This window comes from Mechercharimyces sp. CAU 1602 (genome assembly GCF_024753565.1).
In the GTDB taxonomy this organism is placed as follows: domain Bacteria; phylum Bacillota; class Bacilli; order Thermoactinomycetales; family JANTPT01; genus Mechercharimyces.
The window spans coordinates 173014-403699 of sequence record NZ_JANTPT010000001.1 but is presented as its reverse complement, the minus strand read 5'-3'; the positions used below and the strand labels follow the sequence as shown (position 1 = coordinate 403699).

The 230686-nt window shown below is 43.5% G+C and carries 243 protein-coding genes, 1 other RNA gene and 10 pseudogenes (2 of these 254 running past the window's edge); 52 read left to right on the top strand and 202 right to left on the bottom strand.

Annotated elements, in window-relative coordinates:
* Positions 1-667: the 3' portion of an iron-containing alcohol dehydrogenase gene (locus NXZ84_RS02190; RefSeq protein ID WP_258838661.1), read on the top strand. 497 nt of this gene lie to the left of the window's left edge; 667 of the gene's 1164 nt are visible here — the last part of the coding sequence; the start codon falls outside the window, past its left edge; it ends in the stop codon at positions 665-667.
* Between the two features lie 67 nt (positions 668-734).
* On the opposite strand, the gene NXZ84_RS02185 is transcribed toward NXZ84_RS02190, so the two are convergent.
* Complete coding sequence (locus NXZ84_RS02185) at positions 735-2093, bottom strand: tetratricopeptide repeat protein (RefSeq protein WP_258838660.1); 1359 nt, start codon at positions 2091-2093, stop codon at positions 735-737.
* Between the two features lie 332 nt (positions 2094-2425).
* Here NXZ84_RS02185 and NXZ84_RS02180 point away from each other — a divergent pair, with 332 nt between their 5' ends.
* The 7 genes from NXZ84_RS02180 (at position 2426) to yfmH (ending at position 9200) form a co-directional block, all read left to right on the top strand.
* Positions 2426-3061, top strand: coding sequence for a hypothetical protein (locus NXZ84_RS02180; protein WP_258838659.1), 636 nt, complete (start codon positions 2426-2428; stop codon positions 3059-3061).
* Between the two features lie 70 nt (positions 3062-3131).
* Positions 3132-3296 (top strand): hypothetical protein, encoded by a 165-nt coding sequence (locus NXZ84_RS02175; RefSeq protein ID WP_258838658.1) that lies wholly within the window; start codon positions 3132-3134, stop codon positions 3294-3296.
* A gap of 215 nt (positions 3297-3511) precedes the next feature.
* Complete coding sequence (locus NXZ84_RS02170) at positions 3512-4267, top strand: class I SAM-dependent methyltransferase (RefSeq protein ID WP_258838657.1); 756 nt, start codon at positions 3512-3514, stop codon at positions 4265-4267.
* A 40-nt stretch (positions 4268-4307) separates the two neighbouring features.
* Positions 4308-4442 carry a hypothetical protein gene (locus NXZ84_RS02165; RefSeq protein ID WP_258838656.1) on the top strand — a complete coding sequence of 45 codons (135 nt, stop codon included), beginning with the start codon at positions 4308-4310 and terminating at the stop codon, positions 4440-4442.
* A 908-nt stretch (positions 4443-5350) separates the two neighbouring features.
* A complete protein-coding gene (locus NXZ84_RS02160) occupies positions 5351-6586 on the top strand; it encodes an MFS transporter (protein ID WP_258838655.1) in 1236 nt (411 codons plus the stop codon).
* A gap of 38 nt (positions 6587-6624) precedes the next feature.
* Positions 6625-7926 carry an EF-P 5-aminopentanol modification-associated protein YfmF gene (gene yfmF, locus NXZ84_RS02155; RefSeq protein WP_258838654.1) on the top strand — a complete coding sequence of 434 codons (1302 nt, stop codon included), beginning with the start codon at positions 6625-6627 and terminating at the stop codon, positions 7924-7926.
* On the top strand, positions 7923-9200 hold the full coding sequence (yfmH, locus tag NXZ84_RS02150; RefSeq protein ID WP_258838653.1) for an EF-P 5-aminopentanol modification-associated protein YfmH: 1278 nt from the start codon (positions 7923-7925) through the stop codon (positions 9198-9200). Before yfmF ends, yfmH begins: the two co-directional genes overlap by 4 nt.
* A 76-nt stretch (positions 9201-9276) precedes the next feature.
* Here yfmH and NXZ84_RS02145 read toward each other — a convergent pair whose 3' ends face one another.
* From NXZ84_RS02145 to NXZ84_RS02125, 5 genes and pseudogenes are all read right to left on the bottom strand, one after another.
* Complete coding sequence (locus NXZ84_RS02145) at positions 9277-10218, bottom strand: phosphotransferase enzyme family protein (RefSeq protein WP_258838652.1); 942 nt, start codon at positions 10216-10218, stop codon at positions 9277-9279.
* Positions 10219-10331: 113 nt separating this feature from the next.
* The gene (locus NXZ84_RS02140; RefSeq protein ID WP_396654022.1) at positions 10332-10886 is read right to left on the bottom strand and encodes an imm11 family protein; all 555 of its coding nucleotides are present in this window, start codon (positions 10884-10886) and stop codon (positions 10332-10334) included.
* A gap of 106 nt (positions 10887-10992) precedes the next feature.
* Positions 10993-11238: pseudogene (locus NXZ84_RS02135) on the bottom strand (AHH domain-containing protein); the annotation flags it as partial.
* Between the two features lie 328 nt (positions 11239-11566).
* Positions 11567-11779: a hypothetical protein gene (locus NXZ84_RS02130; protein WP_258838650.1), complete on the bottom strand. Its 213-nt coding sequence runs from the start codon at positions 11777-11779 to the stop codon at positions 11567-11569.
* A 203-nt stretch (positions 11780-11982) separates the two neighbouring features.
* Positions 11983-12132: a DUF4244 domain-containing protein gene (locus NXZ84_RS02125; RefSeq protein ID WP_258838649.1), complete on the bottom strand. Its 150-nt coding sequence runs from the start codon at positions 12130-12132 to the stop codon at positions 11983-11985.
* 659 nt (positions 12133-12791) lie between these two features.
* Between NXZ84_RS02125 and NXZ84_RS02120 the strand changes: the two are divergent.
* Positions 12792-12992 (top strand): annotated as a pseudogene (locus NXZ84_RS02120) (hypothetical protein); the annotation flags it as partial.
* Here NXZ84_RS02120 and NXZ84_RS02115 read toward each other — a convergent pair.
* The 5 genes from NXZ84_RS02115 to NXZ84_RS02095 form a co-directional block, all read right to left on the bottom strand.
* Complete coding sequence (locus tag NXZ84_RS02115) at positions 12972-14576, bottom strand: recombinase family protein (protein ID WP_258838648.1); 1605 nt, start codon at positions 14574-14576, stop codon at positions 12972-12974. The pseudogene NXZ84_RS02120 and the gene NXZ84_RS02115 overlap by 21 nt on opposite strands.
* A gap of 62 nt (positions 14577-14638) precedes the next feature.
* Positions 14639-14791 (bottom strand): hypothetical protein, encoded by a 153-nt coding sequence (locus NXZ84_RS02110; protein WP_258838647.1) that lies wholly within the window; start codon positions 14789-14791, stop codon positions 14639-14641.
* Between the two features lie 54 nt (positions 14792-14845).
* A complete protein-coding gene (locus tag NXZ84_RS02105) occupies positions 14846-15310 on the bottom strand; it encodes a hypothetical protein (protein WP_258838646.1) in 465 nt (154 codons plus the stop codon).
* Positions 15259-16716, bottom strand: coding sequence for a DNA cytosine methyltransferase (locus tag NXZ84_RS02100; RefSeq protein ID WP_258838645.1), 1458 nt, complete (start codon positions 16714-16716; stop codon positions 15259-15261). Before NXZ84_RS02100 ends, NXZ84_RS02105 begins: the two co-directional genes overlap by 52 nt.
* Complete coding sequence (locus NXZ84_RS02095; protein ID WP_258838644.1) at positions 16628-17035, bottom strand: hypothetical protein; 408 nt, start codon at positions 17033-17035, stop codon at positions 16628-16630. The genes NXZ84_RS02100 and NXZ84_RS02095 overlap by 89 nt, the downstream gene beginning before the upstream one ends.
* A 177-nt stretch (positions 17036-17212) precedes the next feature.
* Here NXZ84_RS02095 and NXZ84_RS02090 point away from each other — a divergent pair, with 177 nt between their 5' ends.
* The gene (locus NXZ84_RS02090; RefSeq protein WP_258838643.1) at positions 17213-17596 is read left to right on the top strand and encodes a hypothetical protein; all 384 of its coding nucleotides are present in this window, start codon (positions 17213-17215) and stop codon (positions 17594-17596) included.
* Positions 17597-17601: 5 nt separating this feature from the next.
* Here the strand turns inward: NXZ84_RS02090 and NXZ84_RS02085 are convergent, their stop codons facing one another.
* The 22 genes and pseudogenes from NXZ84_RS02085 to NXZ84_RS01980 form a co-directional block, all read right to left on the bottom strand.
* Positions 17602-17829 (bottom strand): hypothetical protein, encoded by a 228-nt coding sequence (locus tag NXZ84_RS02085; RefSeq protein ID WP_258838642.1) that lies wholly within the window; start codon positions 17827-17829, stop codon positions 17602-17604.
* Positions 17830-18366 (bottom strand): AAA family ATPase, encoded by a 537-nt coding sequence (locus tag NXZ84_RS02080; RefSeq protein WP_258838641.1) that lies wholly within the window; start codon positions 18364-18366, stop codon positions 17830-17832. It lies immediately after the preceding gene.
* Complete coding sequence (locus NXZ84_RS02075) at positions 18366-18683, bottom strand: hypothetical protein (RefSeq protein ID WP_258838640.1); 318 nt, start codon at positions 18681-18683, stop codon at positions 18366-18368. The genes NXZ84_RS02080 and NXZ84_RS02075 overlap by 1 nt, the downstream gene beginning before the upstream one ends.
* Entirely contained in the window at positions 18676-18843 is a 168-nt protein-coding gene (locus NXZ84_RS02070; protein ID WP_258838639.1) for a hypothetical protein, read from the bottom strand. The genes NXZ84_RS02075 and NXZ84_RS02070 overlap by 8 nt, the downstream gene beginning before the upstream one ends.
* 240 nt (positions 18844-19083) lie before the next feature.
* Positions 19084-19752 carry an FAD-dependent thymidylate synthase gene (thyX, locus tag NXZ84_RS02065; RefSeq protein WP_258840305.1) on the bottom strand — a complete coding sequence of 223 codons (669 nt, stop codon included), beginning with the start codon at positions 19750-19752 and terminating at the stop codon, positions 19084-19086.
* 495 nt (positions 19753-20247) lie between these two features.
* Positions 20248-20679: pseudogene (gene dut, locus NXZ84_RS02060) on the bottom strand (dUTP diphosphatase); the annotation flags it as partial.
* Between the two features lie 73 nt (positions 20680-20752).
* Positions 20753-21511: an N-acetylglucosaminidase gene (locus NXZ84_RS02055; RefSeq protein ID WP_258838638.1), complete on the bottom strand. Its 759-nt coding sequence runs from the start codon at positions 21509-21511 to the stop codon at positions 20753-20755.
* Between the two features lie 27 nt (positions 21512-21538).
* Positions 21539-22495 (bottom strand): annotated as a pseudogene (locus tag NXZ84_RS02050) (ribonucleoside-triphosphate reductase, adenosylcobalamin-dependent); the annotation flags it as partial.
* Between the two features lie 55 nt (positions 22496-22550).
* Positions 22551-23189, bottom strand: coding sequence for a hypothetical protein (locus NXZ84_RS02045; RefSeq protein WP_258838637.1), 639 nt, complete (start codon positions 23187-23189; stop codon positions 22551-22553).
* Positions 23190-23370: 181 nt separating this feature from the next.
* Positions 23371-24726 (bottom strand): annotated as a pseudogene (locus NXZ84_RS02040) (glycyl radical enzyme family protein); the annotation flags it as partial.
* Positions 24680-24934 carry a hypothetical protein gene (locus NXZ84_RS02035; RefSeq protein WP_258838635.1) on the bottom strand — a complete coding sequence of 85 codons (255 nt, stop codon included), beginning with the start codon at positions 24932-24934 and terminating at the stop codon, positions 24680-24682. The pseudogene NXZ84_RS02040 and the gene NXZ84_RS02035, both read right to left, overlap by 47 nt.
* Positions 24934-25425, bottom strand: coding sequence for a crossover junction endodeoxyribonuclease RuvC (locus NXZ84_RS02030; protein WP_258838634.1), 492 nt, complete (start codon positions 25423-25425; stop codon positions 24934-24936). Before NXZ84_RS02030 ends, NXZ84_RS02035 begins: the two co-directional genes overlap by 1 nt.
* A complete protein-coding gene (locus NXZ84_RS02025) occupies positions 25422-26381 on the bottom strand; it encodes a hypothetical protein (protein WP_258838633.1) in 960 nt (319 codons plus the stop codon). Before NXZ84_RS02025 ends, NXZ84_RS02030 begins: the two co-directional genes overlap by 4 nt.
* Before the next feature lie 80 nt (positions 26382-26461).
* A complete protein-coding gene (locus NXZ84_RS02020; protein WP_258838632.1) occupies positions 26462-26734 on the bottom strand; it encodes a hypothetical protein in 273 nt (90 codons plus the stop codon).
* Positions 26728-27642, bottom strand: a complete 915-nt coding sequence (locus tag NXZ84_RS02015) for a DHH family phosphoesterase (protein WP_258838631.1) — start codon at positions 27640-27642, stop codon at positions 26728-26730. Before NXZ84_RS02015 ends, NXZ84_RS02020 begins: the two co-directional genes overlap by 7 nt.
* Positions 27602-29779: a DNA polymerase gene (locus tag NXZ84_RS02010; RefSeq protein ID WP_258838630.1), complete on the bottom strand. Its 2178-nt coding sequence runs from the start codon at positions 29777-29779 to the stop codon at positions 27602-27604. Before NXZ84_RS02010 ends, NXZ84_RS02015 begins: the two co-directional genes overlap by 41 nt.
* A gap of 13 nt (positions 29780-29792) precedes the next feature.
* The gene (locus NXZ84_RS02005) at positions 29793-29969 is read right to left on the bottom strand and encodes a hypothetical protein (protein WP_258838629.1); all 177 of its coding nucleotides are present in this window, start codon (positions 29967-29969) and stop codon (positions 29793-29795) included.
* A complete protein-coding gene (locus NXZ84_RS02000) occupies positions 29966-30307 on the bottom strand; it encodes a hypothetical protein (RefSeq protein WP_258838628.1) in 342 nt (113 codons plus the stop codon). Before NXZ84_RS02000 ends, NXZ84_RS02005 begins: the two co-directional genes overlap by 4 nt.
* 35 nt (positions 30308-30342) lie before the next feature.
* Positions 30343-30567 carry a hypothetical protein gene (locus NXZ84_RS01995; RefSeq protein WP_258838627.1) on the bottom strand — a complete coding sequence of 75 codons (225 nt, stop codon included), beginning with the start codon at positions 30565-30567 and terminating at the stop codon, positions 30343-30345.
* Between the two features lie 12 nt (positions 30568-30579).
* Positions 30580-31314 (bottom strand): hypothetical protein, encoded by a 735-nt coding sequence (locus NXZ84_RS01990; protein WP_258838626.1) that lies wholly within the window; start codon positions 31312-31314, stop codon positions 30580-30582.
* A 111-nt stretch (positions 31315-31425) separates the two neighbouring features.
* On the bottom strand, positions 31426-31968 hold the full coding sequence (locus tag NXZ84_RS01985; protein ID WP_258838625.1) for a hypothetical protein: 543 nt from the start codon (positions 31966-31968) through the stop codon (positions 31426-31428).
* A 250-nt stretch (positions 31969-32218) separates the two neighbouring features.
* On the bottom strand, positions 32219-32557 hold the full coding sequence (locus NXZ84_RS01980) for a hypothetical protein (protein WP_258838624.1): 339 nt from the start codon (positions 32555-32557) through the stop codon (positions 32219-32221).
* A gap of 482 nt (positions 32558-33039) precedes the next feature.
* Between NXZ84_RS01980 and NXZ84_RS15175 the strand changes: the two genes are divergently transcribed.
* Complete coding sequence (locus NXZ84_RS15175) at positions 33040-33240, top strand: helix-turn-helix domain-containing protein (protein WP_396653994.1); 201 nt, start codon at positions 33040-33042, stop codon at positions 33238-33240.
* Between the two features lie 34 nt (positions 33241-33274).
* Here the strand turns inward: NXZ84_RS15175 and NXZ84_RS01975 are convergent, their stop codons facing one another.
* From NXZ84_RS01975 to NXZ84_RS01895, 17 genes are all read right to left on the bottom strand, one after another.
* Positions 33275-34231, bottom strand: a complete 957-nt coding sequence (locus NXZ84_RS01975; RefSeq protein WP_258838623.1) for a toprim domain-containing protein — start codon at positions 34229-34231, stop codon at positions 33275-33277.
* A complete protein-coding gene (locus NXZ84_RS01970) occupies positions 34221-35588 on the bottom strand; it encodes an AAA family ATPase (protein WP_258838622.1) in 1368 nt (455 codons plus the stop codon). Before NXZ84_RS01970 ends, NXZ84_RS01975 begins: the two co-directional genes overlap by 11 nt.
* A 10-nt stretch (positions 35589-35598) precedes the next feature.
* Complete coding sequence (locus NXZ84_RS01965; protein WP_258838621.1) at positions 35599-36405, bottom strand: P-loop NTPase family protein; 807 nt, start codon at positions 36403-36405, stop codon at positions 35599-35601.
* Positions 36406-36421: 16 nt separating this feature from the next.
* Positions 36422-37186, bottom strand: a complete 765-nt coding sequence (locus tag NXZ84_RS01960; protein ID WP_258838620.1) for a phage antirepressor KilAC domain-containing protein — start codon at positions 37184-37186, stop codon at positions 36422-36424.
* A gap of 140 nt (positions 37187-37326) precedes the next feature.
* Positions 37327-37845, bottom strand: a complete 519-nt coding sequence (locus NXZ84_RS01955) for a hypothetical protein (protein WP_258838619.1) — start codon at positions 37843-37845, stop codon at positions 37327-37329.
* Entirely contained in the window at positions 37842-38702 is an 861-nt protein-coding gene (locus NXZ84_RS01950) for a phage antirepressor KilAC domain-containing protein (RefSeq protein WP_258838618.1), read from the bottom strand. The genes NXZ84_RS01955 and NXZ84_RS01950 overlap by 4 nt, the downstream gene beginning before the upstream one ends.
* A gap of 21 nt (positions 38703-38723) precedes the next feature.
* Positions 38724-39155, bottom strand: coding sequence for a hypothetical protein (locus NXZ84_RS01945; protein ID WP_258838617.1), 432 nt, complete (start codon positions 39153-39155; stop codon positions 38724-38726).
* Between the two features lie 18 nt (positions 39156-39173).
* Positions 39174-39539 carry a hypothetical protein gene (locus tag NXZ84_RS01940; RefSeq protein ID WP_258838616.1) on the bottom strand — a complete coding sequence of 122 codons (366 nt, stop codon included), beginning with the start codon at positions 39537-39539 and terminating at the stop codon, positions 39174-39176.
* 190 nt (positions 39540-39729) lie between these two features.
* Positions 39730-40050, bottom strand: a complete 321-nt coding sequence (locus NXZ84_RS01935; RefSeq protein WP_258838615.1) for a hypothetical protein — start codon at positions 40048-40050, stop codon at positions 39730-39732.
* 192 nt (positions 40051-40242) lie between these two features.
* A complete protein-coding gene (locus tag NXZ84_RS01930; protein ID WP_258838614.1) occupies positions 40243-40617 on the bottom strand; it encodes a helix-turn-helix domain-containing protein in 375 nt (124 codons plus the stop codon).
* Positions 40618-41255: 638 nt separating this feature from the next.
* Positions 41256-41447, bottom strand: a complete 192-nt coding sequence (locus NXZ84_RS01925) for a hypothetical protein (protein WP_258838613.1) — start codon at positions 41445-41447, stop codon at positions 41256-41258.
* Positions 41444-41587, bottom strand: a complete 144-nt coding sequence (locus NXZ84_RS01920) for a hypothetical protein (protein WP_258838612.1) — start codon at positions 41585-41587, stop codon at positions 41444-41446. Before NXZ84_RS01920 ends, NXZ84_RS01925 begins: the two co-directional genes overlap by 4 nt.
* Before the next feature lie 4 nt (positions 41588-41591).
* Entirely contained in the window at positions 41592-41840 is a 249-nt protein-coding gene (locus NXZ84_RS01915) for a hypothetical protein (protein WP_258838611.1), read from the bottom strand.
* On the bottom strand, positions 41837-42376 hold the full coding sequence (locus tag NXZ84_RS01910; protein WP_258838610.1) for a replication-relaxation family protein: 540 nt from the start codon (positions 42374-42376) through the stop codon (positions 41837-41839). Before NXZ84_RS01910 ends, NXZ84_RS01915 begins: the two co-directional genes overlap by 4 nt.
* Complete coding sequence (locus NXZ84_RS01905; RefSeq protein WP_258838609.1) at positions 42345-43550, bottom strand: FtsK/SpoIIIE domain-containing protein; 1206 nt, start codon at positions 43548-43550, stop codon at positions 42345-42347. Before NXZ84_RS01905 ends, NXZ84_RS01910 begins: the two co-directional genes overlap by 32 nt.
* A gap of 260 nt (positions 43551-43810) precedes the next feature.
* Positions 43811-44038, bottom strand: coding sequence for a hypothetical protein (locus tag NXZ84_RS01900; RefSeq protein ID WP_258838608.1), 228 nt, complete (start codon positions 44036-44038; stop codon positions 43811-43813).
* On the bottom strand, positions 44035-44820 hold the full coding sequence (locus tag NXZ84_RS01895; RefSeq protein WP_258838607.1) for a ParM/StbA family protein: 786 nt from the start codon (positions 44818-44820) through the stop codon (positions 44035-44037). The genes NXZ84_RS01900 and NXZ84_RS01895 overlap by 4 nt, the downstream gene beginning before the upstream one ends.
* A 286-nt stretch (positions 44821-45106) precedes the next feature.
* Here NXZ84_RS01895 and NXZ84_RS01890 point away from each other — a divergent pair, with 286 nt between their 5' ends.
* Positions 45107-45559: a hypothetical protein gene (locus NXZ84_RS01890; RefSeq protein ID WP_258838606.1), complete on the top strand. Its 453-nt coding sequence runs from the start codon at positions 45107-45109 to the stop codon at positions 45557-45559.
* Positions 45560-45793: 234 nt separating this feature from the next.
* Positions 45794-47140 carry a helix-turn-helix domain-containing protein gene (locus tag NXZ84_RS01885; protein ID WP_258838605.1) on the top strand — a complete coding sequence of 449 codons (1347 nt, stop codon included), beginning with the start codon at positions 45794-45796 and terminating at the stop codon, positions 47138-47140.
* Positions 47141-47285: 145 nt separating this feature from the next.
* On the opposite strand, the gene NXZ84_RS01880 is transcribed toward NXZ84_RS01885, so the two are convergent.
* From NXZ84_RS01880 to terL, 20 genes are all read right to left on the bottom strand, one after another.
* A complete protein-coding gene (locus NXZ84_RS01880) occupies positions 47286-47498 on the bottom strand; it encodes a phage holin family protein (protein WP_258838604.1) in 213 nt (70 codons plus the stop codon).
* A 1-nt stretch (position 47499) separates the two neighbouring features.
* Entirely contained in the window at positions 47500-48432 is a 933-nt protein-coding gene (locus NXZ84_RS01875; protein WP_258838603.1) for a peptidoglycan recognition protein family protein, read from the bottom strand.
* Entirely contained in the window at positions 48433-48840 is a 408-nt protein-coding gene (locus tag NXZ84_RS01870; protein ID WP_258838602.1) for a phage holin family protein, read from the bottom strand.
* Between the two features lies 1 nt (position 48841).
* On the bottom strand, positions 48842-49402 hold the full coding sequence (locus NXZ84_RS01865; RefSeq protein ID WP_258838601.1) for a DUF4376 domain-containing protein: 561 nt from the start codon (positions 49400-49402) through the stop codon (positions 48842-48844).
* Between the two features lie 7 nt (positions 49403-49409).
* Entirely contained in the window at positions 49410-52238 is a 2829-nt protein-coding gene (locus tag NXZ84_RS01860; RefSeq protein WP_258838600.1) for a phage tail protein, read from the bottom strand.
* 13 nt (positions 52239-52251) lie between these two features.
* Positions 52252-55503: a distal tail protein Dit gene (locus tag NXZ84_RS01855; protein ID WP_258838599.1), complete on the bottom strand. Its 3252-nt coding sequence runs from the start codon at positions 55501-55503 to the stop codon at positions 52252-52254.
* A 20-nt stretch (positions 55504-55523) separates the two neighbouring features.
* Positions 55524-58466, bottom strand: a complete 2943-nt coding sequence (locus tag NXZ84_RS01850; RefSeq protein WP_258840304.1) for a phage tail tape measure protein — start codon at positions 58464-58466, stop codon at positions 55524-55526.
* A gap of 110 nt (positions 58467-58576) precedes the next feature.
* A complete protein-coding gene (locus NXZ84_RS01845) occupies positions 58577-58861 on the bottom strand; it encodes a hypothetical protein (protein WP_258838598.1) in 285 nt (94 codons plus the stop codon).
* Between the two features lie 35 nt (positions 58862-58896).
* Positions 58897-59322 (bottom strand): hypothetical protein, encoded by a 426-nt coding sequence (locus tag NXZ84_RS01840; protein ID WP_258838597.1) that lies wholly within the window; start codon positions 59320-59322, stop codon positions 58897-58899.
* A 59-nt stretch (positions 59323-59381) separates the two neighbouring features.
* Positions 59382-59939 (bottom strand): hypothetical protein, encoded by a 558-nt coding sequence (locus NXZ84_RS01835; RefSeq protein WP_309495456.1) that lies wholly within the window; start codon positions 59937-59939, stop codon positions 59382-59384.
* A complete protein-coding gene (locus NXZ84_RS01830; protein WP_258838596.1) occupies positions 59926-60315 on the bottom strand; it encodes a minor capsid protein in 390 nt (129 codons plus the stop codon). Before NXZ84_RS01830 ends, NXZ84_RS01835 begins: the two co-directional genes overlap by 14 nt.
* 21 nt (positions 60316-60336) lie before the next feature.
* The gene (locus tag NXZ84_RS01825; RefSeq protein ID WP_258838595.1) at positions 60337-60753 is read right to left on the bottom strand and encodes a hypothetical protein; all 417 of its coding nucleotides are present in this window, start codon (positions 60751-60753) and stop codon (positions 60337-60339) included.
* On the bottom strand, positions 60753-61073 hold the full coding sequence (locus NXZ84_RS01820) for a hypothetical protein (RefSeq protein ID WP_258838594.1): 321 nt from the start codon (positions 61071-61073) through the stop codon (positions 60753-60755). Before NXZ84_RS01820 ends, NXZ84_RS01825 begins: the two co-directional genes overlap by 1 nt.
* Positions 61074-61463: a hypothetical protein gene (locus NXZ84_RS01815; RefSeq protein ID WP_258838593.1), complete on the bottom strand. Its 390-nt coding sequence runs from the start codon at positions 61461-61463 to the stop codon at positions 61074-61076.
* A gap of 12 nt (positions 61464-61475) precedes the next feature.
* The gene (locus NXZ84_RS01810) at positions 61476-61838 is read right to left on the bottom strand and encodes a hypothetical protein (RefSeq protein WP_258838592.1); all 363 of its coding nucleotides are present in this window, start codon (positions 61836-61838) and stop codon (positions 61476-61478) included.
* A gap of 10 nt (positions 61839-61848) precedes the next feature.
* The gene (locus NXZ84_RS01805) at positions 61849-62958 is read right to left on the bottom strand and encodes a DUF5309 domain-containing protein (protein ID WP_258838591.1); all 1110 of its coding nucleotides are present in this window, start codon (positions 62956-62958) and stop codon (positions 61849-61851) included.
* A 49-nt stretch (positions 62959-63007) separates the two neighbouring features.
* A complete protein-coding gene (locus NXZ84_RS01800; RefSeq protein WP_258838590.1) occupies positions 63008-63727 on the bottom strand; it encodes a phage scaffolding protein in 720 nt (239 codons plus the stop codon).
* Between the two features lie 433 nt (positions 63728-64160).
* Positions 64161-65090: a phage minor capsid protein gene (locus tag NXZ84_RS01795; RefSeq protein WP_258838589.1), complete on the bottom strand. Its 930-nt coding sequence runs from the start codon at positions 65088-65090 to the stop codon at positions 64161-64163.
* Positions 65090-66664 (bottom strand): phage portal protein, encoded by a 1575-nt coding sequence (locus tag NXZ84_RS01790; protein ID WP_258838588.1) that lies wholly within the window; start codon positions 66662-66664, stop codon positions 65090-65092. Before NXZ84_RS01790 ends, NXZ84_RS01795 begins: the two co-directional genes overlap by 1 nt.
* Before the next feature lie 17 nt (positions 66665-66681).
* Positions 66682-68442: a phage terminase large subunit gene (gene terL, locus NXZ84_RS01785; protein WP_258838587.1), complete on the bottom strand. Its 1761-nt coding sequence runs from the start codon at positions 68440-68442 to the stop codon at positions 66682-66684.
* An 83-nt stretch (positions 68443-68525) separates the two neighbouring features.
* On the opposite strand from terL, the gene NXZ84_RS01780 reads away from it, so the two are divergent.
* Entirely contained in the window at positions 68526-69116 is a 591-nt protein-coding gene (locus tag NXZ84_RS01780; protein ID WP_258838586.1) for a site-specific integrase, read from the top strand.
* 55 nt (positions 69117-69171) lie between these two features.
* Here the strand turns inward: NXZ84_RS01780 and NXZ84_RS01775 are convergent, their stop codons facing one another.
* The 5 genes from NXZ84_RS01775 to NXZ84_RS01755 form a co-directional block, all read right to left on the bottom strand.
* On the bottom strand, positions 69172-69630 hold the full coding sequence (locus tag NXZ84_RS01775) for an SMI1/KNR4 family protein (protein ID WP_258838585.1): 459 nt from the start codon (positions 69628-69630) through the stop codon (positions 69172-69174).
* Positions 69631-69639: 9 nt separating this feature from the next.
* Positions 69640-71040, bottom strand: coding sequence for a DUF4244 domain-containing protein (locus tag NXZ84_RS01770; protein WP_258838584.1), 1401 nt, complete (start codon positions 71038-71040; stop codon positions 69640-69642).
* Between the two features lie 235 nt (positions 71041-71275).
* Positions 71276-71692 (bottom strand): hypothetical protein, encoded by a 417-nt coding sequence (locus tag NXZ84_RS01765; RefSeq protein WP_258838583.1) that lies wholly within the window; start codon positions 71690-71692, stop codon positions 71276-71278.
* A 24-nt stretch (positions 71693-71716) separates the two neighbouring features.
* The gene (locus NXZ84_RS01760) at positions 71717-71974 is read right to left on the bottom strand and encodes a hypothetical protein (RefSeq protein ID WP_258840404.1); all 258 of its coding nucleotides are present in this window, start codon (positions 71972-71974) and stop codon (positions 71717-71719) included.
* A 538-nt stretch (positions 71975-72512) separates the two neighbouring features.
* On the bottom strand, positions 72513-72803 hold the full coding sequence (locus NXZ84_RS01755; protein WP_258838582.1) for a hypothetical protein: 291 nt from the start codon (positions 72801-72803) through the stop codon (positions 72513-72515).
* A gap of 646 nt (positions 72804-73449) precedes the next feature.
* Between NXZ84_RS01755 and NXZ84_RS01750 the strand changes: the two genes are divergently transcribed.
* Positions 73450-74097, top strand: coding sequence for a hypothetical protein (locus NXZ84_RS01750; protein WP_258838581.1), 648 nt, complete (start codon positions 73450-73452; stop codon positions 74095-74097).
* Between the two features lie 765 nt (positions 74098-74862).
* On the opposite strand, the gene NXZ84_RS01745 is transcribed toward NXZ84_RS01750, so the two are convergent.
* The 5 genes from NXZ84_RS01745 to NXZ84_RS01725 form a co-directional block, all read right to left on the bottom strand.
* Entirely contained in the window at positions 74863-75393 is a 531-nt protein-coding gene (locus NXZ84_RS01745; protein WP_258838580.1) for a phBC6A51 family helix-turn-helix protein, read from the bottom strand.
* Positions 75329-75559 carry a hypothetical protein gene (locus NXZ84_RS01740; RefSeq protein ID WP_258838579.1) on the bottom strand — a complete coding sequence of 77 codons (231 nt, stop codon included), beginning with the start codon at positions 75557-75559 and terminating at the stop codon, positions 75329-75331. Before NXZ84_RS01740 ends, NXZ84_RS01745 begins: the two co-directional genes overlap by 65 nt.
* Positions 75560-76039: 480 nt before the next feature.
* A complete protein-coding gene (locus NXZ84_RS01735) occupies positions 76040-76288 on the bottom strand; it encodes a hypothetical protein (RefSeq protein WP_258838578.1) in 249 nt (82 codons plus the stop codon).
* Between the two features lie 228 nt (positions 76289-76516).
* Positions 76517-77188 (bottom strand): hypothetical protein, encoded by a 672-nt coding sequence (locus NXZ84_RS01730; protein WP_258838577.1) that lies wholly within the window; start codon positions 77186-77188, stop codon positions 76517-76519.
* Between the two features lie 191 nt (positions 77189-77379).
* Complete coding sequence (locus NXZ84_RS01725; protein WP_258838576.1) at positions 77380-77625, bottom strand: hypothetical protein; 246 nt, start codon at positions 77623-77625, stop codon at positions 77380-77382.
* 330 nt (positions 77626-77955) lie between these two features.
* Between NXZ84_RS01725 and NXZ84_RS01720 the strand changes: the two are divergent.
* Positions 77956-78219 (top strand): annotated as a pseudogene (locus NXZ84_RS01720) (sigma-70 family RNA polymerase sigma factor); the annotation flags it as partial.
* 352 nt (positions 78220-78571) lie between these two features.
* Here NXZ84_RS01720 and NXZ84_RS01715 read toward each other — a convergent pair.
* The 14 genes from NXZ84_RS01715 to NXZ84_RS01650 all read right to left on the bottom strand — a co-directional run bounded on the left by NXZ84_RS01715 (position 78572) and on the right by NXZ84_RS01650 (position 88811).
* Positions 78572-79891 (bottom strand): tetratricopeptide repeat protein, encoded by a 1320-nt coding sequence (locus NXZ84_RS01715; protein ID WP_258838575.1) that lies wholly within the window; start codon positions 79889-79891, stop codon positions 78572-78574.
* A 534-nt stretch (positions 79892-80425) separates the two neighbouring features.
* Complete coding sequence (locus NXZ84_RS01710) at positions 80426-80551, bottom strand: hypothetical protein (RefSeq protein ID WP_258838574.1); 126 nt, start codon at positions 80549-80551, stop codon at positions 80426-80428.
* A 232-nt stretch (positions 80552-80783) separates the two neighbouring features.
* Complete coding sequence (locus NXZ84_RS01705; RefSeq protein ID WP_258838573.1) at positions 80784-81029, bottom strand: hypothetical protein; 246 nt, start codon at positions 81027-81029, stop codon at positions 80784-80786.
* Positions 81030-81079: 50 nt separating this feature from the next.
* Positions 81080-81535, bottom strand: a complete 456-nt coding sequence (locus tag NXZ84_RS01700; protein ID WP_258838572.1) for a hypothetical protein — start codon at positions 81533-81535, stop codon at positions 81080-81082.
* Positions 81536-81601: 66 nt separating this feature from the next.
* Positions 81602-81931 (bottom strand): hypothetical protein, encoded by a 330-nt coding sequence (locus NXZ84_RS01695; RefSeq protein WP_258838571.1) that lies wholly within the window; start codon positions 81929-81931, stop codon positions 81602-81604.
* A gap of 239 nt (positions 81932-82170) precedes the next feature.
* Positions 82171-82653: a hypothetical protein gene (locus NXZ84_RS01690; protein WP_258838570.1), complete on the bottom strand. Its 483-nt coding sequence runs from the start codon at positions 82651-82653 to the stop codon at positions 82171-82173.
* Positions 82654-82665: 12 nt separating this feature from the next.
* The gene (locus tag NXZ84_RS01685; protein WP_258838569.1) at positions 82666-84225 is read right to left on the bottom strand and encodes an HNH endonuclease; all 1560 of its coding nucleotides are present in this window, start codon (positions 84223-84225) and stop codon (positions 82666-82668) included.
* 38 nt (positions 84226-84263) lie between these two features.
* Positions 84264-84464, bottom strand: a complete 201-nt coding sequence (locus NXZ84_RS01680; RefSeq protein ID WP_258838568.1) for a hypothetical protein — start codon at positions 84462-84464, stop codon at positions 84264-84266.
* Positions 84465-84615: 151 nt separating this feature from the next.
* Positions 84616-84879 carry a hypothetical protein gene (locus tag NXZ84_RS01675; RefSeq protein WP_258838567.1) on the bottom strand — a complete coding sequence of 88 codons (264 nt, stop codon included), beginning with the start codon at positions 84877-84879 and terminating at the stop codon, positions 84616-84618.
* A gap of 261 nt (positions 84880-85140) precedes the next feature.
* Positions 85141-86013: a peptidoglycan-binding domain-containing protein gene (locus NXZ84_RS01670; protein WP_258838566.1), complete on the bottom strand. Its 873-nt coding sequence runs from the start codon at positions 86011-86013 to the stop codon at positions 85141-85143.
* Positions 86014-86030: 17 nt separating this feature from the next.
* Positions 86031-86321, bottom strand: coding sequence for a hypothetical protein (locus NXZ84_RS01665; RefSeq protein WP_258838565.1), 291 nt, complete (start codon positions 86319-86321; stop codon positions 86031-86033).
* 180 nt (positions 86322-86501) lie between these two features.
* Positions 86502-87776, bottom strand: a complete 1275-nt coding sequence (locus tag NXZ84_RS01660) for a PBSX family phage terminase large subunit (RefSeq protein WP_258838564.1) — start codon at positions 87774-87776, stop codon at positions 86502-86504.
* Positions 87757-88383, bottom strand: a complete 627-nt coding sequence (locus tag NXZ84_RS01655; RefSeq protein WP_258838563.1) for an HGGxSTG domain-containing protein — start codon at positions 88381-88383, stop codon at positions 87757-87759. Before NXZ84_RS01655 ends, NXZ84_RS01660 begins: the two co-directional genes overlap by 20 nt.
* 44 nt (positions 88384-88427) lie before the next feature.
* A complete protein-coding gene (locus tag NXZ84_RS01650; RefSeq protein WP_258838562.1) occupies positions 88428-88811 on the bottom strand; it encodes a DUF4145 domain-containing protein in 384 nt (127 codons plus the stop codon).
* A gap of 686 nt (positions 88812-89497) precedes the next feature.
* Between NXZ84_RS01650 and NXZ84_RS01645 the strand changes: the two genes are divergently transcribed.
* A complete protein-coding gene (locus tag NXZ84_RS01645; RefSeq protein WP_258838561.1) occupies positions 89498-90385 on the top strand; it encodes a hypothetical protein in 888 nt (295 codons plus the stop codon).
* A 214-nt stretch (positions 90386-90599) separates the two neighbouring features.
* On the opposite strand, the pseudogene NXZ84_RS01640 reads toward NXZ84_RS01645, so the two are convergent.
* A pseudogene (locus NXZ84_RS01640) lies at positions 90600-90752 on the bottom strand (sigma factor-like helix-turn-helix DNA-binding protein); the annotation flags it as partial.
* 112 nt (positions 90753-90864) lie between these two features.
* Between NXZ84_RS01640 and NXZ84_RS01635 the strand changes: the two are divergent.
* A complete protein-coding gene (locus NXZ84_RS01635) occupies positions 90865-91329 on the top strand; it encodes a tetratricopeptide repeat protein (protein ID WP_483869634.1) in 465 nt (154 codons plus the stop codon).
* Positions 91322-91456 (top strand): hypothetical protein, encoded by a 135-nt coding sequence (locus tag NXZ84_RS01630; RefSeq protein WP_258838558.1) that lies wholly within the window; start codon positions 91322-91324, stop codon positions 91454-91456. The genes NXZ84_RS01635 and NXZ84_RS01630 overlap by 8 nt, the downstream gene beginning before the upstream one ends.
* A gap of 173 nt (positions 91457-91629) precedes the next feature.
* Here the strand turns inward: NXZ84_RS01630 and NXZ84_RS01625 are convergent, their stop codons facing one another.
* On the bottom strand, positions 91630-91929 hold the full coding sequence (locus NXZ84_RS01625; RefSeq protein WP_258838557.1) for a hypothetical protein: 300 nt from the start codon (positions 91927-91929) through the stop codon (positions 91630-91632).
* Positions 91930-93930, bottom strand: coding sequence for a DEAD/DEAH box helicase (locus tag NXZ84_RS01620; RefSeq protein ID WP_258838556.1), 2001 nt, complete (start codon positions 93928-93930; stop codon positions 91930-91932).
* A gap of 566 nt (positions 93931-94496) precedes the next feature.
* On the opposite strand from NXZ84_RS01620, the gene NXZ84_RS01615 reads away from it, so the two are divergent.
* A complete protein-coding gene (locus tag NXZ84_RS01615) occupies positions 94497-94652 on the top strand; it encodes a hypothetical protein (protein WP_258838555.1) in 156 nt (51 codons plus the stop codon).
* Here the strand turns inward: NXZ84_RS01615 and NXZ84_RS01610 are convergent.
* Positions 94639-94767 (bottom strand): hypothetical protein, encoded by a 129-nt coding sequence (locus NXZ84_RS01610; protein ID WP_258838554.1) that lies wholly within the window; start codon positions 94765-94767, stop codon positions 94639-94641. The two genes, NXZ84_RS01615 and NXZ84_RS01610, sit on opposite strands and share 14 nt — an antisense overlap.
* A gap of 9 nt (positions 94768-94776) precedes the next feature.
* Positions 94777-94929 (bottom strand): hypothetical protein, encoded by a 153-nt coding sequence (locus NXZ84_RS01605; protein ID WP_258838553.1) that lies wholly within the window; start codon positions 94927-94929, stop codon positions 94777-94779.
* 71 nt (positions 94930-95000) lie between these two features.
* Between NXZ84_RS01605 and NXZ84_RS01600 the strand changes: the two genes are divergently transcribed.
* The 3 genes and pseudogenes from NXZ84_RS01600 (at position 95001) to NXZ84_RS01590 (ending at position 97590) form a co-directional block, all read left to right on the top strand.
* Positions 95001-96539, top strand: a complete 1539-nt coding sequence (locus NXZ84_RS01600; RefSeq protein ID WP_258838552.1) for a recombinase family protein — start codon at positions 95001-95003, stop codon at positions 96537-96539.
* A gap of 35 nt (positions 96540-96574) precedes the next feature.
* Positions 96575-96862, top strand: a pseudogene (locus NXZ84_RS01595) (sigma-70 family RNA polymerase sigma factor); the annotation flags it as partial.
* 59 nt (positions 96863-96921) lie between these two features.
* A complete protein-coding gene (locus NXZ84_RS01590) occupies positions 96922-97590 on the top strand; it encodes a hypothetical protein (RefSeq protein ID WP_258838551.1) in 669 nt (222 codons plus the stop codon).
* A gap of 54 nt (positions 97591-97644) precedes the next feature.
* Here NXZ84_RS01590 and NXZ84_RS01585 read toward each other — a convergent pair whose 3' ends face one another.
* Complete coding sequence (locus tag NXZ84_RS01585) at positions 97645-98991, bottom strand: MFS transporter (protein WP_258838550.1); 1347 nt, start codon at positions 98989-98991, stop codon at positions 97645-97647.
* A 425-nt stretch (positions 98992-99416) separates the two neighbouring features.
* Here NXZ84_RS01585 and NXZ84_RS01580 point away from each other — a divergent pair, with 425 nt between their 5' ends.
* On the top strand, positions 99417-100211 hold the full coding sequence (locus tag NXZ84_RS01580; RefSeq protein WP_258838549.1) for a DUF817 domain-containing protein: 795 nt from the start codon (positions 99417-99419) through the stop codon (positions 100209-100211).
* Between the two features lie 102 nt (positions 100212-100313).
* Positions 100314-101006 carry an oxidoreductase gene (locus NXZ84_RS01575; RefSeq protein ID WP_258838548.1) on the top strand — a complete coding sequence of 231 codons (693 nt, stop codon included), beginning with the start codon at positions 100314-100316 and terminating at the stop codon, positions 101004-101006.
* Positions 101007-101125: 119 nt separating this feature from the next.
* On the opposite strand, the gene NXZ84_RS01570 is transcribed toward NXZ84_RS01575, so the two are convergent.
* From NXZ84_RS01570 to NXZ84_RS01560, 3 genes are all read right to left on the bottom strand, one after another.
* The gene (locus tag NXZ84_RS01570; RefSeq protein ID WP_258838547.1) at positions 101126-102991 is read right to left on the bottom strand and encodes a peptidoglycan D,D-transpeptidase FtsI family protein; all 1866 of its coding nucleotides are present in this window, start codon (positions 102989-102991) and stop codon (positions 101126-101128) included.
* 148 nt (positions 102992-103139) lie between these two features.
* Positions 103140-103547: an acyl-CoA thioesterase gene (locus NXZ84_RS01565; RefSeq protein ID WP_258838546.1), complete on the bottom strand. Its 408-nt coding sequence runs from the start codon at positions 103545-103547 to the stop codon at positions 103140-103142.
* A 99-nt stretch (positions 103548-103646) separates the two neighbouring features.
* Positions 103647-104921 carry an NCS2 family permease gene (locus NXZ84_RS01560; protein ID WP_258838545.1) on the bottom strand — a complete coding sequence of 425 codons (1275 nt, stop codon included), beginning with the start codon at positions 104919-104921 and terminating at the stop codon, positions 103647-103649.
* 221 nt (positions 104922-105142) lie between these two features.
* Here NXZ84_RS01560 and NXZ84_RS01555 point away from each other — a divergent pair, with 221 nt between their 5' ends.
* Together NXZ84_RS01555 and NXZ84_RS01550 are read left to right on the top strand one after the other, a co-directional pair.
* A complete protein-coding gene (locus NXZ84_RS01555) occupies positions 105143-105889 on the top strand; it encodes a sulfotransferase family protein (RefSeq protein ID WP_258838544.1) in 747 nt (248 codons plus the stop codon).
* A 146-nt stretch (positions 105890-106035) separates the two neighbouring features.
* Positions 106036-107427: an amidase domain-containing protein gene (locus NXZ84_RS01550; RefSeq protein WP_258838543.1), complete on the top strand. Its 1392-nt coding sequence runs from the start codon at positions 106036-106038 to the stop codon at positions 107425-107427.
* A 56-nt stretch (positions 107428-107483) separates the two neighbouring features.
* Here NXZ84_RS01550 and mltG read toward each other — a convergent pair whose 3' ends face one another.
* From mltG to cymR, 14 genes are all read right to left on the bottom strand, one after another.
* On the bottom strand, positions 107484-108527 hold the full coding sequence (gene mltG, locus NXZ84_RS01545) for an endolytic transglycosylase MltG (protein WP_258838542.1): 1044 nt from the start codon (positions 108525-108527) through the stop codon (positions 107484-107486).
* Between the two features lie 102 nt (positions 108528-108629).
* Positions 108630-108941, bottom strand: a complete 312-nt coding sequence (locus tag NXZ84_RS01540; protein ID WP_258838541.1) for a DUF1292 domain-containing protein — start codon at positions 108939-108941, stop codon at positions 108630-108632.
* The gene (locus NXZ84_RS01535; RefSeq protein WP_258838540.1) at positions 108931-109230 is read right to left on the bottom strand and encodes a DUF1292 domain-containing protein; all 300 of its coding nucleotides are present in this window, start codon (positions 109228-109230) and stop codon (positions 108931-108933) included. The genes NXZ84_RS01540 and NXZ84_RS01535 overlap by 11 nt, the downstream gene beginning before the upstream one ends.
* Complete coding sequence (gene ruvX, locus NXZ84_RS01530) at positions 109223-109657, bottom strand: Holliday junction resolvase RuvX (RefSeq protein ID WP_258838539.1); 435 nt, start codon at positions 109655-109657, stop codon at positions 109223-109225. The genes NXZ84_RS01535 and ruvX overlap by 8 nt, the downstream gene beginning before the upstream one ends.
* 61 nt (positions 109658-109718) lie before the next feature.
* A complete protein-coding gene (locus NXZ84_RS01525; protein ID WP_258838538.1) occupies positions 109719-109967 on the bottom strand; it encodes an IreB family regulatory phosphoprotein in 249 nt (82 codons plus the stop codon).
* A 62-nt stretch (positions 109968-110029) separates the two neighbouring features.
* On the bottom strand, positions 110030-112657 hold the full coding sequence (gene alaS, locus NXZ84_RS01520; protein WP_258838537.1) for an alanine--tRNA ligase: 2628 nt from the start codon (positions 112655-112657) through the stop codon (positions 110030-110032).
* Positions 112658-113169: 512 nt separating this feature from the next.
* Positions 113170-114489: a helix-turn-helix domain-containing protein gene (locus NXZ84_RS01515; protein ID WP_258838536.1), complete on the bottom strand. Its 1320-nt coding sequence runs from the start codon at positions 114487-114489 to the stop codon at positions 113170-113172.
* Between the two features lie 113 nt (positions 114490-114602).
* Positions 114603-115667 carry an AI-2E family transporter gene (locus NXZ84_RS01510; protein WP_258838535.1) on the bottom strand — a complete coding sequence of 355 codons (1065 nt, stop codon included), beginning with the start codon at positions 115665-115667 and terminating at the stop codon, positions 114603-114605.
* Positions 115668-115783: 116 nt separating this feature from the next.
* Positions 115784-115975: a hypothetical protein gene (locus tag NXZ84_RS01505; protein WP_258838534.1), complete on the bottom strand. Its 192-nt coding sequence runs from the start codon at positions 115973-115975 to the stop codon at positions 115784-115786.
* Between the two features lie 32 nt (positions 115976-116007).
* Positions 116008-116178, bottom strand: a complete 171-nt coding sequence (locus tag NXZ84_RS01500) for a hypothetical protein (protein WP_258838533.1) — start codon at positions 116176-116178, stop codon at positions 116008-116010.
* Positions 116179-116186: 8 nt separating this feature from the next.
* Positions 116187-116696, bottom strand: coding sequence for a PRC-barrel domain-containing protein (locus NXZ84_RS01495; RefSeq protein WP_258838532.1), 510 nt, complete (start codon positions 116694-116696; stop codon positions 116187-116189).
* Between the two features lie 63 nt (positions 116697-116759).
* Entirely contained in the window at positions 116760-118967 is a 2208-nt protein-coding gene (recD2, locus tag NXZ84_RS01490) for an SF1B family DNA helicase RecD2 (RefSeq protein WP_258838531.1), read from the bottom strand.
* A gap of 75 nt (positions 118968-119042) precedes the next feature.
* Complete coding sequence (locus tag NXZ84_RS01485) at positions 119043-120200, bottom strand: cysteine desulfurase family protein (protein ID WP_258838530.1); 1158 nt, start codon at positions 120198-120200, stop codon at positions 119043-119045.
* Positions 120201-120202: 2 nt separating this feature from the next.
* Positions 120203-120625 carry a cysteine metabolism transcriptional regulator CymR gene (cymR, locus tag NXZ84_RS01480; protein WP_258838529.1) on the bottom strand — a complete coding sequence of 141 codons (423 nt, stop codon included), beginning with the start codon at positions 120623-120625 and terminating at the stop codon, positions 120203-120205.
* A gap of 91 nt (positions 120626-120716) precedes the next feature.
* On the opposite strand from cymR, the gene NXZ84_RS01475 reads away from it, so the two are divergent.
* A complete protein-coding gene (locus NXZ84_RS01475; protein WP_258838528.1) occupies positions 120717-122042 on the top strand; it encodes a replication-associated recombination protein A in 1326 nt (441 codons plus the stop codon).
* 95 nt (positions 122043-122137) lie between these two features.
* Here NXZ84_RS01475 and NXZ84_RS01470 read toward each other — a convergent pair whose 3' ends face one another.
* The 4 genes from NXZ84_RS01470 to hisS all read right to left on the bottom strand — a co-directional run bounded on the left by NXZ84_RS01470 (position 122138) and on the right by hisS (position 126119).
* On the bottom strand, positions 122138-122713 hold the full coding sequence (locus NXZ84_RS01470) for a 5' nucleotidase, NT5C type (protein WP_258838527.1): 576 nt from the start codon (positions 122711-122713) through the stop codon (positions 122138-122140).
* Between the two features lie 80 nt (positions 122714-122793).
* A non-coding RNA gene (ssrS, locus tag NXZ84_RS01465) (6S RNA) lies at positions 122794-122972 on the bottom strand.
* Positions 122973-123051: 79 nt separating this feature from the next.
* Complete coding sequence (gene aspS / locus NXZ84_RS01460; protein WP_258838526.1) at positions 123052-124833, bottom strand: aspartate--tRNA ligase; 1782 nt, start codon at positions 124831-124833, stop codon at positions 123052-123054.
* A gap of 14 nt (positions 124834-124847) precedes the next feature.
* Positions 124848-126119 carry a histidine--tRNA ligase gene (gene hisS, locus NXZ84_RS01455; protein ID WP_258838525.1) on the bottom strand — a complete coding sequence of 424 codons (1272 nt, stop codon included), beginning with the start codon at positions 126117-126119 and terminating at the stop codon, positions 124848-124850.
* Between the two features lie 541 nt (positions 126120-126660).
* On the opposite strand from hisS, the gene NXZ84_RS01450 reads away from it, so the two are divergent.
* A complete protein-coding gene (locus tag NXZ84_RS01450) occupies positions 126661-128169 on the top strand; it encodes a carboxypeptidase M32 (RefSeq protein WP_258838524.1) in 1509 nt (502 codons plus the stop codon).
* A 111-nt stretch (positions 128170-128280) separates the two neighbouring features.
* Here NXZ84_RS01450 and tkt read toward each other — a convergent pair whose 3' ends face one another.
* From tkt to NXZ84_RS01400, 10 genes are all read right to left on the bottom strand, one after another.
* A complete protein-coding gene (tkt, locus tag NXZ84_RS01445; RefSeq protein WP_258838523.1) occupies positions 128281-130293 on the bottom strand; it encodes a transketolase in 2013 nt (670 codons plus the stop codon).
* A gap of 114 nt (positions 130294-130407) precedes the next feature.
* A complete protein-coding gene (dtd, locus tag NXZ84_RS01440) occupies positions 130408-130863 on the bottom strand; it encodes a D-aminoacyl-tRNA deacylase (RefSeq protein WP_258838522.1) in 456 nt (151 codons plus the stop codon).
* Positions 130864-130874: 11 nt separating this feature from the next.
* Positions 130875-133025, bottom strand: coding sequence for a RelA/SpoT family protein (locus NXZ84_RS01435; protein WP_258838521.1), 2151 nt, complete (start codon positions 133023-133025; stop codon positions 130875-130877).
* Between the two features lie 314 nt (positions 133026-133339).
* A complete protein-coding gene (locus NXZ84_RS01430) occupies positions 133340-133867 on the bottom strand; it encodes a cysteine hydrolase family protein (RefSeq protein ID WP_258838520.1) in 528 nt (175 codons plus the stop codon).
* 12 nt (positions 133868-133879) lie between these two features.
* Positions 133880-135130 carry a M20/M25/M40 family metallo-hydrolase gene (locus tag NXZ84_RS01425; protein ID WP_258838519.1) on the bottom strand — a complete coding sequence of 417 codons (1251 nt, stop codon included), beginning with the start codon at positions 135128-135130 and terminating at the stop codon, positions 133880-133882.
* 119 nt (positions 135131-135249) lie between these two features.
* Positions 135250-137145, bottom strand: a complete 1896-nt coding sequence (locus NXZ84_RS01420) for a GNAT family N-acetyltransferase (RefSeq protein ID WP_258838518.1) — start codon at positions 137143-137145, stop codon at positions 135250-135252.
* Positions 137146-137395: 250 nt separating this feature from the next.
* Entirely contained in the window at positions 137396-137734 is a 339-nt protein-coding gene (locus NXZ84_RS01415; protein WP_258838517.1) for a hypothetical protein, read from the bottom strand.
* A 75-nt stretch (positions 137735-137809) separates the two neighbouring features.
* Positions 137810-139858 (bottom strand): transglycosylase domain-containing protein, encoded by a 2049-nt coding sequence (locus NXZ84_RS01410; RefSeq protein ID WP_258838516.1) that lies wholly within the window; start codon positions 139856-139858, stop codon positions 137810-137812.
* 40 nt (positions 139859-139898) lie between these two features.
* Complete coding sequence (locus NXZ84_RS01405) at positions 139899-143459, bottom strand: UvrD-helicase domain-containing protein (protein WP_258838515.1); 3561 nt, start codon at positions 143457-143459, stop codon at positions 139899-139901.
* 2 nt (positions 143460-143461) lie between these two features.
* Positions 143462-146704 (bottom strand): PD-(D/E)XK nuclease family protein, encoded by a 3243-nt coding sequence (locus tag NXZ84_RS01400; protein WP_258838514.1) that lies wholly within the window; start codon positions 146702-146704, stop codon positions 143462-143464.
* A gap of 93 nt (positions 146705-146797) precedes the next feature.
* Between NXZ84_RS01400 and NXZ84_RS01395 the strand changes: the two genes are divergently transcribed.
* Positions 146798-146977 (top strand): hypothetical protein, encoded by a 180-nt coding sequence (locus NXZ84_RS01395; protein ID WP_258838513.1) that lies wholly within the window; start codon positions 146798-146800, stop codon positions 146975-146977.
* Positions 146978-147074: 97 nt separating this feature from the next.
* Here NXZ84_RS01395 and NXZ84_RS01390 read toward each other — a convergent pair whose 3' ends face one another.
* Positions 147075-147827, bottom strand: a complete 753-nt coding sequence (locus NXZ84_RS01390) for an N-acetylglucosaminidase (RefSeq protein ID WP_258838512.1) — start codon at positions 147825-147827, stop codon at positions 147075-147077.
* Positions 147828-147986: 159 nt separating this feature from the next.
* Positions 147987-148238 (bottom strand): DUF6612 family protein, encoded by a 252-nt coding sequence (locus NXZ84_RS01385; RefSeq protein WP_258838511.1) that lies wholly within the window; start codon positions 148236-148238, stop codon positions 147987-147989.
* A 124-nt stretch (positions 148239-148362) separates the two neighbouring features.
* On the opposite strand from NXZ84_RS01385, the gene NXZ84_RS01380 reads away from it, so the two are divergent.
* A complete protein-coding gene (locus NXZ84_RS01380; RefSeq protein ID WP_258838510.1) occupies positions 148363-150492 on the top strand; it encodes an SBBP repeat-containing protein in 2130 nt (709 codons plus the stop codon).
* A 499-nt stretch (positions 150493-150991) separates the two neighbouring features.
* Positions 150992-152338: a TrkH family potassium uptake protein gene (locus tag NXZ84_RS01375; RefSeq protein ID WP_258838509.1), complete on the top strand. Its 1347-nt coding sequence runs from the start codon at positions 150992-150994 to the stop codon at positions 152336-152338.
* Positions 152339-152438: 100 nt separating this feature from the next.
* Here NXZ84_RS01375 and NXZ84_RS01370 read toward each other — a convergent pair whose 3' ends face one another.
* The 16 genes and pseudogenes from NXZ84_RS01370 to pgsB all read right to left on the bottom strand — a co-directional run bounded on the left by NXZ84_RS01370 (position 152439) and on the right by pgsB (position 164602).
* Positions 152439-152768, bottom strand: coding sequence for a hypothetical protein (locus NXZ84_RS01370; protein ID WP_258838508.1), 330 nt, complete (start codon positions 152766-152768; stop codon positions 152439-152441).
* A gap of 89 nt (positions 152769-152857) precedes the next feature.
* Positions 152858-153115 (bottom strand): macro domain-containing protein, encoded by a 258-nt coding sequence (locus tag NXZ84_RS01365; RefSeq protein ID WP_258840302.1) that lies wholly within the window; start codon positions 153113-153115, stop codon positions 152858-152860.
* A gap of 238 nt (positions 153116-153353) precedes the next feature.
* On the bottom strand, positions 153354-154085 hold the full coding sequence (locus NXZ84_RS01360) for a DUF4261 domain-containing protein (RefSeq protein WP_258838507.1): 732 nt from the start codon (positions 154083-154085) through the stop codon (positions 153354-153356).
* A 78-nt stretch (positions 154086-154163) separates the two neighbouring features.
* Positions 154164-154490, bottom strand: a complete 327-nt coding sequence (locus NXZ84_RS01355; protein ID WP_258838506.1) for an IS3 family transposase — start codon at positions 154488-154490, stop codon at positions 154164-154166.
* A 47-nt stretch (positions 154491-154537) separates the two neighbouring features.
* Positions 154538-155107, bottom strand: coding sequence for a suppressor of fused domain protein (locus tag NXZ84_RS01350; protein ID WP_258838505.1), 570 nt, complete (start codon positions 155105-155107; stop codon positions 154538-154540).
* A gap of 87 nt (positions 155108-155194) precedes the next feature.
* Positions 155195-155284: pseudogene (locus NXZ84_RS15170) on the bottom strand (hypothetical protein); the annotation flags it as partial.
* 689 nt (positions 155285-155973) lie between these two features.
* Entirely contained in the window at positions 155974-156435 is a 462-nt protein-coding gene (locus NXZ84_RS01345) for an SMI1/KNR4 family protein (protein ID WP_258838504.1), read from the bottom strand.
* 32 nt (positions 156436-156467) lie between these two features.
* Positions 156468-156935: a hypothetical protein gene (locus NXZ84_RS01340; protein WP_258838503.1), complete on the bottom strand. Its 468-nt coding sequence runs from the start codon at positions 156933-156935 to the stop codon at positions 156468-156470.
* A gap of 56 nt (positions 156936-156991) precedes the next feature.
* The gene (locus tag NXZ84_RS01335) at positions 156992-157240 is read right to left on the bottom strand and encodes a hypothetical protein (RefSeq protein WP_258840403.1); all 249 of its coding nucleotides are present in this window, start codon (positions 157238-157240) and stop codon (positions 156992-156994) included.
* Positions 157224-158138 (bottom strand): annotated as a pseudogene (locus NXZ84_RS01330) (reverse transcriptase domain-containing protein); the annotation flags it as partial. The pseudogene NXZ84_RS01330 and the gene NXZ84_RS01335, both read right to left, overlap by 17 nt.
* A gap of 627 nt (positions 158139-158765) precedes the next feature.
* Entirely contained in the window at positions 158766-159086 is a 321-nt protein-coding gene (locus tag NXZ84_RS01325) for a hypothetical protein (protein ID WP_258838502.1), read from the bottom strand.
* Positions 159087-159491: 405 nt separating this feature from the next.
* Entirely contained in the window at positions 159492-160079 is a 588-nt protein-coding gene (locus NXZ84_RS01320) for a golvesin C-terminal-like domain-containing protein (protein ID WP_258838501.1), read from the bottom strand.
* Positions 160080-160102: 23 nt separating this feature from the next.
* Positions 160103-161713, bottom strand: coding sequence for a gamma-glutamyltransferase (ggt, locus tag NXZ84_RS01315; RefSeq protein ID WP_258838500.1), 1611 nt, complete (start codon positions 161711-161713; stop codon positions 160103-160105).
* A 16-nt stretch (positions 161714-161729) separates the two neighbouring features.
* A complete protein-coding gene (locus NXZ84_RS01310) occupies positions 161730-162905 on the bottom strand; it encodes a CapA family protein (RefSeq protein ID WP_258838499.1) in 1176 nt (391 codons plus the stop codon).
* Positions 162906-162915: 10 nt separating this feature from the next.
* Positions 162916-163371 (bottom strand): poly-gamma-glutamate biosynthesis protein PgsC, encoded by a 456-nt coding sequence (gene pgsC, locus NXZ84_RS01305; protein WP_258838498.1) that lies wholly within the window; start codon positions 163369-163371, stop codon positions 162916-162918.
* A gap of 13 nt (positions 163372-163384) precedes the next feature.
* A complete protein-coding gene (gene pgsB, locus NXZ84_RS01300) occupies positions 163385-164602 on the bottom strand; it encodes a poly-gamma-glutamate synthase PgsB (RefSeq protein ID WP_258838497.1) in 1218 nt (405 codons plus the stop codon).
* Positions 164603-164938: 336 nt separating this feature from the next.
* Here pgsB and NXZ84_RS01295 point away from each other — a divergent pair, with 336 nt between their 5' ends.
* Together NXZ84_RS01295 and NXZ84_RS01290 are read left to right on the top strand one after the other, a co-directional pair.
* The gene (locus NXZ84_RS01295) at positions 164939-167407 is read left to right on the top strand and encodes a golvesin C-terminal-like domain-containing protein (RefSeq protein WP_258838496.1); all 2469 of its coding nucleotides are present in this window, start codon (positions 164939-164941) and stop codon (positions 167405-167407) included.
* A gap of 218 nt (positions 167408-167625) precedes the next feature.
* The gene (locus tag NXZ84_RS01290; RefSeq protein WP_258838495.1) at positions 167626-169605 is read left to right on the top strand and encodes a poly-gamma-glutamate hydrolase family protein; all 1980 of its coding nucleotides are present in this window, start codon (positions 167626-167628) and stop codon (positions 169603-169605) included.
* Between the two features lie 47 nt (positions 169606-169652).
* Here NXZ84_RS01290 and NXZ84_RS01280 read toward each other — a convergent pair whose 3' ends face one another.
* From NXZ84_RS01280 to greA, 9 genes are all read right to left on the bottom strand, one after another.
* Positions 169653-171722 carry an SBBP repeat-containing protein gene (locus NXZ84_RS01280; RefSeq protein WP_309495445.1) on the bottom strand — a complete coding sequence of 690 codons (2070 nt, stop codon included), beginning with the start codon at positions 171720-171722 and terminating at the stop codon, positions 169653-169655.
* A gap of 93 nt (positions 171723-171815) precedes the next feature.
* Positions 171816-172448: a DUF4291 domain-containing protein gene (locus NXZ84_RS01275; protein WP_258838494.1), complete on the bottom strand. Its 633-nt coding sequence runs from the start codon at positions 172446-172448 to the stop codon at positions 171816-171818.
* 110 nt (positions 172449-172558) lie between these two features.
* Positions 172559-172993, bottom strand: a complete 435-nt coding sequence (locus NXZ84_RS01270) for a DUF350 domain-containing protein (RefSeq protein WP_396654021.1) — start codon at positions 172991-172993, stop codon at positions 172559-172561.
* 32 nt (positions 172994-173025) lie between these two features.
* Positions 173026-174279: a glutathionylspermidine synthase family protein gene (locus tag NXZ84_RS01265; RefSeq protein WP_258840301.1), complete on the bottom strand. Its 1254-nt coding sequence runs from the start codon at positions 174277-174279 to the stop codon at positions 173026-173028.
* A 2-nt stretch (positions 174280-174281) separates the two neighbouring features.
* Entirely contained in the window at positions 174282-174710 is a 429-nt protein-coding gene (locus NXZ84_RS01260; protein WP_258838492.1) for a hypothetical protein, read from the bottom strand.
* 23 nt (positions 174711-174733) lie between these two features.
* Positions 174734-175174, bottom strand: coding sequence for a hypothetical protein (locus NXZ84_RS01255; RefSeq protein ID WP_258838491.1), 441 nt, complete (start codon positions 175172-175174; stop codon positions 174734-174736).
* Positions 175171-175962, bottom strand: coding sequence for a nucleotidyltransferase domain-containing protein (locus tag NXZ84_RS01250; protein ID WP_258838490.1), 792 nt, complete (start codon positions 175960-175962; stop codon positions 175171-175173). The genes NXZ84_RS01255 and NXZ84_RS01250 overlap by 4 nt, the downstream gene beginning before the upstream one ends.
* A 13-nt stretch (positions 175963-175975) precedes the next feature.
* Positions 175976-176371 (bottom strand): hypothetical protein, encoded by a 396-nt coding sequence (locus NXZ84_RS01245; protein ID WP_258838489.1) that lies wholly within the window; start codon positions 176369-176371, stop codon positions 175976-175978.
* An 84-nt stretch (positions 176372-176455) separates the two neighbouring features.
* A complete protein-coding gene (gene greA, locus NXZ84_RS01240) occupies positions 176456-176932 on the bottom strand; it encodes a transcription elongation factor GreA (RefSeq protein ID WP_258838488.1) in 477 nt (158 codons plus the stop codon).
* A 265-nt stretch (positions 176933-177197) separates the two neighbouring features.
* Here greA and NXZ84_RS01235 point away from each other — a divergent pair, with 265 nt between their 5' ends.
* Complete coding sequence (locus NXZ84_RS01235; protein WP_258838487.1) at positions 177198-178016, top strand: CPBP family intramembrane glutamic endopeptidase; 819 nt, start codon at positions 177198-177200, stop codon at positions 178014-178016.
* Between the two features lie 120 nt (positions 178017-178136).
* Here NXZ84_RS01235 and NXZ84_RS01230 read toward each other — a convergent pair whose 3' ends face one another.
* The 6 genes from NXZ84_RS01230 to asd all read right to left on the bottom strand — a co-directional run bounded on the left by NXZ84_RS01230 (position 178137) and on the right by asd (position 184863).
* Positions 178137-179102 carry a 2-hydroxyacid dehydrogenase gene (locus NXZ84_RS01230; RefSeq protein WP_258838486.1) on the bottom strand — a complete coding sequence of 322 codons (966 nt, stop codon included), beginning with the start codon at positions 179100-179102 and terminating at the stop codon, positions 178137-178139.
* A 25-nt stretch (positions 179103-179127) separates the two neighbouring features.
* Positions 179128-181473: a DUF2339 domain-containing protein gene (locus tag NXZ84_RS01225; RefSeq protein ID WP_258838485.1), complete on the bottom strand. Its 2346-nt coding sequence runs from the start codon at positions 181471-181473 to the stop codon at positions 179128-179130.
* An 83-nt stretch (positions 181474-181556) separates the two neighbouring features.
* Entirely contained in the window at positions 181557-182063 is a 507-nt protein-coding gene (locus NXZ84_RS01220) for a gamma-glutamylcyclotransferase family protein (RefSeq protein ID WP_258838484.1), read from the bottom strand.
* Positions 182064-182138: 75 nt separating this feature from the next.
* On the bottom strand, positions 182139-183374 hold the full coding sequence (locus NXZ84_RS01215) for an MFS transporter (RefSeq protein ID WP_258838483.1): 1236 nt from the start codon (positions 183372-183374) through the stop codon (positions 182139-182141).
* Positions 183375-183444: 70 nt separating this feature from the next.
* Entirely contained in the window at positions 183445-184038 is a 594-nt protein-coding gene (locus NXZ84_RS01210) for a rhomboid family intramembrane serine protease (protein WP_258838482.1), read from the bottom strand.
* Between the two features lie 12 nt (positions 184039-184050).
* Positions 184051-184863 carry an archaetidylserine decarboxylase gene (gene asd, locus NXZ84_RS01205; RefSeq protein ID WP_258838481.1) on the bottom strand — a complete coding sequence of 271 codons (813 nt, stop codon included), beginning with the start codon at positions 184861-184863 and terminating at the stop codon, positions 184051-184053.
* Positions 184864-184955: 92 nt separating this feature from the next.
* Here asd and NXZ84_RS01200 point away from each other — a divergent pair, with 92 nt between their 5' ends.
* Positions 184956-185171: a gamma-type small acid-soluble spore protein gene (locus NXZ84_RS01200; RefSeq protein ID WP_258838480.1), complete on the top strand. Its 216-nt coding sequence runs from the start codon at positions 184956-184958 to the stop codon at positions 185169-185171.
* Positions 185172-185423: 252 nt separating this feature from the next.
* A complete protein-coding gene (locus NXZ84_RS01195; protein WP_258838479.1) occupies positions 185424-186731 on the top strand; it encodes a S8 family peptidase in 1308 nt (435 codons plus the stop codon).
* On the opposite strand, the gene NXZ84_RS01190 is transcribed toward NXZ84_RS01195, so the two are convergent.
* The gene (locus NXZ84_RS01190; RefSeq protein ID WP_258840300.1) at positions 186719-187876 is read right to left on the bottom strand and encodes a S8 family peptidase; all 1158 of its coding nucleotides are present in this window, start codon (positions 187874-187876) and stop codon (positions 186719-186721) included. The genes NXZ84_RS01195 and NXZ84_RS01190 overlap by 13 nt on opposite strands.
* A gap of 88 nt (positions 187877-187964) precedes the next feature.
* On the opposite strand from NXZ84_RS01190, the gene NXZ84_RS01185 reads away from it, so the two are divergent.
* Entirely contained in the window at positions 187965-188348 is a 384-nt protein-coding gene (locus NXZ84_RS01185; protein ID WP_258838478.1) for a hypothetical protein, read from the top strand.
* A 132-nt stretch (positions 188349-188480) separates the two neighbouring features.
* On the opposite strand, the gene NXZ84_RS01180 is transcribed toward NXZ84_RS01185, so the two are convergent.
* Both NXZ84_RS01180 and NXZ84_RS01175 read right to left on the bottom strand, forming a co-directional pair.
* On the bottom strand, positions 188481-189002 hold the full coding sequence (locus NXZ84_RS01180; protein WP_258838477.1) for a hypothetical protein: 522 nt from the start codon (positions 189000-189002) through the stop codon (positions 188481-188483).
* A 188-nt stretch (positions 189003-189190) separates the two neighbouring features.
* A complete protein-coding gene (locus tag NXZ84_RS01175; RefSeq protein ID WP_258838476.1) occupies positions 189191-189409 on the bottom strand; it encodes an alpha/beta-type small acid-soluble spore protein in 219 nt (72 codons plus the stop codon).
* Between the two features lie 153 nt (positions 189410-189562).
* On the opposite strand from NXZ84_RS01175, the gene NXZ84_RS01170 reads away from it, so the two are divergent.
* From NXZ84_RS01170 to NXZ84_RS01160, 3 genes are read left to right on the top strand one after another with little or no spacing between them, the layout of a single operon-like run.
* Entirely contained in the window at positions 189563-189826 is a 264-nt protein-coding gene (locus NXZ84_RS01170; protein ID WP_258838475.1) for a spore coat associated protein CotJA, read from the top strand.
* Entirely contained in the window at positions 189813-190094 is a 282-nt protein-coding gene (locus NXZ84_RS01165) for a spore coat protein CotJB (RefSeq protein WP_258838474.1), read from the top strand. Before NXZ84_RS01170 ends, NXZ84_RS01165 begins: the two co-directional genes overlap by 14 nt.
* Positions 190095-190115: 21 nt before the next feature.
* Positions 190116-190685 carry a manganese catalase family protein gene (locus tag NXZ84_RS01160; protein ID WP_258838473.1) on the top strand — a complete coding sequence of 190 codons (570 nt, stop codon included), beginning with the start codon at positions 190116-190118 and terminating at the stop codon, positions 190683-190685.
* 103 nt (positions 190686-190788) lie between these two features.
* Here NXZ84_RS01160 and NXZ84_RS01155 read toward each other — a convergent pair whose 3' ends face one another.
* Positions 190789-191184 carry a hypothetical protein gene (locus tag NXZ84_RS01155; RefSeq protein ID WP_258838472.1) on the bottom strand — a complete coding sequence of 132 codons (396 nt, stop codon included), beginning with the start codon at positions 191182-191184 and terminating at the stop codon, positions 190789-190791.
* Between the two features lie 219 nt (positions 191185-191403).
* Here NXZ84_RS01155 and NXZ84_RS01150 point away from each other — a divergent pair, with 219 nt between their 5' ends.
* Positions 191404-192189 (top strand): hypothetical protein, encoded by a 786-nt coding sequence (locus NXZ84_RS01150; RefSeq protein WP_258838471.1) that lies wholly within the window; start codon positions 191404-191406, stop codon positions 192187-192189.
* A 50-nt stretch (positions 192190-192239) separates the two neighbouring features.
* Here NXZ84_RS01150 and NXZ84_RS01145 read toward each other — a convergent pair whose 3' ends face one another.
* From NXZ84_RS01145 to NXZ84_RS01115, 7 genes are all read right to left on the bottom strand, one after another.
* Positions 192240-192518, bottom strand: a complete 279-nt coding sequence (locus NXZ84_RS01145) for a hypothetical protein (protein ID WP_258838470.1) — start codon at positions 192516-192518, stop codon at positions 192240-192242.
* A 24-nt stretch (positions 192519-192542) separates the two neighbouring features.
* Positions 192543-193343, bottom strand: coding sequence for a septum site-determining protein MinD (gene minD, locus NXZ84_RS01140; RefSeq protein ID WP_258838469.1), 801 nt, complete (start codon positions 193341-193343; stop codon positions 192543-192545).
* 132 nt (positions 193344-193475) lie between these two features.
* Positions 193476-193856, bottom strand: a complete 381-nt coding sequence (locus NXZ84_RS01135; RefSeq protein WP_258838468.1) for a YkvA family protein — start codon at positions 193854-193856, stop codon at positions 193476-193478.
* 24 nt (positions 193857-193880) lie between these two features.
* Positions 193881-194582: a hypothetical protein gene (locus tag NXZ84_RS01130; RefSeq protein ID WP_258838467.1), complete on the bottom strand. Its 702-nt coding sequence runs from the start codon at positions 194580-194582 to the stop codon at positions 193881-193883.
* A 129-nt stretch (positions 194583-194711) separates the two neighbouring features.
* Complete coding sequence (locus tag NXZ84_RS01125) at positions 194712-195596, bottom strand: hypothetical protein (RefSeq protein ID WP_258838466.1); 885 nt, start codon at positions 195594-195596, stop codon at positions 194712-194714.
* 99 nt (positions 195597-195695) lie between these two features.
* On the bottom strand, positions 195696-196922 hold the full coding sequence (locus NXZ84_RS01120; RefSeq protein ID WP_258838465.1) for an MFS transporter: 1227 nt from the start codon (positions 196920-196922) through the stop codon (positions 195696-195698).
* Positions 196923-197000: 78 nt separating this feature from the next.
* Positions 197001-197255, bottom strand: coding sequence for a YlbG family protein (locus tag NXZ84_RS01115; protein WP_258838464.1), 255 nt, complete (start codon positions 197253-197255; stop codon positions 197001-197003).
* A 173-nt stretch (positions 197256-197428) separates the two neighbouring features.
* On the opposite strand from NXZ84_RS01115, the gene NXZ84_RS01110 reads away from it, so the two are divergent.
* On the top strand, positions 197429-197773 hold the full coding sequence (locus NXZ84_RS01110) for a hypothetical protein (protein ID WP_258838463.1): 345 nt from the start codon (positions 197429-197431) through the stop codon (positions 197771-197773).
* A gap of 12 nt (positions 197774-197785) precedes the next feature.
* On the opposite strand, the gene NXZ84_RS01105 is transcribed toward NXZ84_RS01110, so the two are convergent.
* The 5 genes from NXZ84_RS01105 to NXZ84_RS01085 all read right to left on the bottom strand — a co-directional run bounded on the left by NXZ84_RS01105 (position 197786) and on the right by NXZ84_RS01085 (position 203021).
* A complete protein-coding gene (locus NXZ84_RS01105; protein WP_258838462.1) occupies positions 197786-198193 on the bottom strand; it encodes a YlbF/YmcA family competence regulator in 408 nt (135 codons plus the stop codon).
* Between the two features lie 67 nt (positions 198194-198260).
* A complete protein-coding gene (locus NXZ84_RS01100; protein ID WP_258838461.1) occupies positions 198261-198428 on the bottom strand; it encodes a hypothetical protein in 168 nt (55 codons plus the stop codon).
* The gene (locus tag NXZ84_RS01095) at positions 198421-199368 is read right to left on the bottom strand and encodes a hypothetical protein (protein WP_258838460.1); all 948 of its coding nucleotides are present in this window, start codon (positions 199366-199368) and stop codon (positions 198421-198423) included. The genes NXZ84_RS01100 and NXZ84_RS01095 overlap by 8 nt, the downstream gene beginning before the upstream one ends.
* A gap of 96 nt (positions 199369-199464) precedes the next feature.
* Positions 199465-201369: a helicase-associated domain-containing protein gene (locus tag NXZ84_RS01090; RefSeq protein WP_258838459.1), complete on the bottom strand. Its 1905-nt coding sequence runs from the start codon at positions 201367-201369 to the stop codon at positions 199465-199467.
* Positions 201366-203021 carry a DNA repair helicase XPB gene (locus NXZ84_RS01085; RefSeq protein ID WP_258840299.1) on the bottom strand — a complete coding sequence of 552 codons (1656 nt, stop codon included), beginning with the start codon at positions 203019-203021 and terminating at the stop codon, positions 201366-201368. Before NXZ84_RS01085 ends, NXZ84_RS01090 begins: the two co-directional genes overlap by 4 nt.
* Positions 203022-203149: 128 nt before the next feature.
* Between NXZ84_RS01085 and NXZ84_RS01080 the strand changes: the two genes are divergently transcribed.
* A complete protein-coding gene (locus NXZ84_RS01080; protein ID WP_258838458.1) occupies positions 203150-203644 on the top strand; it encodes a protease complex subunit PrcB family protein in 495 nt (164 codons plus the stop codon).
* Positions 203645-203655: 11 nt separating this feature from the next.
* On the opposite strand, the gene NXZ84_RS01075 is transcribed toward NXZ84_RS01080, so the two are convergent.
* The gene (locus NXZ84_RS01075; RefSeq protein WP_258838457.1) at positions 203656-203847 is read right to left on the bottom strand and encodes a hypothetical protein; all 192 of its coding nucleotides are present in this window, start codon (positions 203845-203847) and stop codon (positions 203656-203658) included.
* A 169-nt stretch (positions 203848-204016) separates the two neighbouring features.
* On the opposite strand from NXZ84_RS01075, the gene mgtE reads away from it, so the two are divergent.
* Entirely contained in the window at positions 204017-205375 is a 1359-nt protein-coding gene (gene mgtE / locus NXZ84_RS01070) for a magnesium transporter (protein WP_258838456.1), read from the top strand.
* Between the two features lie 109 nt (positions 205376-205484).
* The gene (locus tag NXZ84_RS01065) at positions 205485-206843 is read left to right on the top strand and encodes a hemolysin family protein (protein WP_258838455.1); all 1359 of its coding nucleotides are present in this window, start codon (positions 205485-205487) and stop codon (positions 206841-206843) included.
* A 36-nt stretch (positions 206844-206879) separates the two neighbouring features.
* Here NXZ84_RS01065 and NXZ84_RS01060 read toward each other — a convergent pair whose 3' ends face one another.
* Both NXZ84_RS01060 and NXZ84_RS01055 read right to left on the bottom strand, forming a co-directional pair.
* Positions 206880-208109, bottom strand: coding sequence for an alkaline phosphatase (locus NXZ84_RS01060; protein ID WP_258838454.1), 1230 nt, complete (start codon positions 208107-208109; stop codon positions 206880-206882).
* Between the two features lie 186 nt (positions 208110-208295).
* Positions 208296-209198 (bottom strand): S8 family peptidase, encoded by a 903-nt coding sequence (locus tag NXZ84_RS01055; RefSeq protein WP_258838453.1) that lies wholly within the window; start codon positions 209196-209198, stop codon positions 208296-208298.
* A gap of 168 nt (positions 209199-209366) precedes the next feature.
* Here NXZ84_RS01055 and NXZ84_RS01050 point away from each other — a divergent pair, with 168 nt between their 5' ends.
* A complete protein-coding gene (locus tag NXZ84_RS01050; protein ID WP_258838452.1) occupies positions 209367-210155 on the top strand; it encodes an N-acetylmuramoyl-L-alanine amidase in 789 nt (262 codons plus the stop codon).
* 50 nt (positions 210156-210205) lie between these two features.
* Here NXZ84_RS01050 and NXZ84_RS01045 read toward each other — a convergent pair whose 3' ends face one another.
* The 13 genes from NXZ84_RS01045 to NXZ84_RS00985 all read right to left on the bottom strand — a co-directional run bounded on the left by NXZ84_RS01045 (position 210206) and on the right by NXZ84_RS00985 (position 222281).
* The gene (locus NXZ84_RS01045) at positions 210206-210841 is read right to left on the bottom strand and encodes an SGNH/GDSL hydrolase family protein (protein WP_258838451.1); all 636 of its coding nucleotides are present in this window, start codon (positions 210839-210841) and stop codon (positions 210206-210208) included.
* A gap of 52 nt (positions 210842-210893) precedes the next feature.
* Positions 210894-211280, bottom strand: coding sequence for a YhjD family protein (locus NXZ84_RS01040; protein ID WP_483869633.1), 387 nt, complete (start codon positions 211278-211280; stop codon positions 210894-210896).
* A 111-nt stretch (positions 211281-211391) separates the two neighbouring features.
* Complete coding sequence (locus NXZ84_RS01035; protein ID WP_258838449.1) at positions 211392-211868, bottom strand: CBS domain-containing protein; 477 nt, start codon at positions 211866-211868, stop codon at positions 211392-211394.
* Between the two features lie 88 nt (positions 211869-211956).
* Positions 211957-212649 (bottom strand): DUF421 domain-containing protein, encoded by a 693-nt coding sequence (locus tag NXZ84_RS01030; RefSeq protein WP_258838448.1) that lies wholly within the window; start codon positions 212647-212649, stop codon positions 211957-211959.
* A gap of 35 nt (positions 212650-212684) precedes the next feature.
* On the bottom strand, positions 212685-214283 hold the full coding sequence (locus tag NXZ84_RS01025; protein ID WP_258838447.1) for an alkaline phosphatase family protein: 1599 nt from the start codon (positions 214281-214283) through the stop codon (positions 212685-212687).
* Between the two features lie 83 nt (positions 214284-214366).
* Positions 214367-215278: a glycosyltransferase family 2 protein gene (locus NXZ84_RS01020; RefSeq protein ID WP_258838446.1), complete on the bottom strand. Its 912-nt coding sequence runs from the start codon at positions 215276-215278 to the stop codon at positions 214367-214369.
* Complete coding sequence (locus tag NXZ84_RS01015; RefSeq protein ID WP_258838445.1) at positions 215275-216228, bottom strand: GDP-mannose 4,6-dehydratase; 954 nt, start codon at positions 216226-216228, stop codon at positions 215275-215277. The genes NXZ84_RS01020 and NXZ84_RS01015 overlap by 4 nt, the downstream gene beginning before the upstream one ends.
* A 112-nt stretch (positions 216229-216340) precedes the next feature.
* A complete protein-coding gene (locus tag NXZ84_RS01010) occupies positions 216341-217543 on the bottom strand; it encodes a glycosyltransferase family 2 protein (RefSeq protein WP_258838444.1) in 1203 nt (400 codons plus the stop codon).
* Positions 217530-218384, bottom strand: a complete 855-nt coding sequence (locus NXZ84_RS01005) for a dTDP-4-dehydrorhamnose reductase family protein (protein ID WP_258838443.1) — start codon at positions 218382-218384, stop codon at positions 217530-217532. The genes NXZ84_RS01010 and NXZ84_RS01005 overlap by 14 nt, the downstream gene beginning before the upstream one ends.
* A 41-nt stretch (positions 218385-218425) precedes the next feature.
* The gene (locus tag NXZ84_RS01000; RefSeq protein WP_258838442.1) at positions 218426-219421 is read right to left on the bottom strand and encodes a polysaccharide biosynthesis protein; all 996 of its coding nucleotides are present in this window, start codon (positions 219419-219421) and stop codon (positions 218426-218428) included.
* Entirely contained in the window at positions 219408-220508 is a 1101-nt protein-coding gene (wecB, locus tag NXZ84_RS00995) for a non-hydrolyzing UDP-N-acetylglucosamine 2-epimerase (protein ID WP_258838441.1), read from the bottom strand. Before wecB ends, NXZ84_RS01000 begins: the two co-directional genes overlap by 14 nt.
* A complete protein-coding gene (locus NXZ84_RS00990) occupies positions 220474-221268 on the bottom strand; it encodes a sugar phosphate nucleotidyltransferase (RefSeq protein ID WP_258838440.1) in 795 nt (264 codons plus the stop codon). The genes wecB and NXZ84_RS00990 overlap by 35 nt, the downstream gene beginning before the upstream one ends.
* A 14-nt stretch (positions 221269-221282) precedes the next feature.
* A complete protein-coding gene (locus NXZ84_RS00985) occupies positions 221283-222281 on the bottom strand; it encodes an SDR family NAD(P)-dependent oxidoreductase (protein ID WP_258838439.1) in 999 nt (332 codons plus the stop codon).
* A 173-nt stretch (positions 222282-222454) separates the two neighbouring features.
* Here NXZ84_RS00985 and NXZ84_RS00980 point away from each other — a divergent pair, with 173 nt between their 5' ends.
* On the top strand, positions 222455-223474 hold the full coding sequence (locus NXZ84_RS00980; protein WP_258838438.1) for a glycosyltransferase family 4 protein: 1020 nt from the start codon (positions 222455-222457) through the stop codon (positions 223472-223474).
* Positions 223475-223794: 320 nt separating this feature from the next.
* Here NXZ84_RS00980 and NXZ84_RS00975 read toward each other — a convergent pair whose 3' ends face one another.
* The 3 genes from NXZ84_RS00975 to NXZ84_RS00965 form a co-directional block, all read right to left on the bottom strand.
* Entirely contained in the window at positions 223795-224559 is a 765-nt protein-coding gene (locus NXZ84_RS00975) for a sulfotransferase domain-containing protein (protein WP_258838437.1), read from the bottom strand.
* Between the two features lie 145 nt (positions 224560-224704).
* Positions 224705-225475, bottom strand: coding sequence for a sulfotransferase domain-containing protein (locus tag NXZ84_RS00970; protein WP_258838436.1), 771 nt, complete (start codon positions 225473-225475; stop codon positions 224705-224707).
* 201 nt (positions 225476-225676) lie between these two features.
* A complete protein-coding gene (locus NXZ84_RS00965; protein WP_258838435.1) occupies positions 225677-226117 on the bottom strand; it encodes a hypothetical protein in 441 nt (146 codons plus the stop codon).
* A 126-nt stretch (positions 226118-226243) separates the two neighbouring features.
* On the opposite strand from NXZ84_RS00965, the gene spoVAC reads away from it, so the two are divergent.
* The 3 genes from spoVAC to spoVAE are packed head-to-tail and all read left to right on the top strand — an operon-like array spanning position 226244 to position 228089.
* Positions 226244-226726, top strand: coding sequence for a stage V sporulation protein AC (spoVAC, locus tag NXZ84_RS00960; protein ID WP_258840298.1), 483 nt, complete (start codon positions 226244-226246; stop codon positions 226724-226726).
* Complete coding sequence (gene spoVAD, locus NXZ84_RS00955) at positions 226723-227739, top strand: stage V sporulation protein AD (RefSeq protein ID WP_258838434.1); 1017 nt, start codon at positions 226723-226725, stop codon at positions 227737-227739. The genes spoVAC and spoVAD overlap by 4 nt, the downstream gene beginning before the upstream one ends.
* Positions 227739-228089, top strand: coding sequence for a stage V sporulation protein AE (spoVAE, locus tag NXZ84_RS00950; RefSeq protein WP_258840297.1), 351 nt, complete (start codon positions 227739-227741; stop codon positions 228087-228089). The genes spoVAD and spoVAE overlap by 1 nt, the downstream gene beginning before the upstream one ends.
* A gap of 8 nt (positions 228090-228097) precedes the next feature.
* On the opposite strand, the gene NXZ84_RS00945 is transcribed toward spoVAE, so the two are convergent.
* Entirely contained in the window at positions 228098-229300 is a 1203-nt protein-coding gene (locus NXZ84_RS00945; RefSeq protein ID WP_258838433.1) for a M20 metallopeptidase family protein, read from the bottom strand.
* 194 nt (positions 229301-229494) lie between these two features.
* Here NXZ84_RS00945 and NXZ84_RS00940 point away from each other — a divergent pair, with 194 nt between their 5' ends.
* Positions 229495-229839, top strand: coding sequence for a YugN-like family protein (locus tag NXZ84_RS00940; RefSeq protein ID WP_258838432.1), 345 nt, complete (start codon positions 229495-229497; stop codon positions 229837-229839).
* A 57-nt stretch (positions 229840-229896) separates the two neighbouring features.
* On the opposite strand, the gene NXZ84_RS00935 is transcribed toward NXZ84_RS00940, so the two are convergent.
* Entirely contained in the window at positions 229897-230268 is a 372-nt protein-coding gene (locus NXZ84_RS00935; RefSeq protein ID WP_258838431.1) for an Asp23/Gls24 family envelope stress response protein, read from the bottom strand.
* A 144-nt stretch (positions 230269-230412) separates the two neighbouring features.
* Positions 230413-230686 carry the end of an NYN domain-containing protein gene (locus tag NXZ84_RS00930; protein ID WP_258838430.1) on the bottom strand. Its footprint extends 542 nt past the window's final position, so only the last 274 of its 816 coding nucleotides appear in the window; its start codon lies beyond the right edge, outside the window; its stop codon occupies positions 230413-230415.

The window sequence follows — 230686 nt, the reverse complement described above, 5'->3', positions numbered from 1 at the left end:
ATGTGTTTATCCTCAATTTTCTATCCTCGATCCAACTCATACGATAAGCGTCCCAAAAAACCAAACGATCTACGGTATTGTGGATATGATGTCACATGCACTCGAGCATTATTTTAGTGCATCTCCCAATACGCCATATAATGAGCGCATGGTCGAGTCTTTACTTAAAACAGTGATGGAAATATCTCCCACTATTTTAGCTGATTTAGAGAACTACGAGGCACGTGAAACCCTTCTCTTCTGTGGCACGATGGCACTCAATGGTGTCATAAACCAAGGAATGAATGGAGATTGGGCCACCCACGGTATCGAACACGCTGTTTCTGCTGTATACGATATCCCCCACGGAGGTGGGCTGGCAATCATCTTCCCTAATTGGATCCGCTTCAATTTAGATAAAACCGCACCAAAAATGAAACAACTAGCCATTCGCGTGTTTGATGTTGATCCAGCAGACAAAAGCGATCGCGAAATTGCTGAAGAAGGACTCGAACGCTTACGTGCATTCTGGAAGGAGATTGGTGCACCCAGCCGTCTCGCAGACTATAATATTGACGATTCTCAACTAGAGATTATGGCACAAAAAGCAACCCCTTCCGAAACAGTAGGTCGCTTTGTCAAATGTACACAAGCCGATGTGAAAGAGATCTTGCGCATGAGTTTATAACAAATCAGAGCCGTCCTCCTTCAAGTGGACGGCTCTGATTAATGTATGCCTAGGATAAAGGATTTCTTCAAAACTCCCAAATCGTTGCTTCGTCATTATTGATCATTAACTTAGTTAGTTGATCGTTATAATCAGATACTAACTTAAAATAGTTGGCCGACTTCTTGTAGGCGCGTTTCTCATAGTAGTGATGGGCCAGTTGGGACGCCAATTGAATAGAGAGCTTGAGATGTCCTTCTATCGCTCCCGACTCAATAATCTTTTGCATCTCACGCTCATATCTATTCTCATTACCACGTAATAAAAAGAATCGTGCTTGAATCGATAGTAACTTTAAGTGCATATAACTCATGTTTTTAGAATCAAGTCCCTGCATCGCTTTACCTAGATAAGATTCTACTTGATTCCAATCTTTCAGCTCTGTGTATACTTCGATCAGACGTAAGTAAGGGTAAGTGATTCGGTGTTCCTCTCCACACTCACGATAGCGTTCGATGGACAGTTGGAAGTGTTCAATAGCCTTGGAAAACTCCTTTTCTCCCACGTATACGCGTCCAAAATTATATAAGATCAAGCCAAGAGATAACTTGTCATCAGCTGGTGTTTGTTGCATCGCTTCATGCAAAATATTAAGTGATTTCTTATAGTTTTTGGTCAAGTGGAACAATACTCCCATGATGATTAACGTGTTAATCATCATATGCTCTTCCTGCTTCTCTCTAAATATTTCATATGCTTTTTGTGCATAGACAAGACTAATATATTTATCTTCCATCATTTCTTTCTTCACTAGACTGATATTAAGGTACAATTTTGCCTGAGCAATAGCATCGTCCACATGGTTAGAAAACTGTTCCGCCAGACAGTAATAATGGTTGGCTTTAATGTAGTCTTGTTTTAGATAAAATAGATTTCCACATGAAATATAATAGAAATAGTAGTCTGTCGCTAATTCGTCTGGAACTGTGAGTGGGACAAAGTGACGAGACTGTACATAGTACTGTTCTGATGTCTCTACATCTTTTTCTTGATCTAAATAGTATCGAATCAACGTCGTATACATCTTCACGTATGTTTCCGTCGAATGCATCTCTGATGTATGTAAATTTAGAAAAGAGAGATCTGCTTCTGTCAACGTTTGTTTGCAGCGATACCTTTCACTGATGTGTAAAATTCGTTCTGCAGCATCACTATTATCTTTATCCAGTAAATCCGCAGCCTGTACATCCAATCGGCCCGATATCTCTTCCAGAAAAGAGAGTGAAGGGTTAATATCACCTGTTTCAATTCTACTTAAATATGTAATAGAAGAAATCCCCTCGACTAGCTCCCTCTGAGTCAGCTTTTTATGAAGCCGCAACTGTCTAATCTTTTCTCCTATATCCATATGATTACCCCTATCCTGCTGTAGTGGAAATGCAATCATCAACGTTGCCAATCCACACTCACACCACAATCACAGCTTCTTTTTTGTCGATATTATATTTACGAAGCCGTTCCCCCTACTTCTAATTTATCATGCTTATCGAGACTTTCGCAATAATCCAACTGATAAAAGAATGTAGTCTCGCCAATTAAAATAAAGTACTAGATCATGCCACACCTAAACTGATGTTAAATTGAACCTGAAAAAGAGCAGAAAAGTGCACAAAAAAACGGGCACACTTTACTTATTGTTTTTAACGCAGTTAAACAGATACATTATATACAACAACAAGGTAATGTTATCAAGGTACGTTACGTAAAGGAGGGTGGACGTTGAAGAAAAGACCGATCGTAGAACTAGCAAGAGATCCTGACCCCAGATCGGACATCTTGCGAAAGCCCATTTTCCAACTAAATGCGGATATAAATAAGAAGCAAAAAAATGTAAGCTTCACGATCGAAAAGGATGTTTCCACTCAGTATTCATCCCGACGCAGATCCTACATGATCCACAAAAATACCTTAGCACAAATTTTATATGAGGCTTTTTATAACGGATTTACTACAAAGTATATTTTTCCAACCTTGATTATGTTAGATCCCACTTTGGTCTCTGGTTTTAACCATTCCGGTATTTACACTTTCTATGTACATGATGAGTACTTTCACTTTATTAAGAATATTGAAAATGAAGAGGAAAGTGATCTCTCGCTCTTCAAACACACCTATGACATTCACTCTGATCTCGCTATCGGGTACGCGTTGATGCTTCCATCTAGTACACCAGATTGGAATCACATTCGAACAGAATTGGATGAAATCGTGTTGCGCGTCACTCATTTGCTCCAGCTCCATGGAGGCTTAGATGAAAAATATTTAATCACTGCCTTTCATCTAGACAGTCAACCGGACTATTTTCTTTCCCCTATCATCGCCTCGCATTGGTTTAAAGAGAGTGTGGGACTTTAACGTTTCAGTATCAGTGAGTTGCATTTCGCTAGTAGCAAGCACTTTACTTATATTAACAGGAGGTAATCCTATGTACAGAGTGACTCATATTTTATTGACAACCATATCCTTCTCACTGCTAACCACTTGCTTTGTAGCAGAATTAACTCCTTCGAAAAGTATTCAAATCTCCGCACTCCACACTGTTGCATCATCTGAAAATCCTAATGGTTCTGAGGATCCAGGCCCCTTCTAAATCACCTCTTCCTGACGCACCTCATGCGTAACCGTCTAATACGGACGGTTACGCATGAGGTGTTTTTCTTTTCTACTATCATAGTAAAACTTCAAGCGAAATTCAGATAAAAACAACAAAAAAATTTGAGTTGAATTTACTTCTTTTTTTTAACAAACGATCCCCATTATAGTGTTATTAAAGAGAAGCACACCGAATCGAAGGAGGAACAAACTATGAGCATTCACACAAAGCAACCCGATTCTATCAATGAAGTGACACAATTTTTCGATTCATCCTATATGCACTCTCACCACTACTTAGAAAATCTGATGTTACGTAGGCAATATACATTCTTAACCGAATATCTCAATCGCCTCTCTCCACAACCAAAGGTACTAGATTTCTGCTGTGGGTATGGAAGACATTTACTTCCTTTAACCGCTGAAGGGTATGACATCACGGGCTTAGATATTAATGAATACTATCTACAACATATTAAAGAGCAAAACCAAGAAGTTTCCTTAATCCAAGCGGATGCACGATTCTTTCAAGGAACAGGAGAATATGATGTCGTTCTTAACCTTGAAACCTCGATTGTTTACCAGTCGGATGAAGATAGCTTAAAAATGTTGAAATCCATGCATAGTTGCTTAAAGCCAGGCGGAACCCTTTTGCTTCATCTTGCAAATCGCGAGTATGTCCTTAAAAACTTTCAACATCTTGTCTGGTTTGATGATGGCAATGGTGGCTACGTTCTTAGAAAACAAGGATTGGATCCCATTACAAGTACGCTTCACATTCAAGAAACGCGACTCTCCTCCAGTGGAGAGAAACAACACTACAATACAAGGATGCGGTTGTTCGCAGTAACTGAGGTAGTATCGATGCTTCACCAAGCTGGTTTTCATACTGAAAAAGTATATGGGGATTTCTCCTCCTCACCATACACCACCGATTCGACCGATATCGTGATCACGTGTCAAAAATAACCTCTATCTACACCGATCCTGTATAAGGAGGTGAGAAAGCATGAAACATACTGCAACTGTGTTGTCGATACTGCTTGCTGTATTTGGCATGATAGCTGTCACCCCCGCCCAGAGTGGGCCGAGCGACGAGGTTTGTGACATCACGATTTGTGATCCAGTTGATTTCATCAAGTAAGGTACACCATTCATGCACTACCCCATTTTAGGAGGTGACGCGCGATGGAACGCAACACGGTGATCATCATCATTATCCCAGACTAAGCCTTCTAACTTACCCTACCTTACCTTAGGAGGTGACGCGTGATGGAACGCAACACGGTGATCATCATCATTATCCCAGACTAAGAACCTTCTAACTTACCCTACCTTACCTTAGGAGGTGACGCGCGATGGAACGCAACACGGTGATCATCATCATTATCCCGGACTAAGAACCTTCTAACTTACCCTACCTTACCTTAGGAGGTGACGCGTGATGGAACGCAACACGGTGATCATCATCATTATCCCAGACTAAGACCTTCTAACTTACCCTACCTTACCTTAGGAGGTGACGCGTGATGGAACGCAACACGGTGATCATCATCATTATCCCAGACTAAAACCTTCTAACTTACCCTACCTTACCTTAGGAGGTGACGCGTGATGGAACGCAACACGGTGATCATCATCATTATCCCAGACTAAGAACCTTCTAAACTTACCCTACCTTACATTAGGAGGTGACGCGCGATGGAACGCAACACGGTGATCATCATCATTATCCCAGACTAAGCCTTCTAACTTACCCTCTACCTTACCTTAGGAGGTGACGCGTGATGGAACGCAACACGGTGATCATCATCATTATCCCAGACTAAAAACCTTCTAACTCTTACCCTACCTTACCTTAGGAGGTGACGCGTGATGGAACGCAACACGGTGATCATTATCATTATCCCAGACTAAAACTATCTGATCTCAAACCTAGCTTAATGTAGTAGAGTGGGGAGTGTCTACCATACATGAATAAAGTAATACATAGGCACTCCCATCTCCACTATACTTTTAATATGTGAAGAATGTGAGGGGAGCGAAAGAAACATGATTTCAAAAACCTTTCCGCTATTTCAAAATAAATATGTAAGATATATTTTGTTATCCAATCTCTTTTTACAGATCGGCATCTGGATTCGTAACTTTGCTATTCTGCTATTTGTGATGGAACAAACCAATGGAAACGCCATTGCGATCTCTATGATCTCCATCGCTGAGTACGCACCCATTTTTCTCTTCTCCTTTATCGGGGGTACATTTGCCGACAGATGGCGACCAAAACAAACCATGTTTTGGTGTTCATTTCTAAGCTCAGTCTCCATCTTCATCGTCTTACTTACACTCGTATTTGGCACATGGAAAGTAATCTTTTTCGCTACCTTATTTTCTTCTATCCTATCCCAGTTTTCACAGCCTTCCGGTCGCAAATTATTTAAAGCACATGTATCGGCGGAGCACTTACAACAAAGTATCTCTTACTATCAAACAACCACATCGCTTTTTATTATCTTAGGACCCGTAATCGGAACAGCCATTTACCAGCAATTCGGAATCAGCTGGGCAATTGTATTAACAGGGATTTCGTTTGCACTTTCTGCACTTGTACTCACTTTCCTACCTAAAGACGAGACGGTTAAAAGCAAAAGCAATCGCAAAGTACACCAAGAAATGCTGGATGGATTCCGCTATGTCTTCTCCCGCAGAGAACTTCTTCTCCTTGGAGCCTGTTTTATTACTGTAGGGATCTCTGGAGGTCTCATTCAACCATTAAACATCTTTCTCGTCACAGAGCAATTACAACTACCTAAGGAGTCATTACAATGGTTGATGATCGCCAATGGTCTCGGCATGATTATCGGTTCTGGTATGGGAGTAGCTCTTTCTAAAAAATTACCACCACATAAAATGCTCACCATCGGCATGGTGATTAGTGCAGGTGGAGTCTCTATTATTGGATTTTCCGAGTGGCTATGGGTTACCTTGATCGCTGAAGTGGCTGTCGGATTTGTTATGCCTCTTATACAAATCGGGGTGTATACTCTCGTTGTTCTACAAGTAGAAGAAGCTTACATTGGGCGCGTCAGCGGTATTCTCAATCCCCTCTTCACGGGAGCGATGGTGCTTGCCATGGCTGCAGTGGGGAGCTTAAAAGCATTTTTCTCTATTACATTGCTCTTTCAACTAGCCTCCCTCCTCTTTGTACTAGGTTTTATCGCTGCAGTATGGATCACGCTAGCCCCTAAGAAGAAAGAGCAACTACACGTTGAGGTACAAAGCAGTTAATCTAATAACAGACTCAATATTTAGAAGGGGTGGCATCTATGGAAACCACACTTATTCAATTTGAAACGATTCAGCTGGAGGGATTGCGGCTCCACGTTTATCTCTCTGACAAATTTAAAACAAATACCATTATGGCTATGATCGCGCAAAACCTAACCAGCCAATCTGTTACAAAGACAGCACTTTTACCAAAAATCCTAACAAGTGGAACTCGTTCGCTACCAACTTCAAAGGATATTCAATCACAACTACGCTCACTCTATGGGGCTACTCTCACGTCTAAAGTACTAAAGAGAGGGGATTATCAGGTTTTACAGATGGGACTAGAGATAGCAAATGAAGCCTATCTTCCCGATCAACCTCCACTTTTGGAAGAAGGGTTTGCTCTCCTTGCGCAACTACTTTTCCAACCGAATCACGCTAACGGACAATTCGTAGACGAACACGTCCAGCTGGCAAAACGCCATCTGCGCCAACGGATAGAGGGTCTCAAAAATGACAGCATCCTCTACGCGATGTATCGTGCTACAGAGGAGATGTACAAAGACGAGCCATTTTCTTTATATATTCATGGCAGAAGAAAAGATATTCCAGCTGTAGATGGAAAGTCTTTGTTTTCCTACTATCAAGAATGGGTCAAACGCTACCCTCTTGATCTCTATTTTGTAGGAAATGCCCCTCTTCACTCTATTATTAAGCTTATAGAAGGTTATTTTCCCACAAGAGACAACGTGGAGTCTCTGCCTTTAAATCCGACATCAAAGAAGAAGGTTCATTCGCCCAAAGTGACACAAGTAGTAGAGCAAGTAAAATCTACCCAAGCGAAGTTAACTATCGGTTGCCGAACATCCCTCTCCCTCGGGAGTGAAAATTACCCTGCTCTGCTCGTCTATCATGCCATTCTAGGAGCTTTCCCCTACTCTAAAATCTTTCGGGAGCTACGTGAAAAAGCGAACCTCGCTTATTACGCCTCCTCAACTTTAGAAGCTCATCAGGGGCTATTCATGATCCACGCTGGAATTGATAGCCACAATAAGGATAAAGCAATTACCATCATTAAAGAACAGTTAGCAGCGATGGAGACAGGAGACATCAGTGAGAGCGAATTAGCGCAAAGCAAAGCCCTTTTAATCAATCAACACAAGGAAAAACAAGATCAAGCAATCGACCTCATCAATGAGGATTATCATCAGGTTCTAAGTGGAAAGCGGCGTTCCTGGGAAGAACTGCAAACCAGCATCCAGGCCGTGTGTAAAGAAGATGTACAACAAGTGGCTCAATTACTCTATTTGGATACCATCTACTTCCTAGGTGATGACGAAGGAGGCGATTTAAGATGAATGAATTTACTAACACCCTACTCCAAGAACGATATTACACAGAGCAACTTGCCAACGGACTGACTATATGTCTTCTTCCCCGACCAAACTACACCAAGACGTATGCTACACTTACGACAGGATATGGCTCCGTCGATCGGCATTTTTCTCTTCCACATGAAGAGATATTAGCTCCACACGGCGTTGCCCACTTCCTTGAACATAAGATGTTTGAAGATCCAAACGAAGACGTATTTCAAAAGTTTGCTCATCAAGGTGCCTCCATCAATGCCATTACTTCTTACCAGCAAACTTCTTACCTGATGAGTTGCACTCATCAAGTAGAGAATAATCTCCATCACTTACTCGACTTTGTGCAACAATTATACATAACAGATGAGAATATTGATAAGGAGAAGCCGATTATTGAACAGGAGATCAATATGTATCACGATCATCCTATCTGGCGCGCCTACGCTGGCTTATTAAGCGCCATGTACCACCGTCATCCCGTCCGCATCGATATTGCAGGCACCTCTGAATCGATCTCACACATCAACAAATCGCTTCTACGTACTTGTTACGAAACCTTTTATCATCCTAGTCAACTGCTGCTCTTCGTCGTAGGACCAATCGATCCTGAAGAAACTATAGAGCATATCCGTCGAAATCAAGCACTTAAAACTTTCCCTACTCGCCCTAACGTAGAGCGCAAACCTGTTGAAGAGCCGATCCACCCCTCCCGTCCAATAACAGATATTTCTCTTCCCACCGGTAATAACATCTGCTACTTCGGATTTAAAGAAGCACGTGTAGATGCTATGGGTGACGACTACTTAAAGCAAGAGCTATGCACACAATTAGCTTTACAAGCACTCTTTGGCAAAGGATCATGGTTGTATAATAGCCTTCACAATGAGGGCCTCTTAGACGTAGACTTTAAAGCCGAGTATTGTTTGGCACAAGGCTTTGGCTTCTCTTTCATGCACGGTACCACTTCCGATCCAGACACACTGCTCCAACGCGTACAAGCAGAACTTCCACGCCTACTCAATGAGGGGATCCATCTAGCAGAGTGGGAGCTGCTACGTAAAGAAAAAATGGGGGAAATTTTAACATCCTTCAACTCACTCGAATGGATTGCTAAACAATTTACTCGTTATTATTTAAACCGAGCAGATCTCTTCCGCCTATCCACGATTCTCTCTCACCTCACCCTCCATGATGTACAACAATCCTTATACGAGCATATGGATATGGAGCATTTCTGCGCCTCGATCGTGCGTGCCAGTTAAGTAACTATCACAACTTCACTCAGGTGGCAGTAACAAAAGAAGAAGCCCATTCTAGCGGGCTTCTTCTTTTGTTACACTATTCAACCTTATATAGATCAAAGTCAAACTGCGTCAAAGAATAGGTAAATTCTTTCAATCTAGAATTAGTGTCATCTATAGAATCAACAATTAGCCACAACCCTTCATCCATGTACATGAGCGTAAGGATGTCATTCCATACTTCTTTTTCTATATCAGTTAACTCAACATGCCTGTTATATCCCTCCATAAATAAGTCCCACTCTCCCTTTGTTAAAGGACGGGCTGGTATTGAATCTATACCATCATTATGAAACAGGATACAAGCAATCGCTAAGTCAACAATTCGCGGAATCATACCGCCATTATCTGGATCGATCAAGGTGGGCTTCTCATCTTTCGTAAAAATTATGTTGCTTGCCTTATAATCTCGACTAGCTGTTACTATCGGTAGATCTTCATGTGGCAGGCATGCCAACCCTGCTGATAAAAACTTCTCTATTTTATCGGCAATAGATCTAAATTTCCGTTCTGCTGGTTCATCTCCAATCCAATTACTAATCTTAGTGACATCAGAAATAATCTCTTCCTTATAGTCCTCATCAAACTGTGCCCAATCAAACCGACCACTATTAAATAGATTCTCTTGGCTATGCAGTTGACCCAACAGCTTTCCAGCTTCCACAATATCACCTGCAGAGCCATTATAGATTCGTCCTTCAATAAAAGGATACATAACCCAATTGTCCCCATCAAAGTGAACAAACGGCTTATTCCTAAAAGGGGTGACCACCTTGATTCCCCGCCCCGTTAGATAATATAGCCATTCTTTCAATTGATTAGCTTCATCAATCTTCTTCCTGGTACGTTTTATTATCACATCATGATGCATATATTCGCATTTATACACAGGCGCATACGGGTATATAGACGTGACCGCAGATCCATCCCCTTCGATATCAAAAAGAGAAAATAATTCCTTTATCTTTGATTGCTCCATTATGTGCCCCCTAGAAGATTCCTATCTATCTAAAAAAGCTCCCTCTTAGAAATACGCTTCAGATTTAATCTCATTACTATTAACGATTTCAGAACTAACGCTTGGAATCTCCATCACATCTCCGAATCCCAAACCTCTACAAATTTATAACCTGTCAAAGAGCTGGATGTTACTCTATCCTTGAAATCATCCGATACAAGTACCTTAGAGTCCACATACTCATCCAGATACACTCTAAAAATATGCTCTTTTTTTATCTGATCGATATGAAAAGCATATTTTTTAAAGCTTACTCTCAGCCTCGAGCTCAACGTTTTAACTAGCGCCTTATTGTAATCAATCGCATCTATTATATTTAAAACATGTACCGCATAAAATAGTTTGTGGGGATGTGTAAGTGGAAGAAATTCGACTTGATCAGTTACGAGATCGGAAATGGCGTTTACGACATGATCTGAAACAACAGGTATATCCCCTTTTCCCCAAAATTTAGGGAAATCACTTGGAGAAGAGTTCTCTTCCATTGTGTATACCTTTATATCGCCCCAATCCGTTATTCTTTGATTTTTATCTCTAAGCTGTTCAAAAGCATGTTTATCACTATCAAAATCGAGTAGATGAAGCTCCTCAAAATTACTGCTCACATCACTTTTCAATTCCCATATCATTTTCACTCTATATACACCTCAATCCATAAGTAAATGCACTTCAATACCGTATTGCCCACTCCAACACAGGAGTGGGCAACAGATTCTTTAATACATCCACCCACCATTAATTTAATGGCAGCGAGCCGTTTAATAAACTTTTCCTAATTTCATTTATTTCTTCAACAACATCTGCTTTTGTTCCTCCTCTTTTTTCTACCTCCCTCAATTGCTCTGTTACATATTCTATATACTCTTTACCGTGACTTCCTATATGTTTTGACTCATCCCCCGTGTACTTGTCATCTTTGTACAGAAGGAAAACACCGTTTACGGCTGAATCATATTCGATCCCATACTGATCTAATATATCCCGTGCTTCTAGTGCTCTTGGATCATTCTATGGGATAATATAATGAACCGCATTTCCATAGGGGGTGGATCTACTCCTACATCCTTCAATTCAGCTCGTAATATCTGAGATCGGGAATAAGAGTCTGGGTATTCATTTTTCACTTCAGTTCTGTTACTAACTAATGCATCGTAGCCACCGGCCGAGGTAACTTTAGCTCCATCTTTCTCCGCATTATTTCCCGTCGAGCAATCTTTTTTCTTTGCTTTAGCACAGCCATCATGAACGAAAATAGCATCTGCCACACTGCCTATTTTTATAACTTTTGCAGGTGTCGGAAGACTTTCTGCTATCCCCCAAATGCGTTGACCAAGTGGAATTTGATCCCCATTCTCATCTTTTCCTGACCATGATTCACCAAATTTCTCCCAATCAAATACAGCTTTGCTGTATTTTCTAAAGGCTCATCCCAAAATTGATTCCAGCCCTCTACAGTATTATCCCATAAATCTGAAAAATATTGTTTAGGATCGTTCCATAGTTTATTCCATGATCCCTTCAATCCATCCCAATTGATTGTTTCAAGGGCATAATCCTCCAGATTATCTATTATTCTTTTCCAATCTTTTTCATAAATATCTTCAAACCAGTCTACCGTACTATTTTTTGCATCACTACCAATATCTTTTACATCGCTCCATAAGGATTCAAAAAAACCCGGTTCATCATCTACATCCGCTTTGCTATTGACGGATACTTCTGTTTTTAATGGTTCTGATCCAGAGCCATCACCGCCACTAAGATAGTAGCTAATAAGACACCTGCTGCTAAGATGACCACATATTCTAGTGTAGACGCCCCTTTTTCAAAAGAGAGAGCACTACGTATGCGTCGCAACCACGGGTAAAAGCTCATACGCTACAACACTCCTATCTTCTAAAAAAGGGAGACTACTATAAGGAGAACTAAAAATAAAGATCCAGGTAATAGAACAATGGATAAAAACCCTTTCCATGAAGAAAAGCCATTCACTTCTCCTAGTATCTTCGAGAAAATTACGTAGTACCATATAGTCATAGCTAAATCTGCTAGCATAAACAAAAAATACAGTAATAGAAGAAACTTTGATCCATCCATAGTGGGTGTCTCTTCTGTAAATAACTCTCCCCCCAAAAATCAAAAGCATTGGCAATAGAAGAATCCACTTAGATATGTAAGGGAAAGATGCCCAAGTAGTAACTTTTATGTTTTCTATAAATGTTGATTCTCCTCCAAATAATCGCGAGGTAACAAAGACTAGCGTAGAAAGCACTATCCAAGCAATTGCTCCAATAATAGGGCCCAACACATCCCCTAAATAATGCTTATCTTTCACCGTAATATTATACCATAAGAAGGTATAATAGGAAATAGAAAAGAAGAATTATCTCACTTATTCACTCCCCTTAACTCAAGCCCATGAATAACATCAATATGCACAAATAATTCCTCCTCCCTCTCTCTCGTACAGGCACACGCCTATGGGCACAGTCATATAGTAATTAATACGTGTGGGTGATGTTGGAGGTGGTGGCGTGTCCAGCATTTTTTCAGCTATTGCGTTGATGCTGAAAGAATTTGTGGTGTTTGTTTCTTATATTAAGAACAATGCTTTTCCTCAACCATTAAATGAAAAAGATGAAAATCGCTATCTCGTTGAGATGGCCAAAGGGGACCTCTATGCACGAAATGTGTTAATTGAACATAATTTACGTTTAGTAGCCCATATTTGCAAAGCGTTGTGAACACGATTCAATGTCAATATCTCCACTCAATTTAGCCTCTTTTAAAATATGCTCCATAGGACCAAAGCAAATCACTTTTGCCTCGTCGCCGTCAAAGTATAGCACTATTTCATCCATGATCAAACTTATAATGTGTCTCCTTTCCTTCATTGACAATTCCTCTTTAAGCATTTTCTGAATCCCTTCCATCATTGATTCAAAACTCTCTTTTGCCAACAATTTATTCGTTTGCTCATCCTGATTTGATTGCAACGCCTTGATCTGATTCTCTACAATTCCTATGTCTTTGTTGATGCCTGACATGTCTCTTTGCATTTCTTCCTCTGTAATGAGGTCGTTTAGGAACATATATTTCAGCTTTTCTCTTTGTTTGTTTAGGTCTTCAAAACGTATCTTTAAAGCGCCGATGGTTTCGTTAATTTCTATTTCGTGCGCCTTCGCTCCCTCACCGATCCTTTCTATATATTTCTTAGGTTGAGAGACTATCTCAAATACTATCCCCCAGATGAAATCTTCCAGTTGTTCTGCTCTAATTGCATGTGTATCGCACTTTTTCACTTCTCCTCCATATTTTCTAGGGAATTTATTTGGACAACGATAGCTTCTATACCGTTGATCTTTTCTTCCGGAATACGTTGTAGCCTGCCACTTACGTCCACAATGTCCGCAACGGAGTAACGACTTTAGCATATACTCGTGCTTAACATTACCAGAAAACGTTTTATTCTTCTCTCGTTGCCTTTGCGCTAACTCGAAAAGCGCTTTATCAATAATCGCAGGCACAGTTATTGAGACCCAATCGTCCTTATCACGCATCGATATGGCTTTACGTACATAACCCGATTTTGTTTTACCTTTAACCTTCTTCGTTTCTCTGCGATTATAATAAAAAGTCCCTGCATACGTCTCTGAATTCAATATTCTCCCTATAGATGACGCGTTCCATTGCTTTCCTCGTCGTGGTTTTGCCCCTAATTCGTGTAACTTTTCTCCGATTTCTCGTAATGTAAGGTTTTTGTATACATACCAATCATATACCATACGAACGAATTTAGCCTCTTCCTCATTGATTACTAGCTTCCCGTCCTGAAATTCGTAACCGTAAGGTGTCGTTCTCATAGGGAGGATTTGACCTCTTTCGGCCGCTTTTATACGTCCAGTCACAGTTCGTTTTCGTATCTGCGCTAATTCGTACTGTGCAATAGCGGACTGCATATTAAAAAATAGCTGTCCTTCCGGCGTATTTTTGTATTCGGTATCAACAAAAATAAGTTCTACATTGCTTTTTTCAAATTCCCCGCAAACTAATAGTTTATCGACTAGATTCCGGCTTAACCGATCCGGATGAGTACAAATCACGTGAGTTACACTTCCATTCTTCACGTTCTCACGCAACCTGTCCATTTGCGGACGTTCAATATTCTCGCCAGATGCTCCCTCTTCTCTAAATACCTCTATACTTCCACCTATACCTAATTCTTTTATTTTCTTCTGGCAAAAGTCTATTTGCGAGTCCAGGCTAGTACCATCAACTTGTGTCAGTGTAGATACTCTTGCGTATATAGCTACAGACACCGAATCCACCTCTCTTTTTTGTGTACACAATGAATTACACTTATTATAAACAAAAGAGCCGGCTATATGCCAGCTTCTTTTGAAAGGTATTTATTAATAAGGAAATCTATTACTAAAGCCTCTTTTTCTTTTGCCTTAGCAAGCTCTTCTTTATTTAATTCTTTTGATGGTATCGCTAATTTAAGCTCATATCTCTTTTTAGCCTTCCCTTTCATCCTCTCTCACCTCATTTAAATATACGGATCTCATAATTTGTCCTATAACCGCCATCAATCCGAATTTTCCAACGAATACACTCGTACCTCGCTCGCCTTAGTATCCTTCGTATATCGCTTCTTCCGCGTCTTATTCCGCTTATGCGTATCCTTATCGTAAAACCGTCTCCTCGGTTTCCGATAAAATCGTCCATCCGTTCCAACATCTCTAGCCTTCTTAAACGAAACCTCGCCACTCCGTCGCCTCTCCAGTTGCCTATCGCTAAATATCGGATACTCTTCTCGACTCGCTTTATCCGGATGTGGATCGTTTATCTCTTCGTGAAGAATATAATCAGTCAATCGTTCCAGTTGCTTTGTGTCAGGTGATTCCCCGATAAAATGCGTATACTCCGTTATCAAGTCGTTAACCACGCTCATTCGAAATTCCCTGCACTCAATAAACGCCTCCTTCGCAAGCAACGCATCTACTGCGCCTTCGAATTGTTTTTTATAGTCGTCTGTAATCGTGAACGCCAATCTAACACCTCCTTTTTCGAATATTCGTTTAATTGTTGCGCTAATGCTTTTCCGAGATACCACGCCACCCGACATGCTACGCCATTTCCGACAATGCGATACTGCGCAGATAACGATAAGTCTTCCGGTATGACGTACCAGTCAGGCGCGGATTGGATTCGCAAACATTCTCTAACGGTGAATCTACGTGGCTTTGACTGCGGGTGGATCGGCTGTCCGGAATTATGATGAGCGGGTATCGTATTTGACGGTTGACTAAGGGATTGAACGCGATTAGCTTGGTCGTAGCTATAATCACTTTTCGGAGTCCAGTATGACTTCTCATCGTGATTCGAAATCTCCACTGTCTGGCAATAAAACTGTGTCGTAATCGTTGGACTCGGTGCGCTCATATTCGCCTTACGCTCAGGCTTCTTAACGTTCCAATTCTGATCAGGTACAGGTAGATCGCCAATTACATCACACAATACCTGTGTCCGGTAGTCTGCGGGATCAGGTTCCGGAAACTGAAATTCAAAACCGAGATCTCTTCGTATACCCACGATAAACACGCGTTCTCTCTTCTGCGCCACTCCGTAGTCCCATGCATTTATCAGTCGCCAACTAATTCGATACCCAATTTCGTTAAACTTCGTAATAAGAGAGTCAAACGTTTCTCTATGGCGCTTTCCTATCAATCCCTTGACGTTTTCAAATATAAAAGCTTTCGGTTGTTTGCGCTCAATAATGTTCAAATACGCCCATACTAGCCGGCCATTCTTCCCCTCCTCCCCGTCATGCTTACCTGCTACGCTAAAGTCTTGGCACGGTGGTCCTCCGGCAATAATATCTGTATCCGGAATACCCTCAGGATCGATCTCCGTTATATCACTTAGAACCGCGTGCATTCCTACATTGTGTCGGTATGCCTTTATTGCTTGCTTATTTACATCGTTTGCCCAGACAATATCGAATCCCGCTTCCTTTAACCCTACCGCCATCAATCCGCCTCCACAGAACAACTCCGCAATCGTGAGTCCATTCGACGGTTCCGTTGGTGTCACGTTAAACTCCATATATCCACTCCTTTCAATATTTGCGCCAGGATGAAGCTGGCACGATAGTTTTTGAATCGGTGAAGTCGTAATAGTTCCAGCAGGCTCATCCCACGCTTTCTTGCGCAACCCATTAGTGCTACCTCCACTAATGGGTATCTTTCCGTTCCAGAAAACTAGTTGATCCTCTCGACTTAGACTTCGCCAGTTTCCGCCAGGCGGTATCTTGTCTGCGAAAGACTCTTCGTCTTTTCTAACGCCGTAGCCGTAGTGATTTCGCAATTTACTTATCGCTTGTCGCCTCCCTTCGCTCACACTCAATACACATTCCGCTTCTTTCTTCGCCGGATAGGAGGTACTTTCCGCAAACATAACAGGCTTCCGTTTCCTCCTTCCCTGTTTCTTCGCTCCAAACTTCGTAAACCTTCGCTATCCGTTTCAGCGCTCCGATAATGTGGTCCGCTACAGCCTGCTGCGTAATCCGCATCTCAAACGCCGTGTCCACTTGTCGTAAGTCCCGCACGTAAACGTAATACAGCGCCTCTTTCTGACGCTCGGTTAACCCCGCTTTCCAGTAAGCCTTGTGTAAATCCATTAAGATATCCTTACCTGCGTAATCGCCTTTGTCGTAACACCTTACGCCTAACTTGAATTGGTCCCGCAATAAACGATGAACTCCGCGAGGCGTCATACAGTCGTAGTCTTGCGCATAACGGCGATGTGCCGCTTCGATGTCGTGCTTGACGGTTCCTATTCGATCATCTCCTTTCCGAAAATTCCGTAACTATCTTGCAATTACGCAGGTAAACCGAATATAATAGTAGAAACCTGTAATGTAACGGATTCCCTCGCAATGGAGGTTATACATATGTCAATCGAATGGATCAGTGCAACACCTGGCGGTCATAGAGCAACGGACATGTTCGTCACGATCGACAAACAACAACGTCTATCTTTAAATAAGCTCGCTCGCGTCGAACTCTCCTGCGTCGATATCCCAATTTCGCTGTACATCGGATACGATCCGGTGAACCATCGCATCGCCCTCGCGAAACCAGACGTCGTTCGACTAACCGATACACGCCCATATAAAATTGATCAGCGAGGCTATACGACAGTCCGCAAACTCGTGCAACGCTATAAACTGCCTATGAATCAATCCCGCCGTTATTTCTTCGATGGAAAAGAGAACGGTGCTTTAACGTTCAAGCTCGAAGACTATGACGCGCCTGACGATAATATCGGAAAGTAAAGTAGCTAGAAGCCGTCAGGATAATATATCCATTCAATGAAAGCCGGAGTTCCAAAGCTGTTTCGAACGACGACAAGATCTCCGTTTTCCCTGGCGTTCTTATACGGGGGTCTTTTTGTAAACTCGTAAATAATTTCGCTGTCAGACGAGAAAACAGGAGAGTCGAGGATTTCGTAGGTCATTTCGTATTTTCCGTCGTCAGTGACGTCATGGTGAATGAGTTTGAAACGCAATCACATAGCCTCCTCTATTAAAGGAAGATTCCGTACAATAACGTCAACCTGTTCCGCCATGTCAAGCCATCTGCCTCCGTTTTCAATTTCGAAATCAACGCCGAATCCGTCAATGTACATTTCCGTTTCGTGATTGAGCGTGGTTTCGTCGAATAAATCGCCTTCTTGTCTCATGCGTTGGAGGCGTATATCATCAGGGCAGGTAACGCGGATGATTGCGAACCCTTTCTCACGGCAGTATTGATATTCGTTGGGCTGTCGGAGATCGGTGATGACTATGTTCTTTCCGGTCGTAACTAAGTCGTATATCGCGTAATCTAAATGCCGTACCCAGATATCCGATTCCCGCTCTCGCATCGTTTGACCAAACCATTGGTATAGTTGGCGATCCTTTAACTGACGTGGTTGAAACAGTTTGTTGGCGAAAAGTTTGAGCGTATCGCCAAATGCGCAAGAATGAAATCCATAATTCTCGCTCAGATACTCCGCAACTGTAGACTTCCCACTACGCATCTTCCCCGTCAATGCAATCTTCACTAGACCTTCGCCTCCTTCTCTACATAGTAGGTAAATTGGCTACGCAGTCCCTCAACCTCTGATTCAAGCGATTCCATACGTTCCTCAAGCCAGCCCATGTCGCTCATTTTCGGCACTAGAACTAGATATTCTGTCTGGTCAATGAGTTGACCGAATTCCCCTACATCGAGGCATCCACGTTGATCTGTGATCTTAAGGATATCGCCTACTTCAAATTGCTGACCACGAAGGTAATCCGGTCCCTCTACAGCTACGACTTTTTCACCCACTTGCGCTCTACGCTCCACACAATCGAAACCCGTCATACACTCACGCATGGCTATTCTCCTCTCCGTATTTGATTCTTAAGGGGTGGTCTTTCGGCAAATCTCTGACGTTATAACGGTTGACTGACGATGCTCGAGTATCTTGGGAATATTGGACTTTCCGTCGTCGATTCGCTTTCTTTACTTTCCCGTCGAGGAATTTTGTAGCCATACCTTTCTCCTCCTTTTTCTCCCTCTATAATGTTTAGAGTCATTAGTAAGCAACTTCGCGCACTTTTTGTGGACTTTTTTTCTTTCTTATCTTTAATAGGGGCAAGGTAGCCCGCGTTTGATAACATCTCGATGATTTTTTTTCGTCCTATCTATATACACTCACCTGTGTTTCCGAATTAGGACACTTCCAAAGAAAAAATTTGCCGCGCAGCGTATTTTACTACACGGCTTCTTCCCCCTACATCTCGTCAAAGAATGGATCTACCCACGGATCAACCATGACGACTTCCCTCCGAACCCTTTCGGCCAACTCCGCAATCTCCCACTGTGCGCCCTTTCCTTCTTGCCTCTTCGAATAGAAGTCGAGAATGGCTCGGAGATTCCCGGTCATGACGAGATTCGTTGCTGTGGCGTTTGGGAGAATGAATCTTGCGTCTTCAGCAAGCACACTTGATCTTCGCAATTCATCGTAAACCGCTTGTGAACGTCTCATCGCGTTATGGTAACTCTCTGACTTACTTAATGAAGGAGGCGCGACGTAATCAAATCCGCCACTTCGGTCGTCACTCCCCATCTTCACATACCGTTGACTCTGAACGCTGAATGAGAAGAATCGATGTCTCGTCAATTGCGCCAATGCTGACCGTGATAATCCTTCGATAGCAAACGTATAGCTCAAATGCTCGATCGTGGACGTATGCTTGGAGCGCATGATGTGCCGAATCAAACGGTCAACTTCCGCCCCCTTTTCGCCATCTGTAGCTTCATTGTGGAAATACTTTTTCCCCTCTTTCGCAACGATTTCGCTCGGTTTATTCGCGGAATAACAGGTTCTTATCGCAGTCAAAGCGAGTCCTTGTGACTCCTGTACACCTGGACCGACGTATTGTAGCAATTCAAACGCCATCTTTTCGGATACTTTTGTATGGGCGAGTAATTCTACGTTTAACTTAACTTCGCTCAATCTTCGTCCTCCTTTCGTACTATTTGCATTCCTTTCCATCACATAACTTCACTGGCGGTTTATATTTAATGCGCGGAAAATTCTTGTTAGTCGGATTTCTTTGCGCTAACAATTCGCCATCCAGCGACCAATAGCGGTATATCGTATGAGCTGGAGAATCCTCAGTGCCCCGTCATGCTGTTGACTCCGCTACAATAACGCTAATTTGTCGGGCCATTTATACACTCATTCGCTATCACCTTCCTATGGTTCGATTCCTTCGTCCACTTCCGCATATCCCGCTGCTCTGCACAAAGGACTCGTTATACTGCTTAATTGCCAATACCATTCGCTTCCTCCTGGTTTGTATTGAGTTCTCGACATCTCTTTGGCTACTGCGGCATGAACGCTCCCCCATTGTTCTTCCGTTAGATACACTGGACGTTTTTCAGTGGACACATCTACTCCAGTCGACCCGAAACCTCCCGATCCTCTCGCAGTTTCCATTAATTCTTCAGTTTCTTCGATGTTTGCTCGTATGACTGGCGCGATAACGGCTTGCGCTATGCGGTCGCCTTTTTGTACGACTTGCTCATATCCCATAGCGATATTCTCGAGTTGTATTTTGATTTCTCCTCGATAGTCACTGTCGATTGTCCCTATCCCATTCGGCATTCTAAGACGAGTTATCTTCGCAATTCCACTTCTCATTCGAATTTGCATTTCGTAGCCATTGGGTATCTCAAATGCAAGACCTGTCGGAATCATTTTCGTTTCTCCAGGCTCGATGATGACGGTATCTGTCGCAACCAAATCGAATCCAGCCGATCCTACCGTCGCATATTCCGGGATCACTGCATCTTCTTGGAGCCTCTTTACTTTGACGTTCAAGTCGTACCCGTAAGGAACTACTTGCGAAGTCTTGCCGTTATACCACGTCTTACGTTCGACCTTTCCGTGATCGTTAAACATTCACATCCTCCTCGGCAGCGTAATTCGGTAAGTCCCAACACGCTTCGATATCTCCGAATGTTCTGTAATGACTAGCGATACGAGTAGCCTGCTTTCTTGACCAACCGATATCCGTTGCGTATTGGTGGTCTCCCGGTGATTTCGGATTCCATTTCATCTTATAAAGCGTGTTCTGTCCAGCATGAATGTAGAAATATGAAATCCACTTGATTCCGCCGTAAATCGCCTTGGCAGCGGAGTCCCAGCCTTTCTCTTTTGCGTACTGCGCTCCCCTTTCGTTGGGGTTTTCGTCGATCGCTCCGATGCCGAATACGTTGTACCACCCTTCGTATCCTTCGACCGTACCTGTTGCTAACTTGCTTGTTCCGCGTCCAGATTCGAGCGACGAATGTACCGCGAGATATATTGGATCAACGTTCTGTATCAACCCACCTGCGAGGAAAATGACGCCCATCCCTTCCAACACGCCTTGCCCTTCTAAGAAATCATCTAAGTCCGCTACAGAAGCGTCTGGTACCTGCGCAAGGTTCAAGTGTTGCAGGACTTCGTCTCCTTCTAGTGAATTTGCAGGGTTCAACTCCTCGTCGACTTCTTCCGGAGTCGCTTGATGCCATCCACCATCCTTGTAAATGATCGGCGGCCATTGCAAATTAGCTTGCGTATCCAACGCTTCTTCGTATGTCATTGGCGAAGTTGTCGCCTGTATTCCGTTCAATCTCCCACTTACAGCCTCGCTGATTAATAAACTCATTTTCATAACATCCTTTCAAATTTTTTGTTATCTAATCGGACAGATCCCGCTCTCGCAACCGTCATTCCCGACATCGAATTCCTCTCCGCCACTCTCGTAGTTCGCCAACAACGCAGGATCAAACGGCTTCATACTCGATTTCATTTCTTCATACCGCGCTTCGGATATAGCCTCGTAAGGCGCCAGTTGATACGTCCCTCCGTCATAAGACAAGAACGAAACTGCCGTAAAGTCATCCCATTTTCTCCACACGATATTTTCGACTTCTTCCCATTCGTCATTGCGCACGTGGATCGTATTGGATGAGTTGTGTTCCGTATAAACAGACTGAAATTCAAAATAAGTATCGAATTGGTCTCGCGCATATACGTCATCCTTCGTCTTCTTTGCGCCTGATGACACAGGGAAGTCGATGACTAACGTCCTCGCGTTCTGCATTCGCTCCTCTTCGGTATCGCCTTGCGTCCCTATTTCAGGATTCGCTGTCCATCCGAGTTCTTTCGCTACCTGCGCTAGTGGATCAGTCGCGTTAATTCTGATTCGACGAATGTAGTACGGCGAGTGAGACCAATGTAAACCGGAGGATACGCCTCCAGCTACTTGCGACAAGGTGCCTTCCGGTTTTACTGTCGTGACGAGAAGTGGCGTAGAGACTCGGAGTTCTTTCGCATATCGACGCGCTTCTTCTTCCGCAAACACCCTCAAGATCCGTAGTTCTTCTGTAGAAACACCTGCATCCTTGACACCCGTTAACGAGGTACCGAGAAGTCTGTCGCGTTGCTGAATTTCGTTCCAATGCGGTAATTCCAGTTCAGCGAGCGTCATTCGAAGTCCGATACGAACGCTTCGTTTTTGCGCTTCGAGGGCGCCGTACAAATCAAACTTTCCTTCATCTACGAATTGCGCAAGGTTCACCGTCGTTAGGTTGCATACCCCATAAGAATCCAGAAGGATTTCAGCACCAGAAATGTTACGGCGGTACCGAGTCCGCACCGCCTCTGCATGTTTCCATACAGCTCAGACTATATCATCAGTCGGCTCAACTGATTTTCATCCATTTATAACCTAGCTCTTCTATAAACTCATTCGGGCATTCCGGCAAAACGGAAAAGAAATCATGCAATAATCGTTTCGGAATTCTCAACCTTCTTCTATTCCAGTCAATCTGTATTTTCAAGCCTATATCCCGCTCAAAACAGTCCCTTAAAAACATAATTTCATCATCAGTATATCGGTCAGTACAAAACTGTACCCGCACAGGATCTCCTCTTAAATGAACAAGATATCCGTCCCCTATATACCAATGCAATAAAGATGTCCGCGTAAGTTTTAAATCGTTGGGAACCTTCTTATAGTGAGTCCCGTCATCCCTCATTCTGTACCACTTCTCTTCTAGCTCAGAGAATGTCTTGTAAAATAGCGTGGTTACGACAGAAGAATAACGCGAGCCTTTGAATCCTCCCTTCCTTGAGAATAAGCGTACAGAGTTCTTTATATTTTGTTGAGTCAACATATCTGAAACTGTTGTTATATAAGTGGGATTCACGTTAGATAAACAAAACTGTGCGCTGCATTTACTCTTGTTTCGGTTAGAGAGATATCCATCGCCTAACATGAACCCTTTAAAATGCTCACTAAACTCCTCCTTGAAATCTATTTCTTTATAAAATTCCCTCATTAGAACCTCCTTTTTATTATTTAAATGAGCCGACTGCCTCCCGTTTCGAGCGCTCTTGCGCCCTACGGCTTTCGCCTAGTCGTTGAACGTTCCCCTTTCGGGACTTCGCTGCTGATTGCCCTCGACTCTACGTTAGGGGTTCCCAGCAATTAGAGAGGTTTTACATCCGCTATGCCACTAACGGATTCAATCCTTCCGCATTTGGACGTCTTCTCCGCGCCTCTTCGAGATTCACGAATCCCGGTTCACCTTCCATCTGCATCATTTCGAATACGAGGTTCAGTAGTCCACACGACGGCTTCTCCTCGAAAGCAATCGAGTTGTTTGACATTCTCCGGTGGTGTAACGGTCGACCAAAGTTATACGGCTCCTTTCCGTTGACATCTGTGCCATAATTCCGCTTCCCTACGTCATCCCACCATCGAGGTTTTGAAATCGCTAGGCACTCCATTAAGCGTCCAATCTTCTCGTGCTGCTTGAATTGCTGTTCAGACCACAGTCCGTTGATTCCGTATTTCGCGAACATACTCTCGTAGTCATCCGAATCAAACAAGTAGATTTCGGCCGTACGTCGCACGCCTCCAACGACTACGTTATTGCCGACTAGATTTCCGATATCTAAGATGTGAATCGGTCTTACCTTTGCGTATCCACCTCCTAATTGTTCAGGCGGATCTAAGTGCGGATCGATTTGGTTCTTTAGCACACGGTCAATACCTTCGAACATCTCACGTAACGGTTCATATCCACTAGCGCTTCCGCCGAAAGTGTTCAATCGCTCTCCCTTCGGACGCACGCTATTGTACGAAATTTTAATGGTGTGTATATATTCGTATTTCTTCCTCGTCAACAAGTCGAAGTAAATTCGTAACGACTCAACCCATCCCTCCTTCGAATCCCCAACGTAAATCTTCGCGTATCCGTTTTCTAGCGTTTTCAGCTTCGTATACTCAAGGCGCTTGTTCTTTGGTACGGGATTGTAATCGGAATGTAGTAGCTCCGTATTCACACGGATTGGCGCGAGACCTTTCGCCATTTCCTTCGTACACTTAAACCCTACGCCTGTTCCTACGAGCAGGAGATAAAACAAGTCTCCGAGATCATCCCAACTAGCAATATTCAAAAATGAGCAGTTAAAGTTTGACAATGGATACTTTTCCGCAACGCCTGTATCTGCTCCTCCGACCCAAAGTGTCCGCCCTGACGGAAATTGGCGCAGGTTGAATATCGAATCAAATAGTACCTCCGCTTCCTTTCGATGCCTCTCATAGTCAGCCGTATAACCGATCTTCTCTAAGTGCTTCACAGCTAGCCCAACGTTGTACTCAACTGCCCTCCTCACCGTCTCTTTCCACGTCTCCCGACGCTTCTTCGATTCGATCCAACGTGAGTAGGTTCGATAGTATACGAATGTTCCGAGTTCGTTCATATGATCGGGGAAATCAGGATATTTCGAAATGAATTCGTCAGTCAGTAATTTCTTTTGCAAACTACCACCCTTTCTCTCGGTTGTAATTAAGTAAGACCACGTACTCATCACCTAAAGTATCTACTTCTTCGCTAATTCTTTTTATTTCGTTATCCAACTCAGTTAATTGTTCCGAAGTCAATCCCGCTTTCTTTAATTGAAGATAGTCGGCGTACCTTGCCTCACGAAACTTACACAATTGAAGTAGCTTTTTCCTCAAATCCTCTTCCTTGCCCAACGAAAGCCACCGTTCTTCTTCCTGCGAAAGATCACGCATTATTTCACCTCCTCAATCAATCCTTCGCGCAACAGACACGCCAACACAACAGCAACCGCATCACTCTCATCATCCGTTTTAAACTCTTCTTCCGGAAACCACCCCCTCACTGCCACTTCCACGTCGTCTTTACTGGCTCGCCCGTTCCCCGTCACCTCCTTTTTCACGGTACTATTCGCTAACTCCTCAATTTCCACGCCACGTAGCGCATAGTCCACGATACCTGCAACCTTATATCCGCCTGCTGTTGCGTGAACCCTAGCGTTGTGAAACGCCTTCTCTCGGATCACCTTCACGAATGGACCGTAATCATATCGGATTGCTTCTACATACGACTTGATATGCGCTAACCTGTCGCCATGTGGTAACTTCGGATTCGTCTTCAAGTGTCCGTAAAAGAGAAGCGTAGGCTTGCGGTTCTTCTTCACCTCCAATACCGCGAAGCCTGGGCAAGATATCGAAAGATCGAGTCCGAAGTAGCGGTTTTTCATAACGATTCACTTCGCATCTTCTCAATGTCGTTTAGCGCCTGCTCACGATCCCTCACTTTATATTGTGGTACTCCGCCTTTCTGCTTCATTGCTTCGACTTCTTTACGGAGAACTGAAACTTCCTCGTCAGTCAACGACAACGCGCATGCTGTTTTGTAGTTGTTAAACGTCCACTTATCAAGTGCTAAAGGCGGCGGAGTATCCGTATCAACGGCTTCCAACACACTTGACAGTTCGTCGAGCAATTCCTCCTTTTCTTTCTTCGTAATGTTGAGGTAAAACGCTCTAATATCGGGATTCTTCATATACTCTTCGTCAGTTAAATTCCATCCTTTCTTCGATAGATTTCCGTAAAGTAAGATGTAGTCGCTAAGGTCGTGCATAATCGCGTATGCTATACACTGCCTAACGTGGCTGGGATCAGGATTCCGCATGGAGAAAGTCGAAGTCTTCGCAGCAGAAGTTTGCTTCGATTTGATCTCAAGTCCGACACGCCGTCCGTCTTTGTGACGAAGGATTCCATCAGGCTGACCTTTGAAATTGATCGAGTATCCGCCATGCTCTTCGGAATGGATCTTCTCCGCAAATTTCTCCCACATTGGATAACGTTTATCGCCAATCTCAGTAGTCTCAACAGTAAAAGACGGCTCCTCTCCAACAACGTTTTCGTAATGCTTCCAAATGAACAGCAAGTCACGCTGGATCATGTCGCCAAACAACGTTCCAAGTCTTTTCCACCTCCCGCGATACGGCGGATCAATATTCCGATCCTTCAACGCTCCCTTAAATTTCACGTACATTTCGCGATGACAGCTGTTTACAGATGACGGAGAGAAAAAAGGTCTCTTCCAACTAATCCGTTTCGGTTTTCTTAATATTTCGTAATTCATAGCGGCAATCTGTCTGTCCAGATCAGAATCCCATACTTCCGGCATCGAATGCCACGTATCGATCATGTACAGAAATTCAGATTCTAACGTAAATCCACGGTCGGCTGCGATGGATTCACGCAGTGTATCGACTCCTTTTCGACTGGTTAGTTGGATACGAATTCCCCCTGTTCATTTAGGTATCCCACTAGAACAAGTACGTCGAATAAGTTGTCATGAGGTAAATGTGGATTAACCACAACCTCCGCCGCCTCTTTCGCTACTAGGCGAAGCCCCTTAAGTTCATAATGATATTTAACTAACGTTTCAGTGACATTCTCCGACGCAAGTTCCAGTAGCTCCTTTTTCATCTCTTCCGACACTTCGTTTAGCACTCGCAACAACCTTTCCTTCTCGTATTTATCCATCTGCATCACCATAGATACGCCGCCAACCCTAACGAATTCACAGAGTTAACGTTCAAAGAACATCCTGCGGCTTTCGCATGCCCTCCGCCACCGAATTTCTGCGCAAACTCTCCGAGATGAATGTCACTTTTCACAGTCCGGAAGCTAACGGCTTTTGGCGGGTTCACCATGGCTACGATGTCAATGTCTTCGTTGACTTTCGCGATTTCCTCTCCTAGGCTCGATAGATATCGATCTGCAAAAACAATGCCTACCGTAAATCCTTCGACTACTAGACGACGGACTTCGGATTTCTTCTTCTCGATGTAAGCTGACTCTTTTTCCGCTTCAAGCTCCAACAGTAGTTCTTCGTTAGCTGAAAAATTAGTAGTAAAATATTCGAATTCGTGAGGTCTCGCAACAAAACGTTCTCTCCCAATGATGTAAAGTAAGTCATTCATTTTCTTCGGTTTTAAGACACCGTAACGCGTTTTCCATTCCCAAGTATCATATCTACGTACGAGTTCAGCGAATTCGGAAAGCATGGGATTCGTTCGGATATTCGACATGTGAACTTGTAGCCATTCATTAAATAAGCTGGTTCCACTCTCCTTGCCTTTAATCCCTTTCACAATAACTGTCGCCCAGTCGTATTTATTGAGCCATAGAGCTGTCGCGTGGTGGTCGATCAACATGATTTTATCCGCAGCAGTATCATTAATTTTCTCGGCTACTTCTTCAGCAACCGAAATATCTGTAATAAAAATTGCATCGTATTCATCCGTACCCTCATTGAGAAAATTCGTGACTTTCGTATTGATTTCGTTATAATCACAGTAATCTACATTGACGTTGTCTACTCCGAAGAAGGAGCGACATACGATCGCGCAACCAACACCATCAAGATCCGTATGCGTAAATAGCTTCACTTTCTTTGACACCGAACCACTCCTTTATCGTTTTTCCTTCGCCCCACCGACGGCTAATCTCGATGTCCGTTTTATTCGGAACTCGCAACTTCACCGTATCCAGAAACACGCTTTCAAACTCCTTTACATCCGCCAAGCTGATCGAATCCGGAGCATACACGCCAATCTCATCATGCACTGTCAGCGCCATTTGCCATCCCTTTCGCTTGCACAGTTTATCCAGTTCTATCATCGTCAGCTTCGTCTGGATTGCCGCGCTCCCTTGAATAATGGCGTTAGTACACTGCCGCTCCGCCCGTAACCTCATCCATCGATCACGCGAGTTGATCTCCGGCAGTCTCCGCTTCCTCCCTCCCAACATCTCAACGTATCGATTCCGACGAGCAAATCGGATGTTTCCGTCAATCCAACGCTTTACCTTCGGATGCTTTTTGTAAAACGTCTCAATGAAGTCCTTCGCCTCTTTCTCCGTGATTCCCAATTGTTCCGCAAGTGTTTTCGGTGAGGTTCCATACATGACCGCTAATATTCCGGTCTTCATCATCTTTCTCCATTTCGAGCCGTCACCACATTCACTTAGAGGTAAGCCGAATGTTTCGGATGCTGCCGTACTATATAGGTCTCTCCCTTCACGGTAAGCGTTGATAAGGATGTCTTCATTCGAAAAGTGGGCGAGAAGCCTCGGTTCTTGTTGCGAAAAGTCGCCGGATAATAACACCTTTCCTTTCGGTGCAACAAAGAGTTTGCGTGCATAATAGGGTTGGTTTTGAAAATTGGGCTTGCTTGACGAGAACCTTCCTGTCGCGGCACCGTTTTGGTTGAACTCACCGTGTAAACGCCCATCTTTGTGTACTTTTCTTGGAAGGGTTTCTACGTAAGTTCCGCGCAACTTCGTTTTCTCCCGATAGTCAAGAAGTAGATCTACACCTTCGTGATGCTTCCGTAAGGTCTCTAGTGTCGCCGCATCCGTTGATTTCTTCTTTCTTGCCGGGAGGTGCTTACCCAATTTCAAGTCATCATACAAGACTTTCATTAGCTGTTGCGGACTGTTGAAATTAATGTCGCCAAAGTGTTCTCGTAACTTCTGATGAATCTCGACTATCTCTAGCTGTAGCTGTTCCCCCAGTTCTTTTGCATACTCTTGATCAATAACGAATCCTGTTCGCTCCATATCCACTACGATTTCAATTAGCGGGTTCTCAACTTTTTCGTATGTGTTCAGTACCTTCGGTAACTTCTCCATGTGCTGACGCTGAAATTGATAAAGTCGCCAAGAAATATCCGTATCCTTTGCTGCGTACACCAATGCAACGTCTATGGGAACCTCTCTGAACGATGCGTCACCAAAAAGTGCTTTAAAATTGTCCGATGGAACCTTTAGATATTTCGTTGCTAACCTCTTCAAAGAATACGCCTTCCCGTTTTCGTCATGTACCTCGTTCTCATTCAACAACTTCATAGCTTCCTGCGTATCCCAAGCTAATCCGCGCATCCGTACGCTATGTCGTAGAAACATGTGCATATCGAATTTCGCGTTATGCAATACCTTCCCGATGCATTCTTCCTCCAGAATGCCGTGGATCTCTCCCAATACGTAGTCCCTCGTCAACTGCTCGCAATTCTCGTGAGCCAGCGGAATGTAAACGTGATAGTCAGCGTTTGGCAATGTGAACGAGATCCCCACGATTCGATCCGAATACACATTCAAACCTGTTGTCTCCGTGTCTACCGCGATAATTGGTTCATTGTACAAGTCCTTAATTAATTGGTCTAACTGCGGAACTGTTGTCACTAGACGATAATTATCCGGCGTACTCTCGACTAACTCCTTAAGCTTCCGTTCCCGATTCCGTTCCTGCAACTTCTGCCAAATTCGCAATGCCTCCGCCTTGCTAAACCGCTTCAACTTCCCGCTTTTCGAAAAAATGTCCTCGGAGGAACGGGCAATTTCGCCCGCCTCCATACTCGCCTTAACCTCCTTTAATTTTTCTGTGTCGCGTTCGTTATTCTTCATCTCAAAGATCCGGTTCCAATCGTCTTCGCTCGGTACCGCCGCCTTTCGTCTAGATTCCGCTTCTTTGACTCGTTCTCGACGCTTCTTTTCCTCTTCTTCCTCCTTCATATTAAGATTTAGAGTTAGCTGCTCCATGGCTCGCCTCCTTTTACGAATGATAATCGGCTCTACCTGCGACTACCCCTAAAATCCAGCCCGCTATCCAAAGTAGCAGTAGATTACCAAACCCATAAAAAATCCTGTCAATCTCAAACCCTATGGTCATCAATACAATTGCGCAAATTACCGAATAAAAACTCTTATTTCTTCTAAAATAACTCTTCATTTAACCCTCCCCTTCATGTTCGTTTTTAATTTCGTCCACTTCTTTAATGTCGTCTTACTCGCCCAATATTCGCTGAATCCGACATTTTCGATCAGATATACGTCTTCGCCACATACGCCTATGAAATAATCAGCGTCTTCTTTCGTATACCTCCCTCCGCTTCTTCGTGCCTCGACGACTATCGCTCCATTGCGATCCTCACGAACTCTACATGTCTTGACTTGATACGTATGCCAGACGCCTGTTTTCGGGTGTTTTGCAACGATGTCGTATGATTCCGTTGCGACAGGTTGCGCGATTTCATGTCCATTTGCGAGAAGCGCAGTCTGCGCTAACAATTCGCTATGTTTACCTACGTTTGCCGTTTCCGTCGCTATTCGCCTTCCTCCTCTCCTTCCATCTGAATAACCATAATCGCAATATCCTCCAGCAACAGATCCGCCTGCTCCCTCAGATGACAAACGAATGAGGCCACTTGGTCTGCGTCATCGAACCCCATCTTCGGAAGCTCCTTTTCGAAAAAATCGTGTGCCCTCTTCTCCATGTCTCCGTCACGCGGAACTTTCATCGTATGGCTAGCCGTATGAACTCGAAACAAAATATCTCCTCCTTAGAATGGGTAGTTATCGTCGCCGTTGTCTCCTTGACCTTCGTCTTCAATCGGAGTAACTTCGTCTTCAACACCTAACTTCCTTACGTCAAATCCAAACGCTTTCAAGTCCTCTATTTGCTCCTCCTCTTTACGTACTTTTAAGACCTTTTCATACAACAGATCATCAAACGCCTTCCCTGCTGTGCTTTCAAAATGTTTGCGCTCTTGTTCCGTTAGATCGTCCTCGTCAATAACCGGAGTCAACGATACCTTCGTAGCCATTTTCATTCCCTCCTTTGACAACTCAAATGGAAATGTGCCGATCTTCTTCGTATACTTATCGATAGCGGATATTACGGACTTCGCTTGGTTTTTCGTGAGATCCACTATGAGGGGTAACCCGTCTTCAAGGTTAATGAATCCGAAAAGATAGCGTGGTTTCGCTTTTAGTTGATACGCCTGATCCCGTAGCACCTGTTTCTTATCTTCGTCTTCCTCTTCGTTGACTTTGGTATACAAGTGATCAACTGCCTTATCGTAATAATCCTCCTCTCCTCCAGGTTTTGTACACGGAGTTGTGTAAAACTTCCCGAAAACACCGTGCGCAAAGTATTCGACGAAATCTTCCGTCGATGGAACACGAACCTTAAACGATGATCCGCTTTTTAGTGACCGCAGTACTTGGGACACGTCTGCCTTCTCTTCATTCGCCGACTCCGCCGCCTGCCGCCCCTTCTTCGCAACGTACGACAATATATCGTCCTCCTTCATAATGTTTTCGAGCTTCTACGCTCGCGAAACGGTACTAGCTCTGAGGTTGGCGTTATGATACCGCTTCGCCGACATAGAAGCCTAGTGTCGGCGCTACCCCATAAAGACGAGACTCTTCGAAATCTGGCGATGTTCGTCTTGCATTGCTTTGATGTCCCCCTCTACTTGAACGAGGTACTTTTCTATTCCTCTTATATGCGCTTCAATAGCGTTCTTTTTTGTGTCCGATTTAGTTTCATATTGTTGAATCCGTAGCTCCGCAATGTAAAGACCCCATTCCAACTTTTCACGTTCAGTTTTACGTATAGTAGCTTTTATTGTCCTAGCGTATTTCCGTTCCTCTTTCGCAACCAATTCCCGAATCTTCTCCTCTGTGCCCTTGTGTTTTAATTTCTCCACCCGATAAACTGTTTTTATGAGCGAACCATCACGAGTTGTAATAATGGAGTATTTACCGTTTGCATACAGTAAGCCTTCTTCACCTTTACCTCCGATTATTTCTGCAATAAATCGAGCATCCGTTATTAAATTCTTGATAAAGTTTTTCGCTTCTTTATACGGGCGCCGGAAATAGTACGCTTGAACCCTTTTAACAGCATGATTACTTATTTTCACATTAACGTTTAAGCTCGTCACAGATTATCAACTCCTTTAAAACTTAAATTCTGCGATAGTTTTAGTAGTCATATTGAACAGATCGCGGTGTTGACAGGAAAAATGTATCGGCTTAGAATAGATACAAGAGAGAAGTTAGCGTCATTACTGTGTTTTCGTAGTGGCTGAATATTTTCTACAATAATTGGGTGTATGTTTTGTCGCAAAAATTGCTATAATTATAATAGAGGGAAAACGGAGTTGTCAGCTCCGCCCTCTACGTGTTAAGTGTCTACGCCAAAGCCGCTTGACAACGTTTTTTGAATCGTTGGACGTACTTTTGTTGAGTGGCTACAGCGGAACCGCTTCGGAGGGCCAACTCTTTAGCGGCTTCGGTATCCGTCAATCCGTCCAACCAGCATGAGATTACTCGCTTATTTTTTTTAGCGTCGCCGCGGGCCAACGCGGCGACCTTTTCTATTATCATTCCCTCTGTCTCCTGTTCAAGCAGTGTCTTTTCAACGTCCTTCCCTCTATCTGGTGGATCATATCCGCTTTCTGTTAAACCTTCAAGACTAATTTCGATACCAGGTCTTCTGTTCTCAGCTAAGAATTTGGATCGTGTGCGCATTATGTTTTTCTTGACCAGCGACTCAAATTTCCCTTTTCCCTCGTCATACTTCTTCAACGCCCTCTTTATGCTGCAATAACACTCCCAACGAAATGCGCTCTCGTCTTTCAATCTGTGCCATATAGCATCGGCTTCCCTCTCAATTAGCTCACTGAATCTTGAAAAGATCTGATTCTCCGCTTCGATTGAACCGTGACGCGCTCTACGTATTAAATTGTTCAAGTCTTCCACTTAACAGCCTCCTTTGTACCCCTCACTTTAACTAACGGGTAAATCTAATAGATTTGAGGACACTTTTTCGAAAAATTTTTAAATCTGAATTTTCTTTCCGATTGTTTATTCTAATCATACCAACCATAGTACAAGTCGTCAATATACAAGATCACTTTTTTGATGTTTACGATTAATTTATTATATGATAAGATCAAGTAAAGTGTGAAAGGAGGCGATAAAAACTGATTCGGAACAATTTACCCATCACAATGGCGAAACTAGGATTGCGAACTAATAGAGAAATCGCCACACTTACAGGAATGAGTGAACGCGCTATTGGAATATTAATGCGTCCAACTTACTTTGAGGAAGACAAACGCATCTACTTCGGCACCATCGAAAAACTTTGCAACACGTTCAACATCCAAGTAACCGACATATTCGAGTACGTCCCCGACGACGAATCCTAGTCGTTATGTACGCCGGACATCCGCTCCGGCGTTTTTATATGGGTATCTTTAACGCCTCCACTGATTCCGCTCCTTCGATACATCTACGCAATTCCTCGCCTGCTCCGACCTCATTTACATCCTTGCATCCGTCAGGCAAGTGTACTATCGCCAATTCCATGTATCCACGCAACTTTTCCACGACCTGACCGCGCAAACCCACGCCTGCCTGGTCGTTATCTGTCGCAATAATAATCTTTTCCAAGGAACTATTAGCGATAATTTCTGCCTGCCTATCGCTAATCTTTGCGCCTCCTACAGCAACCCCCGACATTCTCAATTCCTTTACCGTCATCGCGTCAATTTCCGCCTCGACAAGTACCGCTTCTTTCGCATCTTTACGCTTCACGATGTCCATTCCGTAAACCATATCGCGGATCGGCATCCCTCCGCGTTGGTACCAGAACGACTTTGAATCAACTTTACGGTATTTGACGTTTCCAAGTTCCCCGTTCGGCAAAAACCATGGGATCACGATTGCCTTCCGCTTCCTGTCATATCCCACGCCCATCTCTCTCTGCGTCCTCTCCGAAATTCCTCGCTTCGCCAAGTATGGATGCCGAAACTGATACGGTTTCAATATCTCCAAGTCCAACGATCGTCTCTTCGTCTTCTCCTCGACAACCAACGGTTTTAACGTCAGTTCATCAGGAACATCTTCCTCACGGCCATCTCCATATTTCTCTCGTAGATACTCCCGCGTCTCCTCTTCCGTTTCTTCGCGAAGAAACGCCAGCAAACGAAAGAACCCGCCACGCTGATATTCGTATCCTCCCGAATCACCCCAATACCCCGCTTTTGAGTCATTCTGCGGATCATCTCGCAACCACACATAAAACGAGGGCCGATGGTCATCTTCACGAAACGGACTGCAAGCGCGGAGTCTACCGTCAGTCCACTCTGCATCACGCCATTCGAATTCGCGTAACTCCTCTTCCACGTTAAAATTCAAATTGACCCGCCCCTCCAGCTTCATCTCCCATCGGAACTTCACGAACGATGCCGTAATTCGGAAGGTAGATCAGCTCGACTTGCGCTCCCTCTCCGCCATTGCGTCCTTTTCCAAGATCGATGATCCCACGACCATCGAGTGTATCGATTCCGAAGGTGTTTGTCGCGTCCTCGAGAACAGCTTTCGTCTTCTTGATTTCCGCCCTGCTTGGCGCTTTTAGCAGCCGATTGCCGTCATCATCTTTGTCGTTCCGAATCTCTTCAGATTGAGTAATCGCATGGATAACGGTTTTCGTTCTTCCGGCAAGTTGACGTAACTTCTTTGAGGTATTCGCTGCGTCCCCGCCTGCCGTACGCGTTGTATTCGCCTCATAATCGAGGTAGTAAAAGGGGTCGATGACCACTACGTCAGCTTCTGTTTCGATTATGTCTGCTTCCAATTGACGGAGATCCCGTCGGATAAAGTCTTCGTCGTCAGCAGCGCGGATAATAAGGTTACCTGGAATCATCTCGTGGACTACTGAAAGGAACGTTTCTAAGCCCTGTTCAAATTCTTCCGTCAATGTCGCCATTAACAAAGCGCGGTTATCGAAGCCACATTCATAGTCCAATCCGTCTATCTGTTTATTAAAGATTCCTTCACGAGCGGAGATCATTGAATACAATCGAGCCATGATTTCGAAACGAGCCATTTCCATTCCCCAAAACAAAACGTTGGCTCCTTGGAACGCGGAATTAAGTGCTTCTGTTTTCGTAATAACGGATTTACCTCGCCCGCTCCTTGCGTACCACGTATAGAGATTTCCTGAAAAATACCCTCCGATCTCATTATTGATTGTAGGGAACACAGACTTCCATATCCGCAGAGATTCGCCTAGCTTTCTCTTCTTGTACTCCTCTAGGAACTTATTCGAGTCATATTTAACACTAGTTCCGACATCTGCTCGAACATTTGTTTTCATTTTAATCTTCTCAGCCTCGGAAATCAACCAGTTAATGAATGATTCTCCGTCATATTCAGAGAACTTTTCCACAGCATCATCTTGAAGCATTTTTTGAGCAAATTGTTTGGCTGAATGTGACTTGATCTCTCGCACAAGGTATTCGTAGTCATCACCAACATTTGGGTGGTACTCGAAACCCTCGACTTCCTCCGCCACCGTCCGGAAGTCTGGCGCTGTCCCTCGGTTCTTCTCTGCGTAATCTTGGACAAATCGATACGCTTTCTTTTCCGACTCGGTAGCAAGATGGTATTCTTCGACTCCAAACCGAACGAGCGCTTTCGGATCATTCGAGTCAATCACTTTAGAAAACAATTTCATTCCTGCGTTAGGCACATATCCATCCCCTTTCTTCAAGTTAGTCCTCTTACCTTTTTGTAAAATTAGCCAACTCAGTCACCATGCGTTCATGTTTCTTTTTCCGGTAGCTTTCTCCTTCGAACTCGATTGGCAGGCACAAATCGCGAACTCGATCCATAATTCGCAGATCGTACACTCTCGCCAGTCCTTCAATATTTATATTGGACGTATATACTGTAGGCATCTGATTCGCAGATCGGTAATTAATTAGCTCCTCCACATCCCCACGAAAAGCCTCGGTACAACGCCGAACGCCGATGTCGTCGATTATCAAGAACGGCACCTTCTTCGCAATGTCAAACCACTCGTAGTATCGTCTCGATGCCTCCTTCGCTTGATCCTCGTCAACATGCGAACGGTTAGCCGCGTTGTAGCGACTCTGCCATGCATTAAAATCAAGGAAAAAAACAGGGCGGTCTAACGGTTTCCGCCCTTGTTTGAGTGAACCGATATAGTGCCTAATGAGGTATTCATTCACCAAAGCACAGGCTGTCGTTGTCTTCCCTGTTCCGGTGTTTGCGCTGTATAGATATAGCGACTTGATACGCTCGCCGTTCTCCCCGAACTGCCGCGAGAAAGTTCCTACATACTGTTCGATTATTCCGTATACTTCGCGTTGATTTTTCCGGATAGGAGACGTATCAACGGTTACTTTCGCATAGTCCTTCGGTATATTCGCGTTTCCGATACGACCACCGCTTCCGCTCGCTCCATGCATCGCGACAAAATGCGGACATATACGCGTGCATTCCACCGATCCCGCTTTCGTACACACTCCGCTTAGAATACAGTTTTTCTCGTTAGTCGCTGTCATGGCGTTCCTCCTTTTCTTAATTTTTGATTAACTGCGTTTCCGAAACCACCAATCCCAATCTCTTGACGATGAAATCGACTCCCTTCGGTGTTACATGCGTCGTGGCAACGTTCACCACTTGACCGCCCATTTGAATCGTACTTTCCTTCACTGTGAAAAATCCTGCATCGATATATCGCTGGTATGGTATATTCCGTCGGCTGCCATCCATCAGTATCTTTTCGTCACGCAGCCTTGCAAATAGCTTGTAGGGACCGAATCCAATTGCCTTCGCCACTACACCGACAGTCTGCGAATTTTCACCGTTCATGAAGATGTCGTAGGATTTCGCCTTAGGAATCATCGTTTTGTTCTCTTTTTTTAGGCGTTCATTGTCTTCTGTTAAATCCGCTGCTAAACGCAGAGCATCAGGTAATGTTTGCGGGATGTCAAACCGATTCATCACAAGTTGCTGTTCTTTAAACTTCTCTTCAACCGCTATGAAATGAAGTCGTACCTCTCTTCCGCGTTCATTATCCTCAATCATCCCGATCTCCTTTGCTGTGCCGAGCTTAAGGTAGTACTCCTTAGAAGGTCTCCCTCCGGTACTTTTTGATAAGCTTATCAAAAAGTCTACTCGCTCTTTAAATCCGTACTTTTTAATCCGTGACTTGATCCAGTTCGAAAATTCCTGACGACTTCCCAAAAACCCATGAAGCTCCCTTGCGTTTACGATGCGTTCCTCGTTTTTATTCTGATACACAGGGATCAACTCATTATCAATTACTTTGAAGTCAGACATATACATTCTCCTCTCAATTCTTTTTGATAAGTTTGTCAGAAACTTGATCGTTCATTTAACAGTTTTGTTAAACGAGACTTCCTTTTACATTCACCCATTTCAGCAAACGACTGACCATGAATTAATACCCACCCCATCTGCTAAAAAGGAAATCCCAATCCATACCGTGAGAAAGTATCTGCTTGCTTCTTCAATTTTCGATCTGCGAATATCCGGCCCACCACTACACCTATCATGCAGTCGAACAGATACTCCTCGCTCAGCTTCTCCACGAAAACTGCATCCATGATACTTTCTGGCTTCTTCCGTCCGTATGACTTAATCCATTCCTCTTTTTCGATACTGAACAACGAGCAATACTCATCACTTGTCAGGCGCATCTTCAAGTCATCTGCCATTTCTATGAGTAGGAGGGCAGAATCGCCAAAATGCTTCTTGTAATGCTTATACTGTTCTAGCGTCAGTTCATCGCGAATACTCTCTAATTTCCTACATATCAATTTCAGGGTGATTACCATGTCCCTAAAATTCTTTTTAACCATCCTTCTCTGTGCTAGTTCATCTTCATCAATATTACGCACCTCATCCAGAAATCTGTGAGTCATCCTTGAGTAAAGATCTTTGTATTTGTGAAAGAAATCAAAGTCGATCATACTCATTTCGCAACCCCTCCTACTAGTAAATTCCGTGTTTCAGCATCGAGTACAAACGTACGTATCCCTACTACGCCTTTCTGCGTAACTCGTGTTTGCAAACAAATCCGACCGTTTATCGTCATCTCTTTCACTTCAAACCACCCCTTGTTCATATAAGTTTGATACGGTCTCATGTCTCCGCGTATGTTTTTGAAGAGGATGCCACTTTCTCTCAAAAACTCGTTCATTTTATTCGGTTTTGCACCGATGAGCTTCGCAACATCCCGCAGTGACATGGTGGTATTCGTATCAACTAAGGCATCGTAGACTTCTGCTTTTGGTGCCATCATTTTATTCGATTCTTCCACCTGCTTACGTAGTTGACGCTCTTTCGTCCAATTGTCAAAAGCCATCTTCGCTAACTCGAACTGCTCATCTTCGGACATCCCTTCCGTATTGAACGCCTTTCGATGGTTCGTCTGTTCTTCGGCATCTAGTAAGTAATCACGGACAGCCTTGGCAACTTCGCTTTTTTCTAATGTCATCCCGATTCGGAGAACTGCACGTCGTGGGACTACTACAAATGACGCCGTCCGTTTTCCAATTAAACCCACCGACTTCATGTCGGTCAGTTCTTTCCCCCTTAGAACCTTCAAACCATCCGACTCAACTTCCAACCGATGACGTTCGATGATTTTTTCAATCGTTTTCTTACTCACTTCGTAATAATTCGCTACCAATCCAACCGTTGTATGAACATCATTTGGTAGTAAAGCCAACTTCTTCACCTTGTCTAAGACCTCCACACGATCAATATGTGCTTCGCGTAATGATCGACTTTCCATCAACGCCGCACTGCTGATCATTGTCTTTTTACTCATACTCAACCTCTCCCTTTTGATTTAGTAATTACGTACGTCTTCCACTGTCCGTCCAGTCAATACGCCATTCATACGATTCACGTACCCTTCGACCTCTTCGTTAAGTTCCTCAAAGGCTTCGTTTTCTTTATGAGTATCTATTCGATCATAAATCACTTTCGTTTTAGCATCTTCGTACTCTTCCAACAAATTCATGAATAGTTCCGACAATTCGTGTTGCAACCGTACGATCTCCGTCTCCGCAGTAACCGCTCGCTCTATTGCTTCCTGCCATCCTTCACGAGACTCCGCGATGAACTCCGCGTCCTTTTTGTTTGCGTACTGGCAAATGAACTCCCATCCCTTTTCAAGTTTCCTATCAACGTGATGGAATTGTCCGCTTTCGCAATACGCATACCACGGTCCATCCGTTGCTTGCTGGCAGATACGTAAGTCGTTTATCAGATTTCGCATATACTGACTCCTTTCATCTCATTTATAGTCCATGTCTCCCAAGATCAAAATTCGTCCATCTTCTCCTCGGCGAATCTTATCTCGAATGATCACGCGTTGTAGACAATACCCCATATACGTACACATGAAGTATAAATTCACTCCTGGATAATCCGCGCTAGGACGATAGACTTCGAAACATTCGTCAATGAATTCCTTCACGATTTCTGTCCCGTAATGCTCGATTAATTTACCGATTTGCTGATATTCTGATGCGGTATTCCCTCTTCTTGCGTAGGGGAGACCGTATATCTCTTCATGTCTGTCTTCTAGATAATGTAGAAACGTTATCTCCGACCAATTGTCTACCTCTATCCTTCTCCAGTTGCAAATTGGAGTACCCACAATAATCACCCCTTCTCCATTTAATGACGCGGTTCAGACAGCTTCTTGATCTTGTAGTAGTCATCTTTCGTATTAAGGATTTCCATAGGTTCCGACAACCTTTTTCCGCAGCTACAGACTACATACATTACGGGTACATAAACCGCAATTACGTTTGAACAGTTAGGGCAATCGTAGATGTACGCGGTACTCATCGTACAATACCGTCCCATTGTTCGAAATTCTTAATTGTTTGTTTAATCTGTGCTTTCTTCTCTTCTTTTTGGTGAATTTCTTCCTCGTAATCGTTAACAAGATCGCGTACATCCCTTATAAGATCCCCATCAAATGTATGAATCGGGACATCTACATACGTTAGAAACACGTTTTTAAAGCCTATAGTCATCGCTTTTTTGTTTTTTTCTCCATATAACTTAAGACGGTAAGCTGAGAACATACTCCACGAACGATCCTCTATCTTGACTAGATATTTCCTTCCAGTCTTTTCAGATATAACTGGATACTTTTTCAACCTTTATCCTCTCCTTTTCTTTTTAACTGACTGCGCGAACAAGGTACTTGACACTGTCTTTTTCTAGGTACAATGGCTCTAGGTTAACTGGTTATCGGTAAACATTACGTATAGGTAGCTTCAACTTTATCCGTATACCGTCTCCTAACCACCCCTTTCTGCGTCATCGTTTACACGGAACTTTAATCAGCGTTACAAGGAAAGAGCTTCAACTTGACACGGTTCTTCATCTGCGGATTCTTTCGAGAATATCGAAAATGGATTCATCTCTGTAAAGAAGTACACCGTATTCGTAAATCGTTGCCCTTCCGTCCTCATCTGGTATTTCTCCACTAACGGCTCGCCTTGCCATCGGTAATCACAAAGTGTTTTAATCCGTTTATTCGCAGATTGTCTAGATACTCCGAGTCTTACCGCAATCAAATCTTGCGAAGGAAAACATTTGCCGTTCTTATCGATGTAAGAAGCCAATACACACAACGTCTGCCATCGTTCAGCGCCCATGTCTCCGATCATGCCGTCATGCGTTGCGGAAATCTTCATCTTGACGAAAACTTCGTTTTCCATTTTCACGACCTCCTCATTGTTTTGATAACGATCTTTCGATTTTCCCTTCTCACTATATATATAGGGGCAGGGTGACCTTGATCTGATAACACTTTTCCGAAAAAAGTTTCTGCGATTTTCCCCTCACTATTTAATGGGGCGAACCACCTCCATTTCGAGGACGTTTTCGCGAAATTATTTTCTCTTTTGTCGTCCTCATTTATATACACTCACTCTTGATCTCAAATTAGGACACTTTCTGCGAAAAACTTTTCTTTTTTGTCCCTCTACAATGTTTAGAGTCAATCGTCAGTGGTTCTGCGCACTTTTTCCGAAAAAAGTTTTGATTAATTTCGCCCTCACTATATTAGAGGTACCTTCACCCCACTTCTGCGCACTTTTGATGAGAATTCTATCTCCTTTTTTCATCTCACCTTAACTAACGGGTAACTGCTCTTCGTTTGAGGACACTTTCGAAAAACTTTTTCAGAAATCACCTAATTAAATCCGTTATAAGATACGCTCCATCGCCACGCATACGAAACCATCCGATCACTATTTCCGCCTCTCGGTGCCACACGTAATCCCTCGACAACACTATGTATCGCTTCCGAAAACAAAAAAAATAACGCCCGCTAAGGCGCTACTAAATCGAATTCCTATCGGAACAGCGAACCTATCCGCGATACCTCTCCCATGTAGAAATCCAGCGTATACCATCCCGCCACTGCCCATGAAATCAAGCTGACGAAAGGGATTAGTGAACCGTGGCCCATTTTTTCAAGTGTCTTTTCCACGAAAGACGAACCTATCGCTACCCCGACAACGACAAACATCGGCTCCATGTTCAACACGATACTCGCTCCTTTCGTTTCTCATCGTAGAACTTTCGCACCTTTGAATTCTGAACCAGCCAGACAGCCGACTTCGTTGCCGCAACGCCATGTGCTACAACCATCGCTGTAATTGCAATACTCGTTAACGTTGTCATTCGCTTATCGCTCCCATCCAATCGTTATGTCCCCCCGATTACCATGCGCTTTGCAGATAAATTTATGATCATCTAGCCATGCGATTGAAATCTGTCCTATATCGTAGCTCGGATGCGCGTCCTGGATTTCTCGAATGAATTCGTCTATTCCGTGCTCTGCCACGTACCACTTTGTTTCTTCGTAATTAAATCTATAATCCGGATACCCCGCTTGGACTTCGAAAATATTCGCCATTTCACGTCCCCACATCATCGTAAATCCACCTCTGTTAAGATAATGTGCTTCAATCCCTCTAGCTCCGTGTCCAACGCCTTCCTTCGATACTCCGTCGTCGTCACGAACATCACAATCGGGAATTCGCCTTTCCATGCACCACTATCTCTTAGTTCGCGGTACAGCCGTATCTTCTCGCGGTTATCCGCCATTGACCGTGTTATGTCGACTTCGAGGAAATACTTACGGTCTTTTTTCGTGAACACAGCGTCAGGGCGCAATGTCTCCTGTTGAAATTCGATTTTCGGTTCGCTCCGCCATGTTTCCGGCATCACAGAGAGATACAGTTGATTGCGAAGGAGATAGTGGCCGATGTAAACCGTCTTCTTTCGGATTACTCGCGACCCGACTTCCTGACGTCCTTTCTTCGACAAGTAGTAGACCTTGACGCGTTCCGTCAGAAAGCTCTTCACGAAGCCTTCTTTCTCAAGACTCGCCATGAAGATACGCGTATTTCGATTCCCACCTAAGTCATCGTGTAGGCTACGCAGTTGATCCGCGGTCAAATAGTCCAAGCGCATCAACGTCGATAGTACCACTCTCATTCGGAGGTACTTTCGCTGTTTGAGTGCCGCGTTCAACTTCGGTCACCTCCTCGGAATGCTCCTGTTCCTCCTGGCGTTTCGGCACGTCTTTCAGAAGCTTTTTTGCGTTAGCATACGACAAGTGGAACGTCTGAACCTTTAGATCGTCTGTCTGTTGGTACATACACCTGCCTGGAATCCCCGGCAATTCCGAAGCCCTACCGTGGTCCAAGATGATTCTTGACTGGATATTATCACGAGTACGGAAGCAGACAGACGTTGAAATGTTCGTCTTGATTAAGCCGTCTACGATATCAGCGCTTGGTCTTTGCGTACACAGGACTAAAATTACGCCTGCCGCCCGACCTTTCGCCGATATTCTCGCCAGTGACGATTTGATTGCGTGTTTGGCGGATCTGTCTTGTTTCGGTTCGCCTCCTCTCTCCTTCAGATCCGCCAGCTCATCCATGACGAAGATCACCCGTTTCCCCTTCCACTGTTGTGATTCATTGCGACGGAGGATTTCGTATCTCCGCTCCATCTCCCGTTCGACTTTGCCGAGGATTTTCGCTGTTTCACCGAGAGTCGTTGAGAAGCCTTTCGTGTGTTCGATGCTACGGAATAAACCGAGTTCAACACCGCCTTTAAGATCCGTTAGGTACAAGTCGGTTTTCGTCTTCAACGCCAGTGATGTAAGTATGGAGCGCAGCAAAACCGACTTCCCTCCTCCAGCTATACCACCTACAAGAAGATGAGGGTATGATCCCTCGAAGTCGTAGTAAATCGTTTCACCAAGATGATCCACGCCAATCGGAACCTTGTAGTCATTTCTCAATAGCCGTGTCGAGTATTCGATTTCTTCCGGCAGATCCGCGTCGTAAATATCGATGTACACGCCTTCTTCCTTTTCGTATCTGATTTCGATGTCCTTTCGGAGAGATTCGTTAATGGCTGCTTCGCACTTCTCGATGTCCTCTGACGAAATCCCTTCGGGAAGTTTTAGATACAATCGACTTCCGTATTGTGCTTGACTGATCCGACGCACTCTTACTCGCTTCTTCTTATTGTTTTCGGTTACTTCAATTCCGTTATTCCGAAGTACCGATTGAACCTTTCGCGATTCTTTCGTTAGATGGAAGAGGCGAATCCCGCTATACGCAATCATTCCGCCGAATACCGTGTAGCTAATTATCACCCGTCCCACACCTTTCCGTTTGATTTCCTTTTGCTTGCTTTTTCGGCTCTGATCCGGAAATTAACGTTTTTGTTCGGTTTCTTTACCTCCTATGCGTTTATCTCCGTATACGTTTTTCCTTTACATTGAAACACCTCCTTCGGTGGCAGCGTCAGGGTGCTAATATCTGTGTTGTTTCCAGCCACCTCAGTCGGTGCGACGTAGGCATCTGAATTACGCGAATATACACGCTAGACCAACCCTCGCATCAATTCCGCATCTTGATCGTCTTCTGTGTTGTCGATTGATTTCGTAACCTGCGCTATCTGCATTGGAGTTCCTTGACCTAGACGGTAGTAATCAAGTGCTTTCTTTACGAACCCCGACTTGTTTGGACGCTTTATCACCATGTCGTAAAGGAATTTTTGATCCGGATCACTGATGTTGAAGACGATTGCGATCTGACGATACCGATTCATAATAACCGCTTCCCGATCTCATAAAAGCCTTGCGCATTGGCGTACTTAGGATCAGGTACGGCGGTTACGTTTGGGAAATGGCGCTTAAAATGCGGAATCAAATCGTTTGCCATCGCCCCTGCCGTAATTACGGTATCCTCCGCGCTCCACTTCTTCGCGACTTCTCCGCAAATGCGCTCTGCGAGATGCTTGGCGCTTCTGGTCTTAGTCGTATCTCCCCCGAACTGCAACGTTCCTGATTCGCGATCAATGTACTCTTTATCCTTAAGCGTCAAGAAGTTCACTGTCTTTGCTCCGACATCAATAATCCGAACTAAACCACGTTGAGGATTCGCCCAAAAAGCTCCGCCTCCTTCGATGCAAACAACTACCTCTTCGATCTGGATTAGGCGCGATATTCCGTTCACTTCGATCCGATGCTTTCCAGTTATCAGTTTTTTCATTGACGCTTTCTCGTCGTCTGAATGCAATTCGACTGGTAGCCCCGTCACAACGCTTACCTTCCCCACTGTGTTCGCCTGATACACAGCAACAAGCGTTAAAATTAACGTTTGCTCATGCGCCTTGGTATCTGTCATCATGCTTCGATGGAATTCGGACTCACGAACAGCTAAGTCGCCGATAAAAAGACGTTCTCCTTCGTAAACTACTTCGATCTCATTTTCACGCTTCTTACCGATATTTAGCTTCCGCCATTCGCCTATTACAGCGGGAAACGCGAACTTTCCGTGACGATGGACGACTTTAACTTCCGACCTTCCGCAATCAACCGCGACTAACATATCATCTCGCCTCCTTCAATACACTCGATCTACACTAGAGGTACATCGAGTGTAAACATGCAGTACCGTAACCACACTGTGGGTAGATCGAGTGTACACTAGATGTATATCTGTGGATGAATTTTATATTCGCATTATTTTCTATGGACAAGATAAGTTTTTCGATCCATAAATTCGATCAAAAGAGGTCATTTCGATTAATTCGCATAAAACAAAATAAAATTCGTAATATTGAATCATATCTGCGTTCGAGTTAAACTAAACGTAGATTATAAGGGGGACGAGTATGGATAAAAAATGGGTGATTTCTCTAGTTGTCGGGATCTTCGTAATTGTAGCGGGAGGAATCGGAATTGGGGTTTTCGTATTCGCGGATTCTGGGATGAGCGATGAGGAATACGTAAAAGCAATTAAGGATGCAGTGGAACCGTTTGAGGTTGCCACAGGGACATATTATGATGAATTAGACACAGGGATCGGTGGCGAGGCACTTTTGATCAGTATGGAAGCGGAAAAGGTAATCGAAAAAATACAAGGTCTCGCACCAAGCGGTAGATATAGCGACACCCACAACAAGCTTCTTAATTTCCTGAAAGAAGCGTCCACTTCGTGTAATAAAGTCTCACAAGCATCAGTCGAAGGTGAAGAAACAAGAGAATTAAAAAGTGATTGTTCCTCTTCTTATCGATTAATTGTAAAGACAAAAGAGCAAATCGTAGAGTTAAGTGAATTAAAATAAACGAAAAATATCGAAGCGGCGTATTCCCGATTTGGAACCACCGCTTCTTTTCTATGTTATCGGTCTCGATACTCACTTAGATACAATTTTCGATATGCATACTTATATTCCCTCCTCAATCATTACTTTTTGAAATTACATAAAATACAAAAATAGTTCAACTAGTATATTGCATTTATATAGTCAAAACTGTATAATATGGGCAGGTTGCATTAAATCAGGAGGTGCGGAAGAGTGGAGTTGTTCCAACGCAAGCAGCTTGGAGAATTGATTCGTAAAATTCGTAAATCGCGCGATCTTCGTATGGAGGATTTAGCCGATAACAATGCGTCGCCCGCCACGATTTCAAACGTTGAACGAGGAGTGCCGCACGTCTCAACTGATAAAATTTATTATTTACTGGAAGAAAAGCTCGGTGTTGATCGTGATGAGCTGCCTGAACTAATGTTAGACCAGCAAGAAAAACTGAGTGTTCTACGCGAAAAATTGCGTATGATAGAATATCTTTGTCAGATAAACAAGCCTGAACGAGCACTGGAAAAGTTAGAAAAAATAGATATCGATTCAGAAGTACATCCGTACGCACCGATATTCTACCGCTTAAAAGGACACTGCTACGAATTATCTAATGACTTCGAGCGTGCTGAACGTCTATACGTTGAGTCCATTAGACTTTCCCAACAATCCGAGTATGGGAAGTTGGACAATGAAGTCTCCATTTGCTTATCTTCAATCGCATTCTGTTCATACTCTCAAAATGATATATATAGGGCGATTGACTATGTAGACCAAAGCCTCCAAGCATTTAGCCTTTCTAGCGAAACACCAGATCTCCGTTACATATTGATCCATGACAAAGCAACGTATCTAAGCCGAGTAGGACGTAATGCAGAAGCCCTCAAGACGCTGGAAAACCTCAAGGAGAGCTTGAATGAAATAAAAAGACTCGACATTATTTTGCCTATTTATGATCTTTTCTCTAAACTTTCCTTGGAAAACAAGCTATATGATGATGCGATTCAATACGTAAAGTCTGGAATAGATCTAGCACAACCAACACAACAATATGCGCATATTTTTGGGCTGTGGACTACACTCGGTAGCATTTATCTATCTACTAAGCAACTCGAGCGCGCTGAGGAATCCTTTGAGATGGCAACTCAAGTCGAGAAGCTTGTCAACTCCCGCATCATTTCTACGCTGTATTCACGGCTTGGTGCGCTATACATTCATCAAAAACGTTGGGATGACGCTCTTTATGCAGCCAACAATGCGCAAGAGAATGCCGAAAGACATGAAGACTTCCCTAAATTGGTTGAATCCTTGATGGTGCTTGGAGACGTATATCGGTGGCAAGGAGAGCCGCATCGGTCTACTCCTATTTACGAGAAAGCACTCAAACTTTCACAAGAAAATGACCTCTTACACAAAGAGCTTCAGATAGCCTCAAGGCTGGCTAAATCTTGGGAGAGCCTAGACCAAAAGGAATTTAACCGCTATTTACGCCATATGTATGACCTACAGACTAAACATAAAAATTTCTTTTTTGAAGGAGCTGATTACCTTGAAGGGTTGGCTTAAAACCGCTATTCTTGCGCTGATTGTTGCTGTCCTCATTCCGATAGGTTCGCACGATTCGTATGCAGCAGACGATCCTATTAAAACAGAACCCATCGTTAGGTGAATGCCAGGGCATTATGCCCTGGCATTTCTTTTTCTAACCCTCTTATTCCCCTCCATCACTAATCCCAGAAGTCTTCGGATCAATCAAAATCCCGATACCTACGAGAATCGCCATCAACATATCGAAATAAATTTCATAACGATCCGCGATAACCTGCGAAAGAATCCCCTCTCCCACTAGAAAGTACAGTACAAACGAAGATACCGAAGCCCAAAACCATCCATTGCGTAAACGTGATTTCCAATCTATACCCATACTACTTCAACTCCCTTTCGATCTTAAATTCGGTATTTTCTTGATTCTTCTTCATCGCTTTTTCCGCTTCTTCCAGTATCACATTACGAGCGTTTTCGTCGATGTCGTAATAACCGATTTGTTTTCCGTCCTTCAAAACACGCCAGTATTCCTTCCGCTTCTTCGGTTTTTGTACCTCTTTCTTCCCAAACATCCGCATCCAGTTATAATCACCGACTTCACCAGATTGCTTGATCCCTTTTTTCTTCTGCCAATTAATTAGGCGTGACTTCGTTTTCGGACCAAAATATCCATCTGATTTCGTTCCTACAATCTTTTGCACGGCTTCTACATCTTTCCCATATTGCATTGGATTCGTATATTTCAATGTACGAGAAAATGTAGCCCCATTGGGTGCTTTGTTTAGTTCATCAGGTTTAAATTGGTCAAAAGGATTTGGTTCTTTCGTCTTTTCTTTAAGCGTTGCTGTATAGTCAAAAACTGGACATTGCTTCCACTCGTATCCGGACAATTCGCAATGCCCTAGAGTCTTCTTATAATTAGGAAGCGCTCCCGTAAGATACGCGTGAAGCCGACGTAAACACTCCTTCTGTGCTTGTGTCGGTTCTTCATATCGGAAATCTCCACTCAAACAAATACCTACGCAATAGCGATTGTGGTTTCCAACATGATAGGACATCACACCAAGGCTATGACAGTACTTAATTGTTCCGTCCGCTTCAATTACAAAGTGATATCCTATTCCTGGCCACCCCAAACCAACGTGGTACCTCGCATATGATTCAGCATTAGATCCTGCCAAATTGCGTTTTGTTAACGAGTGATGGATTATAATGTGGGTTTTAGAATTGACACCATAATCACGATAGCTTCCTCTTCTTTTTAATGTTTTGCGAACATCCTTAACCGGAACTCCTAAGTCAAAAAGCCCCATTTATTCATCATCCTTTCCCCTTAAAATCTCGATAGCCTCACGAACTTTCGGAGGTATCGGAAGCCCCATTCGCCCGAAATTCTCGACAATTGATAAGCATTCGTTTGCAATATAAAAAGCCACCGCTCCATCACGAAGCAAGTGACTTTCGCCTAAAAACTGATCTAAAAGGTGTGCAACCGCTACGAATGCGAAGATGAGAAGTTTCTTTGATATACCACGCATTCCTCTTCTGCTAGATAATCTCCCCTCCCTGCCCGCAGCAGCAAATCCCGTGAGAAAGTCAATCGACACGAAAACCGCTAATATCGTCAATGCTTCCGACCACCCTCCCCACATAAACGATGCGACCGCACCTCCAAACCCAACTAAAAACTTAACGTAAACTAACTGATCAATACTAGCCATACTAACTCTCCTCTACGGTTTCTCCTCCATCCCACGAAATCGACCTCACCTCCTCTCGTGTGGTACTTGCTTGTACTTTCGATTTTAGTCGCCAATACTTTTCGATTTTTCCACGTTTATGCTCTTCCGCTTCATTGACAATCGATATAAACTCATCCCGCGAATGAGCAACAACCCCGCTATCTTCCGTCTTCCAATCCACGGTAGATATATCGGGGTTGCCGAGAAGTAGCGTATATTGTTGCGTCATGTTAATTTGGTCCGTCGTATTAAATTGGTAGGTGTGCTCCGTTGTCTCTGACGTAAATCCAGAAAGTATAGCGGATTCACATCTATTGTTCAGTGATGATATCTTTCGCACTTTCTCCGGTTCAAGTAAATTGGATTCTAGGATTGCATCTTCAGGCACTGCATCATCGTCAACAATCGCATAGTCGCTCTTAATTCCGCATAGTTCTCCTGACTCGAAATAAATACAATTCGTCTCGTCGTCAACCTCAACATTCTCGCAACCTTTAAGAACTTCTTTAATCTCATCTCCATCGAATAATATTATTTTCATTTCATCCCTACTCACATGTAATTTTGAGGGTACACGCTTCCTCCATCAAAACATAATAATAGTTGCTGGCGTTTGAGGTATAAATACCGATCCCCTTTGCGTCTCCATCACGAAGTCTTTCGCCAAAGCTTTTCGGGAGAGTGACCCACTTTTTGTCGCCCCATTTAAAACTCCCTGCATTCGTTGCGCCGCTCATGCTTGGAGTCCCGGATGCAGATGATCTATCATGCGTACAGAAATAGACAGGACGTGAAGCCGAGTACCCACCTCTGGATTGTCTCCTTGCGTAAAACTTTACGGATGTAATCATCTTTCCCGCTAGTTTCGATCTAATGTCGTTATAGTCGAAGAACCAGCAACCTCTATGCAAACCAGCATCCCCCCAACTGCCTGGATCTCCTTGCGTTACTTCATTCGGGTCCCACGTATTCCACCCCCATTTCGAATCCCAAGAAAGAGAATCTTTTTGAGACCATGTATACGTCACTGGTTGCGGATCATAGGAACCCCCGCCAGAACCATCATCTGCGGAACCTGTTAGCCATATTCTCGCACCACTTGTTGCGTGGATATTTGCTGTTGACCCTGACGGATAGGTACCCCATCCACAAATGGTTCCCGTGTTCGTCGCTCTCGCACCATATCCACCTGATCCGATATTGTTCATAGACGCAATGTGTCCGCCAATAGTCGCATATAAACATCCACTATTCACATCATAGATTTCACAATCACTCACAACAATATTGGCACCTTCAGATGCGATACCATAATCACATTTACCATCGCCTTGAATTTTCGTACGATTAATCGACACCCAATTCGTCATTAGAGTGCGGATAACGGAATACGGCTTGCCGTCATTGGGATGAGTCGACCCTGAATGTGTAAATGTCCCATCGTAGATATAAATTCTGTTTAGACACGATGCTACTCGAAAGTATCCGTACAGGTTCGTTGAGTCGTCTTGAAAATCGAAATCCAGTCTTCCTGGGCCAATGATGTTGTCTAAGACGATTTCTTCATCAACCGTTGTCCCCGATTTGATCCTGAATGTTATTCGTCCTATATTCACCTCTTTTACATTTTCATCGATCGCTTGTTGCAATGACTGATATGCATTTTCCCATGAAGAACCGTCTTTTTCATTAGATCCGGATGACGGGTCTACGTAAATCGTTTTGTCCTCGCTACCCTTTACTACTACATTTTCTCCTGATAATTCACCCACATAGAGTTTTGAGAATCCCTGCTGTTCCGCACTCAATGTCGTTACTATCTCGTTTTTGTCGTCTAGTAAATACAGAACTCCGTTTTGTCCTACACCTTCTATCGTTCCACCAACGTAGAACGTTCCCCCACGAATTCTATCCGAGAGCATCGTACCAGAACGGATAACACTCGCAACAATCCCGTCTCCCGTTAACGCGTCCTCGTACACGAAATCCCCATTCACCTTTTGATTCGAGACCGCAACAATCCCATTGTTCATCAAGATTGATTTCGATGGATTATGATCCAGTGGTTTATCAAGGATATTGATGCCATCATTCGTTGTGACAACCGTACCACCACCTGCGTAAATCTCATTGTTGATAGCATCAAGAGCACCACTCAACCACGAAGTACGTATCGGATCAGTCACGCCTATCTTCTCGCCTACTCTACGTTCAACATCTCGTAGTTTTGCAGAGTCATCCGCCATTTTAGGCAGGAAATTCCCGATAGTCACAACGGTATCCTGCGGCCTATCGAGATGTCGTTCCACTCCTATGACTCTTGCCTCTGCTCGAAGCTCCGGAGCGAATTCACGGTCAATAACGAATACTACGTCGCCCAATCGTATCGCTTCGTGACTGTAGTCTTCGCCATACGCCCGTTCAAGGTCGACCACTGTCGCCGTGTACTCGACAAGTGGCTCTTTACGTTTCTGCAATTCGTCCCATGTCGCCTGCAATAGTTCTTCCGGATCTTCGATATCGCTATCCGTGAACTCACCGAATATGTGTCGGTAGGTTCCGTCTCCATTCGGCATGCCCCAAGCATCCCGCGCATCTGAATCGCCTACCCACGACTGTCCGGTAGGTTTGTCGGTTGGATCTCCGTTGTCAACAGACCACTCGGAATTCTCTAAGGTGACGTAGGTTTCGTTATCGTTTTCGTCCCTATCGGATTTCCCATAGCCATAGAGCGCAGTCACAACTGATTTCGCGTCTACTTTCTTTTCGATCTGCTGCACGTCTTTTCCATACTCGAAACGCTTTCGTACGGAATTGCCGAGTTGACTAACAATATCTACGTAGCGCCCCGTGATTCGGTTATTCGCGATAGTCACACGGAACCGTACTTCACCACCCCAGATTTCAAGGATACGGTTGATCCAACGTATGACGTTTCCACGATAGAATCGGTCATCATGTTCGCCGAGATTGTCTACAGTACCGACTTGCCAACGTGTTCCGGAAAGAATTCGATCCAGCGCGTATTCCGCAGTCCCATTGGAAATCGTAATGTCTTCGACTGGCTCTCCGAGGAGTTCAGACGCTGCGGATTCGCAAATGACTTTTTTCGTCTTAATGGAGTCATGCGTTTCTTGTATGTCCTGAATGATGAAGAGTCGGTATAATCCGTCTAGGTCTCTAAAGCAAACGAAATTCTTTTCGATGACGTATTCCGAGTCTTCGTGAGTAGCGTCAATACTGAATTCCAGTTGCTCAAATTCGTTAATCGATTCACGATGAACCGCGTTGAAAAAGGTACACGACTTGTTCGAGCTATTCGTCAAAACAGCAAGTGCCTTCTCTGTACTTCTATTGATTATCCACAATTTATCCACAGTTTCACCTCCCTTACTTCCAGCGTTCAGTGAAAGAAGCCTCGATACGTGCGACTCCTGACGGCTCAACGATGAATTCGGTTTCTCCCTTCGGTATCGTGAAGAAATCCGAGTCAAGATCCGGCATGTTTAGCGTGCCGTTGTGGGTAACCTTTGCTCTTTCGTTATCGATCACTATTACGTCCCCAACCACAAACTCTTCACCTACTTCCGGCGTGACATAAACATAATGGATTCCGTCACTCACTTTCAAATACGATGCAGATTTTACTATCGACACGGTGAATATCGGTTGAACAGGCGCAGTCCCTTCGACAATCATCGAGGAATCCGTAGCCGAAGCGAGAGCAGAATCGAAAGTTACTTTGTATGTCGTGAAATCGTCTACTTCAAACGATTCTCCGGAATTGTATCCAATGGCAATCTCTTCGTCTGCTCGTGCAATATTCGATATTCGCATATCATCAATGAGGCTATTCCACTGATTCGCTCCATGTTGGTCACACCCGACATAAAGCCGCGTCGCTTCGTAGAAAGAAACACTTTGCGTCAATACCTCGGAATCCATTTCGATTCCATCGACGAACAGAGTTACTTCGGTTCCATTCCATCGTATAGTGATTGCGTGCCAACCGATAGATGGCGCAGAGGAAGACATGACTTCTTCTCCATTGAAATAGATAACATAGTTGCCATCTGTACTTCGATACAGCGACATTCGTGAGTTTCCGTTCAAGTCGATCATGTATCGCTGAACCGGGCTATCTCCCTCTTCATAAACCCAGAACTCTATTGTCCCCTCCGTTTCGTTTAACACTTCATCGGTTTTAACATAGATACATTCGCCATTTCGTGGTGAGCCATACGCTTGCCATCCGGTTGGAAACGGTTTCTTTTCGAGTTGCCATCGAGATACATTTGCCGGAGTCAACGATAGTGTCGATGTCGCAGGTGAAATTCTCGTTTCCTCTTGTTGCGCAATTTTCCAAGCTATGTTGTTCAACGTAGGCGCAACGGCAGTGTCCGAAGTTTCGATAGTGTATCGAAGGTATAGTGATTTTCCACTTAGGTTTTCATTTGGAACTAAAAAAGACGACCCGATGGTCGCTTCTTTGTAATTAGTTCCGTCGATGCTGGTTTCGATTTTGATGTTCGTGTTGGGTTGGACATCCTCTGACCATTCGATAAACGATGATTCGACTTCGCCAATAGATCCGACATCTACCGTTTCAATATCAATTGTCTGTGAAGGTTTGTATCCGGTGAAAAGGTCGTAATCCATTCGATCAATAGACGGGGTTTCGGAAATGTCGGTTGTCGTGAGTGTCCACTTGTAACGGAGATAAGCGTTGGAAAGATCGGTATCCTGGCTGATATCTGGTATCGGATCACTACTAATCACAACTTCCGTGTATTCAGACCAGCTAGATCCTCCATCCAATGAAACCTGTGTTTCTACCTTCGCTGAAGTTCCTGTAGGCTCATCGGAAACAAACCATGTTAATTCTGTTCTAGAAGCCTTCCCAACCTGCGAAATATCTATCGGAGCAGATTCTCTATATCCCGCCGTCTCGTATCCAGAGTATAAAGTGTACTCTGCTCTATATATTCGCGGAGAAAAACAGGAGTCACGGCTTTTCAGAGTGATTCGGAAACAGACTTCAACATTTGAAACGTCATCTCCCTTGGACAACCCGACTATATTGTCCTTGTCAAAGTCTTTCCAACCCTGTTCAGCCCCTCCGATTTTGAGCTGAGACTCCCATGTGATCGTATAATCGTCTGCGGAAAACGGAGCCGGATACGAAGCACCCCAGCCCACTCCTACAGATTCATACGTATCAACTGAACTCACAGAAATGTAGTCAGTCGTCCACTTTCCCTCATATTCGTGGTTTGACGGAGGCGCACCGAGGTCTTCTCCGAACGCGATATAGGTTGGTCCAATATCGAAGTCACCATATCCATCAGGACCATCGATATAAAATTGAATTTGATTCACCTTCGAGTCTCCTTTCCACCAACCTCCGCTAACCTCAACTCCATCAACATACTTTGTCATGGAACTAGAACTATGGCATATAATCCGGTGCCATACCCATTCTCCAGAAGTACTTGGTAGTTTTACTTTTATATAGTCGATGTCATCCTCAATAACAACGTACGCATCCGTATTATCGCGACACCGGACACGGAAATCCATGGTCACTGGAAAAACAGTTTGATCTAACAGCTCCATTCCAAAGTTACCCGAAACCCCTGACCCTCCATCAATGATCTCAACATAATTCGTTTTTTGCGTCACGGTACCTCCGTATCCCTGACCCGCAATCTGCCAAGTGTCGGTATAGTCCTCCATTTTCTCTTCTACGTCCCAGGATGGAAGATTCGATAGAACTAGATTTCCATTTTCCGAGGTTGTGTCGACTAATGTATTCGATGAGTCAGCCCACTCCGAATCCGTACCATTTATTAACCGTAAATCCTCGCCTGTCTTCGCCAATTCAAGATAGTCATTATCGGCTTCCACCGTATTAACATGAGTCCCTGACTGCCAACCCTGATCGACATAACCCTCAAAATCGACCCCTTCTTTTTCGAGTGTCGCGTTAATCTCATAAACCTCTGTGTGTTCGATTTTCGCAGATCCGTCAACGATTGATAGCGAATATTCCTCTCCAACATCAACCGCCACCTCTTCGTTACTCGGCAAACTAGCCGTAGTCAAAAGGTTCTCCGTCCCTTCCTCGATAAGAACCGCCTTTCCGAACTTTCCGTCTTTGTACACCGGATAGTTTTCTGTGACCTCCGTTCCATCTTCGCGATAGCGAATCCCTTGCCTCACGAAAACAGCGTCCGGATTCGCTATTGGCTGCGTTTTCACCTCCCCAAACGCATGTGGATCGGCGCAATAGAACTGAATCGAAAACTCTCCGTACGTTCCCACTCTATCGAGAGTCGGAGTGTCGTTTACCACGGCGTAGTATGTTTTGTCGGCTTCGGTATTAAAAACAAGCGGAGCGGGTTCGTCAACATCAAGCCATTCCGCAATCAAGCGAATTCTGTGTTCGAAATCTGTTTCGCCTATGAGGGCACAATGAAGCGTGAATATCCTAGCTCCCTTTTCGGCCCCGTAGTATAACGTCCCCGCTCTCGCAGGAACTTCGATGGTTTGGAGTTGGCGTGGCGGCAACACCTGCGAATCGGTTTTAGTGACAGTTAAATTATGCTCATCCGAATGAACTCCGTTAAAAGTAAATGACAAAATACCGCCTCCTCTCTATGTCAAGTCATATAGCCTTTCGATCTAAGCGTGCTTGTTTTCTGGTTGTATAAGAAGCTATGCGAAGTCTGGCCAATTTGCCTTCCATCGAGAATTACCGGAAGGTTTATTGTTATTTCTTGATCTCCGATACTGGAAACGCCACTAACCTCAACGTTTCCGAAACTCGCTTCCATATCGTTGATCCATCGAAACAACTTCGCCTGGTCTTGTTGCGTCAGCACCATTTCTCCACCTAGTAGAGTCGCGTTGACTTCTCCGATTCCAGGAACAACGGACGAGGGTGTCCCCGTATGGTATGTCGGAATTAATCCGCCTTGGTGACGTACGAGATTTTCATAAATAGAACGGACAACGGAAACAGCTTTTGTCGCGGGTTTTGTGAGCCAATCATGTAGGTCCTTCGCAACACTTACCGCATCCCAAATAGATGATGTTTTTACTGTTTTGGTGATGCTTCTCGATATATCCTTATTCAAATCACGCGCCTTTCCTTGACCTGATTCAATATCTTTACTCGACATAGGCTTTTTCGTGGATTTGGAAATGTCTTTATTTAAATTAGCCGCTTTCTGGTTACCTTTATCCACATCGCTTGTGTCTACGGGCTTCTTCGTCTTCTGATTGGCTTTTGAGTTTAATTCATCTGTTTTCTTCTTTCCGTCGTCAATATCCGAAGTATCGACTGGTTTTTTCGTTTCTTCATTCAATTTATCGTTCAATGTACGAGCATAATTTGTTCCCTCATTGATTTCTTTATTTACTTCTAACTGTGCACCTGCAGTTTCGTTTATCGATTCCTTTATACCTTGTAAAATCGAATTTTGTTCTTCGTAACTTTCAATTTGTTCTTGGAGTAGTTTATCGTTCTCAAAATGACCCGTCTTCTGTTCTTTCAACGATTGAATGAGGTCCTTGTTTTTCTCTATCTCCTTATCAATACCTTCTAACCCTTTACCCGCTTCAATATTAATACCGTTCTGCGCCAACAACAGATCCGCCATTTGCTGCTTTGCTATTTCATGTTTCGCTATCTTTTCATTTAAATTACCTACATCCTCTTTTGATGCCTCAACCTTTTCAAACGTTGCATCCCGTTCTTCCTTTGCTTTTTCAATCAACTTATCATAATGATCTAAACGTTGTTTCGCGTACCAGTCATTTTCTTTATCTCCATCTAACAATCGATCTTGATATACCTTCCTTTTAACATATAAATCGTTAATATGACTTGTCTGTCCCTCATGTTGCTGTCGGAGCACCGTCATTTCACTTTCTTTTTGCTTTATCTGCTCCATCCAATCCGCATACTCGTGTGCACCTTCCGAGAGCTTCTGCATGAGTTCCATCTTCAACATTTCCTGTTGTTGGTAGTTCATATCCCACATTTTATCCGTTGTTTCTACAACTTCGTTTCCGAACTCCGAAACAGCTTTTTCAGCATTTGGAAACGCCTCGATCAGCTCGCCGTTCAGACGAACCATCGTATTCAGTTCGTCATTCGACAACCCCGACTTCTCTCGCAGCCCTTCCATCTCTTCTTTTATCTCTGCGACTTTCTCCTCGCTATTTGTCTGCGCTAATTCCTCTTGTAAGTCGATATATCTACCGAATTCCTCCGTAGTCAATCGGCTTTTCGATTTCAGTTCCTCGAAGGAACCAATGAGCTGATCGTTCGCCTGTGTCTGCTTTAACCCAGCTTGAACCTGTTCCATTGAAACCTCTACTTGACGCTCTTGTTGCATGATGTATCCGGTCATCACCGCTGCAATAGCCGAAATCCCTGCGATAATCCAACCCGCTGGACCCATGCTTGCGTATAGCGCTGCCACCGCAACACGCAGTCGAAGGAAAGCCGTAGAGACGAGAGCAACTGTACTCGCTACGCCAGCCATCGCGAGACCCATCGCCACTGATCCGCTATCTAATTTCCCGAATAACCGAACGACATCTGTAGCTGCATCGACGATGACGGTAAAATACGGAAGGAATTCGTTTCCTATCGATATTCCGAGACCTTCCAACGCCGACTGGAACTTCTTAAAGGAACCGAGCATATTGTCGCCCATGGTATCCGCCATCTTTTGAGCCGCACCATCGCTGTTCTCTAGTCCTTCGGCATATTCGGCGAGAGCATCTGGTCCTTTGTTAATGACGTTTATAAAACCCGATGCCGCTTCTGTACCTACGAGTTGCGCGAGTGTTGACGTTTTCTGTTTCTCCGTCATGCCTTCGAGTCTGTTAGCGATGTGCCCGATTAACTCTGGCATCGGCTTCATTTCGCCATTGGTTCCGGTGATCGATATTTCGAGTTCGTCCATCAAATCCTTTGCTTCCTGAGACGGATTCACGAGTGATAGCAACGATTGACGGAGCGAGGTGCCCGCCTGGGACCCCTGAATTCCCGCTGACGACATTGCAGCAATCGCAGAAGCAGTTTCCTCGACACTCCATCCAAGCTGTGACGCAATCGGAGCGACATACTTCATCGCATCCCCAAGCTGATCGATATTCGTATTACTACTCGAAACCGTCGAAGCCATGACGTCAACAAGGTGTCCCGTTTGATCCGCCGACATTCCGAAGCCAGTAAGAATATTCGAAGTAATATCCGCAGCAGTACCTAGATCAATTGCGCCAGATTTTGCGAGATTCAAAACGCCAGGCATTGCGGCAATGATTTCCGTAGTATCGAAGCCAGCCATCGCAAGATACTCCATACCACTCGCCGCTTCACTCGCGGAAAATGACGTAGTTTCGCCGAGCTGACGTGCTGCATCTTCGAGTTTTTTGAACTGAGATTCGTTAGCACCGGAAATGGCTTTGACACGAGACATTGCTTGCTCGAATGTCGCCGCTACTGCCGTTGATCCGCCTATGCCGATTGCCACTGCTCCGCCGACTGCGAGTGCCGCTTTTTCGACTAAACCGAACGATCTTTTCATCTTCGTTCCGTATGTCGTCGTGTCATTCATGTTTTGCTTGGCGCGGTTCAATTCTGTATTGAACTGATCCGCTTCCAACAGCATTTTCGCTTTGATTGTACCTGCATTCGCTATTTCCCTTCACCCCGCTTTCCTCGAAGCTGACCATATAAAACGTGAAGAGAGTCCATTTTTTCGCGACTAAACTTTACATTCTGTGTCTCAATTTCTTTCTTTAAGCCTGACTGGAGTTCCATCTCCGTTATAAACCGCTTCCGATCCTCGTTCTTCAAGTGAGGAAGCATCTCCAACATCGCATCTTCCATAGCCGTTCTTGCCTTCTGCCTGCGCTTGGCTTCCAAGACTTTTGGCAAATCGATCATGTAATACTCGGTTTCTATGACGTTCTGACTCACACCGAGTTCCACCGATATCTCGATAAGCCAATCGTCTACTGTTCGCTTTTCTCCATCTGTACTTTCGGCAGAAGGCTCATTACGTTTTTTACTGTTCGCGAGAGGTTATTGTGTCGTTCCATCGCGATGAAATACGCTACAAGTTCGTCAAGTCCAGCGTTTTCAGATAGATACTCCTCTTCAATGCCGCTTAAAATGGATGTCACCGCTATCACTTCGTCTAACGCCAACTCAAGTGCCGCTACGAGATGCGCATGTACCTCGTGTTCTGGTGCTCGTATGACTTGTAACAACAACCCAGGAAGGCGTTCAACGACACGAATAATCTCCTTAAACTTCTTCGCGGTGACCTTCGTTACTCTGACTTCCTTTTCGCCAATCGTACAAATATCTGATGGAGTCATGGCGCTTTTGGCTTTGTCAATCTGACGCTCTTTCACTGCCTTAAACATCTCGAACATCCAATCACCTCGCTAATGGAATATAAAAAGGCGAGCTTTCGCCCGCCATTCATTAATATCTATGCTGTCGCTGTTTCGTCTCCCAGGATAAAGAGCTGGTTGCCGTTATCTTTGTCTACATAAGCCTTAAAAGTCACGTTGTAAATCCGAACATTATCGCTGTCATACGTGGATTCAATATCCGCCATGGGTGCTGCAAGTGGAATAGTGATGTAATCGTTAACTGTCGAATTCGGATCAGTCGGTTTGATGACGAGTTTATCCGCCAATGTCATCACATTAAACCCGGCGTTCGCTTTTACGATAAGCTTCTTCTTTTGTGCATCCGCAGAGTCTGTCACCAGCTCCGAGTCTGGCATAACCTGTGAAATCCGCTCTAAGTCATACTCGGCAAGCGGGATTTTCACTTGTGCAGCACGCCCTTTTAAGATCGTTTTAACCGGTGTATCTCCGTATTGATCCACGGTAATGTCCTGCACCGAAGTCTCAACAGAAAAAACAACGCCTCCCTTCGTGATATCGAAGACGATAGGCTCTGTAGACCCAAACTCAACAATCGCTGGACCTATGGGAACATCAATATAGTTAGTCGCCATTACGTTCTCACTCCTTCTCAATTTTCGGTTTTACTATCGCTCTGAAATTCATAGAGTAAATTGGTCTACTGTTCTCGTCGTTCCCAATGAAAAAGGGAGCCGATCCCATCGCCACAATTTGCACGATGTGATCGCTCCCTATATCGACATGCTTTTGATTCACGAGAGATTCGAATATCTCGTAAGCCTTTTCTTCTGTTCCTCCTGCGTCCGTCTCCGCTCCCCGCACGAGTACCTGAAAGTGCGGTACTCTCTTCCCTATCCATTCGTCTGTTCCTTCGCCTGAATAGATTCGGACTATCGCGCAATCATCTATCGAATTCTCCGGAAAGCGATTCGGATAGTATACGTAGGAGACTCGACCCTTAATAAAGTTAATTAATTCGAGTGTACGCAATCCCTCCGTCACCTCCCTTCGCTATAGACTCAATGCACGTTCCATCGCATCCTTCCACCACTTTGCATACTTGTTTTGCTCTCCGTACAAAGGACGCGAAAGGTATTTGTTGCCGACAGAATATCCGTCAGTACCACCTGCGGAAGACGATTGTGGTCCTAGATTATAATCATACTCGTGCGTCCAAAGAGCGTAATTGAAACCTCTTTCGGATGCTGAAAACGACACCTCGCCCGTAATTACGTCTCCCTTCGTCTTAACCTTTTTCTGAGAAGACCTCCGCAATTGACCTGTGTCAATCGGCGCAACATTGACCGCGATTCTCTCTAAATCGTCCACTGACGCTTGAACCGCTGTCGTCCCCGCCACTTCGATCTTCGCTGGAATCAACGCAGTCTTCGCGAAGAAATCCGATGCATCAAATTCGACTTTCGCCATTATAGCCTCACCCTCGTAAACAAAGGCTTCCCGCCGAAATCTCGAATGACATCAATTCTTTTCGGCGAGCCTTCGGTCGTTATTCCGAGTTCATTCGTATACGCAAAGTTGTCCCCATATCCAACGTCTACGAGCTTATAAAGAAGAACCGTTAACGAGGCGACAACTTCGTCTCCCCGCGAGTCCGTTACGATTTCCGACCCTTCCTTAACGCGACAAGCGTACTCAACCGGATCGGCAGGTATCGGATTTCCCCATTCGTCCAACTCTCCGGAGCTTTTCGTTATGGTGACGGTTTGCTTCAAAGGAACCAACGACATTTATATCACCGTCCAAGTGGACCGCCGTGAAGCTCCGGAATCATGCGCGATGATTTTCTTAACTTCCGGCGCGATATCGTCAGTGCCTGCGCCTTTCGTCAAAACGGAGACGCCTTCAACCGATACTTGAAGAACACCTAGTTCCGCCTTTTGAATGGCATCATCTTTCCGGAGCATCCATAGTGCCTGCTCGTAGACAGCTTCGACAGGCATTCGGTTGTCTTCGTCATCGATGTCGTATGAAGACGAGTAGTAGCGATAGAGGATTCGTTCAGCGTTGTTAAGTGCTTTCTGACGTTTCGTATCGTCTACTTCGTCCCACGCGTCAGAGTGCAAGACTTCTACATCGAAGTACGCTTTCGCATCCGTCAGGCTTACTGCTGTCGCCATATGCGCCCCTCCCTACTTAGCGGATGAACGCTTGGTTTTCTTTTTCGTGGACTTCGACTTATCTTCTTTCTTTTCTTCCGGTTTCTCTTCGTCTTCTTTCGGCGTTTCAGACGGCTCGGATTCTCCTATTGGTTCTACCGTTTCCTGTTCCGTTTGTTTTGGCGCTGATTCGGATGGCTCTACTTTTTCGAAGGGTTCCGTTTGTTTTGATTCTACTTTAGAAACGTCAATGCGCTTCATCCACGTAGGACAAAGCGCATCTAGTGCCGCGATTTCTTCTTTGTCTTCGGTTACATAGTCACCGTGATAATCGAACTGAATGCGGCCATTCTTACCTAGGACAGTGTAATTCGGATGTGCTTTATATTTCGCCATACAATCCCTCCTACGATACAGTCGTGCTAATGTTCTCGATAATCGCGATCTTCTCGTTTGCATTCTTCACTTTGATGCCATACTCCCCGCGAATCTGTCGAGAAACGTAGTCAGCGCCTGGGATTGTAGCATCTTCATCGTACATTGGGCGAAGTGGGTGCATAGACAATATATTTCGGTCAAATAGCGCCACTTTATTTTTTGGGAAGTTCGGATCTACGACCACCGTCGCTACGTTCCCGCCGACAATGTCGGAGACGAACGTAGAAATTCGATGCCCTGTCGCTGTGTCTTGGCGTTCTGTCCGAATGCTATCGCCTGCTAATTTAGAAATTTGACGCGCTCCTGCCGTATTGGTAAGAATCGTATTTACACTACCTCCTCGTTGGTAAACGGCTTCCATTACGCCATTCAATAGAGACGCAGACAACTCTCCGCTACTCGCATTTTCTTTTTTCGCGCCATTGGCATTTGCGAAATAGAGCAAACCACCAGTTGTACGCGGAATGCCTGACGTATTCATGCGACGTCCATAAATCAACCAATCGTTAAACTCACGCGTTGCTTCCTGTAATCGAAGCTCGACTTGGTAGTTCAATTCATTAGAAACGTTATGCGTCCGCACCGCTTGTTGCGTTTTGGATACCGCAGCGTAGCGCTCGATAATCTGCGCATAGTTATAATCGACATAACGGTCGTGACTTTCGTCAGTGCCGGGATTTTCTCCCTCGTACTGTGGACGAGAGACGATCCGCAATTCTGCCCCATCTGCTAAGTCTGCCGCCGTCGTACCATCGAATCCACGTGCTACCGTAATTTGATCGCCGTTCACCGCAGTCACACGCATGTATTCCTCGCCTGCCACCACAATCGCATTCACACGTAACTTTTCACCGTCCGTCGCGGGTAAATCGATTACCGTATCCCCTGCCGTTTTCGCACCAGACACACTCGATAGATTCGAGTTCAAACGGTCGCTCATCCATTCATACTTCGTGTTGTAAATCGCCTCGTCGTTCATCCCTACTAGTCCTAATAACGTCGGAGCGTCATTGATGATCATTTCGATACCAGCGTCTAGCTGACGTACCTGATCTTGAAAGTCATATGTTTTAAGCATTTACCTTACCTCCGTTTTTGAATTTAAAAATAGCCGCATATTCGGTCGACTACTTGAGCAATCCTTTAATTTTGTTGGATATCTCGATAACCTTACTGAAATCCCCTTTCTTCTGCGCCTCGTCAAGCTGCGCTTGCAACGTCTTCGCATCTCCATTTGAAGGCGGATTCGAGGGACTGCCGATTTCCTTCGGTTGCTTTTTCTCTCCGACAAGATACGGTTTGTTCTCGATTAGCGACTTGATTACGTCATCTACACCGCTTACACCGTCATCGCCCAATTCAACATTAGACAGGTCAGCGAGTTTATACGCATCATCAATGTACTGGATGTTATTCGCTTGCGCCGCTTTAATGAACTCGTTTTGAATCCGTTGTTTGCGATTGGACTGGCGCAACCCTTCGAGTTCTTTTTCGAACTGCTCCTTCGCTTTTTGTGCCTCGTCTAAATCCTTCTGCAATCGCTCCTGTTCCGACAGTTTTTCGCGCTCTAGCTTTTGCTTCTCCTTCGATAGTTGGTCATGTTCACCCAAGATTCCTTTCAGTTTCCCAACGTCGTCTATTCCTAGCTCCTTAAATACGCTCTTAAATTCCTTAAGGCTATCGTTCACCTCCTTAAAACGATCATAGGGAATCGTCTTCTCCTCTTGCTTTTTCGGTTCCGACGGCGGATCTTCGGTATTTGGCGCCCCCGCAGGCGTTTCCGTCGGATCTCCCGTTGGTTCCGCAAACATCTGTAGATTCATCGGTAATTTTCGTTTTTTCGTCATTAATCGTATACCTCCATTTTTATGTTCGAGTTTTACGCGCAACGCCGCGATCTATTGCGGCTTTTATCGTCTTCCGCCAGGACACTGCTTATAGTAAAATATTTTCATTTCCACCTCATCTCTCACCTTATTTTATAGTGAAATTTGTATTATACTTTTCCATAATGGATCAGGAAGGAAGAAGTTCAATGCTATATAACAAAAAACAAAACCAGAGTTTAGAGAATTCATTTGACCAGTTTATAGATTTCCTTTACACCTTGATAACCCGATTCTTAATTTTCCTTTTAATACTACTTCTAGTGAGTACAGCCTTCTATTTAATCGACTGGTGGCTACCTCTGTCTTTTATAAATTAAAAGGTAGGAGTATCGGATTGCTAATGACACGAACTACTTCCAACGGGAATGTGCTTCCGGAGACCCGTCACATCTTACTTAGTACGTATGAACTTAGGGTTTCGTTTACCCGTTACTATCGCTTTATCTCCTCGTTCTGCTTGTCTCACCGCCTTCTCTTTCACCTCTTGTGGTAAGTAATCTGTACTCATCAGAGTTGTAATCGTGTGTTTACAGTTTGGGTGGAATATTTGACCTGTAGCACGCAACTCTTCGACAGTCGGATAATTGCCTGGTGCGGATACCGATAACTTCACAATCCTATTCTCGTGCCAACGGCATCCGTCGGTCGCAGCGTGGCTCGAAATAATACCGAGGTAGGCTCCCCGACCTACCGCCTCATTTGTCTTCGCCTCCAGATATACCTGTGAGAGCTTTGTTCGTGCTAACATGTCGGTATACGTTGGCAACCTCCATCTACGACCCGCAGAATCTATTAGCGCGTTATCTGCAGAATTCCCTAACTGATTCCGCAACCTCGTCAACAAATCGCTTCGAATCGTCTTCACGCCGTTTATCCCTAGCGTCATATTCTCCCGCATGACTTCCGCAGCAACCTGTCGGACGACTGCCCTTACTTTTCTCTCGACATTTTGAGTGACTGCCAGGAGGTCAGTCTGCATATCCGCCACTGCCGCTTGAACAGCTTCCTTGTTCGGTCTGTTAAACGACATGACCCGTTCAGCCTCTGTCACTGATTCCACCACGCCTAACTCGTACAGCGTATCCACTACACCTTGTCTCGCCGCTTTCGGAATGTTCTCTTCTACCCAATCCATAGCTTTGTCGTTTAGCTCCGACAAGATATCCGATAGTTGCTTTAGTAGCGCCATTTGATTCGCACGTTGATACTTCGTTAAGTCATACCGTTCAAGTTCCAATTGAATCTGTCTAAGCGCGTCTTTATAGTACGAAACCAACGTCTCCACGTCGTATTCGAAGTCAGGTGAAGGCACTTGGCGCATTAGCTATCGCCTTCTTCTTCGGTCTTCGGTTGTTCATCATTAAAAATAGACGCCTCCACGAAACTGTTAGCGTCCTCTTCGTCCTTCTCTATTGCTTTTTTTATCTTTTCAGCGTAGTAGTCGTCACCTCCGTCTTGTTCCTTAATAGCTGATGCAACGTCTATCGTCGGCTTACCTCCTGTGCGGATACTCATCGTCTCAGCGACTTCCTTCTTGTTCTTCGGTAATCCGTTACGCCATTTAATTTTCGGGTAGACAGGCTCATACGAACTGAAACCCTCTACACCTTCGTTTTGTTGAACCTCAAGTTCCATTGCAGCGAATAGCGCATCTTTTATCGCCTTATCAACGTGAACGCGAATTCTCTCAACCTTCTTGAGGAGAGGCATGAACCTCGCTTCGATTGCTGCTCCATCAGTGTGTGATGTGCCTGTGCCCCCATCTGAACCGTTGTCCGCAACGACAGTCCCAAAAATCCATTGCGGAGTCTCACTGACTTGAAAGATAAAGCCAGTAATTTTATCTAACTCCTTAAACGCGCTATCTAGCTGTGCGTTCCAATCCATATAGCCAGGCTCTTTGTCTTTTTCCGCAACTGTGATATACATACCGCCAGTTCCAAGTGTTTTCGCATTTGTTTCTAAATCCGGGCCGTACATATTGGGATCGCTATGCTTGTATAGAATATAGTCAATTTGAACCAATCGCTCATTCAATGCATCAAACAAACTCTCCATTTTTTCAATTCCGCTGATCCCTTGCCATTCGTCATCGGTTGTTTTATACGGACAATGAAAGATGAGAGGACGCATAACCCCAGTAAATTCAATATCGTTATCTCTCCCCGTCGACATCCTTTCGCCTATCTTATAGGTGCTGATGCTGGAACCATATTCGGAGTTAACCCCGTTCTTATTAAGTCGGAAGCGATCGTACATAATGTATCCCGGTATATGTCGTTCGACGCTCAAATATGGGATCTCTTCTTTTCCCTCATCCATCCACTCGATAAACGCGATATTAATCGCCTTAAACTGTTTCCGATTCATTGAGGAGGTTTCAGGAAAAACGTACGAAGGATCTATCGCCTCAATAATCGGTTCCGGCATAACACCTTCTGGTGCGCTTCTACCCTCAGGGATGACTTCGTCTGGTAGCTCACTGAAATCTTGTCGATAGTTATACCTCACCTTTAAAAAAGCATCCCCCCGGTACCCGGCTCCTACAACTATTTCATGAATCAATTTGTTCAAACCATTTTCTTCCGTTATTTTATTTACCGCTTTCTGTACGTCTGATTTATCGGATTTACCCGTTGATATTATCGGAGGCTCTCCGACCATTAAATCCGCTGGTTTTGTAACAAGTATATCTGGTAGCGCAACTGCAATCAGTAATGACTTGAGCTGTTCATATTGTTCCATTCGATCATTGTCCTTGAATAGCTGTAATGCTCTTTCGCGCATAGACTCTATTTTGTTCTTAAATAGGATTCGTCCTCGTTCGTATTTTGCCAACCTCTCAATAGACGACGGTTCGGGGAACTCTCCTCCGGTATTAAATAACTTCGCCATGATTTCGCCTCCTCTCTTTACATCCACGCAGGTTTATTTACAATCTGTGCCTTCGATGTCTTACTTATTGACCAAGCCATTTCACAGGCATCGGGGACGTCATCCGCGGTTTGAGGCCACGCCTCGAATTGCCACAATAACAATCGATGACCACGGTTAAACTGCAAGCGACCGCTCTCAATATCCGGAAGCATCGCTTCAATTCGTAGTTCCTTCCGTGTTCGCTGTTTAATCTCCTTGACTCGCGTATTCGCCGGATACCCTTCTTTCCTTAACGCCTCTTTGAGTTTGTGCGTAAAGAACTCTTGCGCCGCCTGTGCTTCCGCGGCAATCCGGTGTGGCTGGTATTTCATCACCTTGTCTACGATGATCTTCATGAAGATATCGGGATGAACCTTGTCACCCCAAGCGTCAATCACGCGTACCGTCTTCGTCCTCCGGTCTTTGGCTATCGTCACAATGGCGCTATAATCGCCTCTCTGTTTCCCCATCGCAAAGTCAATCCCCATGAAGATGTCGTATTGTTTCGCAGGAAACTCCATATTCGGATCAATGTCGTCCCAATACGTAAACTTCTCCGGATTAAAGATCATGGATTCTTCGTCTAGCGGATTGTTCATCAACTCCGTATTGAACGCCTTCGATCCCTCGTCCCATTTGAATCGGAACAAATCGAAAAGCGGTTTGACTTCCGGCCATACGACTCTTGCACCTTTGTTCATTTCGTTTTGATGTGCAAAATAAAAAGCCTTAGCATTTTCCAAGGCTTCTGTATCCTCTGCGTCGGGATCTTGGTAGATGTCTTGGCATCGTTCCCACAAGTCCATTCGTTCCGGCCAGTCAATCACGGCTCGGTATATTTTCTTTTTAAAATCCTTCCGGTTTTTAAGAACGTGAACCAATAGCGAGTCGTGATGCACCGTCGTCCCCATGTAAACGTAAGCTGTTCGTTTTCCGCCTGGATCTCCAAGCGGAATCACGACCTGCGAAAACCAGTCTTTCAGCTTCCTCCGTAGCTCCTCGGTATTCGTATTCTCCCGCGATTCCAAGTCGTCGCAGATAATTAAATCTGGCCGAGTGCCATTCCAGTTACGACCCCGTAACGCCTGCCCCGTTGACGTCGATTCCACTTTCGAAATCAAGTATTGTCTATCGCCTTCCTCCGGTGTCCATGCGACAAAGGTTTCGTTATTATCTCGCGGATTCTCTTGCTTTTTCGGCGAGAGTAAGGGACCGAAGTCCTCACGCAGTTTCTTATTGTGCTTGAGCTGTAACGCCAGCCACTCCATATTCCCAGTTGCGACGGACGGCGTTTCCGAAATAATGATGATGTACTTGCGTTTTCGGAACACGATTTCGTGGAGCGGAAATGCCTTGGAAAGAAACGATGACTTGGCGTGTCCACGAGGCGCCGCAACGCAAGTCTTAGCGTTAATTTCTTCATTTGACACGTGGTTCATAATGTCGCAAATTTCTTCATGGAACCATGGTGCATCCTCATACGACTCCAACTCGAATCCGTCCCAATTTCCTGGATTATCTCCATTTCCAACCTGCGAAAAATACTCCCACGCAAACCGATATAGATTGACCTCGCAATCATGAATGCGTTCTAACCGTTCCAACTCCGTCATATGCTGATCCAACTCTTCGTATTCACTCGGAGACAAGTCGTCTATGTTATCCGCCATAGCTTCGATCAATTCTGTTAGAGTGTCTATGACTTCTTGCCTTTCCTCGCGAATTAACCAGCGTTTCTCTGATTCAATCCACGCCAATGACTTTTCCTCCTTCCTTTTCGATAATTTTATCGATCAAATCCCGCAAATGATCGTTGATATTTTCGATCAAACAGCATATGATGAATGTAACAAAACACGAATGGAGTGATATTGTGGAAATCGTTCACCCCATTAAATCCAAGAAAAAAATAAACGCCATGAAGCGCCAATTAAACGACCGTGACCGCTTAATGTTTGTCATCGGAATCAACTCGGCACTTCGTATTAGCGACATTCTCCGTCTCAAAGTTAGTGATGTTCGAAACAAAGACGGTTCCCTCTCCGAATATATCTTCGTCCGCGAAGAAAAGACGAAAAAGTCGAAAATGTTCCTCGTCAACGGCGCAAATAAGCGTGAGTTAACCGCTTATTTAACTCCCGATATGAGCGATAATGCGTACCTCTTCCCTTCACGAAAAGGAGTTAACAAACCGATAACACGATTTCAAGCACTCCGCATTTTGAAGCAAGCGGCTAAACGCGTGGGAATTAAAGAGAATGTCGGAACGCATACACTTCGTAAGACTTTCGCTTATCACCGATTCAAATCCGGTGTAGAACTAACGTATATCACGAAAGCTCTGAACCATTCCAGTCAGCGCGAAACAATGCGATATATCGGTATTGAACAAAGCGATATGGATGAAATTTACGCCGGAATCGAGTTATAGACTGCGTTTTTCTTTTGCGTAAAAAAGCGACTCCGCGAGTGGAGCCGCTTAAAAATTATTCTTCCGGTTCATAGAGCATTGAGAGAAAGTCCGAAAACGAATCTGCTATTTTCGTTAGACTGTCTCCCTCATCTCCAGGATCATACTCACGATCATGATTATATAAAACCACAATAGGCTCATCGTTTATTAAATGACGATAATCAAAGCAAAAAAAGTCGCCAGCGGGATCAATTCCAAAAGGAATTATCTCTTCAGGTAGCTCATTTTCGTCGATCGATATCTCGTGAGCTTCGATAATAGATAGACCATCATCTGTCCAATAAAAATCAAATAACTCACCAAATACTTTGCCTTTACGACGACCCAAATCATATACTGTATGAGTCTCTGGACGTCCGCCATTGTTATCCCGAACACAGCTAACAAACGCCTTCGGGAATTTTACTTTTAATTCACTCTCAATTTCCTTTATTTTTTGTTCATCAATCGGCTTTACATACTCCCATTTCATCTAGTTCACCTACCTATAGGAATTTCCCCCGCCCCAAATATCTCGTCCCCCTGTGTGACCTGTTCTTGAATGGACACTATAAGGGATCAATTGTAATATACCTTCTTCTTGATTGTGGTGCCAAGTATATTTGGGTATTTTGTCTTTCACCTTTTGAATCGCTTCAAGCTGTTCAGCTGTAAACTGCTTCTTTAAATCAGGGTTTTTTTTGATTTGTTCTTTTAATTGTTTGGTAGCCTCTTTGAACTGAGTTTTATCGTCCGCAAGATAAAGGGAATTATCAATCCTTACGTCAGAACCAACTTTCCATTCATTAAAATCAGGGAAACCGTTTTTATCAAATGGAACTCCTGTTTTAGGATGTGTCTGTCCAGCTAAATGACCGTTCCTTAGCTTGATCTCACGCCCATCTGTCGATTTCATGTACCGCCTTGTCTTACCCTTTTCTGTTTTGGTGTAAGTCTCGATCTTTGGCTTTGCCGTTGCAACAGTAGCTTCATCGGCTTCTTTCGCCAATTTCTGCCCTGCCATCGGCCCAAACTCGTCAACAGCGCCTAATATCTGACTCCCGCCAAATGCACCGAGAAGTACTCCTCCGGCAGTGGCGGCACTAATAACCGCTTTTTTCCAATCGAACTCCTTTCCACGCAAGGCATCATCGGCTAGGCTCTCTGTTCCCCCGCCAGCTAATCCGCCAGCAAGTCCTGGAATGAGCTTTCGCCCTATAGCACTCGTACCAAATCGTGTAGCTGCTGCCATAGCTCCACGTGACGCTACCGCTCCAATTCCGCCACCTATAATCCCCGTAATTCCACCAAACGCCATATCACGAGCAATATCTTTGGCATCTCCACCAGTGAAGTACGTTATTCCGCCTCCAACTGCTGCCCCTATCAATATAGCGGCCCCAAGGCCAACTCCTACTCCTGAAACAATTAGTGCAACGCCAGCGACAATCGTTAAACCTGCGAAAATGTACTCTTTATTCTCTTTCGCCCATTCCCACACGTCAGAGGCGACTTCTTTCGTTCCTCCCCAAACTTCTGAAGCAACTTCCTTTGTATCCTCCCAAAAGTTTTCGGCTCCCTCTGCAATGTCACTACCGGCATCTTTTACATCTTCCCAAAGAGAGCTAAAAAACCCCTCGTCTTCTTCCGTATCTTGCTTACCCTTCTGTTTCGCTTTAGGTGCAGATGCTTGCGATATCTCGTTTTTTCCGTTACATTCTGGATCTAATTCTTCGTCTCCAATCGACTGAATGTGACAGTCAATTGTCTGTGCAAGCTCTTCTTTTACCGGTTCACTGTTCATCACAGATACTAAAATTCCTGCGAAAAGAACTCCTGCGGCTAGGATAACGACATATTCAACGGTAGGCGCTCCCTTTTGACTCGTAAAAACCTGTCGCAACCTACTGAAAAGTTTCCCCAATAACTGAATCCCTCCCGTTCCTTATCCACCCTTTAACACTAGCATTATAGCATTTGTTGGTAGATCAGGAAAGAGAGTTTCAAGTGTTTTTCAGAAAACGGCTAATTAAATCGATTCTAAGAACGGTTCGTATTCGTTTGATATGATTGCGTCTATTCGTAATTTTCATTCGTTAGAGACGGTGTAGATTTCGTCTAAGTACGTAATAACTCACTTAGTGTATCTGCTCTCCGTCACGCTGAATCCATTCTAGTCCCACAACGGAATCAATCATGTCCATTCGATTCGAGTAAACGCTAGCATTTTCGCAAGCATATGCCCAATCGTCCGGTAGTATTTTATAACGCCCTAGAACCGCATTTTCTTCATCCGCTACAATGACGTAGTACATCTCGCCATCGATCTCGGCAAAGTCTCCTGTTTGGAATATCGTCTCGGATTCGTCTTCATCGTCGTAGTCGTCCTCGCCAAAGAAACCTGGCCCATACTTTTCACTAATTGGTGCGAAGATTTCTTTTAAACGTAATCCCATATCCACGATTTTCTGTTCCAATTCGTTTAATTCCCGCACAGCTTCGTCAGTATTGACGGATACTTTTGCATTGATTTCGATTTCGTTTAGCTTACTCATTTCGCATCATCTCCCTTTATAGTATTAAAGTATTTCTTTCCCTGCCGTCCCCAGCTCAATTTCAGTATGGCGGTTTATAGCATTATCTTTCATATGACGCTCATACCGCCTCCTCGCCTTCTCCATCCGCTTCAAATTTCTAAAAGAAGCCTCTTCGTTGTACCTTTCGATTGCCTTACGGTATAGATTACGCAACTCCCTTCCCTTCGCGCCTACCAAACGTAGGCGTTTCGTTTCTGTTTCGGAGAGATGTGGGGCAGTCGGCTCGGTTACAATATTCATTTGACGCCTCCTTTTCGTAAGTCATCGCAAACACATCTGGCTTACATGTATACAATTCGCCTTTGACTCCGCGAATAATCCAATCGCCTTTATTTGCTTTCATGACGCCTTCTAGCGTTTCGATTTCGACTTCTTCGTCGGTTTGATAGGCTTCGATGGTGACGGGTATTTGGCGGTACTTGGCGAATTGTTTACCGTCGAGGGAGACGGATGTTTTACGGTTCAAGTGATCACATCCATTCTCCGGGGTAACCTCCACCTTGCCGTGTTTCGCTTCGAATTCTTCCCAATCCATAGTATATAGATCTTCTCCAAATTCGATTTCTTGCGGCGATGCTTCGCTTGAATAAACAACATTGCCTACATGACCGCAATTCCAACATACATGTTTACTAACGCGGCCATTGATGTTGATGTACTCTAAGTCATGGCCGAAGATAAGGCAATTCAGTTTTCGTAAGTATTTCGATTTAAGCGCCTCGCTTTCGTTTTAGTTTAGGCGAAAGAAAAAGGCATCCGCTATGAGATGCCTCCTAACTCATGAACGAAAAAGCATATTCACAATGCAATAAACAAAAGCACTCGCGACAAAAGTGATTGTAAATAAGCCACTCGCTATTTTTAACTTTCCGCTCTCTTTTCTGGTCTCTATGAAATCCATAACGCTCACTATCGTTGCCACCCCAGTAATATACGCAAACATAGCCATCATCCATATATCATTATCAGTCTTAACCGTCATAATGAACGCAATAAAGGCTACAATGGGTGTCGATATTTTGTAAAACTTTTCTATCATCTTCTTTTTCTCCGTTATAGGCTTCTCCAATGTTAAATCACCTTATGATATCTGCTTACCAGCTATATTACCATTACCATAAATATGAATTACTTGCGGGGATGCGTGTTTGCCGAAAACCGCATCAGATGAGCCACAAATGACGGTTTATGGTGAGATTGCGATTGTTATCGAATTAGCGATATATCACATTCGTCTTCTTCTGGCGCAAACATAAGGCTTCGTAGGGAAGCGTAGGATAGCGTTAAGTTAGTAATTGGTTGACGATATGGATACGGATGAGAGGCGGATGCGTTCTGTCTCTATTTCGTGTTAATTTCGCATGACATTCGGTTGTATTTAGTTTAATATTAAAAATATACCAATTAGCGAGGTGAATAATAAATTGTACCTGAAGATACCTTTGTTGATACTATCTTTGATTTCTATTTGCCTGATTTTTATTAAAGTCCAACAAGACTTTCCTAACCAGTTATCCTCCATAAAAAAAGTTCTAAAGCAGTTCATGAGTTGGCGAGGTATCTGGTCTTGCGTACGTAGTTTGAATCTACGTGACTTATCGAAAAGATTCACCTCTTTCTTAGATAGTGTGCGAAAACGTATCCCTCACTTTAAAGAGTTAGTGCTAAGAATAATCAAGCGTTTAACTAAAATTAAATATGGATATTTACTGTTGATGATCTCCATAGCAGTACTAACAATTTTTATAAGCAATACATTGGCCGATTTCATCTTTGGATTACTTTTCTTAGCCTTAATTTGGTACTTTATTTACATATCTCACTTCATAGTCGGATTTTATATATTATCTGTCTACGCAGTTGTATTTTTAGGACAAGCTCTGAAAAAGGGACTCGACTTTGAGGTGAAGTTTATTTTCTTGGTATTTATCCTCATCTACTCTTTCGCATTTTTAATCAACCTTCTATCAAGAGACAAATCTATTTGGTTTAAACTCTTCTGGTATATAATGATCATGGCAATGATTCTCACCTATACTGGCATTACATTTGGAAGCACTTACTACTACTACTCGCACAAATACATGGACATCGATGATGAGGAAGAAAAACTAGTTATTTTCGAAAAAGAGCATCTAAAAGATCTTGAAGACAATAACAATGAAAAAGACATTATACCTATTATATTTCTCGGACTAAAGCCATTCTTCACTTTCCCTGAAACAACGAACCTCGATATTCATAATAAATTTACGTTAATACCATTTATCGAACATGTCATAGGCTGGTTTACAAGCACTACGATTATCGGTATATTAGCGTCACATTTCGTAGTGAAAAACAGAAAGGAAGACGTTCTTTAGACCGACCAACCTAACGCCTCCCTTTCGTATGGTAAAGATTACTTCCGAACATTATTTTTATTACGCGGATTCTACTTACGTCAGACGCCACCTCTTCGCTACCCCCGCCTGGGGGGTTCATAGCGTATGCGAATCGTCACCCTTTCGTCTCTCTGCATCAACGTATCGTTATTCATCACGACTAATATCGAATGTAACAGAAAAGAGTTTTGTTACATTGAACGAAACGTCAATCGCTTGCTACGACTACACTGGTGTATACCGATAACAGGTATAACAACGTAAGCATCAGTATGCACTGCGTAGCCATGCGTACATATACGTAATACATAACGTCTGTAACCGTTGGTACGTATGGCAATACGCCTCCTCTCCACACCGTATGTCCTGCGCAATATACCCCCATGTCCCGATAATAGATGGGACCTCCGTAATGAATGAAATGGCGTATAGTAAATGTAAATATACGGTGGTAAAACGAATGGGATGCGGAAAGTTTCGAGGGTGACGTCCGTAAAAAGCGTGCAGCGGGTGTATACGATACGATAACGTTACATACGTTACCTCGTAATACCACGATACCCCACGCAATCAACCGTATCCCTACTTATTTATGTGTCACCCCCGAAATGAAAAACGTAACTCCCACCGTAATTTAACGCCCTCCTCCGTTATTCAAAACGCTACCCCCTACGAAATGAACACGCTACCTATACGCCATCACTGCGCTATTCCTATGCTACTCACTCCTCCGCATCTATTCCATTACGCCCATTCCCCGTCTTCGAAATCATCGATATCAATGTCTTTATCCTGAATATATCTATCTTCTTCGCTATCTCTCGTCTCCTCCTCCTCATATACTTCCGTTTCTGTTTCGCTCTCTTCTGCATCGTCACCCCCTTCATCTCCCTTACGCTTCTTATACCGTTTCAATCGCGCCTTAATATCATCTACGTTATGGGATACGTTGCTATTCACGTTTTGGCTTATTTCGACTTCATCCGTAAGGATACCGCCTATCGATTTCAGCATTAATTCGAGGTGCTTCCCGCTACCCGATAACGCTTGCGTAATTCCCGCTTCCAGTAACTCAGGCGCCCTGTCTCCGACTAACCTTCGCATCTGTTTCTTAAATTCGCGGTCAAACGTATCATCATTGCGCCATTCCCATAACGTCTTTCTCGTTACTCCGCATTCTTCCGCTATCTCTTCGAGAGACAAACCGCCATTATCCGGTTGAATGAGATAACTTAACGCTTTGTAATGCTTCGCTTCTAAACGTTTTAACGCCATGATTTCGCCTCCTTTCCGTAAGGTTTTTGTTTATCGTGCGTTGTAGGTCTTCGCTGGTTAACGCAGTGGAAGAGTCAGTGCGACTAAACGGTTTGAATACGCCTGTAGCGTTAATAGGAACGTCACGGTATTCTTGGCGTAATGGACTCCGCAATAAAATTCCCAATAGATACTCCTCCTTATCTGTTCCTTTCGGTCTTATTTACTCGCAGTCAAGGACAGGTAAGGACTTGACAGTAATAACGTTATTTATGGCGCCATGATTAGCGTTACGGAGACGTTATTGGCACTCCCTCCTGTCATGCTTTTCTTTCTCTTAAATCTTACTCGCGAATAAGTATATGGGGATAGGAACTGTAAATAAATAGAATTTAATAGTAATAGATGTTTATTTCGTTGTTCTTTGCGCCTCTATCGGTTATTAAGCAAAACTGCGTACTTTCTTGAGTATCTTCTTTACCCTCCGTTCAGACTCTTTTAGCGTATGATTCGCTTTATCTCCCTTTGACAATATCTTGATGTACTTTTCAAGCGTAATATCTCCGTCATAATATTTCTGGATTAATGACTTTTTTATGATTAACCCTCCTCTTAATACTTTGTCTAGTTTATTGCGCTATACTTTGCGATACGGAATGCGTTATTACTACGTCATTGGACACTCCCTCTTGTCGTGTCTTTCTTTTTCCTCAATACCTTCAATGATCCCATTCTCCACTTGATATTCGTATATCGTAGCCAACGCCCATGCGTAATCTAGTAGTGATTCGTTGTCTAAGCGTTCATAGTAGTCCTCTTCGCCATTTACCTTCCGTGTAATTGCGCTAATAGCTTCTTCGGTAAAACCGTCTCTTCCCGGTCTTGGCGGAATAGATGACGGCATTATATTCTTCATTCCGTCCCCTCCTCGTCAGTTTACTTTGTTTGCGAAGGTCTTTCGTTTCATAACGTCTATAAAGAAAAGAACAAATCTGAACTTTTTCGCGTAAAAATTGGCTGTACCCATTATTGTGACTGCGATACAGCCTTTTAGTCCACGCGCACAAAAGGGCACACAATCAAGGGTAAATCGGCAAAAAAGGGCACACAATTGAAAGTGGATGGTATTATCTGTATGGATTCACTACTTATTTTTCTTCTTCTTGACTACGAACATCTCTGTCAAGGTATCGTCAGGCTTACCGTTCTTGCGATAGAAAATCCATGGATTCAACTTGTAGTAACGATTCCTCCCGACTTTAACGACCGCAAAAACGTGTTGATCCTTAACAGTTAACCGTAAATATCTCGATAGCTTTGCGCGTTCCATACCGATAAGCTCCGCAATCTGTGTGCTATTCAGTTGCTCAATCTTCGCAGGATCACGTTCAAACGGATTGGAACAGATCGTATTCGTGTTCTGATGAATATACGGCAATAGTTTATAGACCATACCGACTTCATGCGGTTTTAGCTCTTCGGCCATCTCCTTGAGTCGATTCGTAAACGTCTTGATGACACGTTTGTTCTCCGGTAGTTCGTTGCGGAAGTGATAACGCGGATTCACTCTCAACACGACTTCTCCGTCTTCATTCGCAGTTCTTTCGATGATGTCGTTGTCTAGCATAGCCTTCTTGAAATCCGTCATGGAACGCTTACTAACGTCGAGTACCTTTCTTGCGTCGTCCCACGTCATGTACTCCTTGTCTTCGCGGATCAGGAACCCCGTATACAGCTCCATGTAGCATTGTAAGTGTAATAAGTGACCGCAATGAGCCGTCGATAACGTAGCAATCACCTCACGAATATTCTCCATATCGGTAAACGAAAAATGGCGACGGTCCTTGCCGATGTTAAAGAACTTCTTCGCAGCTTCAATTTGCTGATGTGATTTGGCTTGGAATGGACGACCGGAATGGTCTGCGTAGTTATTGCCCCCAAGCGGGTACAACGTTCCATCAGGTTTATCCAGTCGAATACGACGCAACCTCTCTCGTAACTCTTCGATTAGTCATCGCCTCCTTGTTTTCGTAATGATTCAGGGTAATTGTTGATTGCGTCGGATACCGCTTCAAAGCCGAAGATTTCGACTAGGGTACGTATATGGCGTTTAAGCGGCATGTGCATCCGGACGCCTCCTGCTCGAACCATGATCGTTTTGTACGGCGAATATGGATAGTCGGAAAACGTAATCTCGCCTTTATTCGTTTTGAAGATAACGGCTGTCCCGTCACCTCGTTTACGAATGTCCATTGGCATTCCTCCTTGTTTGCGTTATGAAGACATAAAAAGACCCGCCACAATGGACGGGTGCTCTTCTGGCGTTATTCGATTGGTTCCGGGTATCGAGAGGAAAAGAAAAAACTCCTTCTATAACGTATAGCCGTCTGAAGGAGTGAAATACAAGTGGTTTACGAGATTATTTTTTTTATTTTTTACCTGACAATCATTTATGGCTTGTCCACTCTATAAAGTAATAACAGTTATTTCACCTTTTCTTTCGATCTCCTTTCGATAACAGGTGTTATTCTTCCCTGGAATTTTATTCAAAGTAACTATAAATCCCGATTCTATAAGGATTTTTTGACGTTGTGTTGTGTTTATAACGTCAAAAAATTCGAAAATACATCAGAGGATACAGAAGATCTCATTTCTATCGGCACCATTGGACTCATCAAAGCGATCGAATCGTATCGACCTAATAAAGGAACCAAGCTGGCAACCTACGCAGCGCGTTGTATTGAAAATGAGATTTTAATGCACCTACGCTCATTAAAAAAAGCACGCAAAGATGTCTCTTTGCATGATCCGATCGGAAAAGACAAAGAAGGAAATGAGATTACACTAACTTTTTGTCTGTGAGGGATAGGCTTAAGGATACGTTCAGTATGAAGACTATTCACCGTTTCATTATAGTCAATTTAAAGACTGTGAAGAGAAAATTCATTGGTCAGTGGTCGTACGAAGTGGGCATTAAAATCATTCTGAAAATAAAATAGCTTGTAGAGAGAAATCCTCTACAAGCTATTTCGTATTAAAACTACCGAGACGCGCAACTAACTTTTTGCGAAGTTAGTAGTATCTTTATACCTAACTTTTACTAGGCTCTGCTCTTTGGGGTTCGGCGTATCCCTTTTCCCCGAGTGGAGAAGAAAGAGATAGGGTACCAAGCGTCAACAGGGCTACTATTAGTAGCAATTTAAATGATTTCATCGAATACCGGATCCTCCTTTATTTCCTTCTGTACTTCAAACATATTCGTTAACTCTGTTTTGAATTCCTCTGAACCTGTCTTCTGTAAAGATTTAATGATGCGAAATAGTAAAGAATGTTTTTTTCTCTTGAATCCTAATCGATCAGCAATATCTAGCGCTTTCCGATGAAATGTCAAAGCATCGTTATATTCTTCCAATGAAACTTTGAGGTCACCCATGATCGCTAAAGCATCGAGTAGGTAAACATCTGTCTTTTGCTTGTTACCAAGTATAATAGCTCTGCTCAAATACTCGGTTGCTTGCTCAAACTCACTTTTCTTCATGTGCAAAATCCCTTTTTTTGTTAAAGTGGAGACAAAATAACTTTTACTACTGATTAGTGGCTCTAGTGATATGGCATACTCCAAGCAAACATCGGCACTTTTCAAGTTGCCCAATCGCAAGTAAACACTACTTAACGAATCCCAAATATGAAGAGTCCGATTATATTCATTTGTTAGTCTTGATCGTTGTATTCCTTCAAGCCCCACTTCGAGTGCTTCCTCATAATAGCCTGTTTTTCGAAGCAAACTTACCTTTAGATGGTACAAATGAAGTAAGAGCTCTGGCCTCTTGATTTCTTCTTTACGCTCCCAAATATCGTTTAAGATGGATAGAGCCTCTCCAACCCGATTGAGCTTGTCCAAGTAAGAAAGCTTATTAACAAGAAGTACATCAAACACGTGATCACGTTTGCCCCCTGGTATAAATTTTTCAAGACCTTGGTTTGCAAACTTGAGCGCAGATTCTAAATCATTCTTAAAGTACGCTACATAACTAAGTAAATTATAACTATCCACATGAATATTGTTGTGGTTTTGTTCTGATAACCGTATCGCATTCAATAATTCCTTTTCCGCTTTTGAAGGTTGCTTTTTTTCAATATATAGACTCCCACGGAGATAGAAGATGTGAGCAGATAGAGGGTGTTCTGTACCCAACCCATCGAATTCGATGAGCTGTTTTTCTGCCAAAGCAATGTCCCCTTGGTCTATAAGTGCTTCAATTGCAGTCAGTCTCAGCTCAAGATATTCTAACTCCTTTTCGATCCCCGACATACGCGCTTTTATATCAGCTTCACTCAAGTCAAGTTTATCCATAAGATATTCAATCTTTGCGGGCAGAACATGTGGAACCCCACGTTCAATATTTGATACTGTTGCAGGTGAAATATTTTTGTCTGCTACATCCTCCAGGCGCAACCTTTTTTCTTTTCTTTCTCGTCTAAGAATTTCACCTACTTCTTTCGAATAGCCTGCTAACATTTTCACCCCTCCTCAATAGAATACATGCTTAGATATCATTATATACCAAGCATTGGGATATGCAATATAAATTTACTAATATATTATTCTATTCAGCTAAAATGCATAATTTGTTGCCCTACTATGACTTGACTAGATCAATGTGTATTGACTGTTAACCCATTCTTTTCAATATTGATTTATTCTCTAGTCAAGTTGTTCAAGGTTCATCCTTCTTTCCAAAAAAGAATCTCAACAAAAACAGTCCAATTGTGACCCGGAGAGAACCACTTTTTGGTATTACTCCTGGTATCACTTATTGCCATTGGTATGCGAATTGCACTGTTATTGTACAAATCTACCACATAATTAGTTTGAATTATGTAGTAATTCTGTTTAAGATGATTGGATAAGGGCTGGAGCGCGACTAACCCCCGAGAGGGGGTGACGCTATGACGGTCGGAGAAACAATTATGCTCTTTATGCTAATTGTTACTGTCGGCTATTATGCGTATAATGTCGGTAAAAAGAAGTAATCCGCCAAGTGCCTCACACTTAGTAGCGGATTACTTCTGCTTCTAAACTGGGTTTAGTCAGTCGCTTTCTGATCTCGTGAATTACTTCATCATACGCTTCATTTAAAGCTTGCTCAATTTTGTCTTTCCTATATTTTGGTGTCATTTTAACACCCGATATCAAAACCAGCAAGTCCAGTAGTCTGCTGGGTTTAGTATTTTAATCCTCGAACCCCTAGTTCTTTCCACTTTCGATCATGTAGGTCTAATCCACTTCCGGAATCGTGATAGCACAAACAGCACCTCAAAGGAAATTCCTTACCCCCTGCCTCTTCAAAGCAATCAGCAAACCACTAAAACATACGATCTATACCATATATAACATAAGCATCCAAGCCCTATTTCAAGAATACCTCCACTGACACTTTTTCTCCATGAGCATTTATTTCTATTATCTCATCTAATTCCTTGAATTGAGCCACAGTAATTCCATAATCCCCTACACTTCCATCCATCTCAAAATGTAGTATCTTTACATCAGAGTGAAATGGGTATCGAAATAGGTCTCTCAACTCACTTATAGTTCTCTCCCTTTCACTCCTTAATGCTAATTTAATGTTTGATTTTACTAGTTTAGATACCACTTCGTAGTCCCTTCACTTTCAAATACACAAGATTTTGTAGTATAAAATAATTATTCATTGTAAAAAAAACCTCCATTGTCCTCCAGGAGAATCCATTCCCTAGTGTGCATATCTATTAGTCGATCAATATCATAGTAGCTTATATAGCAAGGTATGAGGAACTCTTTACCACAAACACTTTCGATACAATCAACTATCCAATCAAACAACCGATCTAATGTATAGTCAGAATAACTGTCAATGTTGTCATCATTACACCATTCTGTTTCTGGAATATAAGTAAAAGGGGAAACTCCAAATGAGATTGAAATATATTCCATCCCATCTATCGAAACCATAGGATACACTTGCACTCCATAATGCTCCCCATCTTTTGTTAAATCGAATAAATAAAACCTATTACCTTCTTGAGAAATTTCAAGAAGCTTTTTGATCTCGTGAGTTACTTCATCATACGCTTCATTTAAAGCTTGCTCAATTTTGTCTTTCCCCGAGTTTGGTATCATTTTACACCCCCAATTTCAATAAACTCAGCAACTCCAGTAGTCTGCTGGGTTCGACATTTTAATCTTCTACTCCAAACTATTTTGCAATTCATCAACTTCTCGCCATTTTCTAGTGTGTAAATCCAAGACTACATCTTCAGGCTCATAGAAACTCAAATAACAAGGTATTTTGAACTTATCTCCACCGGCATCCTTAAAACAATCAACAACCCATTCGTAAAAAAGTTCTTTTGTAAAATCTTCATACCTACCAGTGTCGTCCTCCCATTCCTCTTTTGATAAATATCGAAAACAACTTGCCCCAAAGTCAGCAATTGAATCTTCGATATCATCAATAAAATATTGTGGGTGAACTCCAACTCCATAATCTCCACTGTGTCCAGTTACTATAAACAAAAACAACTTAGTATCATGATGAGGGAACCCCAAACCTTTTTTAGTTCACTCACAGCATTTTCGTATTCCTCATCCAATGATTTTTTAATTCTTTCCTTAGCTGACTTTGAAACCACAGTCTCACCTCATTACCTTCTTTTCGAACCGCCGCCTCAGCTACTCCTATTGAAAGATGACAATAATGTACGCAGAGAATAAAATAAACCCAGCAACTTCTGTAGTCTGCTGGGTTTAGTATTTTAATCCTCTTCGAACTCCTCTAGTTCTTTCCACTTTCGATCATGTAGGTCTAATCCACTTCCGGAATCGTGATAGCACAAACAGCACCTCAAAGGAAATTCCTTACCCCCTGCCTCTTCAAAGCAATCAGCAAACCACTCAAACATACGATCTATACCATATCTAGCGTAAGCATCCAATCTCTCTATATCTTCGTATTCTTCCATAGGAACATGTTCAAAAAGAGAGCATCCAAACCCTATTTCAAGAATACCTCCACTGACAATTTCTCCATGAGCATTTATTTCTATTATCTCATCTAATTCCTTGAATTGAGCCACAGTAATTCCATAATCCCCTACACTTCCATCCAACTCAAAATGTAGTATCTTTACATCAGAGTGAAATGGGTATTGAAATAGGTCTCTCAACTCACTTATAGTTCTCTCCCTTTCACTCCTTAATGCTAATTCAATGTTTGATCTTACTAGTTTAGATATCATTTAAAGACCTCCTTATCGTCCATTACACCAAATCTGGCGCCCACCTACATGTCTTATATTACCATGAACTCTAGACTTAACTAGCATCATTTTGCCAGGTTCTTGGTGATGATGCCACGTAAATCCGACAGGGTCCCTTCCCATTCTAACCCAACTATAGTTTGTTTGCAGAAATTCCCGTAATAAACTTTCATCTGAGACAACCTTTTGGTAAAGACTTTCACTTCCATATCCACTTATAAGTTGTTTCTTTTCTTCAACAGTTATATTTTTAGAGATTTTATCGTTACTCTCTATAAAGGTTTTTATTTTTTTCTGAACAGGTCTATTCTTTGATCCTACTCCAAATTTTATAGTTTCCAAGAATGCTTCATCTATGCTCCCTCGTAATTTCTCATCTTCATTCATTTTAATAAAGACCTCTTTTGATAACCTGTTAAATTGAACCCTATCAGAAGTAAACCAATATTTTTTAGGAAGAGTGGTTTCATAACGACTCCAATCTTCAAATTCAGGAAACCCTTTACTATCAAATGGTACTTCATAGTTTGTTCCATTCACTTTAACGCTTGCCTTCTGATCCGCATGTCTCCCATTTAATAATTTCTTTTCTTTCCCTTCCCAATTTATGTACCTCCACTTCCCTTCTTTGTTGATAAAAGTTTTTCCCGCATCTGAATGTAGATCGACTTTGGGGTACCTATGGACTTTTCCTTCAGCAGCAAAGTGCCAGTTATTACTTAGTGCACCGCCGCCAAAAGCGAGCAAGCCGCCCATCAACCCCGCTAAGAGGGCATTCTTCCAATTAACCTTTCCTTCGGTAAGAAGGTCTGTAACCATACTATCACTTGCATCGGATGTTGATCCTGCACTTACTTTAGGCAACCAGCGAAGTCCGGTCATTCCCCTCCCTATCGGACGAAGTAATCTAGTTGTGACCCCGTATACACCCAGTCCTACTAGCCCCGCTATTCCACCAACTGCTGAATTCATAGCAATATCTGAAAGACTATCTCCTTCAAGCCAGCTGAACAACCCTCCAAAAGCCATACCCGCAAATACAGACCATCCTAGACCCGGAACGAGAAATATAAATACAAGTGCTAGAATCGCTAGTATAAGAAATAGAATCCAGGAGAATAAGTCGAATCCATTCAATCCACCACTATGATCCAGACACTCAACAGAAGTTGTAGAGGAGTCTGGTTCTGCGTACGCCGTGGAGAAAAAACTGAAGAAACTTCCATTTTTAGCCAGGCTTATACCTTCATTTGGAGTATATAAACTAGTAGGAGGAATATATTCTGGAGGGTTATAATCCGTACGGGGAACGTATTCCGGAGGGTTATAATCCGTACGGGGAACGTATTCCGGAGGGTTATAATCCGTACGGGGAACGTATTCCGGAGGGTTATAATCCGTACGGGGAACGTATTCCGGAGGGTTATAATCTATCATAATCGAATCAACAACCGGATTAGGTAATGCCAAGTCATCTCCACAATCTAGTCCCTGTATCGAACATCCTACCAAAGTAAAAATAAACAAAATAAAAGCTAATCTCTTAAGCACAACAACCTCTCCCTCAACAATTTCTATGTAATATGAAATTAATCTATCTCAGGAAATTGATATTCCGGTATCTGCACCTCTACATCGGTTCTAATTTCGGGTACTTGCACTTCTACATCCGTTGTTATTTCCGACACTTGTACTTCTATATCTGTCGTTATTTCTGGAACTGTCACCGCATTATGAGTATCACTCTCTACTCTTGATACTGATTGAATTGCCGGTTCAGGTAGATCCATTTTAGCTATGTTAATACAGTCTGCGCTTTGAGTGGAGCACCCTGCGAGAATAAGCAAACAAAATTTCAAGCAAAACAGCTTTTTCAAACGCAATACCCCCAAATAAACTTCATTCTGGCCACCAGTCTCTCATATAACACAAATAGCAAAATCAATATTCAGTATCTATGTCAGGGAATTCAAATTTAGGGACTTCAAATTCTGGAACGTCACTAAAATCAGGGACATCACTAAAGTCTGGGATACTATAGTTTGTCTCTGTCTCAATATGAGGTGCCTGAAATTTAACATCTGTTAATGACTGAATCGTCGGTTCAGGTAGATCCATTTCGACAACTTCAATACAATCTGCACCTTGGTAAGTACAGCCCGTAATCAAACTTACTAGCACCATCATAGAAACACTTTTATTCAATAGAAAACCTCCTTTGGTTTAATTTTTTTTTGCAGTAAGAATGAATTCTAAAACGAAACATAGATGCCACTCTACTTTACTTTAGTTCAATATCCCTATTTTCCTGTTCTCCACCAATACTTTCATCTCCTGCTACTGTAAAGATATTTATGTACAAAAAAGAAGAAAAGACTGAGTAAGGGATGTATATCCTTCACTCAGCCGAAAATCTCTACCCCTATTCTACTATATGTTCTCTACATGATTTCGCTAACTGCCCTATTACTCAATCGATACACGCTCTAAGTCGATCGTAATTTTACCTTGATTATCATCCATCAGCTTCTTTAATTCATCCATCACCTTTTCGCGTGCGTTTTCGTCATAGTCGAAGCTCGCTAGCCTTTTCCCATCACGGTATACGCGCCAGAACTCCTTGACCTTTTTCTTCGGTGGTGTAAGGAATTTTTTCATGGCATCCTTTGTTTTTGGCCCGTATAAACCATCAACGACTAGGCCGTGCTTTTTCTGAAATGCACGTACAGCCCGCTCAGTTTCGGGGCCAAAGTCTCCATCCGCCCCATCGGGGTTAGGCATTTTCAGTCCGTTCTCTTCTTGGATACGGTCGACCCATAAAGGAATCTGATCCTCCGACCAATCAGGATGTGCCATTCGTACCCTCGTTTCGATCGAGACAGATTGAGCTTGAGTTAGAGTTAAAATCGTCTGAGAGGTTGATGTTGGATCATGAGTGGCGTTTCTAAACTCCATTTTCGATGATAGATGGAGGTTTTTCCGCCTAAATGAATCCTGTATACCTGTAATGCCATAAAGAATATCCTCAATGGAATTCTTCCAATACCGCTCTTTCTTCTCTTTCGTTAAAAATAATTTGCGTTCACGGATATTGAGCGCGGTTCCTGACTCCGCCCGACCTTCGATCTGTAACCCAAACGTCTGCGATGAATAACCTGCATCCGTGATGATCCTGTCTAGTAATTCAAGGCTCGCTATCCTATGCTCTTCTGTCCTAACATTAAATTGAACTGCTTCTGCCTTCGCTCCATCGCCGTCCGTTGGTTGCCCCGGCATTTGAGCGAATACATCCTCATCTATATCAAAGGACAGCTTCCCGCCATCGGCTTTTGTAGCCACTCACCGGGTACAATGATTCACGCTAGGCTGATAGTAGGATATGTTGATAAAGATTGATCCCAATTCACTTTATAAAAGACACCAGACATTGCCGATGATGTTTCTGCTCCCTCCACAAGTCGGTTATAGAAGCCTGTTTCTTCGATCATAGACAGCAAGGTGCTTTCACACTCTATAGCATCTTGTTGTGCTTTTTCCTCATGGGCTTCTGGTATCTGAATCTTTGGTTGCTCACCAAATAGCAGGTCTGCGCGCTGGCAGTTGCAATATCCCCCGCTATCGGTACATGAATCATGTCTGCCGCTCACCTTTTAACTCCTTTGCCCAAAATCGTCCTTTAGGTGTAGGTGTGTAAGCCATGGAACTATGAGCGGATGATATTTGATTAGAATCGCCTGAATACCAAGCCGCCCATTCTCGGTATTTGCTATAGATAGGCTCCCATTCTTCGGGCGGGAATGGTGACTTTGGGTCTGTAGGTAACATATCTATTTTAGATGTCTCGTACCATTCGCTATATATCGGATCGGATTGCAAGTATGGTCATTCTCTTTCACGGGCTTATCTTCGCCCCGTTGTTGAGCTTTATAGTCCCAAGTGTACATATTCAATTCATCTAAATGGTGGGTACAGCATTTATGAACACGGTACAAGTCGTTGTCCATGATGGACTGAACCAATCCAATACCCGCGCTGACTTCATTGTTGGCCTTCGCCAATCGCCGAACGCCACGGCTCCGTAATTCCAATAGAAAACCGTCTGCAGATGGATCAATATATACCCACTCTGGGTGAATGGGATGGTTGTTGTGGTCTCTGTGCTTGGATCGCCAGACTAAAAAATCCTCCGCATACTTGGAAGGTGATTTCTTCGTCTGTGACTCCCGGCCACTATGGTAATACTCATCTATGATATATAAACGGCCATCGATCCCAAGACCACTTAACATAAAGGTGGTTGCGTTGCTGGTCCCGTAGTCAATTCTTATCCAATACTTCCTCATCTCAGGTAGTTCACTAACGGCCATCCTGTCCTCATCAAACATGGAATAGATCAATCCATCCGCCATGACCCATTGACCTAGGATGTTGCGCTGATAGAAGACACCAGTAAACATCCGTTTATACCTCTCTATTGTGCTCTCTGGCAATGAGAGATTGTCATTCATGAGAAAGGTGAGATGAAGGATTCGCTTGTCTTCCTTCTGGTCAATATATTTTGTTTTCAACCAATGACGTGGTCCCTTGGGGTTGCAATTCAGCCATGTCTTCGCTCCCTCCACTGAACACCGCCCGATCATTTGATCAACAAACGATTCAGGGAATAACGCCGCCTCATCTGCGTATGCTCCGGCGGATGTAAGCCCCTGCATGGAGTCTTGCGATGATTCGTTGTTAGCTCCAAACAGGTAGTAGGTATTGGACCCTATTAAGACGTGCGGGTTTTCGCCCCTATGATAGTGGTAGCTGATTCCCTTTGCTGAAAGAATTTGAAACATAGGAGCTAGGACGTTTCTTTTCAGTGCTCCCATGCTTTTGCCTGCTAGTATAAAGTTCTCATCTCGAAAGCATTCCGTTGCCCATGTAGTGAAACCATCGATCATGGAGATGGTCTTGCCGGATCGGATGGAACCATCAGCAATGTACATATGATGGTTTTCATATGGACTGTTCGGCATCCACCACGTAAGCGGTTTAAGCTGTTTCTGTGAATACGGTTCAAACTGAATTGCTGAGACTTGATTATTCCTCTTCCTCCCCATCTCCATCCCTCCACACATCGCTGACCAATCCAGCTAATGCCTTCATATATGGAAGCTGGTCCGGATGGCCTTCGCCTTCTTCCTTCTCTATCTTGTGCTTCAAATCAAGTAGCTTTGCCTTTCTCTCTTGCAGACGGAAAAGTGCTTCCTCTTGACGTTGAATCAATTCCTCTGCCCGCTGTTGACCTATCTCTTCTTCCTGGTTTCTGATCACTTTCTTACTTGTTTCCCTATGGATATAGCTCTCCTCTAATGTGCGCTGGGTAATGGTGACCATCTGATCCTCTCTATATTGCTTAAGCCTTCGGCTCATCCCTAGCTCTTTCACATATAAAACACCCAATGCGTGATCTATCTGCCTGAGATAGTCCGCCTTGGGTGCGATGCTGTAAAGCTCTTTTTCGCTATCGTTTAGCTCATCTATGAATATCCTCTCAAATTCGCCTGTAGCAAATACTTTTTTATTGCGCTTCATCTTCTCCGGTGGTGCGCCTGTTGACTTTCCCCCATGCATTCGGCATCGGCCGTTTGCCATAGCATTGTTTTTACATGGGTTGCCTGAGCGAGTTTTCGCACCACACCTTCCTTGCATGGGGTTTGTTTTCACATCTTCACCACCTCCGTGGGTCCGACCCTGTATATGGATTTCCTCTATTCACATATGATTGAGCAACACATTAAAAGAGGTGCAGCATAATTCCCAACTTCCCTCAGAATTCCCGCCATACCATCTAAAATTGGTGGTAAAATATCTCTATCAGATAGTTCCTGTATGTTTTTATATAAATTCCTGTTATTTTCACCTTTATCTATACACATCATTTCCAATGTTCTTCTTAATGCTAACACACAAATTGCTCCATCGATGTTTTTGGTTTTTAATGCTGCCACATAAGCAATAGCAACACTAGAAGGCAAGAAGTTATTATTTATTGATATCCTAGGATATAGAATCTCATCGTCTGCCTTTGCATACGAATTGTAAGTGATTCTCTCTTTTAAAGTGATGTTAGAGCAAACAGGGCACAGCAACATCGACTATCCAGCCTTGTACCACGATCCCTCATTCTTGTTAAATTATATATCCTTTTCATAATAAGATACCTTCTCAACAGTTGTTTTATTTCCACAATGATAACATAGCTCTACACTTATTTCAGATTGACTCTGATTCATTTGATTTCCCCTCCATCCAACCAAAATTAGACAGAGAAGGGTAAAATCATTCAAAATAAAAAGCACCACCTAGTTGCTTTAATTACAGCCTGGTTCTTCTGATCTTATGGTCCATCTAGTTCAGTATTCCCTAACGATTAATCAAAATATGGTAATTGTCCGCCATGTGGCTCTGTATCAAGCACAAGCAGGATCCAAATTACTATCACTCCTAACCTCCTAGTTGTGGGTCGAAACCTCGTAGCTCTTCCATTTGAAATACTCCTTCACGGACCATCTGGCTCCACCATCTTATGCCACTCCTTAATTATTTTAAATCTATTATATCTGAATATATCACCAAATACAAAAAGGAGCGTTATGCCCCCTCATATCTACATATTGAGGTGAGAACATATCCCCCTCACTATATGGTGGCAGTCGTATGACAATCATAAATCGAGACCTCAATATTGCATATTTTCAAACGAACTAGTATAATATCCCTCATAAGAAAATACATGAAATTCGAACTAGATTAATCTATATTACAGAGGTGAATTTTCTTGATTATAGTTGATTTTTTTATTGACCGCTGGTTTGAAATTTTTCTTGGTCTATTTTTTACATTACTAGGTCCCGCTTTAAGTAAAATAGCCTTTAATGAGCAACGAAGATCGAATATTGATAACAAATCGCAGGCAAACATAAGTACTTGGACAGAAGAGGTCATAGAAGAAGTACATTACTATGAAGTGACCAAAGAAACATATCATTATAAGTCACATAATAGTCAAGATGATATATGGGGAATAACAATTGCGTTACTTATTGCTGTTTGCCTTATTTCAGCTCTTTATCTTCAGTACAGAGAACCAGTCTGGATATTCATTACTATTTTAACTATCGCAATATTTACATTCAATTCTATCCTAACATTTGTGATAGCTAAATATGATCTGCGTATTGGAGAATTATGGGCAAAGCCATTAAAAACTTCTTACATATTTCTGTGTGTGCCTTTTTTCAACTTATTCCTTCTAAATAATCCTGTTTTCCCGTTAGGGAATTTTGACGAACTCCTCTCAAGTTTTGATAATGATAAGCTTCCAGGTTTACTCAGCAGCTTTGGATTAGAGGGAGTATCTTTTGTTTTTTCTCAAATTTTAGGGCTTGGTCTAAATATAATCTCTTTAATATCAATTTTCCTAATCTCTATATACATTTTTACAACATTAGTGCACAATAAAATTAATTCTTTAAATGATTATTGGTACATAATACCTCTTCGTTGGATAGTTAAGTTTGTTTTACGCTCAATAGTATCTGTTCCTATACATAGAGAGCTCATAACAAAAATAATTTTTGCAAGTGGCGCATTTTCAATTCTATTTTGTAGTGGTTTGCTATTTTCTTTATTAAATTGGCTTATACAATACTTGCATAACCTTTAAGCAACAGATTTTCACTCCCTGATCTTCACTTGTGAGAACCTCTTTTGTCTTCTCATTGTACTCATTTCAAAATATATATATCTAATCAAGAGGGATTTCTATGCTTAATGGTCCAATCATTATTTGGAACCCACCAAATTAAAAGTGGAGGAAACTAATGATGTCATAGTTTATAAATCAAAAAGTGACTAATCTATTCACCTTATACCCCAGCCTACCCCACGCAGAATAGGCTGGTCACTTTATGCCTCATCATCTTCTTCTCCGCCCTACTAAGCATCGTCTGTACCGAGCTCTTGCTGATCCCAAAATTCCCGGCCACATGCTCCATCGAAAAACATTGCCCCACCTTCATCACATACACCTCACGCTCTAACGGCTATAAAGAAGCGAAAGATTTGGTTAAACAAGGTATTTCAATCGCTTATCATAACCATCAGTATAATCGGTTATCTGGATTATGATCACGACGGGATGATATCCATTACTCACTAAAAGAATGGTCACATGCCGAATCTTGCTATAAAACCGCTCTATCTTTCGAAGAGCAAATCAGTGAAAATCAATTACTCTCTACAATTCACTTGAAGCTTGGCAAATTGTACTCGATGAAAAAAGATTTCGATCAAGCGCAAAATATGTTTAAACTGGCTATCAATATTGCCAAAAATGAAAATGACTGCTCTCGCCTTATTGATGGACTACTTGAACAAGGGTACGCATATAAAAAGCAAAAATGTATAACTGAATCCATCGCCAGTTTAAAGAAAGCTGAAAAAATAGCCCACGAAAACTGCCTAAACCGTCAAGAAAAAGCCGTAGTGGAATTGCTAGCTGACCTAGCCAAAGAGGGTCACCTTTCAGATTTCGAAGCATATACAGCTAGAATTTATGAGCTGGACAAAGCATTCCGTGAACATAAGGAGGGAGTCTTTAATGCGTAAAACGATAGCAGTGGTTTTATCTTTAATCTTTGTTGGATCAATCCTCTCTTTGTCACAAAGCATCCTTGAACCATCACAAGTCTTTGCTAAGGAGATCAAACTAAAACAAGAAGAGCCTGGTGGTTAAACACACATTACTTTTCACCCCTCCACGGGGGTGTTTTTGTTTGCACTGAAAGACACCGAGCTGTCAGCGCGGTGTCTAGTTAGTTCTTATGGGTACTTCCTAAACTCAAAAATTCTCCCTTGTATAAATTATCCAAAATAAATTATCCAAAAGGGAGAATTTGAACTTACATATTACCTTCTGTTTCTTAATCCATCAAATTCTTTTCTGTCGAAAACAAGATATGTTCTATCGTGTTGTTTGAATTTCATTTCCCAGCGAACTAACAAATCATTCTCGTAGATCAATTGATCGGTAACATGAGTCATCCCATCTGCAAAGCTTGTACTAATGCTAGCTTCAGTTACCCTCTTTTCCAACCGTATCTCCAGACCTTCCAATTTTGCTCCCTTTGTTATCTTATAAGCAATGAGATCCAAATAATGAATTCCTTTAAAAACCAAGTTACTTCTTGCTCTTACTTGGGATGGCATTTAATCCGCCTCCTCATTTACGCCGTACTGATCTAAATAGAACTCAAATTTCTCCAGTGCTCGGTTTTTAGCAAAGGCAAAATCTTTTGAGTTGTAGAGGCTACTATGCTTTTTTGTATAGTAGTACAGGGATTGTCGTATATTCTTCACTATAAATCCAATGTTATTTATTGGACTACTATCACTTAGAGAAGGCATCTTTGAATCATTATATAGCTCAAAGCCCTCTTTGTCTAGCACTGATTTTTGAAAAAAACGGTCTATTTGGCTATTTAACCAAATAGCCAAATCATTCCTCATCGTCTCAGCCATCAGCATGTCATGGACCTCTTTAAAAGCCTGACCGTAGACTTCTTGTCCTTGTTCCTCTGCATTTGAAACTAATAGGTTGTATTCCTCTTCATTTAAACCTCCTGACTCCAATAAGGAGTCATACTGAGCAACTTTTTCTTCTAATTGTTTATTCCTCTCTATTGCCTTCTCTTGTAGAGCTATCCGGTATTTATTAATCCCTTCTTGAGTAAATGAATCTTCATTACCAATTCCTGATGATTTGTAATCATTTACTGAGCTTTCGTAGGCATAAAAATCTGAGTCTGTGTCTTGAGGTTTTAGTAGTATTTTTTCATCTGGCCTTTTCTCAACAGCTCCCAACTCTCCGAAATCTAATGATAGTTGTTCGTAAATAAAACTAAGCTGTCGTCCTTTAAGATCTGCATACTTCTTTTGATATTTATATTCTTCCCATAGTTTGTTTAGACCAAGTTCTGCATGATAAATCACATTACAGTAATTATCTACATCACTTACTCCTTCTTCTCGTATCCTACGCAATCCTCTTCCAATTAGTTGAGCATAGGGATTCAAAGTCTTGAATGGGCGAAAAATAGATATAATAGATATATTAGGGTTATTATAACCTTCTCCTAACATTTGTATATTAATCATCACAGCATACTTTCCATTATTGAAGTCATTTATCCTTTGTTCATTTTCATTTTGTCCTAGATGACTACTTACATATGTAGCATCTAAACCTTCTTGCTTAAACCATTTTGTAAGATCTTGTGCATGCTTATCATTACATGCCACTGCGAGAACTTGATGCTCTGGATAGCTATTTCTCTTTTCTTCAATTATTTTAATAGTATTCTGGATAACAGCTTTAGAACACTGTTCTGACATCGCGACATTTTTATTGACCCAATCATTCCCAAATATTCTCTTTGACTGTTCTAAATTGTATTCTTCACCCGTCTCACGGTGTACAAATACAAGCTTATCCGGTATTTCCTCTTGTCTTATTACATCCTTTACTAATTTCTCTTTTATTGCATTGCCTAGAGTAAACTCATAAACAGGGTCATAAGGATTACTGGATATCTCTTGACCATCTGACCTAAAGGGTGTACCAGTCAGCTTAATAATCTTGCTGACATTAAAGTACGTCAATGCCTCTTGCCACATATCAGCAGCTACGTGATGTGCCTCATCTACAATTATCATGTCAAAAAAATCTTCATCTATAATATTTTTCAAGGACACCTCTTCATTACTTGCTACAACTTTATGTATATTAGTCACGACAATATTCGATCCCTCTAGCTTTTTTTTAATGAGAAGTTGTTCACCTTCTTTTTTAGGGTCATATCCCTGATATAAGTAGCTTAAAGGATAATCCTTTCTACCAATAATAACTTTTCTTTTATACCAGAATGTCTTCTCTGGGTTATTAACAGAATCAAATTCCTCAAACACCGTCCTTCGAATAATACGGCCAGGAGTAATGATTAAAACTCGCCCCTTACTTAGCTGAAAGGGTAAAATCGACATTAAACCAGTTTTACCTGTACCAGTAGGTAAAACAAGTAGTATCTCTTTGTACTCATCACCTCCAAACTCCTGATAATGTGAAATAGTAGCTTCATAGGCTTCCCGTTGAGGTCTTAAAAGTTGAGTATTTCCCATGATATTAGGCTTAACCCGATAAAAAATTGACATAAGTATACACTCCTTTTTGTTCATTACTCGGTATAAATTGTAACATAATATGTTATTTCAGACAATTTTATTTAGAGATCGTGTATATTTAATTCATCGCAATGTTTATTTAACTTCATAATTTACAAAGACTATATTATCAATTACGATAGACATAAGATAAAAAGAGTCGGGTATTAGCCCACCCGCCGTTATAGGACAATCGGATAGTCAGCCGTGATAAGCGACCTGACTAAACCCAGTCTAAGATCCCAGAAGTAATCCGCCACTGGTTCCTAGGCCGTCAAGCAGATTACTTCTTTTTTCCGACGCCATACGTGTAATAGCCGACAGTAACAATCCGCATAAAAGTATAATTGTTTCTCCGGCTGTCATAGCGTCAGCCCCCTTCGGGGGGTGAGTCGCCGCCCCAGACCTTCTCCCATTGCCCCGACTGAATTATAGCATAATTCCAAACAGTAGAGAAAGATTTATGGTACAATGGAGGTGCGGTTAGTAGATTCGCCCGAGCGGACGGCGGTGAATCTCCTTGAAGGGAGGTGTGTGACATCTCCTGATGAAAGGGGGTGATCGCCATAGAATGGCTTCTTTGGCTGGCGAAGGTCTTTTACTATGCGTTAGGAGCCCTTATCTCATTGATAAGGCTCTTACGTAGTCGAAAGACAGTAAACAGCAAGAAGCATCCCGCTCGTGGCACCGAGCGGGATGCTAGCAAGTGGTAACCCGTAACACCGCCAAGCCATCGGCGGGAATCGAAAACCGTAAGACGGGTGTTCGCGCACCCGTCTCTTTTAATATAATGTTCTTGACATCATCATATACCAATATACCCGCCATTGCAATGAGCTAATCCTGAATTTTCTGCTCTATATCAAGCCAAAGCCTCCATATCACTCGCTGGACTTCATCCAATCGCTCCACTCTTTCCTCTTCCGTGATCTTCGGTGCTATAATGTTAATAGTAGTTCCACCTACCTGTAACGTCATATCCTCACGCATGGGAACCACCTCAATATATCCTATGCGACAAGGATTGAAGGACTAGCCAACGAATTCAAGAGGTGTTTACTATGGAGAGAGTCTGTATCTACCTACGGAAAAGTCGAGCTGACTTAGAAGCGGAAGCACGTGGTGAAGGAGAAACGCTTGCCAAACATAAAAAGGCTCTCATGCAGGTAGCCCAACAGAAGAGCCTGAATATCATAAAAATTCGTGAAGAGATTGCTTCCGGTGAAAGTCTTATCCATCGCCCCGAGATGATGGAGTTACTAAAAGAAGTAGAAGCAGGCATGTATGATGCCGTTCTTGTCATGGATATAGATCGTCTTGGTCGCGGTAAGATGCAAGAGCAAGGAACGATCTTGGAAACCTTTCAGGAATCAGGCACGAAGATTGTAACCCCTCGCAAAACCTATAACCTATCGGACGAATTTGATGAGGAGTACAGTGAATTTGAGGCATTCATGGCACGAAAAGAGCTAAAAATCATTACTCGCCGTCTCCAAGGAGGACGCGTTCGCTCCGTGGAAGAGGGCAACTATATCGCTACTCGCCCACCCTATGGTTACAACATCAAAAAAGATGAACGCGGTCGCTACCTTGTTCCACACCCTGAACAAGCACCGATCGTCAAGATGATTTTTGAGTGGTACATCCATGAAGACCCCAATCAACGAATGGGAAGCAATAAGATTGCTAATGAATTAAACCGCCTCGGCTATACCAACTATAGCGGGAACAAGTGGAATAATTCCTCTGTCCTCAATATCATTAAAAATGCTGTCTACGTCGGCCGCATCCAATGGAAGAAAAAAGAGAGTAAAGCCGCCAGGGAGGCTGATAAACGTCGTGTTGTTCGTACCCGCCCAACGGATGATTGGATTGATGTAGAAGGAAAACATGAACCACTTATCTCCATGGATACTTACCAGAAAGCACAAGACACCCTGAAGACGAAGTCCCATGTCCCCTACCACCTAAATGGGATTACGAATCCCCTTGCAGGTTTAATTAAATGTGACATGTGTGGGCAATCATTATCCTATCGCCCCTATCCCAATCAGCTCCCACACTGCATTTGTGCCAATCGTTTGTGTAAGAATCGCAGCAGTAAGTTCCACTATGTTGAGGAACGGGTTCTCTACTCCCTACAAACGTGGCTGACTGAGTACAAGTTGGAATGGAAGGTAAAGAACCGCCCACAAGAGTCCTACCAATCCATTGAGATCAAAGCAGCCGCCATGGATAATTTACAAACAGAGCTAAAGAATCTCCACTCGCAAAAAGGACGGCTTCATGATTTCCTGGAGCGAGGCATATATGATGAAGAAACCTACTTGGAACGTTCCAAGAACCTTACCAAGCGAATCAAGGAAATCAATGCGGGATTAGAAGTAGCTGCCGCGGAATTAGAGAAGGAAAAGGAACGGAAAAAAGCACAGGTTAACATCATCCCTAAAGTAGAACATGTTTTGGAGATCTACTGGGAGCTGGATGATGCCAAACAAAAGAATGCGCTCCTCAAAAGCGTATTAGAGAAAGCCGTCTATCGCAAAGAAAAATGGCAGCGGGAAGATCAATTCACCTTGTCCATTTATCCTAAAATGTAGAGAACTGTATCTAACACAGATAAAGAGTTAGCGTTAATGAGATTACACTAATCGATGTATTAGGAACAGAACGGGATGAAGTGATTGATGAAGTGCAGCTGAAGATTGAGAAAAAGAAAATATATAATAATTTGCATATATTGGATCAACGTGAGCAAGAAGTAATTCGCAAACGCTTTGGTCTACAGGGAGGCTCTGAAAAAACACAACGTGAGATCGCTAAAGAGTTAGGTATTTCCCGTTCTTACGTGTCACGTATAGAAAAACGAGCACTGATCAAACTGTATCATGAATTTTACCGTTTCAATTCTGCCAACAAGTAGGTAAGGACGAGTACAGGCAACCCCTTGCTTATCCCACGACAAGGAGGGGATCGAGAGATATGGAGGATCAACTCTTAGAGGAATTAAAAAAGATAAGTGTTAAACAAGAGGAAGTACTACAGCGACAAGGGTTATTTGAGCGCATCATGGAAGAAATGGATGAAAAGGTGTCCAATGTACGCGAAAGACAAGAAGAGCTTGCCCAAAAGCAAGATGCCATGCGGATTAAGCAAAACCAGCTTGATCATGCATTAAATGATGCTAAGGGACCTTATCAAAACCTGCTGACAACTCACGAGAATTTAGGGAAAAAACAGGATGAAATTCAGACTCAGCTGCAGAAATTTAGCGATAAATATGAATCTTCCTACACTCAAGGAGAACAAATAACCCACCAGCAACAACAATTACTTGAACAGCAAGAGCAAATGTCGAAACAACAACTCGACCTAGAAAAACAGCAAAAAGAAATAGTTGATTTATTTTCAAAATTGATGGCTTCCCATCAAGAAGTGCAAAAACAACTTTCAACCATAGAGCGTACACAAGAACTAACGTTTGAACGACTAAATGAAAACCTTTCTGAAATCAGCCATTCGCAACGACGACTGAAAAACAGTATCGATCAAACGTTAGAAGAGTTTAAATTGGATAATAATGTGATTAACAAGCGTATGTTTGAACTGGATCGCGAAGTAGAACGTGCTAAACGAAGAATGCTATATTGACACTCTCTATAAAACTAGGCTTATCGGGGGAGATCTTATCGTGATCTCCCCCGTTTAAGAAACTTTCTGATGAGCTAGTGTTGTTCCCTGACCATTCCTATAGCTGATAAACAGGGCAACCGAAAATAGCAAGCAAACAATTAATATGATGAAGATATTGCGGTATATAACCTCGTAAGCAAAGCTCGATTGCCAATCAATTAGCGTTCCAGATACCGCAACTCCTAAAGCACCACCAAAAAACTGAACAAGTTGAAACATGCCCATTCCAGTACCGATTTCTTCATTGGGTAAGATTTGCGATGCTTCGTTCGCAATACTGGACGACAAGGCAGAAAAGCCGACGCTCATAAATACATAAGCCAACATAATCCAATAGGGAGATAGATTGGAGAAGAGCACAAATAAACTAGTAGATATAAGTAATAAGGTTTGTCCCACCAAAACGATAGGTCGACTTCCAAGACGGTCAATAACCCGACCGATAAATTGAGCCGCAACAGCAGATAGTATGGCACCAGGGAAAATCATAAGTCCTATCATCGCAGCTTCTTTGTTAAATACATTTGCAAGCATTAGCGGCATCATAAACAGGGTGGAAAAGTGGGCAATAAATGCAATATTACTAATCAGTAATAATTTTATATATGGACGCTTTTTCAAAATTGTCGGTTGAATAAATGGGATGGCAAACTTATGTATATGATTCCATAAAATAATTAAACTCACCCCACTGATTATCAGGTAATATAGAGCAAATGTTGATAAAAACAACAAAAAACATGTGACAACAAGTGCTGTTAACAATGCACCCATGAAATCAAACTTCACCTTATGAGATTCTTCTTTCGGTAAAAGCTTGTAGACAATAGGGAGTAACAATACGGTGAAGCTTGTTACAATAAATAAGTAATTCCATCCAAATGCCTGAGTTATGACCCCCCCGACAACAGGACCTAATCCAAAACCAAGTGACGCAGTCGAAGACACAATTGACATTGCTTTACCTCTTCTTGATATAGGAATATATCTACCCACTAATACCATCGCTAATCCTGGAACTGCCCCAGCACCCGCGGCTTGTAACAACCTTGCGAATAACAATTCTATGAAAGAGTCTGCAAACCAACCTAGAACGGATGCCATTCCAAGCAACACTACACCAATGAACAATAAACGAGAGATTGGCATAAAATCGGATGAGCGACTAAATGTTAGTGTAGCAATGGCAAGTACTATCGAATATCCTGATACGATCCAAGACCCCGTCGAGGAGGCTAGAGATAGATCCTGGAGTACGGTTGGTAGACCTACATTAAACATAGTAGTGTTCATCACCACAAGTAAGACCATCACGCTCCATAACAATATAATTTTATTTTCATGCTTCAATGTATTCATAGAATTTACTCATACTCCTTGTCATGGTATGCATTTATTAAAATAATAAAAGCATCTGTAATTAATGTCAATCCTATCCTCCATGCATATTATCACTTTATTTATCCACTTAATGTCTTCACTAACGTATTCCCAGTATAGTTGCAGATCTAATATGTATAATTTTTTCATCATTATTTTCTATTTCCTTATCACATCGTTTACACAAAAAATAAGCCGGAGATCCCTTAGCATGTGGGATACCGGTTATTTTCATCTGGACTGGGATAAAACTCCGGCGGTGATTCGTCATTATTCTGTTTGGGTTAGTCAGCTATGATCCGTATAGCATAGTATACTATAGGTACACTTACTTCTATTCTCTTTATATCATTCACCCGATTAGACAAATATACCATGTGCTACATCACTACGGAGGATCTATCATGCGGTTTCTTGCCACCTTCACCTATCATCAAGCACTGTCTTGCCTCTTTCCAGGTGCAATCTTTCTTATCTTGGCTACTTCAGAGATGATTACCATACCTGGTCTCTATCGCTATGACTTCATTTTCTTACTATGTATACTTGTACAAGTGCTCATGATCACCAGCAAAATGGAGACATGGGATGAAGTAAAAGTGATTCTTCTTTTTCACATCATTGGACTAGCATTGGAGTTATTCAAGGTACAGATGGGTTCTTGGTCTTATCCGGAGGAGGCATGGAGCAAAATCGGCGGTGTACCGCTTTATAGTGGTTTTATGTACGCCAGTGTTGCTAGTTACTTATGCCAAGCGTGGCGTCGCTTACACGTCGACCTACACCAATGGCCATTTCAAATGAGTACATGGCTACTTGGAGCTGCCATTTACGTAAATTTCTTTACCCATCACTTCTTTTATGACTTGCGTTGGGTTTTAATTCTATGGTTGCTATGGCATTTCCGTCACACCTGGGTTTTCTTTAAGGTAAATGATCAAAAATGGCGGCTACCTCTTACAATCTCTTTTTTACTGATCGGATTTTTCGTCTGGATCGCTGAGAATATTGCTACCTTCTTCGGAGCTTGGCAATACCCTCATCAAGAACAAGGATGGAGTATTGTAGAACTAGGGAAAATCAGTTCATGGGCTCTCCTTGTCATCATAAGCTTTTTGATAGTAGCGCAACTAAAATTTGTGAAGAAAAGTCACTATACGTCTTCACCTTCAGTAGATGAAACACAGCATACAATCTAGACACTTTCAACGCACCCTCTTCACCCTAACAAGAGCATCGCTATCCACCACTTTCCGTGATATACTTACCTCACTTTATTTAAACTACTTCACATAAAGGAGATGTCTACCCTGGCTACGAGGAAATCAGCATTAATTGCTGGATCTACAGGATTAATCGGTCATCACGTTATGCAGACTCTCATTGCACACCCTCAATACAAAGAGGTTAGGGTGATCACCAGACGCCCTCTGCCCATTGAAGATCCCAAAGTACAAGTTATCCAGGTTGATTTCGCCCACCTGCAAGATTATAAGGAATGCTTTCAAGTAGATGAAATCTACTGCTGTTTAGGAACCACTATGAAAAAGGCAAAAACAAAGGAAGCCTTTCGTCAGGTAGATTATAAGTATCCATTACAATTGGCTCAATTGGGGAAAGAGATGAACACAAAACGGTACCTGCTTGTCTCCTCTATGGGAGCGGATCCTTCCTCCCGCTTTTTTTATAATCAAGTAAAGGGGGAACTGGAACAGGCGCTCGAAGCATTGCATCTACCTGCCACTCATATTTTCCGCCCTTCGTTGCTTTTAGGAAAGCGGGAGGAATTCCGTCTGGGGGAAGAAATAGGTGGATTGCTTGCGAAGGGGCTTGGCTTTGCATTTCAAGGCCCCCTAAAGAAATATCGCCCTATCCAAGGCGAAACAGTTGCCCAAGCTATGGTACATACTGCACAACTAGATCGTACTGGCACTCACCACTATCTCTCCAATGAGATCGCAGAGATAGTGGCATCAGAAATAACCAACCAGTAACTAGCTACGGTGTGACACCATCTCCTCCCTACATGAGTGATCAGTTAATCCTGTCACCTACCTAAAGAAAATATTCACAAAGAGCTCTATCGGTAATAGATAGAGCTCTTTTCGCCCTTCTATTCCTCCCCTTTTTCTTTCCCGAGAGAATCTTTCTTCTTCGCTTCCGCTTGCTTCACTTTCTTCTCTGCTTCTACCCACTTTTTCTCCAACTGAGCAATCTGATCCATTACCTCTTTAAATACACGCAGATGGCGTGGATCATCGCTCTCTTCCACTGAATTGACCACTACAGATACGGCATAACGTGGAGAATCAGTTGGACCATAGCCGACAAACCATTTGTTATAACGGTCTTTATCCACCCCGATTTGCGCCGTCCCTGTCTTCCCAGCAAGCGACCATGTTGCTTCCTTAAGTGCCATACCAGTCCCTGTCTGTACTACGTCTTTCATCAAAGTCTGCACTTGTTGTAGTGCCGTCTTAGAAATCGGCTCTTCCGTTTTTAAGGCTTGTCGAGGAAATGCAAATGAGGTCTCACCATCAATCGTGCGCACTTCACGTACCACACGGGGGGTAATCGTCTGTCCTCCATGAAAGAGAGCTGACACCATATTGACAGCTTGTACCGGCGTCATTTTTACATCACGCTGTCCAATGCCTGTCTGTGCAAGCACCCCTTTCTCATGCTTCGCCGTCTGTGAAGCAAAGATTAACCCCTTCTGCTCCCCGGGGAGTTGCTGAAACTCCTTTTCATGATAAAAATTTCCCCGCCATAAAATCGGTTGACCCAACCCCAACTTTTCCGCATACTTCTCGATCTCGTCTGCACCTAATTGCTCTGCCAACTGTGCGAAAACAATATTACAAGACTTCGCATAGCCCTCCGCGAAAGAAAGCTCCCCATGCTTGCTATCCGTCAATCCATACCGCCCTAGATCTCCTTTGCAATGAAAGCGATCTTCCAAACGTACCAACCCAGTATCCAGCGCAGCAACTGCGATCACGGTCTTAAAGATGGAACCTGGTGTTGCCTCCATAACTGCCCGGTTATCCCACGGGTTGATCTCCTCATTTAAAACAGTCTCATCCACAGCCGGACGGCTCCCCATCCCTACAATATCCCCACTTTTGATCTCTTGCACCACTACAGCACCTTCTGCTATCTGTTCTTTCTCTAGGGTTCTTTCCACCACTTCTTGGATATCGCGATCGAGCGAAGTATACACTTGCTGAGGGGAGTGGGGTTCCTCTGCTAGCCACACCTTCTCTTTTGCTTCTAACCCGTTTACTGACTGACCTTTGCCATCCACTATATACTGAAGTGAACGTTCCTTTCCTCCATGAAGAATTGGCTCAAAGCTAGCTTCTAATCCCCTGACCCCAATTAGAGATTGGAGGTGATACTGTCCATTATCTAATTCCTCTTGATGTTTTGCCTGTACTAGAGAAGGGCTTCGCACCACTTGCCCTAACACTTGACGTGCCAATCTCTTGGAATTGAGACGATCATCTGCTTTTAATACATACACACCTGGAACATGAAGTTCCTTAATCTCTTGTACTATCTCTTCAGCCAGAGCGATTGGATCGCTGTCACTGGGTAGACGAACCGCTTGCGGTTGATTATTTTCACTTACCCACTTCATCCACTCCTCTTGCGGATAGGAAATAAGGACTCCGATCTGTTCCAACGGTGTCCGATGATGCTGCACTTGCTCATCGGTCATAGGAAAGACCACCAGGCGCCAGTCGGGCTCACCTGAAAGCACCCTTCCCCGTCGATCCCAAATATCTCCCCTTCCACTGTCTATCACATACTCCCGATCCTGTTGATCTTGTGCCTGTGATACCAGATCAATATCCTGCTCCAACCATGCCGCTGACGGTGTAGAGATTAATTGTAACCATGACAGACGACAAATGATCACCACTAGAAATATAGTTAAAAACGATACCCAGCCATAGCTGCGACGCTTGCTCATCCATGCATCCCCTATCTTGCCCGTCCTTTTTGTACTACTCCCATCTTCGTCAATCTAACAGCTGCTTATACCGATGCTCCCATCGATTCTATATCAAAACACCCCCGCACATTGTGCGGGGGTGTTTTGATATAGAACAACTAGCTATCTATTCTACGATCGTCTTTTCAAACATCGTCTTCATATCATCAGGCAGAGTGATCGCTTTGCGTTTTTTACCATCAATAGCAACGATGGTCAGATCCGCATCTGCTATTACATCGCCAGCTTGGTTGGTGATAATCTGATGTGCTACTACACTGCGGGTATTCATCTTTTTCGTATACGACGTAATCAAGATCTCCTCGTCAAATAACAACTCTTTACGATAGTTAATGTTTACATTGACTACAACTGGAAATATACCCCACTTACGGAATGACTCCACTGTCACTCCGTGCTGCTTCAACCAATCAAAACGTGCCCACTCCAGATACTCTAAGTATTTGGCATTGTTCACATGACCGATCATATCCACGTCTGTAGAACGAACCGTTAATATATACTCATGTTTCATCAATTCCTACCTCCTATCTAGGACAGTATAACACGAAAATGAATAGCCATTCACTATTAAATATGTAAAGAAGAGAGGGATCTGACGCCCTCTCTTCGTCTATATGACATGAAGTAAAAAATAGGCGATAAACATCCCCGCAATAATATAGAGCGGAAGCGATATCTCCTTTCCCTTACCCATCGCCACTTTAATCAATGGATATGCAATAAAGCCAAAGGCGATTCCATCAGTGATACTGTACGTAAAGGGAATCAAAACAATGATAAGAAATGCGGGAAAACCCTCCGACAAGTCATCAAAAGGGATATTTTTTACATGTTGTAACATCAATCCACCAATCACGATCAGAATGGGAGCAATCGCTGCATCAGGTATCAAATGAATATAGGAAATAAAGGGAATAACGAGCAGAAACATCAGCCCTGTCGTTAAAGCGGTAAGTCCCGTCCGTCCTCCTGATGCGATACCAGCCGCACTCTCCACCGTTGAGACTGTTGGGCTTGTGCCGAATAATCCAGCAGTCATAGCAGATATTGCATTTGCTTGATAGGCGCGTCCAAATTTCTGACCCTGTTCACCTAATAAACCATATATTAACCCCATGTTTTCAAATACAAGAACCATCGTAAGTGAAAATGTAGCTACCCAAAAGGTAAGATCTTGAATTTGCGCTATCGAAAAGCTTGCAAAGACCGTACTATACTCTGACCACGATAATGAGGGTACCGCTGACACTTCACTCGGTTGAATCCCTAATAAGATCGAAAGAAGTGTTGTTACCACAATCGCGATTAAAAAATGACCACGTACCTGACGCACAAACAAAAAGATTGTTAGTACTAAACTAAACACGGTTAACAAGGTAGAAGGAGCACTTAATTCCCCCAAAGTGACAAATGTAGTGGAATTAGACGTGATCAATCCCCCTTTTTGTAACCCAATAAAGGTGAGAAACAAGCCAATCCCCACTGTAATACTATCCTTAAGTGATGTGGGCACCGCGACCGCTAGTAGCCTGCTTAAGCGAGTAAATGCGGTTATCATAAACAGGATTCCGGAGATAAATACGGCCATCAAAGCAGACTGCCACGATAATCCCATCGACTGAACAATCGTATAGGTGAATAACGCATTTACTCCCATACCTGGAACTAAAATAATGGGTGCATTAGCCCAAAAAGCCATCAACAAACAACCGACTAGTGAGGTCAAAATCGTGGCGATCACACCCGCAGTCAACGGGATTCCTGCATCTGCAAGAATTGTCGCATTTACCACCACAATGTATACAATCGTAAAGTAGGATGTCATCCCAGCCAACACTTCCGTTTTGAGAGTCGACTGATGATGTTCCAACTGAAAATACTTCACAACGCTTCCCTTCTTTACTCATATCCCTCCACCCACCCGTGTACCCTTGTACACCAAATAAGCATTATATCACACTATGCACCGTAATTCATTTCCTCGTTTTTCTATCCAGGAATTACCCTGTTACATAACCATTTTCACCCACACAACGAACATCCGCCATCCTCATTCAATACACTGATTAAGGAATAACTTCTCTAGTACAAGGATGATCACTGCAAATGAGACGAACATTGATTTTTTCCCATATCCCCAAAACAGGTGGATCCACTCTCACACAAATTCTCAAAAAAAAGATGGGTCGCTCTAACAGTCTCCATTACCCTGCACATGAAAAAGCGCATCTACTAAAAAAACTGTCTCCTGCATATAAGCGTCGAATTCATTTCGTCTATGGGCATTGTCGCTTTGGTTGTCATCGTTATTTTCGTTCACCCTATACGTACATCACACTTCTACGTGACCCTATTGATCGCGTCATTTCTACCTACTATTTTATCCGTAGTCAGCCACAAAATCCCCATTATGAAATTGCGCAGTCATTAACATTGGAGCAATACGTAAATTGGCATGATCCAAATATTACTCAACAAATTACAAATCATCAAACTCGCTTTCTGAGCGGAAAATCGGAACCTTGCTTAATGTTAGCGAAAAAACATTTACAAACACACTATCTACTTGTCGGTTTAACTGAGCGTTATGTAGAAACCGTTTTTCTACTCCATAAGAAGTGTAATTGGAAGTTGTCGTCCTATACAAAGGAAAACGTAAACCACACAAGGCCACCACGCTCAGCGGTTCCACAATCCATTATTGATAAAATTGTAGCATTAAATCAGTTAGATCTTCAGCTTTATCAATATGCACAAAGTAGATTTGAGCAACAGTTGCAACAGCTATCTCTTGCCCATCAAGAGAAGCTCCAACAATATAAAAAACATATCCAACTACTTTCTTCCACATAATGCCGGTGTCATCTTTATTTACACCGGCTACTTTTTTGGCTATCTCAACCTTTTACATACAGTTTCAACTTCACTGTTGACGCGCTTCATGGTTGAAAGGTATGATATCTAGGAGATTACTATCGCCCAAATAAGGAGGCAACCAAGTGAATAAAAAGATTGCATTATTCGCGCTGGCTGGTCTATTGGCAATTATAGCTGGCTTTTTTGGCACTCAGCAGCTATTAGCCGGAATTGGTTCCAGTTCTACAGCAGTAGAGTCGAAAAAATCTGAAGAAAAGAAAGAAGTAGCACACACAACTCCTGACGATTCTCTCGACTTGGAAAAACTTAACCAAACTCCTGATGAATTAGTTAATGAGTTAGAAACGTACGAAGAAATGCCCCAAAGTAAAGAAGAAGTGGTCTCCAAAAATGAACAAGCGATTCAAACAGTTAAGACAATAGCTCAAGAGAAAAAAGTGAAGGTAAAAGCAGATATCGATGATGCTGAATTCCGTGATTTTATTTACGGCCAAGCTGTTAACTCCGCTCTTCCAGAGAAGGATCTAGAACGTGTACAGCAGTTAGCGATCGTTATGGACTTATATGAAAACAAATTTAAAAATGAACAAATCAAGAAGCTAAAAGAGAAGCTTGAATCTGGCAAAAAACTAAATAAGAAAGAATTGGAAGAACTAAGTGCACTTCTACCTAATCGTATTGGTTTAGAGATGAAAAAAGAAGGTATTCCTACAAAAGATTTGCCAGCTGATGAAGCCATAGAAAACAATGATGGCAATAATAATGATGGCAACAACAATAATGAAGAGAGTACTGAAGAAGAAAACAACAGCAATGAAGGCAACACCGAAGAGGAAAGCAACAATAATAACGATGGCAACACCGAAGAAGAACCAAATAATAACAATGGTGGTACCAGTGAAGAAGAGACTGGTAGTGAAGAAGGTACCGAAAATGAAGTGCCTTCGACTGAAACACCAGTAGAAGACCCTCCTCAAGATGCACCTGAAACCAATGATACCGATGGTTATGATGAAATCGCTGCGCGTGACTATGCTTACGAATGGTGGGATAAGCGCAACAACGAAGATTACGGCTATCTCTACAGATTATATGGCTGTACAGGTGATGGTATCGATTGCTGGTACGATTGCACCAACTTTGTTTCCCAAGTAATTCATGAAGGCGGAATCGGATTTGTAAAAGATGATCCAAACATTCCTGACTGGTATTACAATGATACTAAACCTTCTACTTCCTGGTATTATGTCGATCATCTCTATCGCCACATGGTTGCGCGGGCGGAGGCCAAAGATTATGATCAACTTAAAGTTGGCGATATCGTCATTGGCGACTTAGCCGACGATGGAGACTATGAGCATGCGGCCTTTGTATCTAAAGTACAAAAACGTTGGGGACAAAAGTATGTCTATGTTACTCAGCATACCTCAGATAAAAAAGATGAGAAACTTTGGAAATGGTATGGTTGGGGATATCAACCTTATGGATTTGATGTTCACTCCATGGTCGACTAATTCTCAAGTAATAAACAAAGAAATCCTCTTATCCATAGGGTAAGAGGATTTCTTTGTTATTCATTGCTACTGGTGGTATTAGCTGCGTTCTTTTCGCTCTTCGACTTATTTTGAAGATGTTCATCATAAGTTCGAGCAAAGTAATGCTCCTGCGTGCCGTCTTTCTTCGTCACATAGTAAATATAATCATGTTTCTTAGGATTAGCTGCTGCTTCTAATGCTACTTTCCCAGGATTGGAGATGGGACCTGGCGGCAGCCCTTCATGTTTATATGTGTTATAAGGACTTTCCACTTTAAGATCATCATACGTTAATCTTGCTTTCGTATCCCTTAACGCATACTGAATGGTCGCATCCACTTGTAATAATTTTCCACTTTGAAGACGATTAAATATAACCCCCGTCACCATCGGAAACTCTGCTTCCACCATCGTTTCCTTTTCCGTAATAGAGGCAATACGTACCCATTCATCCACACTGATCTCTCTTTTTTGTAGTGCTACTTCGTTCTCTTTTAGATGTTGGTTAAATTGAGTTAACATCATTTCGATCAACTTACGAGCTGAAATTTCATTTTTTGGTAAGTAATATGTGCTTGGATATAAGTACCCTTCCAATACATATTCTCGTTCTTTTGAGTCTGGAATTTGATCAACAAATGTAAAATCGTAATCACGTTTGTTCACTTCCATAAGAAACTCATCACGCTCAATACCTAACTCTTTTACCTTGTCTGCCATTTGCTCCACCGTATATCCTTCTGGAATGGTGATAGATTGGCTACTTTCTTTCCCCGCTGTTAATATTTCTAAAACCTTTTCCAAATCTGCATCCGCCGGAATTTCATACACGCCAGCTTTCAGTCCTCTTGCATTTCCCTTCACGTACGTATAGGGACGAAAGAAGAGATCGTCACGAATTAACTGATGTTGTTTCAGGATACTACCTATCTCCTCATTGGAACTACCTGCAGGGATTTCTAACAACATTGATTCGCTGCGAGGCGGAGCTCCCAATGTATGATCCACATATAGATAGAGCAAAATGAGCCAAGAGGCTAGCAGTATCACTAGTAGTAGAAGTCGGATCACCCACTTCATGCCGTTACTCCCTTCATGCCTGTGTAACCGAATAGAAACACTATTCTATTCCTATTCTATGTTATCATATGAAACAAAAAAAATAACGGGGGAAATCCCCCGTTATTTTGAAGAATATTCATCGTAGCATAGCATCTCATCCACAACCTCAGCAATCTGCTCCCACTCCCCCTCATCTTCGATGTGGTGAAGGTGTAAACTCTCCTGCTGATGATCAACAAAGAAAAGATAGCCATCCCTTCCTCCAAGCGGTTGCATCACAGCATAATGTTTATTGTCCACTTCGATCTCATCTAACAAATGCATATGCTGATCTTCCTCTTGGCTAGCATAATCACTTAACAACAATGGTGAACCATACTTTTGTCGTAAATGATCACATCGTTTCCCCGATGGCTTAAAGTTAGTCCTCAAGACCTTCGTCAGACTCTTCCATTATGGTGTTAAATACCTCTTCTACCATATCCCATTCTTTATCGTCTTCGATTAAAAACAATTCGAGGTTCTCGCCATCTTCTTCGTAGCGAAACGCAAATACGTCCTGTGACTCTCCCTCATTTTCTTCTTCTGGTACTACAACCATATAATTATTCCCATTTTCATCATGTTCGAAGGTGAATAAAATTTCAAACCGTTCCTCTTCACCATCTTCTTTTGGTATTACTACGTACTCAGTCCCTTTTTCCGGACTATGATCAGTCATGTAAACTCCCCCTCTGGGCATCTAAGTATCCTTGCAGTATCCATGAAGCAGCCAATTGATCAACCACTTTTTTTCTCTTCTTTCGACTCATATCTGCAGAGATCAGTGTTCTCTCTACCGCAACGGTAGAGAGGCGCTCATCCCACATTACAACAGGGAGTTGAAAACGTTGTTGCACATGTTCTCCTAACTCCTTGCATGCCTCTCCACGCGGACCGATCGTGCCATCCATATTGCGTGGAAGACCGATCACTATCTTTTCAACTTCATAATCTGTAATCACTTGTTGAATCCGTTCTAACCACTGGTCATCGGGTGCCCGCTGTACCACTTCCAGCCCTTGTGCTGTCCAGCCCATCGGATCACTGATTGCTACTCCAACACGCTTTTCTCCTATATCTAGAGCTAGGATTCTTACTTGTTCCATTGGCACTAAACCCTTTCTCATTCCATCTCAACATCACGAGCGTTCCATTTTCTTATCCGCTTTATGAACGCTTCAGGTATTCTTTTACAATCTCTTCGATCAGTTCATCCCGCTCCAATTTGCGAATGGTAGCACGAGCATTCTTATGGCGCGGAATATAAGCCGGATCTCCGGACAGCAGATACCCTACGATTTGATCAATCGGATCATACCCCTTTTCGATCAAAGCGTCATATACAGTGAATAAGACATCTCTTGGACTGCCTTCCGGTTCCTCACCACGGAAGTGAAATTTCATGGTTTTTTCCATAAAATCGTGCACCTCTTTCGTAAAATGACCTATTCCCCGTTAAAACATTCGCTTTCCAACCCTTAACTTCCTTGTTGACGTACCAAGTGAGTCACCTTAGCGAGAGCACTGTCCAATTTGGCCGGGTCTTTACCACCCGCCTGCGCCATATCAGGACGACCACCCCCACCTCCGCCACACATCGTTGCCACTTCTTTAATAAGCTTACCCGCATGAATGCCTTGTTTTCTATACTTCTCCGACACAGTAGCCACCAGTTGCACTTTCCCATTGCTAGCACTACCTAAAACAAGTACACCTTCTGACATTTGTTGCTTTAATTGATCACTCATCGCACGTAGTCCATTCATATCTTCAGCATTAACTTTAACTGCGAGCACAGGAATACCATCTACTTCCTGTATATGGTTCACTAGTTCTTTTGATTCCAGTTGATGTAAGCGAGCGGAAAGGGAATCGTTCTCTCGCTGTAATTCTTTCATTTGGGTAAGCATCCCATCAACCCGCTCTACCACATCTTCTGTACGTGTTTTTAAGCGGCCAGCAATTTGTTCTAATCGTAACGTTTGTGTTTCATAGAAAGAGACAGCCTGGCGTCCTGTAGCCGCTTCGATCCGACGAATACCAGACCCTATGCCTGCTTCACTCATGATTTTAAACAGCCCGATCTCCGCAGTGCTAGCTACATGAGTTCCTCCACATAACTCTATACTATACTCACCTACTTGCACAACACGCACCACATCTCCATATTTTTCACCAAAGAGAGCCATCGCGCCCATCGCTTTTGCGTCGCTCAACGATTTTTCCAAGATATTAACAGGAGTATTCTTCCATATCTGTTCATTCACTTGGCGCTCTACCTCTTGTAGTTCTGCTACCGTCATCGAACCAAAGTGAGAGAAATCGAAACGGAGACGATCAGATGCCACAAGCGAACCTGCTTGATTCACATGCTCACCCAACGTATCTTTTAGTGCTTGATGAAGCAAGTGAGTCGCTGTATGATTTTTTAACGTATCTAAACGTGTCGGAGTGTCTACTGTCGCTGTCACTCGATCGCCTTTGCGAAGAACACCTTCTTCTATCACAACGGTATGAACATGCTCCCCACGGGGGCCTTTTTGCACCTCTTCTACCCGCGCACGAACTCCAGCAGCTGAGATCATCCCATAGTCGGCTGCTTGTCCACCACTTTCAGCATAGAATGGTGTTTCTTTTAATAGTAACAGACACTGAGTGCCGCTTCCCACCATGTCTACTTCTTGCTCATCTACTATGAGGAGAACTACTTCACTCTCACTTTCTAGATTATCATACCCAACGAAAGTTGTCTCAACACTTGTCTCTGTCAATACGCCACCTTGTACTTGCATACTAGTAGAATCTTGTCGTGCATCACGTGCACGTTCGCGTTGAACTTCCATCTCTTTTTCAAATCCAGTACGATCTACTGTCATTTCTTGTTCGCGAGCAAAGTCTTCTGTCAGATCAACAGGAAACCCATACGTATCGTATAATTTAAACGCTTCATGACCTGAAATCTCCGAGCGTTTCTCTGCTTTTGCTTGTGTAATCCATTGCTCCAAAATCGCGATTCCATCGCTCAATGTTTCCAAAAACCGTTCTTCTTCTTGTCCAATCACACGGCTGATAAATGCTTGCTTTTCCAATGGTTGAGGATAAAACTCCTTGCTAATCTCCACTACCACTTCAGTTAGTAAATGCATAAATGGCCGTTGAATCCCCAGCTTTCTACCATAACGAACCGCACGTCGTAATAAGCGGCGCAGAACATAACCACGCCCTTCATTAGAGGGGAGGACTCCATCGCTTATTGCAAATACCAGCGTACGAACATGATCAGCGATTACTTTGAGCGCAATATCAGTTCCCTCATCCTCGCCATAGCTAACTCCCGCTTCCTTACATGTAGCCTGGATAATCGGTAGAAAACCATCCGTATCGAAGTTGGAAGGTACATCTTGCATCACTGATGCCATTCGCTCCAGTCCCATACCGGTGTCAATATTCTTCTTCGGTAGCGGAGTGTAGCTGCCATCCGGATTATGATTAAACTGTGAGAATACCAAATTCCATATTTCCAAATAACGTTCGTTCTCCCCGCCAGGGTAGCACTCCGGATCACTTAGATTTCCGAACTCTTCACCACGATCATAAAAAATTTCTGTATTTGGACCACTCGGACCTTCACCAATATCCCAAAAGTTTTCTTCCAATCGAACGATACGCTCTTTAGGTACCCCTACTTGTTCATGCCAAATTTTCTCCGCTTCATCGTCCTCAAGATGAATGGTTACAGAAAGGCGGTCCGGACTTAAACCCATCCACTTCGGACTCGTTAGGAACTCCCATGCCCACAAAATGGCCTCTTCTTTAAAATAATCCCCAATTGAAAAGTTACCTAACATCTCGAAAAATGTATGATGTCGTTTGGTATACCCTACATTTTCAATATCATTGGTACGAATCGACTTTTGCGCATTTACAATACGCGGATTATCAGGGGTAACACGACCATCAAAATACTTTTTCAGAGTAGCTACCCCACTATTGATCCAGAGTAGGGTTGGGTCGTCTACAGGCACAAGTGAAGCACTCGGCTCAACGCGATGCCCTTTCTCCTGAAAAAAATCTAGGTACTTCTGCCTAATTTCATGCGTTCTCATTTCTAATCACCGTCCCGATTGATCTTTGAACAAATAAAAAAAACCTTCATCCTGTATAGGGACGAGAGGTTTCCCGCGGTACCACCCTGCTTATTCACACACTTCGGTCTTAAGTACATGAATCACTTGATTTCATAACGGCATCGCTACCGGCAGGTGTTTAACCTGCACTCAGAGACTGGCTTTCCATGTGCATCTACCGAAAAGGCCTTCCAGCCACACTCTCCCTTTATTTATAAGAGAGTATGGGCCCTTCTCTCTGTCGGTTGCTACATGTACTTCGGTCTCATCATCGAATTGTTAAGTATCATCTTCCTATACGTTGTAACGGTATTATACCATGGATTGTCGCAAGGTCAAAATAGAATCCATCTCACACGAAGATGGATTCTATTTCCTAAATTTAAGATATGCTCGGATCCCCTTTATCTATGTCTGTTAACTCATAAGAGTTCAATGACAATAGAAGTGTCATACATCCAAAGGAGAAAATAACTACCACGAATAAAATTTTAAATGATTTCACTGAACATTGGATTCTCCTTTAATTCTTTTTGAACTTCAAACATATTCGTTAACTCGGTCGAAAATTCTTCCGAGCCTGTTTCCTGTAAAGACAATAGAATGCGGAATAGTATTGAATGTTGTTTATGTTTAAATTTTAATCTCTCAGCTATTCTTAGTGCTTGTCGATAATAAACAACCGACTCATCATACCTTATTTGCTTCACCCTTAGATCGCCCATAGTGGCTAGCGCATCCAGTAAGTAAACATCTGCCTTTTCCTCTTTACCTAGCGAAATAGCCCTATGTAGGAACTTGTCAGCTTGTTCTTGCTCACCCCTTCTCATATGTAAAATACCTTTTTTGATTAAAGTGGTAACAAAATAATTTTTAGTTTTTATTAACCCTTCAAGTGACAGCGCATGCTCCAAACATACTTCAGCGCTATCTAAATCACTTACTCTCAGGAAAACACCCCCAAGCGAATCCCAAATATGATGGATACGAATATACTCATTTGTCAGTCTCGCTCGATGAATGCCTTCAAGTCCAACTTCTATCGCTTCTTCATAATATCCCGTCTTACAAAGAAGATTTACTTTCAAATGATACAAATGAAGCAATAAATCAGGCTTTTTAATATCCTCTTTGCGATCCCATACCTCACCGATAATCGATATCGCTTCACCAATTCGATCTAATTTCTCCAGATACGCTATTTTATTTATAATAAGAACATCATACAGGTGATCACGATCACCATTTATACTAAACCTATCCAACCCTTTATTTACATATTTTAAGGCTGACTCCAAGTCATTATTAAAATATGCTATAAAACTTAAACTGTTATAGGCATCCACGTCTATTACATTGTGATTACGCTCTGCTAATCGTATAGCATTGAAAAACTCTTTTTCCGCACGTAATAGGTTTTTTTTCGAAATGAACAGCTTACCTTTAAGGTAGCAAACCATAGCAGACAACGGATGCTCCGTCCCCAGCCCGTCAAATTGGCGCAATCCTTTCTCGGCTACGTCGTAATTCCCCTGATCTAACAACGATTCAATCGATGTCATTTTTAATTCCATAAAGCCAAGTTCCTGTTCCACACCCATCATACGCGCGCTGAGATCAGCTTGATTAATCGACAGCTTGTCCATTAGATATGCCACCTTAGCCGGCAACACATGAGGAACACCACGTTCAATATTGGAAACTGTCGCTGGTGAAATATTGTCATCTGCCACATCTTCAAGACGCAATCCTTTTTCTTTTCTAATTCGACGAATAATTTCTCCTGCTTTTTCAGGATAAACTGTTATCATCTGCAAACCTCCTGGAACCCTACGTTATTGTAATGTAATAGTTGTATAGTAACTCGAAAATCAGAAGATCGACATCTTTATTATATTCTTCTCTTCTTACTCCATTCCCTCTCTTAGGAGCGTAAAGAGTGGGCTATCAAGTGATCCACAACTACCTTACAGGCTGCAAAAAAAGGAACAGCCAAGATCAGTCCGAGAATGCCTCCTAATTCCCCACCCACCAATAAAGCAAAGATAATAAACAAGGGGTGCATGCGTAACGAACGACCCACGATTTGAGGAGAGAGTACATTCCCTTCCAATACCTGCACCACCAGATTAACAGCAATGACCAGCAACACCATTTTAAAAGAAATGGTTAGTGCCACAAAAAATGCAGGAATAGCCCCGATAAAAGGTCCTAGGAACGGAATTACATTAAATAGGGCAACAACAAGTGCCAACAACAATGCATACGGCATGCCAATAACTAAGTAGCCGATGTAGGAAAGAACGCCCACTACAAGACAAACCAATAATTGTCCACGCACATAGTTACCCAGTGCACGATCAATATCTTTTACTACCCGTAAAATGTCACGACGCTGTTTACCAGGTAATAGGGAAACCATGGATTTCTCAATAACAGCCACGTCTTTCAGCATATAGAATGCGAGAAATGGAATGATGAACGCGATGAAGAGCTGATTCAACGTGCTTTCTAAACCACCCGTGGTATCGCTGATCAGATTGGAGATCTTCTCCTCCACTTGAGCGAGGGACTGCTCAATTCCATTACGAACACTCTCTGGTAATAACTCTTTATTATGATTATATTGATCCATCCATTCATGCATTTCACTGTGCCACTGTGGAAGATGTTCCATCAACTCCACCCATTGCTGATTTAAGAGAGGTGCTGTATTCATAAACACAATTGTAAGCGAACCGATAAAGAGAGCGTAAATGAGGAGAACCGCAATTGAACGAGGAACTGCCCGATTACTAAGAGCGGAAACAACGGGATTAAGCAGATAGGAGATAATAATTGCGAATAAAAAAGGAGTAAAGATCGTTTTGATAAAATGCCAAATACCTGCAAAAAAGGGATTCATCTGTACCAGAAGAAACATAATCGCACTAAGGAGTAAGACAAAGAGTGCCACTTGAATATGGGATTCTTTCGGTATCCACTTCATATATCTATCCCCTCCCAGCAACGACAGTTTCAATGCTAGTATATGTACAACCCCTCGGGATTAAGCCAAAAAATCCGGGCGAGTTCGCCCGGATCCAAAGATGAACAACTTAGAGATTATCGGGCAAAACGACGTTTAAAGTGTTGCTTCATCGCCCAAGACATCATTTGATTGCCCATACGCATCGGTTTACCTTTTACTCTGCCCTTGAATTTCTCCCAGGGACTGCGTCGGCTCATCAGCCTTCGCACCATCCACGTCATTAAGGTTCCTACAATCAGAGTAGATAGCCACTTTCTCTGTTTCAAAGGTATTCCCCCTTCGCGGATGAAAAGCAAGATCACAAGAACAAATCGTCTAACGAGGACAAGCTTCCATCCTCTTCTACTTGATACACAGCTGATACCTGTTCATCTTTCACAGCCAGTTCAATAAAACATCCCCAACAGTAAAACTGATGAGAGCCTACTTTACCAAGATCGTGTGAATGGCAGTTGGGACAGCGTAACATGAATCTCCCTACCTTCTCCTGTTATCCACAAGTTCGATCCCGACGGACGGTGCAATGAGGACATCCTCTCCCCACGTTAGAGGTTGATGAGAATGCAGTACCTTTCTTCCTTCTGTCAGATCGCTAATCAATCCGTCGGAAAGCTCATACCCTATCAGCTTCCCCAGTTCCTCTCCAATATAGACATTCTCCACCATCCCCAACTCTTGTCCCGTCGCTTGGATAACAGATCGACCTTTTAATTTCTTATCGCCAGAGAAGAATCCCATACTTTCCTCCACGGCTTCATCCAAGGGAAGAGCCGCGGAAGAATCCTCAACCATCACCGCATCTTGTCCTAAAGCACTCACCCTATTTGCGGGGATAAACTGACCGCGCTTCACCCACTTGCCACTTTCCAATAAGAGTCCATAACATTGCTGGTGATCATCAAAGAGCAGATCACGAACAATCCCCAACTTCTTGCCGTCAACACGCTGGATGACAGGTAAACCGATGATGTCTTGTGAACTGCGCAAGGAAAATCTCCTCCTCCCGCTACCAGTAGTATGACTTGGAGGAGAGCATTTCATGTTGGGAGATCATAGCCATTCTCGGATAAGATTCGCCAAAAAACTATTTCGTTCTTGCCCATCTGCCACTCGTATTCCTGAGCGCATCGCTTTCATCTCCCCACACAGAATCAGATACGACTGACTGCGTGTCACACCCGTATAAAGGAGATTTCGCTTCAGCATGCGTCGATACGCCGATAATACCGGCATAATCACGATCGGAAACTCGGACCCTTGTGCTTTATGGATAGAACAAGCGTAAGCCAAACTTAATTGATTCAGCTGACTACGCTTATAAGCCACTTCTTGTCGATCATAATTTACCCACAGGACAGGATCCTCTTGTACAGCGTCTTCATTTAGTGCGATCACTTGTCCCATGTCTCCATTATAGACAGGGTATTCGGGATGGTTGACCAACTGTAACACCTTATCATGTAATCGGAAGGTACCCTCTCCCCACTTTACTTCTTTCTTACCAGGATGAGGAGGATTAATTGATGCTTGAATCTCTTCATTGATGCGGTTTACACCCACTTCTCCTTTGTACATCGGTGCCAACACCTGCACATCAAATAATGTATAACCACGGTGCAATGCCTCTTCATACGTTTTCAAAACAACCGGCAACGTCTGCTCACGTGTGGTAGAAAAAAAGCGACGGTCTGGCAGAGGTTGTAATAAGTCGTCCGGTAACTCCCCTTCTTTCATCGCATGTGCTAACTGAATAATAGAGGAACCTTCCTTCTGCCGGAAAATATCTGTAAGTTCTACCCGTGGTATCTGTTCCACGTCTAATAAATGATGGAGCACTTTTCCCGGTCCTACGGATGGCAGTTGATCAGCATCCCCCACCAATAATACTTGCATCCCTTTAGGAATCGCACGAAATAATTGATTGGCGAGCCACATGTCCATCATCGAAACCTCATCGACTATTAAAAGGGAACCTTCAATCGGATGTTCGCTATCCCGTTCAAAAAACTCGCCTCGCCATCCCAATAACCGATGAATTGTCATAGCAGGTAGCCCTGTCGATTCAGACATGCGTTTTGCCGCTCGTCCAGTCGGAGCTGCCAATCGAATAGGATATGGTTCCTCTTTGCCTTCATAATCCTTAGGGTCAAGAGAGAACTCATGAAGCTGAGCAAACAAGTGACATATGCCCCGAATAACAGTTGTTTTCCCGGTTCCAGGTCCCCCTGTTAGAATCATCAACGGGGATTGAATGGATGCCAGCATCGCCTCCCGCTGTTTATCCGCATAAGAGACGCTAAGCGACTCTTCTACCTGCCCTAAGATTTCATATGGTTCATGAACGGGGAACTCTTCCTCAGTCTGATTTAACAATTGTTGAACCTTTGCTGCCATCCCATATTCAGCATAATACAGAGAAGGAAGATACAGCCGCCCTTCCTCTTCCAACAACTTCCCTTCCATGACCAACCCCTGTACCAACTGCTCGCGCAGTTCCTCTGGAAAGGTCGTATCAAAATCGCGAAGAATAAGAGCGCGCACACGATCTTCCAACTGTGTCTGTGTCAAAAAAACATGTCCTTCCGCCATTGCAGCTTCCGAAATACTAAATAGCACAGCTGCTTGGAAGCGCTGGGGCGAATCAACGGCTACTCCCACCTGCTGTGCTAATTCATCCGCTTTATGAAAACCAATCCCTTCAATATCTTCGATGAGCCTATACGGGTGAGCACGAACCAAGTCAACTGTATGCTCTTTATATGTTTGCACAATTTTCATCGCTAATATGGGACCAATTCCATAGCGGTAGAGAAAGACCAAAGCGTTTTCCAAAGAGCGATGACCCTGTAGCCCTGTAGCAATACTGTGAGCTTTCTCTGAAGAAATGCCAGGGATATCGACAAGAACATCAGGGTTATCAACAATCTTTTCCAGAGCATTCTCTCCCAAATGATGGACGATCTTCTCAGCTGTTTTTAATCCGACACCATGAAACATATCACTAGATAAGTACTTAACAATCGCTTGCTGTCCAGATGGCATCTCTTTTTGTAGATGTACCACTTCAAATTGACGTCCAAAACGGGGATGCTCGATCCACTTGCCGTGGCATAACAACAATTCGTCTGGATGAGGACGCATAAAGTGCCCTACAATCGTCACTTCTTTTTTATCCAACGCTTCTGACGACTCTTTCACCTGCATCATAAAAACACCAAAGCCATTTTCTTCGTTATAAAAAATTTCTCGTATTAGCATTCCCTTTAGGAAGGGGTGGTCTGTCTGTTTATCAAATGAGGGATCCCCCACTTCACATCACCTCAGGCCTTCCTCTCATTCTCCACGCAAGCGTGCTACTATATCCGCTGTCACTTGCGCTGCTCGAATCACATCGGTTTCCTCATTACCCATCCCGAAACTAAAACGAACAGCGGAGCGAGCTTCTTCTATAGGCAGATTCATCGCTTCAAGCACGTGTGAGACCTCCAATGTCCCCGATGTACATGCTGAACCACTAGCACAAGCGATTCCAGCCAAGTCCAAATTCATCAAAAGCGTTTCCGTCTCAACTCCTACAAAGCTAACATTTAAAATATGAGGCAAATGATCTCTCTCGTGTCCATTGAGATGATAAGAAAGCCCCAATCGATCCCACTCAGTCATCATTGCCTGACGCAATCCAGCTAGACGTGCAAACGCAGCCGCAGTAGAAGAGGTGGCAAGCGAAATGGCTTTTCCAAATCCAACTATGCCAGCTACATTTTCCGTCCCTCCCCGCCGTTTTCGCTCCTGACTCCCCCCATATAGCATGGGACGAAAATGCGTACCCATACGCACATATAAAGCTCCTACCCCTTTGGGGCCGTTTACCTTATGACTAGAAAGGGAGAGCAGATCCACAGGGAGGACGGAAACATTTACCTCTTTTTTTCCGATAACTTGCACAGCATCCGTATGAACAGGAAGCTGATGTTGACGAGCGATCTCTCCGATCTCCTTTATCGGATTAACCGTTCCTACTTCATTGTTTCCGTACATCACACTTATTAAGGCCGTTTTTTCCTCGATAGCTTCCGCTATATCTTGAGGAAGAACTTGTCCGCTTGAGGTTACGGGTACATATGTAACGCGGAATCCAAGGGTTTCAAGGTAGTGACACGACTCTAACACAGCTTTATGCTCTACTGTTGAAGTAACAATATGGTCTTTTCCCTGTTCACGTTGAGCAAGCAAACAGCCCCACAACGCTGCGTTATCACTTTCCGTTCCACCACTGGTAAACATTATCTCACCCGCATCAGCTCCAATTGCCTCTGCTACCTGTTGTCGTGCTTCATCAACTGCATGACGGGCCGTCCGGCCATAGGCATGTAAGCTAGACGGATTGCCAAAATGTTCATCTAGAAAGGGAAGCATTGCTTCTCTTACGCTGGGATGCAGAGGCGTTGTAGCTGCATGATCAAGATAGATAGACATCTTTTTCACCCTCATCCTTAGATATAAAACATATAATAATCTTTTTCATCCCCATCCTGGGAAGTGCGAATAAGATCCGCTACTGTGGTTTCATCCAGCTCTTTTTCAATTGCTGCTTGCACACGTGCCCACAATTCACGCTGCGCTTCATTAACTTCCTCATCTAGCTCTACAGGTGAGATCGGCCCTTCCAACACCCGGATAATATCCCCAGCTGTAATTTTATCCGCAGGATGAGCCAATACATATCCACCGTACGCTCCGCGCACACTGCGTACTAAGCCTGCATTACGGAGAGGCGCAATCAACTGCTCCAGATAATGCTCTGATAAACCATGGCGCTTGGCCACGCTTTTGAGCGGAATCGGTTTACCTTCACACTGATGAGCCAAGTCCATCATGATGGTTAACCCGTACCGCCCTTTTGTCGATACTTTCATCTATTACACCTCTTCCCATATGCTTCACTTTCTTTTATCCTTTAATTGTATCGAAAAGACAAGATCCAGCCAACTAGAAGGAGCACCTTCCATGAATTTATTTGAATATGGAGAAGCACAGCACGACCAAACTCGCCCATTAGCTGCTCGCATGCGTCCACGGAACCTGGACGAAATCATCGGTCAACAGCATCTTCTCGGACAAGGAAAACTGCTTCGACGCGCCATCGAGGCTGATCAACTCTCCTCTCTCATTTTTTATGGCCCTCCGGGTACAGGCAAAACAACCCTGGCTATGGTGATTGCCAATACTACACAAGCTCGTTTTGAACAGCTAAATGCGGTAACAGCGGGAGTAGCCGATATTCGCCGTCTCATTGAAGAAGCAAAGGAGAGACGGAGTATGTATCAAGAAAAAACACTCCTCTTTATCGATGAAATCCATCGTCTCAATAAATCTCAGCAAGATGCTCTGCTTCCCTATGTCGAGGAAGGGACCGTTACTTTAATCGGAGCAACAACTGAGAACCCTTCCTTTGAGGTAAATAACGCTTTATTATCACGCTCACGAGTTTTCACTTTAGTTCCTCTGGAAGCGAATGAGATGATCGAGCTTGTCACAAAAATTTTGGCTGATGAGGAGCGTGGGCTTGGCTCCTACCATGTCGAGATTGACCATGACGCACTGGAGCACGTCATTCAGGTGGCAGGCGGAGATGCACGCAATATTATCAACGCGCTAGAACTGGCCGTGCTCACCACTCACCCCAATGAAGAGGGAAAACGACGCATCACTCTAGAGATCGCTGAAGAATCCATTCAACAAAAGCGTGTGCACTACGATAAGAATGGCGACATCCACTATGATACCGTCTCGGCATGGATCAAAAGCATGCGTGGTTCTGATCCCGATGCCGCCCTTTACTATCTAGCAAAGATGCTACATGCCGGCGAAGATCCCCGCTTCATCCTCCGTCGTCTCATCGTACACGCGGCAGAAGATGTGGGTATCGCAGATCCCCGCGCCTTACAAATAGCCACTGCCGCCGCCCAAGCAGTCGAATATGTAGGTATGCCCGAAGCGCGCATTCCATTAGCAGAAGCTGTTATATATATTTCAACGGCTCCAAAGAGCAATGCAGTGGTAACTGGCATCGATGCTGCACTTACAGCAGTAAACAAAGAGGAACGCGGTGATGTTCCACCCCATCTTTGGGATAGTCATGGCAAAAAAGGGCGACCTGGGGACCAAACTGACCGTTATCTTTATCCACACGATTACCCTCATGGTTATGTTTTGCAACAGTACTTACCGGATGAGCATCTGGGTAAACAATTTTACCATCCGTCCCCAATTGGATATGAAGGAAAGGTGCAAGTCTATTGGGAAGAAATAAAGAAAAAAAGCAAACGATGATGGCGTATGCGGTGAAGACGAGAAATCTTCATCGCTTTTTCTCTATACATCAAAAAGGTGTGAATCAAAAGACTCACACCCGCGCCTCTAAAACTTCAAGCCTTTTCTTTTTCCATCTCTTCCACAATCGGAATCGCTTCCTTCCACTCACGAATGCGTAACAGATCATGAGCATAATCTTCGTTGTAATTGGCGTGAACAACAACCGTTTTAATACCATTCTTAACTAAACAGTCTAGGTGATACGGTGCATCCTCAAAAAAGAGATCAATCCCTAAATCCACAGCGATCTTCCCTTTATTTTGCGAACCCATATATAAATTTTTCCCATCATAAGGGAAGTCGTTCTCATTTAACCATTTCTTTGTTATTTCTGTAATATTTTTCATATCAGGACGAGCGGTGATAAAGAAAATCTCATGTCCTCGGTTACGAAAATCGTGTAAAATCGGAGCCGCATCGATTAATGGGTGCCCAATCGAATAAATGATGTGTTCCATCCGGCGCCACATCGCCTTTCCTTCTTTGGCTGTAAGTCCATATGCTTTATCTAGGTGGAATTCACGGATATCTTCGGGACGAACCTCCTTTTGTAATTCTTTGTTGTACACTTTTACGGCAGCTTCTTGCGTATGTTTGATGGTACCATCAATATCAATTCCAATTTTCAAACGAATTCATCCTTTGTATACCGATTTCCTTGCCTCTACTATAGATTTTATCATGAAACCAATATTTATGTACAAAAAAAAGAGGCCCCGGGAGTGCCGTAAGATCCTTAGTTTTGAACCTGCCTAAGCAGGTGGGTGCCCTGCACTGATGTTTGCGGGTCCACACGATGGAGGCATCCGTTCCCATCAATGACACCAAGCTCCCGTTGTGGAAGTGTTGGCTCAAAACTTGAGGATGATACGAGCATCTCAGAGCGTCTCTCTTTGTTGGTATTATCATACCACTTGCCTTTTACAATTTCAAGCGTCAGAATGTGGCTACTAAATAAATGGGTACCTTAAGCTTCCACTTCGCTTTTGACTAATGAGATCGCTAAAGCATTTAACTGCGATTCATCCACCGGTGTAGGGGCATGTGTGAGGAGGCATCGAGCTTGATTCGTTTTCGGAAACGCGATGCAATCACGCAAGTTATCACGTCCTGCTAGTAACATCACAATTCGATCAAACCCAAGGGCGATCCCACCATGAGGTGGTGCTCCGTATTCAAAAGCTTCCAAGAAGAAGCCAAACTGTTCGTATGCTTCTTCCATCGTAAAACCAAGCGCTGTAAACATCGCTTCCTGTACTTCGCGACGATAGATACGCTGACTGCCGCCCCCGATTTCGTACCCATTAAGAACGAGATCATACGCCTGTGCACGCACACTCCCAGGATCTGTCGTCAACTTCTCCACATCTTCAGCAACAGGCATGGTGAAGGGATGATGTTCTGCAAAATAACGACCTTCTTCCTCGTCGTAGGATAGCAATGGGAAATCAGTTACCCACAGAAAGCTATATTTTCCTTGTGGAATCAAGTCCAGTTCTTTAGCTAAGCGAGTACGTATTTCTCCCAATACTTGTGCAACCACTGTCGGCTTATCTGCTACGAACAGTATCATATCGCCCACTTCCGCTTCCAATACCTTTGCCATTTTTGTCCACTCTTCGGCAGAGAGAAATTTGGCTACAGGTCCCTTATTCCCCTCTGCACGCACTGCTAGCCAGGCAAGTCCTTTAGCACCGAGCTCTTGAGCTACTTTGCCCCAACCATCTACCACCTTACGGCTCCAATCAGCACATCCTTTTACATTGATCGCCTTTACCTGTCCCCCACCTGCTACTGTAGTGGCAAACACTTTGAAGCCACTGTTGTGAACTAATCCCGATAAATCTCGCAGTTCCATCCCGTAGCGCATATCTGGTTTGTCTGTGCCAAAGCGATCCATCGCCTCCTGGTGAGTAAGGCGCAAAAACGGCCCTTCCACATGTGCTCCAATCGTTTCCTCAAACAGCTTCATCATCATCTCTTCCATCATTTTCAGCAACGATTCTTGTGGAAGGAAAGAAGCTTCAATATCTACTTGAGTAAATTCTGGCTGCCGATCAGCACGCAGATCCTCATCGCGGAAACAACGTGTAATCTGGAAGTACTTCTCTAAACCTGCTACCATCAACAGCTGTTTAAACATCTGTGGTGATTGTGGAAGAGCGAAGAAGTTCCCTCCTTGCACCCGACTGGGAACCAGATAGTCGCGCGCACCCTCGGGTGTACTTTTAGTCAAAATGGGGGTTTCTACTTCTAAAAATCCACCTTCATCCAGGTAGGAACGTATCATCTGCATAGCACGATGACGAAGTACCAATGTTTTTTGCATCTCTGGACGACGCAAGTCGAGATACCGATATTTTAAGCGCACCATTTCATCAACATCAATATGATCTTCAATGTCGAGCGGAGGGGTTTTCGCTTCGTTTATCACCTCGATCTGCTTACACTCAATTTCTATTTTTCCTGTCTCCATGTTGGGATTAACCGCATCTTCTGCCCGTGCCACCACGGTCCCTTCAACACCCAACACAAATTCGCGTCGTACTTTCTCAGCCACTTGCACCGCCTCTGCTGATACTTCGGGGTGACAAACAACCTGCACCCGACCAGAACGATCGCGCAAATCGATAAAAATTAACCCTCCCAAGTCGCGTCGTTTCTGTACCCAGCCAGTTAACCTTACCTTTTCACCAACCGAAGCGGTTCCTAGTTCTCCGCAATGATGTGTTCTTGTCTGCTGTTCCATGCTCTTTCCCCCTATTAGATCTGCTTTTCTTTTAATATGTGAGTCAGTTCCTCTAATCCAACCTCACTTTGCTCACCACTTGCTAGCTCTTTTATTCGCACTCGTTGATTCTTTATTTCCTCATCACCGATAATGACAACATAACGCGCTCCCGCCCGGTCAGCCGCCTTCATCTGCCCTTTTAACTTCCGGTTTAACAAATCACGCTCCACCGCCAAACCAGCTTTCCTCAGTTCATGTAGAATACGAGTGGTCTCCTCTTGTGCCTGTTCACCCAAGGCAACTACATACGCATCTAATGTTGTCATCTGCGGAAATTCTTTTTCTGAAGTTTTCAACGCTAGCAAAACTCGTTCCATACCAATCCCAAAACCAATCCCGGACATCTCAGGGCCACCCATCTCTTTTACCATGCCATTATAGCGACCACCGCCACCAATCGTAGACGCTTGTCCCCCTCCTTGCCGGTTCTCCAACATATACTCGAACGCCGTACGTGTATAATAATCTAAGCCCCGCACAAGCCGGTCGTTATGGCGATAAGGAACGTTAACTAGCTCCAATTCTTTTTTTACTTGTGAAAAGTGTGTCGTACACTCCTCACACCATGCCTCCACAATACTAGGTGCATCCTTAATAATCGCTTGACAAGATTCTTTTTTACAGTCGAGAATTCTTAATGGGTTGCGAGTAAGCCTGGATTGACAATCTCCACATAACTGCTCTTGATAGGGAGTAAAATAGTCAACTAAATTAGCGCGATGGACGGGACGGCAAGTTGTGCAACCTACGCTATTAATCTCTACCGTTACTCCTTCTAGACCAACCGCGGCAAACCAGTCCATTCCTAAGGTGATCACTTCTGCATCACTTTCTGGCTCATAGGTGCCAAACAACTCTACACCAAACTGATGAAATTGCCGCTGACGGCCTGCCTGTGGACGTTCATATCGATACATGGGTCCTACATAATACAACTTCGTCGGCTGTGGCTCTCCGTAGGTCTTATGTTCGACAAACGACCGTACCACGGGAGCCGTTCCCTCTGGACGCAAAGTTAAGCTACGCCCCCCACGATCCTCAAAGGTGTACATCTCCTTCTCCACAATATCCGTTGTCTCACCCACACCCCGTTTAAACAGCTCCGTGCTTTCAAACATAGGCGTACGAATTTCGGCATAGTGGTACTGACGGCATATCTTTCTAATATTATCTTCTATCCACTGCCACATCTCTACTTCACCCGGCAGGATATCCTGCGTTCCACGCGGTACTTTAAACTGCATAATCATTACCCCTCCCGTATAAAAATAAAAAATCCCCCACCCCTGACATCTATGTCGTTGTCAGGGACGAGAGATTGGTTGATGAACTTCCAACACCCGCGGTGCCACCCTTGATTGAAAAGTAAGCGATCTACTCTTCCACTTGCAGGAACCAGGTATCGTCTGGTCACCGTCTGGGTCTACTCACTACTTCCGTACTTGCTTTCGCTCCAGAACCTCCGGGTGTCTTTCCTCAGGTCAGATACACAAGAGATGCTTTCAGCCTATGGCATCTCCTCTCTTGCTGTGTTGAACATCCGAGTACTTTTCCCATCACCGGTACGTATCAAGTTTTTGGGTATTATTGTGTAGAAATGATACTGGAACTATACGTAAATGTCAAGTGTAAAAGGAACAAAATTTCTAATCACCCTCTAAAGCAGTTATGTAAGCCAATCGCAATCGAAAATGGGTGTACTCTCGCAAATAAAAAAGATAGAATAAATAGAGACCATCGCTCATAGGATACAAGAGAACCAATTACATAGACAGGAGGCGCAGAATGGAAAAGAATTTTCAAGAACTTAAAAAACTGTTACAAGAGGTAAGTGATTTAGAATATGCTGCAGGGGTATTAAGTTGGGATCAATCCACCTATATGCCTGTCAAGGGGGCAGCCGCTCGTGGTCGACAGCTAGCTACTATTGGAAAACTAGCACATGAGAAATTTACTTCTCCCGCTATCGGTAACCTACTAGAATCACTCGCCACATACGAAGATAGCATGCCGTACGAGAGTACAGAAGCAAGTTTGATCCGTTTAGCCCGTAAACAGTATGAAAAAGCTCTACGCGTTCCATCTTCCTTCGTATCTAAGCTATACAACCACAGCTCTGAAACATATCAAGTATGGACAAAAGCTCGCCCCGAAAATGATTTCGCCGCTGTGTTGCCCTATCTGGAAAAAACGTTAGAGTACAGTCGCGAACTCGCTTCTTTTCATCCCTATGAACATATTGCCGATCCGCTGATCGCTGAAGTCGACCCTGGAATGAAAACAGCCGAAATTCGAAATGTCTTCGCTCAGTTACGCAAAGAGTTGGTTCCCCTCGTACAAGCGATTACGGAACAAGCTGATTTTGATCCCGCTTGTATCCACCAACCTTTCGCCATCCAAGATCAAGAAGCCGTTTGCAAAGATATTGTAGGTAAATTGGGCTATGACTTTGAGCGCGGACGTTTAGATACCACTCACCATCCCTTCATGACCAACTTCTCTATAGATGACGTTCGAATCACCACCCGTTATCAGGAAAATGATTTGAGTGATTCGCTCTTTAGTACCATTCATGAAGCCGGACATGCTCTCTATGAGCTGGGTGTCGATAGTAGTTTGGAAGGGACACCGCTGGCAAGTGGTACCTCGTCCGGAGTGCACGAAAGCCAATCACGTCTGTGGGAAAATCTAGTCGGACGCAGCTTACCTTTTTGGGAGTTTTATTACCCGCAATTACAAAAAGCGTTCCCAGAGCAATTAAACAATGTATCACTTACCACGTTTTATCGCGCCATCAACCGCGTACAGCGATCGCTCATCCGTACCGATGCAGATGAGGTTACCTATAACTTGCATGTGATCATTCGCTTCGACTTAGAGCTTGCCATGCTCGAAGGAAAGCTGGCCGTACGCGACCTACCGGAGGCTTGGCATGCTCGTTACAAGTCCGACCTAGGAATCCAGGCGCCCGATGATCGGGATGGCGTCCTACAAGATATCCACTGGTATATGGATACCATCGGTGGGTCGTTCCAAGGCTACACTCTTGGGAATATCATGAGTGCGCAATTTTATGATGCAGCTCTAAGTAGCCATCCTGATATCCCACAACAAATTTCTCAAGGTAACTTCACTGTCCTACACAACTGGCTACAGGAAAACATCTACCAGCATGGCCGTAAATTTAGTGCAGATGAAATTCTGCAAAAAGCAACAGGTAGTTCCTTGATGATCGACCCCTATATTCGCTATCTAAAAAGCAAGTTTGGAGAGCTTTACAACTTGTCGTTGTAACCTATAAAAACGTAAGAGGCTGACGGAAGATACCACCGACATCATCTTCACCGCTAAAAAACCGCCCCCCTCTAATAGCGTGAGGGGGGCGGTTTTATTGTATATTTACACTTACTTCTTTAACGTTTTCTTCATTTTTTCTGTCACGTTGTCCACAGTAAAGCCAAACTTCTCCATTACCAATTCACCTGCAGCAGAGGCTCCAAAACCATCCATCCCAATGACGGTACCGTGATCACCCACGTATTTCTCCCATCCCATCGAATGAGCCGCCTCCACAGCAACACGTGCCTGGATCGCTTTTGGCAATACTTTTTCTTGATATGATGGTGTTTGTTGAGCAAACAACTCGCGACAAGGTACACTAACCACACGCACATAAATCTCTTCGTCAGCTAACTGCTGTTGTGCCTCCATCGCTAAGCTCGTCTCAGAACCTGAAGCAAGAATAATTCCTTCAGGATCCCCGTTTTTCGCTTCGGAAAGAATATAGGCACCTTTTTTCGTTCCTTCTTGCGCCTTCTCTTGAGATCCTTCCAAAATAGGCAAGTTTTGACGACTGAGTGCCAGCGCAACTGGGGCTTTTGTCTGTTCCAGAGCAAAGCGATAAGCAGCCACTGTCTCATTACCATCCGCTGGACGGAACGTATACAACCCCGGGATCAGGCGCATAGATGGAATTTGCTCTACGGGTTCATGCGTCGGCCCATCTTCACCAACAGCAATGCTGTCATGGGTAAATACATAGAGCACAGGGAGCTGAGATAATGCCGCCAGACGAATCGCCGGTCGTAGATAATCAGAGAAAACCAAGAAAGTAGCTCCAAAAGCCCGCAATCCCCCATGATACATCATTCCATTAAGGGCGGCTCCCATACCATGTTCACGCACACCAAACCAGATGTTACGACCACTGCGATCTTCTGCTTGAAAGATACCAGCATCTTTCATGGTTGTTTTATTGGATGAGGCCAGATCAGCCGATCCTCCAAATAATGTTGGAACTGTCTTAGCCAATGCATTGAGCACCTCACCGGAAACAGAGCGTGTAGCTACCGCTTTATCCGACGAGGTAAACGTTGGGAGCTCCTTGTCCCATCCCTCAGGAAGCTTTCCCTGCAACGATTGTTCTAACTGCCGTGCCAATTCAGGATATGCTTCACGATAACGGGCCATCATATTTTGCCACTTGATCTCCGTCTGCGATCCCTTCTCTTTCAACTCTGCGAAATGGACAGATACTTCATGGGGAACGGTAAAAGGCTCACTCGCAGCCCAGCCGTACTCTTTTTTCACTTCTTCAACTTCATCTTTTCCAAGTGGAGCACCATGTACTTTGCTCGTTCCCGCCTTATTAGGACTACCGTATCCGATTACGGTACGAACTTCGATCATAGTAGGACGCTGGGTATCAGCTTGTCCTTCACGAATAGCTGCCTCGATCGCGTCTAGATCGTTTCCATCTTCCACCCGCAATACTTGCCATCCATATGCTTCAAAGCGCTGTCGCACCTCTTCTGTAAAGGCATGTGAGGTTTCTCCATCCAAGGAGATATCATTAGAATCGTACAGTGCAATCAACTTACCTAGCTTCTGATGCCCTGCTAACGACGCTGCTTCAGCTACGACGCCTTCCATCAGGTCACCATCACTACACAATGTATACGTATAATGGTCAACTACTTTGAACTCATTCTTATTATAAAGAGCAGCCAGATGTTCTTCTGCCATCGCCATCCCTACTGCATTGGAAAGCCCTTGTCCAAGGGGGCCCGTGGTCGCTTCCACACCAGGAGTATGACCAAATTCGGGGTGACCTGGAGTGCGACTACCCCACTTGCGGAAAGCTTTTACTTCCTCTAAGGATAAATCATACCCACTCAAGTGGAGCAAGCTGTAAAGCAGCATGGAGCCATGGCCAGCAGACAAGACAAAGCGGTCGCGATCAAACCATTCGGGATTAGCTGGATTATGTTTAAGAAAGCGGGACCATAAGACATAGGCCATTGGAGCCGCCCCCATCGGAAGTCCAGGGTGGCCAGAGTTAGCCTCTTCAATCGCATCGATAGAAAGCATACGAATCGTATTTACTGCTAGATCGTCAATCGACTGGCGTGGTGTCATCGGAATCGTCTTCCTCCTTCATATTTAAACCAAGTATACCTATTCGTTGGCTATTATAGCACATCGGTGGTCTTCATTTATATAATGTAGCGAAACACCTACTCTATTCTCCCGTTATCCCCGCTGTCCACGATGACTTTCTAACATCAATGTAACTGGACCGTCGTTAGTTAGGGAGACTTCCATCATCTGTCCAAACTGTCCATTCTCCACGTGTACACCAAAGGAACGCAAGCGCTCATTAAATTGTTCATACAGCACTTCCGCTTCCTGTGGGGAGGCCGCTTCCATAAAGTTGGGTCGTCTACCCTTAAGGCAGTCTCCGTACAAGGTAAATTGTGAGACACAGAGAGCAGCGCCCCCAATATCAAGCAGTGAGCGATTCATCTTTCCTTCTTCATCTGTAAAGATACGTAGATGTACTACTTTATCCGCTAAATACTCCACATCCTGCGCTTCATCGCCATGGGTCACACCGATCAAGAGCAGTAACCCCTGTTGAATGCTCCCTACAGTCTCGTTTTGCACTGTTACCTTTGCTTCAGTTACTCTTTGTAATAATACGCGCATAGCTACCCTTTCTACTGCATCAATCGTCGAACGCTATATATATCTTTTACTTTTTTAATTCGTTCCACAACAGCTTGCAGATGCTTAATATTTTCAATCGTAATCGAAAGATGGACACGAGCCATTCCTCGTCGATCCGCTTTTCCACTTACTGCAGTCAACGTTACATTCTTCTCCGAGATCGCTTGCAATAGATCGTTAAGAAGACCCGTACGATCGAGCCCACTCACTTCAATATCCACGTTGTAAGCCTTGCTCACGCCGCCACCTTCCCATTGCACAGGGATAAGGCGTTCCTCTTCAACTGAACTCAGGTTTGGACAATCAGCACGATGTACGGAAACGCCCCGACCTTGGGTCACAAAGCCGGCAATATCATCACCTGGAACAGGATTACAACAACGAGAAAGACGCACCAAGAGGTTGCTTACCCCGATTACTTGCACACCGTGTGAAACGCGGCGTCGTTCTGGCATCGCCTTCATATCGGGAAGGGTGATCGTCTCTTTCTTCTCTTCCGGTGTAAGTCCTTGGGTGAGGCGAGTTACGACTTGTGCCGTCGTAATTCCACCATAACCAACCGCTGCGTACATATCCGTCTCATCTGAGAAGTTAAATTTATCGGCCACGACCTTCAGGCGTTCAGAAGTGATCACTTCACTAGGGTGAAAGTCATGTTTTTTCAATAACGCTTCAATCATTTCTTTTCCTTTGGCAACACTCTCTTCTCGTTGTTGCTTCTTAAACCAATTGCGGATCTTCGTGCGCGCATGGGAAGACTTCACAATTTTAAGCCAGTCGCGGCTAGGACCATAGCTGTGTTTCGAGGTGAGAATCTCAATAATGTCCCCTGTTTTTAGCTTATAGTCTAACGGAACCAGCTTTCCATTCACCTTTGCACCGATACACTGGTTCCCGATTTCTGTATGAATACGAAAGGCGAAGTCTAGAGTGATTGAACCTGCTGGCAATTCAATCACATCACCCTTGGGGGTAAAAACAAAAACAGCGTCGGAAAACCAATCCATCTTGAGGTTTTCAACAAACTCTTGTGCATCTTTTGTTTCCTGTTGTGATTCCATAATCTCTCGGAACCATTGCAATTTCTCTTCAAAGGTGCCACTGTCTACTTCAGCACCTTCTTTATATGCCCAGTGAGCCGCAATCCCGTATTCCGCCGTTCGGTGCATATCGTGAGTGCGAATTTGCACTTCGATCGGTTCTCCACGTAAACCCAATACAGTCGTATGAAGACTCTGGTACATATTCACCTTAGGCATGGCTATATAATCTTTAAAGCGACCTGGCATTGGTTTCCAAATTGTATGAATGGTACCTAGAGCGGCATAGCAATCTCTGACGTTGTTTACCAGCACACGAATCGCCAATAAATCATAGATCTCGTTAAACTGTTTATTCTTCTTCACCATTTTGCGATAAATGCTATATATATGTTTGGGTCGACCCGATACTTCCGCTTCCACCCCCATTTGTGCATAACGCTCACGCAGTTGCTGGATCACTTCATCTACATACTGCTCCCGTTCAGCTCGCTTCTGTTTCATCAAGTTGACGATACGATAGTATTGATAAGGGTTAAGATAGCGTAGTGCCGTATCTTCTAATTCCCACTTCACCCGTGAGATCCCCAAGCGATGGGCAATCGGGGCAAATATCTCTAACGTTTCATTGGCAATTCGTCTCCTCTTCGCCTCCGGAAGATATTTAAGAGTTCTCATATTGTGAAGCCGATCCGCCAGTTTAATCATAATGACACGAATATCTTCCGACATCGCGAGAAACATTTTACGGTGATTTTCTGCTTGGTGCTCTTCGGTTGACTTGTATTTTAGTTTCTTCAACTTGGTTACACCATCAACCAATTGTGCAGCTGTTTCCCCGAAATGAGTAGCAATTTCTTCTAAAGTTGTGCCCGTGTCTTCGACGACATCATGAAGTAAGGCTGCGACAAGAGTAGTCGCATCCATCTTTAACTCTGCCAAAATTTCCGTTACGGCAAGTGGATGCAGGATGTATGGCTCTCCCGATTTTCGTATTTGCTCCCGATGTGCCTCGCTCGCAAATAAATAAGCCTGGTAAAGAAGTTCCCTATCTTCTTCACTCAGGTAACTCGCTTTTTCTTGTAGTGATTCGATCGACATGGTACATTCCACCCAGAACTAAACATATTATTTATGGTTTTCCCTTTATTATCGGACAAGAGTACGAGAAAGTAAACCACCGGGGATACGGAAATATCACAGCAGAGGTCTGCTGTCTAGGAGATAGTGAGTATTGGTTTAAAAGCGCCCTAAAATATAGTGGAGGACTAACTATGCAGCTATACTTTGTGTGTAATTTATCCTATGTAAAGCGTCGAGCTTCATCTTCGTTTGTAAGACCATCGTCTTATCAAAGGTCGAGACCCTCAAATAAAAACGAAGCCCGGCCGTAAACAGCCGGGCTAGAAGAACAATTATTTCTTTACTTCCGCCGTCGTTACCATTTGTGCGAATGTGCTCAAGTGGTCAATAACATGTTGATGGCGGGTTACTTCATCAAATTGATCAGAGCGCTTAGATGAAGAAGCATCATGGATAAAAGTGAAGGTGAAACCACGATGATAACCGTCAATTATCGTAGCTAAACAACACATCGTCGAGCCATATCCAGCGATATAGATATCGTGCCCTTTAAGTGACTCCATAAATTCCTTAAACTCATTACTTGAGAAGCAAGAAAAGTCGCCTTTAATAAAAGAGTGTTCATCTGGAAGAGGTTCAAAGCCAGATACGAACTGACTATATTCAGAATCAGGATGAAAAATAGATCCTTCTTGGAGATGGCGCACATGCAAGATGGTCCAGCCTTCGTCACGTGCATGCTCTAACGCTTCTTTCGCTTTTTCTAAAGAAGGTCCAATCGTTTCAATACAGAAAGGGCGACCGTCTGTAATATATTCTTTTTGCACATCAATCATAATGAGAGCCTTTTTCTTTTCCATCATCATTCCTCCTCAATCGGTTAACGCTTTACGAATAATTGCTTCATTTAATTGTAAGCGCGATACATACGAACTGATCAACATATATTCTTCATCTGTATGCATCGCCCCACCGTATGGACCTAATCCAACTAGTAGATTAACCTCTGTCTCTGCCAGGTGGTTTGCATCACTGCCGTATCCCACTGCTTGACCCGTTACCGTCTGCCCCAGTTCTTCCCCTGCCGCTTGGGCAATCGCAAATAGTTCATCGGTGGAAGCAGGGGGCATGGCTGGTAGCGCGGCGAGCTGTTTCAAAGTTGAGGTGGTTCCCTCTTCTAGCACAGGATTATATACATAACTACGATCAGTTATTTTCCCTAATTTCTTCATAACACGCTTCAGATCCTTCTCTTCTACATAGCGTACATCAATTTTGACTGAAGCTTCCTCACAAATAACATTTGGTTTCGTACCACCTTCTACTACCCCCGGATTAACATAGGGACCACCGTCATAGTTGGTCATTTTCACCATTTTGGTCATTTTATATGCTGCTTCTGTACATGCATCTATTCCTTGCTGTGGCTCCATTCCGGCATGAGCTGCTTTTCCCTTCACATCGATCTGTAGCCACCGCACTCCCATATGAGCAGTTACAACGGAACCATCTGGTAGACCTGGTTCCAACACGAGTGCATATGATAAATCTTTCGTCAATTCTTTCAAAATGGACTTAGAGTAAACCGATCCAGTCTCTTCATCATCATTGATAACAATTCGTACTTTACTTGCTAATTCGGAATCAGTTTGGTTAAGACGCTCGGCGAGGTCGAGCATCATGACCAAACCACCCTTCATATCTATTACACCTGGACCGATGAGACGATCTCCTTCGATGCGCAATTCTTGGAACGAACTTTCCTCTTCAAACACTGTATCGAGGTGACCTACTAGAGCCAACTCTGGTTCTGCCCCTTCTTTTTCAAACGATAAAACTTTGTGTCCATTACCAGCATCATGCTCTGTTGCTTGAAAACCGATGGAAGCAAACGCATCGATTAAAATTTCTCTATTTTTCTCCAGTCCATCCGGATTGGCAGAGCCCGAATTGGTTTCTACTAACTCCCGTAAAACCTCTATCCAACGCTCTTCCATTCCTGCTACTCGAGGTAATGTATGTGTTGCTTCCTGCGCGGAAGCGGATGGCTGTATCAACCCTAATGCAACAAGTGCCATGATACATACCCACTGTAACGGACGGACCAACGATCGTTTCTTCACTGACAATCCTCTCACCCTCTCTAGTAATAGCGCGATCATTTTCTTTGAAAAGTAAATAAATGAATACTAAGAAGAGATATTTTTTTGTCTCCATCAGGTTTCCATCTTCTTTTGCAACTCTATACTTTTTCTTTCTTCTTCTTTTTATCTCCTTGCTCTCGGAGCATTCGTTCCATCGACTCCTCCAAGGGACCTGGTTCATGCAGACGACCCTCTGGTCGGTTTAGATGCATCGGCTCTATACCAATGTGTGAAGTAAGATCTACATCATTACTGATATGAGTGAGATCCGAAACGTCGGCTACCATCTCAACATATTCATGATCGGAAAAAGCAAAAGTATCCCCCACAACACGAAACCCATACCCTTCGTAAAAAGAAGCGAGTCGTGATTGGGCATGAAGATAGAAGCGATTGTATCCTTTCTTGCGACTAAACTGCAGTAAGAAGCGAAACAGTTGATGACCATAGCCACGACCACGATACTCAGGCCGAATCGATAAGCGCTCAAATTTCGCCACCTCAGGTAAATAACGAATACGAGCGGTCAAGACAGGTTCTTCGCCCAAGAGCCCAATCACTTGGGTCGCTGAATAATCGTTTAAATCAAATTCTTCTTCATAAGGACAATGTTGCTCGTGCATATAGACAATCGCGCGGATCATAAATGCTTTTTGTTTCTCTTCTTCATTTTCTACTACCTTAATAATTAATTCATCCTCCTCTGAGGAAAGGGAAGAAGACTGGATCGAACCAGATGGGGTAAGAGGCTCCTCTTCCTGCAACAATCCCTCGCTTAACCGATAAGTGTGATTGTTCACCTGAACGGTAGCGGCTGATTCTCGGAACGAGCGTAAAATATCCTCAATCACACGTGGGGCCATCCCTTCTGCTCCATTACGAATAGCAGTGGCCGACACCTTATCTACTCTGCGAACCGCATAGGGATATATCCATCCCGATTCATCATAGATGCGGCGCACCCACATTCCCCCGAGGTCGCTCCCATGAATGCCATGGAGCCGCTTTCCAGGGTTATGCTCTTTTATTTTACGAATGATACCGTAAAATCCATGGTGTAAGTAGGTATCCTCATAAGCGAGCACCTCAATTTTATCTTGTAAGCCTGCTTCAGCAACTGCCCACTCCATCATTTGTTTACGTGTATCAAACTCATAAAAGCGGTTACCTGTGGGGAAGTAGTTAACATGCACATCTGCTTTCGATGTACGACCATAAACCCGCATACCTTGCTGCCGTTCAGCTATCACAATTTCTCCTTTGGCTAATGCATCTGCATGCAATTTAGGAACCACGGTAGAGTGAATGATCACCTTCTCCAATCCTCGTTCTTCCATCGCTTGCTTTACAATTGCCAGATGAGTGTTATGAAAAGGATTGAAAGTACCGAAGAAGATTCCGATCCCGCCTTTGCGCGGAATTACCGAACGCAGATCAGATAACATTCCGATACCAAATACTAACGCACCAAACAGCAACCCCGAGAAAATGAAAACAGGACGCATCCAGCCAATCCCAAGTGCCGCAGCGGCGGTAACTAAAATATTAAACGCTAACCCCCATGCCACATTACGATTCACATTACCTATTTCACGGTTGGCTAGGGTGATCGCCACATATTGAATCCCTTGTGAGGCAGCAGTTGTCAACAACGAGATACCCAACACTCCACCCAGTGCATCTGCATTTGCCACCGTAATCACACCGCTAGCCAAGAACACATAAAAAACAACCAGATTAAATACCCATTGTGCAGCAAACCGTCCTACACGCCCTGGGGTAACAAAAGCGGTTTTAAAACAAAGCCATTCATCAATCTTATTGCTGATACGCGAATAGTATGGAAGAAATATAGCTACGAATAAGGAGACAGATACCAACCCTGCATTAAACCAATCTTGATTGGGGTAAGCATAAGCTACATACATCAGTACCCCAACTAAGTACCCTAGCAATGTTGAAAAGCTTCGCAAATATGATTGAAACCGCTTCATACTCCTCCACCTCCTACTTTAATTTTCCTTGCCCTATAGAGACTCTCTTAAATAATAACTACTATACTTACGAGAATAATTATATTGCTATTACAATTATATTCAATAGCATTATTTATCACCTTTTGTCGAATAGTAAAAATTATTATTCTACAGTATTTCCTATTTCCTATAGGTATCAGGGGATTCTAACGATAAAAAAGACCCGCCACTGAGGACGGGTACTTGATTACCTGTATACTATATGATCCTAGGAGAAAAGCGTGCTCCCATTTTTTTTGCGTACCGTGATAGAGATGGCACTAAACACAATCGCGGCAAAGAAAATCATGATATTTAAATATACCTCTCCAGTTGTAAACATAAGGATAGGCGCGATCACCACACCCCCATACCCCGTGACTTCAAACGAAAAAATCAATTTTTTCCATACCTTCACAATATACTCTTTAAAATATAACTCACCAGGCGTAAAAAGTTCACGAAATAATAACACGAATAAAGAAACCATCCAAATCCCAAAAACAAATAATCCCAGCCAAGCGAATCCCGAAATCATCTTCGAGAAAAACTCCTGTATTACTTCCATTATTCTCTCGCTCCTTCTATTTCTTGCCCTCACTCCTGTGCAGGCTCATCATAGCAACAATATACAACATATTGGTCAATAATTCCATTTATCCCATAAATCCTCTAGCTCTTTTTCCCACTTGCCTTTCCGCTTTTCCCACTCTTTTTTAAGCTTCTCTTTCGTCTTTTCAAGTTCATCGCGCATTTTCTCTTTTTCCTTTTCTCTCTCTTGTTCTTGAGGAGGCTCTTGCTCCGTTACCAAAGACTGATCAAACGCTTGTGCCTTTGTACCCTCTAACACGTCGCTCATCATTTCACGGAAAAGAGAGGTTGCTGTTTCACTACTGGACGAGGAGAGCACATGCTTCTCATCTGTCTGATCATAGCCCAACCATACTGCACCGACAAGAGTAGGGGTATAACCGACGAACCAATGATCCTTATCTCCACTCCAACCTCGCGGAGCCTCTGTCGAACCGGTTTTACCTGCCAATGCATAGCCCGGTATAGCCGCTTTTTCTCCCGTCCCCTCCTGAATCACGCCTTGTAATAGCGCGGTCATCTCTTGAGCCACCTGCTCTGTAGTTACGCGAATCGATTTTTTATACCATTTCGCCAAAATGTGACCTTCTTTATCCTCAATTCGCAATATCGCATGCGCTTCCACTCGCACTCCTTTATTAGCAAAGGTCGCATACGCTTGTGCCATCTGTAAGGGCGAGGTTCCTTCCTGCATCCCACCCAATGCAAGACCGAGGCGCTGATCTTCTGCTGTCAATGGAATACCAAAGCGTTCTACTGCATTCATCCCCTGTTGCAAACCTATCTGATCCAATAGCCACACAGCCGGTATGTTGTACGAATGGACCACCGCTTCTTTCATTGTCACTTCACCACGATACTGACCATCTGCATTATTTGGGGCATAGCCTCCTATGTTAATGGGTTCATCCTTTAGGGGCGCGTAAAGCGAATACCCTTGTTCCAAAGCAGGGGTATATACAGCCAGTGGCTTGAGCGTGGAGCCAGGTTGACGCCGTAACTGAGTCGCATGGTTAAAGCCACGAAACACATGCTTTCCTCTTCCTCCTACCAAAGCTCGGACTCCACCACTCATAGGGTCCATTAAGACAGAGCCGCTTTGCAAAAGCTGATCAGAGGTACTCGCAGGAAAGTGGTCTGCATTAGCATACACTTTTTCTACAGCTGCCTGCATCCGGGGGTCTAGTTCAGTATAAATGGAATAACCTCCAGCCAACATTTCGTTTTCCGTTAACCCATAGCGAGCTGTAGCTTCCTGCAAAATATAGTCGACATAGTAAGGGTACTTCCCCTCATATGCGTCTAATTTTTTACCTTGTAAGATCAGTTCACTCTCTTTGCTTGTTTGTACCTCTGCTCGCTCCAAAAACCCTTGCTTTTCCATGAGATCAAGAACAAGATTGCGCCGTTTGATCGCAGCTTCATCATTTTTAAAGGGAGATAGGGTGGAGGGTGCACGCAAGAGCCCCACCAACAGAGCAGATTCACTAGCAGACAACTTCGTTACTTCTTTACCGAAATAAATTTCAGCCGCCTGCCCAATTCCCCACGCTCCTTCACCAAAGTAGACGGAGTTCAAATATAGCTCCAGAATCTCTTCTTTCTCATATTCCTGTTCAACTTTGTATGCATATAGAGCTTCCTTCGCCTTCCGCTCCCACGTACGTTCATGACTTAATATTACGTTTTTCACTAATTGTTGCGTAATGGTACTTCCCCCCTGCTCCACCTCACCGGCGAGCATATTGGTCAAGGTTGCACGCACTAAACCTATTACATCAACACCAGAATGATAAAAAAAACGCTGATCCTCCGTCGCCACAGCCGCCTGTACCAGGTGTGTAGGAAACTGATCGTATCCCACCCACTTCACATTGGTAGCTGAAATGGTTGTTGCTAATTCTCCGTTCTTATCGTATATCTTGGTAGGGCGAGCGTTTAGTTCCTCCAATTTTTCTACAGAGAGAAATAGTGTTGCTCCATGTAATAGAAGAAAAAATAGCATAATAAGAAGAAGCACGACAAGAAAGAGGCGCATCCACCACGAATGCTTCCACAATTGCTTCAACCCTTGCTTAATGGAAAATGAAGACCTATTCATGCGTCATTACACCTCTGTCCTCTTCTTCTAATCTAAGTGGCTATTCTACCATATTTCGTTCTTTCATACCTTCTTCGCATACAGACAAATAGCGGCAATATTGACATGCCCTCCCTACCTGTGCAGGAAAGTAGGTTGGATCGTCTGTCAAATGTAATCGCTTCGCCATCTGACTCCATTCTTCTCGCGCGCCCTGCAACCAGTCTTCATCGACCGTAAAGGATACCTCCTCATCTGGAGTGATAAAGTAGAGAGTAGCGCGAGCAATGTTCAACTTGTAAAGATCCTGCATCGCCAAGGTGTATAGTTGCATCTGTGCAAGATAGGTTTGAGCGACTTCCCATACTTCTTCACTACTGATCGCATTAGTCTTATAATCAACCAATTCCCACTCACCTGAAGGGAGACGTTGCAGACGATCGATCACTCCTTCCACTTTCATCGTACCTAAATGATATAGAAAGCGCTCCTCTACACGTAAATGGATCCCCTGTCGCTCACGATAAAATCGGCTCTGAACAAATGTGTCTACAAGCGGTCTGATCTCACGTTCAACTTCTTTCCTCACAGCCGCTCGAGGAACACATTCTCCAATTACCTGGGAAATAATTGTGTGAATCATACCCTCCTTCTCAGCTTCAACAAGAGATAATTCTTCTGCTATCCGATGAATAAGCGTCCCTCTCTCAGCTGGAGATAAAAGTGGACGCCGCTCTCGCTCTACCGGTGCTGAAAACTGATCCTGTTCCAGAGAGGGCAAGCGCAACACATAGCGTAAATAATAGGCTCGCGGACATTCTTGAAGCTTCATTAACTCAGTCACACTAATCTGAAGCGCATCTGCTTCTGTTAGCCCATAAGGCTCTAGCCATGAGAAATGTTCTGCTTCAAGAGGCGGCTCACGATCGCTTGCTTCTTGCAAATAAGCATCCAAGTAACTTTTCTCTTCACTAGACTGCCCACCGTCTTCGATGCGGAGAGGAGTGATTACCTTCAGCTGTATTCCTTCTCTAAACGGCCACCGCCCCCTTGTCTCATCTATATGATTATAGCCGATTATCGCATCGAGCCAATGACTCCACGATTCAGCTGCAATCAGAGAACGCCCCTCTTTCTCTATATATGTTTTGGGTATACCACTTAACAGCAGTTGATCCTCTGCTCGTGTCAATGCTACATAAAGAAGGCGCACACGCTCTTCTTGATCAAGGCGATCGTGCGCCTCTTTCATCTCCACATAACGGTAAGTCTCTATCACTTCTCCCTCATCATTGCGCAAGCGTAAAGAAATCCCCTGTTTGGGATCAAACAAGATCTCATCACTGTTGCGGCTCAGCTTTTGCCCCATATCTGGAACGAAGACAAGAGGAAACTCTAACCCTTTTGCTTGATGAATCGTCATGATTTGTACGCTATCCCGCTCATCAAGCGCTACGGGCGCCTCCATCTCCTCCCCTTGCTTCATTCGCTCCCCAATATATAATAAGAAAGCGTGGAGCGAATATTGTTGTTGTGGCGGTCGTTGCCGCGCGCTCTCGATCAATTTATCTATATTGGCTTGCGCGCGCTCCGCTCCAGTTGTTGCCCACAAGGTATGACGATACCCGCTTCTGTCTAGGAGCCACGTAAGCCACTCGGCGAGAGGAATCCGTCCCAATCGATCAAATGCCTCTGTAAACAAATGAACGATATCATCTAGTTTTTCTTGTTCTGCTGTCGGCAAAACACCCTCGTCCATTGTAAGTATCGCTGTCCATGTTCCGCCCTGTTGAAGACGTTCTGTCAACTGAACCAAAGTCGTATCGGAGATCGCACAAAAAGGGGAGCGCAATACCCCAGCGAGAGAGAGCACATCTTTTGGATCCGCGAGATAATGTAGGAAGTGAAGTACGTCCACAATTTCCTGGCGCGAAAAAAAACCTCGTCCACCTACCACCTGATAAGGGATGCGCTGTTGTTGAAGCGCATGCTCATACACCTTGATGTGTGTCATTTTACGTAGGAGAATACCCATCTGCCCTGGATGCCATCCTTCCTGACACAGTTGAGTAATATGAATAGCAAGCGACTCTGCTTCCACCTCTTGATCCGTACGTTCGTCTTCCCGTTCTTTCTTATCGGGAATAGGCATGAATTGAATACCATCTACCCTTCCTTCTGCTCCTGGCTCTGCTAGTACAGGCTGATAACGCTGAAACCCTTTCTCATCTCTCATCAAGGTAGGAAAAAACAGATTGAAGAAGTGAATCAAATTGGGATTTGAGCGAAAATTGGTTGCCAATGCCACCTCGATGCCTCCACTAGAAATGACTCTTTCCCTCTCCTCTTGGAAAAGTGAAACATCTGCCCCGCGAAAACGGTAAATAGATTGCTTTGGGTCTCCCACCACAAACCATTTACCTGGAGTGGTTTCCACTGCACGGAGCTGAGTGAGGATTTTCATCTGCATCGGATTCGTATCTTGAAATTCGTCCACCATCAAGTACCGAATGCTACGACCAATATGCTTACATATAGAAGGATGTTCTCGTAGCAATCCATCCATACGCCATTGCAACTCATCGAAGTCAAGCGCTCCGAGCTCCTTCTTTGATTCCTCATAGTGCACCTCCGTACGGTGCATCAATGCAAACCAGACCCCTAGTGCCGCTCTTTCTTGCGGAAGTGTCATTCTGCCACGCGTTTGATGAATCAGCTTCTCTACTTCCTCTTTTAAGCGATCGCGCGGAACTAAAACCTCCTCCTTCTTGCCCCAGTTTCCTTTCAACAAATGGAGAAGATCCTCCAACAGTGGCAATAAGGCGAGCGGCTTACGGTCGCCATGTACGAAACCCGATCCTTGATCTTGCCACCAAGCTTGAAATTGCGATAATTTCTTACTCTTAATCCCTTGTAGGAGTGCTAGCGTGGTCGCCGTCTCCAGCAGAAGTATCAGCGAAGATTGTTGCCATTCGTCTAACTGACTCTCCAATTCGTTTAACTGAGACGTGGTCACCTCCTTCCATTCTTCCAGTGTCTGTCCACTTCCCATCCGCTCTGCCACGCTATGACTTAACACCTGAATCGCTTCTTCTTTTCCCCAAGCGATTACCATCTTTCGGACAGCTTTTGCCCCCTCTTCCTCATCTGAAGGGTGAAACAATTCTTTTAAGGCTGCTTCGGCCGCACGCTCACGATAATGTTTTGCCTCTACTTCCTCCAGTACCGTAAACTGCGGATCTACTCCTGCTTCGATGGGGAATTGAGATAGCCAATGACGACAAAAAGCATGGATGGTTGTAATATGGGCACGCTCAAACTCAGCGATCCGTTGACTCCATTGCTCTGCTTGATGTAACTGAGATTGTGCTAAACATGCTTCCATGCGCTTACGCATCCCTACACGGATACGCTTTTTCATTTCTATTGCCGCTTTTTCCGTAAACGTAATTGCGACAACTTGCTCTAAGATCCTACAATCATCTCGGTGATATTCTAACAAATTGAGATATCGCTCCACTAGGACGCGCGTTTTTCCTGACCCTGCCCCCGCACTAACAATACAATCCACTGCAAGCGCATTTACTGCTTGTTCTTGTTCGGCTGTCATCTTTATAGCCACTCTCATTCCCCCCTTCCATGCTCCAAGCGAACGCGACACACTGTTTGGAATGGACAATACGTTGGGCACGCTCCATGCGGCTGAACTGCGTAATCTCCCTGCTCACTCTTCTCAATCTGCGTTTGCACATGGCGTCCTACCTGCTCTAAAACTTGCTCGCGTGCTTCTATGGCCATAAGAGTACGCACACGCTCACTAATACCAAAGCGCGAAGCGTCCTCCTTCCGCCAGATCCCCTTGTTTCGTATATGAGTTGGGGGCTTTCCCGCTTTCATCCGTGCCCCTTCAAAAAACGCCGCCCCTACAGCCTGTTCATCTGACAACTGGAAGCCTGCCTGTACTGCCCGCAAATAAAGAGGGAGTTGTACATCCATCCCTTTCACTATCTCTTCGTTGTCTGGGGCACTACCTGATTTATAATCAAAGATCGTATAAAAACCATCCCTATCCACATCTACCCGATCTACCTTTCCGCGCAGCAGGATAGAAAAGTGAGCAGTCAGCGGCACCTGGACTGGCATAGATAGAGAAGCGGGATCCACTTCCCCACGCTTCACTTTTTCCTCCTCTACTGCTTGTCCAAAAGACCACTCTAAATAACGCGGACGCACATTTATCTCCTCTTCACGCCAAGCGAGGTCGTGTTCAACCATTGTACGAACACGCTGACGCACACGCCCCCACTCAATCTGAGCCTCCATACCATCAGGATCGAGATGATAATATTCCATCGCCTCAATCCATGTCGAATCCATGACGGCCTCTAAACGCTCCAGCGCACGCTCACGTTCACACTGGGTGAGTGCATGCTCTCGGTAAGCATTCCAAAAGCGGCACAACATACGGTGGATCACTTCCCCCCGTGCCAGCGCAGTCAAACCTTCTCCCATTTCCGGCGAAGACAGTAAACCCATACCCCTAGAGAGTAAAAAACGAAAACGGCACCGGGCTAACTCATTTAGCATGGAAGCACTCCACACCCGTTCCTGTCCCCTGGCATCAAAGAGAGATTCATGTGCATAAGGCTGTAACACGCCAGCAAAAGCGGGTGCTTGCCCTCGCTCCCGCGCTCGTTCGATCTGAATCCGTTCCTCGACTCGCCTCATCCACTTCGGAGCCCGCCGACGCATCTCTTCCAACATATCTCTACTCATCTGTACCGCGTGCGATTCAGCAGAGGAGGGCGCGTGAGCAAGCAAGGATATCGCTCGTTCCAACCCCCTATGTGGTGTTAAAGCACTCTCCCACGAGATAGGTAATAGATGAGATTCCTCTGTCCTCGCAAGCGAATCCCGGATTCTACCCACCACATTTTCTACCTCTTCCACAAACAAAGAAGGGAGCTGTTCTCGTCCTGCACCGGTATATGCGGAATACGAAAGCAGTAACTTTTCTTGGGCCGCGTTAACACTAGTAAAAAAGGGGTACGCCTGTTTACTGCGCAGTTCGTCTGAGGTAGAAAGCCACACCCCCTCATCCCTCAGGCGCAGACGCTCCTGATCCGGGACGAGCCAATCGTCACGATAGGGGCGAGGCCAACTCCCCTCCACACATCCAAAGAGACAAACCAGCCTGTACGATTCGGCCTGTAGCTGATTGGGAGAAAGAAGACGTACCCCTCCACGTCTACCTGGGCGTCGCTCCACTTCCACCCGTTCTGTCATTCGCTCCAACAAGCGAATAAAATCTATCACCTCCATCTGCTCACTCTTACCATCTTGTTGACTTTCTCTTATAAACGATTGCCATTGCTTCGTTACTTCCATTAATGATTGCCAAGCATTCATCTCCTCCAAACGTAGACGCATCCGCTTTTGATCCTTCAATTCCACAGCAGAAAGCTGAGGACGAACCGCTGTCAACCAAGTATGAAACCAGGTTAACCAGTCTGACTTAGTAGCCAGTTCAGGCACTTCATATACCCATTCACCCACTCGCCGTAGAAGCTCTAGCGCTAAAAATTCCGACTCCATCTCACTCTGACGCTCAATCGCTGTTAACGTTTCATCCCACTGAGAGCGTCCACTAATCTGTGTAAAATCAGACTTCCACTGTTGCCACTGCGATCTGCTCTCGGCATGTGCCCATGGTAAATAAGGACTTTCTAGTAAACGCCCCCATGCTCTCTGTTCTCCAGTAGCTGCCCGAAGAGCATAAAGAATCATTTGCATCCATGGATGAAAGTGTAATACCACCCGCTCCGACTCTACCAGCGGCAATCCCGCCTCTTCCAGTGCATGTCGCAAAGGTGATTCATATCGCTGCCGATCAGTCAGCACCAGAGCCACCTCAGCCAGTGAGGCTCCCGATTCTCTTAACCACCGCTTCACGTGCGCCACTTGTTGTTCCACTTCCTGCTTTACGCTGGTTCCCTGTATAATCTGTACCGCCCCGTCGTTTCGTTCACACTGAGTCGGATGTGAACGAAATAACTGTTCGTCCAATTGGATAAGCGCGCTTTGTTTAGGCACTCGTTGCTCTTCATCTAGTTGTATCTGCTCCACATAAAACCCTCTTTGTTGCAACTTCTCCACTGTACGCCAAGTCTGCGCGAACAACTGCGGTCGCTTTGGATCCGCCACCAGGTGTACGTTTACTTGGACACCTGCTGTTACTAATTGAATTAAAAGTTGTTCCTGTAATGGGTATATATCGTTAAAATGCTCGAGCACCACTCGGGTGGGCAACTCTATTTCGCCTGCTTTCACCTGCTCGATCAACGCAAAATAAGGCTCCTCATGATCCCAACAATCATGTTGCGCAAGCTGATCATGATAGGCACGATATATAGCAGCCAACTCTTGATACTTCTCCCCTTTGTCCTGCCACATATGCTCCATGCGAGTCGGACGCAATCCCGATCGCTTCATCTCACCAATAAAAAATTCCATCCGCTCCAGCCAACCTGCACGTTCCTGTGCTTCATGGAAATAACGATACCCTTGTGCTTGCCCTACCTGCTCAACTGCTTGTTGAATGATAAGCCCCTGCTCAACCGAGGTCATCAACCGCACTGAAGAGTGTGACAATAACCGACGAACCCACTGGTCAAAGGTTTGTACCTCAATCCGCACTTCAGGAGGAAGGGACAATTCAGTCAATCTTTGCTGCCATGCTCGCACTATGCGTACTCCAGGCACCACATAATGGATCTTAGCTGATGACGGCCCTCCCCACAAACTCATCTGCCCAATACCCACTTTCCGATCGTGTACGGGATGAAGATAGATCGTTCCTCCTGCCATCTGCGGTTTCTCCTTTCTCATACATAAATGCCACGTATAACGGTCACCTTAGTTAGTGTCTTTCATTTTATCATAGATAGGAGGTTTGCTAACATGAACAAAAAGAAAGCCCTCCATGAGGGCGAGCTCCAAGATGGAAAGGTCACACACGATAACCTCAGTGCCGAAGCGATGGAAGAGGCACAAGAAAGTGCCACTCAAGCGATCCAGGATTCGATGGAGCAAGCAGGTCCTGCACGACCACAGGAATCGCAACGCAGAAACCGCAGTTAATGTGGCTGGTGTAATCACACCCTCTATGATGATGAAGAACTCTCCTATGTACGATGGCAAGGTAAAATGCTTCACTTGCCATCGTCTTTTTCCACTCCTATTCCGTCTGATAAAAAGAGAGATCCCAACTTACCTCTACTTCTTCAAAAAATTCGAGATAAGTGGTTGCGATGCGCGTCGCTTGCTTATTCGCCCAGTCAATATCGGTAGCATACTGATGCACCCCTGGATTAACCGGATTCCACCGCATTTTGTAAAGCGTGTTTTGCCCCACATGAATGTAGGTGTCCGCAATGTATCGTACCCCACCCATAATCGCACGCGAGACCGAACTCCATCCTTGCTCTTTGGCATAACGAGCCCCGTTCTCCTCCGGATTGCTGTCATATGCTTTAATTCCATAGACGTTGTGATATCCTTCATAGCCTGGAACCGTCCCGCGGGCGAGGTTGCTCGTCCCCCCACCTGTCTCCAGATTCGCGTGAATTACCAAATAGATAGGGTCTACTTGATAAACCATTCCCGCTACCAAAAAGATTAATCCCATGCCCTCTAACACGCCCTTGCCCATCAAAAAGGAATCCAGTTGCTCTGCTGTTACACTTGGAACTGTACCTAAATTGAGATGCTGAAGCACTTTATCCCCCATAAGCGAGTTCATCGGGTTCATCTGTGCCTCTACCTCTTCTTTGGTTGCCGGAATAAACCCCTGACCCGCCTCATACTTAAGCGGGGGATAATCCTCCAATCCGTGTTGAATATCAACTGCTTCTGCCAACGTCGTCGACGCACACGTCGCTTCGATCATTTTTAAACTGCCGCCAATTGCATCAGGAATACTAACTCCCATATACTTTCTCTCCCTTCAACGTTTCATATACTCGTTCACTTATTCTATGAATGCCTGAGGGGAGAGGGGACGGCAGGGGAAGAGGGTTAAGGAGCATGTGGTGGGATAAAAAAACAGGCGAACCCGTTATACCTGGGTGCACCTGTTTCCACTCATTTATTACTTCGTCCCAGCTTCAGACAATACTTCTTCAGGAACGACAATCTCGCTACCATCTTGCTTAAAGGTAGAAGTGATGTCTATTTTCATATCTACAACAATTCCATTCATTGGTGACGTCATTTCTACTACCTGATCTACGGTACTTATCTCATACGTTTTCTTATTGATGCGCGTTACCTGTTCCAGGCTGTTAAATTTAAGCTCTCCTTTGTCATACATAACTTTTTGTTCACTATTCATATTCAGCATTTTGCTCATCTCAGTCAGATACATTAAGCCCTCTATAACCTCATGCAAAGCTTTAAAAGTAGGTGTCACAGCCAGTTGAAGCCGGCATAGGATAAACTATCTTGCTTGGATGGGGGAGGATTTTATGGGGCAAAAAAATGAATTGGACGAGTGTTGTCTTCGAACCAATACAAATCGCAAAGGGAAGAGACAGGAATTTATCGCCAATGGGCAAGGAGGGATGTTTACCTTTCACCCTGAAGGGATGCAATTTACGTTGCCTTTAGAAAAACATAGAGAAGAGAGGGTTTCTCCACTTAGGTTACTCTGGATGAACCCATGTACGGACCTCATTCTTATGGGAGACAAATTAGTCGAGGACGGCTGGTTTCAAGAAACAGAGTATCCTTTCCTTCGTTATCAGCGAGTCTTATGCCAAGGAGTGTGGAAGGATATTGACTTGGTCTTTTATGGTGATGAGCAACAACTAAAATACGATGTGATCATTCATCCCGGAGCTGATATTGAAGATATTCGTTTTAGTTACCAGGGGACAGAGGCGATGACCTGTAGTGAGGAGGGAGATTTGTATGTCTACACTCCCCACGGGGTCTTATGTGAAAAACATCCCATCAGCTTTCAAAAAGATCAGAGTAATAAAATCATCGTTCCAAGCTCATTCCAACTTTATCCCGACCACTCCTTTGGTTTTCATGTCGCAACTTCCTATGACCCTGAAAAGGTACTTGTTATTGATCCAGCAGTCATATTTTCCACCTACTTAGGAGGAACAGGTAGAAATGCAGGGTGTGGTATCGCCGTGGACGATATGGGAAATTCCTATGTGACAGGTGTTACCGCCTCTCCATTTAATTTCCCTGTTACCTCGGGTGCTTTTCAAACAATCAATATTGGAGAGGAAAGTGCGTTTGTAACGAAATTTAACCCTACAGGAAGCTCACTTATTTACTCTACTCTCCTAGCTGGAAATCAGTTTGATTTTGGGAACGCGATCGCTGTTGATTCTTCTAGGAATGCTTATGTAACCGGCCTGACGACATCCCCTGACTTTCCTGTTACATCTGGCAGCTTCCAAACCCAATTTATGAATGCAGATAATCAATCCTTTGTGACAAAGTTAAATCCTACAGGTACCTCTCTCATCTACTCCACCTTTTTGGGTGGTTCTGGTATTGCAAGCATCACATCTGGCAATGGAATCGCAGTAGATATGTCTAACAATGCCTATGTTACTGGTAACACAAATGCAAATAACTTCCCTACGACGCCAGGTGCCTTTCAAACGATATATAAAGGGATTGGCCCTACTCTAACCCAGAGCGATGTCTTTGTCACCAAATTTAATGAAACGGGTTCTGCACTAACTTACTCCACGTTCTTAGGGGGAATTAATCTTGATCAAAGCGGAGGCATCGTTGTTGACAAGAGCAATCAAGCATACGTGGTAGGGTGTACGTTATCAACAGATTTTCCGGTCACACCAAATGCCTTTCAAACGATCGCGATTCCAGGCAATTCATACGCGTTTGTAACGAAATTTAATGCTGCTGGTAGTGGACTTATTTATTCTACCTTATTAGGAAACGGAAATACGGAAGGGGCTGCCATTGATATCGATGGTATGAACAATGCTTATGTAACAGGATTTACTGACTCTGTAACCTTTCCGGTAACTCGTGGCGCATTTCAAACCAGACTAAATGATAGCTTGGATGCCTTTGTGACGAAATTTAATGACAGAGGAAGCCGGTTGCTCTATTCCACTTACTTAGGTGGATCATTGGATGATGAAGGCTTTGGGATTGCGGTAGATGCCCTCGGTACCGCTTGGGTTACGGGTTGCGCATCATCGACGGATTTTCCTATCACTTCGGACGCCTTTCAAGATCGAATGGGAGGAGTATCAGATGCTTTTACGACCCAAATTAGTTACTCTGGACGGGGAATTAACTTTTCTTCGTACTTAGGTGGAAATGATACGGACGAAGGCGCTGCAGTTGCCATTGACTCACAACAAAATATCTATTTCACCGGGATTACACTCTCCACAGACTTCCCTGTTAGCTTTGGTGCTTTTCAACTCTCCTTTGGACCAGTGAGTGTCTTCAGCTCTCAGGCTTTCGTCTTCAAATTAGGATCGCTTGCCCAATCAGGACCAACGGGTCCGGCAGGTCCAACAGGACCTCAAGGGCCAAGAGGACCTCGGGGAGCACGGGGACCTCGGGGGATAGGTGGAGGGGAAAGCAGCAGTTAATCACTATGGCAAATCGAATAAAACGAATGAAGGCTACTAAGTTTTTCAAGGTAGCCTCTTTTGTTGCGCAAGGCACCTATCCTATTTGTCGTGTTTACTTTTAGCAGTCAAGTAAACATCTCCGTGCTTGGAACGTACGATAGGTACGCCTATCTATGCAATTCAAAATGTAGTAAAATACACGAAAGAATATGTTTCGTCTATCTTGTTCGTTTGGCTCGACTAACAAGATTGTGCCTGCAGGAGTTAGTACTGATGGCCTACGGATCACCCCTATCCATTTGAGTAAATGGGACGCCAAGACACCATTCAGATCTCATTATTGGAGATTACCTTAGGAGATTACCTTTTCTTATCTAAAACGTTATCGGAGACTGGTAAGCTAGTCATCTATGCAAATCTCACGATCTAGAATTAAAGCGGACTTGTCCATCAGTGGACGGGTTCGTTTTTTAGAACCCACTCTCATATGTCTCCCATAGAAAGGGGCGTGACCTTATTGCACAAAAAGTTATTGCAATACTTGAGCCCACCTCAATTTTTGGTTTTCGGTTTTACTGTTCTCATCCTCTTCGGTACCGCGTTATTATCGTTGCCGATCGCTACAGAAACAAGAGACCCACTCTCCCTGATAAACGCTTTGTTTACGGCAACATCAGCTGTCAGCGTTACGGGGCTTGTGGTGGTAGATACAGCCACGACATTTAGTACATTTGGCGAATGCGTCATTTTGATCTTAATTCAATTAGGCGGGTTAGGATTTATGACCATAAGTATCTTCTTTGCAATCCTATTAGGTAAAACAATTGGTGTCAGGGAACGCTTAACTCTCCGCCTTTCCTATCATCAAACCCATATTCGTGGAATGGTACGCCTAACACTGTCAGTATTAATCATTACCGCCATCGTCGAAAGTGTAGGTTTTCTACTGCTCGCCGTTCGGTGGGTACCCGAGTGGGGGTGGACAACAGGTCTCTACTATTCTTTATTTCACTCGATATCTTCTTTTAATAATGCCGGATTTGACCTGTTTGGAGATATAGCAGAGTTTAGTGGCTTAACTACCTATGTAGGAGACCCTTGGATCAATATGACGATTGCTGCCTTGTTTCTCATAGGTGGAATTGGGTTTGTCGTTATAGCCGATCTCTACCACTATCGCACCACAAAACGACTCAATCTCCACACCAAACTCGTTCTATCAGTAACCAGCTTCTTGCTCATTATTGGAACGTTCTCTCTCCTGCTCATCGAGTGGAGTAACCCCTACACTATTGGCCCATTATCACTTGCGGACAAAATAACCGCTTCTTTTTTTCAAGGAGCCGCTCCCCGAACTGCTGGTTTTAGCACCTTGAACATTGCAGATATGTATCCGGCTTCGCAACTTATGCTGATCATGCTCATGTTCATAGGAGCTGCCCCTAACTCTACAGGCGGAGGCATTAAGGTTACAACCTTTATCATTGTTGTATTGGCAGTATGGAATATGATCCGTGGAAATGACGAGAATGTCAGCTTTAAAAGAAGAATTCCATATAAACAGGTCTACTTGGCACTCTCCATCTGGATTCTCACCCTTTCGCTAACGGTCGTCGTCACCATGCTTTTAACCATAACCGAACACACCCACTTGACGACTTCTTTTTTTGAAACAGTATCTGCTGTAAGCACTGTCGGTCTCACCCTCGGTCTTACGCCTGAGTTAAGTGCTGCCGGTAAACTGCTCATTACTCTGACAATGCTTGCTGGACGCCTTGGCCCGTTAACCTTAGCATTTGCTATTTTACAACGGCAACAAAAGTCTGTCATCCGACATCCTGAAGAAAGCCCTTTGATCGGCTGAAATATTGATTTAATAACAAAACACGCCTATCCCTCCTTCGATCTCTGGAGAAGATATGCGTGTCACTTTGAGACTCCTTATAAGCAGATCACTTGGTTCGCTAAACCGCTCCCTCACGATCATCTAGTGGGCAACACTCGATCCGAGGGGGAGAGGGATGAAAGAGGGTAAGATTTCCTGTCTGCCGATCCAAATCAATCTGGATTCCCTTGATCTGCTTTTCATCAGCAGGATTCCATACAAGCGGAACACCTTGAACACATAATTCCTTATATGCTTTTTGCTTTTCCGTTATTTCAATCGCATAAGAAGGCGAACTACAACCTGATGTAAGCGGGACGATACGTATAGCTAAAGGCACAGATTCTTCTTCTGCTCGTAATAGCAACTGTAAACGCGCTGCCGCCAGCGGTGTGATTAAGATATCCATTTATGATTCTCCTTTCTAAGACGGCTAAGGAAGGAGCCTTTTATATATTTCATAAGAACTTGTGTCAAACAAAATATATCGAACCTCTCTCATGCCACTTTCGTTGCTTGCAAATAGGCCCTAGTGGAATCCAGCGCAATCCGTGCCGCCTTTTCATTAGGAAACCGATAAATACCAGTATTAATTGCCGGAAAAGCAATGCTCGTCGCCTGATAACTATCTGCTAAGTATAATGATTTTTGATAGCAATGGTACAGATCTTCTGCTTCGTTATTTTTCCCCTCATTCCAAACAGGACCTACTGCATGAACGACATATTTCCCATTCAGTCGACCTGCCCTGGTTATAACAGCCTCTCCTACTTTACATCCACCTTGTCTCGCGCGGATTTTTTGACAGTCCTCTTTTCATTCGTCTCCTGCCATTCGATGAATCGCACCATTACTCCACCACCGCTCGATAAACTCGAGTTACAGCACTCACAATAACATCGACGCTTTCCTTTGTAATATCTCCTTTCTTAAACACCAGTCTTGTATTATTTATGTATATACCCAAACTCCTCACACCCAACTATCGCAGTAATTAAAGTAGCTCCAGCTCCAATAAACCTCTACAATTATAAAAAACATGGCTTTCATCATACCGAAAGTCCTCAGAATGCGTAACCCTATAGACACCCGAACCTTCATTCAAACTAAACTTGTCTCCATCTGCAAACTGAGGATTCTCAACTATATTATATAGACTAAAGTTTACTAATAAACTATATACATCTTCAGACCATTCCTCATTACTATTTTTTAGTATGGTATCTGGTAAACCAAAAGACTTCATCCCACATGTATAATATCTCTCACCATCTGAGATATACGTGACAAAATAATCGTATATAGAGTTCAAGTCTAGATTATTGTGCAATAATAACCAATCGTTCTTAGAGTATGCCCTCCCTGTCGTCTCAATTTTAACCGCAATCCCACCAAGATCAATAATTTTCGCACCTAACTGAATAATGCCTCTAATATCATCAATTGTACCTGTATCTGTAATTAAGTAAATAATACTACGATGGTCAGAGATCTTATTTAAATCACCCTCATCTATTCGCCCTACACTAGCATACTTATATGCTTCCAACAACTCCGAGTCATATCCAGTAATAGTAAATTGGAATCTTTTACTCACTGTTTTATCAAATATAATTCCCTCAGAATAAGTATACCTGCCGATCTCAGCATTTAAGAGTTGCTCCAGCACTACTCTTCCACTCTTCCAAACCCCTGGTATGCCAATTACAATTTGTGTATTGTTCATTTTCAATTCCTCTTTTCCTCTAAAATCTTGCTTGAACTGGTATTAGGTCAATAGATTAGACACAAGAAATCTAGATGTTTATGCGGCTGGGGATAGAGATTCATAATAAAGCTGTTCGTACTCACATAGTGTACAATAATCAATGTATGAGCGGACTCTCTTCTTGTTATAGAAACATTCGATGTATTCGAAGACGCTTCGTTCCGCTTGTTTTCGTGTTAGAAAGGTGGAGAGGTAAACAAGCTCACGTTTGATGATGCTATGACAGGACTCGATACAAGCGTTATCATAACAGTTTCCTTTTCGGCTCATGCTCCCGTGCATCCCGTATTGCTGTAGACGATCTTGGTATTCATGAGAGGCGTACTGGCTTTCTGCGACCGAGTTCCCTTCTTCTTGAATCATCTCGACCTTTCCTGATGGGATGGATTCTCCATCGTGCTACAACTTTACTATAGAACAATGCTTGATCTATTAAAATCAACTAAATCAGGATTAACCTTCTCTAGTAAATCTTCGAATTTACCCCATCCGTTTTGCTTTACATAGAGTGCTTCGTTAGCCGTGATGGGAAATACCCATGCCTGAATAATTGGTAGATCATTTTCTCCATAGTATATTCCAAATGAGTCAGGGAAATATACCGGCGTTGATATATATAGTGCCTCTAAGTCTGTACCAGTAAATAATGGCCCTCTCGGTCCGATTACATCTCCAGCTAAATAAGCAATGTGATTTTCCAACGCTTCTATTGCTAACTGCCCTAAAATACCTGGTATAGTGTCTTGGCTCTCAAAATCATTACTCACGATAAAAAATAATTCATGCCTAATCTTTTTCTTAGAGACAGGTGAGTCAAGGTAATGATGACTTAGTCCTAAAGTAGAGTATACCTCAGTTCCTCTAATTGGGCCTCTCTTGTATTTAACTACTTGACAAGAGTGACTTTCTTCAAAATCTACAGTGTAGCCACCCTCTATTTCACCTAAGTGTACCTCTAAAAAATCAATATAGCTTCCCATTCAATTCCACAACCTTTTTCAGCTATTCCCTCTACTCCGATTACATGAAGAACACCCCAACCTAGTCCCTCTTTGATAATCATCTAATACTTCTCTCAATTTTACATTACTAGGGAATCTTCGATTTGTCCACTTAGATTGGTGATCAACATCCCAATCACTCTTTTTATTTGTCACCTAAAGAAAACCATCTCCACACCATTATGCGCAAAGATCTTCAGATTCGATACGAAATACGTATGAAAGTCCTTCACTTTAAGGTTTAGACCGTGGTTTGTTTTTCTTTTAGATAGTGCGCTCCACCGCACTCCTAGCGCCCAAACATCCAGTTATTATTGATTTATCCTTACACTCTAACCTTGTATCATTGTCCTTTAAAGAAACCTTCACTAACTTCATTACCCCACCCGCCATTATCTGTTATTTCCGATCTCAAAAATGGTACTATATGAGATAGGGAAATATTATGCTTCTCCAAAATCAATAATTTCTGATTCCGGTAATAGTTTTTCAATCATATCCTCCCAGTGCTCCCAGTTCTACTCCGATCCACAGTTCTTTTATTAAGTTATTCAAATTTGTTGATATGATTTCCCATTCTCTTTGGATGATTTCTAGACATACTAGCCCAAAAGCTAGTCGACCCCGAACTGAGACCTTAGCTATATTATTTTCCAAGTAAATTATACCCTCCTCAATTTTATTACGCTCTACCCTTCTCTCCAACGATATATGAAAATACGCTATTGTTAAGGGAGAATCCCCCATGATTAGATTTTAAAACTATCTTAAGACAGTTACATAGTAAGAGTAGATGTACTCATGATAAATATACTAAAAGATCACTCTTCACTTAGAGTATAATTTCACGAATCTATATATTCTTTCCTGTTATAAAATTTTCTTGTGAATTCGCCAAACGAACTTGCTATAAAAAACAGCTGATACTCCTGGTCATCAAGAACTTCTTCATGATCCCAAAAAACTACTATCGGTTCTCTTCCCCTTCGATAATCAAAACATATATAGTTACCAAATCCATCGCATGCAAATGGGTAAACCTTGTTCGGTAAAAAGCGGTTAATGCGCTTATATACACTCATCAAACCATACTCAGTATCATTCTCTCTTACACTCAAAAGCATAAACATAATATTATACCCATGATTTTCTATGTTAAAATTAGGAGGTGTTGGAATCGCCCCATTGTTATTTTTGATTACTTGTACGTAATCATCAGGGAAAGTAATATCCAGCGCAGCTTCTAAACTCCTTATTTCCCCATAATCTATTTGTTCGCCATCTTCCCATATTATCGATTGGTTCATTGTTGTAATTCCTCTCTATTTTGAAAAGTTTTTTACTCATAAATGAGGGTTCCTGATTCAAAATCATAATACCCCTCTTCAAACAATGTAACAAACTTTACCGGCGCTACAACCGTATCAATCAAATCAGGAATCTCTAAACAAATACCATATTTACGAGAGACTATAGCATCATCGAAACATAACACTGAGTTGTCCTCTAATTCCTTAAAGATCTTATTCACTTTTCGATAGGATGTATTTAATAACTTTATTCCTTTGAACACTGGGATTGACGGCTCAAAAAACTGAATTGCTTTTAGTGTTCCATCCACATGGTAGTAAGCAGAAACACCCGTTTTGAAGTATTCCTGATAAATATAAGAAACCCCGGTTTGGGATTCTATAGTCAAATCACCTATCTCTTGATCCTTTTCACCAAGTATATTCCCAACTTTGTCTCTCTCCATGCCAAAATGAACAAATTTCACCCCAATATAAGGTATTAATTCAAATTCCATTCTCTTACCCCTTATCTTTTAAGTATGGCATGCTAACAGCATGCCATACTTATTATTTAGTAGTATCCCTTTTCTCTCGAATACTTAACCATTTGCTCAATGCCTTCATCATATTTATCCCCAAATTTACTTCTGATATCATCTATATCCATTTGTTGAGCTTGTTTAAAGTTCCCCTGTCGGATTAATTCAGCCTGTCTAGCACGGTAAGCCTTCGCTCCGGGAATATTTCTAAAGCTAGATGTTTTAGCATGATCTCCTTTTGTCATGAGAATAGCTGGGCCGTAAGTAGTTACACCAGCCAACGGGAAAGACATTCAGCTGCAATCCTCTCCTCCATCGGGATCGGTTTCAAACGCGAGGTAATCCCCGTATCCTTTTCTTTGCCCATTGGATGCTCTCTTTCGTTACGCGAATCTTTGGCTGATGATGGTGGGTAAAGCTAAATGTTCGTCTTCAAGGTCGGTCTACCGCACTCTTCCCTTCGTTTACCAGTAGTTTCAGTTTCTCTTCGATGAATTTCGTGATGAATTCTTTGACCCGGATTCCCGCTTTTCTACTCTTCACGTAGAGGTTACAGCTCCTTGTCTTGCACGTCCAGCATGATGTTGGATAGGAGCGGGCTCAACGGACTCGCCTGCGGGACCCCTTGTTCACTCCTAACTTTGCATCCATTTTTCATCACACCCGCGTTCAAGTACTGACCAATCAGCTTGAGTAGGAGTTTGTCTTTCACCCTCTTCGCCAAGAGTCCCATGAGTTTGTTCTGGTTCAATCGGCCAAAGAAGGCATACAAGTCCATGTCCACCACCCACCGATGGCTCCCTTCGATGTACTCCCTTGCTTTCTTTACCGCGTCGTGTCCCCGTCTTCCTGGTCGGAACCCATAGCTGTGTTCAAGAAAAGGTTGGATTGAAAAGGGGCGTAAGTACTTGCGCAATGGCTTGTTGAATGAACCGATCCAACACGGTCGGGATTCCTAATAACCGACTCCCTCCGAACGGTTTCAGGATTTCGATCCGCCTCAGGGGCATCGGTTCGTTCCTTCCTCTATGGAAGAACGTAGGGTCAGCCAATGCGTTTGTAGGTGCGCTCGTAGGGCTTCTACTGGCATGCCGTCCACTCCATGGCTCCCTTTATTCTTTTCTACTTGTTTCAGTGCTTTCAAGAGGTTCCCCGTGAGAGCATTCGTTTCATCCACATCGATATTTCCCACCTCGTGAACGTCCCTTTCTGTTTGTGCCATCCTTTACTCCACCCTCTCAAAGTCCACCATGAAATTCACCATCTCCTCCTTTGGGTAAGCCACCATGTGAGTTGTCTGCTTCGTCGTAACGGATGAACGCCTAGCGAAACATTCTTCCTAAATGTTCAGACCTTCCCCGTCCACGCATCCGCGTCTGGGTACTATAGCTTCTGCTGACTTCTGACCGTTCAGTTTCCTACTTGAAAAAGGTTACCACGTGAGCGTGGCGTTCCGGTCAGATCTCCCCGGGAAAGAACGCGTTCTTTCCCTCCATCTACCCGCCTCATTTACGTTCCCTGCCCTTCGATAGTATGGACTTTTTTGTTCTCCAGACTTATCCAAGCAGCGCTCGCCTTCTATGAGGTTCCTGTTCGTCAGGCCGGAGGTTTGCCGCCGACTTCCTTCAGATTCCACTACGGTGGACACCCTTGTCATAGGCTAACGACTACTGCTACCTTCGTCGTTCGGGACTTCACCCTATAGAACGCGACCATGCCGGGCGCACATAAGGAAGCACTCTCATATGATCACATGAGAGTGCCTCCCAGTCTCTATTCAAAACCAAGTACAAAATATAATTTCATTTACTCAAGTATCCTTATCACCTCCCCTTTCCCAAACACCACCTTTCCATTGCGAAATAGAAATTCATATCCAGGAAAAAGCATCTGACCATTAGACTCTAGGTCGCTTTTTGTTATTCCAGGCAATAATATCTTTACTTCGTGCTCGATCCCTTTTTCGAATACTGTACCTTCATCTCCTAATGTAATCTTACATGTAATTAATGACTGATCAATCTGCATAGGTATCATCATACCTGACCATCCAAACTTTATCATCGTCGTCTCTTCAAAAAAGTTAATCTTAGCCACAAAGCGTATTGAATCATCTATGATGCTCATAATATCCCCCCTACTAACTTCAGAAAAACTCTATCGAAGATTGATCTTGTTTAGTCAAAGCGGCATAGGTCTACTAAGACTCAGCGTACCATCTTCTTGACGGTTGGTGTGCTTCATTAATCGGGGAGGAAGACTGACTTCCTAGATCTCAATATAAGCCTTTAGCCTAATTTATTCCCATTTAGTAAAAATAAATGAATGTTCCTCCACTTCGATGCAGAACCCATATGAAAGGCTCTCAGAAACTACAAGAATATCAGAGATCAGAGGATAATTTTTTATTACAATAATTATCTATTGACTTATCGTTACCCCTGTAAATACTACTCTATTCACTTAAGACAAACGCCCTTGATCGCTATAATTTTAGGATCAAGGGCGTTTCTATCAATAGCTAGCTCTTCGTTAGCGGTCATTTTCTAATACTACGTCCCAGTCTGGATCAGAGACAGAGACTAACTTAAGTGCGTCTGCAATAACATAACCGTCTCCCGCATCAGATAAAGTAATTTTCCACTCCTTATCTTTATCAAAAGAGTAGGTACCCAACTCAAACCATTCATTTCCAGAGCGTTGATCTACCGTTATTGTATCTTCGCCCTGAGCGTGTGTAACTGTAAACGGAGCATTGCTCGCCCGATCAAACGCAGGCACTTGATGAACAAACACCTGATACTGATCCGAACGCTTCACCTTAAACGCCCAAGTAAATGTATCCTCTCCAGTCCCCTTAGCATTTGGCTGATAGTTCGCACCTGAATAACCAAACGCATTAGTGGAAGCTGACCAAGTACCTACGGTATTCACCTTTGTATGGCTCATAATATATGAACTCTCTGCTTTTCTTTCTTCCCTACGTTCCCATTCTTCCTTATAGTACTCAATAATTGATTTTTCCTGAGCGCTTAAAAACTCCACATGCTTAAAACCAATCATGACGGACATAACAAACACTAAGAAAAATAAAGAAAGAATAGGTTTTAACCACTTCATGAATTACTCACCTTCATAACTATTTATTTTCCTGATTCCCAATCACCTGAACGGCGATCATCCGCCCCACCATATACTTCATTATTTTCATAGTCTATCACAAGACCTTGTACACCGCCAAAGTATATAGGGGATTGAATACGAACAGAATACCCTTTACTTTGTAGTTGAGCAATCGTCTCAGGAGTAAATCTTTCTTCCTCAATGGAAATCATGTTTTCTTCTACGAAGAAACGGGGATCATCAATCGCTTTTTGCATAGGATATTCATACTTTAACATGCGCACTAATACCTCTGTAAGTGATACTGGAATCCGTGATCCTCCAGGCGATCCTATGCCTATTACCGGTTTACCGTCCTTAGCTAGAATCGTTGGAGCAGTAAAGCTGCGTGGTCTTTTCCCTGGTTCGGGATAATTAGGTGAAGTTGGCGTTTGACTAAAATTACGTAGTTGATTATTAAGAAAAAAGCCCTTAACATAATGACCTGATCCGAAGAAGTTGCTTAGTGTATTCGTCGTCGATACCATCATCCCATCCTCATCAACTACGACAAAATGAGTTGTGTTACCGTGATCTTCTTCCTCTGTCTCATCTTTCATAATGTGATCTGTTGAGAGTGACTCTAGTGAAATGTCTGATGCAAGTTGCTTAGAATAAGGAATGCTAGTTAATTTATCTGAATCTACCTTTTCGAAATCCGGATCGCCCACGTTAAGTATCCGATCATGATATGCTCTCTTCGTAATCTCATTTATCAGGTGCATATAGTCTGTCATGTCCGTATCTTTGTTGAATTTTAGTATTTCTGCCATTTGCAGAGATTGAATTAAAGTAACTCCTGCTAATGGAGGGGGAGCAGACCATACATCATACCCAGCAAATTTCCCTCGTACTGAAGGCTGAATATCGACTTCATACTTGTTTAAATCCTCATTTTTTATATACGGGACCTCTTTTTTAAGGGCTTGCGCAACTTCTCCATCATAAAAAGATTTAGCTCCACCCTTTTGTATTTTCTCTAATGTTCCCCCTAGTTCTTTCTGAATTAATAGTCCTCCTGTTTCCAGTGGCTGACCTTTTGGATACATATGAGGAAGCTCGTCCACAGGCATCCTATACTGCGCATTACTTAGTATACTATGCATAGTCGAGTTTATTTCAAATCCACTATTAGCTAAATTTACTGAAGGCTGAATAATATCTTTCATCGGTATCGTACCAAAACGTTCATGGGCCACATCCATACCCTTCACCATACCAGGTGTTCCAATTCCATTATCAGATACATAGCCCGAATAGGGGACTGTTTCGCGATAATCTATCGTAACTGGATCTGACCCATCTGTGGGATAAACCAACATTGCTCCTCCTCCACCAATACCCGAACCGTACGGCTCCACTACGGTGAGAGCATACGCTACAGCAATCGCAGCATCAACCGCATTACCCCCCTCTTCCAATACTTTCATCCCTACGTCTACCGCTAAGGGATGTCCAGCACTTACACCATATCCGAAGTTACTTGTCTCTTCTTCTTTCATATGAGCTACTTGTTTCTCCTGTTTATTTACAATTAAGCCATATTCATATGCATAGATTAACCCTAGCCCCACTACCACAGAGATACTCATAACTATATGAAACCATCTATTGCCCACTTGATCCATCACCTTCTAGCCCTTTAGGTCTCTCCAATTCGAACATAAATTTGTCTCCCTCACGATCCCACCTTACAGGATCTTCTATCTTCATTGTCTGTTTACTCAACTGCAAAAATATTTTATTCCTCCGATACATTCCCTCCCATCCAGTTAAAGGTTTAGGACTCGCCTCTCTGATATATACCGGGATCAATTCTACACGTGCATTGCCGTCTTTAGTCAGCTTATATTGTGCCAATACACTTTCACGCGTGCGAGACCAACCCTGATCAAAGATAAAATTACCTAAACTATAAAGAATAACGGCACCCTTATATACCTCTACAGGTTCTAAGACGTGGGGCTGGTGTCCCACAATAATATCTGCCCCAGCATCTACCATCGCCTTTGCAATTTCTCGTTGTCTAGGATGTGTACCACTATCGTACTCTTGCCCCCAATGAACATGAACAACTACCATGTCAGCATTGCGATTAGCCTTCTCTATTAGTGGCATATAAGTTTTGGGTGAGGCTGTTAACACTCCAGGATTGTCACTTGTTGCTTTAAATCCTGCTGGTACAACATCAGTAAAGCCGAGGGTGGCGATACGATAATCATTCACTTCAGAATAAGAGATTTTGCTAGCATCTCTCCGAGTTAACCCTGCACCAACCGTTCTTACGCCCAATTCCTCAAAAACTTTTAACGTATCAGCTAGACCCGATTCACCATAATCAAGGGCGTGTTCATTGGCTAGATTCACAGTAGTAAACCCCATGTCGCTTAGTAATTTAGCTGTATCTCTTCCTGTACGAAAATGAGTGGTTTTATCTGCTTTTTTGTATTCATCTGCCAAAACAATAGGGCTTTCTAAGTTACCAGTTATATAATCCGATTCTTCTAAATAAGGTCGGATATATCTAAACAGATAAGAATGCCCTTTCTTTTCAATCGCATGTTCCACATAGCGACCAAACATCATATCGCCCATCAGGGTCACTGTCAATTCCGTTTCTGGATCCTTTTCAACAGCTACGATTTCATCACCGTTACTAAGTATAGTAATTAAAATAATGAGTACTAATGAAATAGAAGTAGCGATAATTGTATGTTTGGAGGCTTTTTTCTTATGCCTTTTGACCCAACTTAAATACTTTTGTTTAAATGTTAAGTTCTCCACAGTTTCCACCCTACAGAAAATAATGATAAGCAAACATCAAAATGAAGGTTGCTCCACTAAGCAGAATTGTACTAAATACGGTGGGGATCATTCCTTGTTTTTGGATTGTATTTGCGATCAACCCTGGTACAATTACCCCAATTCCACGAAACTCATAGATTTCAAAAGGCATTATAGGATAAAAATAATCAAATATCAACTTTAATAAAATGCCTACGATTAACATCGCAGCAAACTTCCTACGACCATATAGAATAACAAAACGTGATATCCCATTTGTCACTATTAAATAGGTGAGAAAGGATATAAAGAAAACTATTAAAATAAAAATTGGCTGATCAAACACCATCGCTAAGTAACCAGGGACAACCAGACCTGCTGGAACAATTCCCGTTTTTTCAGCATACAGCAGGCTCAGTACCACTCCCAAAACCAAAGCAATATAAATATCAGAACCAAAAGACAAAATAAAGCCTCCCTCAACTAACCCATAGTTCTTTTTCAATTTTATATTTTTGAAACCTCTCGATTAGAGGCTCTGCTGAACCATGAATATTCCCTACACCGTAAATCACTCTACCATCTACTACAGGTGCTAAGCATTGTAAGATAGAGGATATAGATTCTTTCTCAAGATCATAAAGTTCCGTCGCTGGCAAGTTCCCCGCATGATAAGCATCCGCTATCGGTCCAGTAGTTTCACCAATCAATACCAGAATGCCCGCAGGGATATACGGAAGCACGTCTTTTGCAAACTGTTCCGTACGATCAACTCGATCCTCACGGCAGTTCATAATGATGATTGGATCCTCTGTTGGATAACCTAACTCCTTCACTCGCTTCCAGATATTCAAGGTAGATGATGCGTCATTTGCCGCAAAGCCATTAACAAAATAGGCAGGATCACTTGGATCACCCATCGGCAACACAACCATAGCCCCTGGATCTGGAGGTGCGTTCAACATACCACGTAATGCGATCTCCTCATCAATCCCTGCCGCCTCTGCTACGGCGAGTGCTAACGCAGCATTTTCCGGGAAGATCATATACTCAAATCGCCGTAAATACTCCTCTGAAATCCTCGAAGTATCGCACACAATCAGTTTTGTCCGTCGTTTACGAGCGATTTCCTCATAGTACGGAACAAATGGACTTTCATTTACGATAACGTATCCTCTATATGGAATCGTAGCAGTAAATGCCTCTGCCACTTCGTTTAACGTCGGCCCCATTACATCCATGTGATCCTCTAATACATTAACAATCACACCGATATTCGCCTGCAACATATCGTTCTGAAAGATGATCTGATAGTCTGGGTTTACAGCCATACACTCACTTACTAAGCACTCTGCTTTTTCTTTTGCTGCTTTCGCCACTACAACTTTCTGTTCACGAATATTAGGCCCTTCCGGACGACGGACGATCGGCTCCTCCTGCTCCCGATTCCAATAAATCATTCGTGCTTGTGTTCCAGTCGTCTTTCCAATTGTTTTCAATCCAGCTTCCATCATGATCCCTGTGATCAAACGGGTTACTGTCGACTTACCACGAATTCCATTAATATTAATTCGTAGCGAGATAGAATCGATATTTTTTTGATGTCGTCTTCGTTCCCATGCCCCTAAGCCAAGCAATAATAAAAGAGCACCTGCTACCAACCCCACGCCATTCATCCTTTCAAATATAGTATTCATATTATTTTCCTAAGTAGTTTAGCTATTTTTTATCTAAAAGGACATACGAAGTAAAATATATCCTATCATTGTTCATATGTCTATCACTATCTATTGGTAATTGATGATTCTCACACTTACGACGGGATGGGATTTAGTAACCTCACCCCTAAAAATTAACTAAATAAAAAGGATTAGACTATTAAATGGCGAATGAAAAGAGTTGGATTCGTTTATTTCGCGAAACCCTACTTAATCCCTAGATAATAATAGATTATTGTAAAAGGGTTTCTATTCTCATCACATTCCTGATATTCTTAATCTAGGATCTAATCTAGTAATGAAAGGAAAGATTATATGAAAAAGGCTTCTATTTGTATCATGATCTTAGCTTTAATTTTTACATGTTTCATTCCAACTCCTGCAAATGCAGAACCCTCTTTACCTCCCGAAATTATCACATTAGATAATTCGGACCCTATGCACCAGTCTATCGGGGAGTGGGAAACTCGCCAAGATCAATCCCACTATCGCTTTAATTACTTAGAGTCTACAGAAAAACAAGCAGATGATCTCCTGTCCACAAAACCTAATCTATTCATCTGGAACTTTTCTTTGCCATCCTCTGGTAAATATCGCGTTTACACCTATTATCCAGCCAAATTTGACCACTCTCAAAAAGCTCCCTATCAAATTTATACAAGCGATGGGATGATTGAGAAAGAGGTTAACCAACAAGAAAAAGGTTCTACCTGGGTTGAGCTCGGGGTTTATCATTTTGATGATGGAGCTAACAAAATTATTCAAACTGCCGCAGATAAAGGTAGCGTCAGTGTAGATGCTATTCGCCTCGAAAGAGTTGACGGTGAAGCAACAACTAAGCCTGATTCAGACGACCCTCATAACCATATTGACTACAGTCCATACCTAGAGAAAGAAAAGATAAATAAAGATACTCCCTCACGAGCACCTAGCGATGACGGGAAAGAACCCATCTATTACAATGGACCGCGCAACAAAAAAAAGGTAGCACTAACCTTTGATGATGGTCCACATGCTGAATATACTGCACGAGTACTAGACATTTTAAAAGAGGAAGATGTACCAGCTACATTTTTTGTACTAGGGGAGAATGCAAAAAGGTATCCTCACTTAGTCAAACGTGCACATGATGAAGGTCACAAGATTGCCAGCCATACCTGGAATCATCCACAGCTTACCACTCTGCCCAAAGAGAAGATTGAAGAGCAGCTTGATAATACCCGATTAGAAGTAGAAGGTATTATCGGGAAATCTATGAAGATGATGCGCCCACCTTACGGAGCTGCTCGTGGTATTGAAGATACTATCGAAAAAAGAGGATATGAAATCATTAACTGGGATGTAGATACCGTAGACTGGGAAAGAGGACGTACAGCAGCAGAAATTCTGGAAACTGTAAAGAATCAAGCCCGATCCGGAAGCATCATACTCCAACATGATGGGGGTGGGAACCGAGAAGCAACCGTACAGGCTTTACCAGCTATCATCTCCTATTTACAAAAAGAAGGCTATAAACTAGTTACAATAGATGAATTACTAAATATCCCTGCCTATGATAACAAAGGTGATGCCCCCATTATTGTAGACAACTCCGATCCTGCGAACACCACTAAAGGAACGTGGTTTAACTCTACAAATGTACCTGGTTATTATAGTAGCAACTACCAAGGAAATAGAGCTGGTTCCGGTGAAGACACCTTCAATTGGAATTTCAATCTACCCGATGATGGTTCATATCGAGTATCTGTTCGCTATACATCTGCCAGTGACCGAGCTAGTAATACACCTTACACCATCCACACGACTTCCGGAGAAATTACAAAACAAGTAAATCAGAAACAAAATGGTGGTGTATGGATCGATATTGGTACTTATGATTTTAAGCAAGGTTTAAATAAAATCACCCAAAATGATAGGGCTGATGGCTATGTTATTGCAGATGCCATCCGCCTAGAAAAAGTAGAGAAGACCCCAGATGTGATTACCCTTGATAATTCAGACTCAATTCATGATCAAAATGGGAAATGGACAAAATCCACCAATGTATCTGGATATTACAACGAAAATTATCAATGGAATATAGCAGGTTCTGGTTCACACACGTTCACATGGAAATTTAATCTGCCTAGAGAAGAAACCTACCGCGTATCTGTACGATACACCCAAGGCAGTGACCGTACAACAAATGCCCCCTACACCATCCATACTAAGGACGGGGAAATTACTAAATACGTTGACCAAACTGTAAACGGAAATACCTGGGTTGATATTGGAACATACACCTTTAAGGGCGGAATTAACCAAATCATACAAACAGATAAAGCAAATGACGGTTACGTCATAGCCGATGCGATCCGCATCGAAAAAACAGAGGATGACCCAAACAAAATCACTTTAGATAACACTGACATTGCACATCAACAAAAAGGAAACTGGGTTTCATCCACAAACATCCCTGGCTATCATAAAGATAACTATCAATATAACAAGAAAGGATCAGGATTAGATCAGTTTACATGGAACTTTGATCTAACTAATGCTGGGGAGTATCGTGTATTCGTACACTATACGACTGCAGGTGATCGAGCTACTAATGCACCCTACATTGTACACACCTCAGATGGACCCATTAAAAAATTAGTTAATCAAAAAACAGATGGATCCACATGGATAGATATCGGCACATACCAGTTTAGCAATGGAGCAAATAAAATCATACAAACAGACGATGCCAATGGATATGTAATCGCTGATAGCATCCGTATCGAAAAGGTAAACAACTAACCCACTCCCCCCTCTGCTAAAAACGGAGGGGGATATATATCCCATAATAAATACTAAAATCCAGATACACCTATCACCCTATCACCCTCTTATTTAAAACATTATTTCCCACTTGAAATACAAGACAGCAACCTATACAATGTTAGCTAGTGTGCGTTTATCTATAATAAAGTGGACTTTGCTTAAATCTATGAATTCTAATAGATGGAGGAAGTAACATGAAAAAATTTGTTCTATTCAGTTTGTTTATCTTTACTTTCGCACTAGGCTCCGGTATAAGTTATGCCACCAATACATATAAGGATTATCTAGAGCTTACTTCTCAGACGGAAGAAGGTGTTGATTATTCTCGTAGTATTACGGAACGAGACGTCGCAGTGCTTGCAATTCATGGTGGGGGTATTAAACCAGGCACTTCTGAAGTTGCTGAAGGAATCGCCGGTGAGAACTATTCCTTATACAAATTCGAAGGCATCCGATCCTCAAATAATAGTGAACTGCAAATTGATACTACTCACTTTAATGATCCGGATGCACTTCGTCTAGTATCAAGCGCACAGAAAGTGATTTCCGTTCTTGGCTCCAATGGGGATGAGAAAATCGCCTATATCGGGGGTCGTGATACTAATTTACGGGATTTAATTATCTTACACCTTACCTCAGCTGGTTTTGATGCCCGTATTGCTTCCAACTCAATGGCTAATACAAGTGAGGATAACATTGTAAACAAAGGTGTGAAAGGGGCTGGGGTTCAGATCGAATTGACAGAAGGATTACGTAAAAGCTTATTCGATGATTATACTGGTTCAGACGATCGTTCCCGCACGAAAAACAAACATTATGTTCAATTCATTCAAGCAGTTCGCTCATCTATTGCTGGGAGTACTGATGTTCCTGCCCTTGAGTCTGAGGAAACCATTTTTTCAGAAGCAACTTACCCCGCTCAATCAAAGGTTACTGATTTACTCAATGTAGCTGATAAGTATATTGGCACCCGCTACAAATGGGGCACAGGTCCATACAGCAGAGAAAACCCTCTTTTTGACTGCTCCTCTTTCACACAACAAATTTACAAAGAAGTTGGTGTCACATTATTGAGAAACTCACGCGAACAATCTACACAAGGAAAAACTATCGTTTCTGTCCCTCAGCCAGATCAATTTGTAGGTGACGGAACAGTTAAGGAAAAGGGTGAGCGCCTCAAGTTCAATAATATTAAAGCGCAGTTAAAGAAAGGTGATTTGATTTTCTTTGATAATATCGAGGAATCTCCTAATTTAGAGAAAATACATCATGTAGCAATCTATATTAATGAGTATACACTTCTTCATGCTACCGAAGAATATGGGGCGAATTATACCTATTTCAAAGATGAACGTAAAAATAACATTGTGAGTGTTAGACGAATTTTTGATGAGCACCTCCCTGTAACCTCACAATCGGAGATCGTTCAGATAGGTGAGAAATATTTAGGAACCCCTCATTCTAAAGATGGTGAAGAGGGAACATATTCCTCTAAATTTATCCGAGACGTTTTCGCCGAAGTGGATATCTCCCTTCCTAATACCGCTCACGATATGTCTAAAGTAGGTATCGATCTTCCTAAAGATCAATTACAGCAAGGAGATCTCCTCTATTTCGACAGCGATCATGATGGCGTTATTACTCATGTAGCAATGTATATCGACAAAGATACCCTACTTCACTCCACTGTCTCTCGCGGTGTAACCTATACATCATTTTCTTCCTACTGGCAGGATGCATGGGTTAAAAGTAAACGAATTTTAGATATTAATGGCTCAATCCCACTAAACAAAGAAATATATCAAACAGCTCTAAGCTACTTAGGAGAAGACCAGATAGAAGATGTAATGCCCCATGATGACGGGGGAAATCCAATCATCATTACACCTAATACTGCTGAATTTGTACAAAAAGTATTTCACGACCACCGTACTGGTGTGCCCCGCTATACCAATGATCAAAGACAATTGGGTAAAAGCATTTCACTAGAACAAGCTCAGCCAGGTGATCTCATCTTTTTTGATTTCGATGATGATCAGAAATCCGACTACGTCGCATTTTATGTTGATAACGATACCATTCTCCTAAGCTACTCATCATCTGGGGTTCAATATCAATCACTGGACGATGAGCGCAAAGACGATATCTTACAGATCCAACGCATCAGTCAATAGATCAGAAAAAACTCCTACTACGAAAACGTAGTAGGAGTTTTTTCTCCCTACGCTTCCTCGCCACCACCAGCTCCCCGCGGTCCCCGTGGCCCTCGTGGTCCTCTTCGGCCTCTGGGACCGCGGGGGCCTGGAGAGCCGGTAGCACCTATTGGTCCGGTCGGTCCAGTAGCACCGGCGGGACCGGTCACGCCTTCTGCAAGCGTGCCTACCTTGGTCACAAATGCATCAAAGTTGCCACCACCAAATGTCTGCTGGAAAGCATCGAAGGTGACAGGGAAATCAGCAGAATTGGTTTCCCCTGTAACATATGCATTGTCTAACATATCCACCGTGATATTATTCCCAGAGTTATTATCACTTCCTGCTAGATACGAAGAAAATGAAAGCCCCTGCCCTGAGTAACTGATTTGCGTTACAAAAGCAGCAAAGTCAGAGCCCCCTCCCCCATAGCTGTCTTGGAATGCATCTGAGGTGATAGGAAAGTTCGTGGAGCGGGTTATTCCTGTCACCCACGCTTGACCAAATGAGTCCACTGCAATACTGTTTCCTTGATCAGGGCCGGCCCCACCTAAGTAGGTGGAATAGACCAAGGCGCTCCCTACCGAATTCAATTTCGTAACAAAGCCTTCATTTGCCCCTCTCCGAATCGTTTGAAACGCATTGGCGGTGGTGGGAAAGTCATCCGAAGTCGTTACTCCCGTAACAAATGCTTGATTGATACTGTTAATATCAATGCCCATCCCTGAATCTACCCCACTTCCCCCCAACAGGGTAGAGTAGACGAAAGATGTGCCTGCTGCATTGATTCGTGAGATAAAAGCATCCCTCGGTCCTGATAAAACGGTCATGAATGCCCCTGTGGTTACAGGGAAATTAGTTGAAGTAGTTGACCCGACAATAAATGCTTGTTCACTGCTATTCACACTTATACTAAAACCTTGGTCATTCCCAGCTCCCCCTAAATAAGTGGAATAAAGAAGAGACGAGCCCGATGCGTTAAGCTTAGATGCAAACCCATCCAAAAAATTAGAAAATACCGTTTGAATAGCCCCGGTAGTCGTGGGAAAGGAAGAGGAATTTGTATTTCCTGTCCCGTATGCATTCCCACTGCCATCGACGGCAATGCCCCCGCCTCTACTTACTCCATTCGCTCCACCTAAATAAGTGGAATATAGTAGTGATGTGCCTCCACTATTTAATTTTGTGATGCACACATCGGTCGTACCTGCAAGGATCGTTTGAAAAGCCCCTGAAGAAACGGGATAATCGGCTGAGTCCGTCGTTCCAATTACATATGCATTGTTTAGAGCATCCAGCGCAATATCCCTACCACTATCCCCTCCACTGCCACCTAAAAAAGTGGAATAGATGAGTGAGCTTCCTGCTTCATTTAACTTGGTTACAAAGATATCACTACCTCCTGCTATTGTTGTCTGAAATGCGCCCGATGTGGTGGGGAAGTTGGATGAGGAGGTTGTTCCTGTCACATAAGCATTTCTTGTTGAATCGACCGCGATTCCTTCCCCAAAGTCGGCATTAGACCCACCCAAGTAAGTAGAGTAAAAAACAATCGGGTCGATTAGCAAAAGCTGAGTGGGATCATACTCTTCAGAAATCTCAAATCCAACACAACCATCTTTATTTAAACAAAAAGATGTTGCCAGCTGCATCTTTTTTCCTGCTATCCATTGAAAGCTGATCGGCTTCTGTTCGCGAAACAGACCCAATGGAGTGTAAAGTAAGAGATCCCCCTCTTCATTAATCTCTATACCTTGTTTTCCTTCAAAATAAAGGCGAATATCACTGAGTTGCGCTCCTGGATGCACAAGGAGATCATACTTTATGTCTGCTCCTTGTCGCTGAAACACCACGTCGATCCCCGGCCACACACCACAGTACGTCACACTCTCTCCATCAACTTGACGTGTCATCGCTAAACTTGCCCCATAAAAATGAAGAGTGAGCGCTCTTTGATTGTTCACCCAATAACACACATATTCGGGATAACACTGAAGACTCATCTTCTTCTGTCCATCCACCCCTGTGACAAAACTGCTCCTACAGTCCAAGGTCCCTACACTTTCCTCCGTCAACCACCTTGCTTCGTTTGTGCCCACAAGCCCATCCCTTTCCCATCTGTATGATATTTCATCATATGAGGAGCACCTAACGATGGTGTGGAGCAGACAAGAGGCTACTTTCCTTACTCGTTACATTCCTAACTTCGCTCTTAAGTCCTTCTCTTCTATATATAATGGGGTCTCAGTTGGACTCCACAGTTTTTCAACCTCTCCCTGCAGTGCATACTCTCGCTGAGCCTGTACAAAGGGGGAAATATCTTCGATCTGGACGATCCACTCGTGCGCATACTTTCGTAACGTATCTCCGCGTAATCCGAGTTGCAGCGCACGTCGTTCCACCTTTGCTCCTGTTGGATCGTGGTCAGGATCCCATTGTAAACGGACATCTGACTCTACACCTGCTGTTTTCCACTCTTCGTACGTTTCATATTGTGTGGGATCAAACGTAGAGGCAACTGATTTCCACAATATCTCCAAGAAACCTTCTTTTTTAAGTGTGATTGCCAAAGTAACTTCTTGATTCTCTTTCATTCCCCATCCCGAACGAAACATCATCCAGAGAAAGTTGGGTTTAATCCAACTCATTCGTGTAAATTTAAAGCTGTCACCAAAGCGCTGATGCTCTGCCGCATAAAGGCCAATCGCAGGCGTATAAGCTTGGTATACGACGATCGTATCCTTGTCATGCTGAGCCATAATATGTTTACCCGCTCGTGGCCATCGCTCCATCTGTTCTATATAAGGTTCTGTGCGTAAATTCATCCTTCATTCTCCTCCAATATTCACATGATAAAAGGACAACTCTCATCCAAGTTGTCCTTTTATACCTTTTACTATCGATTAGCTATCGTCCGGTTTCTACCTTCTATATATCAATAGCTGATTAACGCTGCCATGAGCAACCCAGTCGTCACACTGAGGAAGCAAGTGAAGATCCCGACAGAGATGTTTCCTTTGGGGATCTCTGACACGACGCGAAAAGGGGTAACCAGTTCAAATAGATAAAATACGAGTACTTGAAAGACTGCTCCCAATACGCCCCACACCACCAGATCAAGCAGGCTTACCGCATGCATGGCAGCAGATGCGAGAACAAGACCCAGACCAAGGATTTTTCCGCCTAAATCATAGGAAGCGGCTTTGGCGGCATGCACCTTTTGTATGTCTTGCGTTGCTGCCCCATCTTTAATCAGTTGATGCTCTTTGTAAGGCGTCGTTATCATAAAAAGAAAGATACCAAATGCTAATATTGGCAGTGTTACCCCTAAATATGCTAAGAAATTAAGAATGTACGGCCATTGCTCCATCATAAGCGTTCTTTCCCCTCTCCAATAAATCTTTAGTCAATTTCATCTGAACACAATCCTACAGGTAAAAAATAAGATAAATTCCCCGTAATCGGACCATCGATGCGCGACAAGACAGCAGATGCTTTTCCACCAATAAGGAAGGAACCCCACAATTGATGACCTCTAAAGAGACCTTTCTCGGTCATCGTTTCCACCTGTTCTAGCTCCACACGTTGCTGATACACTTTCATCTGATTCCAATAATGCTCAGCCCCGTCTTGAGCCTCTATCTCGCCAGCTTCATTATAGAGAACAACCGCTCCTCCCTCTCGTCCGAAGATCGGCTTTTCCACATAGGGCTGACGTGTAAAACGATTTTCTAAATAAGTAGGTAGCATGTAAGTGGAGATGATTTTATGTTCTGCAGGGGTGAAAAACTCTCCCTCTTCATGCAGACTCCAAATTAATGCCTGTAACGCTTTCGTCTGGCCAATAAAAGCAGAAGGGGGATTGATAAGAGCCAGTTTTTTCGCAGCTACTAAGTCCAAGACATGCTCCCCTGTCGGATAACCATTATCATCATGGTCTTCCACCAATACTTCTAGAGGATGTAACCGATACCAGACATGTACAGGCATGCGTCTACCTTCGATCTGTGCGTAAAGCTGATCCCCTTGTACACGCAAATCAGCCAGCGGAACAAAGTGTGCGTTCAACCCCGATTGCTTCAATAGGTAACGAGTCGTCCCTGCATCTTCTTCATGCCACCCCAGCGCACTAAACACAATATTTTCCGTCTCATATCCTTGATCGCGATAACATTTTAGTACATGGGCGAATGCCTTCCGCAAATCTGCTTCGTTCCCCTGATTAGGGTTGATCTCTTCCCGCGCCTCACAAACACGTCCATTTACGTAGAAGGCCTCCACAATTCCCGTCGGTGTATCTGCATTAAATTCCAACATCTTTACACCTTGCTTCGTATTGGCGAAGTCGAAGCGACCAATCGTCGTTGCTTGGGTAGGATCCACACTGAGACGGACTGCACGACGGATGGCAGGGGGAATACCCAGAGTATGAAATAGCTCCTCTTCTCCTGCTTGAACGACAGTGATCACACGAGCAAACACCTCTCCTAGTTCTTCCGTTGCTACACGCAATTGACGGTGGAGCGAAGCGGACAGGGGGAAACAACTTGCCAAAGCGTACTCTTGTTCATATAGTCGATCCCAGGTAAATACACCTTCTGAAGCCATCGAAGAATAAATCTCTCGCCGCTCTTCCTCATAGACATGGTTGACCATTCTCACCCGCCGCCACTTCCAGAATATGATGAACTTCGTCCGATTCCCCCATTTGAAAAAGAAGAGGACTTCCCTGTTATCTTCTTATATATCTTCTTTCCGTTTTTCATTATATAGGTACCACCCACGCGACCATCACCATCATCGCAGTAACCGTCCTCATCTTCGTCATAACACAAATCTTCCTCGTTTCCTTCCTCCCATTCTTCTTCAGTTATCTCCCCTTCAGTTGTCTCTTCTTCAATAGTGCCCTCTGTTGTGGTATTCTCATCGCTACCGAAACCTTCTTCTTCTTCCACCTCTACAGCCATATTTTGAGCACAACCGGTGGCAACCAATGCTGCTGAGGCAAATAAACTTACCATCTTGAACGTCGAACGATAGTTTCGCTCAGTTGGTTTTATAGCTTGTCTCTCTTCTATTTCCTTCATCGCCGGCTCCCCTCCTCTAATGTTTATTGAACATAAAGTACGAATGTTTTCCGGTTTTCATCAAACTCCGTCGAGGTTTTTATCCACACTTTCCCCTTCACCTCAATCTGATCCACAACCAAACGTATCATGACCTCCGGATAGCGAGACAGATACCATGTTCCTAGAAGTGGATAATAAGTTGATTCCTCTTTAAACTGGCGCACTTCCAGCTTCACTCCACGCCAACTCGGTCGCAACACGTGTTCATTGCTGATCACTTCTTCATCATTTGCTACACTTACATAGATCACTGTCTGTTCCTCACTATACAGGAGCGATTCCTTTGTATATACGTGTGTGCCATATACATAATAATCGCAGAGCAGACGCGCATGGACCTCCTCTTCTTCCATGCGCGTGTATTCGGCGAGTACAGACGGTTCTTCATCGATTTGTAGGCATCTATATTGAAGTCGCTTCATCTGTTAGTCACGTCTTCTTTATGATCCCATGCCTGCACTTGTTCCCACGCCACCTTATCCAAAAGTTCCAGCTCGATAGAGCAATCTGGCAGCTGGGGCACTCTTTCTTCCAAGCGTTGCAGCTCGCCTTCAATATATGTATTGATGATTCTGCTGCTCACAACTTTGTCCTTTTCACGTGATCTTTTTTTAATCTCTAACCATTCGTTTAACTGCTGCTCCACCTCTAACGGCAAATCAATACCCGCCACCGTTTTAGCAAATGGCGTCGGAGGTGTACATCCCCGTTCTTCAATCCACTTCATCGCAATCACAGCTCGTAGCGTATACAGATATTTTTTTAATATTACACGTTCCTGTTCAGCGATAAACTCAGTATAATGGCGACGAGCCATATGTAGATAGTGATAAGTAAGCCTTTTCATTGAGTACTTCGCTTGCGTCCATTCGCGCAACGTGACCGCTAACAGGCCTCTTTCCACATAAATATGCGGGGAGTCCAGCCATTCCATAACAGAGGGATTTGATTTGTGCACCAAACGTAGTGTTTTATATAAATCCCAGCCCACAATATCGAGCTCATCATCAATGGGTCTTTCAATCACGTCCCGTGGAGGCTCTAATCGCAAATACTCCTTACTAGAGCGAACGTAGATAAAACGGACGTCGTAGTCGCTGTTGGTTGAAGCAAATCCCCACGCACGACTCCCTGATTCAACTGCATAAAGAACCGTTACTCCTTCTTCCTGCTCAATCTGTGCTAGTTTTTCTTTGATGACTGCGTCCATGACTTAACACCCTTTATCGCAATATTTCCAACTGACTCTTCCCTATCCGATATACTGGATCGAGCTGGTATTCACCTTCACAGGACAGGAGGAGCAAAACCTCAGGTTGTTGTCGCAGACATTCTTCAAAGATCCGCCACATCTCGTCCCGAAATACATTACCCACAACGACCTGCTCTTTTCCTGTTCCGATAGTAACCTTAAGTAGATCTGTTTCTGATGTTTCCTCAGCCACTTGAATAAATAGATCCGGTAATCTACTTGTATGATCTGCTTGCACCGTCAGCCACTGCTGCAAGCGATCTAACGCATCTTTGTTTGAACATTCTAACGAAATAAAGGGTTCCGGCTTTTGTTCTTCTATTTCGTACCCACCTACCGTTACTTCGTCGATTGTCAAAAGTGGCACTCTTATCCTCTCCCTTTTCTTTGATATTGAAAAACACCTTCGCCAGTATGATTGCGAAGGTGTTTGTTTGTGCACTGCTCTTAATCAGTCGATGGAAACAATCTTAAATTGAATCGTTCCCCCTGGAGCAGGCACATTAATGGTTTCACCTTCACGCTTACCGATCAATTCCGCTCCGATCGGTGACTCATTCGAGATTTTTCCTGCGATAGGATCAGACTCTGCACTCCCGACAATCTTATATACTTCCTCATCTCCATCAGGGATTTCTTGAATCGTTACTTGCGCACCTATGCTAACAAAATTTTTATTTTGCCGATCCTGATCAATAATTTTCGCATTGCGAATCATGTTTTCCAACGTCACTATTCGCGACTCAACAAAGGCCTGCTCTTCCTTAGCCGCATCATATTCCGCGTTTTCACTAAGATCACCTTGCGAGATTGCTTCTTTCAAGCGTTGGGCTACTTCATGCCGTTTTTTCGTCTTTAATTGCTCTAAATCATCTTTTACTTTCTCTAAGCCTTCTTCAGTTAATAATACTTCTTTTTTGGTCGACATAGCCGTTCTTCCTCCCTTTATCAAAAAAAGCCCCCCTCCCATAGAATTAAACCTATTCTATTCTGGATAGAGACAATCATTCCTTCAATCACCCAGTTAGAGTGGGGGTGGCTTTTCCTTACAGCAATACTTAACATGGATTTTATCAAAATATAGGCGATCATGCGAGGGGTATTCCAATTTTTCTCCAATGATGCTCCTTTTCTTGTATACTTAACACAAGATAAAGGAGCTATTTCATCTCATCGAAAAGGGGCGTCCAACATTGAGCTGGCTTAAAACATTTGGAAAGATATTGGGTATGTACACACTAGCCTGGGTGAGTACTCTTCTTCTAGTCTCTCTTCTCTTCGTCTGGTTTCCTTCTCAAAACATGACCGCCGCTACTATTGTAGTGCAAAACGGGCTCTTTGTCCTTATCAGCTTTTTAGCATGGCATCTGTGGGAAAGCGATTCTTCTATCGGAATGGGATGGCAAGACCCTCAATGGAAAACGCAATTCCTCTACGGAAGTGTGTGCGGCTTTCTCCTCATCATCGTTATCTTTTTATTACAGTGGATATCACCCTGGCTCGACATCACCCAGGTCTACTTTAAGCCTACATTACTTTATCCTGTTTTATTTTCTGGTGCAGCTTTCCTCTGTGTCGCCATTGGTGAAGAGGTATTTTCTCGAGGATATATTCAAACTCTCATGGTACGTCAAGCTGGCCCTGGCTGGGGGATTGCGATCACATCTCTATTTTTCGCATCATTTCATTTTGGCAACCCGCACTTCACATGGGTATCATTTATTAATATCGTTTTAGCAGGTCTTTTTTTAGGATTAGCACGCCATCTCAGTGGCAGCTTATGGCTACCCATCGGCATTCATCTCACCTGGAATTGGACCCAATCCTTTTTCACTCCTGTATCTGGCATGCAATTTATGCCGAGAGAGATCGTTTCATTCCACCTATCAGGACCCAGCTGGATCACCGGAGGAAACTTCGGATTTGAAGGAAGCGTATTTACCACGCTTGTCCTTTCAGGTGCTATCTTCCTTCTCCTTCGTTTGGCGTCCCATGTCAAAGCCTCTTCATGATGATACCACATTTTCACAAAGTTCATCCCCTGCCAATAAAGATAAATCAAGCACTCTTACATGAGAGCCCTGGTACGTGACGCGAACCATAGAGATCATGTCCTATCTTCGCACCAATCCTTACACATCATTTACCGGGTAGCGCGGGCGCTCTCCACGCAAAACAGTGCGAAGATTAGCCACCGCTAGCTGTGCCATCCGCTCTCGCGCCGTCCTAGTGGCACTGCCCAAGTGGGGAGCAAGCACTACATTTTCCAGCTGGAGCAATGATTTTGTCACATTGGGTTCATCTTCGTACACGTCTAAAGCTGCTCCTGCAATCTCTCCTCGTTGTAATGATATCGCTAAGGCTTCTTCATCAAGCAAAGGGCCACGCGAGGTGTTAATCAGATAGGAAGTGGATCTCATCTGCTGTAATTGCTTACGTCCTATCATATGAAAGGTTTCTTCCGTCAAGGGAGCATGTAAAGTAATAAAATCTGAAGTTTGTAAAAGAGCATCGAGCGACACACTCTCTACTCCATATTCTTCTTCGATCTCAGCCGTTAACGGGGTACGCGTATATACAGAGACGTTCATCTGAAACGCATGTGCTCGCCGTGCCACAGCACGTCCAATTCTACCAAAGCCGATGATTCCTAGCCTGGCTCCGGTTACTTCCTGCCCTAAGAGAAAGAGCGGAGACCATCCTTTCCACTTTCCTGCACGCAAGAGACGTTCTCCTTCATGGAGACGACGGGCAATGGTTAATAAGAGTGCCCATGTAAGATCTGCTGTTGTCTCTGTCAATACATCAGGAGTATTCGTTACTACTATCCCCCGGCTACTCGCTTCCTCAATATTTATATTGTTATAACCTACCCCATAATTACTTATCACCTGTAGGTGAGGCGCTTTTGCTATAACTTCAGCATTAATATCATCCGAGACCGTACAAAGCAGACCCTTTTTCCCCCTTAATGCGGTGATCAAATCCTGCTGACTCAAAGGACAATCAGCAGGATTTATCTCTACTTCACACTCTTCATAAAGGGGAAGAAGTGCTTCCTGGGGAAGTGCACGAGTAACCAGTACCTTTTCTTTCATCATACCCACCTATCACTTCATTAGTTTACACAAGATGATCTTTATACTTTTGATAGACAAAGGAGACAAGTAATAAGACGATCCCTAACCCCATAAAGGAAAATATACGGAAAAGAAGCTCTAAAAAGGCGAGATCGTACAAAAATATCTTCAGAATCGACAACGCAAACAGACTCATCGCCATCAACCGAAAAGAGCGCAGCCGTCTCCAAATTCCAATGGCCAATAAGGAAAGCGAGAAGAATAACCACAGTAGGGATAAAGTAAGCTGCAGTGCGTGAACTAATGCGTCAGATCCACCTTTAAATTGAATCAGGTAAGAAAAGAGATCGTATGTCTCTACTGTCATCCATCCAAGCAAAACACCCACTAATAGTACTTGGGTAACGGTTAATAACAAAGTAGTGGCTGATTTTTGTTGGAGCTGAGTACGTACCAACCGGATTAATAGCAACAAACCTGCCAATGAGCACACCGTTGCCAATGTACGGATATTGAAGAAAAAGGTATACTGTTCCAATGGGAAGCCAAGTCCTGCCATCATAAGCACCAGTAGAGAGACGAGCCCAATAACCCCACCACCATAGTACCCTACGGGAAGCTGCTTCTTCATCCCAACGGTAATACAGATGGCAGCGTATAGCCACCAGAGAATCACTAACACCATGATTCCTGTATAGCGTAAAGATTGTATCGCCATCATTTGCTCTGATCGATGGAAAATGAGGAATGAGAACAGGTCGGTCACCTCAACGGTCATCCATAAAAAGAGCAACAACATTGCTGACACAAGTACACCCGTCATCTTCTTTCCAGTCTGCCCATATTTACGTAAGATGACTGCAGCGAAAATCAAAGCTGCCACAAGCAAGAGAGTTCCCAGCGAACGAAGATGGAATAAAAACCGGTAAGAAGCAGGGTCCATTCCCCATGTTGACTCCAATCCGAGTAACCACAGAGCCGACAATCCAAATGCAATAAAAGCGGGGATCCACGTATTCACCTTACGCCAAATCACCATTCCACCGATGATAAGAAGTACCCCTTCTACCGCCCACATCGTAACAGCCCCATATTGGGTAAAAAAGACCGGTGTAGTCGCAAAGGCTAGCCCTGTTCCACACCAAAAGTAGTGAGTAAACAAACTTCCCCGCTTTTGCAGCATAACGTCACACCCATAGTAAACAGCGGTGAGAAGCAACAACATACTTCCCACACCCTCTGCCATAACGGGGTGTAAAATGATAAGCATAACGAAATAGAGCCATGTCACGCTTCCCACTGACGATAGGGTATACAATATATCACTCCTGCTTGCCCGCATCCCGCTATATAGGTCATAAACAAGAAAGAGTCCCCAATACAAAAAGCTAAACGTAATAGCCAAGCCCAATTGATAAGGTTCATACTGGACTACTAACCAACCGAGGAAGATAAGGTAGGTCGCTCCCATCGTTAGCGGATATAGAAGCTTCCATTCTGGTTTACGCAGTAAAACTGCCAAAAGACCGATTACCAATAACAGGATATATGAGAATAAACCAAGAACGTTTTCCTCTCCTGTACTGAGCAAAAAAGGGGTGAGAAATCCGCCTATCCAACCCAATAGTGATATAGCCATTGCATTGTAACGTATCGCTTGTTGAAAAGCGAGTACCGTCACCAGTGACATAAGTACCAACGCCATCGCTTGTGGGATCAATTGATAAAATTGAAAGCTGGCATAAACAGCTAACTGGAGTACGGCAAGCCCTGCCCCCACCAACCCCTGGGAGAAGATCTCATACCCCTTTCTATGTGAACGAGCCCCTCCGACAAGCAGAGCAGCACCTGTCACCGCTCCGATGACAACGCGCACCCCTTCAGAGATCCAGTTCTGATCTATCGCATATTTAAGAAAAAAGGCCATCCCAAAAATAAGAGCTAATGCCCCTATACGGTTCAGCCACCTGCCACCGATCAACCACTCCCAGTCCTTATTATCAGAATCCATCTGCTCCTCTGATATGGACCTTTGTGCTGGTGCATCATGGGAACGCGCTTCTTCTGCAGTGGGTAACGGAGAAGTTGCAGGGATATCAGGTTGGTGAAATTGAATTCCTTCCTGCTGCACCGTTTCCTGCTCGGGCTCGGTTTTCACGCGTTCCCTGTCCATCTCCCTGTCCATCTCAGGTTGGACAGTGTGATCAGCAACCGTTGATTTATTTTGCTGTTGGGTTTGACGAAGTAGTAACAGCTGATCCTTTAAGGATAATACCTGCTCCTTTAGCTCTCTGTGCTTACTGTACAAGACAATCAAAGGAACAGCTATAATGATGACAAATAAGAGGTTGATAAGTATAACTAGTGATAATAAGAATGATTCATCCATAATCTCACTCCTTCCCCATATATACGATTCATTCTACCATAGTTATTACCAGGAAAGGATGAGGATTAATAATATTCCATCGCTCACTTCTCTTCTACTTCTGTCTCTTCTCTTTGTTGTTCCACTTCCCAATCAAAGTGTAGACGATCTTTCCACTCTTGTATTAAGCGATATCGATACGATTCACTTAAATGCCGCTCTGCCCCATTTAGGATCAAGCGTGCGTAATCTACATGAGGAACTTGTTCATACTCTTCCTTATTTACAACCGTATACGTCATCGCCCCCACTTGGTTGTTATTCCACCAGAGCTGTATATTTTCCCGTTGATATATTCCATGAGGGACTCCTTCACGCTCGTCAAGACGTGCAAGCGCTTGTGGACGCACCCAATAAAGAACTCCTTCCACTTCATCTCCGGGAGAGACAATCACATCGGCAATCCCTCCTTGTCTTCGCTCTCCGTAACGGGTAAATGCTAGTCGATAACCGATCAACTTTGCCGCACCCCAGATGGAATAATTATTCTCACCCATTGTTTCTTTAAAGCTATCCTCATCCATACATGATGCATAAGCAAAATATAGCAATATTCTTCCCCTCCTGAAAATAACAAAAATTAAGTTTAATTTGTTTGAGGAACAACGCTCCCCCTTCTCCAAAACTTACTTAAAGGTGGAAGCGCGTTCATGTTCATCAAAGACAGGGAGGCGGCGGATACAGATCCACACAAACACCTGTACAAACCCCAGTGTTACTAAGAACCAGCTAAGGTGCATTAATGAGACGGAGAAACTGATCCATCCCAGAAACAGCATGATACTGCCTACCCGTCCTACGTTGAGAGCCATTTCCCGAGCAACGATATACTCTACCCGCAGTGCTGCTGTTTTCTCATTTTGTCCAATAACATCAAAAACAGTGGAAGTAAGCGGAATAAAATATAGAGGGTAAAAGAAAGCAATGCCAATACCAAATAATAAGAGTGACCAGGTTGTTTGGCTCAATAAAAAAGGGAGACCCATCAAACCGAGCATCACTGCACCCACCAAGATTGCTTCGTCCCTCCACTCTGGTTTGATAAAACGACCTACCATAAAGAAGCCTACCAACGATACCGCAGAGGAAAACGTAAGAAATGTACCTAATACTAATTCATTCTTGGTAGAGACAAAAACCAATATCCCTATCAAAAAGAGGTAAATTCCTTCACGTGCCCCTTGGGCAATCATCGCTAAATTAATCCAAAACCAGTGTTTCTTCGGATTGCGAGCCAAGCGGACCACTTCACGTAAGCGATATTCTCCATGAGCACTGCGCCGCGATAGCCGAAAAGTAAGTGCTAAAGCCGCTAAGAAAATCACCAGTGACAAGCCAAATATGATGCGATAGCCTGTAAAGTGATCGATACGGGTTATTACAAATCCAGAGAGCAGTGGTGCGACCATTCCAGCTCCTGAGACAAGCAATCCATTAATCCCATTAAAGATATCACGGTTTTCACGCTCCGTGATTTCAAAATACAAGATATTGTTAGCCATCCAATAAAAACCGATTCCTATCCCTAGGAATGTCCCTAGCAAAGGAACATAATGACCTGCCTGCTCAGATAATATGAGCACAAAAGTATAAAACAAAGCTTGCAGAGCTACTCCCACTCGTACAGCAATGACACGATCTACTTTTTTTACCAATTTGCCTGCAAAATAAAGGGTAATACCCATCGAAATATAGCTGACCAGGTTAAACTGAGCAATTGTTGCGTAATCACGTTCTAATTTCCATAGATACACATTCACAAATGTGTTGGAAAGCGCCGTGGCAACGGCAAACAATCCATTAATCATCAATAACATCCATGCCGGTCGATCCAACCGGTCTGTATGTGCAAGAAGCCGCATGGTTACCTCACCCGTCTTAGCTTAACCAAACCGGCTTCACTTTACAGCTTCGTCTCTAAACATTACACTCTTAGCTAGTTCGCCTCATCATTAGCATTAAGCCCGTAAAGATAAAACCTGCCACTAAGCCTGCGATATGGGCAATCGCATTAATACCTGGCATAAAACTAAGCAAGAGGTTAATTCCGAGAAGAACGATGATTCCTTTACCCGTGTCCCGATCCATCACATCTTTGCGGAAGAGGTATAGATATACATACACCCCTAACAGCCCATATATTGATCCCGATGCGCCTGCGCTTACACCATAATCTTGTAAGTATAGCGTTGCCGCACTACCCATAAACCCACAAAATAGATAAAGCGTCACAAACCAAACACGACCAAAAGCCCATTCCAACTGCGGACCGAAAAGATAAAGAGCAAAGCTGTTAAATAGCAAATGCATAAACCCAATATGAAGAAAAATCGACGTAAACATACGCCACCACTGTTCAGCCTGCGCTACATCGAGTGCACCAAAGGCAATAAGCACATCCCCTCTAGTAGAGCCCCCCGCTAACGTCATCAATATGAACAACACCACTTGTATACTCAAGATAGCGGTAACGAGTGGGAAATGTTTTGGAAATTGTTTAAATGGTATTTGTGTATGTTGGAACATTTTCATTCCACCTTATGAAAGTATCGTAGCGATTTTTTCACCCATGCGTACCGACTGACCTGAGCTTATTCGCTCTTCCCAGCGTGCGACCCCCTCAGGAGGCAACAGCAAAATGATGGTGGAGCCGAATTCAAAGCGACCTAGCTCCTCCCCTTTGGCTAATGGGATGGGCGGTTGATATACCTTATGCTTTATTTCCCTCTTTTGCCTCTCTTCAATCCGATCATCAAACGCCAATTGAATACTGCCGACATTGGTAGCCCCTACTTTTACTAAAGCCACTTTACCGATCGCTGTTGCCATATGGGTAATCAATCGTTCATTCTTATTAAACAGACCTGGAACTTTCTTCACTCCCCAGCTGTTCACAGGATATAACGCTCCAGGGATATAGGTGATATCAGTAACCCTAGCCGCCAACGGCGTGTGAATACGATGATAATCCCGTGGACTTAAATATACGGTGACAAAATGACCACCCTCATATCGTCTCGCTTCATCTTCATCTGCCAAAAGAGTGGCGAGCGAATACGTCACCCCTTTAGCTTGAATGAGCAAGCCATCCCTAATGTTACCTGCTTGAGCCACCACACCATCAACAGGGCTTACCACACTATGTGCATGTTTATCAATCGGTCTAGCTTCTGGCTTTAGCCCGCGCACAAAAAAATCGAGTAATGACGGATAGTGAGCAACTGGTTTTTCAATTGGATCTAAGTCTATCTTAAAATACCGGATATATAGTGGAATAAGCGGCTTACTCCAGGGCGATCGCGCTAAGCGCCCCGTTAAACGTGAAATCCCACGCAACATTTGTTCTCGCAACCCAATCCCTACTTCCTTGAAAAAAATAGTAAAAATATCATGAGTGAAACAAAAAAATCAGGACACAATACGCTTAGTGGAGGTGATATAGGATGGCATACCAGCCAAAAAATGCGGCCAAAACTAATGCTCAAAAGGCTCGCCAGCAGAATCAACAAGCTGCCCAAAACGCACAAGGTGCCAATGCTGCACAAGGTGAGTTCCAGAACGAGTTCGCTTCGGAGACAAACGCACAACAAGTGCGTCAGCAAAACCAACAATCACAGCAACAGAAACAGCAACAACAGCAGCAGAAGAACCAATACTAATCCAGTATGGCGCTCAGGAAGACCACCCTTTATGGGTGGTCTTTCTTTGTATGCCCACAATCACAGTTAGTTTATCACAAAACAACCACAATCCCATCTGAAGTTAAAATAATAGAATTTTCTATAATACTTCTTTCATATTTTCATTTTTCTCTTTTTATGTAGTAGTGGACAACCGCACTTCCTCTCCTCTAAGTTCCAACATACTCTATTAATAGAACAAGAGAAAACCATAGAAAGGAAGAAAGGCTCATGTCTACACAGCCGCCTTATCATTGGATCAGAGCCCATGGCAATCGTATGGATTCTGCCTTGCGCTCCTTCTTATTCGGCAAGGCTCATTGGCTCCGTTATATCCCCTGCACCCTTCATCATAAAGCATTTAAAACGATGCAATCCTTCAGTCATGTCCCCGTACTCGTGCAATTCGATTCCACTCAGGCTGCAACATGGCATCAGATGAGTCAAGCACCAGCTTTTAAAGGATTAAATGTTCGACCAAATAAAATGTTTAGCAGTATCCAAACCTGTGCGATGAAATGTTCCCTCTCACAATTAGAAGAATTGGTTAAGCAACCGGGTGTACGCAAAGTCTACCTCGATCGCAAAGTTCATACCATGCTCAATACCGCCACCCCCACATCACGTTCTCCAAAAGTTTGGTCCCAGGGATACCGTGGAAAAGGAGTAACGATCGCTATCATTGACACAGGGATTGCTCTTCATCCCGACCTAGTAGATGAAGGTCGTCTCATCGCTTTTAAAGACTTTGTGAACAACAAAAAAGAAGCGTACGATGACAATGGTCACGGTACGCACTGTGCTGGCATTGCCGCCGGCAACGGTGGCAAGTCTGATGGAAAATACCGAGGTGCAGCCCCCGCTGCCAATATTATCGGAGTAAAAGTACTAGATCGTATGGGATCTGGAAGTTTGTCCGATGTTATTGCGGGCATCGAATGGTGCATGAACAACAAAGAAAAATACAAGATCAAAGTGATTTCCCTCTCTTTAGGCAGTCGCGCTACGCAAACTCACCGCGAAGATCCAGTTTGTCAAATATCAAAAAAAGCTGTTCAAAGTGGATTAACTGTCGTTGTCGCTGCCGGCAATGAAGGTCCTGAAGAGCGAACGATTTCCAGTCCCGGCATCGAACCCAGTGTTATTACCGTTGGTGCAAGTAACGATAAAGGAACCGTCACCCGTGAGGACGATTCCATCGCGTCCTTCTCCAGTCGCGGCCCCACCATCGACCGATTGCAAAAACCAGATGTGGTTGCACCCGGAACGAATATTACCTCATTACGCTCCGCTGGCTCTTATATTGACAAAATCTCCGCAGACCAACGTGTGGGACAATACTACACCACCATGTCTGGTACCTCTATGGCCACACCTTTAGTTGCAGGCATCGCCGCTCTCCTTTATGACAAACATCCTGATTGGACACCCGCACAAGTCAAAAAAGCACTTGCCTCCACCGCCACCGACATGAAACAATCTCCGCAGGATCAAGGGTCAGGGCAAGTGCAGGCCGATGCTGCCTCTCAAATGCGATAAGAAGAACGTATCTCTTGCTGACGCAACTTATGGGCATGGACGAGACCAACTGAACGGTGTGCATGCACCCCTCCAATTACTGCCACTCCGTTGATCGGCTCTGCCGTCCTACGCATGATATCCCGCACTTGGTTTGGCGATAAATCAGGATCCATTCGTAATAACAGGGCAGCCGTTCCCACTACATGAGGGACCGCCATAGATGTGCCACTCATCTCTTTCATCCCTCCGTTTAGCCAAGCAGAGGGAATCTTATCTCCAGGGGCAGCCAAATCTACTTCATCGCCCATATTGCTAAACGAAGCGATTGCACCTTCTTGACCTGTAGCTGTTACTGCGATGGTCTCTGGATAACTAGCAGGAAAATCTACTTTTGCCGGTAATCCTCTATTCCCTGCAGCTGCCACCATGATAATTCCCTGTGCGTGTGCCGTTTGGATCGCATGTCGCAGGGATTCACTCATGTTATCCATCCCAAAACTCATATTAACTACCTGCATCTCATTTTCAATACACCAGTTAATTGCGGTAAGCAGGTCAGATAAATTTGCACTGCCTTTACGGTTAAACGCTTTTACTGCATATAGATGTGCACGTGGAGCTACTCCAATAATGCCTTTATCTTGAGCTCTACCAGCGATAATTCCAGCTACGTGTGTTCCATGTCCATTGTAATCATAAGGTGAAAACACAGGTGATAAAACGTTAACACCGCCGCGATAATTTTCCTGAATTGCTGGATGATCAGCCGCAATTCCTGTGTCAATCACTGCCACCTTTATCCCACGCCCACTGGTATACTCCCAACTAGAAGGGGCACCAATCCTCTTTACTCCCCATGGAAAATGAGCTTCATCTGCAGACAGAGAGTTGACATAAGGTTCGGAAATATTTACTTGAATGTCTGGCTCGCTATATTCTACATATGGATGGTGATAAGCAATGTTATGTTCATTGTACCGTTGTTGAAAATCACAAATCACCAGTCCCAGATGGGGTAATACATTCACAGGTTTTCCACCCATATTGCGAATTTCTTGCAGATAGCTATGCAGATCACAATGTGGTCGTAAATAAAATATTTTTCTCACTTTCCCTGTGAAATTCCCGTGCTGAGTATAGAAAGAAGGATCAAACGGGTGCATTTTCTTCACTCCTTCACTTCACAATTGCCCAGCCCCTTACATATATTGATTAATAACTCTTTTGTACCAGCCGAAGGAGGCGTCGCTCGTGCCGTTTAAAAAAGATGATCCGATGATGGCGGATCAAATCGAAGAGATGCGTGTTTTATCACAAGAAATTTCTAAAGCTACCTCCGACGTGGAGCGTATGATGAAAGCGATGACCAATATTTCCTTTGCAATGAAAGATCCCAAGATCCGTCAAGATCTCTTTACACTCCTATCCGGTATGCAGGGGGATGGGGGTGACATCAAAACGGCTGCTTCACGTCCATCAAAGGAGAAGAAGCAAACGTCTTCCTTCAATCCCAATGAATTTGAACTTCCAGATGATTTAGAGGAAGAAGATTCCTTTTTTAATATCCTGAACTCGCCATCATTTGCCCAATTTGTTCACTCTGTTCTCAATAAAAAGAACAAAAGTGAGAAGTAAGACGATAGAGCTTCCTTCCTCAAAGGTGTTCTCTTCCTACATGTATGTAACAAGATAAATTCCGGCACGTTATTCACCTATGTGGAATGCAAAAAAGTCGTCAGCGCTGACGACTTTTTTCTTTGGTCTATCCTATTTTTCGGACGCAGTTGTTTGCGGTCGGAACATATTGGTACTACAGCAACTACCAGAGTCAAAATCATCCCCAAAATGATGAACGTGTCGCCAAAACTCTACCACATAGTCTAATGGATTTTGCAAATGATCCTGATCTACAAAGAACCAAGTACTTTCTCTCTCCCCGTTATCAAATGTAAGGTAAATCACCTTGACACGCATTAACCCCTGCTCTGGCTCTTTAATATCAAATGAAGCATCGTGGCTTTTCACAAGAGACGAGAGCGGTTCTTCCCACGTTCGCGCTCCTTCTTCCATATCAAAATGGAGTTTTGCCATCCCAGCTTCGCTATCGAGCTCCAGTTTTTTAGCTTCACCTAGGACGAACAACTCCTGCTCTTCTAAATCAATCGTTCCCACCAGGACAGAGGTGTAATTACCCAGATACTCTGTCACTAACTGCTCGAACTTCGTGATATCCATCTCACGAACTACTGCATCAAAATTAACCACATATGCGTGTGGAAAAATATTCATCGTTCATGCCGCCCCTCCATCTTCACTCCTCCCATTATAACGAATCAAATCTCTTTCAAGCAAGGATTGACCCCGTGAACAATTTGCGACCAAGCACTAGCTCTCGGTTTTTAACCGAACACAATAAGAGGCAGTAGCTTGTGCCACTGCCTCAACCAACTATATTCAATTGGAGAAGTGAATCATAACTACTTAGCACCACCGCCAAGCTGTTGTTCCGCCAACGCGACCAAACGCTTGGTGATTTCACCACCTACAGAACCGTTCGCACGAGAAGTCGTGTCAGGACCAAGCTGAACACCAAACTCACTAGCAATTTCATACTTCATTTGATCTAGAGCTTGTGCGGCTCCCGGTACTAACAGGTAGTTGCTGCTGTTATCCCGCTTTTGTTGTTGTTGTTGCATCGTTTCTCACCTCCCTCGCCGATGGTACTCTTATAATGTGATTTTTGCGCAGATCAATGCGTGTGAATTATTGGGAGTGTAATTATCTTGTCTATTGGTATATGAGTATTCACCTTACATATAGATACAAGAAAGAAAAAAAGGAGGGTGCGTATGTCAGTGCGACCAAAAAAACCTAATCCTTACCAGGATCAATATCGCTGTTGGACACCTTACGTTTCACCGTATCAGTGCTGTCCACCGATACGAATAAAGGAGTATGTTTGTCCGCCCAATCTGTTCTTAGGCTATCAGCCACCTAACCTACCCCAATATCCACCAGAGGAAGCACTTCGAGTGGGGACTCTCTGGCCTATTTTCTACAGCCCATATCCACGATGTGCGCGTAAAGAGGGGGAGCAGAATGGAACACCCTAAAACTGAGGAACCAAAAATGGATGAAGGATATTATCAACTTCTTTATCAACTTCAAGTCGTCGAATTCACTATCTTAGAACTAAACTTGTATTTAGATACGCATCCTTGTGATCAGCAAGCGATATATCAATTTAACCAATGCAGTTACCAATTGCAGCAACTTAAACATGATTTTGAATGTAAATATGGGCCCTTAACCAACTTTGGCTTTAGCTACATGGAGCCCGGGAAAGAATGGTATCAAGGTCCATGGCCGTGGGAAGTTTAGCAAAGGAGGAGCGGCGATTTTATGTGGATATATGAAAAAAAACTTCAATATCCCGTGCGAGTCGGCACGTGTAACCCTCGTATGGCAAAGTATTTAATCGAACAGTATGGGGGTGCCGACGGAGAGTTGGCAGCTGCCCTGCGTTACCTTAATCAACGATATACAATTCCTGATAAAGTAAAAGGACTGTTAACTGATATCGGAACAGAAGAGTTCGCACACCTGGAAATGATTGCGACAATGGTGTATAAATTAACCAAGGATGCACCCATAGAAGAGTTGGAGAAAGTGGGATTAGGGGCTCACTATGCAAATCATGAACGTGCCCTCTTTTACGAAAATGCGGCGGGGGACGCTTTTACGGCTACGTATATTCAAGCCAAAGGAGATCCGATCGCTGATCTATATGAAGATATTGCTGCAGAAGAAAAAGCAAGGGCGACGTACCAATGGTTGATTGACATGTCAGATGATCCTGATATTATCGACAGCTTACGTTTTTTACGCGAACGCGAAATCGTTCATTCACAGCGCTTCCGTGAAGCTGTAGAAATCTTGAAAGACCAACGCGATTGTCAAAAATACTTTTAATCCCGACTATAAAGAGAGAAGCTACCCCTTTGTGGGGTAGCTTCTCTCTTTATAGTCTGTGTTATAAAATTGATGCATAGCGTCATACTACAGGTAGGAGTTATTACAATTTTAACGTACGCGCCAATTGAGAAGCTCGAAAAGGTTGATACATTTTGGCTGCATCAATAGACGTCCACAACTTTGTACCTGCAACTACTTTCTGATCCGAAACAAAACGAATGTAATCATATTCACTTAATTGATCCAACATTGTCTGCCATTCCTGTTGACTACCAATATAATCATGAAATAATTGGTAAATTTCATCTATATCAATCGCTTCTCTTTTTTCTCTGGGACGACTGGGATCCAGTTGTGGATAAATCAACAATCCCCATAAAATTACGAGCATAGCTTTAGAAGAAGGCTCCCATGCCTGTTGAACAGATTGTTCTGAACGATAAGAATGACGTATCATCAGTAACGAACTCAATTCACGAACTGACAATGAACTCATAACCTCTTCTCCCTTCACAAAGATCACTTCCGCTTTCTAGCACTTCCTGCTTGTATTCCACTAGAGTGATCACTACACTGTATGCTACACTTATTTCCAATTCACTCTTTTTTTATACTGCATCTTAAATATTTGTGTAATTTTTTCTGGAACATTCCGGTTGCGATCTGATATAGTAAGATAAACACTAAAGAGTTTACAAATAAAAGGAGGGAGAAGATGATTCATACAAAAAAAGGAAGGTATAATGATGTGGAAAATGAGGAGATCATTTCGTTTTTAAATCAGAGTGACCAAGTAGGAAAAAACGATCGAGAACTTATACAAGAACTAGCTTCCCGTCTAAATCGTGGGTATACAGGAATCGCTGCACACGTACGAAAACTACGCCTTGAGCATCCTGAACGTTTCCCTAATCTTCCTGCCTTGCCCCATCCTTCTCCAAGACGCCTTAACAGTTGGAGCAAAGAAGAAGAAGAACAGGTGATTGCTACGGTAAATTCTTATTCGCAAGAAGGCCAGCCGATTTCATTAGCCATCCGTGAACTGGAAACGAAATTGTCCCGTACACAAGGGGCTATCTATCAGCGCGTCTATCACTTACGCAAACAATCCCCCGAGAGATTTCATAAAATGCCCTCCCTCCGCCCCCGTCGCCCACGCTTGGAAAAAGAGTTAACGTCCTTAAGGGTATCCACACAAGAAGTAGCCGCATCTCGAATAGACGATTGGCTCAGCATATCTTCTATAGATAAAACCGATTTTTCCGACATCAAAAGACAGAAGATTAAGGATTCAGACGAGGTGAGACTCCTGTTACTCGCATTTGAACAGCGGTACGGAAAGGCAAATGACGCAGTAAAGCAGCAACTCATTAAATTAATCCAACACTATGGACCCACCCGTTTCTCTATCATGATGTTTATGATTACTGAGGACAAACAGTTTCCTGAGACGATTGCACAATTGTTAACTTTACGCCTACAGGAGCAGTACCCGTTTTAATTTCCTAATACATTCTACTAATTAAAAGCGCGGGCTCCCCGCCCGCGCTTTTAATTAGATCCTGATTCGTCTGTTTCCCGTAATCGCACAGGGATACTTGCCAGCAATACGGTCGTACGGTTACGAGATTGTGGTCGAACTTCGATTTGCCCTACAACATCATATCCGAAATCGTCACATAAATGAGCGAGCTTCGTTTGAAACTCTTTTAGTTTCCGTTCGTCGATGTCTGAACGCTGGTAACTAAGAACTAACGATAGACGGTCATCTGCCGTTCGAGCTGTCGGCGCTTCTTTCTTCTCTTTCCCGAAAATATTAAGAAGTAGCACGTGAATTCCACCCCGATCCCAAGCTTAAGCAATGGAAAATATCCGTTTAATGCGGTGAATAAGACCTGGCGCCTCTAACTCCATAAATGGTATATCCTCTCCATTCATTCGTCGTGCAATATTGGTGAAGGCTCTTCCCGCCACTGATTTTGCATCTAAAATTACTGGTTCCCCTGTATTGGACGAACGAATAATGCGCTTATCTTCTGGAACAACGCCAAGCAAATTAATCGCTAGATGGTTTTGTACGCGCTCCACGCTCAACATATCACCGTCTCGTACCATGCCTGGTTGTACACGGTTTACAATCAGATCAATGCCTTTCAGATCTGCAGACTCTAATAATCCGATCACCCGGTCTGAATCTCGTACAGAAGGAATTTCAGGGTTAACTACAAGGATCGCACGATCAGCAGGAGCGATCGCATTACGGAAGCCACCTTCGATTCCTGCTGGGGAATCAATTAAGATGTACTCAAAATCCTCACGTAGCTCTTCTACAACGCGCATCACTTCGCTGGAAGTAATCTCTTCTTTATATCTGGTTTGTGCCGCAGGAAGTAATGCTAGCTCAGGAAATTCTTTGTGTCGTACCAAAGATTGTCTTAATTTACTAATTCCTTCAATAACATCGACAATGTCGTACACAATCCTATTTTCTAATCCCAACATTAAATCTAGCTTTCTTAGGCCAATGTCTGTATCTACCAGGCACACCTTTTTCCCTAGTTGCGCAAGGCCGAGTCCCACCGACGCTACAGTCGTGGTTTTCCCAACACCGCCTTTACCGCTTGTTATGGTGATTGCCACGGATTCATGCTTCATGATACTTGCCCCTTTCCTAACCCTATAAGCCTATAAGCCGTATTGATGAGAGTGGACATCTCTCTAAAATGACACCATTAACAAGTCTTGCTAACATTATATCACAGTCCCTTTTCTCTTTCATTTTCAATTTTAGAAATCTGTCGATTTATTTGTCATCCCATTTGATGTAAATTGGTCTAATTCACGTGCTAATAGATTCCACACGATAACAGCCGCGGCAGCATCATCTACATACCCCATAAAAGGGAGCAAATCGGGTAGAACATCCGTAGGAATAATAAAATACAGCAGAGCGGCTCCTACAATCGCTTTCTTCTTCTTACTCGTATCTGGATGACGAAAGTAGGCATACATCACACGCAGTTTATTAATAAGAGTGGATAGCCCTCCCACCTTACTCACTTTTGAATCAAATGTAGTCATAATCTTTTGCTCACCCTGCGCTGTTCCTGCAACCTTTCGCAATAACAGTAACTTCTTTATTATTCTTTTCTTCATCTTTTTAGACATTGTGATCATCCTCCCTTCATCGTGTTAGAAAGAAGAAGCACAGTGAGGACAAGCTTGATCTTCTTCGCCCACCAATCCCGCACAGTATGGGCAAATCACCATCGTTGCTCCTTCTTGTGCCTTCTGTTCTTCTTTCACTGGTTGCGCTTTCGTTGGGGTTACCGATTTTACTGGTGTGCGCTCAACATTTGTCTCTACTTGCGTAGGAGGAGATGCTGAGGAAACAGCCGTTGTCACTGTTGATTCAGGAGGGCGTTCATCTTGTATCGTGATCCGCTCTGGTTGGGGAGAGATGGGGGGAGCTGAGGAAACTTCCAGTTCCACTTCTTGCGTCGGTTCTGCCTCCACATCCAGGTTTGTTATCGGCATCAGTTGACCACACGCTGGACATGCATCACGTTCATGTTCCACCCATTCCCCACAGCCAGGACACGGTATTTTATCTTGAAGCGACAAACGCTCTTGTTCCAACTCTTCTTTTTGCTTATGAAGCATCTGCAATGCTTTCACGGTTTCCTTAACATTCGGATCCTCATGAACAGCCCATTCTTTATCCCACGCTTGAAGTGTCGCCACCCCTAATCGATGATAATAGCGCTTAATATCCTCTTCTTTTCTTCTAATGTTCATAGAAAGTTTACTCGCTTCCAACACACGGCGCGAGCGCTGACCAGTAGTTTCTACCCCTTTACCTACTTTATTCTTTAGCTCATCAAAGAAACCCATGTCATATCACTCCTCTAAATCCTGATGCGCATACCGATCTTCTCATCATTCTAACTCCTATGTATCAAGAATAAGGGTTTTTTCTACACATGGAAAGCCCCCTTGTGTAAAAGGGGGCTTAAAATCACCTTATTCATATCGAGGACCCGGACCTCTTCCCATTCCATATCCTTCTGGGCCGCCTGCTGGGCCACCGGGGCCTCTTCCCATTCCATATCCTCCTGGGCCGCCTGCTGGGCCACCGGGGCCTCTTCCCATTCCATATCCTTCTGGGCCGCCTGCTGGGCCACCGGGGCCTCTTCCCATTCCATATCCTCCTGGGCCACCTGCTGGGCCACCGGGGCCTCTTCCCATTCCATATCCTCCTGGGCCGCCTGCTGGGCCACCGGGGCCTCTTCCCATTCCATATCCTCCTGGGCCACCTGCTGGGCCACCGGGGCCTCTTCCCATTCCATATCCTCCTGGGCCACCTGCTGGACCACCGGGGCCTCTTCCCGTTCCATATCCTCCTGGGCCGCTCGCTGAACCACCGGGGCCTCTTCCCATTCCATATCCTCCTGGGCCACCTGCTGGACCACCGGGGCCTCTTCCCGTTCCATATCCTCCTGGGCCACCTGCTGGGCCACCGGGGCCTCTTCCCATTCCATATCCTCCTGGGCCACCTGCTGGACCACCGGGGCCTCTTCCCATTCCATATCCTCCTGGGCCACCTGCTGGTCCACCGGGACCTCTTCCCATTCCATATCCTCCTGGGCCGCCTGCTGGACCACCGGGACCTCTTCCCATTCCATATCCTCCTGGGCCGCCTGCTGGACCACCGGGACCTCGATTCACAGGAGCTCCAACTGAGGGTCCATCTGAACCTTCTACATTACTCCCTGAATTCTGTTGAGGTGTCCCTGCCCCTGCTGGCGGTCTTCCCAAGCCAAAGAGACCATTGCCTCCAGACTGAAGCATATTACCTAATTGCTTGCGCGCCATCCCCATTAATAGTTGCTGAAGCAAGGCTTTCATCCTTTCGTATAACAAACTTTAATACATGTTCCCTATACCTTATGCACAAAATAGAATCCTTGCATGGGTCAGCAAACACAGGATGATGGCTGAAAAACCCTAAGCTGAATGAACCTGTTCTTGTCTGTAACCTTCTTTTCTACGTTCAGACTTGCTCAGACCATAGCGTAACCACCATGAACCTAGCACAAGGAATAATGCGGTTAGTAAGAATAAATATCTGATTCCCATAAAACCAGCAAAAACCCCGCCTAACATCGGACCTAGCATATTGCCTAATGAAATTGCGCTGGTACTATAACCAAAAGCCGTACTTTCCTTACCCACAGGTGAATGATGGCGGATAAGCGCATGAAGTGAGGGAAGCAACCCACCTAGACACATTCCTAATAAAAAGCGAGCAATCAACAATGTCCACACCGATGAAACCAAGGCGTGTGGAATATGCACCAATGCCGCCCCAATCATCGTAATAAATAGCACTTTATCAGCACCATAGCGATCCGCCATTTTTCCTAGCCGAGGTGAAGTTAACATATTAGCAAAACCGGCAACTGCTGTTACCAAACCAGTAAAGAAGGCAATATATCCACCTGGTGCCCCTAATTCCTTTACAAATAAAGGCATTTGCGGCATGGGAGACATCATTGCAAACTGAATAATAAAAGCAACAGAAAAAAGTAATAACAAAGGTTTATGATGTAAAATGAGAGATCCTTCTTTGAAAAAGGAAACTTTAGCTGTTTGTGGCTCCGGTTTCACTTCTTCCTTCACCATTAACCACACTACTAACGCCGCCAATCCAATACATATACTGGTGATAAAAAAAATCATGCGAAAGCCGATCCACTCTGCTAATAACCCTCCCATAAACGGCCCCATAATTGAACCTGATACTCCTCCTGCTTGCAACATTCCAAGAGCGTAACCTGTTTGCTTAGACGGCGTATTGGTTGCCACCAATGATATCGACGCAGGAATAAACCCAGAGACAGTTCCATTTAGTAAACGCAAAAAGAAAAGATGAAGTGGTGATGTAGCGAATCCCATCAAAAGGATTACGATGGACATTCCAAATCCCGATCGCAGGACCATAATTTTACGACCATATCGATCCGCTAGCGTCCCCCAAATAGGAGCAAAGATAAAGGCAGTTAAAAAATTGACACCAAAGATTACCCCCGACCACAACTGTGCCTGCACAGGGTCATCTACTCCGAGCTCACTTAAATAGAGAGGAAGAAAAGGAATGATCATGGTCATTGCTCCAAATACAAGGAATTGGCATGCCATTAATATATAAAGATTACGACGCCATCTGGACACAATACCCTCTCCTCCATGGACAAATTATTTCGTAAACCGAAATATATAAACAAAAAGAAGCGCCTGTAAGAGCAGGCGTCAAAATTGCGGTGTATCGAATGAACGATCATAATCTGTTTTTAATTCTTGTCTTTTAGATCGCTCTACTTTAATAACAAAAGGCATTTTTCTTATACTGTCTATCGTTTTTTCCGACTGAAATCCATCAATATAAAGGCAAACGTAATTTAATCGTGTAGATATATAATGAATATTACCCAGCCGACCTAAAGATCGAGCAGGCTTGACGTCTTCTACCCAAATAGCTAATCCAAGTCGCTCTTTTGTCTTCATTGCCTGTTGACTCCTTTATGCGACTGATTTCACCTCATTTTACCTCATTCTAGGAATTCGTTCAAGGAGATCGCTCGCTATATCCATTTCATATAAAGGCTAATCATGGTTCTCTTTATCCCATGATATACTAAAACCAACTATAAAAGATATTCTAATACCCCCATCTTAGCATGAAAGGAGCAGAAATTACCTTGTTTACACACCTCTACTCACAATTGCTTTCATGTATAAACAAAGATCCCCGCTGTCATCAAATTGAGAGCAAACGATATACCGGCGTCAACTTCCTCTATATCACCTGGAAAGGGCAAAAAAAAGAGACGCTCGAGATCTGCCTGCAACGATGTGCACAACAAATTACTCGGCGTTCTTCTCTAACTTATCAACATCACTTTGTACGCCAAAGTGGTGACTGTTTAATTTATCGTTTTACCTTTTTTGTTCCCAATGAGAAGAGTTTTTGTTGTGGCAATGAGTGTGAAGACTGTATCTTGTTTCGTCGCTCTCATACCTAAAGATTACCCACACTAACCACAACCGGAACGCTTCTTCGCTTGACGGGGATCGTTGATTGGCACTTTAATCGTTTCAGATACTGGTTGTGCTATCAAACGGGATACTTCACTTAGCAATTGATCTAACTTTTCTTCTGCCTTCATATATGAACCGATAAGTGGATGCTGTGCAAGTTGCGACAGTTTCCCAGCTGCTTCTTTTTTAGCTGACCTGTAATCAGGGTGAAAGTGCCCAAAACGCTCCACTTCTTCTACTTTTTCTTTGAAACGCTGAAATTCCTGAATCAGCCTTTGTGCCTCTACATCCTCGGTCACTCGCCGCTTCCACTCCAGGTATTCCTTCATTTCATCACATTCTTTTATTCCTTCTGCTAATTGATCAATTCTGAGAAGGATTTCCGTCATGTCCAATGCAGGCATACAAAATTTCCCTCCCCAATCTATACACAAAAATACCCCGCATAGGTACGGGATACGAAATCCAACTTCATACTAAGCCGTGCTTGGTGTTTTTCCGCTTTCGTTTTATCACTTCTTCTAACTCTTTTTGTACCTTTTCTGGAGTCCACGCTTGACTCGTATCCAGTGACTTTAATTTCTTAAACTTCCCTCTACCATTAATCGGCCCATCATCTGATGACTTTTTATCAATCACGTGGCTTCACCGCCTGCCTCAAGTTTTTCCGTGAGGATAAGATTCGCGAAGCGATTAAGAGTAAATGCTTCTTTTCCATCATTATATCATAAAGACGACTGGATGCGATCCCCTTATCTGTACTATCCATCCGAAAAATAGACACGAAACAACCTGTTGCCACCTTCATACTATAACTATACTCATACGGATATGTGGCATTTTGAGAAATTACATCCTCCTCATTAAGAATACACTCCACTTCAGGTGTCTCTTCCTCCATTGAAAAAGCTTCTTGAAAGGGAGCACCAGCTGATCCACTCAAGTGAATCATCTCACCTTCCCGCTCATAGTATGCAATAGCAAAACACTCTTCACTCATTTCTTTATGAAGACGATCTAATAGCAGATCCGGTTGAATTTCATACGGATGGTAGATGATTGATTCGTACAACCGAAGTTCCCCACCTAGCTTCGACGCTAATTCGGCTACGGTAAGATACTCATCTCGGCTGGTTGCTAACTTATCCTGCAGCAGACGATTCTCCCATTTCATCTCCTCCAATTGGGGAGCCATCTTTTCCTCCCATCGTTTTCGTTCCTCGTAGTGAGTAGAAAAAAAGAGAAACTCAGCAAATTCTGAATAAAAATAGGATTTATGATCCCCCAGCATGCGTAAGGCAGATTGTGCAATGACCATCATCACCAACCCTGCATAACAACCGATCAACAAGGGACTCTCATAAAATGATTGCCGAAATTCATCCGACAACAGTGGCAATAGAATAACGGATGTACGAAATAGTGCTCCGTATCTTGAAATTGTGCCGACTCGATTCGTCCACATTACAGTGGAGACAAAGAATGCCCCTATCCATTTCCATATAAATTCCCCTGTAAAGCGTGGAACATCCAAGTCTTTCGCCAAAGATTTGTTCTTCTCTTTGGGTTCCACTTCCATCCAACTCCTCCTTCCTCCTTAAAATTTAAACATCTCTATAACAATTTGTTTGTTCTGCATCATTATTCGTTTCTCCTCACCGGTATAAAATTCCTGCTAATCACTCATGCTTGGGCTCGTTAAAGAGATCCGTGCACGATGAATATTGGTAAGTATCCACTGCTCTTCTTTCCCACCCTCCGTCTCACCTAAAACCACCCACTCTCCTTGCTCTTTCTCTAATCGAAGAGGGTAGAGCGAAGCAGATGTCGATTCGTTTCGTTCTTCTATTTCAAGTGGAAGCTGTAATCGCACTGCTGTCCGTACGATCTCTTTTAACGTTGACGGATGATAAGATCGCATTCCCTTTATCCACAGCTCAGGTAAACGTGCTACTTCCGGCATTACGTCTACTAACTGGGGATAGGTAGTCACCATCTCCTCACACTCTTTATCGCTCTGCATTAAAGAAAACGTCTGCTCTTGAGACAAAGACTGATTTTCATTACCCTCCCAAGCCTGCGTTTTCTTCTTTTTCCACCACACTTGGCTATATCCTTCTGTATGCAGAGCCTTCATCAATTCTTCTTCCTTGACAGGATCAACTTCAAACGTAGAAGGACTCACCTGATTACGAAAATACACGTGCAAAAGAGGATGGTGTATGATTTCGTCACGTAACCACTCCTCTTCAATTTCTACAAGTATTGCATTACGTAGCGAAATATCGCCTCCTCCGTCTCCATATAACAACCACTCCTTTACGTTGGAAGGAACGGGGTTTTGACTAATCTGCTCCAGAAAATCTATCATCTTGGCTACCTTCATACCTGCTTTCTTCCCACGTGCGATAGAAGACTCTGTTAAGAGATAGGTAAGTACTTTATCTCCCCCCATATAATCTGCAAATGTTGATAAATGCCACTTTTTCTGTGGATCATACAACACAGGGAGTAATACCTCATAGTCAGCTGTAACGTATACAGAAGAAAGCATGGGAGCCGCTCGGAATAACGGAGCTGGTTCACTCCAACGGAAGCACCATTCTCCTAAAGATGTCCCCAATTCCATCCAGCCAAAAACGTGTAAGGGGCGCAACCAATGTGCAACAATTCCTTCTACCTCTTGTTGCAGCGACCCTTCGTGTTCCTCTACTCCTTCCCACCACCGCTTCACCAGATCATTCACCGTTATCCAGCCCTCTCGTTGCTGTTCCAGCAACCACCATAACCCGCCTTTCCCTAACTTTCCTTGCAGCAGCCCTCGCTTGCTATACTGATAAAGAATGGACTCCACCTGAAGACTGGGTAGTGCTAACCATTTGTTTAACGCCAACTCATCTACCTTACACACTTCCTGCACACACTTGATGATACCCAACTCTTCCCCCAGCGTTTGCAAGAAACGAACGACTCCACTCTTTCCTTCGTGCTCACACCAAATTGTCTCGTCTAATATGTCTTCTTCCAACTGCAGCTCCGCCACCAATTTACGTTCCTGTCGCACTGTAATCTGACCATCCACCGTCAACTTCAATGGATCGCGATGAAGAAGATGCAAAAAATGAAAAAAATCTTGACCTAAGCTGCCCCCCTCACTTGATACAGTTTGTACATTTTTTTTGCGAGCCAGTGTATGTGTAGAGAAGAGAACTTTGTACCAAGCTTCCCTTACTTCAAGCGGACATCTGTACCATCGCTGTCCCCATGGTTTGCGCATACAAAATAAAAAACCACGTTGACATAACCGAATCAATGCTACGCGCCGATCTAATCTCTCTCTACCGACGATGTCAACAAATAGACTTTCCTCGCTCACACCCCCTGCTGCTGAGCTAAATAAAATGGAGCGAAGAAGCTGCCACTCTGCTATCGTCAGTTGTGATCGGCATTGGTGTAAGTACTCTATATCTGTGAGAACATCTTCCAAGGTGGCCTCTTGCTGAGGATATGAATGGGTAGACCGTATTTGTGCACGCACATCAGCAGGTAACGCTTGCAGGCACTCTTCCAATGATTTCATCTTCGCCAATCCCTCCAATGGTCTGCATCGATCGTATGATATGTATACCCTTGTTGTACGAGAAAGAGCTGTCTATGAAAAGCATGCTTCTGCTCCACCGAACCTTGTGAAACTAGCGAATAAAAGATTGCTTCATTTTTCTTTTTAGGCCGTAAAATTCTCCCTAAGCGCTGTGCCTCTTCTTGCCGTGAGCCAAATGTTCCGGACAATTGAATAGCAACACTGGCATCCGGTAAGTCAACCGCAAAGTTAGCTACTTTCGAAACCACCAGTACTTCAATATCTCCTCGGCGGAATTGTTGGTACAGTTGTTCCCGTCTGGAATTAGGTGTTTTCCCGGTCACAAGTGGTACATCTAATCGATGAGCCACTCGTTCTAGCTGCTGCAAATATTGACCAATAATTAATATACGCTCTCCCTGATGATGTTCTACCATCTGTTGCACAACCACATCTTTAGCTTCATTTTCAGCCGCCAACCTCATCTGTTCACGTTTGCTTGCTTTCACCATCTGTTTACGTAGATATCTGGACAGGGGCAATCGTATTTCGACACAATGAGCTTTTGCAATCCAACCAGCATGCTCTAGCTCTTTCCAAGATAGATCGTAGCGCTTGGGTCCAATCAGCGAAAAAACTTCTTGTTCACGTCCATCTTCTCGTACCAACGTCGCCGTCAATCCTAAACGACGTGTCGCTTGTAATTCAGCCGTCGCACGAAAGATAGGGGCAGGTAACAGATGAACCTCATCGTATATGATCAAACCCCAATCACGTTGTTGAAAAAGATTCATATGAGCAAACTCCTGCTGTGCAGAGCGACGGTATGTCAAAATATGATACGTGGCAACTGTGATCGGCTTCACTTCTTTTCTCTCACCTGTATACTCACCAATCTGATCCTCACTCAATTCTAGTTTTTCCTGAAGTTCTCTTATCCATTGTTGTACAGATGTGCGATTGGTCGTTAAAACTAAGGTGGCTTTCCCAATTCTCTCTATCGCTGCAACCCCGATTATGGTTTTCCCTGCTCCGCAAGGAAGAACAAGAACCCCATTACCCCCACCTGCACCGCCATCCACATAAAAACGTTCCATCGCCTCTCGTTGGTAATCGCGTAAAACTGTAGTAGGAGCAAGTCGCACCCTCAGCTTTTCTCCGCCTTCATATCCTCCACAATCGTGAACAGGCCACCCCCACTGGAGTAGTTGCTGCTTCACTCTCCCGCGATTCGATTGTGACAAATAAAAGATGCCTTCTTTTTCACTCGTCCGTGCTTCTACCCATTCACATGCGTGCAACTTTTGCGCAACCTTGGCATGATGACAAGCAAGTATCAATTCACCTGAACTGTTACGCTGAATCTGAATTTGCCCATACCGTCCCATTTCTTGCCTCACTTTTTCTTCCACCTCTAATGGAATCGCTCCATTACTATATCTATGCAGAACCTCTAGCACTTCTGCTGGTTGCAATCCATTTGCAGCGGCATTCCATAAAGAGATAGGTGTTAACTGATAAGTATGTATACCAGAGGGGCTCTTAACACGTTCAGAAAATGGTTCCACTTGAGCCCGTACTTGTGGAAATTGAGGATGTTCTGTTTTTATTCGCACTCGCCCTTGCTGATCTATCAGTAGAGGTAACTCCATTTGTGACGACAACTTTTTCCCCCCTAGATACTCTTTTATGTTAGAATATTGGAAAAGGAACTCATTTGAAACTTTTCTCCCTCCTCTCGCGTCTAAGAGAGTAAGTACAGTTTATGGAGGGAATACACATGATAAAACGACATATTGCAAAATTAACGATGCTTAGCTTCGTTCTTATTTTAGCCGGATGTGGGACAGGAAATGCTCCTGATGAATCAACTAACAACGATTCGTCGACAGGAACCCAGTCTAGCCAAGAAGCGGAATCAGGAGGGGAAAACGGCACCATGGTTTATGAAAAAGTGACCGCAAAACAATTACCCGATACTGTGAAAGCAAAAGTAAATGAGATTAAAGAAGAAGGTGGCGGTCATTCCATTTCAGAAAATGAACAAACCTATCTCATACTCGGATTAGGTCAACGCAATACGGGAGGGTATCAAATTGAAGTAACCAAAGTAGAACGCAAAGAGGATACTGTCCACGTCTACGCGCAAGAAGTAACGCCCCCAGAAGGGGCAATGGTCACCCAAGCGATCACCTATCCAACGACAGTCATCTCACTTGATAATGTCGATGAGCAAGAAGTAGAGTTTACCTATCATATCGAAGAAGCAAAATAACGACGATCTCATCAACGAAGCAGCGGGTATATGACCCGCTGCTTCGTTCCTTTGTTTGTCTTTTTTGTCCTCTTAGGGTCAGTCGGAACAGGGTCCTCTCGGACTGGCTCTGGTTGTTCAGGAGTTGTTGTCTCTGGCTCCACCGGAGAGGTAATCTCTGGCTCTCTGATGGGTCCTACATCGGGCATTCTTAACTTTAGCATGGATTCTCCTCCTTTCACTGTGCTAGTCTACCCCAGAAGAAGTCAGGTCATGACAGGATCTTTCTCTTTTCTTTCCTTCTGTTGGGCACCTACAGTTTGAAAGCCCGTCTCAATCTGATATTATGGAGAGGTTGAAGTTCCATTCTATAATGCTGGGAGGGAAGCACCTTTGACTCAGTCCACCACTCATGTAATAGATATCGCTCAAATACAAGTTTATCTGCAGAAAAGAGACCTTAAGCGTTTACGACCTTTGCTCGATGAATTACAGCCATATGACTTAGCCCAAATCTTCTTCCAACTCAGCCCCCAACTCCAACGCTTGTTATTGGAACATTTGACACGTGATGAGATTGGTGAACTGTTAGAAGAGCTAGAGTCTCCCGATCAGCAAGCAGTGTTAGAAACACTTGGCGCGGAAAAAACAGCGCAAGTATTAAACCGCATGTCATCGGATGAGGTGGCCGACCTCTTAGGTGAGTTAGAAGATAGCAATGTACAAAAGCTTCTTACTACCATGGAGAAAGGCGAAGCGGAAAAAGTACGCGCCCTGCTCGATTATCCGGAAGATACCGCTGGCGGAAAGATGACGACCGAGTATGTCAGCGTATATAATCATTTTACCGCTGATGATGTGATTCAATATTTACGTGAAGAAGCTCCTCAAGCGGAAACCGTTTATTATATCTTTGTCACGGATGCGGATGACCGCCTGGTAGGTGTGGTCTCCTTACGCGAGCTGTTAATTGCGCAACCAAATACTCTGATTCGTGACATTATGTATGAGCGGGTGATTTCAGTCCCGGCTGATATGGATCAAGAAGAAGTAGCCAAACTATTGGAGCGCTATGACTTCCTCGCTATTCCTGTCACTGATGAAGAAGAACGTCTGCTCGGTATTATTACCGTCGATGATATTATTGATGTTCTGATCGAAGAAGCCCAGGAGGATATTTCTAGGTTATCTGCCGTTGGTTATACTGAAAAAGAGGTAATTACCCACCCTTTTTCTTCTGCGCGCCTTCGGATTCCCTGGTTGTTGCTACTCTTGCTCATCGGTGTCTTTACAGCCAACCTACTTGGTTTCTTTGAACATACGATTCAACAAGTCGCAGCTCTCACTTTCTTCATGCCAATGATTGCTGGCATGACAGGAAATACAGGAACACAGTCCTTAGCACTCGTAATTCGGGGACTTTCTACTGGGCAACTAACTCGAGATAAATATTTGCGTGTGCTTGGTCAAGAAGGCATTGTCGGTATGATTATCGCTTCGATTTGCAGCACTATCATCATTGCTGTTGTTACCTTCCTCGAAGGAAACATCTATCTTGGATTAGTTATCGGTGCAGCCCTGTGGTGCACCCTCTTAATCGGCACATTTGTTGGAACCTTGATTCCATTACTACTCAATATAGCTAAAGTGGATCCGGTAGTGGCATCAGGTCCTCTCATCACCACGTTAAATGATGTTTTCTCACTCATCATTTACTTTGGCTTAGCTACACTATTTATCCAGCTATTATAGCTTGGTCTGCCTAAGAAACCATTTTGCAATCAAATGCGTTATAAAAGTGAATATCTAATATTCGCTAGTCTATTTTCACATTTCATGATCATGAGGAGGTTCATGACTGTTGGATGACCCCAGTTTATTCAGCACCATATTCAACTTAATACTCGTTGTTTTTCTCGTCCTACTCAATGGCTTTTTTGTCGCCTCTGAGTTTGCTCTGGTAAAGGTTCGTACCACTCGCTTAGCCAAACTGACCGAACAAGGGAATAAGCGTGCCAAAATGGCGCAAAAGCTTGTCGGCAATCTAGATGCATACCTATCTGCTACACAACTCGGGATTACACTTGCTTCTCTCGGACTTGGGTGGATCGGTGAACCCTTCTTATCACATGCTGTCATCGAGCCCCTATTAGGTGCATTCGGTTTGCCCGAGTGGTTATTACAGACGATTTCATTCGGAACTGCATTTGCCATTATCACCTTTCTTCATATTGTCTTGGGAGAAATGGCACCGAAATCACTAGCGATCCGCCGTGCGGAATCTACAACACTATGGATTGCAGCACCTCTTAATTTGTTTTATAAGCTTTTTTATCCCTTTATTTGGTTCCTTAATGGCTCTGCCAATCTTATTCTAAAGTGGCTGGGAATCGGTCTCCAAAGCGACCACCAGCTAGCTCATACAGAGGATGAGATACGGATGCTGATGGCCCAAAGTCATCGGAGTGGCATGATTGACCAAACAGAGCTCTCACTGTTTGACAATATCTTTGAGTTTGCTGATCGAGTTGCACGTGAAATCATGGTTCCTCGTGTGAACATCATTTGTTTATATACGGAAGATACATTTGAACAAAATTTAGAGGTTATTAAGCAGGCAGGTGTGACGCGAATTCCTCTCTGTCGTGAAGATAAAGATGACATTATCGGTGTCATTCATATCCGCGATGTATATGAGCAACTATTAAATGGTAATCAACCTGACTTAGAAACATTGGTGCGCCCCAATGTCTTGGTACCAGAAACCATGGAGATCAAAGATGTGTTACGCACCCTACAGAAAAATAAAGCAGGCATGGCCATTGTTGTCGATGAGTATGGAGGAACAGCCGGCTTGGTCACAACTGAGGATATTATCGAAGAGATTGTCGGTGAGATCCAAGATGAGTTTGATGATGAACGCCCATTTTACACAAAAAATGGGGAAGAAACCTCAATCGATGCACGACTTCTCATCGAGGAAGTAAACGATTACTTCGGTATGGATATTGACGATGAGAATAACGACACCATTGGAGGCTGGTTCTTCTCCCAGCTACAAAAAGTACCCGAAGTTAATGACGCAGTAACTTACCTGTCATGGACCTTCGTCGTAAAAGAAGTAGATCAACGAAGTGTAACTCGCCTCGTCGTAACCCAGAACCCTCTCGAAATAGAAAGAGAGGAAGACGAACAAACACCCCCAGCACCTACCAGCTAGGAGCTGGGGTGTTTTGTTTATAAATCATTTATCAAATTAACGGTGCTGCATGGCTTTTATCATCGCCGTATAGATATGTGTATTTTCATAAACACCTGCTAAACGGTGAGCACCTACCCCCATCGCGGTCAAAGGAATATTAACAGCGGTATGACCTTTCGTCGTCCAATCGAGCGTAAATTCCTCATTGGAACCGGTAATCGGGAAAGGGCCATCTTCTTGGGAGATGCCATCGCCTGATTCATCACCATCGTCCACTTTCTCAATGCTAAGTCCACCTGTTTCATGGTCCCCCACTACAATAACAAGGGTATCACGATTATCCTTTGCAAATCTACGCGCCACATCAACGGCAGCATCTAGCTGTTCCCCTGCTTTCAGCATCATGGCAGCGTTGTTCTTATGGCTCATACTATCAATACCCTCATCTTCAATCACTAAGAAAAAACCTTTTCGATTTTTAGATAAAGTTTGAAGGGCTTTTTTCGTCATATCTGCTAACGGAACAACCGGTTCATATGAGCCACCCTCCTCTGCGGCTTCAAACATCTCTTCATTTGCAAACAGTCCTAAAATCTTCTTTCCCCGTACTAAATCTAACTCTTCCGCATTGGCTACATATTGATACCCCTCTGCCTTTGCTTTTTCTACCAAATCCCCGTGCTCACTCTGGCTGTAGCTCTCATCCGTATCTGCATACCTGCCTTCCACACCTGCTGGGTAGAAAAAATTCTCCCCTCCCCCGAGGATTACATCTGGTTGACTCTCTTCGATATACTGGCGGGCAATCTCACCCTCCTGCTTCCGGCTCTCCACATGCGCAGCGAAGGCAGCTGTAGTGGCGTCCGTAATACGACCTGTAGTTACAATACCCGTCGCTTTACCTTTGCGCTTTGCAAACTCCAGTGCCGTCTCTTTGCTCTTACCATCCGCATCCACGCCGATACTTTTACGCTTGGTCTTCATTCCGATAGCCATCGCAGTCGCCGCCGCCCCTGAATCTGTAAGGAAATCATCCGCCGGACGAGTGCGAACAAACCCTGCCACCGGCATTTTATCCATCGCCAATTTCCCACTTAAACCTACGGTATGCAGGCGAATTGCATCTCGATGAGCTTGTCCCATACCATCACCTACAATCAATATCACATTTTTTGCTTTTGGCCCAGTATGAAACGACTTTGAATGGGCTGAGGCAGGAATCATCCCGTTTGTTAATAAGGTGATTGCAAGCAATCCCGTTAAAGCTATCATTCGTTTTTTCATCACTTCACTTCCTTTGTATTCGTTTTTTCAACTTAAACACATCGTACGATTCCAGTATGAGTATACTGTGAATCTCTCTTAAAGCAGTCTCTAATTTTGTATAAATATTTACATCAAAAAACGTAGGGTGGAGGAGACACCCTACGTCAATCATCGATAAATGCTGTTGTTTTCTCTCTCTATTTCTTATACTCTTCCTCGCTTCGTCCAAGCTCGCACCAAGCCTGCTCCGGTTAAACGATCCATTCTTTTGCTCGTCAATCTACGCGCTTGTCGATGTAGTAAAAGACGCAATTTTTTGTTATTAGCTTGTGGGTAAGCACATTTTAACAAAGCGGCTACTCCAGAAACATGCGGTGCTGCCATCGATGTCCCGCTCATCTTAGCATACTGTCCATCTAAATAGGTACTCAAAATTTGTACTCCGGGGGCGGCAATATTAATTTCTGGCCCGGTCGCTGAAAATAAGGCGCGTCTATTTTGACGATCCAAAGCAGCTACTGCCTCCACCGACGGTAAGCGTGCAGGTGATTCTACACAATCCCCTTTACCTCTCAAATTGCCTCTGTTTCCACTAGCTGCAATGACTAAAATCCCTTTTTTTGTTGCTAATTCTATAATTTCTACTAACTCTGGCGGGCTAGAAGTTTCCCCGGTAATACTAATATTTAAAATATCCATTCTATTATCAATGCCCCACTTGATCCCATGAATAAGAGTTCGCATCGATCCTAATCCATCTTTGTCTAACACCTTAATCGCATAAAGTGACACAGCAGGAGCAACTCCAATAATTCCAGTCCGACTATTACGGGCACCTATAATACCTGCTACATGGGTACCATGGCCATTCTCATCTTGCGGAGGTTGGTCAGTTTGGATAAAGTTTACTCCCCCTTGGACATTGTTTGCTAAGTCGGGGTGAGTCAGATCAATACCTGTGTCGATGACACCCACACGGACTCCCTTGCCTAAGTTTGGATAACGACCTGCCTGCTCCTCCCCCAAGACCCGTTTCACATTCCAAGTAATGATTTGTGTTCCTCCAAGCCGACACAGTTTTCGTTGTCGCAAAATATTTTTATCCACCGCTTCACCTCCCTTATGGTAGATTATGAGAGTAGGTGAGCGGGTGACTGGACACTTACAAAAAGGGGCGTGCCGCACATTTTCTTTATGCGTCGCCCTTTCTTCCGTCCAAACACAATCTATGATTCATGCATATGATAATACTAGATCTAAAGAGGAGGTGAATAGATGACACGTCTCGTTATTGATCCAGGACACGGCGGAAATGATCCCGGTGCCACCAATGGATCTTATCAAGAAAAAAATTTTACGTTAATGATCGCCTTAAAGGTACGAGATTACCTGCTTAGTCGTTATAATGTAGAGATTTATATGACGCGGACGACAGATGCGACTGTTAGCCTTACTACCCGTACCAGTATGGCAAATGCATTGGATGCTGATTACTATTGTTCCATCCATATTAACGCTGGTGGGGGAACCGGATTCGAAAGTTATATATATAATGGCTCCGTATCACAGGACACCATTACCAAACGAAATATTATCCATGATCGCATTATGCAGACCATCGGTTCTAAATACGGAGTGCGCAACCGTGGAAAAAAGAGAGCCAATTTCCATGTACTGCGCGAAACAAGGATGCCTGCTGTGCTTACAGAAAATATGTTTATTGATACGAGTAGTGACCTCGCTCTACTTTTAAACCCCACTTTTATTAATGATCTGGCTGTTGCCACGGCTGAAGGATTAGCTTCTGCACTCAATCTGTCTCCCATCTCTTTTAACCTATACAAGGTGATTGCTGGATCTTTTACTATCCGGAGCAATGCGGATAGCCGAGTTACCTTTCTTTCTAACAAAGGGATTGACTCCTTCGTTCTCCCCACCACTATTAATGGTTCCACTTACTACCGTGTTCAGGCAGGTGCTTACACGGACCGCAATAATGCCGAGGCACAATTAGCACGGATCAACGCTGCAGGGATTTCCGATGCTTTTATCATTTCCGTTTGATAAGCAAAAAGATCCTGCTCGTAGACAGCAGGATCTTTTTCATATAGGTGTTATTGTACAGAAGGTTCTTGTTGTGCAAGGGAGACAGCAGTACGAGCAAACAATGCTGCCAGCGCATCGTATCCCATCTGGTTTGGATGCACATCATCGGCAAAGTAGTCATAACGTTGGTAAAAGGAATCAAAAGGATCAACCAACTCACCTTGATATTTTTTACATATTTTCATCATCGACCGATTCATTCTGCGCAGGAGATAAGAAGCTAGCGGAAGAGCAATATCGTAGGCAGGTCGTGGGATATAATATCCCAATACATATACCATCCCTTCAGGGTTATATTTGCGTATGACTTCCAGGGATTGGCTCACCTGCTCTATCACTTGATTCATTGTGCGATAAATTTTGGGCATCGTTAATCCACTCCGGTACAGATCGATAAAATCCCCACCACCGATAGTAACAGAGATATGCGAACAGGAAGGGAGAAGTCGTTGGCACGCAGAGGTTTGTAACAGATGAAAAAGTTCACCTGAAGTAAGTCCGGAAATCCCCCAGTTGCGCATCACACATTGGTCTGAACGGCTGAGCTGCTCAAAAAACTGGTGAGCAAAACTACAATCCATCCGTTCCGCCCCTACTCCTTCTGTTAGGGAATCGCCTAAAGCCAGATATACCACTCGATCCATTTCTTCGTCCAGTCCCCCTTCTAAGTGCTATGCAAGTGCTCTTGCGGTGGTATTAGCTTGTAACCTTTTTATCGCTTTTATTCCAGTTATTAAGCCATGTTTCGCATTCAGCGCGCAGTACAGCATTTAAGTAGCGCTGCGTATATTGAAATCCACGGAAGCGCGCATCTACTTCACGCACATCCTGGAGTTGACGAATGCTAATAATTTCTCCACCCATTCGACGCAAGGAGCGTCGTCTTTGGCTCAAGTCCTTCGAGGCGGCTTCTTGTGCATCGCTAAACCAGGTTTGAAGTACACGTCTCATTTTGACCGGGGATTGGTCTAACCATTGACGATCCCATTGCAATGAGCGTTCCAATACCTCCAGTACAACCACTTGTTTCACTTCAGATTCAAACTGATTATACTCAGGGGGATATAGCAGCACTACCTTCACCTCTTTCAACACACTTTCCTCCTACCCTCATTATATACAGAACATACGTTTTTATTGTCTGTTAATTATTGGTTTAGGAAAATGAAAATCCCGCCCATGGGCGGGATTAGCTTACATCAATTGATGTGGGTTAGCGTCAGCACCGGAAGGGGGTTGATTAGGAGTTCCCGTCTGATCTTGGGTTGAAATGCTGGTCAACGCGACCCCTGCATTATCTGCATACGGTTGGCGAACGGCCAAATCTCCAATCGCCACGATTCCAATCAGTTGACCATTATCCACAATCGGAAGGCGGCGGATCTGATTTTCTGCCATCAACCGTGCTGCATCGTCTACTGACATATCAGGTGAGCCCACAACGGGATTGGGAGTCATAAACGACTCCACTGTGGATGAATTAGGCTTTTGTTCAGCAATCCCACGCAGCACGAGATCACGATCCGTTACCACCCCACACAACAAACCGTTTTCTATCACAGGAACAGAACCGATGTTGTGTTGCTTCATCAAAGAAGCCACTTGAAAGATATTGTCCTGTGGCGAGACCGTATTCACATTGGTTGTCATAATATCTTGCAATTGATGCATTAGCAATTCCCTCCTTTTCTGTGGTTATGATGTCCGCCTTCTACTCAAACCATGCACCACGCTACCTAAATCGAACTTGTATATTTCGTTAATCACGGCGCAAATCCACATATAGTTGACCATCACTTTCACGTGCCACGTAAAAAACCTCTTCGATCGAATTAACCCCGTGATATTTTTTTAATTGGCTGAGGAGCCACTTCATATCTTTTCCGAGTACATTCAAATTCTCGTAAATAACCTTACCATCTACAACTAGCTCCATCGGCACTTGCGGAGGAGGGTCTGCTTCGATTTGATTAAGGGTTTTAGGCGTAAGAGGATCATAAGCTGGTTTCTTCATTGTTGAGATCTCACCATTATTTTCAAAGATAGCGAATTGAACTTCCGATATATTAAAAATCCCGCGCTCACGCAAAAGTTGCATCAATTCCTCCATCGTCATCCTCGTTTTACGCATACTCTCTTCCATAATCTTTCCATCTTGAATCACGATAACAGGGTCCCCACCTAAAAGGCGCCGACCTGTGCGACTCTTAAGTGAGATATACGTCATCACCCACGTAAGAATCCCAAAAATAATTAATCCCACTAAATGTTGCCCTGTATTTTGATCCAGATCAGTTGCCAAATTCCCTGCAATCGAACCAAAGGTAATCCCATTGATGTATTCGAAAAATGTCATTTCCGCGAGCTGCTGTTTGCCAAGAATCCTAGCAATCAAAAGAGTGCCGCCGAACGCAAGGGAGGTTTGCAAAGTAACTTCCACATATGAATGCATATCGATTCCATTCCTTCCACTACGATGCTTTCCCCTTATTTTTGTTTGAGTAAGCGTAAAAGATACTCCTTCATATCTACGAGTCGATCAGTGGAAGGACGCTCGTCCGTTCCCGCCACAATCAGTGGAAAGAAAGAATCCTGTTTGTGAAGTGAGCCATGCGCCCCTCCCCGCGTATGAAGAGGAGAGTATGTTGTAGCAAATTCAAAGCCGGGCTTTGCGTTAACTATTAAGTAACGACCTGCATGAGAAGTGAGCGCTGCCTGTAACCGTTTTAATCCATCGGGAAAATCTCCATAGTAAAGACAACGACTATCCTGATCCAGTGTAAGATCCAGCACTTCTTCTCTCCCATGTAAATCCCATTTCTGCTGATATGAATCAGTCCACTCTTCTCCCCTTCGATATCGTAAACGTGTTTCTAAATCCGTACCGATGACCGTTATCCATCCCTCCTCCCTCCAAGCGATCAAATCCATACGTACATCTATCCGCAACCTCTTTGCTAACCCTTCTAATGAAATACGTTCGTCCAAAATGTAAACATACGCCATTCGCTGATTGCTACAAAGTGCCACCTCCGCTCCCTGTTTGTTTCGTTTTCCTGGCTCAAGCAGGCAATAGTCGCCAAGCTGTTCAGATAGTGAAATCACTGATTTCTCAGCACGAGAACAGATGTTAGTTTGGCCACTATCCCCTGAAATCACCCAAGTTACCTGCTCCAACGCCTCTTCCCATGATGAAAATGCATCCAAGATTCGTCCCAGGCGTGCATCCACCTTCTTGGCTTCCGTTAACGCAGCTGTCAACCCTTTATTATGTATTGGACGATCCATATCTGGAAGATAAGCCAGTAAAAAGTCAGGAAGGTTTTTTGCCTGAATCATGTCAGTCAGTGCTCTTTCTATATAATCATCCGTAAATCCGAACTGATGGAACGGCCCCCCTTTTATCCCATCACTCTTAGTTGGAAGACACAACCCACCGTATGTAAAAAAAGAAGGTGCTTTCACCTTAGTCCAACGGGCAAGTCCAGTCCATCTGGCAAGTCCATGCGATAGATAAAGATGGTGAGATTCTTTTCCACGGTACAACATTCCATTCATAGAACCGGTACTCATTCCTAACGCAGACAAGTCCTCATGTAGCGTACTTACCTCCTTTCGTAGATGGGAATGGTTTAACTGATAAAGAGCATCCGCAACTACCCGCCCCACCCCCATCATGATTAATTCCAAAGGTCCCGTCCCATAATTAATAAATCTCCCTTCTCGTTGACTATACCAAATCAACCCGGGAACACCATGTTGGTCAGGATAAGTCCCCGTCAGTAAGGTACTGTCAATCGTCACCGACATCGTAGGAAACGAGCTAATCATCTGTGGGTGGTAATAGCCATGTTCAATAAGATAAGAGAAGGCAGGCAATTCACCACGCCCCCTTCCCTCTACAATCGTTTCCGCCATCAGAGAATCCATAACGAGATAAACCACTTTTTTTCCTCTTCGTGTGGAAGTTGATCGCTTACTTTCAACTAAACCATGCCCTTTCGGTTGAGACCCCCAAAAAAACCAATAAAAGAGAACTAACACCATGATGATCCCTGCAAATATGGTTAATATCACATTTAACACCCTCTATCACACAAATCGTAGTAATTATTACTACAGCTATTATCGTGTACGAGTAAAGAGGTGTTCATCCCCTACACATTCTTTTATCCTTTTCTTATCAATTCCAACTTCCATATGAAACCACTATCATTTGTATGAAAAACGGGCGCATAGGTTCCACCCCATTTTTCAAGCATAAACTTCACGATATTCTTAATTTGCCAATTCATGATATTTGGATTTGGTACACCTGTGAGACTACTCTTGTGGACTCGCTTGTTATATAACACTGCATCCACACTCTTTGCCCGAAATAATTCAGCTAATTTTAACCGTAAAAAAAAATCATCCGCCCGCAGCTCTTTCCCATACAGCGAGGTAGTCCAGCCCCCTACCGCTTGTAAAGCCGATTTACGATAAAGACGAGGGCAATGGTTTTGTAAACTCTTAAGAACTTCGTATTTATCCGCATATTCCGTTCCTTTTATCGCTTTAATTTTAACTAATTTATCATTTTCACTTAACCACAAATAAATACCAGCATAAGCTAACCCCACATCTTTTGGAGAAGCATTTAAAGCATGTACAAGGCGCATAATAGCATCTGGCTCCAGCCAGTCGTCAGCATCCATTTCTAAAATATATTCACCCAAACTGTAACGAAGCCCAAGATTCATAGAAGCTGGTTTCCCTCTGTTATTCATATTTAGAGCACAAATTCGACTATCCTGAAAACATTTAATTTTTCTCCAAGAATTATCTGTAGAACCATCATTAATAATGATAAATTGGAATTTTTTATATGTTTGCTGCAATATACTTGTAATTGCTTTAGAAACAAATTTTTGCATATTATACACTGGCATAATCACAGTAACCTTGGGGACATTTCCACTGGCTATCCATTTTTTATTAACATGGAGCAGGCGTTTAAGTTGAGCTTTTTGACTCTGTTTTTGACGTGCCTGCATTAAATTTTTCATGATATTATAGTCTCCTCCCCACAATCCCATCATGCTTGTTTACAATAAGTAACCATATCTTTTACTGTTTGCTTCAATGGGATTTTCTGTTCCCAACTCAATTCTTTTAGTTTATTGTTATTCCCACAAATAGAATGCACATCACCTTTACGAATATATTTCTGATTTATCTGTAATTGTAATGGATAGGAGCAATAGGAGAAGAATAATTGTATGAGTTTATCGAGAGAAGTTGCTTGCCCACTACAAACATTGATCACCTCCCCCTGTGTCCACTGGTCAAACTTTTCTAATATTATTCGATATGCTCTCACTGCATCTCGTACATCGAGGAAATCACGTGCCAGTTCCACACTTCCATGTATCACAAATGTATCTGAGCGTCGCTCACGTTCACAAGACGCGACAAATTCAGCTAAAGCACTTGAAATTCCACCATTAGCACCAGGACCAAACAAGTTAAAAGTTCGAGCTGTCACCACTGATAAACCGTACATCATCGTATACATTTTCCCGACTTCTGACTGCATCCACTTGCTCCAACTATATGGATTTGGAGGATGAGTCTCGTCTTTCTCACTAAAGACATGGCTCTTTCCAGGCGGAGAAAAATACTCACTTCCCGAACCAATAAGTAAAACTTTTACTTTCGCCCTTTCGTCTAGCAATCGGATAGCTTCTAAAATGTTTAATGTTGAAATCACATTACTCTCAATCACCTCAATAGGATGCTCCCAAGAATAAGGAATATATTTCTGCCCTGCGAGGTGAATCACGTAATCCGGCTTTTCTACTTGTAGAAAATTAGAGATAGCTGATCTATCTTTTAAGGGTACCGCTTTATATTGATAGGATGTAGAAGTGTTGATTAAGGTGCTTCTCCCCGTTCCTATCACTTCAAAACCTGCAGATGCTAATTCTTCAATCAAGTATCTACCAACGAACCCACTCACACCCGTGATCCACACCTTCCCCTTATTCATACTAATTGTCTAACAACTCCTTTCTACAACTATTTATTTCCTATAATATAGGAGCAGAATACATGTTTGAAAGTCCCTCTTCTAATCGGATAATAAAATCCTTTAAGCTCCATTAACTTTTCAACATGTCCTCTCTCAATTTACTTGTATGGTTTAAGGAGTTAATCAAAGTTAGGTTTTGATCTAATAGTTTTTTTAGGCGTTGTGTTCGTTTGATCGATCGTATGAGTGGAACTTTCTCTCCTTTTAGACGTTTCATCAAGAAGTAGATATCGAAGCCATGTACCTTAAGGCCCTGGGAGTAAATTAAGGTAAAGGGAGTATTTACTTCTTTCAATAACTCTTGATACACTCGTTCGACATGCGGCCCCCGATAAGGGAGTATTTTGATACGCGGATCCGGAATCAATTTCAGCTTTTCTTTCACTTCACCTTGTCTATCAGAAACAATCCAAATAGTGAAATTAGTATAAATACCCTCCAATAAATTCTCTACTTCAGAGAGCACATTTCGTCTCCCCTCTGCTACATAGATAATGGTTAGCTCAGTTGAAATATTTCTACGTTCACGTGCTTCTCTTATCACATACTGCTTTACATTTCTCCATCTACGATGACCATGCAGAGATGAAATACTTCTTGATACACTGTGTTCTGTGTTCCTGCGATAAGCCATCAATGGGATGGGAATACATCGAATACCAGTAACTTCTGACATACGCAACCAATAATCATAATCTTCTAACATCCTTCTGCGATATTTCCCCACCAGCATAGCATCTCTCTTTCTATACATAAAGGAAGGACCCACAGGAATTAAATCTAATACCTCCTCTTTATCCAGTGGTCGATGTTTTCCTAAAGATTGAACCATCTTAGAATCGTTGCTACAGTCATGTAAGATTTTATCGTTTTCATCCATGAAGTAAAAATAACTATAGACAAGCCCGATATCAACAGAAGAATTTATCAATCCTTGGCGTAGGCGTTCCACGAACCGCGGGTAATAGATATTGTCACTCGATACCCATGTTAAATATTGGATATTAGGTAGTTGGCACAAATAATCAAAACCTACATTTAAGCTATGAGCAACCCCTTGATTAACCTTATTGTCAATGATATGAACACGTTTATCGGCTCTCGTTCTATTATAAACAATATTTTTAGTTTGTTCATCTGCACCATCTAAAACTATAACCAATCGAAAGTTTGTATAACTCTGCTGCTTCAATATGGACTTTATCGCCATTCGTAAATACTTAGGTACCTGATTATATACTGGCATCACTATTCCCACATCACTTCGTTTCATATGGATACCTCCTTAAGGAATGATCCATCCAATCTTTCAAGTGAGCAATCATTTGTGAATAGGGTAAAGGCGAGAAAGAAAAATCAGATCTTGTATTGATCAGACTGCGATCCAAACATGGGCTTTGAGTAGGATGTATGTGTACATGGTTCACATTAAAAGTTTCTTTTATCAATGTGATCAAGTCATGTTTACTTATTTTTTCTTGTGTGAGATGAACCAATCCAGATAACGTGCTTTCTAAAATCCATTCAATGGCACGCGCCAGTTCTAATGTAGTAACCCCACTCCAATATACCTTTTGATAACCACTAATGTCTCCTGATTGCTTCATCAACCAGTGAAAGAGACCGATCCCATCTTCTTTTAGTTCAGGACCAATAATAGAAGTGCGAATGGTCACATGTGGGGTAGCAGTCACCTCACCCACTTGTTTCGTCAAGGAATATATACTCTTTCCATCAGGTAGATCTCTCTCTGCATATCGTCCCCGCATCCCAGAGAATACGCAATCTGTACTTAAGTGAACAAGTCGAAAAGCAAATTCTTCTCCCCACAACGCGAGTTGATGTGGAAAAACACTATTTACGCGTATCGCCTCCGTGAGATTATCTGCAGCACGTTGATTTAAAATACCTGTCGCGTTAACCACTACGCCAGGCTTATATTCTTGTAGCACCTGCCGAATATGAGTCGAGTCCCCTATCTCCATATATATACAGCCATCTCGATCAGTTGGAGTACGAGTAGCTTCTAACACTTCATACTTCTCAACGCTTCGCAGGTAGTCGATAATCATATGACCAGCCATCCCTGTTCCACCGATCACCATTACCCTCATCAGCCTTCATCTCCTCTCTTTATCACATCCATAACCTGTCATCACTCTCCCTGCAGCAATCCACTCTTTACAAGTAATTCTCCAATTTCCTCATGTGACATAAAGTTGGCATTGGAATCATACTGCTTGAAGTCGATTTTGGGTAGGGAAGAGTAACGCTCTAATAATTGCGAAGAATAAGTATAGGGAAGTATCACAAAATATTGTTTGCTATAACGATACGTACGAGGAGCTTCATTACTGGAAACCAACACTTCATGCAATTTTTCTCCCGGACGAATGCCGATTTCCTTAATTGCTGTAGCTGACCTTGCTCCTAGCTTCTTCATCAGTACATGTGCAAGATCAATGATGCGGCAGGTTTTCATTTTCATCACAAATGTTTCTCCGCCTACCGATACTGAAGCGGCGCGCAATAAAAGAGAAATAGCTTCTTGGATGGTAAGAAAAAAACGAGTCATTTCCTTCGAAGTAATAGGTAAATCCTTGCCGCTTAAAATACACTGTTTAAATAATGGAACAACGCTTCCGCTCGTACCCAGCACATTACCCCCTCGAATACAAACAAAGCGGGTTTTACTGCCCAGGTCGTTTCCTCGAATCAATAGTTTTTCTCCAAATGCTTTAGACATTCCGTAGAAGTTAATAGGATCAACCGCCTTATCCGTGGATACATCTACAACCTTCTCTACTTCATGATATATACTTGCCTTTATAATATTTTCTGTCCCCGTCACATTTGTTTTTAAAGCCTCATCGGGTTGCATTTCACAAACTGGAACATGCTTCAGAGCCGCTAAATGAAATACAACATCTACACCACGGCATGCCTCCATCACGGCTTCTAAATCGCGAACGTCTCCAACACGAAACTGGATTCTTGAATGATCAAACGTACGCTTCATCATTACTTGAGCACTCTCATTACGTGAAAAAATACGAATCTCCCTTGGATTTTCTCTGAGTAAATGACGGGTTAACTCCTGTCCCCACGAACCCGTTCCTCCAGTGACCAATATCACTTTATCTTTGAACATCACCAAATCCTCCTAAGACCATATTCACCACTTTATTTGATACATTACAATCTTCATACCCTTCGGGGCATTTCCACTCCAAATCAGACGAGAGCATTAGTTCAACGCAGTCAACAATGCGATTTATATCATCTACCCCAGAAACCACATTGCTACCACACATGACAGTCTCTGGTCTTTCCGTCGTTCGGCGAACCGTAACCGCTGGGACACCGAAAATACAACTTTCTTCTTGTACCGTTCCACTGTCAGTAATAACACAACTAGCTCCCTTCTGTAGGTAAACAAAATCAAAAAAACCTAGAGGATCCAATAGATGGATTTTAGGGTGATCTATCTTTAATCCGTATTGCTCTAGTCGCTTACGTGTATGAGGATGAACACTTACTAAGATCGGCATATCATGCCGCTTAGCTATCACACTTAATGATTGCATAATATTGCGAAGGCGATTCATCGTATCTACGTTTTCAGCACGATGAACCGTAGTCAAAATGTATTTACTCATTTGCAAATTCCATTTACAAGCAACTTTACTCTTTTCTATTTCTGGTGAATAGTATTGTAAAACTTCATAAATAGGGTTGCCCGTTACCCAAATCCGTTGTGAAGGGCATCCTTCACGCAACAGATTTTGTCTACTGTATTCCGTATAGGGTAAGTTAAATGTTGCTGCAGCATCGATACATTTGCGATTTAATTCTTCCGGTACTAGGGGATCAAAACAACGATTTCCTGCTTCCATATGATAGACGGGAATGCCCATACGTTCAGCAAGAATTGTACATAGAGCACTATTGGTATCCCCGAGCAATAAAACACGATCAGGCTTTTCCTGCTCCAATAATGCCTCCACTTTTTGAAACATCTGTCCCACTTGATTACCAAAAGAATGGGATGTCAGCTGAATATGATGATCTGGATTACGAAGGTTTAATTCCTTAAAAAATATATCACTTAAACGATGATCATAATTTTGTCCGGTGTGTACTAAGATATGCTTATCCGCTAATTGATCCAACTTCTCAATGATACGACTCAAACGAATAATCTCAGGTCTTGTTCCTAAAATCGTCATCACCCTCATCGCAACACCCCCGTTTCACATCTGCTACTTTAACATCACGCATGCTCTTCTTCTCTTTATTAGAAAAGAGGTCATCTTCTATTTTCGGGTAAAGTCGATTAGCAGCATAAAGATCCTCAGGTCTACCAATATCTAACCAAAAAGCTTGTGAAGGATATTGATGAACTGGTTTTTCCTTTTTCAGCACATCTTGAATCAAATCGGGAATATCATAAAAGGTACAATCAGGGATATAGCTTAGCAATTCCGGATTCATCATATAAATGCCCATACTTACACGTGCAGATTGATTTGGCTTTTCTTTGAATCCTGTTACTAAATTCCCCTTCGTTTCCAATACACCTAAGTGAATAGGAACTTGTTGTTCCTGTGATGCAACTGTGAATATGTTTCCTTGTTCCACGTGGTGATTTCTAAATGCTCGAAAATCTAGGTTGGTAAGTACATCACAATTGAGCAAAAGAAATGGAGAAGTTAAATGCATAAGCTCTTTTAACGGCCCAGCTGTCCCGAGCGGTCGTTGTTCTGTATGATAACGAATAGATACTCCCCAATGCTCTCCATCTTGAAAATAGGTTTGCACCAGAGATGCGAGATATCCACAGCACATGGTTATTCTTGTGAATCCATACATGCGCAATTGCCGAATTAATATCTCCAGGATGGGATAATCACCAATAGGTAATAATCCTTTTGGTAGCACTTTTGTATAAGGTGCCAAACGTGTTCCTTTTCCTCCAGTCATAATCACAGCATCCACAATTTCTTCACCTCCTAAAGCACGTATTCGTCAGGACGATAAAGGTGCTGATTTGCTTCCATCCAGGTAATCGTTTTTCGTAATCCCTCTTCAAAGGAAACCTCTGCCTTCCAACCAATTAACCGTTCTGCCTTCTGACTATCGGAGAATAAACGATCCACTTCGCTCTTTTCTGGACGAATACGATCTTCAGCTACTCGAATGGGTATCTTTTTCCCTATTACTTTTAATACTTTTTCAGCAATCTCCCCAATTGAAACCTCAAATCCGGACCCCGCATTTATCACTTCTCCTATACCTCTATCTGCTTTTGCTGCACAGATAAACGCTCGTGCTGTATCCTCTACAAATGTAAAATCTCGAGTAGCATGTAAATTTCCCAACACAATCTCCTTTGACCGCAATGCTTGTTGAATAATAGTAGGAATCACTGCTCGCATGGATTGTCGCGGTCCATATGCGTTAAAAGGACGAATCGTCACAGCAGGTAAATCATAGGAGCAATTATAGCTTTCAATAATTTTATCGGCGGAAATTTTACTTGCCGAATAAGGGGACTGTCCTTGCAAAGGGTGTGTTTCATCCATTGGAACATAGCGTGCTGTACCATACGTTTCGCTGGTTGAGGTATGCACCAATCGTTTTACTTCACCATCCAATGCGGCATTTGCCACATTAAGTGTACCGATTATATTCGTTTCCATCACATCTTGTGGATTTTTATATGAATAGGGAATCGCAATAAGTGCTCCTAAATGAAACACCAGCTCTATCCCCTCCATTGCTCGCCGTACTGCCAGAGCGTCCTTGAGATCACCACTATAAATTTGTAACCTCTTCTCTTCCTCTTTCACAATAGTATCGAGAAATCCGTGGGAATTAGCTGAATTGTAACGTACAAAAGCTCGAACATTTGCTTTTTCGGCTAACAGACTCTCTACCAAATGGCTCCCCACAAAACCGCCCGCTCCTGTTACTAGCACATTTTTGTTCTTCAGATCCACCTTTTTCACCACACTTCTCGAGATTGGTAACAGCATATTCCCCTGTCTATCCTTTGGAATCGGCAAATCACCTATCGTGCCAACAAAATAGGAGTACGACTAATCTTCTTCATCCTAGGTAAAAGTCAGCAACACTACCCCATGTAAAGAATATTTTAAAACATGAAAAGGGGGAGTTAGCCGTGAGAGTTGTCATCCCTGTCGCAGCCTTGCACACTGGAGGTGGTTGTAAGGTTCTCGTTGAATTAGCCAATGCACTCCAATCTAAGGGGCATGAAACGATTATTGTCATACCTAAAAAAGCCCCCATTGATTACCCCATTCATTGCGAACTGTATAAAGTGCCTGCCTTGGATAAGGAATATATTCCGTTTGGTGATATTGTCCTGCCCAACTTTTATACCACTTTCATTCCAGCATACGCAGCATGGCCACAGCAATGTGTGCGCTGGAGTCTTGGGTTCGAACCACTATGGGTATCGAATAAAGAACTTGCGAGGTGGACTTATCAACAAGGTATTCCTATCATCAGCATTTCTCATTGGCTAGCCAGAAAAATCAAAAACATAAGTAAAGATCCAGTATACACCGTCAATCTAGGTGTAGATCGAAAGCAATTTTACCCTGCTCATCCATATAAAAAAACCCGCAAGATTGGATCACGCACAATTCTCTACATTGCACGTGATCCCAAAGCAGGCTATGCATTAAAGGGTTTCGATGACTTCGTAAAGGCACTAAAAATACTAAAAAAGATTTATCCTCACCCGTTCCATGTAAACATGATATGTACAGAAGGTCTCCTCTCTCTCCCAAAAGGTATTTCATATCAGACTTTCAAACCTAAAGGGGTAGCGGGAATGGTGCGTCTATATAGAAATGCAGACCTTTTTGTCTCAACATCATGGTTTGAAGGTTTTTCTATTCCTCCTTTGGAAGCAATGTCGTGTGGTACTCCTGTTATCACAACAAATTCAGGAGGAATACTAGACTTCTGTCATCATCTGAAGAATGCTTATGTTGCTGAAGGTAAAAACCCACGTGCAATTGCTATGGGAATAAAATTTATGCTGGAACGTCCTGCTCTTATGCGTACATTCATCACAGAAGGATTACAAACTGCTAATACCCTCACCCAGCCTATATTCGAAAACAACATGGTAGGCATGCTGGAATCCATATATAACAGAAAAGATACCTAAATGATCTTTCAGAGGAGTTATAGTTCATCTGTCCATTATACAAAGAAACGTAAGTAAGATCGGTTAGCCACCGCTGCTCGGAACCCCCAGCAGAGAAGTTCCTATAAATAATATTAGAAAATACCTTGCAAGCCTTTCCGTTCAGATAAGGTATTTTCTAATATTATACAACCGAGCGGCGACCCATCTTTCTAGAGACTATTTGTACACTAATAGAGGTTTTTACCCATGCCCATTACCGTTTCATAAAGCCACTACGGGAAACCAATTTTAGGGGAGAAATAGTTGACCGTAGATACTCCTCGTCTCCTGTAGGTTGATCACCAGTACAAGTCCTTCTCATAGCCTAATTTCATTAGAAGATTACCACCACCTATCTGTTTAAAAGCACTCTTATGAACGGGTTTAAATTCACTTTTCCAATCACCTATTCTGCCTGAGCGAAAGCTCCATGATTTCTTAGGATTTATATTGTTAATCATTTGCCTCACTAAATTTTTCCGAAGTAAATGATTATCTCTCAGTTCAGGAAAGAGATGCACGGCAATCCTCTCTACCGTTTTATACTGCCTCTCTTTACTTTCCATCATCTCTTCAAATGTAACTGCACATATCCCTGGTTGCTCTATCCACAGGTATGATGGCTTAGATACTTCAATAATATTTCTCCTTAGAGTTAAACCTGACTCTTTAACCATCTCTGGAGCTGGACGTACCCCTCTAATAACAGTGAGTAATCGCTCTTGATGCGTAGGTAATAACCTTAAATATTTTGCTAGCGGAGGAGTCGTGTGTATTTTTTCAAGGAAATGTGTATACGAAACGGCTACATCCCGCGGATCGCGGCTAATGTAGATCACTTTCACATTACATTCTATTAACTTACGATGAAAAGCCTTTGTATAATCATTATGCCCAGACCAAATATCTCCTGGTTTCATAGAATATAATTGATTTAAAGTTAAAGAATCATTCCCATTGCGATAAGTAAGTGTAGGAATGCCTTGAATCACTTGCATCAATAGATTGGTTCCACTTTTCGGTAACGATAGTATCAATACTTTCGGTAACTGGATATTTCTCACAACTCACACCTCCTTTTCATCCTATTAATATTATATGAAATTATCATATTTTTGTTACATAGAAATAGAGCATAAAAAAACCGGAGCCTGCTCCGGAGTATGCTATAACATATTTTTAAAAATATATAGAAAGTATCCTTCACTACTACCATCTATTATCCTTCTCATACCCATGTTGAACAAGTAAAGCTCCTCCTCCTAATTTCTTAAAAGTATCCTTATGAACAGCATGAAACTCCTTCTTCCAGTCACCAATATTACCTGAACGAAAAGTTTGTGATTTCTGAGGATCAATATTTCTAATCATTTGATGTACTCGATTTTTCCGCCTTACGGGATTCATTATCAGCTCAGGAAAGAGATACGAGGCAATTTTCTTGACTGTACGGTTTCTTTTCCTCTCACTCTTCATTAATTCTTCAAATGTAACCGCACATATTCCCTTCTGTTCTCTCCAACGATACGAAGGTATCGACTGGTCGATCAAATTAGGTTGTTTTGTTAAGCCCGTCTTCTCTGCGAGAACTTTGGCAGGACGCACTCCCTTAATCACGGTGAGTAATCGTTCTTCGTGAGTAGGAATCAAACTTAAATATTGAGCAAATGCTGGCTTGGTATGGACTTTTTCTAGGAAATGAGTAAAAGAAACCGCTACGTCACGAAGGTCGCGACTAATATAGACAACCTTAATATTAGAATCTAATAACTTACGATGAAAAGCCACACTATAACGATTATGCGCCCAACATATATCTCCTGGTTTGATCAATTCTAACTGTTGCAATGTAAAGACATCTCTTCCACCACGATACGTTAGACTGGGAATTCCACGCAGTAACTGTATCAATAAATTGGTTCCACTTTTCGGAAGTGATAGCACTAACACTTTTGGTAACTGAGTATTTCTCATCTCCATTTATCACCCTCTCTCTATATTTTATTAAATACGGTATGAAATTGTTTGTGTTTCAAAACAAAAGACAACAAACACACAAATCAAATTGCTTCAGACTCCACTGGTTTAAAACAGCTAACCGCTCACTTTTTAAAGGTAGAGTCTAAGCCCATGCTAAAAAGTAAAGCCCAGAGCTTTTCCTCCGAGCTTCCCTCTCGTCTCCTATCTTTTCATATCCAGATTTACCTTTTCCAGCCGCTTCTCCACATCTTCAGCGCGAATTGCTCCTTTAGCACGCATTTTCTCTAGGTTTTCAAGCACTCCAAACAATTTACTATCCGTCGTTACTTTTACTTTTTTATCAGGAAATTTTTTCTGAAGTGACCCTATCACCTCGGCACGAGTTTGACTCAGGTAGAGTCGGTCAAAATTGGTCACCTTTATCCCTACGGTCAACTGGTCCTTTAGTGCGATCGAGACTGCTTTTTGTACCCGTCGATGCTTCTCCGCGATGCGCTTCGCCTCTATCCCCGCTTGATACTCCTGTTGTTGTTGATACGATATAGGTTGAGCATGATTAAGATTCTCTGACGGTGACGCTTCCTTCCCACACCCCCCTAATAAAAAGAAACCAACGACACTACATAACATCAACCACCTCATCTTGTAATCCCCCCTTTCCCCATATGATGTTCGTCCCTAGGTATAAAAATGCGGTGACAAAACAAAATCTATAGAGAGAAGTGACGATCATATCTGTTATCCGTACAACCCCAAGAGGTGAAAAAGTTGTCTAATAAAAAGAAGAGCAAACTTACCCCTGAACAACAAAAGTATAAAGAATTTGTCAGTCAACGAGAACCTAAACGCCCCATCTTTATCAATTGTCTAAAAGCCTTTTTTGTAGGTGGAACTATCTGTCTGATTGGACAAGGTATATCCGCATTCTACATGGCCTTTTTTGATTTCAATGAAGCTACTGTGGGAGATCCAACTGTCGCCACACTTATATTCTTATCTGCTCTCTTTACTGGGTTGGGAGTATACGATCATCTAGGACAATGGGCAGGTGCAGGCAGTGCCATTCCTGTAACGGGTTTTGCAAACTCTGTCGCTTCAGCAGCGATCGAACACCGCTCAGAAGGACTCGTCTTAGGAGTAGGAGGCAATATGTTTAAGTTGGCCGGTTCTGTCATAGTGTTTGGTGTCTTTGCGGCCTTTATTATCGCTATTATAAAGATATTATTACAAGGTTTGGGGGGAATGGCATGATAACTGGGAGAACATGGATCTTTAACAATAAACCCTCGATAGCTTCTTCAGCAGTCGTAGGAGGCCCTTTTGAAGCGCAAGGCCCCCTCGCTGATGATTTCGATATTTTGAACGATGATCTATGGTTAGGTGAGGATAGCTATGAAAAAGCAGAGAAGAAGATGGTAGAACAAGCATGTGACCGCGCTTTAGCAAAAGCAGAGCTATCAAAAGAAGAAGTCCAGTTCTTTCTCGCTGGTGATTTGATGAATCAAATCATTAGCAGTAGCTTTGCCGCACGTACACTTGCCACCCCTTATCTCGGGATTTTCGGTGCATGTTCCACTTCCATGGAAGGTCTAGCGTTGGCCTCACTCATTGTGGATGCTGGCTTTGCTAACACTGTGATGGCAGCCACCTCCAGTCATAATGCCACCGCAGAAAAACAATATCGTTACCCCACCGAATACGGATCGCAAAAACCGCCCACTGCCCAATGGACAGTGACCGGTTCTGGAGCAGTCATCGTGACAGATAAGAAGCATGATATATGTGTAACCACTGCCACTATTGGTAAAATCATCGATATGGGAATCCAGGATCCCTTTAATATGGGTGCTGCGATGGCCCCTGCTGCAGTGGACACAATCGAAGCACACTTCCACGATTTATCACTAACACCTGATGCTTATGACCTCGTTCTAACCGGAGATTTAGGCAAAGTAGGTCATCGAACAGCTACCGATCTATTAGAAAAAAAAGGGCTTGTCTTTCCCAAAGGACGGTTTGGAGATTGTGGGCTGATGATATACAGCAAAGATCAACCCGTATTCTCTGGAGCAAGCGGCTGTGCTAGTTCAGCCTGTGTTACATACGGCCATATCTTACGACAGTTACGAAAAGGTGCACTTCACAAAGTGCTTATCATTGCAACCGGAGCACTTCTTTCTCCCATCAGTTACCAACAAAAAGAGAGCATTCCGTGCGTAGCGCATGCTGTCAGTATTGAAAAAAGAGGAGGCAAGACATCATGATGATTTACTTATGGGCATTTATTGTAGGCGGACTCATTTGTGTCATCGGTCAACTGATGATGGACGGTCTTCGCCTAACTCCTGCCCATACGGTTAGTACCTTAGTTGTTATCGGGGCCATTTTAGATGGATTAGGCTTATACGAACCCTTAATTAACTTTGCTGGTGCAGGTGCCACCGTACCTATTACCAGCTTTGGTAACGCTCTCGTTCATGGGGCGATGACTGAAGCCGCCCAATCTGGATTGATCGGCGTGGTAACTGGGATCTTCCAAATTACAAGTGGCGGCATCTCTTCCGCTATCATTTTTGGTTTTATTGCCGCTCTCCTCTTTCGTTCCAAAGGATAGCGCACCTGTTACCCTTCTCGCACTGCCTTCTTCATTGGGGATTCCTGCATAGCTGAAAGAGCGGTCTGTACCAATAATGCTGCTCCCACTTTCATCGCCTCTTCATCAAAGTTAAAACAAGGGTGATGATGAGGATAATGACACGCTATCTCTTTGTTACCCGCACCGACAAGAACGAATGCTCCTTTTCGTTCTTGCAGGTAATAAGAAAAATCTTCTGCTGCCATTACAGGCATCATTTGTTCAACCGCTTCTTCACCAAATAATTGTGTTCCTACACGAGCCATACGTACGACAGCTTCGTCGTGATTGATGACTGCAGGGTAGCCCCATTCATATTCCAGCTTCCCTTCAGCCCCATACATCTGACAAGTCTTTTTTACCACTTGTTCGATACGTTGATGGATCCAACGCCGTAACTTCTCATCAAATGTGCGCACCGTACCCGATAGACGACATGATTCCGCTATCACATTAAAGGCACCTCCCCCCGCAATCTGTCCCACTGATATGACTCCAGATTGAAGAGGATCCACTTGCCTTGATATTATGGATTGTAAATTAACAACCAGATGGGAAGCGATCGCAATCGCATCCACACATTCATGCGGTAAACCTCCGTGTCCACCCTTCCCCTTAATATCAATTTGAAATGAGTCTGCAGCTGCCATCATCGCCCCCGTTCGGTAACCTATTCGTCCTGTAGGTAGAGGAGTCCACAAGTGTAGACCATATACCTCATCTACTCCTTCCAAAGCACCATCTTCAATCATTTGCTTGGCTCCGCCAGGAATCAACTCTTCTGCATGTTGAAAGAGGAAGATGACACGACCACTCAACTCCTCTTTCATCTCTGTAAGGATAGAAGCGGTTGCTAACATGATTGCCATATGTCCATCATGCCCACAAGCGTGCATCAAACCATCCACCTGCGAGCGATACGATACCTCCGTCCCTTCTCGAATAGGGAGGGCATCCATATCGGCTCGTAGTGCAATCGTAGGACCATCTTCTTTCCCTTGCACACTAGCAATAACCCCTCTTCCTCCTACCTGGGTTCGCACTTGCAACCCCAATGCACTTAACTCTTCAGCTACTCTTTGCGCAGTCCGTATCTCATAAAAGGAACGCTCCGGAAATTGATGAAACTCCCTCCGCCAAGCAACCATCTGCGGATAATAATGGGCTACTCGCTCTTGAATCGTGCTCATCTCTAATCGCCCTCTCTCCCTTATAATTTGTATAATTCTATTTAAAATGATCAGAATTATTTAGTTTAAACTATAACTGATCTCTTTTTCGTGTCCATTTGTTAAACCTTGCTGCATGCATTATTGCACGAAGCTCCAGAACATACTATGATAAATAGGATGGAACAGAAGCGTCATTGAAGGAGGAACCCATTATGATCATCGACGATGCAGGTATTAAAGGCATAAAAAAATCCTTTGGAGAACTAGAACACTCCATGAAAAGCTTAGGGTTTGCACGCTGGTCCTGGGACTACAGCAAAGCATACTATGACCTCAAGCTTCCTGATGATGAAACAAAAGTAGACTACTACCTTCGGATCCGTGCTGATGTTGTAGACGGTGTCCTAGAAAAGAAGAACAGCACGGTTAAGCTTCACAATCCACTCTTTGTGCGCCATTTCTTCCCTCATGGGATGGATCCTGAGGCTGAAATCCCCGAGAAAATGCAACAAACCGTAGAAGAAGCCGTTAGCAAAGTGAAAGAAGTATTAGCTTAACACCTCAAGGTATAACAAATGCAGGCGGCCTCCTCCATCTGGCGCCTGCATCTGTTATTACTTCACCCGTTCAATATCTTCTACCTTCTCTTCACTAAAGCCAATACCTTCTACTTTTACGTTAATCTCCACGACATGTAGCCCCGTCATCGTCTCCACCGCTTCTTGCACATTGGCTTGTAAAAGACGAGCTACCTCATGAATCTTAACTCCATAATCAACAATCACTCGCAAGTCAATGGCCGCTTCCACTTCACCGACTTCCACTGTTACACCGCGTGTCACGTTTTTTCCGCTCACACGCTTCGTCCATCCTTCTGTCAATCCTCCGGACATATTGGAAACGCCCTTGGTTTGTTCGGCGGCTAAGCTTGCAATTACAGCGACCACGTCATCTGCAATGCGGATTGCCCCATGCTGTTCTGCCATCCTCCTCGAACCTCCTCAAGCATCCATCTCATATATATGGGTTCTTTAGTATCCTAATCATGCTTTCTTGTCTCTATTCTACATCAAAATGAAGTACAACTACACCCTCTAACAAAGATCTCTTCCTAGACAAAATTACGTGTCTCATCCTACCTTATATCCAGCGATTTTAACAACTAATCTAACTTGAGGGTGATCCAAGTTGACTTTATAGCCATAATAAATATTTTGATCTACTTCGATTTCATACGGTTCTAAATACCTACCTCGTAGCAGTTTAGCAAATAACTGGTTTGCTTCCGTCTCTGATAGATGAAATTTACGCATAAAATCTTTTTTGATCCATGTACTCCCATAGCTTTTCCCCGAATTGTTAGGATCCTGGTACCATTCATAAATCTGAATCACCGCATTTTGT

Excerpts from the sequence above, each read along its gene's own strand:
- NXZ84_RS01370 (WP_258838508.1), bottom strand. The coding sequence starts at position 152,768 with ATGGATATCTTAATCACACCGCTGGCGGCAGCGCGTTTACAGTTGCTA.
- NXZ84_RS01680 (WP_258838568.1), bottom strand. The coding sequence starts at position 84,464 with ATGGATCTACCTGAACCGGCAATTCAATCAGTATCAAGAGTAGAGAGT.
- recD2 (WP_258838531.1), bottom strand. The coding sequence starts at position 118,967 with ATGCTAATACGAGAAATTTTTTATAACGAAGAAAATGGCTTTGGTGTT.
- NXZ84_RS01795 (WP_258838589.1), bottom strand. The coding sequence starts at position 65,090 with ATGCGCCAAGTGCCTTCACCTGACTTCGAATACGACGTGGAGACGTTG.
- NXZ84_RS01555 (WP_258838544.1), top strand. The coding sequence starts at position 105,143 with ATGAGACGAACATTGATTTTTTCCCATATCCCCAAAACAGGTGGATCC.
- NXZ84_RS01950 (WP_258838618.1), bottom strand. The coding sequence starts at position 38,702 with ATGAGTAAAAAGACAATGATCAGCAGTGCGGCGTTGATGGAAAGTCGA.
- minD (WP_258838469.1), bottom strand. The coding sequence starts at position 193,343 with ATGAAGCATGAATCCGTGGCAATCACCATAACAAGCGGTAAAGGCGGT.
- NXZ84_RS01075 (WP_258838457.1), bottom strand. The coding sequence starts at position 203,847 with ATGCTAAAGTTAAGAATGCCCGATGTAGGACCCATCAGAGAGCCAGAG.
- NXZ84_RS01815 (WP_258838593.1), bottom strand. The coding sequence starts at position 61,463 with ATGGCGACAGCAGTAAGCCTGACGGATGCGAAAGCGTACTTCGATGTA.
- NXZ84_RS01610 (WP_258838554.1), bottom strand. The coding sequence starts at position 94,767 with ATGGCGGGTATATTGGTATATGATGATGTCAAGAACATTATATTAAAA.
- NXZ84_RS01050 (WP_258838452.1), top strand. The coding sequence starts at position 209,367 with ATGACACGTCTCGTTATTGATCCAGGACACGGCGGAAATGATCCCGGT.
- NXZ84_RS01340 (WP_258838503.1), bottom strand. The coding sequence starts at position 156,935 with ATGGAATTTGAATTAATACCTTATATTGGGGTGAAATTTGTTCATTTT.
- NXZ84_RS02055 (WP_258838638.1), bottom strand. The coding sequence starts at position 21,511 with ATGAGTTTATTAATCAGCGAGGCTGTAAGTGGGAGATTGAACGGAATA.
- NXZ84_RS01660 (WP_258838564.1), bottom strand. The coding sequence starts at position 87,776 with ATGGGGAGGAAGAGGAATAATCAAGTCTCAGCAATTCAGTTTGAACCG.
- NXZ84_RS01190 (WP_258840300.1), bottom strand. The coding sequence starts at position 187,876 with ATGCACCCGTTTGATCCTTCTTTCTATACTCAGCACGGGAATTTCACA.
- NXZ84_RS01600 (WP_258838552.1), top strand. The coding sequence starts at position 95,001 with ATGGAGAGAGTCTGTATCTACCTACGGAAAAGTCGAGCTGACTTAGAA.
- alaS (WP_258838537.1), bottom strand. The coding sequence starts at position 112,657 with ATGAGAACGCATGAAATTAGGCAGAAGTACCTAGATTTTTTTCAGGAG.
- NXZ84_RS02075 (WP_258838640.1), bottom strand. The coding sequence starts at position 18,683 with ATGCGTGAGTGTATGACGGGTTTCGATTGTGTGGAGCGTAGAGCGCAA.
- thyX (WP_258840305.1), bottom strand. The coding sequence starts at position 19,752 with ATGGCGTTTGAATTGCTACAATACGTCGGTCCAGGTGTACAGGAGTCA.
- NXZ84_RS01945 (WP_258838617.1), bottom strand. The coding sequence starts at position 39,155 with ATGCGAAATCTGATAAACGACTTACGTATCTGCCAGCAAGCAACGGAT.
- NXZ84_RS01890 (WP_258838606.1), top strand. The coding sequence starts at position 45,107 with ATGGATAAAAAATGGGTGATTTCTCTAGTTGTCGGGATCTTCGTAATT.
- NXZ84_RS01435 (WP_258838521.1), bottom strand. The coding sequence starts at position 133,025 with ATGTCGATCGAATCACTACAAGAAAAAGCGAGTTACCTGAGTGAAGAA.
- NXZ84_RS01780 (WP_258838586.1), top strand. The coding sequence starts at position 68,526 with ATGAATGTAACAAAACACGAATGGAGTGATATTGTGGAAATCGTTCAC.
- NXZ84_RS01160 (WP_258838473.1), top strand. The coding sequence starts at position 190,116 with ATGTGGATATATGAAAAAAAACTTCAATATCCCGTGCGAGTCGGCACG.
- NXZ84_RS01605 (WP_258838553.1), bottom strand. The coding sequence starts at position 94,929 with ATGCGTGAGGATATGACGTTACAGGTAGGTGGAACTACTATTAACATT.
- yfmH (WP_258838653.1), top strand. The coding sequence starts at position 7,923 with ATGAATGAATTTACTAACACCCTACTCCAAGAACGATATTACACAGAG.
- NXZ84_RS01960 (WP_258838620.1), bottom strand. The coding sequence starts at position 37,186 with ATGTCTGACTTCAAAGTAATTGATAATGAGTTGATCCCTGTGTATCAG.
- NXZ84_RS01195 (WP_258838479.1), top strand. The coding sequence starts at position 185,424 with ATGTCTACACAGCCGCCTTATCATTGGATCAGAGCCCATGGCAATCGT.
- NXZ84_RS01820 (WP_258838594.1), bottom strand. The coding sequence starts at position 61,073 with ATGTCGTTGGTTCCTTTGAAGCAAACCGTCACCATAACGAAAAGCTCC.
- NXZ84_RS01260 (WP_258838492.1), bottom strand. The coding sequence starts at position 174,710 with ATGAAGGAAATAGAAGAGAGACAAGCTATAAAACCAACTGAGCGAAAC.
- NXZ84_RS01165 (WP_258838474.1), top strand. The coding sequence starts at position 189,813 with ATGGAACACCCTAAAACTGAGGAACCAAAAATGGATGAAGGATATTAT.
- NXZ84_RS01345 (WP_258838504.1), bottom strand. The coding sequence starts at position 156,435 with ATGAACCAATCGATAATATGGGAAGATGGCGAACAAATAGATTATGGG.
- NXZ84_RS01805 (WP_258838591.1), bottom strand. The coding sequence starts at position 62,958 with ATGCTTAAAACATATGACTTTCAAGATCAGGTACGTCAGCTAGACGCT.
- NXZ84_RS01255 (WP_258838491.1), bottom strand. The coding sequence starts at position 175,174 with ATGAAGCGACTTCAATATAGATGCCTACAAATCGATGAAGAACCGTCT.
- NXZ84_RS01850 (WP_258840304.1), bottom strand. The coding sequence starts at position 58,466 with ATGAAAAGATCGTTCGGTTTAGTCGAAAAAGCGGCACTCGCAGTCGGC.
- NXZ84_RS01210 (WP_258838482.1), bottom strand. The coding sequence starts at position 184,038 with ATGTTCCAACATACACAAATACCATTTAAACAATTTCCAAAACATTTC.
- NXZ84_RS02125 (WP_258838649.1), bottom strand. The coding sequence starts at position 12,132 with ATGAGCTTTTACCCGTGGTTGCGACGCATACGTAGTGCTCTCTCTTTT.
- NXZ84_RS01360 (WP_258838507.1), bottom strand. The coding sequence starts at position 154,085 with ATGAACAATACACAAATTGTAATTGGCATACCAGGGGTTTGGAAGAGT.
- NXZ84_RS01430 (WP_258838520.1), bottom strand. The coding sequence starts at position 133,867 with ATGGAAAAGAAAAAGGCTCTCATTATGATTGATGTGCAAAAAGAATAT.
- aspS (WP_258838526.1), bottom strand. The coding sequence starts at position 124,833 with ATGGAACAGCAGACAAGAACACATCATTGCGGAGAACTAGGAACCGCT.
- yfmF (WP_258838654.1), top strand. The coding sequence starts at position 6,625 with ATGGAAACCACACTTATTCAATTTGAAACGATTCAGCTGGAGGGATTG.
- wecB (WP_258838441.1), bottom strand. The coding sequence starts at position 220,508 with ATGAGGGTGATGACGATTTTAGGAACAAGACCTGAGATTATTCGTTTG.
- NXZ84_RS01980 (WP_258838624.1), bottom strand. The coding sequence starts at position 32,557 with ATGCGCACACGATCCAAATTCTTAGCTGAGAACAGAAGACCTGGTATC.
- NXZ84_RS01580 (WP_258838549.1), top strand. The coding sequence starts at position 99,417 with ATGCGGTTTCTTGCCACCTTCACCTATCATCAAGCACTGTCTTGCCTC.
- NXZ84_RS01745 (WP_258838580.1), bottom strand. The coding sequence starts at position 75,393 with ATGGCGTTAAAACGTTTAGAAGCGAAGCATTACAAAGCGTTAAGTTAT.
- NXZ84_RS02045 (WP_258838637.1), bottom strand. The coding sequence starts at position 23,189 with ATGAGGGAATTTTATAAAGAAATAGATTTCAAGGAGGAGTTTAGTGAG.
- NXZ84_RS01265 (WP_258840301.1), bottom strand. The coding sequence starts at position 174,279 with ATGGTCAACCATGTCTATGAGGAAGAGCGGCGAGAGATTTATTCTTCG.
- NXZ84_RS01325 (WP_258838502.1), bottom strand. The coding sequence starts at position 159,086 with ATGAGCATCATAGATGATTCAATACGCTTTGTGGCTAAGATTAACTTT.
- NXZ84_RS15175 (WP_396653994.1), top strand. The coding sequence starts at position 33,040 with ATGGCGAAACTAGGATTGCGAACTAATAGAGAAATCGCCACACTTACA.
- NXZ84_RS01410 (WP_258838516.1), bottom strand. The coding sequence starts at position 139,858 with ATGAATAGGTCTTCATTTTCCATTAAGCAAGGGTTGAAGCAATTGTGG.
- NXZ84_RS01630 (WP_258838558.1), top strand. The coding sequence starts at position 91,322 with ATGCGTAAAACGATAGCAGTGGTTTTATCTTTAATCTTTGTTGGATCA.
- NXZ84_RS01320 (WP_258838501.1), bottom strand. The coding sequence starts at position 160,079 with ATGAAGTGGTTAAAACCTATTCTTTCTTTATTTTTCTTAGTGTTTGTT.
- NXZ84_RS01385 (WP_258838511.1), bottom strand. The coding sequence starts at position 148,238 with ATGCTGAATATGAATAGTGAACAAAAAGTTATGTATGACAAAGGAGAG.
- NXZ84_RS01110 (WP_258838463.1), top strand. The coding sequence starts at position 197,429 with ATGAAAGGAGCAGAAATTACCTTGTTTACACACCTCTACTCACAATTG.
- NXZ84_RS01620 (WP_258838556.1), bottom strand. The coding sequence starts at position 93,930 with ATGTCAATTTTTTATCGGGTTAAGCCTAATATCATGGGAAATACTCAA.
- cymR (WP_258838529.1), bottom strand. The coding sequence starts at position 120,625 with ATGAAAGTATCGACAAAAGGGCGGTACGGGTTAACCATCATGATGGAC.
- NXZ84_RS01450 (WP_258838524.1), top strand. The coding sequence starts at position 126,661 with ATGGAAAAGAATTTTCAAGAACTTAAAAAACTGTTACAAGAGGTAAGT.
- NXZ84_RS01915 (WP_258838611.1), bottom strand. The coding sequence starts at position 41,840 with ATGATGTGGGGACGTGAAATGGCGAATATTTTCGAAGTCCAAGCGGGG.
- tkt (WP_258838523.1), bottom strand. The coding sequence starts at position 130,293 with ATGACACCACGCCAGTCGATTGACGATCTAGCAGTAAATACGATTCGT.
- NXZ84_RS01565 (WP_258838546.1), bottom strand. The coding sequence starts at position 103,547 with ATGAAACATGAGTATATATTAACGGTTCGTTCTACAGACGTGGATATG.
- NXZ84_RS01510 (WP_258838535.1), bottom strand. The coding sequence starts at position 115,667 with ATGAAGTGGATACCGAAAGAATCCCATATTCAAGTGGCACTCTTTGTC.
- NXZ84_RS01175 (WP_258838476.1), bottom strand. The coding sequence starts at position 189,409 with ATGCAACAACAACAACAAAAGCGGGATAACAGCAGCAACTACCTGTTA.
- NXZ84_RS01060 (WP_258838454.1), bottom strand. The coding sequence starts at position 208,109 with ATGAAAAAACGAATGATAGCTTTAACGGGATTGCTTGCAATCACCTTA.
- NXZ84_RS02185 (WP_258838660.1), bottom strand. The coding sequence starts at position 2,093 with ATGATTGCATTTCCACTACAGCAGGATAGGGGTAATCATATGGATATA.
- NXZ84_RS01015 (WP_258838445.1), bottom strand. The coding sequence starts at position 216,228 with ATGAATAAGGGGAAGGTGTGGATCACGGGTGTGAGTGGGTTCGTTGGT.
- NXZ84_RS01880 (WP_258838604.1), bottom strand. The coding sequence starts at position 47,498 with ATGGGTATAGATTGGAAATCACGTTTACGCAATGGATGGTTTTGGGCT.
- mltG (WP_258838542.1), bottom strand. The coding sequence starts at position 108,527 with ATGAAGTGGGTGATCCGACTTCTACTACTAGTGATACTGCTAGCCTCT.
- hisS (WP_258838525.1), bottom strand. The coding sequence starts at position 126,119 with ATGCAGTTTAAAGTACCGCGTGGAACGCAGGATATCCTGCCGGGTGAA.
- NXZ84_RS01350 (WP_258838505.1), bottom strand. The coding sequence starts at position 155,107 with ATGGGAAGCTATATTGATTTTTTAGAGGTACACTTAGGTGAAATAGAG.
- NXZ84_RS02110 (WP_258838647.1), bottom strand. The coding sequence starts at position 14,791 with ATGAAAGGGAAGGCTAAAAAGAGATATGAGCTTAAATTAGCGATACCA.
- NXZ84_RS01390 (WP_258838512.1), bottom strand. The coding sequence starts at position 147,827 with ATGGGAGTTAGTATTCCTGATGCAATTGGCGGCAGTTTAAAAATGATC.
- NXZ84_RS01700 (WP_258838572.1), bottom strand. The coding sequence starts at position 81,535 with ATGATACCAAACTCGGGGAAAGACAAAATTGAGCAAGCTTTAAATGAA.
- NXZ84_RS01095 (WP_258838460.1), bottom strand. The coding sequence starts at position 199,368 with ATGGAAGTGGAACCCAAAGAGAAGAACAAATCTTTGGCGAAAGACTTG.
- NXZ84_RS01920 (WP_258838612.1), bottom strand. The coding sequence starts at position 41,587 with ATGACAACGTTAACGAGTATTGCAATTACAGCGATGGTTGTAGCACAT.
- NXZ84_RS01930 (WP_258838614.1), bottom strand. The coding sequence starts at position 40,617 with ATGGAAAACGAAGTTTTCGTCAAGATGAAGATTTCCGCAACGCATGAC.
- pgsB (WP_258838497.1), bottom strand. The coding sequence starts at position 164,602 with ATGAATACTATATTTGAAAGGATGAATGGCGTGGGGTTGGTAGCAGGT.
- NXZ84_RS01590 (WP_258838551.1), top strand. The coding sequence starts at position 96,922 with ATGGAGGATCAACTCTTAGAGGAATTAAAAAAGATAAGTGTTAAACAA.
- NXZ84_RS01085 (WP_258840299.1), bottom strand. The coding sequence starts at position 203,021 with ATGGAGTTACCTCTACTGATAGATCAGCAAGGGCGAGTGCGAATAAAA.
- NXZ84_RS01870 (WP_258838602.1), bottom strand. The coding sequence starts at position 48,840 with ATGGCTAGTATTGATCAGTTAGTTTACGTTAAGTTTTTAGTTGGGTTT.
- NXZ84_RS01765 (WP_258838583.1), bottom strand. The coding sequence starts at position 71,692 with ATGAGTAAGCTAAACGAAATCGAAATCAATGCAAAAGTATCCGTCAAT.
- NXZ84_RS02025 (WP_258838633.1), bottom strand. The coding sequence starts at position 26,381 with ATGATCGATACGTGGCATTCGATGCCGGAAGTATGGGATTCTGATCTG.
- NXZ84_RS01150 (WP_258838471.1), top strand. The coding sequence starts at position 191,404 with ATGATTCATACAAAAAAAGGAAGGTATAATGATGTGGAAAATGAGGAG.
- NXZ84_RS01715 (WP_258838575.1), bottom strand. The coding sequence starts at position 79,891 with ATGTTAGCAGGCTATTCGAAAGAAGTAGGTGAAATTCTTAGACGAGAA.
- NXZ84_RS02095 (WP_258838644.1), bottom strand. The coding sequence starts at position 17,035 with ATGACGCCTCGCGGAGTTCATCGTTTATTGCGGGACCAATTCAAGTTA.
- NXZ84_RS02030 (WP_258838634.1), bottom strand. The coding sequence starts at position 25,425 with ATGAAAAACCGCTACTTCGGACTCGATCTTTCGATATCTTGCCCAGGC.
- NXZ84_RS01810 (WP_258838592.1), bottom strand. The coding sequence starts at position 61,838 with ATGGCGAAATATAAAGCACATCCGAATTACACTGTCCTAGGTAAGAAT.
- NXZ84_RS02140 (WP_396654022.1), bottom strand. The coding sequence starts at position 10,886 with ATGATATGGGAATTGAAAAGTGATGTGAGCAGTAATTTTGAGGAGCTT.
- NXZ84_RS01130 (WP_258838467.1), bottom strand. The coding sequence starts at position 194,582 with ATGGGTTTCTTTGATGAGCTAAAGAATAAAGTAGGTAAAGGGGTAGAA.
- NXZ84_RS00965 (WP_258838435.1), bottom strand. The coding sequence starts at position 226,117 with ATGAGGTGGTTGATGTTATGTAGTGTCGTTGGTTTCTTTTTATTAGGG.
- NXZ84_RS01750 (WP_258838581.1), top strand. The coding sequence starts at position 73,450 with ATGATCTCCATAGCAGTACTAACAATTTTTATAAGCAATACATTGGCC.
- NXZ84_RS01115 (WP_258838464.1), bottom strand. The coding sequence starts at position 197,255 with ATGAAGACAAAAGAGCGACTTGGATTAGCTATTTGGGTAGAAGACGTC.
- NXZ84_RS01525 (WP_258838538.1), bottom strand. The coding sequence starts at position 109,967 with ATGGAAAAAACCATGAAATTTCACTTCCGTGGTGAGGAACCGGAAGGC.
- NXZ84_RS01485 (WP_258838530.1), bottom strand. The coding sequence starts at position 120,200 with ATGAGGGTGAAAAAGATGTCTATCTATCTTGATCATGCAGCTACAACG.
- NXZ84_RS01955 (WP_258838619.1), bottom strand. The coding sequence starts at position 37,845 with ATGAGTATGATCGACTTTGATTTCTTTCACAAATACAAAGATCTTTAC.
- NXZ84_RS01090 (WP_258838459.1), bottom strand. The coding sequence starts at position 201,369 with ATGAAATCATTGGAAGAGTGCCTGCAAGCGTTACCTGCTGATGTGCGT.
- greA (WP_258838488.1), bottom strand. The coding sequence starts at position 176,932 with ATGTCGACCAAAAAAGAAGTATTATTAACTGAAGAAGGCTTAGAGAAA.
- NXZ84_RS01575 (WP_258838548.1), top strand. The coding sequence starts at position 100,314 with ATGTCTACCCTGGCTACGAGGAAATCAGCATTAATTGCTGGATCTACA.
- NXZ84_RS01295 (WP_258838496.1), top strand. The coding sequence starts at position 164,939 with ATGAAAAAGGCTTCTATTTGTATCATGATCTTAGCTTTAATTTTTACA.
- NXZ84_RS01725 (WP_258838576.1), bottom strand. The coding sequence starts at position 77,625 with ATGGACATTCGTAAACGAGGTGACGGGACAGCCGTTATCTTCAAAACG.
- NXZ84_RS01080 (WP_258838458.1), top strand. The coding sequence starts at position 203,150 with ATGATAAAACGACATATTGCAAAATTAACGATGCTTAGCTTCGTTCTT.
- NXZ84_RS01800 (WP_258838590.1), bottom strand. The coding sequence starts at position 63,727 with ATGACGAAAAAACGAAAATTACCGATGAATCTACAGATGTTTGCGGAA.
- NXZ84_RS01270 (WP_396654021.1), bottom strand. The coding sequence starts at position 172,993 with ATGGAGCAATGGCCGTACATTCTTAATTTCTTAGCATATTTAGGGGTA.
- NXZ84_RS01200 (WP_258838480.1), top strand. The coding sequence starts at position 184,956 with ATGGCATACCAGCCAAAAAATGCGGCCAAAACTAATGCTCAAAAGGCT.
- NXZ84_RS01395 (WP_258838513.1), top strand. The coding sequence starts at position 146,798 with ATGAACAAAAAGAAAGCCCTCCATGAGGGCGAGCTCCAAGATGGAAAG.
- NXZ84_RS02100 (WP_258838645.1), bottom strand. The coding sequence starts at position 16,716 with ATGTTTGCGGAAAGTACCTCCTATCCGGCGAAGAAAGAAGCGGAATGT.
- NXZ84_RS01125 (WP_258838466.1), bottom strand. The coding sequence starts at position 195,596 with ATGAAAGCCTTGCTTCAGCAACTATTAATGGGGATGGCGCGCAAGCAA.
- NXZ84_RS01005 (WP_258838443.1), bottom strand. The coding sequence starts at position 218,384 with ATGAGGGTAATGGTGATCGGTGGAACAGGGATGGCTGGTCATATGATT.
- spoVAE (WP_258840297.1), top strand. The coding sequence starts at position 227,739 with ATGATTTACTTATGGGCATTTATTGTAGGCGGACTCATTTGTGTCATC.
- NXZ84_RS02070 (WP_258838639.1), bottom strand. The coding sequence starts at position 18,843 with ATGGCTACAAAATTCCTCGACGGGAAAGTAAAGAAAGCGAATCGACGA.
- NXZ84_RS01965 (WP_258838621.1), bottom strand. The coding sequence starts at position 36,405 with ATGACAGCGACTAACGAGAAAAACTGTATTCTAAGCGGAGTGTGTACG.
- NXZ84_RS01290 (WP_258838495.1), top strand. The coding sequence starts at position 167,626 with ATGAAAAAATTTGTTCTATTCAGTTTGTTTATCTTTACTTTCGCACTA.
- NXZ84_RS01825 (WP_258838595.1), bottom strand. The coding sequence starts at position 60,753 with ATGGCGAAAGTCGAATTTGATGCATCGGATTTCTTCGCGAAGACTGCG.
- NXZ84_RS01180 (WP_258838477.1), bottom strand. The coding sequence starts at position 189,002 with ATGAATATTTTTCCACACGCATATGTGGTTAATTTTGATGCAGTAGTT.
- NXZ84_RS01420 (WP_258838518.1), bottom strand. The coding sequence starts at position 137,145 with ATGAAGCGGTTTCAATCATATTTGCGAAGCTTTTCAACATTGCTAGGG.
- NXZ84_RS01895 (WP_258838607.1), bottom strand. The coding sequence starts at position 44,820 with ATGTTAGTCGCGGTTGATTGCGGAAGGTCGGAAGTTAAAGTCGTCCAT.
- NXZ84_RS01230 (WP_258838486.1), bottom strand. The coding sequence starts at position 179,102 with ATGAAAGAAAAGGTACTGGTTACTCGTGCACTTCCCCAGGAAGCACTT.
- NXZ84_RS01790 (WP_258838588.1), bottom strand. The coding sequence starts at position 66,664 with ATGGCGAAGTTATTTAATACCGGAGGAGAGTTCCCCGAACCGTCGTCT.
- NXZ84_RS01155 (WP_258838472.1), bottom strand. The coding sequence starts at position 191,184 with ATGAGTTCATTGTCAGTTCGTGAATTGAGTTCGTTACTGATGATACGT.
- NXZ84_RS01690 (WP_258838570.1), bottom strand. The coding sequence starts at position 82,653 with ATGATATCTAAACTAGTAAGATCAAACATTGAATTAGCATTAAGGAGT.
- ruvX (WP_258838539.1), bottom strand. The coding sequence starts at position 109,657 with ATGGAACAAGTAAGAATCCTAGCTCTAGATATAGGAGAAAAGCGTGTT.
- spoVAD (WP_258838434.1), top strand. The coding sequence starts at position 226,723 with ATGATAACTGGGAGAACATGGATCTTTAACAATAAACCCTCGATAGCT.
- NXZ84_RS01535 (WP_258838540.1), bottom strand. The coding sequence starts at position 109,230 with ATGACTGATCATAGTCCGGAAAAAGGGACTGAGTACGTAGTAATACCA.
- NXZ84_RS02020 (WP_258838632.1), bottom strand. The coding sequence starts at position 26,734 with ATGGTGATGCAGATGGATAAATACGAGAAGGAAAGGTTGTTGCGAGTG.
- NXZ84_RS01400 (WP_258838514.1), bottom strand. The coding sequence starts at position 146,704 with ATGGCAGGAGGAACGATCTATCTTCATCCCGTACACGATCGGAAAGTG.
- NXZ84_RS01030 (WP_258838448.1), bottom strand. The coding sequence starts at position 212,649 with ATGCATTCATATGTGGAAGTTACTTTGCAAACCTCCCTTGCGTTCGGC.
- NXZ84_RS01225 (WP_258838485.1), bottom strand. The coding sequence starts at position 181,473 with ATGGATGAATCATTCTTATTATCACTAGTTATACTTATCAACCTCTTA.
- ggt (WP_258838500.1), bottom strand. The coding sequence starts at position 161,713 with ATGAGTATCTCTGTGGTAGTGGGGCTAGGGTTAATCTATGCATATGAA.
- NXZ84_RS01215 (WP_258838483.1), bottom strand. The coding sequence starts at position 183,374 with ATGCGGCTTCTTGCACATACAGACCGGTTGGATCGACCGGCATGGATG.
- NXZ84_RS01570 (WP_258838547.1), bottom strand. The coding sequence starts at position 102,991 with ATGAGCAAGCGTCGCAGCTATGGCTGGGTATCGTTTTTAACTATATTT.
- NXZ84_RS02170 (WP_258838657.1), top strand. The coding sequence starts at position 3,512 with ATGAGCATTCACACAAAGCAACCCGATTCTATCAATGAAGTGACACAA.
- NXZ84_RS01170 (WP_258838475.1), top strand. The coding sequence starts at position 189,563 with ATGTCAGTGCGACCAAAAAAACCTAATCCTTACCAGGATCAATATCGC.
- NXZ84_RS02145 (WP_258838652.1), bottom strand. The coding sequence starts at position 10,218 with ATGGAGCAATCAAAGATAAAGGAATTATTTTCTCTTTTTGATATCGAA.
- NXZ84_RS01010 (WP_258838444.1), bottom strand. The coding sequence starts at position 217,543 with ATGAAACGAAGTGATGTGGGAATAGTGATGCCAGTATATAATCAGGTA.
- NXZ84_RS01020 (WP_258838446.1), bottom strand. The coding sequence starts at position 215,278 with ATGATGGGATTGTGGGGAGGAGACTATAATATCATGAAAAATTTAATG.
- NXZ84_RS01135 (WP_258838468.1), bottom strand. The coding sequence starts at position 193,856 with ATGTCTAAAAAGATGAAGAAAAGAATAATAAAGAAGTTACTGTTATTG.
- NXZ84_RS01045 (WP_258838451.1), bottom strand. The coding sequence starts at position 210,841 with ATGGATCGAGTGGTATATCTGGCTTTAGGCGATTCCCTAACAGAAGGA.
- NXZ84_RS00970 (WP_258838436.1), bottom strand. The coding sequence starts at position 225,475 with ATGGAGATGAGAAATACTCAGTTACCAAAAGTGTTAGTGCTATCACTT.
- NXZ84_RS01500 (WP_258838533.1), bottom strand. The coding sequence starts at position 116,178 with ATGTTACGCTGTCCCAACTGCCATTCACACGATCTTGGTAAAGTAGGC.
- NXZ84_RS00935 (WP_258838431.1), bottom strand. The coding sequence starts at position 230,268 with ATGGCAGAACAGCATGGGGCAATCCGCATTGCAGATGACGTGGTCGCT.
- NXZ84_RS01000 (WP_258838442.1), bottom strand. The coding sequence starts at position 219,421 with ATGTTCAAAGATAAAGTGATATTGGTCACTGGAGGAACGGGTTCGTGG.
- NXZ84_RS01865 (WP_258838601.1), bottom strand. The coding sequence starts at position 49,402 with ATGAAAATAATATTATTCGATGGAGATGAGATTAAAGAAGTTCTTAAA.
- NXZ84_RS02165 (WP_258838656.1), top strand. The coding sequence starts at position 4,308 with ATGAAACATACTGCAACTGTGTTGTCGATACTGCTTGCTGTATTTGGC.
- NXZ84_RS02010 (WP_258838630.1), bottom strand. The coding sequence starts at position 29,779 with ATGGAGCAGCTAACTCTAAATCTTAATATGAAGGAGGAAGAAGAGGAA.
- NXZ84_RS01585 (WP_258838550.1), bottom strand. The coding sequence starts at position 98,991 with ATGAATACATTGAAGCATGAAAATAAAATTATATTGTTATGGAGCGTG.
- NXZ84_RS01105 (WP_258838462.1), bottom strand. The coding sequence starts at position 198,193 with ATGCCTGCATTGGACATGACGGAAATCCTTCTCAGAATTGATCAATTA.
- NXZ84_RS02175 (WP_258838658.1), top strand. The coding sequence starts at position 3,132 with ATGTACAGAGTGACTCATATTTTATTGACAACCATATCCTTCTCACTG.
- NXZ84_RS02035 (WP_258838635.1), bottom strand. The coding sequence starts at position 24,934 with ATGCGTGATCTTTCGCAGGAAGAAGAACGGTGGCTTTCGTTGGGCAAG.
- NXZ84_RS01380 (WP_258838510.1), top strand. The coding sequence starts at position 148,363 with ATGGGGCAAAAAAATGAATTGGACGAGTGTTGTCTTCGAACCAATACA.
- NXZ84_RS01650 (WP_258838562.1), bottom strand. The coding sequence starts at position 88,811 with ATGTTGCTGTGCCCTGTTTGCTCTAACATCACTTTAAAAGAGAGAATC.
- NXZ84_RS02005 (WP_258838629.1), bottom strand. The coding sequence starts at position 29,969 with ATGAAGAGTTATTTTAGAAGAAATAAGAGTTTTTATTCGGTAATTTGC.
- NXZ84_RS01760 (WP_258840404.1), bottom strand. The coding sequence starts at position 71,974 with ATGAATATTGTAACCGAGCCGACTGCCCCACATCTCTCCGAAACAGAA.
- NXZ84_RS01735 (WP_258838578.1), bottom strand. The coding sequence starts at position 76,288 with ATGAAGAATATAATGCCGTCATCTATTCCGCCAAGACCGGGAAGAGAC.
- NXZ84_RS00945 (WP_258838433.1), bottom strand. The coding sequence starts at position 229,300 with ATGAGCACGATTCAAGAGCGAGTAGCCCATTATTATCCGCAGATGGTT.
- NXZ84_RS01905 (WP_258838609.1), bottom strand. The coding sequence starts at position 43,550 with ATGATTGCGTATAGCGGGATTCGCCTCTTCCATCTAACGAAAGAATCG.
- dtd (WP_258838522.1), bottom strand. The coding sequence starts at position 130,863 with ATGCGCGTATTATTACAAAGAGTAACTGAAGCAAAGGTAACAGTGCAA.
- NXZ84_RS01250 (WP_258838490.1), bottom strand. The coding sequence starts at position 175,962 with ATGGACGCAGTCATCAAAGAAAAACTAGCACAGATTGAGCAGGAAGAA.
- NXZ84_RS02090 (WP_258838643.1), top strand. The coding sequence starts at position 17,213 with ATGTCAATCGAATGGATCAGTGCAACACCTGGCGGTCATAGAGCAACG.
- NXZ84_RS02160 (WP_258838655.1), top strand. The coding sequence starts at position 5,351 with ATGATTTCAAAAACCTTTCCGCTATTTCAAAATAAATATGTAAGATAT.
- NXZ84_RS01355 (WP_258838506.1), bottom strand. The coding sequence starts at position 154,490 with ATGATTCAAGAAGAAGGGAACTCGGTCGCAGAAAGCCAGTACGCCTCT.
- NXZ84_RS01515 (WP_258838536.1), bottom strand. The coding sequence starts at position 114,489 with ATGATAACAGTTTATCCTGAAAAAGCAGGAGAAATTATTCGTCGAATT.
- NXZ84_RS01900 (WP_258838608.1), bottom strand. The coding sequence starts at position 44,038 with ATGAATCGGTATCGTCAGATCGCAATCGTCTTCAACATCAGTGATCCG.
- NXZ84_RS01730 (WP_258838577.1), bottom strand. The coding sequence starts at position 77,188 with ATGGAGAATATTCGTGAGGTGATTGCTACGTTATCGACGGCTCATTGC.
- NXZ84_RS01875 (WP_258838603.1), bottom strand. The coding sequence starts at position 48,432 with ATGGGGCTTTTTGACTTAGGAGTTCCGGTTAAGGATGTTCGCAAAACA.
- NXZ84_RS01035 (WP_258838449.1), bottom strand. The coding sequence starts at position 211,868 with ATGCATCAATTGCAAGATATTATGACAACCAATGTGAATACGGTCTCG.
- NXZ84_RS01475 (WP_258838528.1), top strand. The coding sequence starts at position 120,717 with ATGAATTTATTTGAATATGGAGAAGCACAGCACGACCAAACTCGCCCA.
- NXZ84_RS01710 (WP_258838574.1), bottom strand. The coding sequence starts at position 80,551 with ATGACACCAAAATATAGGAAAGACAAAATTGAGCAAGCTTTAAATGAA.
- NXZ84_RS01840 (WP_258838597.1), bottom strand. The coding sequence starts at position 59,322 with ATGTTCGAGATGTTTAAGGCAGTGAAAGAGCGTCAGATTGACAAAGCC.
- NXZ84_RS01625 (WP_258838557.1), bottom strand. The coding sequence starts at position 91,929 with ATGCCATCCCAAGTAAGAGCAAGAAGTAACTTGGTTTTTAAAGGAATT.
- NXZ84_RS01775 (WP_258838585.1), bottom strand. The coding sequence starts at position 69,630 with ATGAAATGGGAGTATGTAAAGCCGATTGATGAACAAAAAATAAAGGAA.
- NXZ84_RS00940 (WP_258838432.1), top strand. The coding sequence starts at position 229,495 with ATGATCATCGACGATGCAGGTATTAAAGGCATAAAAAAATCCTTTGGA.
- NXZ84_RS01415 (WP_258838517.1), bottom strand. The coding sequence starts at position 137,734 with ATGGAAGTAATACAGGAGTTTTTCTCGAAGATGATTTCGGGATTCGCT.
- NXZ84_RS01275 (WP_258838494.1), bottom strand. The coding sequence starts at position 172,448 with ATGAATTTACGCACAGAACCTTATATAGAACAGATGGAGCGATGGCCA.